The following is a 192,205-nucleotide window of genomic DNA, read 5'->3' as shown; positions in this document are numbered from 1 at the left end:
CAGCGCCGACTTCGAGAACGTCGCCGGGCTGTACCCGGGCAACGAGGTCTCGGTGCTCGGCGTTCCGGTCGGCGTCGTCGATTCGGGCAGCTCGGCGAAATGACAGGCGGACGGGTGCGGATCGGCGGCCCGCGGCACCGCCTGCGGATCCTCGACCGCGCAGATCTCCTGCGCCTTCCAGCACCGGGTTCGGAAGTGACAGCCGCTCGGCGGGTCGGCCGGGCTCGGCACGTCACCGCGCAACCGGATCACCGTACGGCGCTCCCGGGCGTCCGGGTCCGGCACCGGCGCGGCCGAGAGCAGCGCCTGCGTGTACGGATGCGTGGCCCGCTGGTAGATCTCGTCCTCGGTGCCGATCTCCACGATCCGGCCCAGGTACATCACCGCGATCCGGTCCGAGATGTGCCGCACCACGGACAGGTCGTGCGCGATGAAGATGTACGACAGCCCGAACTCGTCCTGGAGCTGCTCCAACAGGTTGATCACCTGGGCCTGGATGGAGACGTCCAGCGCGGAGACCGGCTCGTCGCAGACGATCACCTCGGGCCGCAGCGCGAGTGCCCGGGCGATGCCGATGCGCTGCCGCTGGCCGCCGGAGAACTGGTGCGGGTAGCGGTTGACGTGTTCCGGGTTCAGCCCGACCACGTCGAGCAGCTCCTGCACCCGCCGCTCGCGACTGCCCTTCGGGGCGGCCTCGGGATGGATCTCGAACGGCTCGCCGATGATGTCGCCGACGGTCATTCGCGGGTTCAGCGAGGTGTACGGGTCCTGCATGACCATCTGCATGTTCCGGCGGATCCGGCGTAGCCGGGCTCCGGAGGCGGCGAAGAGGTCCTGCCCGGCCAGGGTGGCCCGGCCGGCGGTCGGCCGCTCCAGCCGCATCAGCAGCCGGGCCAGGGTGGACTTGCCGCAGCCGGACTCGCCGACGATGCCCAGCGTCTCGCCCCGGCGGAGCTGGAAGCTCACCCCGTCGACGGCCTTCACCGCGCCGACCTTCTTCTGGAACAGCACCCCCTGCGTGATCGGGAAGTGCTTGACCACGTGGTCGACGTCGAGGATCGTCTCGCCGGTCACCGTGGTGGGCTCAGCCGGCGCGGTCATCACGTACCTCCTGCGCGAAGTGGCACGCGCTGGTCCGGCCGTCGCCGAGGACCAGGTCGTGCGGTACCTCGTCCACACAGACCTGCTGCGCGTACGGGCATCGGGGATGGAACGGGCAGCCGCTGGGGATGCGCATCAGGTTCGGCGGCAGGCCCCGGATGGTGGAGAGCGGCCCGCCGCGCTGGTCCAGGCGCGGGATCGACGCCAGCAGTCCCTTGGTGTACGGGTGGGCGGGCGCCCGGTACAGCGAACGTACGTCGGCGTGCTCGACGATGCGGCCCGCGTACATGACGGCGATCCGGTCGGCCACGTCGGCGACCACGCCCAGGTCGTGGGTGATCAGGATCATCGCCATGTTCAGGTCCCGCCGCAGGTCGGCGAGGAGGTCCATGATCTGCGCCTGCACGGTGACGTCGAGCGCGGTGGTCGGCTCGTCGGCGATGAGCACCGTGGGTTCCATGGCCAGCGCCATCGCGATCATCACGCGTTGGCGCATGCCGCCGGAGAACTGGTGCGGGTAGTCGCCGAGTCGCCGACCGGCGGCCGGGATCTGCACCAGGTCCATCAACTCCACCGCGCGGCGGCGGGCGTCGGCGCGGGACATGCCGAGCCGCTGGCGCAGTGTCTCGCCGATCTGCCAGCCGACCGGGAAGACCGGGTTCAACGCGGAGAGGGCGTCCTGGAAGATCATCGCGATCTCCTTGCCCCGGACCTGCCGGCGTTGCGCCTCGGGCAGGGCGAGCAGGTCGCGCCCCTGATAGAGGATCTGCCCGGAGGTGACGTGCGCCGGTGGGCTGTCCAGGATGCCCATCACGGCCTGCGCGGTGACGGACTTGCCGGAGCCGGACTCGCCCAGCACCGCCAGCGTCTCGCCCGGGTCCAGGTGGTAGCCGACCCCGTTGATCACCTTGGCCACACCCTCGCCGGTGCGGAACTCGATGTGCAGGTCCCGTACCTGGAGCAGGTGGCCGCCGGGCGGGGTGGGGGTGGCCGGGGTCGGTGGTGTCGTGGTCATGTCGGTCACCGCAGCTTCGGGTCGAACGCGTCGCGGATGGCGTCGCCGAGCATGATGAACGCCAGTACGGTCAGGGCCAGGAACGTCGACGGGACGACCAGCGGCGTCGCCGACTCGCGCATGTGCACCCGACCGTTGTTGATGTCGATGCCCCACGAGATGGTGGGCTCCCTCAGGCCGATGCCGAGGAACGAGAGCGTCGCCTCGGCGGCGATGAACGAACCGAGCGCGATGGTCAGTACCACGATCGCCGGGGCGAGCGCGTTCGGCAGGATGTGCCGCCACATGATCCGGCCGTTGCCGGCGCCCAGCATCCGGGCGGCGGAGACGTAGTCCTGCTCCCGGGCGGTGATCACCGAGGAGCGGACCACCCGGGCGGCGGTGGTCCAGCCGAGGACCGCGAGCACGAAGATGACGGCACCGACGCGTACCGTGGCGCTGTCGCTGGCGACCCGCTTGAGCAGCACGATCGCGGCCAGCAGCAGCGGGATGCCGAGCACGATGTCGATCACCCGGCTCAGCACCGCGTCGACCCAGCCGCCGAAATAGCCGGAGAGCATCCCGACGACCAGCGCGATCACCCCGGTGATCAGCGCGGAGAGGGCGCCGACCAGCAGGGACGCCCGGGCGCCGTAGACCGCGCGGGCGTACGTGTCGCAACCCTGGAAGTCGTATCCGAAGATCGCCCCGCCGGACGGGGCGGCGTGCTGCCGGGACAACACGCAGTCGCCCGGATCGTTGCTGGTGAACAGCCCGGGTACGGCGGCCATCGCGGCCACCAGCAGCACCAACGCCAGGCTGATCCAGAAGATCGGCTTGCGGCGCAGGTCGCGCCAGGCGTCCCCGGCGAGGCTGCGCGGCTTGCGGGGCCGGCCGACCTGGTCGGGCGCGCCCGGTTCACCCGACGGCCCGCGTCGCGCGGCCTGGTTCTCCGACGCCGCAACGGTCTCGAAGTCACTCATGCCGCTCCCTCGCTGCGCTCGGTTTCGGCATTTCCGCTGAGCTGATGATTCGTTCGCTGGCGCTCACTCATGCCAGCCCCTCGCTGCGCTCAGTGCCGGCATTTCCGCTGCGTCGATGACTCGTTCGCTGGCGCTCACTCATAGCGGATCCTCGGGTCAAGGACGGCGTACAGGACGTCCACCACCAGGTTGGAGACCAGGTAGACCACGACGAGCACGCTGACGATGCCCACCACCAGCGGGCCGTCCTCGGTGCGGATGCCGCGGAACAGGTTGAAGCCGACGCCGGGGATGTTGAACACGCCTTCGGTGATGATCGCGCCGCTCATCAGGTTGCCCACCTCGACGCCGAGGAAGGTGATCACCGGGATGAGCGAGTTGCGCAGGACGTGCACGCTGACCACCCGCCGGTTCGGCAGGCCCTTGGAGCGGGCGGTACGCACGTAGTCGGCGCGCAGGTTCTCGGCCACCGAGGTACGGGTCAGCCGCAGCGCGGTGGCCAGCGAGAGCGAGCCGAGCACGATCCCGGGCAGCAGCAGGGAGCGGAAGTCGGGGTCGGCACCGGCGGTGGGCGGGAAGACCTGCCACCTGACACCCAGGAAGTACTGCGCGAGCGGCGCGAGCACGATGGTCGGGATGCCGAGCACCAGCAGCGTCAGCAGCAGGGTGGCGTTGTCGAAGATGCTGGCCCGGCGGATGCCGGCGAGGACCCCTGCGGTGACCCCGAAGATCACGGCGACCGCGATGGCGATCAGCGCCAGCTTGATGGTGACCGGCCAGGCGGTGGCGAGGATGTCGCCGATCGACCGTCCGGTGAGGGACTCGCCGAGGTCGCCGCGGAGCAGGTTAAGGAGGTAGTCGACGTAGCGGTAGAAGAAGCCGCCGACACCGGTCGCGTCGAGGTGGTACTTCTCGGTGAGATAGGCCCGCTGTGCCTCGGTGACCGGACGTTCACCGGCGAGCGCCTGGATCGGGTCGCCCTGGCCGGCGAACATCAGCGCGTAGACGATCAGCGTGGTGCCGAAGAAGGCCAGGACCATCTGCAGCAGGCGCCGCACGATGAAGCGGAACATACTAGGCAGTCTCCCCAAAAAGGGCGAACCACGTGGCGGGTCGGGTCACCTCGACCCGGCCCGCCACGTGGTCGTGTTACTTGACGGCCTCGATCTGGATCAGGTCGACGCGGTTGAAGAGGTCCATCTCGACGTTCTTCACCTTGGTCGAGTGACCGAAGTTGTTCTGACCGAAGCGCAGCGGTACCACCGGCAGGTCCTCGGCCAGCAGGTCCTCGGCCGCCTGGTACTTCTTGATCGCTTCCTCGACGCTGGGGGCGCTGGCGCCCTCGGCGAGCAGCTCGTCGAACTCCGGGTTGCTGTAGCCGTAGTAGTTCGACGAACCGTTCGAGCTGTACAGCGGGCCCAGGTAGTTCTCCATGGACGGGAAGTCCATGATCCAGCCCATCCGGAACAGGCCGACCGGCTGCTTGGCCTTGACCTTGGTCAGCAGGTCGGCGAACTTCGGCTCGGCGTTGCCGACGCAGTCCACGCCCAGGTTGGCCTTGAGCTGGTTGCAGGTGGCGTCGATCCAGTCCTTGTGCCCACCGTCGCCGTTGTACGACAGGGTGATCTTCGACGGGCCGCCCGCGGCCTGGTACAACGCCTTGGCCCGGGCCGGGTCGAACTCGCCCGGTGTGCCGACGGTGTTCTCCCGGTAGCCGGCGACCACCGGCGAGACGAACGAGCGGGCCGGCTGCTGCGAGTCCTTGAAGATCGACCGGGTGATCTCCTCGCGGTCGATCGCCATCGAGATGGCCTTGCGGACGTCCGGGTTGCTGAACTCGTCCTGGAAGGTGGGGAAGGCCAGGAAGTGCAGCGACGAGGCGGGACTCTGCTGGAACCGGTCACCCAGGTCGGTGGCGGCGGTCGACAGGTTCTCGGTCGGGATCGTCTTGATCACGTCGAGGTTGTCCGACAGCACGTCCGCGTACGCGGCGGTCAGCTGCTGGTAGATCCGGAACTCGACGCCGGCCACCTTCGGCTGCTCGCCGGGGAAGGCGTCGTACCGCTCGACCTCGACCTTGGCGTCGTGCTGCCAGGTGCCCTTCATCTTGAACGGACCCTGGCCGATCGGCGCCTGCTCGTACCCCTCGGCCAGCTCCCCGGGCGCGGAGAACGCGGCCTGCGGCAGCGGATAGAAGGCGGTGTAGCCGAGCATCGCGGTGAACTCGCTGTACGGCTGGGACAGCGTGACGGTGAAGGTGTCGTCGTCGACCTTCGTGAGCCCGCTGAGCGTGGTGGCCTCCGGGTTCTCGCCCTGGAGGTCGTCGTACCCGGCGATCTTCTCGAAGAAGTAGCTGGAGTTCTGCCCGTTCGGGGCGTACGCGCCGTAGTTCCAGGCGTCGATGTAGTTGTCGGCGGTGACGTCCTCGCCGTTGTGGAACGTGTAGCCGTCCTTCAGCGTGATCGTCCAGGTGGTGTTGTCCTCGGACGTGATCGACTCGGCTGCGACCTCGTACGGCTTGTGGGCCTCGTCGTAGTCGACCAGCGGGCTGAACAGGGCGGCGAGCACCTGGGAACCGCTCGTCTCGTTGGTGTTGGTCGGCACCAGGTGCTGCGGCTCGGCGATCTCGATTCGCACGGCCGCGTTGGGGTCGCTCTCACCGGAACCGTCGCCGCCCGAGCCGCAGGCCACCAGGCCCAGGGTCACCGCGAGCGGGAGGGCGGTCCAGGCGGCGAGCCTACGAACGCGCATTGAGCCTCCTCATCTCATTACGCTGCGCTATCGATCCCGGATCGGGGGTAACTCTGCGCAACGCTCGGCAACGGTAGGTCGTACGCCGAGACTCGGCAACGTAGCGGTCACGAAGGGGTAACAGAACGAGGCCCTACAGGTTGGCGGGGTCCGATCGGCGTGCTATGTCGAAGCGCCCAAAGCGCCGATGGCGTGCGAACATCGGGGGAGGTTGGTAGGTGCGGCGCGGCGGCCGGTGCCTTCTCGGGGTCGGGCGGCGCGATTGTCTGATACGCGGGTCTTCGTGCCCGGCCGTCCGGAGCCGGAGTGGTCTGCGGCACAAATGGTCACTCAAAGTGAGGAACGACACCTGACGGAAAGTAGTTTCGTGGTCGGTGTCGCGGGCCCGCCAGGTCGGGGGAGGCGACGGCGGCGGGCGTGAGACGATCAGATCGTGACGGCGACGCTTCTGGACGGCAAGGCGACCGCGGCGGAGATCAAGGACGAGCTGCGGGCGCGGGTCAAGGCCCTGGCGGAACGGGGAACCGTGCCGGGGCTGGGCACGGTGCTGGTCGGTAGCGACCCCGGCTCCCAGGCGTACGTCAACGGCAAGCACCGCGACTGCGCCGAGGTCGGTATCGCCTCGCTCCGGCGGGAGTTGCCGGCCGACGCCACCCAGGAGCAGGTCGACCGGGCGGTGGCCGAGCTGAACGCCGACCCGGCGTGCCACGGCTACATCGTCCAACTGCCGCTGCCGGCGCACCTGGACACCCAGCGGGTGCTCGAACTGATCGACCCGGAGAAGGACGCCGACGGCCTGCACCCGGTCAACCTGGGCCGGCTGGTGCTCGGCTACGACGCGCCGCTGCCCTGCACCCCGCGCGGCATCGTGGAGCTGCTCCGTCGGCACGAGGTGCCGCTGCGCGGCGCCAACGTCGCGGTGGTCGGACGCGGCAACACCGTCGGTCGTCCGCTCGGGCTGCTGTTGACCCGGCGCAGCGAGAACGCCACCGTGACGCTCTGCCACACCGGCACCCTCGACCTGGCCGCGCACACCCGCGCCGCCGACATCGTGATCGTCGCGGCCGGCGTACCCGGCCTGCTGACGGCCGAGATGATCACCCCGGGCGCGGTCGTGGTCGACGTGGGCATCACCCGGGTGATCGGCTCGGACGGCAAGGGTCGCTACACCGGCGACGTGGACCCGGAGGTCTTCGAGGTGGCCGGCAAGGTGGTGCCGATGCCCGGCGGGGTCGGTCCGATGACCCGCGCCATGCTGCTGACCAACGTGGTCGAGCGGGCCGAACGCGGCTGAGGTGACGGAAGGCCCATAACCGTCCGCCCCTGACCTGCCCGGTGCCAGGATGGCTGATACCGTCCGGAAAACCGACTGGTAGCAGGGAGTGGGACGACCATGGGTAAGAAGGTCACTGTCGTCGGCGCCGGATTCTACGGCTCCACCACCGCGCAGCGCCTGGCCGAGTACGACGTCTTCGACACCGTCGTCATCACCGACATCATCGAGGGCAAGCCCGCGGGCATCGCCCTCGACCTCAACCAGTCCCGTGCGGTCGAGGGTTTCGAGACCAAGGTCGTCGGCGTCACCACCAGCCCGACCGGCGAGGGCTACGAGGGCATCGAGGGCTCCGACGTCGTCGTCATCACCGCCGGCCTGCCGCGCAAGCCGGGCATGAGCCGGATGGACCTGCTGGAGACCAACGCCAAGATCGTGCGTCAGGTCGCCGAGAACGTCGCCAAGTACGCCCCGAACGCGGTCGTCATCGTGGTCTCCAACCCGCTGGACGAGATGACCGCGCTGGCCCAGATCGCCACCCAGTTCCCGCGCAACCGGGTGCTCGGCCAGGCCGGCATGCTGGACACCGCCCGGTTCACCAACTTCGTCGCCGAGGCGCTGGAGGTGCCGGTGAAGTCGGTGAAGACGCTGACCCTGGGGTCGCACGGCGACACCATGGTCCCGGTGCCGTCGCAGAGCAGCGTGAACGGCAAGCCGCTGCGCGAGGCGATGCCGGCCGAGCAGATCGAGGACCTGGTCGTCCGCACCCGTAACGGTGGGGCCGAGGTGGTCGCCCTGCTCAAGACCGGTTCGGCGTACTACGCCCCGTCGGCCGCCGCCGCCCGGATGGCCAAGGCCGTCGCCGAGGACTCCGGCGAGGTCATGCCGGTCTGCGCCTGGGTCGACGGCGAGTACGGCATCTCGGGCGTCTACCTGGGCGTCGAGGCGGCGATCGGCGCCGAGGGCGTCAAGCGGGTGGTCGAGACCGACCTGGACGCCGACGAGCTGGCCAGCCTCAAGGAGGCCGCCGAGGCCGTCCGCGCCAAGCAGGCCGACGTCGCCAACATGTAACCCCCCACCCACTCACCCAGCGCCCCACGACCCCGCGTCGTGGGGCGCTGCGCTGTCCCCACCCCACGTCGTGAGGCGCTGCGCTGCCCCCACCCCCAGGTTGATCAAGAAGTTTGCGTCTCCGAATCGCTCTTCGGGAGACGCAAACTTCTTGATCAACTCGACTGGTCGATGAGGGTGGTCAGGGCGTCCAGGATGCGGGTGAGGCCGAAGGCGTAGGCGTGGTCGGGATGGTAGGCGGCGTGCTGGGCGGTGCCGGCGGCGGCGCCGACGCGTACGGCGGTGGGGTATTGCCGCTCGTCGAGGACCTGGGCCAGTAGGGGGGCGTTCGCCGTCCACCACTGCTCGTCGGTCCAGGCGGTCTGCGCTCGGGCGGAGCGCGCCTCGGCCGCCGAGCGGGCCGCGGCCCGGACGAAGTCCAGGACGAAGGTCAACGCGGCGTCCCGGGTCACGTCGTCCAGGCCGGTGTCGTCGAAGGCGCGCAGCTCGTGCTCGTACTTGGCCATCAGGCCCGGCCCCAGCGGCGGGCGACCGGTGGCGACCTCGGCGGCCCAGGGGTGGGCGGTGAAGAGGTCCCGGTTGTCCTGCGCGAGCGCCGCCACCCGCGCCTGCCACGGCTGGTCGGAGAGGTCCGGCCGGGGCATGTCCGCGTAGATCGCGTCCAGCATCAGGTCGAGCAGTTCGGCCTTGCCCGGCACGTACGTGTAGAGAGTCATCGGTGCCACGCCGACGGCCTGGGCGAGCGCTCGCATGGTCACCGCGTCCAGCCCCTCGGCGTCGGCCAGCGCGATGGCGGCCATCACGATCTCGTCCAGCGAGCGGCCCTGGCGGGGTCCGCGACGGGGCGCGTCGTCGGGCTGCCGCCAGAGCAGGCGCAGGGTCTGGGCGGGATCGCCGCCCCCGGTGCGGTGGTCGGGCACGGTCCGATCTTCGCAGGTCCAATCACCGTACGCAGTACGATGTACAATGTACGAAGTTGTTTCCACTCACAGGGGGGGTGCGTGTGCACATCACCGCATCGGCGATCTCGCTCAACGTGGCGGACGTGTCGGCCTCGGCCGCCTTCGCCCAGCAGCACTTCGGGTTCCGGGAGGAGATGTCGGCCGACGGCTTCGTCTCGCTGGCCCGGGACGACGTCGGCTTCAACCTGATCTTCCTGCGGTCCGGGCTGGCCAGCCTCCAGCCGGAGGTCCTGCGCACCCAGCGGGCCGAGGGTGTGCTCGTCGCCTTCGTGGTGGACGACATCGACGCCGAGTACGCCCGGCTCACCGCCGCCGGTGTGCCGATCACCACTCCCATTCAGACCGAGCCGTGGGGCGAGCGCTTCTTCCAGGTTACCGACCCCAACGGCGTCATCCTCCAGCTCGTGCAGTGGATGCACGAGCCAGGAGCCACCGGCTGATCCGGGCGCTCGGCGCGCGGGTGTGCCACGGGCCCGGCGGGGTAATGCTCCGCCGGGCCCGTGGCCGTCTCCGGCCGCCGGAAGGGCCGACCGGTGGGCGCGGCGTTCCTCGTCCCAGCCGATCCAGTACGCTCGTACTGCTTGAGCATGTGTCCCCCGAGAGGAGCGCCGGCCGATGGCGAAGATCAAGGTAAACAACCCGGTCGTGGAGCTCGACGGCGACGAGATGACCCGGATCATCTGGAAGCAGATCCGCGAGCAGCTGATCCTGCCCTACCTCGACGTCGACCTGCACTACTACGACCTGTCGATCCAGCACCGTGACGCCACCGACGACCAGGTGACCGTCGACGCCGCGAACGCCATCAAGGAGCACGGCGTCGGCGTCAAGTGCGCCACGATCACCCCGGACGAGGCCCGGGTGGAGGAGTTCGGGCTGAAGAAGATGTGGCGGTCGCCGAACGGCACGATCCGCAACATCCTCGGCGGCGTCGTCTTCCGCGAGCCGATCATCATGTCGAACGTGCCTCGGCTCGTCCCGGGCTGGACCAAGCCGATCATCATCGGCCGGCACGCCCACGGCGACCAGTACCGCGCCACCGACTTCGTGGTCCCCGGCCCGGGCACGGTCACCATCACCTACACCCCGGCCGACGGGTCGGACCCGGTGGAGATGGAGATCGCCAACTTCCCGGGCGGCGGCATCGCCATGGGCATGTACAACTACGACGACTCGATCCGGGACTTCGCGCGGGCCTCGTTCCGCTACGGCCTGGACCGCGGCTACCCGGTCTACATGTCCACCAAGAACACCATCCTCAAGGCGTACGACGGCCGGTTCAAGGACATCTTCGCCGAGGTGTTCGAGAACGAGTTCAAGGCGGAGTTCGACGCCGCCGGCCTCACCTACGAGCACCGGCTCATCGACGACATGGTCGCCGCCGCGCTCAAGTGGGAGGGCGGCTACGTCTGGGCCTGCAAGAACTACGACGGTGACGTGCAGTCGGACACCGTCGCGCAGGGCTTCGGCTCGCTCGGTCTGATGACCTCCGTGCTGCTCTCGCCCGACGGTCGCACCGTCGAGGCCGAGGCCGCGCACGGCACCGTCACCCGGCACTACCGGCAGTGGCAGAAGGGCGAGAAGACCTCCACCAACCCGATCGCCTCGATCTACGCCTGGACCCGGGGCCTGGCCCACCGGGGCAAGCTGGACGGCACCCCGGCGGTCACCGAGTTCGCCAACACCCTGGAGCAGGTCATCGTCTCCACCGTCGAGAGCGGGCAGATGACCAAGGACCTCGCGCTGCTCATCTCGCGGGACGCCCCGTGGCAGACCACCGACGAGTTCATGAACACGCTCGACGAGAACCTGGCGCGCCGCCTGGCCGCCTGAGTCTCCGTCCGCATCCCACGAGCCCGCCGGCCGACCAGCCGGCGGGCTCGCGGTCTGCTGCGGCGCGGCGCGGGGGACACACCGTCCCGCGTCACCCGATCCGGCGCGCCTCGTTGACCAGGGTGGACGAGATGCCAGTCCCGTCCTGGAAGGTTGACCGTCGCCGCCGCGCGGCACGCGTGCCCAGCAGCCAGCCTTCCTCGGCTGTCACCACAGCCAGCCGTCCCTTCCCCGCGGGGGGCCCTGTCCCGGGCCCCCCGCGCCCTGCTTCTGAGGCCCCGTGTCGGGTCAGACGGCGCGGAGCCGGGCGGCGGCCTGCTCCGGGGCGATGTCGTTGCTGAACACGCCCATCGCGGACTCCGTGCCGGCCAGGTACTTCAGCTTGTCCGCGGCCCGCCTCACGCTGAACAGTTGCAGATGCAGATGGCCCAGCTCCCGGTCGACGCGTACCGGGGCCTGGTGCCAGGCGGCGATGTACGGCATCGGCGCGTCGAACAGGCCGTCGAAGCGGCGCAGCAGGTCCAGATAGAGCGGGCCGAAGGCGTCCCGCTCGGCCTCGCTCAACGCCGGAATGTCGGGCACCGGCCGGTGCGGGGCGAGGTGCACCTCGAACGGCCAGCGGGCGGCGGCCGGGACGTACGCGGTCCAGTGCTCGTTGCCGGCCACCACCCGCTCGCCGGCCGCGCGTTCGGCGGCGAGCACGTCGGCGTAGAGATTCCGACCGCCGGTGCGCTCCGCGTGCCGGCGGGCCGCGCCCAGCAGCGACCGGGTACGCGGCGTGACGAACGGGAACGCATAGATCTGCCCGTGCGGGTGGTGCAGGGTCACGCCGATCTCCACCCCCCGGTTCTCGAAGCAGAACACCTGCTCCACGCCGGGCAACTCGCCCAACGCGGCGGTCCGGTCGGCCAACGCGTCGAGCACGGTGCGGACCCGACGCGGCGGCAGACCGGCGAAGGAGCCGTCATGGTCGTCGGTGAAGCAGACCACCTCGCAACGCCCCTGCCCCGGCCGGACTGCCGTGAACGGCGTCATCTCGGTGGGCTCGTCGACCACGTTGCCGCTCAGCGCCGGGAAGCGGTTCTCGAAGACCGCCACGTCGTAGTCGGGCGCCGGGATCTCGCTGAACCACTCGTCGGTGGAGGGGCAGAGCGGGCACTGGGCGGCCGACGGAAGGAAGATCCGCGTCTGCCGGTGGACCGCCAGCGCCACCCACTCGTCGGTGAGCGGGTCGTAGCGGAGTTGGGAGGCGGGCGGGGGAGGGGGCAGGTCGCGCCGGTCCGGCTGGTCCCGGACGGCGTCGTCCCGCTCGTCGAAGTAGATCAGTTCGCGGCCGTCGGCCAGCCTGATCGCGGTACGCCTCATCACAGCCCTCCGAAACCGGTCGCCGACACCACGAGCAGTTCACCGACCCGGTCGGCGAGCAGCCGACGGGCCTCCGGAGCCAGCCGGTCGTCGGTGACCAGCACGTGCGCGTCCGACAGCGGGGCGATGGCCGAGAGGCCGACGGTGCCCCACTTGGTGTGGTCGGCGAGCACCACGAGACGGTCGGCGGCGGCCACCAGGGCCCGGTTGGTCTCGGCCTCCAGCAGGTTCGGCGTGGTGAAGCCGGCCCGGTCGGTGACGCCGTGGACGCCGAGGAAGAGCAGGTCCAGGTGCAGGGACCGGACAGCCGCCACGGTCAGTGGCCCGACCAGCGCGTCCGACGGCGTCCGCACGCCTCCGGTGAGTACCACCGTCTGGTCGTCCCGGCCCTGGTCGTGCAGGATGTCGGCGACCGGCAGCGAGTTGGTCACCACGGTCAGGGACGGCACGTCGACCAGCCGTCGGGCCAGCTCCGCGGTGGTGGTGCCGGCGGAGAGCGCGATCGCCGCGCCGGGGTGCACCAGCCGTGCCGCCCGGGTGGCGATGGCGGCCTTCTCGGCCTGCTGGCGTACCGACTTGGCCTGGAAGCCGGGCTCGTCGGTGGAGCCGGCGACGGTGGCGCCGCCGTGTACCTTGGCCAGCAGGCCGCGCTCGTGCAGCAGGTCCAGGTCGCGTCGGATGGTCATGTCGGAGACACCGAACTCGATGGCCAGCTCACCGACGCGGACCCCGCCGGTCGCCCGGACCCGGTCCAGGATCGCCGCCTGGCGTTGTTGGGCGAGCATCGGCACCCTCCGCGCCCCACGTTAACGAACATCTTCGAACATGGGCAAACATAGCGCGGGTCGGCAACCTCCCGGAAGGGATGTATCCCCGAGTCAGAGCGCCGGGCGGGGCGGCTCGACCCAGCCGGTCTCGGTGAGCTGGTGCAGGACCGCGTGCACCGCCTCGTCCACCGCGACATCCGTGGTGTCGAGGACCAGGTCGGCGTCGGTCGGCTCCTCGTACGGGTCGTCGATGCCGGTCATGCCGGTGAGCAGACCGGCCCGCGCCCGGGCGTACAGGCCCTTGCGGTCGCGTTGCTCGCACACCTGCAACGGCGTGGCCACGTGTACCAGGACGAAACCGGCGCCCGCTGCCACGGCCATCTCCCGGGCGATCGCCCGGGCCTGGGCGTAGGGGGCGATCGGGCAGCAGATGGCGATGCCCCGGTGCCGGGCGATCTCGGCGGCCACCCAACCGATCCGGCGCACGTTCGTGTCCCGGTCGGCCCTGCTGAAGCCCAGTCCGGCGGTCAGCTCGCGGCGCACCACGTCGCCGTCGAGCAGCGTCACCGTACGCTCGCCCTGCTCGCGCAGCGAGTCGGCGAGCCCCCGGGCGACCGTCGACTTGCCCGACCCGGAGAGCCCGGTGAGGAAGACCACCAGCCCCCGGTGCCGTCGGGGTGGCCGCGCCCGGGTCAACTCCTTCGCCACCGCGGGCGGGGTGTGCCACTCCGGCAGCGGGAAGCCCCGGTCCAGCAGGTCGTCGACCTCGGCCTGGGTCAGCGCCAACCGCCGGTTGCGCGGCGGGATGTCCTCGCGCCAGCGCCACTGGCCGTCCCGGTTGTCGTACGCGAGTTCGCGGGGCACCAGCACCCGCAGCCCGGCGCCGGAGAGCATCTCACCGGTGGAGAGCAGGTGGGTGACGCCGTACGCGGCGGACACCCGGGCCCGCAGCAGGGCGTCGCTGATCTCGTCCCGCCGTCGGGAGAACGGCACCGCGACCAGGGTGGCCGGCGGCATCCGGTCGCGGGCGGCGAAGACGCCGCGCACCAGCGCCTCCGGCGGCATGCCCCCGGTGCCGTCCTCGCCCACCGGAATCATGATCAACAGGTGGGCGCTGAGCGTGCGGACGGCGTGCGCGATCTGGGCCAGCTGCGGGCGGTGCAGCGGCCGGTCGGCGACCACACCGAGCACCCGGCCGGGCGGCAGCATGGCCCGGATCTCCTCGGGCGGGCGACGCAGCCGCTGGAACGGGCCCTGTCCGCCGTCGCCGAGCCGGCGGACCGGGCCGCCGACGCCGGCCACGCCGTCACGGACCTGCCAGGCGTCGGCCACCTCCAGCGCCGCCACCGGCGCTCCCTCGCCGTCGGCGAGCACCAGCGTGCGACGGTCCGGGTCGTGCAGGTCGAGCCCCTGGGCCAGCGTCGTGGGCACCTGGAGGGTCACCGCGACCGGCCACGGCGCGCCGTCGACGAGCCGACCACGGCGGCTGACGGAGACCAGGTCGGCCCGGGTCATGAAGCCGGTCAGCGGTGCGTACGCACCGGTGAGCAACAGCTCCAGATCCGCGAGCTCGCCGGGACGCGGCGTGTACGTCGGTGCGTCCCGCAGCACCTCGTCGGGCAGCACCCACCCGTTGCTCATCAGACCCCCAACTCCGGCGACCGGCACACAGTTTCGCAGCCGGTCGCCGATCGGTCGAGAGCGCCACTCCTCCCACGGCGCCCGCCGGGCACGGTGAGCGATCCAGGGTCAGGTGGTGCCGACCGCGCCGCGTCGGGTCGCACCGGGGCGGCGGCCGAACGCCCGCTGCAACCGCCGCAACAGGCCGACCTTCTCCGGCTGGCGTGGGGGAGCCGGACTCTCGCGCTTGTCCACCACCACCGGGCCGTCGGCGCCGACGGACACCGCCAGCGGCACCTTCGCCGCCTTGGTCCAGCCGGAACTGGTCACCCGGGCCTTCAGGGTCCACTCACCCGCGTCCGGACCGCCGTCGAGCGTGTCGACGTCGACCGTCGCGGTGCCCTGGTAGACCAGGCGTACGCCACCCGGGTCGGCGGTGACGCGCTGCACCTCGAACTGCACCGGCAGGGGGAACTCCACACCGTCCCCGGCGCGCCGCGCGACGACGTCCAGCCGGCCGTGCCGCAGCTCCTGGGTGCAGTCGAGCAGGTCGGCGGGGATCTCCTCGACCGGTACGACGAGCAGGTCCCGCCCGTCGGCATGGGTGAACGCGATCGGCCCGTCGCCGTCGCGCAGGTGCCCGGTCAGTGTGACGACGAGCGTCGAGCCGGTCAGCTCGTACCCGGTCAGGCGGACGACGGCACGGACGCCCGCCTCCCACTCGGCCAGGCGGTGCAGGTCCTCGGCGCGGCCCTCGGCGGCGAGCCCGGCGACGGTCCGTTGCAGCGCGGGCAGCGCGGCGGCGACCTCCGGAGCGAACCGTTCCCGGATCGTCCTGCCGACCTCGTCGACGACCTGGTCGGCCCAGTCCCGTGGCGCGTCCCGCAGCCGCTTGCCGCGCAGGCGGGCGACCATCTCGTTGCGCAGCCAGCGCCGGTGCAACCTGTCGCGTCGCGGACCCGGTGGCACGTGCGCGTCGACGATGTCGAGCACCGCGCGCAGGCTGTCGAAGTACTCGGCCGGATCCAGCCGGGTGGCGGTCAGGTTGCCACCGTCGGCCCGCTTGGCGTGGTGGTAGCAGGTGTAGCCGGACAGCACGCTGACCCGGCGGGCGAGCAGGTACGCCCGGGTCACCAGATGATGGTCCTCCAGGCGTCGCCGGTCCTCCGGGAACCGCAGGTCGTGCTCCAGCAGGAAGGCCCGACGGAACATCTTGTGGCAGGTCAGGCTGTCGATCAGCGGGGCGTCGTCAAGCGTGGCGTGCGGGCGGTCGACCCGGAACAACTCCCGGGGCACCGACCGGCGGTGGCCGACGATCCTGCCGATCGCGATGTCCGCGTCGTGCCGCACGGCGTACGCGTACAGCCGCTCCAGGGCCTCGTCGGCGAGCCAGTCGTCGTCGTCGACGAACTGGACGTACTCTCCGCGCGCCCGAGCGACCCCGAGGTTGCGCGGACGCGACGGCCAACCGGTGTTCTCGATGTGCAGCACCTGGATGTGCGGGTGCGCGGCGGCCAGCTCGTCCAGTCGGCCCCCGGTGTCGTCGGTCGAACCGTCGTCGATGAAGATCACCTCGAACTCCGCCGCCGGCATGGACTGCCGCAGCAGGGAGTCGACGAGCGTCTGGATGGTCCCGCCGGCGTTGTACGCCGGCACCACCACGCTCACCTTGGGCCCGCCAGCCGTCATCGCCCTCCCGTCCGCCGCTTTAGCCGGTTGTCGTATCGCGTGCTCCAGTGTGTACCAAATGCCGCGATCACGGAGCGTGCGGGGTCGAATCCTCCTCTTCCGGCGCGGCGGACGCAACCGGCACCGGCGCGCCGGTGTCGTGGGGCGCGGGTGTCGCGGGGTGCGGGTCGAAGGCGCGGCAGCTCACCCTAGGGGGAAGCCACCCGGGGAGGATCAGGGGAAACAGGAGCGCTCACCGGGGTCCGGAACATTGCCCGTCTTCTCTAGGCTGTCGACGTGACACTGATCGCAACCGAGTCGTTGACGAAGGTCTACGGCGGCGGGGTCACCGCACTGTCCGAGCTGACGGTAGCGGTGGAGCCAGGAATAGTCGGGCTGGTCGGCGCCAACGGCGCCGGCAAGTCGACGCTGATCAAGCTCCTGCTCGGCCTGCTCGCCCCGACCAGTGGCCAGGTACGCGTACTCGGCCTCGACCCCACCACCGACCCCACGGCGGTACGCGCCCGGGTCGGCTACATGCCGGAGCACGACTGCCTGCCACCCGACCTGTCCGGCGCCGAACTGGTCACCCACCTCGGGCGGATCAGCGGCCTGCCGAAGACGGTCGCGCGGGAACGTGCCTCCGAGGCACTGCGCCACGTCGGGCTGCACGAGGAGCGACACCGCCCGGTGGGCGGCTACTCCACCGGCATGAAGCAGCGGGTCAAGCTCGCCCAGGCGCTGGTGCACGACCCCGACCTGCTGCTGCTCGACGAGCCCACCAACGGTCTCGACCCGGCCGGCCGGGACGCGATGCTGGCCCTGGTGCACCGGATCGGCACCGAGTTCGGCATCTCCGTGCTGGTCTGCTCGCACCTGCTCGGCGAGGTCGAGCGGATCTGCGACACGCTGGTCGCGATCGACGGCGGACGGCTGCTGCGCGCCGACCACATCGCCGCGATGACCACGGCCACCGACGTGCTCGCCGTCGAGGTCAGCGAGGGCACCGACGAGCTGGCGGCCCGGCTGACCGCGCTCGACCTGCCGGTGAATCGGGAGGGGCAGCTGCTCCTGGTCCCGCTGGCCGACGACGGCACCTACGACCTGATCCTCGGTGCGGTGGCCGAGCTGGACTTGCCACTGCACCGGTTGGACCAGCGTCGACACCGGGTCTCCGAACTCTTCTCCCGAAGGGAGAGCACCCATGCCTGAGCCGACCGGCGTCATCCACGACATCGGCTACCAGCGGTACACCGGTCCCCGGCTCGGCCGCCGGTACGTCTTCGGATCGCTCTACCTGCACGGCGTACGCACCGCCTTCGGGCTGGGCCGCAGCGCCAAGGCGAAGATCTTCCCCTGGCTGGTGGTCGGCATCGTGCTGATGGTGGCCGTCGCCGCCACCGCGATGCGCGCCCAGTTCGGCCAGGTCGTCATGACGTACGCGCAGTTCGCCGACAACATGAGCTGGCTGGTCCTGTTCTTCGTCGCGGTGGCCGCGCCCGAGCTGGTCTCCCGGGACCTGCGCAGCGGCGTGCTGCCGCTGTACTTCTCCCGGCCGCTGCCCCGCGCCGACTATCCGCTGGCCAAGCTGCTCGCCCTGGTCACCTCGCTCTGGCTGCTGCTCGGTGCGCCGCAGCTGTTCATGTTCCTCGGCGCCGCGTTCACGCTGGACGGTCCCGGCGCGGTCTGGGACGAGTTCGTGGACCTGACCGGCGGGCTGCTCTACGCCGGGCTCTGGGCGTCGGTCTTCGCCTCGATCGGCCTGCTGGTCGCCTCGCTGACCGGCAAGCGGGCCTTCGCCGCCGGCGGCATCGTCGCGGTCTTCCTGATGACCACGCCGATCGTCGGCACCCTGTCGATCCTGCCGTCGCAGGCGGCCAACCAGCTCTCCGGTCTCGCCTCCCCGTCCACCCTGGTGCAGGGCGTCGGCGTCTGGACGCTGCGCGACCTGCTGATCACCGACCAGGACGCCTTCGTGCCCGACCTCGGCCCGTTCGGCCCGGTGTACGCCGTGGCCGCCGTCGCGCTCGTGGCCGGCTGCGTCGCCCTGCTGCTGGCCCGCTACCGGAAGGTGGCCGCACGATGACCACGACCTCCTCCGCCGCCGCGCCGACGGCCACCACCAGCAGCAGCCTCGACCTGGCCGGGGTCTCCCGCTGGTACGGCAACGTGGTCGCGGTCAACGACGTCAGCATGTCCCTCGGCCCCGGGGTGACCGGCCTGCTCGGGCCGAACGGGGCCGGCAAGACCACGCTGCTGCACATGATGGCCGGCTTCCTCGCCCCGTCGCGTGGCGCGGTCACCCTGGACGGGCGGCCCACCTGGCGCAATCCCGAGGTCTACCGCCGGCTCGGGCTGGTCAGCGAGCGGGAGGCGGTGCACTCGTTCCTCACCGCGTACGAGTTCGTGCTGGCCACCGCCAAGATGCACAAGCTGCCCGACCCGCAGGAGGCGGCCCGCCGGGCGATCGCCATGGTCGAGATGGAGGGCGCGCAGGACCGCCGGATCGGCACGTACTCCAAGGGCATGCGGCAACGGGCCCGGGTGGCGGCGGCGTTGGTGCACGAGCCGCAGGTGCTGCTGCTCGACGAGCCGTTCAACGGCATGGACCCGCGCCAGCGGCTGCACATGATGGAGCTGCTGCACACGCTCGGCGACACGGGCCGCACCATCCTGTTCAGCTCGCACATCCTGGAGGAGGTCGAGCAGGTCTCCGGCACCGTGCAGGTGATGGTCGCCGGCCGGCTCGCCGCCTCCGGCGACTTCCGCACCATCCGCCGCCTGATGACCAACCGGCCGCACGTGTTCGCGATCCGTTCCACCGACGACCGGGCGCTGGCCGTCGCGCTGATGGCCGAACCCTCGGTCAGCGGCGTCGAACTGGGCCGCAACGGCCTGACCGTACGCGCCGGCGACTACGGCTCGTTCACCCGGGCGTTGCCGAAGGTGGCACTGGCCCGGGGCGTACGCGTCAGCCAGCTCGTGCCCGAGGACGAATCCCTGGAGAGCGTCTTCTCCTACCTGGTGGAGGCCTGATGTCCACTGTCTCCTGGATCACCGCGCGCGGGCTGTTCGGTCGCCGTCGGTTCCTGTTGCTGCTGCCGCTGCCCGTCCTGCTGGTGGTGCTGGCCGTACTCTCCCGTGGCCTGGGGGTGGCGCCCACCGACTGGGGGCCGCCGGTGCTGGTCGGCCTCGGCCTGGCCGTGGTGCTGCCGGTGATCGCGCTGATCGTCGGCACCGGCGTGCTCGGTGCCGAGATCGACGACGGCACGGTGGTGCACGTGCTCACCACGCCGCTGCCGCGCTGGCAGATCGTGCTGCCGAAGCTTGCGGTGGCGGCCGGGGCCACCGCCGTCACCGTGGCGGTGCCGCTGTTCGCCGCCGGTCTGCTGGCCGACTCGGCCCGCCTCGGTCTGGCGCTCGCCGTCGCCGCGGCGATCGGAGCGCTGGCCTACTCGGCGCTGTTCGTGGCGAGCAGCCTGCTCACCCGGCGGCCGGTGCTGCTCGGCCTGGTCTACGTGCTGATCTGGGAGGGCCTGCTCAGCAACGTGGTCACCGGCACCCGGGTGCTCTCCATCCAGCACTACGTGATCGCCATCGCCGACAAGCTGGCCCCGACCGCGCTGCTCAACACCACGGTCTCCGTGCCGGTGGCGGCGGTGATGACGGTGCTGGTCAGCATCGGCTTCACGCTGCTCGCCATCGACCGCCTGCGCTCCTTCTCGGTAGCCGGCGAAACCAGCTGACGGGTGTAAGGAAGGGCCCCTTGTTAACGCCTCCGGTATAGGAGGGGCCCCCTGTTAACGGTCCCGGCAGACTCGTGCCGGCCGGTTGTTAACAGGGGGCCCTTCCTTACACCGCAGCCTTCCTTTGAGCTCAGAAGGCGCAGGCGATGACGAGTTCGGTGGTGCGGTCCGGCAGCAGGTCGAGTTTGCCGATCCGGCCCGCCGCCCGTAGGTCGTCGGCGACCTCGGTGAGCTGGTCGAGCAGGGCGGCCGGACCGAGCGCCTCGGCCAACGGCACCTCCGCCTTCATCGACAGCTTCCGCTCGGACTTGGCCCGCCGGACCTGGCCCAACGCGTCGGACGCCAACCGAAGCAGCGCCGGGTCACCCTCGCCCTGGACGGCCCGGTTCACCTCGTACGTGGTGGGCCACGGCGACCGGTGCACCGACCCGTAGCGCCACCAGGACCACACCTCCTCGGTCGCGTACGGCAGCACCGGCGCGAAGAGCCGGAGCTGCACGGAGAGCGCGGTGGCCAGCGTCGCCCGGGCCGAGTCCGCCCCGGCGCCGGTGCCGTAGGCGCGTTCCTTCACCAACTCGATGTAGTCGTCGCAGAACCGCCAGAAGAACGACTCGGTGGCCTGCAACGCGGCCGTGTGGTCGTACGCCTCGAACGAGGCGGTCGCCGCCGCCACCACGGACGCCAGTTCGGCGAGTACCGCCCGGTCCAGCGGGGTGGTCGCCGGGGCGCGCAGGGCGTCGGCGGCACCGAGCCCGAGCGCGAACCGCGACGCGTTGAGCAGTTTGGTGGCGAGCCGCCGCCCGACCTTGATCTGTGCCGGGTCGAACGCCAGATCGGTGCCGGGCCGGCCGTTGGCCGACCAGTAGCGCACGGCGTCGGAGCCGTGCTGCGCCAGCAACGCCATCGGGGTCACCACGTTCCCCTTGGATTTGGACATCTTCTTGCGGTCCGGGTCGAGGATCCAGCCGGACAGCTCGGCGGTGTGCCAGGGCAGCGTGCCGTGCTCCAGGTGCGCCCGCACCACGGTGGCGAAGAGCCAGGTCCGGATGATCTCCTGGCCCTGCGGGCGCAGGTCCATCGGGAAGACCTTCCGGAACAGCTCCGGGTCACGTTCCCAGCCGCCGGCGAGCTGCGGGGTCAGCGACGAGGTGGCCCAGGTGTCCAGCACGTCCGGGTCGCCGACGAAGCCGCCCGGCACGCCGCGCTGTGACTCGTCGTACCCCGGCGGGGCGTCCTCGGACGGGTCGATCGGCAGCGCGGAGTCCTCCGGCGTGAGAGGGTGGGACCAGTCCGGCTCGCCAACGTCGTCGAGCCGGTACCACACCGGCACCGGCACGCCGAAGAATCGCTGCCGGCTGACCAGCCAGTCGCCGGTCAGGCCGCTCACCCAGTGCTCGTAGCGGTGCCGCATGTGCTCCGGCACCCAGCGCAGCTCCCGCCCCCGGGCCAGCAGCGCCTCGCGCAGGTCGGCGTCGCGGCCACCGTTGCGCAGATACCACTGCCGGGTCGAGACGATCTCCAGCGGCCGGTCACCCCGCTCGTAGAACTTCACCGGATGCGTGATCGGTCGCACGTCGCCGACCAGGTCACCCGCGTCGGAGAGCAGCTCCACGAGACGCCGCCGGGCCCCGTTGACGGTCTGCCCGGCCAGCTCCGCGTACGGGCCGTCGGGCACCCCCGACGGTGGTTCCGGCAGCAGCCGCCCGTCGCGGCCGATCACCACCCGGGTCTCCAGGTCCAGTTCCCGCCACCAGGTCACGTCGGTGAGGTCACCGAACGTGCAGACCATCGCGATGCCGGTGCCCTTGGCCGGGTCCGCCAGCGGGTGCGCGCGCACCGGCACCTCCACCCCGAAGACGGGCGTACGCACCGTCGCGCCGACCAGGTCGGCGTACCGCTCGTCGTCCGGGTGGCAGACCAGCGCGACGCAGGCCGGCAGCAGCTCCGGCCGGGTGGTGTCGATCAGCACCTCGCGCCCGTCCGGCCCGTGGAAGCGCAGCCGGTGGTACGCCCCGGGGCGCTCCCGGTCCTCCAGTTCGGCCTGGGCCACGGCGGTGGCGAAACCGACGTCCCACAGCGTCGGCGCCTCCGCCTGGTACGCCTCGCCCCGAGCCAGGTTGCGCAGGAAGGCCCGCTGCGAGGTGGCCCGGGCCGCCGACCCGATCGTGGTGTACATCAGCGACCAGTCCACTGAGAGCCCCAGCCGCCGCCACAACGCCTCGAACACCTGCTCGTCCGAGACGGTCAGCCGTTCGCACAGCTCGATGAAGTTGCGCCGGGAGATCGGGGTCGGGTCCTTGCGGGCGGCGTCGTCCACCGGCGCCTGCGGTGCCTGCCACTCCGGGTCGTACGGCAGGCTCGGATCGCAGCGCACGCCGTAGACGTTCTGCACCCGCCGCTCGGTGGGCAGGCCGTTGTCGTCCCACCCGATCGGATAGAAGACCGTCCGTCCCCGCATCCGCTGGAAGCGGGCGACCAGGTCGGTGTGCGTGTACGAGAAGACGTGCCCCATGTGCAGCTCGCCGGATACGGTCGGCGGCGGGGTGTCGATCGCGTATACGTCCGACCGCTCCTTGCTGCGGTCGAACGCGTACGTGCCGTCCTCCTGCCAGCGGCGCGACCAGGTCTCCTCGAGCCCGTCCAGGGTCGGACGCTCGGGGACGCCGGTGCGGGCCGTCCTCGCCGTATCAGTCATCCGTCGATGGTAGGCGGGTGACCAGGTGGGCGGTCACCGGATTATCTACAGCAGCGACTCGCGCCACTGGCGGTGCAGCGCGGCGTACCGGCCTCCCTCGGCGACCAGCCGGGCCGGGGGACCGTCCTCGACGATCCGCCCGCCGTCGAGGACCAGGACCCGGTCGGCGGTCTCCACCGTGGAGAGCCGGTGCGCGATCACCACCGCCGTACGGTCGCGCAGGATGGTGCCGAGCGCCCGCTGCACCAGACGCTCGGTGGGGACGTCCAGCGACGAGGTGGCCTCGTCCAGGATCAGCACCGCCGGATCGGCCAGGAAGGCCCGTGCGAACGCGACGAGCTGCCGCTGCCCGGCGGAGAGCCGGCCGCCGCGCCGGTGCACCTCGGTGGCGTACCCGTCGGGCAGCGCGGCGATGAAGTCGTGCGCACCGATCGCCCGCGCGGCGGCCTCGACGGCGTCGTCGTCGGCGTCCGGCCGACCGAACCGGATGTTCTCCGCCACCGTGCCACCGAACAGGTGGGTCTCCTGGGTGACCAGGACCATCGCGCGCCGTAGCTCGGTGTCGGCCACCTGGCGCAGGTCCACGCCGTCGAGGCTGACCGTGCCTCCGGTCGGGTCGTGGAACCGGGCGAGCAGCTTGGCGACGGTGGACTTGCCGGCACCGGTCGGCCCGATCAGCGCCACCGTCTGCCCGGCGGGAATGCCGAGGTCCAGGCCGGTCAGGATCTCCCGCCCGGTGTGGTAGCCGAACGACACGTCCCGGAACTCCACCGCGCCCCGGGTCGGCCCGCGCGGCAGCGGCACCGGCTGCGCGGGCTCGGCGACCTCCGGCCGCTCGTCGAGCACCCCGGCGAGCTTCTCCAGCGCGGCGGTCGCCGACTGGAGCGAGTTGTAGAACTGGCTCAGCTCCTGCATCGGCTCGAAGAACCGGCGCAGATAGAGCAGGAAGGCGGCGAGCACACCGACGCCGGTCTCACCGCCCAGCACCCGGGCGCCGCCGTAGCAGAGCACCACCGCCACGGTGACGTTGCCGATCAGCTTGATCCCCGGCGAGTACGTCGCGATCAGGCGGAAGGCATGTCGGCTGCTGTGCTGGTAGTCGTCGTTGACCGAGGCGAAGATCTGCTGGTTGCGCTCCTGCCGGCGGTACGCCTGCACCGCCCGGATACCGCGCATCGACTCCACGAAGTGCACGATGACCAGCGCCATCGCCTCCCGGGTGCGACGGTATGCGGCGGCCGAGGCGCGGGCGAACCAGCGGGACAGCCAGAACAGCAGCGGGAAGGCGAGCAGGGTCACCGCCGCCAGCGGCAGGTCCAGCCAGAGCAGGATGCCGGCCACCGACACGATCGTCAGGGCCGCCATCACCAGGCTCTCCACGCCTCCGTCGACCAACTCGGCGATCGAGTCGATGTCGCTGGTCAGGCGCGAGATCATCCGGCCGGAGGTGTACCGCTCGTGGAACGCCACCGGCAGGCGCAGGAAGTGCGCGTACACCCGCTGGCGCAGGTCGAGCAGGGCGGCCTGGCCGATCCGGGTGGAGAGGGCGAGGAAGCCGCGCCGGGCCGCGTACTCGGTGCCGCTGGCGGCGGCGAAGGCCAGGGCGACGGCGACCAGCGGGCCGGGCCGACCCTCGCGCAGCGGGTCGATGGCCCGGTCGATGCCGAGCATCACCAGGTACGGCCCGGACATGGCGGCGGCGTTCTGGGTCAGCAGCAGCGCCACCGCGGCGCCCAGCCGGGCGCGGTGCGGGCGCAGCACGTCGGCCAGCAGCGCCCGGCTGCGGGCCCGCAACCGGGCCACCGCCTCCGGGCTGGTGTCCTCGGCGAGGCTGCGGTCGGCGTGCGGGTCGGGTGCGATGCCGCGCCAGTGGGCCGGGTCGGCGATCCCCGGTGTGGGGATCTCCGGATCGGAGGTCGTCGGGTCGGCGATCGTCGGGCTGGAGGTCGTCGGGTCGGCGATCGTCGGGCCGGACAGCGCGGGATCGGCGGTCGTCGGTGCGGGGGCAGCCGGCTCGGGTCCGGCGGTGCCGGTCACGAGCGCACCAACGGTGAGCCGTCGGGTGCCGGGTCGGCGGGCGCCCGGGGCGGCGGCGGTGCAGTCGGGCCGGTCGGATCGGTCAGTCCGGTCGGTTCGACGAGTCCGGTCGGGTCGGCCAGTTCGGCCAGTTCGGTCGGGGCGGCCAGTTCGGTCGGCTCGGCCGAGAGCACCGCCCGGTACGCCGGGACCGTGGCCAGCAGTTCGGCGTGCGGACCGACCGCGGTGATCCGGCCCTGCTCCAGCAGCGCGACCCGGTCGGCGAGCGCGATGGTGGACGGCCGGTGCACCACCAGCAGCGCGGTGGTGTCGCGCAGCACCCGCTTCAACGCGGACTCGACAAGCGCCTCGGTGTGCACGTCGAGCGCGGAGAGCGGATCGTCGAGGACGAGGACGGCGGGCCGGACGAGCACCGCACGGGCCAGCGCCAGCCGCTGCCGCTGGCCACCGGAGAGGGAGAGCCCCTGCTCGCCGAGCCGGGTCCGCAGACCCCACGGCAGGTCGTACGCGAACTCGGCCTGGGCCAGCGTGAGTGCCGCCCGGACCTCGTCCTCCTCGGCGTCGGGCCGCCCCAGGGTGAGGTTCTCCCAGACCGACATGGAGAACAGCGTCGGCTCCTCGAAGGCCATCCCGACCAGCCCCCGCAGCGAGGCCAGCCGTAGGTCCCGCAGATCGTGACCGTCCAGGGTGATCCGGCCGCCCGTCACGTCGTGCAGCCGTGGCACCAGCGACAACAGCGTGCTCTTGCCGCTGCCGGTGGCACCGACCACGGCGAGCGTCTCGCCGGGCTCCACGGTCAGGTCGATGCCGCGCAGCACGGCGGCGGTGCTGCCCGGGTAGCGGAAGGTCACCGCCTCGAAGCGCAGCCGCCCGCGCACCGCCGGGCCGGCCAGGGCCACCGCACCGGGCGCGTCGACGATGCTCGGTGCGGTGTCCAGCACCTCCTGGACGCGGTCGGCGGCGGTGGCCGCCTCCTGCCCGTTGGCGATGATCCAACCCAGCGACTGCACCGGCCAGATCAGCATGAGTTGGAGGCTGACGAACGCGACGAGCTGGCCGATGGTGAGCCGCCCGGTGGCGACCGCCGCCGCACCGGCCACCAGCACCACGCCGAGCGTCAGGTTGGGCACCAGGTCGAGCAGCGCGGAGGTACGGGCGAGCAGCCGTCCCTTGCCGACTCCGGTGTCGTGCAACGCCCGGGTGCCGCCCGCGAACCGTGCCGCCAACTGCGGCCCCCGCCCGTACGCCTTCATGGTGCGCAGGCCCTGCGCGGTCTCCTCGACCAGCGTGGCGACGTCGCCCTGCTGGTCCTGCATCCGCCGGGACGCGGTGTGGTAGTGCCGGCCGAAGCGTCGGGCGATCAGGAACAGCGGCACCGCGCTGGCCGCCACCAGCAGTCCCAGGACCGGGTGCAGCCGGATCAGCAGCACCACCACGACCAGGTAGGTGACCACGTTGAGGACGAGGAAGAACAGTCCGAAGGAGAGGAACCGGCGGAGCACGGACAGATCGCTGGTGATCCGGGACAGCAGCTGCCCGGACGGCCACCGGTCGTGGAAGCTGGCCGGGAGCCGTTGCAGGTGGGCGTAGACGTCGTCGCGGATGGTCGCCTCCATCGCCACCGAGGACGACGACTGCACCCAGCGTCGGACGAAGATCAGCAGGGCTTCGGCCAGCCCGAGCGCCAGCGCCAGCGCGCCGAGCCTGAGCAACCCTTGGAAATCCTGCGTGGCCACCGGACCGTCGACCACCCGCTGTGCCACCAGCGGCACGGCGATGCCCGCGCCGGTGGCGGCGAGCCCGGCCAGCATCAGCCAGGCGAACTCGGTGGAGTGTGGGCGCAGGTAGCGGCGCAGCCGCCACAGGTTGTGCAGCGGATGTCGCCCGACCTCGCCCCGGTCGGTCGGGCCGCTGTCGCTCCCCGCAGCCACTACCCGACGGTAGCGTCAAACGCCGGGCCGCCGGTGTCGGCATGTTGTCAGCCAACTTGCCCTGTCGGACGGTTGTCCACAGGCGAGGAATCACCGCTGCGGGAATCCTGATCCGACTGTCACGATGAAGCGATCGCGTTCAGGCCGGCGCGCGAGGCCGTTCTCCCCGCAGCCCCCGTCCCGGCGCGGCTCGCGTCGAAGCGGGTCGGGCCCTGCGACTCAACGGCCTGCCTCGTGCGCGAGCAGCAGCTCCTTCACCGGCAGCCCCCAGCGGTAGCCGCCCAGCGTGCCGTCGGTGCGCAACACCCGGTGACACGGCACGAAGAGAGCGGCGGCGTTGCGGGCACAGGCCGCTGCGGCGGCACGGATCGCGGCCGGGCGTCCGGCCAGGCCCGCGTACGCGGTGTAGGTGACCGGCTCACCCGGCTTCACCTCGCGCAGCACCTGCCAGGCGTGCGCCATGAACGCCCCGTCGGTGTGCTGCTCGACCGGCACCGGGTCGATCGCGGCCAGGTCGCCGTCGAAGTACCGGGTGACGGCGTCGGTGACCGGGCCGAGTTCCCGACGCCGCCGGAGCGTGCCCCGCAGACGTGGATGGATCAGCGGCAGCAGGGCATCCGGGTCGGCGGTGAAACCGGCGGCCCGCACCGCGCCGTCCGGGCCGGTGAGGACGGTGAGCGGGCCGGCGGGAGTATCCGTCGTGGCGCAGTCGACGGTCGAGGTGTTCGGGCTCTGCGAGGTGCGGTTCACACTGTCCTCCAAGGTCGGGTTCATGCTGCTCTCCACAGCCGGATCACCGCGTACGAGCGCCAGGGGCGCCACGCGGTGGCGTACGCGTCGAGGGTCGTCGGGTCGTCCGGCAGGCCGAGGGCGGCGGCACCCCGGCGGACCGCCAGGTCGGTGGGGAGGAACGCGTCCGGGTCACCGAGTGCCCGCATCGCCAGGTAGCCCGCCGTCCACGGGCCGATGCCCGACGTCGCCGTCAACCGCCGTGCGGTCTCCTGCCGGTCGCCGCCGGGTGCCAGGTAGAGCCCGCCGTCGACGACCGCCCGGGCCACCCGTCGGATCGTCTCCCGCCGGCCCACCGGCATCCGGAATCCGGCGTCCGGCACCCGCAGGATCTCCTCCGCCGAGGGGAACCCGCGCAGCCACCCCTGCCGATCGTGCAGGCGCTCGACGGCGGGATCGCCGTCGCCCGCGCCGGCTGGGCCGTCTGGCGGGGCGTCGGGGATCGCGGCGAGCAGCCGGGTCAGCGTGGTGCGGGCCGAGGCGAGCGAGACCTGTTGGGTGGCGATGGCCCGGACGACCGTCTCGAAGCCGTCCACCGCGCGCGGGACACGGATGCCGGGCTCGGCAGCGACCGCGCCGGCCAGCGCCGGATCGGCACCCAGGGTCTGGTCGACGGCGATCGGGTCGGCGTCGAGGTCGAACAGGTGCCGGCAACGGGCCACCGCCGGCGCGAGATCCCGCAGGTCGGTCAGCCGCAGGGTGGCCAGGACATGCCCGTCCGCCGGGGTCAGGACGGCTTCGCCGGGGCCGTGGGGCAGCCGCAACCCCCGGCGGTACGTCCCGTCGCGTACCTCGTCCACCCCGGGCAGCGTGCGGTGGGCCAGGAAGTCGAGCAGCGCGGCGGCGTGCAGCGGCGGACGGTACGCCAACCGCACGGTGACCGTCCCCGCCCCGCCCGTGTCGGGCCGACGGGCACTGCGCAACTGGGACGGGGGTACCCCGAAGACGTCGCGGACCGTGTCGTTGAACTGCCGTACGCTGCCGAACCCGGCGGCGAAGGCGATCTCGGCCAGGCCCAGTCCGGTGGTCTCGATCAGCGTCCGGGCGGTCTGGGCCCGCTGCGCCCGGGCCAGTGCCAGCGGTCCCGCGCCGAGTTCCGCCCGGAGCATCCGGTGCAGGTGCCGTTCGGTGTACCCGAGGCGGGCCGCCAGCCCCGGTACGCCGTCGCGGTCGACCACGCCGTCGGCGATCAACCGCATCGCCCGGCCCACCACGTCGGCGCGGACGTCCCACTGCGGCGAGCCGGGGGAGGCGTCCGGCCGACACCGCCGGCAGGCGCGCAGTCCGGCCCGCTGGGCGGCCGCCGACGACGGGAAGAACCGGACGTTGCGCCGTTTCGGGGTCACCGCCGGACAGGACGGCCGGCAGTAGATCCCGGTCGAGGTCACGCCGGTGTAGAACCAGCCGTCGAACCGCTGGTCGCGGCTGTCGACAGCCCGGTAGCACCGCTCGAAGTCCAGATCCACGTCACCGATGATGCGCCTCCCCGCCGACCTCCGGCTGGCGGAATTCGGACCCGCATGTAAGGAGGGGTCCCCTACTAACGCCTCGTGTATAGGAAGGGTCCCTTCCTTACATCCGCGCCCGTCGCGAGCTGCGGTGAGTGGCGGATGGGGGCGCTGGGCGCGGTGGGGCGGCGGGGAAAGTGTCGGTTGTGGTCGGTAGCGTGCGGCCACCAACTCAAGAAGGGGTGCGGTGATGGCGAGCGTGGCGGGTCGGGCGTCGGCGTCGAGTCAGGGGCACCCCCCGCTGGACGAAGCCGTCGTCCAGCGCTTCTACGAGCGGATGCGCCTGGTCGCCCCGGCGGCGGTCGGCGCCATCGAGCGGGACCGCGCCGACGACCCGGCGCGCGCCTTCGGCGACACCGCCTGCGGTCGCCTGGTGCGGTCGCTGGACCGCGACGGCGTACGCGCCCTGGGCATGTGGGTGCACCACTGGTGCATGCGCTTCTACGACGACGACACCCGCGCCGCGCTGCGGCTGCTCCGGGAGATCGCCACCCGGCCGGCGCTGGGCTGGACGGCCGACGAGGTGCACTGGATGCTCGGCGAGTCGCACGGCGCCGACCCGACCGCCGACGCCCGGTTCACGCTGCCGCTGGCCGCCGAGGCCGAGCTGGCCCCGGGTTCGCTGCGGGTCGACACGCTGGTGCCCCGGCAGGCCGGCCCGAGCCGGCGAAGCTGACCCACCGCTGACCGTGGTCGACGGGTAACGGCGTAAGCTGGCTCGTCGTGAGTCTCACCATCGGCATCGTCGGCCTGCCCAACGTCGGCAAGAGCACCCTGTTCAACGCGCTGACCAAGAACGACGTGCTCGCCGCGAACTACCCGTTCGCGACGATCGAGCCCAACGTCGGCGTGGTCGGGCTGCCGGACGAGCGGCTGGTCAAGCTCGCCGAGATCTTCAACTCGCAGAAGGTGCTCCCCGCCCCGGTGTCGTTCGTCGACATCGCCGGCCTGGTGCGGGGCGCCTCCAAGGGCCAGGGGCGGGGCAACGCCTTCCTCGCCAACATCCGCGATGCCTCCGCGATCTGCCAGGTGGTGCGGGCCTTCTCCGACCCGAACGTGGTGCACGTCGACGGCAAGGTCTCACCGGCCGACGACATCGAGACGATCAACACCGAGCTGATCCTCGCCGACCTGCAGACCCTGGAGAAGGCGCTGCCCCGGTTGGAGAAGGAGGCCAAGCTCCGCAAGGACCGGGCCGCCGCGGTGACCGCCGCCAAGCAGGCCGTCGAGGTGCTGGACGGCGGCACCACCCTCTACGCGGGCGCGGCGGCAGCCAAGATCGAGCTGGAGCACCTGCGGGAGCTGCACCTGCTCACCACCAAGCCGTTCCTCTACGTCTTCAACGTCGACGAGGCCGAGCTGAACAACGCCGAGTTCCTCGACGAACTGCGGGCGCTGGTCGCCCCGGCCGAGGCGGTCTTCATGGACGCCAAGATCGAGTCGGAGCTGGTGGACCTGCCCGAGGAGGAGGCCCGCGAGCTGCTGGAGTCGATCGGGCAGTCCGAGCCGGGGCTGGACCAGTTGGTCCGGGTCGGCTTCCGCACGCTCGGCCTCCAGACGTACCTCACCGCCGGCCCCAAGGAGGCACGGGCCTGGACCGTCGCGGTCGGCGCGACCGCGCCGGAGGCCGCCGGGGTGATCCACTCCGACTTCCAGCGCGGCTTCATCAAGGCCGAGGTGGTCTCCTACACCGACCTGGTCGAGGCCGGTTCGATGGCGGCGGCGAAGTCGGCGGGCAAGGTCCGCATCGAGGGCAAGGAGTACGTGATGCAGGACGGCGACGTGGTGGAGTTCCGCTTCAACGTCTGACCCTGGTCTAACGTCTGCCGCCTAGGCTTCGCCTCATGGTGAAGCTGAGGGCGGTGGCCGTGCGTTGGCACTCGGACGACTCTCCCGGCTGGGTCGAGGTGTCCGTTCGCGGCGCCCGAGGGCGTCACCATCGCATCGTCGCGAAGGTGCCCGTCCTCACGACACTCAAAGTGACGGCAAGGTCGCATTTCCCGATCGAGTTCTGGATCGAGGCAGGGGCGAAGAGTGTCGACGGCGGCGAGATGGTCGTGCTACTGCCGGACGGGATCGAAACTGTCGAGGGCAAGCAGAGCCTGCTGATCACCCTGGCCGACGACGACCAGGCCCGCTACCGCCATGACCGCGAATGGCTTGACTACGTCATTCACGAACTTCCGGTCGGGGTGCTGTGGGGCGCCGATGGCGCGACTCCCGCGCAGTGCGCCGAGATGATGAACGGCTTGGACGATTTCGCTGGGACATGTGCCCGCCTCGGACTGGACGACCACACCGATTTCATTGAGGACTGCCGGTGGCATTTCGACCACTACCCGCACTACCTGGGTCGCCGCCGCCATTTCTCGGACTACCCGACGTACATCCGCGACCGACGCGGGCCGTTGCGAGTCTCGGTGCCGCCAGTTCCGAGCTGGATGCGGCGTCGCTGACCGGCCGCCGCCTGACGATGCCCGGTCACGCAGCCCGGTAGAGTTCCGCTTCGATGTCTGATCCGGCCCGGATCGTGGCAGTGCAACTGCTCCAGGCCCGGCGTGTCGAACAGCCACACTGCCACGCTGAGGCAGCGTGACAGTCCGTCAGTCTGCTTGGCGATTGAGCTGTGACAGAGCGTGATCGGTCGGCCTAGGGTCGCGGATATGCAACCGACCCCAGGCGCCCTTCAGGGACCCCCGCCCGCACACCCGGGGCTGACCGCGCGACTCACCCAATTGGCCGCGACCGATCAGATCGTCGCCGACGCCGTGGCGTCACTCAACGCCGGCCAGCCCACGCCACTGTGCGTCGGGCTGCTCGACACCCCGGTCGGCAGCGACTACCTGCCGGCCGCCAACATGATCGTCCTCTCCGCCAAGTACGCCGGTCCGGCGCTCGGCGTCATCGCCGACAAGTTGATCCTCTACCGGCTGGCGGCCCGCCTCGACCAGTTGCCCGTGAACGTGGCCGATCCGGTCACGCTCCAGGCGTTCAACACGCGACAGGAACACCTGTGGCGGTCGGCGAATCCGGCACCGGCTCCGGCAGCTCCGGGGATGCTGCGGTTCTACCAGGGCACCAACCGGGAGAACTTCTACTCCGGGCCCGGCAGCATCTCGGTCGTCGGACTCGATCCGGGCAAGGCCGGTGGCGGCATCGGCTGCAAGCGGTGGGAGAAGCACATGGTGGCCGCGGAGCACAAGGACCAGGGTTGGCACACCGTCACGCTCAGTTTCGAGGTGGCGCTCTCCTATGCGCGGCAGCACACCGAGTGGGCCATGGGAATGAAGGAACACGAGCCCGCCCTCCGGGACGTGGCGGAGTGCGGCGGCCTCGTCCTCAGCTTCGACGTGCCACAGGCGAGCGTCGCCGGTAACGACCGGTGGCGGCAGGACAAGAGCGGTGACAGCAACAACTTCCAGACCACGGACGCGATCCAGCCGGGCCAGATTCAGGTGGTCGAGGAACTTGCCGTGCCCGGACCGTTGACGAAGGCGGCGCCGCCGCCGATGGTCGCCCAGGTCCCGGCGGTGCAGCGGCAGGTGGCCGCCGCCCCGCAGAGCGGCGCCAAGCGGCGGGTCTACCCGACGAACTTCTCCTGAGGCGGCGGTGCGGACTCTTCTCGGGCGGCGAGGTGTCAGCTGGTCCGGAGGGCCTCTTCGACCCCGGTCTCGCGCTCGCCCAGGTGCACCGGGTCGCGGCCGGAGAGCACGTCCACCGCTGCCTTCAGCCCGGCGCCGTACTCGCGGGTCGAACTGATCCGCCAGGTCCGGTTGTTCAGCTCCCGCATCGTCTCGTCGCCCACCCCGTTGGCGTCGACGCCCAGGTGGCGGCAGACCGTGACAGCCCGGGCCAGGTGGAACGACTGGGTGACCACGGTCGCCCGGTCCACGCCGAAGACCCGCTTGGCGCGGGCGCACGAGTCGTACGTGTCGAAGCCCGCGTAGTCGAGCACCACCTTGTCGGCGGGTACGCCCCGGTCGACGAGCCAGCGTTGCATCGCCTCCGGCTCGTTGTACTCGTGGTGCATGTTGTCGCCGGAGACGAGGATCGCCCGCACCTTGCCGGCGGCGTACAGCTCGCGGGCGATCTCCAAGCGGGCGCTGAGGAACGGCGACGGGGTGCCGTCCGGCTGGACCCGGGTGCCCAGCACCAGGGCGACGGGGGCCTCGGGCACCGCCTCGGCGGTGTACGTGCGCCCGTCGGCGCCGGAGCGGATCCAACTGGTGCTGGCCCAGGCCCCACCGGTCACCAGCACCACGCCGGCCGTGCCGGCGAGCACCGCGCGGCGCAGCCAGCGGCCCCGGCCGTTCTCCCTGACCCGGCGAAGTCGGGCTGACACGGCGGTACGGATCGGCATGTGATCGATTATCCCAGCCCGTGGCGAGGCCACTCCCCGCGCCGGTGCTGGTGCCCGTGGCGTCGTGGCCCGGACGTTTGTGGCCGGGACGTGAGTGGCCCGGACGTTTGTGGCCGGGACGTGAGTGGCCCGGACGTTTGTGGCCGGGACGTGAGTGGCCCGGACGTTTGTGGCCGGGACGTTTGTGGCCGGGACGTTTGTGGCCGGCATGCGGATGGCCGGTACGTGGATGGCTGGTGCGGAGCGCGGCTGGTGCAGGGGGATGACCGCGCCGGTACAGGGGTGTGGGCGCTGTCGAGCTGATGGCGCAAACGGATCACCGACCGGCCCGCTCGGTGCGAGTCGCCAGCCTGGGTGATGAGCTGAACGGTTCAGCTCGACAGGGGCCGCAGGCGTTGACTTGCCGGGCCCGGCACCGCGCTGGCCCCGCAGGGAACACCGGCACCGGGCCGCGTCGGCATCTGGCCGCATAGATTGCCGGCACCGAGCCGCGTCGGCATCTGGCCGTAAAGATCGCCGGACCGTATCGACGCCGGGCCGTATGGATCGCCGGGCCGTTTGGATCGTCGGGCCGTATGGATCGCCGGGCCGTATGGATCGCGGGTCGTATGGATCGCCGGGCCGTGTCGGCACCGGGTCGGCCTCAGTCGTATTTGCTCGGCCCGGTGGGTGGTGCGGGCACGACGCGGCATGATGGCCGTTCCGTGCCCGCACCGGTCGTCAGCCGAGCCGGTAGACGGAGACGTGCGAGGTGCTGTCCACCCCGAACGCCGAGCGGTCCCAGTCGGCGTACCGTTCGGCGAGGCGGAACCCGGCCTGTGCCGCCATCTCGTCGATCTGCTCCGGCCACATGTACCGCATGGCGAACGGGTGCAGGTGTACCCCGGTGCCGTCGAAGGTGACGGTCTGCCGGAGGAACGTCTGCGCCTCACGGTCGTACCGGTGCAGCCGGATGGCGACCGAGTCCTCGGTCATCGACCAGGGCCGGACCTGCTCGTCCCGGTCGATGTCCGCCGGGTCCGGCACGTACGTCTCGATGACGAACGCCCCACCCGGCTCCAGCACCCGCGCGACGTTGCGGAAGCAGTCTGCCTGCCGCTCCTCGCGGGTGAGGTTGAACAGCGTGTTGAAGACCAGGAACACCAGCCGGTACGGCCCGGTGACCCCGGGTACGTCCGCCATGTCGCCGATGGACACGGGGATGTCCGCGCCGCCCGGCTTGCCGCGCAGTTTCGCGACCATCTCGGGTGACGCCTCCACCCCCTCGACGGCACAGCCGTGCGCGGCGAGCGGGAGAGCCACCCGGCCGGTGCCGATGGCGAGTTCCAACGCCCGACCGTCACCGGCCAGATCGGCCAGGAACGCGGCGGCCGGCATCGGGTCGGGCAGGCCACCGGGCAGGTCGTAGGTGCCGGCCCAGAACCGGCCGAAGTGCCCCGGGTCGTCGAAGACCGACATCAGCGGCCTCCGGTGGTGCTAGTGGCGCCGTGCGGCACCTCGATCGTGGGAAACCACGTACTCACGAAGCCTCGTTTCGACGGAGTCGGTGACTGTGGGTCGCTGAACGTGCGTCGTGGCGTACCTCATGTCGGTCGCTCCCTTCGATCGGCTGAGGTTCAGCCAACAGGCGTCGATGCGACGCGGCAACGGGTTTTCACGGGAAGTGTGGATGCGAGTGGCCCCAGTCCGCGCTTGAGCGGCTAGCCCTTGTTCCCCTGAACCAGGGCGACCGAAGATCACGCTCGATCCTGGATCGAGTGGTTGACGTCCCGCTCGGATACCACTCGATCCTGAATCGAGCGATCCGCTCGCGCGCAGTAGGCCGACGAGCAGCCCGGCCACCGGCTCGACGGCCCCTACCGGCTCGTGGACCGGGCCACCCGTTTCGGCGTACGCCCCGGACACCTCACCGACGGCGGCCGAACCCTCGACGTGGCGCTGCGGGACGGACCTGGAGCGACGGTTCGTGTCCTCCGCCGCTGCCGGGCGGCCCGGGTGCCCGGCTGATCGTTGTCGTCCGCCGTCCGGACGTGCCGCGCCTGGCGGACCTGGTACGCCTGGCCCACGCACTGTCGCAGACACTGCGGGTGGGCGGCCGGCCGGGACGGCTGCCGGATCGACCCGCTGGTGCCGGAGGGCTGGCAGCCGATCGCCCGGGTGGCGTCGTTCGGTGACGCCCTGCGCGAACTGGGGCTGGTCAGCTGATGTAGTGCAGGATCACGTTGTGCACGTGGTGGCTCTTCTGGTCGCCCCGGAACTCCACCTCGTAGGTGTGCGTGCCGACGTGGATGGCGATGGCGCCGGTGGAGAAGAACGAGCCGCCCCAGGACTTGTTGCTGACCACGCTCACGCTGGTGATCTTCGAGTACGGGATGCTGGTGATCGCGTACTTCTTGCCGATGAACGAACGGTCCTGGATGATCACGCGTCGATCCGTCAGCCCGATGAACCCGGTGCCGGTGCCGACGGCGTCGTAGACGGCGATGATCTGTTCCCCGTCGAGCAGGCCACTTTGAATCTGCTGGAACTGCTCCTTGCGGTCGTACGTCGCGTTCGTCATGTACTCCACGGTAGGTGGCCGACGCCAACCACAAGATCCGCCAGGTCAGCCCGTCGGGGCGTCCCGGTCGGCGTCGTCGGCGGCGCGGACGAACTCGCGGACCCGGGTGGTGGTGTTGCTCTCCAGCCAGACCAGTCCGCGCAGGATCGGTGGTGCGTCGGCGATCGGCACGTACGCCACGTCGGGGCGCGGGTAGTAGCGCCGGGTGTGCTCGCCCACCGGCAGCACGCCCCGGCCCATCGCCACCAGGGTCAGCATCTCGGAGAAGGTGGCGCCGGATGGCCCCTTCGGCACCGGGCGACCGGCCGGGGTGTGCTCCGGCGTACGGTCGCGCTTGAACGCCGCCGACGTGACCGCCGGGTACTGGACGACCGGGTGGTCGGCCAGCACCTCGACGGAGACGGACCCGGCGCCGGCCAGCGGGTGTGTCGCGGCGACCGCGAGCAGCCGGGACTCGGTGAGCAGTGGCGGTCCGCAGGCCATCCCGTCGAACGGGTACGCGGCGACGAGGATGTCGATCGAGCCGTCCAGCAGGCTCTGCCGGGAGTTGTGCAGTTGCACTTCGCGTACCTCGACCCGGCACTCCGGATGTCGTCGGGTGAACACCTCGACGGCCCTGAGCAGGACGGGCGCGGTCCACTCGCCGAGGAACGCGACCGTCAGCCGACCACTCGTGCCGCGTCCCGACTCGGTGGCCCGGCGTACCGCCTCGTCCATGCCGGCGACCAGCGGCGTCAGGTCCTCGGCGAGCCGTCGGCCGATCGGGGTGAGCCGCACGACCCGGCTGGTACGGGCGAACAGCGGCGCGCCGATCCGGTGCTCCAGCTTCTTGACCACGTGGCTGACCCGACCGGTGCTGACCCGCAGGCGTTCGGCCGTCCGGCCGAAGTGCAACTCCTCGGCGAGGGTCAGGAAGGTCTCGATCTCGTACCGCTCCAGCACGTCCGATTCCCATCGTTGACCAGGACGCAACGATGGGATTCCGATCGGCTCTTGGTCGGTCTGGCCGGTCGGCGCATCGTGAAGGGCATGAACACGACTTCTTCCACCCCGGCCGACGCCACGCACCAGGTGCGGGTCACCGGCTTCGACCATGTGGTGCTCAACGTGGCCGACGTCGAGCGCTCCCTCGACTTCTACTGCGGGGTGCTCGGCCTGGCCCCGGTCCGGGTCGCGCAGTGGCGGGCCGGGCAGGTGCCGTTCCCGTCCGTCCGGGTCAGCCCGGAGACCATCATCGACCTGGTCCGGCAGGACCGGGGCGGCGCCAACGTCGATCACTTCTGCCTGGTCGTGGCTCCGCTGGACTGGCAGCAGGTGATCGACTCCGGCGTCTTCACGATTGTCGAAGGCCCGGTCGGCCGGTTCGGTGCGCGTGGCGACGCGGTATCGGTCTACGTCCGTGATCCGGACGGCAACTCGGTCGAGCTGCGGACGTACCCGCAGGATGCCAAGGTCTGAGCGGGGTGTCGGGGGCCGCCGGTCAACCCAGGCGGTCCTCGCCCGGCTCCGCCACCGCACGGTAGGCGTCCTCGATCCGGGCGGCCAACAGCACCTCACCCTCGGTGAGGGGCTCGTCGTGGTGCCCGACCCGGATCTGGGTGTGGTCGGCCCGTCGGCTGATCTCCGGTCGTAGGTGCAGCGCGTCCGCGACCACCTTGACCCGTTCGGTCAGGGCCGCGTGCTGCGTGTCGTCTATGACCAGAGTGCGCCGAATCTGGTCGCCCTCGCGCGTCCACCCGTTGAGTAGGGTGAGGGCGTCGCTGAGGTAGTCGTGCTTTGCTCGACCGCCGAACAGCGCACGCATCACCGCACCTCCCAGGCTTCGTTGCCGGCTTGTGGCCAAATCGTCGCCGCCCCGTGTCTTGTCGGTGCCTCTAGTCTTACGTCACTCGGATGGTGTGTCCACGCCCACACTTCTTGGGATTCCTGCCCTGACGGTCGACCAAGCTACCCAAACCGCCGATTGATCTGGCACGCTGGACGCCCGTGCGGACCGAACGGGCTAATGGTGGCGGGCAGGCAGCCCGCAGGGACCCGAAGGTGATCGTCGGGGCGGCCATCATCGAGGACGGGCGAGTGCTGGCCTGTGCCCGGTCGGCTCCACCCGAGGTCGCCGGCATGTGGGAGTTCCCTGGCGGCAAGGTGGAGCCGGGGGAGAGCGAGACGGCGGCGTTGGCCCGGGAGTGCGCCGAGGAGCTGGGCGTACGCGTCGAGATCGGCGACCGGGTCGGCCGCAGCGTCCGGATGGCGCACGGCCGTTCGGTGCTCAAGGTGTACGCGGCCCGCCTGCTGCACGGTGACCGACCGCAGGCGCTGGAACACTCCGGGATGCGCTGGCTCTCCGCCGCCGAGTTGAACACCGTCACCTGGCTGCCCGCCGATGCCCCCATCGTCGCCGCACTGCGCCCGTTGCTCGAGTCGGCCGGCGCCCCGCCCGACGGGCCGACGCCCGACAGGTAACCCGCCGTACGCGTCGCGTGTTACCGATGGACAGACGATGGTGTCGAGCGGTGCCAGTGAGGAGACTGTGACTCCCGGTAGCCGAGAGCATGCGGAGCAGTGATGAGCGGACGACCCTCTCATGTCCTCCTGGTGGGTGGCGGCAACGGCGCGTTCCTGGCGCACCGTCCGGAGACCCGGACGACGTTCGTCACCTCCCGTGAACTTTTGACCTGGTTCGGCAGCCTCGGACACCACGCGCGCGTCCTCGCGATCCAGGGTGACGAGCCCGACGACCTGGTCGTCGAGATGGTCCGGACCATCCACGGGGTCGACCCGTTCGACGCCGTCGCCTGCCTCGGTGAACCGCTCACCGTGCTGGCGGCGCGCATCGCCACGGCACTCGACCTGCCCGGTGTACCGCCGCTCTCGGTGGTCCGGCGCATCGTGGACAAGGAGTCGATGCGGACGCATCTGGCCGAGGCCGGTGTCGAGACGGTCCGGGCACGCACCGTGGAGAGCCCCGCCGAGTTGGCCGCGATCGTGGGCGCGGGGCACCCGGAGGCCGCCTGGATCGTGAAGCCGGCCGCCGGTTGCGGAAGCCTGGGCGTGTCGAAGGTGACCCGGGACAGTGACCTGGAAGCGGCGCTACGACGGGCGTCCGACCAGGAGTCACCGATCGATCCCGATCGCGCCAACCGCCGCGTGATCGTGGAGCCCTTCCTGTCCGGGCCGCAGTTCAGCGTCGAGTCGATCAGTCAGCACGGAGTCACCTCGGTGCTCGCGATCACGCAGAAGTTCTCCCACCCGGAGACGTTCGTCGAGCTCGGGCACGTGGTGCCGGCGCAGATCCCCGACGCGGAGGCCGAGGTGGTCCGCTCGTACGTGGTCCGGATGCTCGACGCCCTCGGCTTCACCGACGGACCCGCCCACACCGAGGTCGTCCTGACCTCGGACGGGCCCCGGATCGTGGAGGTCAACGCCCGTCTCGGCGGTGACGACATCGGGCAGATGGCGTCGATCGTCAGCGGGGTGGACCTGTCGGCGGCCTCGATCGACCTGGTGCTCGGCGAGCCGGTGCAGGAGCGGCTGCGCAACGCCGCGCCGAGCGGCACCAGCGAGGCGATCTGGTTCGTGACCGCGCCGGAGGCGGGGATCTTCGCCGGGCTGGACGGGGTCGAGGACGCCCGGGCCCTGGGGCCGTCGGTCGAGGTCACCGCGCTGGTCCAGGTCGGTGCCCCGGTGGAGTTGCTCTCCGACTCGGGTTCCCGGGTCGCACAGGTGCGGGCGAGCGCCGCCAGCGCCGAGGAGGCGCTCAGCCTGGCCCAGCGGGCCGCGTGGAAACTGAACCTGCGGATAGCGAAGCGCGTTCCGGCCCAGGTCGGCGCCGAGCACGCGATCTGAACCGCCTCCGGGCCCCGGCCGTCGACGCGGCGATCCGCGCGGCCCAGGCGCCGGAAACGAACCGGGGGCCGTGGCGGATGCCACGGCCCCCGGTCGAAACGGGTGTCAGTGCTTCTTGTCGTCCTGCTCCGGGTGCGCGAAGTTGAGGTGCTCCGGGGGCAGCGGGAAGGTCACGTCGTCGCCGAAGGGCGAGGGTGCCGCCGCCCGGTCGAAGGTGAGCTCCGTCAGCGGCAGCTTGCCGCTCGAGTCGACCGCCGGGGCGGTCGGCCGGGGCACCTCACGGTGCCAGTTGACGCCCTGCTGGGCCTGCACCTCAGCGTCGGCGTCGTGGGAGCCGCCCGCGTGCGAGTGCACGCCGTGGCCGCCGGCGCTGGAGCGCACGGCGCCCGGGGTGTGGTCGCTGGTCACGCTGGTCTGAGGCACCTGACCCCTCCGGAAGATCTTGCTACCGAGCCATACAAGTGGATCGTACCTGCGGTCGACGACCCGTTCCTTCATGGGGATGATCCCATTGTCGGTGATCTTGATGTGCTCGGGGCAGACCTCGGTGCAGCACTTGGTGATGTTGCAGAATCCGAGACCCTGTTCCGCCTGCGCGTACTCCTTGCGGTCGGTCTTGGCGTCCAGCGGGTGCATGTCCAGCTCGGCGGCCCGGATGAAGTACCGCGGACCGGAGAACGCTGGCTTGTTCTCGTCGTGGTCACGGATCACGTGGCAGACGTTCTGGCACAGGAAGCACTCGATGCACTTGCGGAACTCCTGCGAGCGCTCCACGTCGACCTGCTGCATCCGGTAGTCGCCGGGGGCCAGGTCGGCCGGGGGAGCGAAGGCCGGGGTCTCCCGCGCCTTCTCGTAGTTGAACGACACGTCGGTGACCAGGTCCCGGATCACCGGGAAGGTGCGCAGCGGCGTCACCGTGACCGTCTCGTTCTCCTCGAACGTCGACATCCGGGTCATGCAGCTGAGCTTCGGCATCCCGTTGATCTCCATCGAACAGGAGCCGCACTTGCCCGCCTTGCAGTTCCACCGGCACGCCAGGTCGGGCGCGTCGGTCGCCTGCAACCGGTGGAGCACGTCGAGGACCACCTCGCCCTCGTTCACCTCCACGGCGTAGTCCGTCAGGTCGCCCCCGTCGGCGTCACCCCGCCAGATCCGGAAGTTGCGCTTCGTACCCATCTCTCAGCTCTCCTTCCCGGCAGCGTCAGCGGCGGCGACGGCGTCGAACTCGGCCAACTCCTCGTCGGTCAGGTACTTGGACAGCTCGGTGCGGTCGAAGAGGCCGAGCAGCTCGGTCCGCATCTTCGGCAGCGGCTTGCGGTCCAGCCGGACGGTGTCGCCCTCCAACGAGCAGACCAGGTTGACCCGTCGCCACTGCGGATCCATGGTCGGGTGGTCCTCACGGGTGTGACCGCCGCGCGACTCCCGGCGCTCCAGCGCCGCCTTGGCGGTGCACTCCGACACGACCAGCATGTTGCGCAGGTCCAGTGCGAGGTGCCAGCCGGGGTTGTAACGCCGGCCGCCGACGGCGCTGACCTTCGCCACCCGCTCGCGCAGCTCGGCCAGCCGGACCAGCGCGTCCTCCAGCTCGGCCTCCCGCCGGATGATTCCGACTAAATCTCCCATCACCGCCTGGAGGTCCTGCTGCAGGGTGTACGGGTTCTCGCCGGTGTCCCGCTGCAGCGGGGCCAGGGCGGTCTCCACCGCGGTCTCCACCGCCTCCACGGCCACCCGGGGTCGCCCGCCGAGCTGGTCCACGTAGGTGGCCGCGTGACCACCCGCGCGCTTGCCGAAGACCAGCAGGTCGGAGAGGGAGTTGCCGCCCAGCCGGTTCGAGCCGTGCATGCCGCCGGAGACCTCACCGGCGGCGAAGAGGCCCCGCACCGAGCCGTACGCGGCACCGCTGTCCGGGTCGACCTCGATGCCGCCCATCACGTAGTGGCAGGTCGGGCCGACCTCCATCGGCTCCTTGGTGATGTCGACGTCGGCCAGTCCCTTGAACTGGTGGTGCATCGACGGCAGGCGGCGACGGATCTCCTCGGCCGGCAACCGGGAGGCGATGTCCAGATAGACGCCGCCGGCCGGGGTGCCCCGACCCTCCTTGACCTCGGTGTTGATCGCTCGGGCCACCTCGTCGCGGGGTAGCAGCTCCGGCGGACGCCGATTGTTGTCCGGGTCGTCGTACCAGCGGTCCGCCTCCTCCTCGGTCTCCGCGTACTGCTTGCGGAAGACGTCGGGGACGTAGTTGAACATGAACCGCTTGCCCTCGGAGTTCTTGAGCACGCCACCGTCACCGCGTACCGACTCGGTGACCAGGATGCCCTTGACCGAGACCGGCCAGACCATGCCGGTGGGGTGGAACTGGAGGAACTCCATGTTGATCAGGGTCGCCCCGGCCCGCAGCGCCAACGCGTGACCGTCTCCGGTGTACTCCCACGAGTTCGAGGTGACCTTGTAGGACCGACCGACGCCGCCGGTGGCGAGCACCACGGCGGGCGCCTCGAAGAGGACGAACTCCCCGGACTCCCGGTAGTAGCCGAAGGCGCCGGAGACCCGGTCACCGTCGAGCAGCAGCTCGGTGATCGTGGTCTCGGCGAAGACCTTGATCCGGGCGTCGTACGAGCCGTGGTCGCGCTTGTCCTCCTGCTGCAACGAGACGATCTTCTGCTGGAGGGTGCGGATCAACTCCAGGCCGGTCCGGTCGCCGACATGCGCCAACCGGGGGTACTCGTGGCCGCCGAAGTTGCGCTGCGAGATCTTGCCGTCCTTCGTACGGTCGAAGAGCGCCCCGTACGTCTCCAGCTCCCAGATCCGTTGCGGCGACTCCTTCGCGTGCAGCTCCGCCATCCGGAAGTTGTTCAGGAACTTGCCGCCGCGCATGGTGTCCCGGAAGTGCACCTGCCAGTTGTCCCGGCTGTTCACGTTCCCCATGGCCGCCGCGGCGCCGCCCTCGGCCATCACCGTGTGCGCCTTGCCGAACAGCGACTTGGATATGATGGCGGTCTTCTTGCCGGCCAGCCGCGCCTCGATCGCCGCGCGCAGGCCGGCGCCGCCGGCCCCGATCACGACGACGTCGTAGTGGTGTCGCTCGATGCGGGTGGTGGTGCTCGGTCCGTGCTGAGGATTGGTCATGTCGGGGGCCCTTAGTTGATGAACCGCAGGTCGGAGATCCACCCGGCGGCGATCGACATGACATAGAAGTCGGTCAGCGCCAACGTGCCGAGGGTGATCCAGGCGAGCTGCATGTGCCGGACGTTCAGCCAGGAGACGAAGCCCCAGGCCCGGTAGCGGACCGGATGCTTGGAGAAGTGCTTGAGCCGTCCGCCGATGATGTGCCGGCAGGAGTGGCAGGAGATGGTGTACGCCCAGAGCATCACCACGTTGCCGACCAGGATCAGGTTGCCCAGGCCGAAGCCGAAGCCGTCGGGACTGCGGAAGGCGGCGATCGCGTCCCAGGTGTTGATCAACGAGATGATCGCGGCGAAGTAGAAGAAGTACCGGTGCGAGTTCTGCACGATCAGTGGGAACCGGGTCTCGCCGCCGTAGCTGGCGTGACCGTCGGGCACCGCGCAGGCCGGCGGCGAGAGCCAGAACGACCGGTAGTACGCCTTGCGGTAGTAGTAGCAGGTGAGCCGGAACAGCAGCAGGAACGGCAGGGTGAACGCGGCGTCCGGGATGATCCACCAGCCGGGCAGGTACTGCCCGAAGTGCGACGCCTCGGGAATGCACCGGTCGGTCACGCAGGGGGAGTAGAACGGGGTGAGGTAGTGGTACTCCTCGACCCAGTACCACCGGTGCATGAAGACCCGGACCGTCGCGTACGTGATCCACGCACCGAGCCCGATGACGGTGATCAGTGGCGCGAGCCACCAACGGTCCGTACGCAACGTCTTCGCCGCGATGGCGGCACGTGCCCGCGCCCCCCGCGGTTTCGGTTTCGTTGCCGATGATGTCATTCGCGTCGTCTCCCTGACGGGGCCCTGTCACGGGCGGCGGAACACTTCCGGTCGGCAGGCGGACCGGTCATCCCGCGCCCACGTGCCACGTCATGCGCACACCAACGACCGCACCGGGTTTGTCGGCGCAGCTAAGTGACACACGTTACGCCGATCTAGGCGGGCCGTCCGCGCAAGGCAGTGTCCCGTGTGTCCCGAACTTTGGAAAGTCTCTCGCCATGATCAATATGTGAGCGTCCGAAAAAGATCGACAAACGGTCGATGAGCTGGTCAGCCGGACGCCCCGCCGGTGAAGTTCCACGCGGCCAGTCGCAGCGACGGCGCCTCCCACCAGACACCGTCGTACCGGTCCGGCTGGCGTACCGCCCGGCGGCCCACCTCCAGCACCCCGCCCGGCGCCAGCGCCCGGGGATACGACTCGGTGAAGCGCAGGTCGCGGACCGCGCCGATGACCTGCCCGTCTTCGACCAGCCAGAGCCCGTTGCGGGTCAGCCCGGTCACCACGAGACTCTTCGGATCGAGCACCCGGGTGTACCAGAGGTCGCTGACCAGCAGCCCACGCCCCATCCGGGAGACCAGAGCCGCGGTGTCGGCGTCCACCACCGCCCCGGTCGGCGGCGCCGTCGCCCCGACCGCCGCCACCGCCTCGGCGCGACCGGACGGGACCAGCCGCAGGTTGCGCGGCATCGGGCCGAAGGTGGCGCTGCCGGGCGCGGCATGACCGGTCGAGGTGGTGCCCGACTCGGCGGCACTGCGCCGGTCGTGCGCCACCGCCGTGGTGGTGCCCGCGTCCACCAGGGTCACCGCCCCGGTCGGCGTGCCCTCCAGGTCGAACGGCAACGCGGTGGCACCGAGCGGATCGTCGACGAGCGTCACCGCCGGATCGAGCTGGGCGGCTCCGGGCTCGGCGAACGACTGCCGCTCGGCGTACCGCTTGCCGTTGAAGCCGTACCAGGCGAGGTTCTGCAGCAGGTCCGCCACCGCAGCCGGCTCCAACACCACCGGGTAGCGCCCCGGCGCCAACTCGATCGGGTCGACGGCCGCCCGGGCCTTCGCGGCGGCGTGCCGCCCGAGAGCGGCGCCGTCGAGGTCGGCGAGCCGTTCGACGCTGTTCCTGGCCACCCCGTCCGCGCCACCGGCCCGGGCGATTCCGTCCATCGCGGCCTCGGCCGTGCGGCCCTGCGCCGAGTGCCCGGCGGAGTTGGCGAACGCCACCGACCGGGACGTGGTGCGGCAGTAGCCGGCCGTCTCCAACCCGTCGGCCGCGTCGACGAAGTCCCGCACCAGGGCGGCCCGCTCGTCCGGACCGGCGTCGGCGGTGGCAACGTCCCAGAGCGCCGGTGGCGGCATCTCGGTCGGCGGGGTCAGGCCGGGCCAACCCCGGTCGGGCGGGGTGAAGCGGGTCGCCGCCACCACCCGCTCCACCAGCGCGCGGAGCCCGTCGGCGCTGACCACGCTGCCCACCCCGGTGGCGGTACGCCCACCGAGGTGCAGCCGCAGCCGGACCTCCACGACGGACTCAGCGACGTTCTGGTGGATCGCCGAGTTGGCGAACCGGGTCAACGCCAGCTCGCCCCGGGTCACCGTCACCTCGGCCTGGGCGTCCGCCCCGCCCAGCCGGGCGACCAGTTCCACCACCCGCCCGGCCAGCTCCACCTCGCTCATGACGTCACTCCGCTTCGCTGCGTGCCGCCATTTCGGCTGAGCCGGATGATTCGCTCGCTGCGCTCGCTCATGACGTCACTCCGCTTCGCTGCGTGCCGCCATTCGTGCTGGGCCTGATGATTCGCTCGCTGCGCTCGCTCATGCGTGCACACCTACCCGGACGCCGCGGAAACGGGCCGGTGCCGCCGGATGGCCGGTGTGGCCGATCTGGCCCGGCTGGCCCTTGCCGCAGTTCGGCGTGCCCCACGAGACGATCTCGGAGGAGAGCATGTCCATCGAGCGCCAGAACTGCGGCCCGATGCCGGTGTACGTGGGGTTGCGGACCATCCGCCCGCGTCGGCCGTTGCGGATCTCCCAGCCGATCTCGCAGCCGAACTGGAAGTTCAGCCGCTTGTCGTCGATCGACCAGGAGCGGTTGATGTCCATCAGCACTCCCTCGTCGGTGGCGGCGACGATCTCCTCCAGGGTGTGCGGGCCGGGCTCCAGGCCCACGTTGGTCATCCGCACCATCGGCAGCCGGGCCCAGCCGTCGGCGCGTACGCTGCCGCCGTAGTCCAGGCCCGCGACGGCGGCCGAGTCCCGGCCGGCCAGCACGCCCACCCACCGTCCCTCGCGGACCGCGTCCCGCCGGACCGCCGGTGAGCCCTCGTCGTCGTAGCCGAAGCTGCCCAGCGCGCCGGGGATGGTCGGGTCGATGGTGATGTTCATCAGGTCGGATCCGTACCGCAGCGAGCCGAGCCGGTCGAGGTCCAGCCAGGACGTGCCGGCGAAGGCCGCCTCCCAGCCGAGGATGCGGTCCAGCTCGATGGCGTGCCCGACCGACTCGTGGATCTGGAGCGCCAACTGCTCGCCGCCGAGGATCAGGTCGGTCTCGCCGGCCGGGCAGAGCGGCGCGGTCAGCAGCGCCCGGGACTCCTCCGCGATGCGGGCCGCGTGGGCGGTCAGCTCCAGCGAGTCGACCAGCTCCCAGCCGGTGGTGCCGTACTGCCCGCGATAGCTCGGCCAGGACCGCCGCTGCGTCTCGCCGTCGCCGATGGAGGTGGCCGAGATGCCCGCGCCGCACTCGCGGATGTGCTGGTCGATGCGGTGGCCCTCGCTGGACACGAACCACTTCGAGGTGTCCCAGACCTGATAGAGGCCCTCGGTCAGGTCGGCGCCGTGGTCGGCCATCGTGCGGGTCGCGGCCACCAGCAGGTCGCCCTTGTCGGCCAGCGAGACGCCGAGCGGATCCACCTCGCAGCGCGAGGCCCAGCTCGCCGTCGTCGGCGTCGACGGCACCAGGTCCACCGGGGGACCGGGCACCCGGGCGCTCGCCGCGGCGATCCGCGCCGCCCGTCGGCCGGCGTCGCGGGCGGTCGCGTCGGAGACGTCGGGTACGGCGTGGAAGCCCCAGCTCGACCCGACCAGCGCGCGTACGCCCAGCCCGATGCTCTCGTCCTGGGTCAACGCCTCCACCTCGCCGTTGCGGGCCGTCATCGACTCGTAGCGCCGGTGCATCACGCGGGCGTCCGCGTACCGGGCGCCCGCGTCCAGCGCTGCCTGCACGGCGACCTCGGCCGCGTCGAACTCGATCATCCCCGCACTCCGTCGTGCTCGCTCATGGACCGACCCTAGGCCAGCCGGCCGACATCCGTCGGACGGACGGCACCTGCCGGACCGGTGGACCGTGGAGCTTACTTTCACTGTCGTACGTCTGCTGTAGTTTCCCTCCGGCGGATGCGGAGGGAGGCGGTCGTGGACCCTTACCTGCGAGTGGACGACCTGCGCGTCAGCTTCACCGCCACGGACGGTAAGGTGCGCGCCGTCGACGGGGTCTCCCTCTCGGTCGCGCGCGGCCGCACGCTCGCCGTCGTCGGTGAGTCCGGCTCGGGCAAGAGCGCCGCCGCGCTGGCGGTCCTCGGCCTGCACGACCCGCGACGGTCCACCGTCACCGGACGGATCACCGTCGGTGGGCGTCCGCTCGTCGGCCGTCCGGAGACGGAGGTACGCCGGCTGCGCGGCCGGGACATGGCGATGGTCTTCCAGGACCCGCTCTCCGCATTGCACCCCTATCAACGGGTGGGCCGCCAGATCGCCGAGGCGTACCGGGTGCACCATCCCCGGGCCGGGCGCGCCGAGACGCGGCGGCGGGTGGTGGAGATGCTCGACCGGGTCGGCATCGCGCCACCGGAGCGGCGGTTCGACCAGTACCCGCACGAGTTCTCCGGCGGGATGCGGCAGCGGGCGATGATCGCGATGGCGCTGGTGAACGAGCCCGCCCTGCTCGTCGCCGACGAACCGACAAGCGCGCTGGACGGCACCGTGCAGGCGCAGATCCTGGAACTGCTGGCCGACCTGCAGGCCGAGTCCGGCACCGCGATCCTCCTGATCACCCATGACCTCGGCGTGGTCGGCCAGATCGCCGACGAGGTGCTGGTGATGTACGCCGGCCGCGCCGTCGAGCAGGGCGCCGTCGAACAGGTGCTACGCCGGCCGAGGCACCCGTACACCTGGGGGTTGCTCGGCGGCGTGCCGTCGTTGCACGGCGACGCGGACGCGGACCTGACCCCCGTCCCGGGTCATCCGCCGAGCCTGGTCGACGTGCCGCCCGGCTGTCCCTTCCACCCGCGCTGCGGGTACGCCGCGCGGGTCGGCGAGCGGTGCCGCACCGAGCGGCCCGAGCCACGTCCCGAGGCCGCCGGCCACCGGTCGGCCTGTCACCTGAGCGACGAGGAGCGCGCCCGCCACCACGCCGAGCACGTCGTCCGGACGGGGCCGATCCGGTGACGCGGGCGGTCGCCGCCGCCGACCCGTTACTGCGGGTACGCGGCCTGACCAAGCACTTCCCGGTGCGCGGCGGCCTGCGTCGGGCCGGTCTGGTGCGGGCGGTGGACGGGCTGGACTTCGAGGTACGCCCCGGCGAGACGCTCGGCCTGGTGGGCGAGTCCGGCTGCGGCAAGACCACCACCGGTCGGATGCTGGTGCGGTTGCTGGAGCCGACCGGCGGGCGCATCGAGTTCGCCGGTCAGGACATCACCCACGCCTCGCGACGTGATCTGCGTCTGCTGCGCCCCCACCTTCAGATCATCTTCCAGGACCCGTACGCGTCGTTGAACCCCCGCCACCCGGTCGGGCGGATCATCGCGACGCCGTTGCAGGTCAACGGCATCGTGCCGCCCGGCGGGACCGACGCCCGGGTCCGTGAACTGATGGAGTTGGTGGGGCTCGACCCCGCGCACCGTCACCGGTATCCGCACGAGTTCTCCGGCGGCCAGCGGCAACGGGTCGGCATCGCCCGGGCCCTGGCCACCGCTCCCCGCCTGGTGGTCGCCGACGAGCCGGTCTCGGCGCTGGACGTGTCGATCCAGGCCCAGGTGGTCAACCTGCTCCGGGACCTGCGGCGCGAGCTGGGGCTGGCCTTCGTCCTCATCGCCCACGACCTGGCCGTGGTCCGGCACCTCTGCCAACGGGTCGCGGTGATGTACCTGGGCCGGATCGTCGAGACCGGCGACCGGGACGACGTCTACCGGCGACCCCGGCACCCGTACACCCGGGCGTTGCTGTCGGCGGTGCCGGACCCGACCCGCCTCGGTCCGGTCCGACTCGGCCCGATCCGACTCGGCCCGACCCGCCTCGGTCCGGCCGCACGTGTCCGGCTCACCGGCGAGCCGCCCGCACCGCTCGACCCACCCTCCGGCTGCCGGTTCCGCACCCGCTGCCCCACGGCCCGGGACCGGTGCGCCGTGGAGGACCCGGCCCTGGTCCGGCGCGACGGCGCACCCCAGGCCGTCGCCTGCCATTTCCCGGACCCCGCGACATGACCACGGGGATCGTCGGCCGGTCGCCGGGGCGGTCGGCCGCGTGGCGGCTGCGCCGGGACCGCACCGCGCGGGCCAGCGGGGCGCTGTTGGTCCTGTTCGTGCTGGTGGCGCTCGGCGCACCGGTCATCGAGTCGGTCTACGGGATCGGCCCGCGCGACCAGTTCCAGCACAAGCTGGACGGGTACGGGATGCCGCTCGGCTACGCCGGTGGGGTCTCCGGGGACCACTTCTTCGGCCTGGAACCCGGGTTGGGGCGGGACGTCTTCATCCGCCTGGTGTACGGCCTGCGTACCTCGCTGCTCGTCGCCGTCACGGCGGCGTCGCTCACCTCCGTGGTCGGCGTGGTGCTCGGCGCGCTCGCCGGGTACCTCGGCGGGTGGCCGGACGCGCTCGTCGGGTGGTTCACGGACCTGACGCTGGCGATGCCCTTCCTGGTCGTCGCGCTCGCCCTGGCCCCGACGCTGACGCTGCGGTTCTACGGGCCACGGGAGGCGGTGCCGCCGGCCTTCGGGGTGGCGATGCTGATCGGGATCTTCGCCGCCTTCGGCTGGACCACCACCGCACGACTGGTCCGTGGGCAGGTGGTCGCGTTGCGCGAGCGGGAGTTCGTGGCGGCGGCCCGGGCCAGCGGGGCGGGGCTGGGGCACCTGCTGTTCCGGCAGTTGCTGCCGAACACCTGGGCGCCGATCCTGGTGTCGTTCTCGCTCGCCGTGCCGCAGTTCGTCACCAGTGAGGCGGCGCTGTCCTTCATCGGGGTGGGACTGACCGAGGAGACGCCGAGCTTCGGCCGGATGATCTACCAGAGCCTGGACTATTTGCAGACCGATCCGGCGTTCGTCTTCTTCCCCGGCGTCACGATCTTCGCGCTCGTACTCGCCTTCAACCTGTTCGGGGACGCGCTGCGTGACGCGCTCGACCCGAGGTCGGCGCGGTAGGGGACCGCCTCGCGATGCTGAGATTCCTGGTCGGGCGGGTCCTCTCCGCGGTGCTCACCCTCTTCGCGGTCAGCGTGCTGACGTTCCTGATGTTCTTCGCCCTGCCCCGCGACCCGGTCACCGGCATGTGCCCGAAGAACTGCGACCCGGAGCGCCTAGAGCGGGTACGGCAGGAGTGGGGCCTGCGCGACCCGCTGGTCAGCCAGTACGCGGGATACGTGAAGGGCGTCTTCGTCGGTCGCGACCTGGGCGACGCCCAGGGCGGTCGGTGCGACGCGCCCTGCCTGGGCTGGTCGTACGTGAACAACGAGGCGGTGACCGACACCATCGCCCGGGTGCTGCCGGTGACGGTGAGCATCGTCGTCCCGGCGGCGGTGCTGTGGCTGCTGTTCGGGGTGGGCCTGGGCATGCTCTCCGCCCTCCACCGGGGCACCTGGCTGGACCGGGCCGCCATCGGCTTCGCGCTGGCCGGTGCCTCGACGCAGGTGTACGTCGTCGGCGCGGTGCTGTTGCTGGTCTTCGTCTACACGCTGGGTTGGCTGCCGGTGCCCAGCTACACGTCGCCGTTCGACGATCCGGTGCGCTGGGCCGGTGGGCTGGTGCTCGCCTGGGTGTCGTTGGCCTTCCTGTTCTCCGCGATCTATGCCCGGCTGTTCCGCGCGCAGATGGTGGAGACGTTGGGCGAGGACTTCGTCCGCACCGCGCGGGCCAAGGGACTGGGCCGGACGCGGGTGTACGGGCGGCACGCGTTCCGCGCGGCGATCACCCCGGTGGTGACCGTCGCCGGCCTGGACGTGGGCGCGGCGCTCGGCGGCACGGTGATCACCGAGACGACCTTCGGCATCCACGGGCTCGGCCGGACGGCGGTCGAGGCGGTCCGCGCCGGCGACCTTCCGATGATCATGGCCACCGTGTTGATCTCGGCGGTCTTCGTGGTGCTGGCGAACGTGCTGGTGGACCTGATCTATGCGGCCATCGACCCACGGGTCCGGCTGGGCTGAGCCGGATCGTCCACCACCGAGGAACGGACCCGTCCACAACCGAGGAGGTAGCAGATGAGACCACGTACGGCGGTTGCGGCGGTCGGCGCGATCGCACTGGTGGTGACGCTGGGCGCGTGCACCGAGAACACCGGCGGCGGCCCGTCGGTGGACACCGGGCGGCAGCACACCGGGGTCATCGCCACGGATCCGGCGGACTCGACGGGGCCCGCCCCGGCGGTGGAGGGCGCGCAAGGCGGGGGGACCATCACCGTCATCCGGGAGACCCCGATCTCCCACCTGGACCCGCAACGGACGTACTCGTTCGCCGGCCTGATGGCCGCACCCCTGTTCGCGCGTTCGTTGACCACCTGGAAGGACGACGGCCAGGGCAACCTCGTCCTGGTCGGTGACCTCGCCGAGACGCCGGGCCGCGACGTCGACGGCGACTGCACGGTGTGGGAGTTCACCGTCAAGGACGGGGTCAGGTTCGAGGACGGGCGACCGATCACCGCGAAGGAGATCGGGTACGCCATCGCCCGCTCGTTCGACCCGGCCCTCACCGGCGGCCCCACCTACCTGCAGGAGTGGCTGGCCGACACGCCGCAGTACGACACCAGGTGGCGCTTCGAGCCCGGCCGGTACGTGTTGCCGCCGGGCCTGACCACGCCGGACGAGAGGACGCTGCGGTTCGAGTTCGCCAGAGCGCGCTGCGACCTGCCGTACGCGGTGTCGTTGCCGAGCAGCGCCCCGCTGCCGCCGGACCGGGACACCGGGATCCACCTCGGTGCCGCACCGTTCTCGTCCGGGCCGTACAGGGTGACCCGCTTCCGGGCCGGCGTCGAGATCGTGATGGAGCGCAACCCGCACTGGGACCCGGCCACCGACCCGGTACGCCACCAGTACCCGGACCGGTTCGTCTGGACCTTCGGCCCGTCCCCGGACGCGGCGACCAACCGGGTGATCGCCGATAACGGCGCCGACCGCAGCGCGCTGTCCTGGAACTACGTGCCGCCCTCGCTGGTGTCCCGGGTGGCCGGTGACGCCGCGCTGCGGTCCCGGACCCTGTTGTCCCCGACGCCCAGCGCCAACCAGTTGGTCATCAACAACCAGCGGGTCACCGACCTGCGGGTCCGTCAGGCGCTCAACTACGCCGTCGACCGCGAGGGCGTGGTGAAGGTGCTCGGCGGGGCGAACGTGGCGTCGCCGGCCACCACGTTGATGCCGCCGGCCACCATCGGCCACCGGCCGTACGACGCCTATCCGGGTGGACCCACCGGTGACCCGGAGAAGGCACGGGAACTGCTCGCCGGGCAGAGCCCGGAACTGGTCCTCGGCGTCGCCGACAGCGCCCAGGAACAGCAGGTGGCGACGCAGCTCAAGGGCAATCTGGAACGCGCCGGGTTCCGGATCGTCATCCGCACCATCCCGGCCGACGCCAAGCTCGACGAGATCAAGAAGCGGGACAACCCCTGGGACCTGTACCTGGGGTCGTGGGCGGCGGACTGGCCCAGCGGCGCGTCGATCCTGCCGGTGCTCTACGACGGCCGCAGCATCCGGGCGGCGGGCAACAGCAACCAGTCGTACTTCCACCATCCCGCGATCAACGCCGAGTTCGACCGGATCCTCGCGCTGCCCCCGCCCGCGCAGGGGCCCGAGTGGGCGAAGCTCGACGAGCGGATCATGCGGGAGCACGCGCCGGTGGTGCCGCTCTACGTCGACGTGGCGTACCTGGTGCACGGCTCGAAGGTGGGCGGCGTCTTCGTCTCCAGCGTGTTCGGGTACCCCTCGTTCGTCAGCGCCCACGTGAAGCCCTGACGTGTGAGGAGGGGTCCCCTGCTATGCGCGAGGCGTTAGCAGGGGACCCCTCCTTACACCGACTCCTTACACCGACAGGTGCGTGCGGAGGAAGTCGAGTTCCAGGCGCAGGAGGCGTTCGGCGAGTCCACCGGCGGCCATGTGCGTCGCGCCGGTCAGCGGCAGCACCGAGTGCGGTCGGCCGGCGGCCAGCAGCGCGGCCGAGAACCGCAGCGTGTGGGCGGCCACCACGTTGTCGTCCACCATGCCGTGCACCAGCAGCAGCGGCCGGGCCTGCGCCGGGTCGGTGAGCGGCTCGGCGGCCGCCTCCACCAGCGAGTGGTGGGCGTACACGTCCGGGCCGTCGTCGGGCAGGCCGAGATAGCGCTCGGTGTACGCGGTGTCGTAGAGAGCCCAGTCGGTCACCGGCGCCCCGGCGATCCCGCACCGGAACAGCTCCGGGTGACGCAGCACCGCCAACCCGGCCAGCCAACCGCCGAACGACCAGCCGCGCACCCCGACCCGGGACAGGTCCAGGTCCGGGTGCTTGTCGGCGAGCGCGGTCAACGCCTCCACCTGGTCGAGCAGGATCACGTCGGCGACCCGCCGGTGGATGGCCTTCTCGAACGACGGCGCGATGCCGGGCGTACCCCGGTTGTCGACCACCACCACCGCGAAGCCGGCGTCGGCCCACCACTGCCGTTCCAGCCAGGCCGCGCGGGCGGCGACCACCTCCTGGTGCCCCGGCCCGCCGTACACGTCCAGCAGCACCGGCAGCCGTCGGCCGGTGACGTGGTTGTCCGGATAAAGCACGGCCGACGGCAGGTGCCGGTCGGTGACCCGTTCCAGCAGCGGCAGCGGGGAGTAGCGGGGGGTGGCCGCCAACGACCGGAGCACGGCCACCTCACGGTCGCCCTGCCGGACGGTCCACCGCACGCCCGCGTGGTCGAGCGAGGCGACGCCGACGACCAGCACGTCCCCGCCGACCGCGCCGTGGTGCCAGCCCGCGTCGCTGGTCAGCCGACGGGCGTCGACCCCGCCGCCGATGCTGGTGCGGACCCGGAACAGGTGCTGCTCGCTCGGCTCGCCGTCGCTCGCCTCGACCAGCAGGTCCGCCGGTCCGGTGCCGGTGGCCAGCCGACCCACCACCCGGCGGACGTAGAGCGAGGGCGGGGTGAGCAGGGTGCCGTCGGCGAAGAGACACCGCGCGTCGTACCCGTCGTGGGCGAGTTCGCCGCCGACCAGCACCCGCCCGTCCGGCAGGTGGGCGGGCGTACCGGCGATCGGCTCCACCCAGCGCGGGTCGGCCAGTTCGGCGTGCACCTGGGTCTCGCCGGTGCGCGGGTCGACGGCGAGCACCAGCCCGTGCTGCTGCGCACGGCGCAGCACGGTGATCAGCGGGGCGCCCTCGGCCCAGTGCACCGCGGTCAGGTACGGGTAGGTCTCCCGGTCCCAGTGCACGTCCACCCAGCCGCCGTCGAGGTCCAGCAGGTGCAGGCTGACCTCCGCGTTGGGTCCGCCGGCCACCGGGTACGCGACGCTGACCGGCGGGCTCGCCGGCTGCGCCGGGTCGTGCAGGTGCCAGCGGGGCAGCCGGGACTCGTCGACCCGGGCGGCCAGCACCGAGCGGCCGTCCGGTGCCCACCAGTAGCCCCGGTGCCGGTCGAACTCCTCCGCCGCGATGTGCTCGGCCAGCCCCCACAGCACCCCGGAGTCCTCGCCGGCCAGGATGGTGTCGGTGCCGTCGACGTCGACGATCCGCAGTTCGCCCCGGCGTACCCCCTCGGCGGCGTCGGTGACGTACGCGAGGCGTTGGCCGCTCGGGTCCGGCCGGGGGTCGAGGACCGGGCCGGCGGCCGGGACCTCGATCACGTCACCGTGCACCAGGTCGGCCCGGAACAGGCGGCCGGCCAGCGCGAAGACCGCCACCCGGCCGGCGGCGTCCAGGGCGTACGCGCCGATGCCGGCGGCGGAGAGCCGCAGCCGTTCCCGTCGGGCCCGTTCGCCGGGGCTCAGCGCGGCCGGGTCGGCATCCTCGCCGAGCAGCGTGGCCGGGTCGGCGACCAGCCGTTCCTCGCCGCTCGCCACGTCCAGTTGCCAGAGCGCGTCAGCCGGGTCCTCCGGTCCCGCGGAACGCAGGAAGACCACCCGGGCCCCGTCGTCGGCCACGGAGACGGCGCGTGGCGCCCCGTGGCTGAACCGGCGGGTGCGGGCGGCCAGCTCGGGAAAGTCCACAGGCCAGATCGTATGCGGCGGCCGAGCGTGATGTGCCGGACCCGAGCGGACGCGTCAGGACTGATCGGGGAGAACCGCCGGTTAGAGTGACCCTCGTGACGACGCTGCCCGACCGCCGCCTGTTGCTGGTCCACGCGCACCCCGACGACGAGTCCATCGGCACCGGTTCGACCATGGCGCACTACGCCGCCACCGGTGCCCACGTCACCCTGGTCACCTGCACACTCGGCGAGGAGGGTGAGATCCACGTGCCGGAGCTGTCCGGGCTCGCCGCCGCCGAGGCCGACCAGCTCGGCGGGTACCGGATCGCCGAGCTGGCCGCCGCCTGCGCCGAGCTCGGCGTGGCCGACCACCGTTTCCTCGGTGGCGCCGGACGCTACCGCGACTCGGGCATGATGGGCCTTTCCACCAACGACCACCCGCGCGCCTTCTGGCAGGCCGACCTGGACGAGGCCGCCGGCCACCTGCTGGAGGTGGTCCGGGAGGTACGCCCGCAGGTGGTGATCACCTACGACGAGAACGGCTTCTACGGTCACCCCGACCACATCCAGGCGCACCGGGTGGCGATGCGCGCCGTCGAGCTGGCCGCCGCCGAGGGGATCGCCCCGGCGAAGGTCTACTGGACGGCGATGCCGCAGAGCGTCCTGGAGGCCGGGATGACGCACTTCGAGGAGTCGTCGGACAACCCGTTCGCCGGCATCGAGAACGCCACCGACCTGCCCTTCTGCACGCCGGACAAGGACATCGCGGCGCGGATCGACGCGACCGAGCAACACGCCGCGAAGGAGGCGGCGATGCGGGCGCACGCCACCCAGATCCCGGCCACCTCCTGGCTCTACTCGATCGCCGGCAACTTCGGTGCCGAGTTCATGGGCGTGGAGTACTTCACCCTCGCGGTGGGGGCCAAGGGGTCCGGCAGCGGCCCGTACGGCTGGGAGTCGGACCTGTTCGCCGGGCTGGAGACCGCCGACGACCCGGATCGCACACCGGTCGGTACGGCCGGTCTCCGGTGACCGTACCCGCCGCGATGTCGGTCGCCCCGCCCGAACAGCAGTCGCCACCGCCCGCACGGGCCTGGCGGCGGCCGGTCGACATCGGCCTGCGGGCGATCGGCGGGCTGGTCGCCCTGGCCGCCGGCGCGGTGACGGCGGTGCTGGAGCTGCTGCTCGCCCCGCTGCGGGTCGGCGGGTACCTGGTCGGGGCGGCGGTGCTGGTGGCCGTGCTCGCGAACATCGCGCTGAGCTGGTTCGCCATGGAGACGGTGGGGTCCCGGTGGGCGGTGCTGCTGCCGGCGCTGCCGTGGGTCGTGATCATGGTGGCCGCCGCCGACCGGACCACCGAGGGCGACGTGCTGCTGATCGGCAACTGGGTGGGGCTCATCCTGGTGGTGGCCGGGTCGATGACCTTCGCGGTGATGGCGTTCCGGTCCATCCTCGCGCCGAACCCGCCGTCCAGGCGGTACTGACGCCACCCCGCCCCGGGTGATAGACATTCCTGCCAGGAGGCCCGCCACCGGGGCGGGCGGTACGGCGGGAGGCGTGCGATGGGGCAGCGGTGGCGCGCGATCGGAATGCTCGCGATCGCGTTGTTCGCGGTCAACGTGGTCGCCCGACTGGTGATCCGGTTCGGCTTCGACGGTGACGAGGCCGCCGCCGACCGGGTGACCCTCGGGATGTTCGCGGTGATCGGGTTGATCCTGGCCGGGGTCGCCTACTCCTGGGGCCGGTCGCGTCCGGTGGCCCAGTGGGGCGCCGAGGTGGCCGGTGCGATCGGCATCGCGCTCGCGCTGACCATGTTCGTCGGACCGCTGGTGGTCGGCCGCAGCCCGTTCGCCGACGGCAGCGCCACCTTCTTCTGGCAGGTCGTGCTCTACCTCGTCGCGACCACCGTCGGCACGATCCTGGGCTACCTGCTGCTCACCACGCTGGGCCGCGACCACCGGTCGCAGAGCCTCCAGGAGTACGCCGAGAGTGGTGCCGGCAAGCCGCGCCGCAGCGTTCGTCGCTGACCGGTACGTCCGGCCCGGGTCGCGCCGTCAGCTCAGGGCGCGACCCGGCTCCGGTAGGTGTGGTGCGTGGTGAAGCCCAGCGTGCGATAGAGCGTCACGGCGGCCGCGTTGCGCTGCTCGACCTGGAGGAACACGTCGGTGGCGCCGGCCGTGCCGGCCCACTCGGCGAGCGCGCCGATCACGGCGACGGCCACCCCTCGACGGCGGGCCTCGGGCAGCACCTCGATCAGGGACAGTCCGAGCCAGCGCCCTGCGCCGGTGACCGTGCCCCGGCCGACCCCGACCAGCGTGTCCCCGTCGTACGCGTGCGCGAAGCGGACCTGGCCCACGGCGGTGAGCACGTGTCGGGCGGCGTCCGGCAGCCCGCCTTTGCGGCCGGCGGCCACCGTCAGCCAGTCGTCCGACGGCGCGGCGGCCAGCTCGACGGCGGGCGCGGAGGCCGTGGCGGCGCGGGCCACCCGGCCGCCGGGTGCGGTGAGGTCGGCCAGCGGCACGGTCTGCACCAGCACCGGCGGGCGACTCTCCCAGCCGCGCAGGTCGAGTTCGGCGCCGACCGGCGCGGCCAGCGGCAGCGGCGTGTTGACGATCGCCGGTCGGCCCCGTTCGGCGTACCAGCGTTCGACCGCGTCCAGCGCGGCCGGCAGCGGCCGGTCCGGGTCACCGACCGGCAGGGCGGAGTTGGCCCGGCCGGTCCAGCCGTCGGCGGAGCGCAGCAGCCAGTCGCCGAGCCGGCCGCGCACGGGCGCCGGCCATGCCTCGTCGGCCGCGAGTTCCAGCTCGACCACGGCGTCTGCGGTGGGTCGGCGGGTCGGCGGCACCCGCTTGGCGCGGTGCACCTCGGCGATCGGCACGCGCAGCCGCCCGTGCCGGGTGGTCATCTCCAGGTGGGTCTCGGTCAGCTCGACCAGCTCGCCGAGGGCGTCGGAGAACACCGGCCGACCGGCGCGTGAGCCCACGATCCGCCGGACCACGATCCGGTGTCCCACATCCTGCTCTCGGAGCACGATCGACCTCCTCCCCGGCGAGATACTAGGCTCTTACCGTCGCGGGTGATCGCGACGAGTCTTGCGGAGGAGAAGACCGGTGACCTACATCATCGCCGAGCCGTGCGTGGATGTGCTCGACAAGGCATGCATCGAGGAATGCCCGGTCGACTGCATTTACGAGGGCAACCGGATGCTCTACATCCACCCCGACGAGTGCGTCGACTGTGGTGCCTGTGAGCCGGTGTGCCCGGTCGAAGCGATCTTCTACGAGGACGACGTCCCCGAGCAGTGGAAGGACTACACCGGCGCCAACTACGAGTTCTTCGAGGACCTGGGCTCGCCCGGGGGTGCCTCCAAGATCGGCAAGGTGGAGAAGGACGCGACCTTCGTCGCCGCGCAGCCGCCGCGCGGCGAGGGGCACTGAACGCCCCCGCGCCGGTCTCGTCGCGGCTGCCCGAGTTCACCTGGGACACGCTGGACGCCGCGGCGACCCTGGCCGCGGCGCATCCGGACGGCCTGATCAACCTCTCCATGGGTACGCCGGTCGACCCGGTGCCCGAGGTGATCCGGCGTGCCCTGGCCGACGCGTCGGACGCACCGGGGTACCCGCTCACCGCCGGTACCCCGGACCTGCGTGCGGCGATCACGGCCTGGGTGGCCCGGTCCTGCGGGGCCGGCGTCGACGGGCTCGGGGTGCTGCCGACGATCGGGTCGAAGGAGCTGGTCGCCTGGTTGCCGACCCTGCTGGGGGTGGGGCCGGGTGACGTCGTGGTGGTGCCGTCGGTGGCCTATCCCACCTACGAGGACGGGGCCCGGCTGGCCGGGGCCACCACGGTCCGCGCCGACTCGCTGACCGCGGTCGGTCCGACCTCCCGGGTACGCCTGGTCTGGGTCAACTCGCCGGGCAACCCGACCGGCCGGGTGCTGCCCGCCGCCCACCTGCGCAAGGTGGTGGACTGGGCCCGGGAACGTGGCGCGGTGGTCGCCAGTGACGAGTGCTACCTGCCGCTGGGTTGGGAGGCCGAGCCGGTCTCGGTGCTCTCGCCGGAGGTCTGCGGCGGCTCGTACGACTCGGTGCTGGCCGTGCACTCGCTCTCCAAGCGGTCCAACCTCGCCGGCTACCGGGCGGGGTTCGTGGCCGGCGATCCCGCGCTGGTCGCCGAGCTGCTCAAGATCCGTAAGCACGCGGGGATGATCGTGCCCAAACCGGTGCAGGCGGCGATGGTGGCCGCGCTGCACGACGAGGAGCACGCCACCGCGCAGCGGGAGCGGTACCGGGCGCGCCGCGAGGCCCTGCGGGCCGCGTTCACCGGGGCCGGGTTCACCGTCACGCACTCCGAGGCGGGGCTCTATCTCTGGCTGACCCGGGGCGAGGACTGCTGGGACACGGTCGACTGGTTGGCCCGGCGCGGCATCCTGGTCGCCGCCGGTGTCTTCTACGGGCCCACCGCCGGGCAGTACGTCCGGGTGGCGCTGACCGAGTCCGACGAGCGGGTCGCCGCCGTCGCCGCCCGCCTCGCCGGACCCTGATGCGCGCGGCGGTGGTCGGCACCGGCCTGATCGGCGGTTCGGTGCTGCTCCGGCTGCACGCCGCCGGGCTGGACGTGACGGGCTGGGACCCGGACGACGCGACCCGCCGCCAGGCCGGGCTGGCCGGCGTACCCACCGCCGACCGGCTGGCCGACGCGGTGGCCGACCGGGACGTGGTGTTCCTCGGTGGGCCGCTGCCGACCCTGCCGGCGACGCTGGTCGAGGTGGCCGCGGCGACCGAGCCGGACTGCCTGCTCACCGACGTGGGCAGCACCAAGGCCGAGCTGGCCGCCTTCGCCGCGACCCGGGGTCTGACCCACCGCTTCGTGCCCGGTCATCCGATGGCCGGCACCGACCGGGCCGGTCTCGGCGCGGCCCGGCCCGAGCTGTTCGCGGGCGCCGCCTGGGTGCTCTGTCCCGCGCCGGACGGGCTGGTCGCGTTCCGTCGGCTGGCCGCCCTGGTCACCGAGGTGATCGGGGCCCGGGTGGTGCCGATGTCGGCGGACCGGCACGACGCCGTGGTCGCGCTCTCCTCGCACGTGCCGCACCTGCTCGCCGGTGCCCTGGCCGGAGCCGCCCAGCGCTCGTCGCTGCGCGACGCCGTGCTCACCCTGGCCGCCGGCAGCTTCCGGGACGGCACCCGGGTCGCCGGCACCCCGGCCCCGCGCACCGCGAACATGCTGCGCGGCAACCGCGACCAGGTGCTGGCCGCCCTGACCGAGGTGACCGCCTACCTGGACGAGTTGACCGAGGCGCTGCGGGCCGGTGACGGCGACACGCTCACCGCCCGCTACGCCGAGGCGGGCGCGGCCCGGGTCGCGCTCGCCGGTCGGCCCTACCAGCCGACGGTCCGTCCGTTCCCGGTCGACGGTGCGGCGGCCGACGAGGTCGCCTGGCTGACCGGGCTGGGTGCGGCGGGCGGTCACCTCAGCGGGTGCCGGGTCGTCGACGAGGTGGTCTCGTACACTGCCCAGCTCCCGCAGGCCGGCTGAGGCGTCCGGCTCCCGGCGTCCGGCGGAGCCGTCGCGCGGCGCATCGGTGGGCGCGGTACCGGAGCCGCCGCTAGGGTGAGGGCATGGTGGACGGACCGGTGGTGACCGTACGCGGCGAGGCGTACCGGGAAGTCGCTCCGGAGGAGGCCCGGTTCACGGTGACCGCGCTCGCGCGCGACCGGGAGCGCGAGCCCACACTGACCCGGCTGGCCGAACGGGCCGCCGCGATCCGGGTGCTGCTCGACTCGTACGGCCCGACTGTCGACCGCCGGGAGACCGGCGACCTGCGGGTGCGACCCGAGACGCGGCGCTCCGGCGAGCGGGTGGTGGCCTGGCACGGCTCGGTGGTGACCACCGTGACGGTCAGCGACTTCACCGCGCTCGGCGAACTGATGCTGCGCCTGGCCGACCAGGACCAGGTGGCGGTCGCCGGGCCCTGGTGGTCGCTGCGCCCGGACAGCCCGGCCTTCCGGGAGGCGCGGCATGCCGCGATCGCCGATGCCCTGCTGCGCGCCCGCGAGTACGCCGAGGCACTCCAGGCCCAGGTCACCGACCTGATCGAGCTCGCCGACGAGGGCGGCGGACAGCCGATGATGGCCCGGATGGCGTTCGACGCCGGTGGGGTCGAGTCGACCACCCCACCGGAGCTGGAGCTGGACCCGCAACCACAGTCGGTGCACGCGGCGGTGCGGGCCCGGTTCGCGATCAGCCGGCCGGTCCTGTCCTGATGACCGAGGCCCGGGTGCTGCCCGTCGACGAGCTGCTGCGGCGGGCCCGCGCCCTGGCCGACGCGGGCCCCCGGCAACTGCTCGGCATCACCGGCGCACCCGGTGCGGGCAAGTCCACGCTCGCCGCCGAGGTGGTCGCGGCGGTCGGCCCGACCGCGCGGCTGGTGCCGATGGACGGATTCCACCTGGCCCAGGCCGAGCTGCACCGGCTGGGCCGCGCCGCCCGCAAGGGGTCGATCGACACGTTCGACGCCAACGGGTACGTCTCGCTGATGCGCCGCCTGCGGCGCAAGGAACCGACGTCGGTCTGGGCGCCGGAGTTCCGCCGGGAACTGGAGGAACCGATCGCGGGCGCGATCGAGGTGCCGCCGGAGGTCCGGCTGGTGGTGACCGAGGGCAACTACCTGCTCGTGCCGGACTGGCCCTGGGACGAGATGCGGGCGTTGCTGCACGAGGCGTGGTTCCTGGACCTCGACGCCGACCTGCGACGGCGTCGGCTCGTCGCGCGGCACGTCGGGTACGGGCGGTCGGCGGAGGAGGCGCGCACCTGGGCGCTGGGCAGTGACGAGGTCAACGCGGCGCTGGTGGCCGAGACCGCTTTCCGGGCCGACCTGGTGGTCCGGCTAGCCGACCCCCCGCCGGGGTGACGGCACGGCGCGACGCAGCATCCACGCCACCCGGGACCGTTCCCGTTGGAACTCGGCCGCCTCCGGGTAGCCGCTGTGGCTGCGGATCGGCGGGTCGGCCACCTCGCCGTCGCTCGGGTGCAGGGCCTCCGGGTCGGTGACCGCGATGTCGCGTTCCCCGGCGGTGACCGGCCACCCGAGCGGGTCGGTGTCCCGCCAGAAGTTCGTCCACCGGGTCCCGGCCGAGGGGCGGGTCAGTGCCCGGGTCAGCACCGGCAGCCGGTCCGGCCCGAAGTACGCCGGGAAGATCCGGCCGTAGAGCCGGGTGAGCTGGCACCCGTAGGAGAAGAACCAGATCCGTTGCCGCCAGCGTTGCGGTATCTGGAGGATGACGGCGGTGCAGATGACGGTGCCCTGGCTGTGTCCGGAGAGGATGATGCCGTCCACCCGGCGGGGGTCGTGCTCGGTCAGGGCGAGCAGCCCGGCGGTGCGGGTGAGTAGTTCCGGCACGGCCCGTTCGGCGTAGCTCGGTGGGGCGAGCGGGTGCGCGGCGCGGGGCCAGAACGTGCCGACGTCCCAGACCACGCCGACCGACCGCCGGACCGTGTCGTTGCGGTAGACCAGCAGACCGATCGCGGCGATCGCCAGTGGCAGCCAGCCGAGCAGCCGGTCACCGACGTCGGCGACGACCGCGATGACGGTGCCGGTGGTGCCCGAGGTGAGGTCGTGCGGGCGGGCGGGGGAGAGCACGACCATGCAGCCGAGCGCGGCCAGTGTCCCCGCGGTGCCCGCGTACCAGCCGACCAGGCGCAGCGCGTGTTCGCCGACCAGGCGGTGCAGGGCCTGGTGGGTGCTGACGTCCCGGGCACGGCGCAGGTCGTGCGCGGAGAGGCCGCCTTGTGCCCGCAACTCGGCGTACTCCTGTCGGCGCAGCCGCCGGAACAGCACGGCGGCCCGGATCGCAACCAGGGCGAGCAGCAGCAGTGCCATGCCGAAGACCAGACCGGACCAGGTCACCGGGGTGGGCGGCACCACCGGCGGGCGCCCGCTGACGGTGGCGTCGCGGTTCAGCAGGTCGCTGACCCAGTAGAGCAGGCCGGTGCTGTACGCGAGGCAGAGCAGCCACCCGAACCCGGCGATCACGGCCGGACCCCGCCCACGCCAGGCCAGGTCGGTGTAGGGCCCGAGGGGCTGCGTCACGTCGTCGGGGCGGGTACGCGGCAGCAGCAGGCCGCCTGCGGCGAGGAGCAGCAGTACCGGGACGACCTGCCACACCGCGAGGGGTGCCGGCGGCAGGAACGGCAGCCAGCCGTGGCACCAGGCGGCGCCGACGGCGATCAGCACCGTGGCGGCGGCCGGTGTGGCGCCACCGCGCCGCCCGGAGCGGGCGGTCGCGCCGATGGCGATGAGCAGCAGCAGTTGGCCGGTGCCGAGCCAGGCGAGGACCCGGTCGAAGCCGGGGAGGGAGCGGTCCTCCTGGCAGCCGGGAAGTGACGACACGTCGCCGCAGCCGGCGGGTGGGCGGAGGGTGGCCAACTGCGCCGCGCCGCCCGCGCTGTCCGGCAGCATCAGCACCAGGACGGTGCCGACCAGCCCGAGGCCGGTGAGGACGATGACGGTGACGCTCCACGGGCCGAGTGGGCTCGCCCCGTCGCGTCGGGTGAGGAACGGCCGGCCGATGGCCACCACCGCGATCACGAGGACCGCGACGATCAGCGCCACGGTGGGCCAGGCGATGGCCGCCCGGGCTCCGTGCGGTGGGTGGAGCGCGAGGGTGGTGCCGAGCGGTACGGCGGCGGCGGCCACCGTGCCGGTGCACAGGTGCAGGACCGCGGCGCGGCGGAGCTGTCCCTCGCCCCACCAGAAGGTCGGATCCTCGAGTGGGTTGGCGAGCGGGCCCCGGGGCGGCTCGGGTGGCGACGGCGGCTCCTGTTCCGGCTGGCCCTCGGGCAGGTCGGCGTCGGCCTCGCCGGGTGCCTGGCGGACCGGCGGGTCGGTCGGGTCGGCGGGCATCACCGCCTCGTACTGGTAGGTCCGCCAGGCGACCAGGCCGAGCACCACGATCAGGGCGAGCGGCACGAGCAGTCCGACCGCGAGCGCCCGGCTGCCCCGCTGCCACCAGGGGTCGGCGAGGAACTGCCAGGGCCCCGGGATCCGGTTCAGGCAGCTCTCGTCGACGCACTGCCAGCCGATCAGGTCGACGCCGACGCCGGTCAGCGCCAACACGGGCGTGGCGGTCAGCGTCAGGCAGAACAGCCGGATCAGCCAGGCGGTGATCCCGGACCGGCTGGCGAATCGTTCGCTGGTCGGGTCGGCGGGAATGCCGGGCCGGGCGTGCAGCGCCACGTTGGCCAGGGTGAAGGGCAGCAGCAGCGTCCACAGCGCCCGTTCCACGTCGCGGGCGGTCCGCGCGCCCGAGGTCAACTGCCCCCAGCTGTACGCCTCGACCACGATCGGGTCGCCCGTCGAGGTGCCGGGGGAGCGGTAGAAGCCGGTGACCGGCCCACCGGCGACCAGTCGCGGCGGAGTGGGTTCGGTGCCCGGCTCGGTCGGCACGCCCAGGGTCTCGGCCGGTGGCGTGTTCGACACGCCGTGTACGCGCAGTTCGAGGATCCGACCACTCATGGCAAGCCTCCCGGTGACGACTCTGTAACCCAGAGTGCCTGAACCGTGGAGAGAGTGCCATCCACCGCGAGGATGTTTCCGCAGGTAGAAACGTTTTCGCGGAGACTGGTCCGGTCTGGATGGTGACCGAGTGTGCGCGGCTACTGGTCCAGTTGGCGTACCGGGCGGGCCGGGTTGCCGACGGCGACGACGTTGGCCGGCAGGTCCTTGGTCACCACGGCGCCGGCGCCGACCACCGTGTTCTCTCCGATGGTGACTCCGGCCAGGACGATCGCCCCGCCGCCCAGCCAGACGTTGTCGCCGATGGTGATCGGCTTGGCCGCCTCCCACTTCGCCCGGCGCTGCTCCGGGTCCACCGGATGCGTCGGGGTGAGCAGTTGCACGTTCGGGCCGACCTGCACGTCCGCGCCGATCGTGATCGGCGCGACGTCGAGGAAGACCGCGTTGAAGTTCACGAAGCTGCGCGGCCCGATCCGGATGTGGTAGCCGTAGTCGCAGTAGAACGGCGGGCGGATCCAGGTGTCGTCGCCGAGTTCGCCGAGCAGTTCCCGCAGGGCGGCGTGGCGGGCGTCGGTGTCGTCGGCGGGGCTGGTGTTGACCCGTTCCATCAGTCGGGCGGCGCGCTGGAGGTCGGCGAGGATCTCCGGCCCCTCGGCGAGATACGGCTCCCCGGCCAGCATGCGTTCCTTCATGGATCTCACCTGTCCGATCATGCCGTCATCCCCGACCCGGCGGTATCGACTTCGTCGATTTCTTGACTCCTTTGTGCATACTCGGTATGCAATCCTGACAGGTGTCGATGTGAACCACATCGATAAGACAACCCAGGAGGAGGGTTCGGTTGCCTCGCAGAAGCAAACTGACCGCCATCGGGCTGGTGCTGGGCCTCGTGCTCGGCGTACCGGGCACGGCCACCGCCGGTCCGTCCCCAGCCGCCGCGCCGGGGTCCACCCCGTCGTCCGGCGCCCGTCCGGCGTCGGCCGGACACACCACCGTCACCCTGATCACCGGTGACCGCGTCACGGTGAGCCCCTCCGGTGCGGCGAGCGTCCGCCCGGCCGAGGGCCGCACCGGGATCCGCTTCCTCACCCAACGACAGCAGGACCACCTCTGGGTCGTGCCGCAGGACGCCCTGCCGCTGATCCAGTCGGGCCGGGTCGACCGGCGTCTCTTCGACGTGACCGGGCTGATCGCCGCCGGGTACGACGACCGTCACCGCGCCGACCTGCCGCTGCTGATGACCTACCCGGAGGGCGCGGCGCGGCGTACCGGTGCGCCCGACGGGGTGACCGTCACCCGCGACCTGGCCGCCATCGGCGGCGTCGCGGCCACCCTGGACAAGCAGGAGTCGGGCCGACTCTGGGCCACCCTGGCCGGTGGCAGTGCGCGGATCGACGCGGCGGGGGGTGTCGAGCGGCTCTGGCTCGACGGCAGGCGGCAGCTGACCCTGGAGCACAGCGTGCCGCAGATCGGTGCGCCCGCCGCCCATCAGGCCGGCTACACCGGTCGGGGCGTACGGGTGGCGGTGCTGGACACCGGCGTCGACGCCGCGCATCCCGACCTGGTCGGGCGGGTCGGCGCGGCGGTGAACTTCACCGAGGAGGAGAACCCCGGCGACATCGTCGGGCACGGTACCCACGTCGCCTCGATCATCGCCGGCAGCGGCGCCGCGTCCGGGGGCCGTAACCGAGGGGTCGCCCCGGAGGCGACGCTGCTCGACGGCAAGGTCTGCGAGGAGTACGGCTGCCCCGACTCCGCCATCCTGGCCGGGATGCAGTGGGCCGCCGTCGACCAACAGGCCGACGTGATCAACCTGAGCCTGGGCGGGACGGACAGCCCGCAGGTCGACCCGCTGGAACTGGCGGTCGACACGCTGACCGCGCAGACCGGTGCACTCTTCGTGATCTCGGCCGGCAACAGCGGCCGGGCCGGTTCGGTCGGCTCACCGGCCAGCGCGGACGCGGCCCTCGCGGTCGGCGCCGTCGACCGGGACGACGAACTCGCCTTCTTCTCCAGCCAGGGTCCGCGGGTCGGCGACGACGCGCTCAAGCCGGACATCACCGCGCCGGGGGTGGACATCGTCGCCGCCCGGGGCGAGGGCACGCTGCTCGGCGATCCGGTCGGCGAGCAGTACGTCTCGCTCTCCGGCACCTCGATGTCCGCGCCGCACGTCGCCGGGGCGGCGGCGTTGCTCGCCCAGCAGCGCGGTGACGCCACGGCAGCCGAGCTCAAGGCCACCCTGATGTCCTCCGCCGCGCCGCATCCGGAGCTGACCGCCTACCAGCAGGGCGCCGGCCGGGTCGACGTGGCCCGGGCGATCACCCAGCAGGTGACCAGTGAGCCGGCGAGCGTCTCGTTCGGCCGTACGCTCTGGCCGCACGACGACGACGAGCCCATCACCCGCGAGGTGAGCTGGCACAACAGTGGAAGCACCGCGCTCACCCTGGAACTCGTCCTCGACGTCACCGGCCCCGACGGGACGCCGGCGGCGGCCGGCGTGTTCGCGCTGAGCACGCGCAGCGTCGTGGTGCCCGCCGGTGGCACGGCGTCCGCCACCGTCACGACCGACACCAGCGTCGACGGCCCGGACGGTCACTACACCGGCCGGATCGTGGCCCGTGCCGGCGACACCGTGGCCCTCACCCCGCTGGCGGTGCACAAGGAGGTGGAGAGCTACACCGTGACGGTGCGGCACCTCGGTCCCGACGGTACGGCGGCGGAGGACTACAGCACCTCACTGCTCGGCCTGGACGACTTCGTCGACTACTTCGCGTACGACCCGTCCGGCACCGCCGAGATCCGCGTGCCCAAGGGCCGGTACGGGCTGAACAGCTACCTGTTCGACATGGAGACCGAGGAGTCCGCGTTCCTCGTCCAGCCGGAGCTGACCGTCACGAAGGACACCACGGTCACCGTCGACGCCCGCCGGGCCAAGCCGGTGCGGATGACCGTGCCGCAACGGTCGGCGACGCCGGCCCTGGTGGACGTCAGCGCGAACTTCCTCCTGGACGACGGCGGCGCCAGTTACGGTCTGCTCGCCTTCGACTTCACCGGCGTGAGCACCGGGCAGCTCGGCCGACCCGTCTCGCCGAAGAGGTTCCTCGGCACGGTGGGCAGCCAGTGGGCCGATGTGGAGGCGGAGAGCAGCTCCTACCTCTACGCCCTGGCGGAGAGCGTCCCGGGTCGGATGCCGACCGGGTTGATCCGGAACTACCGCAACGGTGACCTGGCCACCGTCACGCAGAGGTTCCAGGACAGCTACCCGGAGACCGTCGCCGAGCGGGTCGTCTACCCGATCTTCGCGGAGAACGTGGGTGGCTGGGCGATCGTTCTGCCCACCGAGGCCCCCGGCAAACGGGTCGAGTACTACAACACCACGGGCATCCGCTGGAACAGCGACCTGAGCATCGGCGTACCGTCCGAGGACGGGTGGCCGGTCGGAGTGGCCTTCCTGTGGTCGGAGCCGACGGCCTACCGGGCGGGCAAGAAATACCAGGACACCTGGCTCGGCGCTCCCTACGGGCCGTCGTTCCCGGCGCCGCAGTGGCCCGGTGACGGCCTGACTCGGCGGGGCGACGTGATCAGCCTGGCGGTGCCGCTGCACGGGGACGCCGCAGGGCACCCCGGGGCCTCGGTGGCGGACACCTCGCGTACCGCTCTCTCCCGCAACGGCAAGCTGGTCGGCGAGAGCCCGGAGTCCGGCTGGGGCGACTTCGAGGTGCCGGCCGGGACGGCGACGTACCGGATGGAGACCTCGGTGAAGCGCAGCTTCACCGACCTGAGCACGGAGGTCGCCGCCGCCTGGACCTTCCGGTCCCGGCACGTCCGGGGCGAGGATCCGGTGGCGTTGCCCGCGTCGGCGATCAGGTTCACGCCCCGGCTCGACGCGACGAACACCGCCCCGGCCGGTCGGTCCTTCGTGATCCCGGTCCAGGTGCAACGGCAGCAGGGTGCCCCGTCGGCGCGGACCACCTCGCTGACCGTCGAGGTCTCCTACGACGGGGGCCGGACCTGGCAGCGTGCCCGGGTGACGAAGGCCGGCAGCGGCTGGCAGGCCACCGTGAAGCATCCGAAGCGCACCGGCCACGTGTCCCTGCGGGCCGCCGCCCGGGACAGCGACGGCAACACGGTGACCCAGCGGATCATCCAGGCGTACCGCCTGAAGTGATCCACCCGGTCCGCACAGATGTAAGGAGGGGTCCCCTGCTATGCACCAGGCGTTAGTAGGGGACCCCTCCTTACTCATCAACCGCTACGCAGGACCTCAGTCGTTCGCGTGCAGGGCGGCGTTCAGGGTGATGCCCTGACCGGTACGCGGCCGGGCCTCCAGCCCGCCGGTGATCGAGTTGCGCCAGAACAGCAGCCCGTCGACCCCGGACAGCTCGCGGGCCTTGACCACCCGGCCGTCCGGCAGGGCGAGCTTGGAGGCGGCGGTGATGTAGCACCCCGCCTCGACCACGCAGTCGTCGCCCAGCGAGATGCCGACACCCGCGTTCGCCCCGATCAGGCTGCGCTCGCCGATGCGTACCTTGTCGGTGCCGCCGCCGGACAGCGTGCCCATGATGGAGGCGCCGCCGCCGATGTCGGAGCCGTCGCCGACGACCACGCCCTGCACGATCCGGCCCTCGACCATGGAGGTGCCGAGCGTGCCGGCGTTGAAGTTGACGAAGCCCTCGTGCATCACGGTGGTGCCGGAGGCGAGGTGGGCGCCGAGGCGTACCCGGTCGGCGTCGGCGATCCGGACGCCCGAGGGCACCACGTAGTCGGTCATCCGGGGGAACTTGTCCACCCCGTACACGGCCAGGTGCCGGCCGGCGGCCCGCTCGATGACGCGCAGCTCGTCGACCCGCTCCGGCGGGCACGGCCCGGCGGAGGTCCAGGCCACGTTGGCCAGCTTACCGAAGACGCCGTCGAGGTTGAGCTCGTTGGGCCGCACCAGGCGGTGGGAGAGCAGGTGCAGTCGCAGGTACGCGTCACTGGCGTCCTTGATCGGGTCGTCCAGCGAGCCGATCACGGTGATCACCTGGACGGTACGCAGACCCGGCAGGGCCCGGTCGCCGATCGCGCCCGGCGGAAGGTCCAGCACGTCGGCCTGGTCCTCGCCGGGGACCAGCGGCAGCTCGCCGAGGCCCAGCTTGCCGGTCGGATACCAGGTGTCGAGCACCTGGTCGTCGGCGGTCACGGTGGCCAGGCCGATGCCCCACGCGGATTCTGTGGACGTCACTTACTCACCTCTCGCTCGCATGCTGCGCTGGCTGCTGCTCGCGACTGCGGGGTGGGCGAGCTCACTCCTCGCGCTTCGGTGAAGGGCTCGCGGGCTCGCGTCTCGCGGTCGCCGGTTGTGACGGTACCGTGCGGACCATGGAGAACCCGCTTACCCCCGAGGTCCTCGCCGATCCGGTGGCGTTGACCCGCGCCCTGGTCGACATCGAGTCGGTCTCGCTCAACGAGAAGGCCATCGCCGACTGCGTCGAAGAGGTGCTGCGGAAGCTGCCCCACCTGGCCACCTACCGGCACGGCAACACGGTGATGGCGCGTACCGACCTGGGGCGGGCGTCCCGGGTGGTGTTGGCCGGTCACCTGGACACCGTGCCGTTGAACAACAACTTCCCGTCCACGCTGCGCGGCGACCTGATGTACGGCTGCGGCACCTCGGACATGAAGTCCGGGGTGGCCTACGCGCTGCACCTCGCGGCCACCCTGCCCGAGCCGCGTTACGACGTGACGTACTTCTTCTACGAGGCCGAGGAGATCGAGTCCCGGTACAACGGCCTGCGGCTGGTGGCCGAGGCGTACCCGGAGTGGTTGACGGCCGACTTCGCCCTGCTGCTCGAACCGACGTACGGGATCGTCGAGGCGGGCTGCCAGGGCACCATGCGGGCGAGGGTGGTCACCACCGGCGTACGGGCTCACTCCGCACGTGCCTGGCACGGCGTCAACGCGATCCACGGTGCCGGTGACGTGCTGCGGCGGCTCTCGGAGTACCAGGCGCGACGGGTGACCATCGACGGGTGCGACTATCGCGAGGGCATGAACGCGGTGCGGATCAACGGTGGGGTGGCCGGCAACGTGGTGCCGGACCGGTGCGAGATCGAGGTCAACTACCGGTTCGCGCCGGACCGTACGCCGGCCGAGGCGGAGGCGCACCTGCGCGAGGTGCTCGCCGGGTACGAGGTGACGGTGACCGACTGCGCGGCCGGCGCGCTGCCCGGTCTGGAGGCTCCGCCCGCCCAGGAGTTCCTGGCGGCGGTGGGTGCCGCGCCGATCGGCAAGCTGGGGTGGACCGACGTGGCCCGTTTCGCGGCGATGGGGATCCCGGCGCTCAACTTCGGTCCGGGTGATCCCAACCTCGCCCACCACCCGGACGAGCACGTCGAGATCGGCAAGATCCGTGACGGTGCCGCCACCCTGCACCGCTGGCTCGCCTCCGCCTGATCCGGCGGACTCCCGCGTACCGGTCGTGCGGGCGGCGGTGCGGCGACGCCCCGCCCGACCGCGCGACCGGACGCGGGGGACAGGGCTCGGGGTGTGGCGGTGACGTGCTCTGGACGGGTGACGTGCTCTAGACGCGGGTGAGGGCCGCGTCGGGAGCGGACTCCGCAGGAGGCTCGGGCGGGTCTTCGAGCAGGCGGGTACGGCGACGCTCGGCCACCACGTCGCGGATGCGCCGCTGCATCTGTCGCCTCATCCGGATCCGTTCGTTGCTACTGATCACGCTGTCTCCTCCCCCGAAGCCTGCGCGCCGGGCATACCCGGTATGTGAATAGTAAGACGTACGGGAAAGCGAATTGGTTGCACAAGATCACGAAGTGTTTGCCGGGCGCCCCGGCCGAACTCCACTACGGTTGCTCCCATGACTCAGAGCAACCGCCGCGAACCAGGACGGGAGCGGCACCGCGGCGCCGTCACACTGCGCCGCCAGGCGATCACCACCAGCACAGCGGACCAGGGGCTGCTGGACTCCCGGACCCGCGCGGACTGGAAGACCAAGGACGCTTGGCGGGCGCTACGGATACTCTCCGAATTCGTCGAAGGCTTCGACACCCTCGCCGACCTGCCGCCCGCGGTGAGCGTCTTCGGTAGCGCCCGGAGCAAGCCGGACAGCCCGGAGTGCCAGCTCGCTGAGGCGCTCGGCGCGGCCCTGGCCCGCGCCGGCTACGCGGTGATCACCGGGGGTGGGCCTGGTGTGATGGAGGCGGCCAACCGGGGCGCGAGCGAGGCCGGTGGGCACTCCGTCGGTCTCGGCATCGAACTCCCCTTCGAGCAGGGCATCAACGAGTGGGTCGACCTGGCCATCGACTTCCGCTACTTCTTCGCCCGCAAGACCATGTTCGTCAAGTACGCCCAGGCGTTCGTCGTGCTGCCCGGCGGCTTCGGCACCATGGACGAGCTGTTCGAGGCGCTCACCCTGGTCCAGACCGGCAAGGTGACCCGGTTCCCGGTGGTGCTGATGGGCACCGAGTACTGGCAGGGGCTGCTCGACTGGCTGCGCGACACGATGGCCGCCGAGGGCAAGATCGGACCGGTCGACCTGGAGTTGATCTGCGTCACCGACGACGTCGCCGCAGCGGTCCGGCACATCGTGGAGGCCGAGGCCGCGCTCAACACCGAGCAGGAGGCGGTACGCGCGGACGCGGTTGCCCGCACCGCGGCGGACCAGCAGGCGGCGGCCGAACTGGCGGAGCAGGCCGAGCAGGCGGAGCGCTGAGGTGGCCGCGATCTGCGTGTTCTGCGCCTCGTCCCGCACCCTCGACCAACGGTGGCTCGACCTGGCCGAGGCCACCGGCGCGGAACTCGCCCGACGAGGGCACACGCTGGTCAGCGGCGGTGGCTGCGTCGGCATGATGGGCGCCCTGGTCGAGGGGGCTCGCGCGGCCGGCGGCCGGACCGTCGGGATCATCCCGCAGGTGCTGGTCGACCTGGAGGTGGCCGATGTCGCCTCCGACGAACTGGTGATCACCGAATCGATGGCCAGTCGCAAGGTCCTCATGGTGGAGAAGTCGGACGCGTTCCTCACGCTGCCCGGCGGGTTGGGCACCCTCGACGAACTCTTCGAGGTCTGGACCACCGCCACCCTGGCCCTGCACCGCAAGCCGACGGTGGTGGTGGACACCGACGGCTTCTACACCCCGTTGCTGGACTGGTTGCGCGCGGTCACCGACCAGAACTTCCTCAAGCCCGCCGGCTTCGACCTCGTGCAGGTAGCCGACACCGTCCCCACCGCCCTCGACGTCATCGAGGCAGCCCTCACCTGACGGCGGGTGTGGCGCGTCGGGCAGTGTCGCAGGGCCGTGATGGGATGGCGGGATGCAGGCGTACCGGTTGGTGCGTCGGTCCGGCGGGCCGACCCAGGAGAACGACCCGGTCACCGGGCGTTCTCCGGACCTGCCCGGCGAGCCGTCCCCACCTGCCCACGCACCTGCACCCGCCCACGCACCTGCACCCGCCCACGCAGCCGGCGCGGAGCAGACGTCGGCGGATCCTCGGCAGGCCGAGGTCGTGGCGCACACCGACGGGCCGATGCTCGTCCTCGGTGGACCGGGCACCGGGAAGACCCGCACCCTCGTCGAGGCGGTGGCCGCCCGGGTCGAGGAGGGGGTGGATCCGGAGCGGATCCTGGTGCTCACCTTCAGTCGTCGGGGCGCCGTCGACCTGCGGCACCGGATCGAGGCGCGGATCGCCGCGAACGGGCGGCGGGTGGTGCGTGAGCCGTTGGTGCGTACCTTCCCGGCGTACGCGTTCGGGTTGCTGCGGCGGGCCGCCGCCGAGCGGGGTGAGCCGTCGCCTCGGCTGCTCACCGGGCCGGAACAGGATCTGATCATCCGCGAGTTGTTGGACGTGGTCGGTGCGGAGCCCGGCGACGAACCGGTCGGCTGGCCGGAGGAGTTGCGCCCGGCACTGCGTACCCGGGCGTTCGCCGCCCAGCTCCGTGACCTGCTGATGCGGGCGGCGGAGCGGGGCGTCGGCCCGGTCGAGCTGGCCCGGCTCGGCGAGCGGCTCGGCCGCGCCGACTGGCCGGCCGCCGCCCGCTTCCTGCGCGAGTACGTGGCGGTGCTGGCGCTGCGGGACGTCGCCAACCGGGGCTCGGTCGCGTACGACCCGGCGGAGTTGGTCCGGGCGGCCACCGGTCTGCTGCGCGACGACGCCGAGGTGCTGGCGTCCGAGCGACGTCGCCTGGCGTACGTCTACGTCGACGAGTTGGCCGACACCGATCCCGCCCAGCTCGACCTGTTGGACACGGTCGCCGGGGGTGGTACGCCGCTGGTCGCCTTCGCCGATCCCGACTCCTCCACGTACGCCTTCCGAGGCACCGATCCGGCCGGTGTGACGACGTTCCCGCACCGGTTCCGCACCGCCTCCGGCGCGCCGGCCGCACAGGTGCTGCTCAGCACCAGTTACCGCGCGGGGGAGCGGCTGCTGGCCGCCGCGTCCCGGCTCGGCCGGCGGTTGCGCGGTCCGGCGGCACACCGTCGCCTGCATCCCTTGCCCGACGCGCCACCGGGCAGCGTCGAGGTACGCACCTTCCGGTCGGCCACCAGCGAGGCGGCCTGGCTGGCGCATGCGTTGCGGGAGGCGCACCTGCTCGGCGGCGTCCCCTGGGCCCGGATGGCGGTGCTGGTCCGCTCCACCGGTCGGCAACTGCCCGGGCTGCGTCGGGCGTTGCACGCGGCCGGCGTACCGACCGTGGTGCACGGCGAGGACCTGCCGTTGCACCTGCAACCGGCGGTGGCGCCGCTGCTGCTGCTGTTGCGCTGCGCGTTGGAGCCGGAGCGGCTGGACGAGGAGGCGGCCGTCGCGCTGCTGCACTCGCCGCTCGGCGGTGCCGACCCGCTGGCGGATCGTCGGCTGCGGCAGGGCCTCCGGGCGCTCGCCCTGGCTGGCGGTGACCGGCGGCCCTCCGGTGAGCTGATCGTCGAGGCGCTGCGCGACCCGGCCGAGCTGGCCGGGGTGGAGCGGCGCTGGGCCGAGCCGGCGCAGACCGTGGCCGGGCTGCTGGCGGTGGCCCGCGAGACGGCCGGTCGACCGGGCGCCGGCGTCGAGGACGTGCTCTGGGCGGTCTGGCAGGCCAGCGGGCTGGCCGAGCTGTGGTCCGCCGCGCTGGCCCGGGGCCCGGCCGTGGCCGGCGAGGGGGACCTGGCCCGGCGGCGCCGGGCCGAGGCGGCCGACCGGGACCTGGACGCGGTACTGGTGCTCTTCGACGCCGCCGCCCGGTTCACCGACCGGCTGCCGGGCGCGCGTACCGAGGTCTTCCTCGACCACGTGCTGGGCCAGGAACTGCCCGCCGACACGCTCGCCTCCTCCGCCGACCGGGGCGACGCGGTACGGCTGCTCACCGCGCACGCCGCCAAGGGCCTGGAGTGGGATCTGGTCGCCGTCGTCGGGGTGCAGGAGGGCGTCTGGCCGGACCTGCGGCTGCGCGGCAGTCTGCTCGGCTCGGAACGGCTGGTCGACGTGATGACCGGTCGGGCGGACGGTGCCGGTGAGGTCGCCACCCTGGTCGGACAGACCTCCGCGCTGCTCGACGAGGAACGCCGGCTGTTCCACGTCGCGGTGACCCGGGCCCGACGGCGACTGCTGGTCAGCGCGGTGGCGTCGGCGGCCGTCGGCGGCGACGACCACGAGGAGCAGCCCAGCCGGTTCCTCTACGAACTCGGGCCGATCGAGCCGTCCGGGGACGGGCCCGCCCCGACCCCGGATGGGCCACCGCCGCCCACTCCGCCTGCACCCTCGGTGCCCGGAGCGCGGCAGATCGACGACCCGGACGAAGCGCAGGCCCAGGACGAAGCGCAGGCCCAGAATGAAGCGCAGGGCCGGGACGATGCGCAGGGCCAGAATGAAGCGCAGGGCCGGGACGGGGACGATGCCCAGGACCGGGGCGACCGGGCCGGGTCGCGGGCGCTGCCGTTGAGCCGTCCGCCCCGGGCGTTGACCCTGCCCGCGCTGGTGGCGGAGCTGCGTACCGCGGTGGCCGACCCGGCGGCGTCGACCGCCCGGCGGCGGGCGGCGGCGGCCGAACTGGCCCGACTGGCCGCCGCCGGGGTCGCGGGCGCACACCCGGACGACTGGTGGGGGTTGCGACCGCTCTCCGACGACCGGCCCCTGGCGGACGAGGGGGATCCGGTCCGGGTGACCCCGTCGGCGATGGAGAGCGCGCTGCGGTGCAGCCTGCGCTGGCTGCTGGAACGGCACGGCGGGAGCCCACCGGCGAGCGCCGCGCAGGGCGTCGGCAACCTGGTGCACGCGGCGGCGATGCTCGCCGAGGACGCCAGCGCGGACCGGGGTGCGCTGCTCGACTACGTGGCCGCCCGCTTCGACGCGATCGAGCTGGCCGCGCGGTGGATGGTCGGGCCGGAGCGGACCCGTGCCGAGGCGATGGTGGACAAGCTGCTGCGCTGGCTGGCCGTCAATCCGCGCCGGCTGCTCGCGATCGAGCACGAGTTCGCGGTACGCCTGGACGACCCGCACCGGCCGATCGAGCTGGTCGGGCGGGTGGACCGGCTGGAGGTCGACGCGGACGGCCGGCTGGTGGTGGTGGACCTCAAGACCGGCAAGTCCACCGCCGTGACCGAGCGGGACCTGGCCGAGCACCCGCAGCTCGGCGCGTACCAGGCGGCGGTGGAGGCGGGGGCGTTCGCCGAGTACGGCGACGAGCCCGGCGGTGCGGCGCTGGTGCAGCTCGGCACCGGCGCGCGGGACGCCCGGGAGCAGGCCCAGGCCGCCTCGACCGACGGACCCGAGGCCGGTTGGGCGACCGCGCTGGTCCGGCGGACCGCCGATACGATGGCCGCCGCCACCTTCGCCGCGGTCGCCAACTCGAAGTGCCGGGTCTGCCCGGTACGGACCAGCTGCCCGGTCTCCGGGCAGGGACGGCAGGTGGTCGAGCCACCGACCGTCCGGCGACCGGAGCACCAGGAGTGAGCGTGCCAGCTCCGAAGAGGGCAGCATGACCCAGCCCGCGCTGTTCAACCCTGCGGCGCCGGCGCCCCGGGCAGCCGCCGTCGGTCCCCGGTACACGCCGGTGGAACTGGCCAAGCTGCTGCGGTTGCCGGCGCCGACCCGGGAACAGGCGGCGATCATCGCGGCGCCGGTGGAGCCGCTGCTGGTGGTCGCGGGAGCCGGTTCGGGCAAGACCGAGACGATGGCCGCCCGGGTGGTCTGGCTGGTGGCCAACTCGTACGTCCGGCCCGAGCAGGTGCTCGGTCTCACCTTCACCCGCAAGGCCGCCGGTGAGCTGGCGCACCGGGTGCGTACCCGGCTCGACCAGTTGGTGCGCCGGCTGGGGCGGCGCGGACGGGACCCGCTCGACGACCCGTTCGCGGGCGAGCCCACGATTTCCACCTACCACTCGTACGCCGGACGGATCGTCACCGAGCACGGCCTGCGGGCCGGGTACGAGCCCTCCACCCGGCTGCTCACCGAGGCGTCCCGCTGGCAGCTCGTGGACCTGATCGTGCGCAACTACGACGGGGACATGTCCGAGGTGGACCGGATGCCGAGCACGGTCACCGACGCGGTGCTGGCGCTCTCCGGCGAGCTGGACGAGCATCTGGTCGACCCGGACGCCCTCGCCGCGTGGACCGGCCGGTTCTTCGCCGAGGTGCAGTCCCGTCCCGGACGGGTCTACGCCGACGTGCGCAAGGCGCTCGCGCTCCAGCAGACCCGGTTGAAGCTGCTGCCGCTGGTGCGCGCGTACGCCCGCCGCAAGGACGACTTCGAGGCGATGGACTTCGCCGACCAGCTCGCCCGGGCCGCCCGGGTGGCCCGGGACCATCCCGGCGTCGGCGAGATCGAGCGCGGGCGCTACCGGGTGGTGCTGCTCGACGAATACCAGGACACCAGCCACGCCCAGGTGGTGCTGCTCGGCGCGTTGTTCGGCGGCGGGCACCCGGTGACCGCGGTGGGCGACCCCTGTCAGTCCATCTACGGCTGGCGGGGAGCCAGCGCCGGCACCCTGGACCGCTTCCCGACCGAGTTCGCCCGCACCGACGGGGAACCCGCCCGGGTGCTCGGGCTGACCACCAGTTGGCGGAACCGGCCGGAGATCCTCGCGGTGGCGAACGCGCTCTCCACCCCGTTGCGGGCGGCCGGTGCCCAGGTGCCGGAGCTGCACGCGGCGCTCAGCGTCCGCGACCCGATCCCGCATCGCAGCGCGCGCGACGCCGCCGCCGGCACCGTGCACTGCGCGTTGCTGACGACGTACGCGGACGAGGCCGACTGGATCGCCGACAGTGTGCTGGCCGCCTGGCGGGGCGCGGCCCGGATGCCGGGGGTGCTGCCCGAGCAGATCCCGGTGACCCGGCGCCCGACCACGGCGGTGCTGGTCCGGCTGCGCAGCCAGATCCCGGTGATCGCGGCGGCGCTGCGGGAGCGTGGCCTGCCGGTCGAGGTGGTGGGGCTGGGTGGACTGCTGGACACCCCGGAGATCCGTGACGTGGTGTGCACGCTGCGGGTGCTCGCAGACCCGACCGACGGTGCCGCGTTGTTGCGCCTGCTGACCGGTGCCCGGTGGCGGATCGGGCCACGGGACCTGGTCGCGCTGCACCGTCGGGCCAAGGCCATCGCGGCGGCCCGTCGCCAGCTCGCCGACGACGATACGGCCGAGATCATGCCGGACCGCCTGGACGAGGCGACGCTGATCGAGGCGCTGGCCGACCTCGGCCCGGCGCAGGCGTACTCGGCCGAGGGCTATCTGCGGCTGCGCGCGTACGCCCGGGAGTTGGGCCTGCTGCGGTATCGGCTGGACCAGTCGCTGCCGGAGCTGATCGCGGACGTGGAGCGGACCACCGGCCTGGACGTGGAGGTGGCGGTACGGGCCGGCGGCGAGGGCGCCGGTGACGCCGGCCTGGCACGCAGTCACCTGGACGCGTTGGGTGACGTGGCCGCGCGGTTCAGCGGGGAGACCCCGAGCGCCACGCTCGCCGGTTTCCTGGCCTACCTGGCCGCCGCCGAGGACGAAGAGCGCGGCCTGGCGCCGGGTGAGGTGGAGGTGGTCGAGGGGGCGGTGCAGATCCTCACCGCGCACGCGGCCAAGGGGCTGGAGTGGGACGTCGTCTCGGTGGCCGGGCTGAGCCGGGGGGTGTGGCCGGGCCCGGTCCGCAACTCCGACCACTGGCTGGGCGGGCTGGGTGTGCTGCCGTTCCCGTTGCGCGGCGACGCGGACGGGCTGCCCGACCTGGCCCTGGCCGATCTGGACGACCAGCGTGGCGTGGCCCGGGCGGTGGCGGACTTCACCGACGCCTGGCGGGCGCACGACGAGCGGGAGGAACGCCGGTTGGCGTACGTCGCGGTGACCCGCCCGCGTCGCCTGCTGCTCTGTTCCGGTCACTGGTGGGGTGAGGGCACCAAACGTCCGCGCGGCCCGGCCGGGCTGCTGCGCGAGGTGCACGACACCTGCCTGGACGCCGGGGCCGGTCACCTGGTGGACGAGTGGGCGCCCGAGCCGTCGCCGGACGCGGTGAACCCGACCACCGAGGTGGTGATCCGGGCCGAGTGGCCGGCCGACCCGCTGGGCGTACGCCGCTCCACGTTGACCGAGGCGGCGTCGCTGGTCCGGCGTCACCTGACCGACGACGCACCGGCCGCCCCGGAGGACGAGGCCCCGGATCCGGAGGTGGCCCGGTGGCGGCGGGAGGCCGATCTGCTGCTCGCCGAGCGGGCGGAGCTGAGCCGGTTGTCCGGTCCGATCGAGGTGACGCTGCCCGAGCACCTGTCGGTCACCCAACTGGTCGCGTTGCGCCGGGACCCGGCGGCACTGGCCCGGTCGCTGCGCCGGCCGTTGCCGACCGAGCCGAACCCGTACGCCCGCCGGGGCACCGCCTTCCACGCCTGGCTGGAGCAGCGCTTCGGCGCGGACCGGCTGCTGGACACCGACGAGTTGCCGGGTGCGGCGGACGCCGACGCGGCGCCGGACGAGGCGCTGGCGGAGCTGCAACGGCGGTTCCTGGGCAGCGAGTGGGCGGACCGTACGCCGGTCGAGGTGGAGGTGCCGTTCGCGACGGTGATCGGTGGCGTGGTGGTCCGCGGCCGGATGGATGCCGTGTTCCGCCGCCCCGGCGACCGGTTCGACGTGGTCGACTGGAAGACCGGTGCCCAGCCCTCGGGCACGGCGGCCGAGGTGGCCGCGGTGCAGTTGGCGGTCTACCGGCTGGCCTGGGCCGAGCTGGCCGGTGTCCCGGTCGACCGGGTCGGCGCGGCGTTCCACTACGTGCGGGACGGGGCGACCGTCCGTCCGGCGGACCTGCTCGACGTCGACGGCCTGACCACGCTGATCACCTCGCTGCCGGAAAACGAGCTGGACGGGTAGCGCGGGCCCGAATCCGTGGTACTGTGCCCGCGTTGCAGTTTTGGTTCCAGCTCTGTTTGCGCCTGGCGGATTGTGGCCCAGGCGCTCTTTGTTATGTCCGGACCTCTCCGGGCGGGGCGACCAGCAGCGACAGAAGTTCCGGGAACCGCCCGGAACTCTCCACTCTTTCGACCCCGTAACAGGTGCGGGTTCGACGTTCCGTCAAGGAGACGAAACAAGCATGGCTATTGGCACCGTCAAGTGGTTCAACGCTGACAAGGGCTTCGGCTTCATCACCCCGGACGGCGGCGGCGCCGACGTCTTCGCCCACTTCTCGGCCATCCAGAGCTCCGGCTACCGCAGCCTGGACGAGAACCAGCGCGTGGAGTTCGAGGTCGTCCAGGGCCAGAAGGGCCCGCAGGCGGAGAACATCCGCCCGCTCTGATCTGCCGGGTTCGCCCGCGACGGCCGGGCCGCCTCCGCCACCCACTGGGACCGGAGGCGGCCCGGCCGTCCGCATTTCGGACGGCCGGTTTGGCGGAACCCTGAGTCGGTAATCAGCCGTCCTACCGTCGGGTGGACGACTGTCACCACCTCCCGGCTGGGGAACGCTGGGCGCGGGGGGATGAGCCGGGGGGATCGGCTCAGCTCGGGGAGGAACGACCATGGTGGGTTCGGCGGCGGTGCGGGAACTACTCCTGGTGGTCGCGGTGGCGGCCGCCGGACTGCTGCTGGCCACGGCCGTGGCGTTCGCTCCCTGGCCCGTCACGCCCGGCGGGGCGGCCCCGTCGGGCCTGGTGGACCTGCACGGCCCGGCCGCCACCGCGCGGCCGGGCAGCACCGCCGGTTGAACCGGCGATGAAAGGAAGGGCCCCTTCCTAACGCCTCGGGTATAGCAGGGGTCCCCTGCTAACACCCGCCGCCGCCCTTACCCGCCTCCCCGGCTCGGCGGAGGCGTTAGGGTCGGAGCCGTGCCGACGCGCAGAGCGAGAATCCCAGCCGCGAACCACCCCGTCGAGCGGTTCACCCTCGACAACGGCCTGCGGGTGGTCCTGACCCCCGACCGCAGCGCACCGGTGATCGGCGTGGCGGTGGTCTACGACGTGGGCATACGGTCCGAGCCCGAGGGACGGACCGGCTTCGCGCACCTCTTCGAGCACCTGATGTTCCAGGGCTCGGAGAACCTGGAGAAGCTCGCCCACTTCCGGCACGTCCAGGGGGCCGGTGGCACCTTCAACGGCTCCACCCACCTGGACTACACCGACTACTACGAGACCCTGCCGAGCAACGCCCTGGAACGGGCGCTGTTCCTGGAGGCCGATCGGATGCGCGGCCCTCGGCTGACCGAGGAGAACCTGCGTAACCAGGTGGACGTGGTCAAGGAGGAGATCCGGGTCAACGTGCTCAACCGGCCGTACGGCGGGTTCCCCTGGTTGACCCTGCCGCCGGTCATGTTCGACACCTTCCCGAACGCGCACGACGGGTACGGCTCCTTCGACGACCTGGAGTCCGCCACCGTCGCCGACGCGGCCGACTTCTTCCGGCGCTACTACGCCAGCGGCAACGCCGTGCTCGCGGTCAGCGGCGACATCGACACCGCCGAGGCCGTCGAGCTGATCGAACGACACTTCGGCGACGTACCGGCCCGTCCGGCGCCGGACCGGCCGGACTTCACCGAGCCGGAACCGACCGCCGAGCGGCGCACCGCGTACGAGGACAAGCTGGCCCCGCTGCCGGCGGTGGCCTCCGGCTGGCGGGTGCCCGACCCGATCGGGAACTTCGCCGACTACCTGCCGTTCGTGGTGCTGGCCGAGGTGCTCACCGACGGCGACGCCTCCCGGCTGGTGGAGCGGCTGGTGCACCGCGACCGCACGGTCACCAGCATCGGCGGCTACCTGGGCTTCATGGGCGACCCGTTCGACGTCCGCGACCCGACCGCCCTGCTGATCCAGTCCCACCTGCCGCCCGGCGGCGACGTCGACAAGGTGCTGCGCACCGTCGACGAGGAGCTGGACCGGGTCGCCACGGACGGCCTCACCGAGGGCGAGCTGGCCCGTACCCAGGCCCGGATGGCCACCCACCTGCTGCGCGACACCGACGCGGTGCTGTCCCGCGCGCTGCGGATGGCGGTGCTGGAGCAGCAGCGCGGCGAACCCGGCCTGCTCGGCGAGCTGCCCCGACTGGTCGGTGAGGTCACCGACGAGCAGGTCCGCGCCGCCGCGGCCACCCTGCGGCCGGAGCGCCGCGCGTCCGTCGAGGTGATCCCCGGAGGTGGCCGTTCATGAGCACGAGTACACCCACGCGAACGCTGCCGCCGCTCGGCCCGACCCGCCGACTCAAGCTGCCTCGGCAGGCCGAACGTACGCTCGACAACGGGCTCACCGTGATCGTGGTACGCCGTCCGGCGGTGCCGCTGGTGGAACTGCGCCTCTGGATGCCGTTCGTCCGTGCCCACCTGGCCCGGGGGCACCTGCTGGCGCAGACTTTGCTTTCCGGCACCGAGACGATGAGCAGCGTGCAGATCGCCGCCGAACTCCAGCGGATCGGCGGCGGGCTCTCCGCCGGGCTCGACCCGGACCGGCTGATGCTCTCCGGCACCGCCCTGGCCACCGGGCTGGACCGGATGCTGGAGATCCTCGCCGACGTGGTGACCGGCGCGAACTACCCGGCCGAGTGGGTCGGCGTCGAGCGGGACCGGCTGGTGGACGGCATCCAGGTGGCCCGCAGCCAGCCCGCCCATCTGGCCCGTACCGCGCTGCTGCGGCGGATCTTCGGCCGGCACCCGTACGCGGTACAGACCCCGGAGCCCGAGCAGGTCCGCGCGGTCCGTCCGGCCGCCCTGCGCACGCTGCACGCCCAGCGGGTCCGACCCGCCGGCGCGGTGCTGGTGCTGGTCGGCGACGTACACCCGGAGCGGGCGTTGGACGCCGCCGAGAAGGCGCTCGCCGGCTGGCAGGGCGGCGAGCACGCGGCCGAGGTGCCGCCGGTCCCGCCGCTGGAACCCGGCCCGCTGCTGCTGGTCGACCGGCCCGGTTCGGTGCAGTCGTCGATGCGGATGGCGCTGCCGGCGGTGCCGCGTACCCATCCGGACCACGCCGCGCTGCAACTGGCCAACCTGATCTTCGGCGGCTACTTCTCCTCGCGCTGGGTGGAGAACATCCGTGAGGACAAGGGCTACACGTACGGTCCGCACTCGATGGTCGAGCACTCGGTCGGCGGTTCGCTGCTGCTGGCCGCCGCCGAGGTGGCCACCGAGGTGACCGCACCGGCGCTGCTGGAGACCACGTACGAGCTGGGCCGGCTGGCCACCGTGCCACCCAGCCAGGAGGAGTTGGACCAGGCCCGCCAGTACGCCCTCGGCACGCTCCAGCTCGGCATCGCCACCCAGGCGGGCCTGGCGTCGTTCGTCAGCGCGTACGCCGGGAGCGGGCTGCGGCTGGACTTCCTCGCCGAGCACGCGGCCCGGCTGGCGAAGGCGAGCGTCGACGACGTCACCGAGGCGGCGGCCCGCTACCTCGCCCCGTCCCGCGCGGTCACGGTCGTGCTCGGTGACGCCGCACGCATCGAGCCCTCGCTGTCCACGCTGACTCCGGTCCAGACCACACCGGCGACACCGTGAGCGGGCCCACCGGCACGGCGTTGCCGTCGGACGGTTGGGGACAGCCGGTCGACTGGGTACTACCGGGGGAGGCGGCCCCGCCGCTGGCCCGCTCGACGCTGGACCGGGCGGCGCATCGGCGTACCGATCCGCAGTGGTTGGCGGCGGCCTGGTCCGGCGCGCGGGTGCTGGTGCTCGACGTGGAGGCCGGCGGTCGGGCGCTGGTGCGGACCGACACCCCGGTGCCGGAACTGGTCCTGGTGGCGGCGGACGACCTGCCCTCGACGCTGGCCGCCGACGCGGTGTTCCTGGGCGTGGAACCGGACGGGGTGCCGGTCTTCTGCGTGCACACCGCGCTGGCCGTGCGCCCGGACACCCGGTCGGCTCACCTGCGGGGTATCGGGCATCTGCTCAGCGACCGGGACGCCGGGCTGTTCACCACGGCGCTGGCGCTGACCAACTGGCATCTGCGGCACCTCTACCACCCGGTCACCGGCGCACCGACCCGCACCGACGAGGCGGGATGGTCCCGGGTGGACGGCTCCGGTGAGCGGGTGTGGCCGCGTACCGACCCGGCCATGATCGTGCTGGTGCACGACGGTGTCGACGGTCTCGACGGGCGCTGCCTGCTGGGCAACAACGCCGCCTGGCCCAGCCCGAAGGGACAGCGCCGGTTCTCCTGTCTGGCCGGGTACGTCGAGCCGGGCGAGTCGGCCGAGGCCACCGTGCTGCGGGAGGTACGCGAGGAGGTCGGCGTGCCGGTCCGCGAGATCACGTACGCGGGCAGCCAGGCGTGGCCGTTCCCGGGCTCGCTGATGCTCGGCTTCCTGGCCACCGCCGACCCGGAGCACCCGGTCCGGCCCGATCCGGCCGAGATCGCGCAGGCCCGCTGGTTCACCCGGCAGGAGATCGGTGCCGCGCTCGCCGGCCGGGAGGTGGACGCCGGAGGCGACCGTCTGCTGCTGCCCCCACCGTCGTCGATCGCGCTGTTCCTGATCCACCGCTGGTTCGACGGCCACTGCTGAGATGTAAGGAAGGGTCCCCTGCTAACGCCTGGTGCATAGCCAGGGGACCCTTCCTAACATCCAACGCCGAGCACGACGCAGCGTGCGGCGCGGGTGTGCGTGCGGGTGCGGGGAGTGCGGCCCCGACCCGTGGCCGTCGTTGCCGCGGCGGCCACGGGCCGGGGACACGGGCCGTCGTGGTCGGCTGGGTGAGGAACACGGCGGGGGAGCCGGTCGACCACGACGGACGTGGGGAGGTCAGGTGTCGGGCGGACCCCGGCGGGCCCGCCGGCGCCCCGGGTCGTCCAGCGGCAACACCTTGACCCGCTGCCGGCCGGAGCGTACGGCGCCGACGGTGGCGATGGCCCGGGCGAGGTGCAGGGCGGCGTCGCGGTCTTCGGCGTGCACGACCTGGCGACGCGGCTCGGGCCGGGTGGTCTCGTCCCGCAGCCGGCGACCGCCGGCCCAGGCGGCCGTGATGTCGGTGTCGGCAGCGGCGCGAATGTCGGTGCGAACGATCAGGAACCGCATGTGGGTCTCCGATGTGCCGCGACGGGTGGAACCGTGGAAGTTCCACGTCACTACCCGGCCATCGTACGCCCGGTCCGCATCTCAGCAAGTGAAACGCGGCGATTGATTTGAGCCCCGTCCGATCATCCGATGCCTGCTCACCGGGGTGGTCGGGACGGATGGCAGCGGATGGTCGGGGTGGACGACGACGGGGCCGCCGGTGGTGTGCCGACGGCCCCGCGAGACGTGCCCGAACTAGTTCAGGTCGAACTGCCCGTTCTTGGCGCCGGAGATGAAGCCCAGCCATCCGGCCCGGTTGAACAGCAGGACCGGGCCACCCTGGTCCTTGCTGTCGCGCAGCGCCACCGCGGCGGGACCGGTGCCCAGCGGTGCGACCTCCACGCAGTTGGAGGTCTGGCTGCGCGTGCTGGTACGCCAGGGGGCGTGCGCGAGCTGGGCGAGGACGGACGGCGTGGTGCGAATGTCGTTCATGGTTGAGCTCCTGACGTGAACCGATGGATCGAGTGGGGACGCACGTGCCGAGCGCGGTCCCCTCCTCGGTCACCGCTCCGTCAGGCTCCCGGAGGAACCACGGCGTTGGGCCGGCGCCGTTGCCGATCCGTTGGCCACAATGGACGATGCTCCCGGACCGGTCAGCCGTTCCGACGACTTGACGAGCCAGGAGTGGGTATCCGTTGCGGAAAGTGCCGCCGTACGTAGCCACTTGAACACCACTTTATAGTGATTTAGGGCGATTGCGTCGGTCGACATGACGTCGGTGAAGCCACCTTCGATGGCGAGCGTCTCCGGATCGAGTGGATCGGCGAACCGATAGACCGAGAACGCGGTCGGTGGGAGGTACCACTGCCCGATCGGCGTCTCCCTGGGCAGCACGTGCAGCGTGACGTTGGGCAGCATGGCCAGCTCGCAGAGCTGCTCCAACTGCTCCCGGAGCACCTCGGGCGGCCCGGCCCGGTGCCCGAGCGCCGCCTCCTCCAACACCGCCGTGTACCGGGGCGCGTCGTGTTCCCGGGTGAGTAGCCGCTGCCGGGCCTGCCGTGCCTTGACCTGCGTCTCGGTCTCCTCCTCGGCCTCCGGATCGCCGGCCTCCCGGCCGACCTGGTATGCCGAGGAGAGCCGGACCCGGGCGTACCCCGGGGTCTGCAACAACCCCGGCACCAGCACCGGGTTGTACTCGGAGATCTCGACGCAGCCCGCCTCCAGCTCGGCGAAGCCGCGTTGCTGCTGCGTCATCGCCGGATAGTTCTTGAGCCAGCCGCGCATGTCACCGGCCTCGTCGGTGATGCCGAGCAGTTCCGCCCGCCGTGCCTCGTCGGCGTCGTAGAGGTCGAGCAGGTCCCGGACGTCCTGCGGGTCGGGCCGGCTGCGGCCGTTCTCCAGCCGGGACAGCTTCGACGCGGAGGCCCAACCGACACGCTCGATGACCTGGTCGCCGGTGAGCCCGGCGGCCTCGCGCAACTGGCGTAGTTCGCGGCCGAGCCGCTGCCGACGCAGGATCGGACTGGGTGCGGCAGGAGGCACGGTGTCCTCTTTTCCGTCGACCGCCGCAGACGCGACGGTAACTGTATGAAATTCGCCCCCCACGGCCAGTATGGACGTCGCGACCGGCGCCGGAGGTACCGGCGGGGGCGTGTCATGAGAAATACGGACACCCGACACACCGGAACGAGACCGCCGTCTTCTGCGTCCCCGCCCCGGACGGGTTCCCGACCGCGCCCGAGTCGCGCCACCCCCGGAGGGATCAATGCGAACCGTCCTGAGTCGCCCGGACTTCCGCCTGCTGTTCGGCGGACTGCTGGCCAGCATGACCGCAGAGTCGATCCTGCTGCTGGCACTCGCCATCTGGGTGAAGGACCTCACCGGATCGGACGGCCTCGCCGGTGCCACCATCTTCGTCATCCTCGCGCCGAGGACCCTCGCGCCGCTGGTCGGCTGGTTCGTCGACCGGTATCCCCGAAAGCCCTTCTTCGTGGTCACCAACGTCGCCATGGCGTTGCTGCTCACCCCGTTGTTCGCGGTGCGGGACGCGGACGACATGTGGATCATCTATGCGGTGGCCGCGCTCTACGGCCTGTCGAACCTCACCGTCGGCGCGGTGCTCAGTCGGCTGATCCAGGAGTTGGTCCCGTCCGACCTGCTCGGTGCGGCCAACGGCGCGTTGCAGACCGTGCGGCAGGGGCTGCGGCTGGTCGGCCCGCTGGCCGGCGCCGGCCTGTACGCGGTGCGCGGCGGCTGGGTGCTGGCCGCGGTCGGGATGGCCGGATTCCTGGTCGCCGCCGCCGTGGTCGGCACGCTCCGGGTGGCCGAGTCGCCCGCCCGGCCGACCGATCGGCTCGTGGACCGCCCGGCCGACGGCACCACCCGGGTACGGCGGCTCTCCGCCGAACTGGTCGCCGGACTGCGGCACCTCGCCGGCGAGCCGGCGTTGCGGCGGGCGGTGCTCGGCTACGGCCTCGGCTCGCTGGTGATGGGCTTCACCGAGTCGATGATCTTCGCGTACGTGGACTCGGGGCTCGGACGGGACGCCGCGTTCGTCGGCGTACTGGTCACCGTGCAGGGCATCGGTGGACTGGTCGGCGGGTTGTGCTCGGCGGCCGTCCTCCGGCGACTCGGTGAGCTGGGCACCCTCGCCGCCGGAGTGGCGTTCTTCGGCCCGGCGGCACTGGCGCTGGCGTACCCGAACCTGTGGCTCGGTTTCACCGCCGTGCTGCTGGCCGGGGTGTCCCTGCCGCTGACCCTGGTCGGCCTGCACACGTTGATCCAGCGGCGGACCCCGCCCGAGCTGATCGGCCGGGTCGCGGCGGCCTCGGAGGCGGTGATCCGGTGCCCGCAGGCGATCTCCGTCGGCGTGGGCGCGCTGATCGTCGGGGTGCTCGACTACCGGGCGGTCTTCGTGTCGATCGGCCTGGCCACCCTGCTCGCCGGTGGCTACCTCTGGGCCGGGCGTCGGCTGAGCCCGCCGGCCGGACCGGCGGCGCGTACCCGGGTGCCGGCACCGCGCCCGGCCGCCGAGGACCGGGACCCGGCGCCGGTCGGGACGCTGAGCGGCCGGGGCGGTCGCTGACCACGACGCGGCGGCCGGCCCCGATCGGGACCGGCCGCCGCGCGGGTACGTCCGTGGTCAGACGGTGATGCTCGCCAGGTGCTGCTTGACCTGGTTGATCGACGGGTTCGTCAGCGCGCTGTCGTCGGCGAAACGCAGGGTGGGCACGGTCTGGTTGCCGCCGTTGACCCCCATCACGAACTCCGCCGCCGCCGGATCCTGCTCGATGTCGACCACCTGGTAGGCGATCCCCTCCCGGTCGAGCTGCGACTTCAGCCGGTGGCAGTAGCCGCACCAGGGAGTGGAGTACATGGTCAGCATGGTGAGATCCTCCAACGTCATGCGCGCCTGCTCGCGCAGATCAGCACAGGCTAACCGCTGCAACGTCCGAGCGAGCTGCGACAATTCCCCGCTGTGGTGGTTAACTCCGCGTCCGAACGCGTGCTGACCGGGCTCGACCCGGAACAACGCTCGGCCGTGACCGCCTCGGCCGGTCCGGTCTGCGTACTCGCCGGGGCGGGCACCGGCAAGACCCGGGCGGTCACCTCGCGGATCGCGCACCGGGCGTTGACCGGGGAGATCTCCGCCCGGCACGTGCTCGCCGTCACCTTCACCGCCCGCGCCGCCGCCGAGCTGCGCCACCGGCTCGCCGCGCTCGGGGTGGCCGGCGTGCAGGCCCGGACCTTCCACGCCGCCGCACTGCGCCAGGTGCGCTACTTCGCGCCCCGGCTGTTGAGCGGGCGGGCCATGCCCGAGCTGCTGGACAGCAAGGTGCGCCTGGTCACCCTCGCCGCGGCCCGGGCCGGCCTGCGGACCGACCGGACCGCCGCGAGGGACCTCGCCGGTGAGATCGAGTGGGCCAAGTCGTCGCTGGTCGAGCCGGGGGAGTACGTGGTGGCGGCGGCGAAGGCGCTGCGCGAGACGCCGCACGAGCCGGCCAGGGTCGCCGAGGTGTTCGCCGCGTACGAGAGGCTCAAGCGCAGCGGTGGTGTGATCGACTTCGAGGACGTGCTCCGCGCCGCGGTCTGGGGGATCGAGGAGCACCCGGACGTCGCCGAGCAGGTACGCAACCAGTACCGGCACCTCGTCGTCGACGAGTACCAGGACGTCAACCCGTTGCAGCAGCGGCTGCTGGACGCCTGGCTCGGCGGCCGGGACGACGTGACCGTGGTCGGCGACGCCAGCCAGACGATCTACTCGTTCACCGGGGCGACGTCGTCGTACCTGGTCGACTTCCCGCGTCGCCACCGGGGCGCCACGGTGGTCCGGCTGGTCCGTGACTACCGGTCCACCCCGCAGGTGGTCGGGCTCGCCAACGCGGTCATCTCGCAGGCCCGGGGCACCGAGGCGCGGCTGCGCCTGGAGCTGGTGGGCCAACGTCCGCCCGGCCCGGAGCCGGAGCGGCGGATCTTCACCGACGAGCCGGCCGAGGCCGCCGCGGTCGCCGCGCGCTGCCGTGCGCTCGTCGACGCCGGTACCCCGGCGCGCGAGATCGCCGTGCTGTTCCGCACCAACGCGCAGTCCGAGGCGTACGAGAAGGCGCTGGCCGAGGCGGGCGTGCCGTACCTCGTCCAGGGGGCCGAGCGGTTCTTCGAGCGGACCGAGGTGCGGCAGGCCATGGTGGCGCTGCGCGCGGCCACCCGGTCGATCCCCGGCGAGACGCCGCTGCCGGTGGCGGTGGTCGAGGCGCTCGCCGCCGTCGGGTGGGCACCCGACGCGCCCCCGCCCGGTGGGGCCGCCCGCGAGCGGTGGGAGGCGCTGGCCGCGCTGGTCCAGCTCGCCGAGGAGTACGCGGCCACCCCCGACCTGATGCCGCTGGGAGTGGCCGCCACGGTCGAGCGCCCGGTCACCCTCGCCGACTTCGCCGACGAACTGGCCCGGCGGGCGGCCCAGCAGCACGTACCCACGGTGGAGGGGGTGACCCTGGCCTCGCTGCACTCCGCGAAGGGCCTGGAGTGGGACGCCGTCTTCCTGGTCGGGCTGGCCGAGGGCACCCTGCCCACCACGTACGCGCGCACCACCGAGCAGGTCGAGGAGGAGCGCCGTCTGCTGTACGTCGGCATCACCCGGGCCCGCCAGTGGCTCTGGCTGTCGTACGCCTCGGCACGCTCCCCGGGCGGGCGGGCCCGGCGGCCGTGTCGGTTCCTGCCCCAACTGGCACCGGGCGGGACGGAGCGGGCGACCTCGGGCGGCCCGGCGCGCGGTGCGCAGCGGCGGGCGGCCACCCGGATCGTCTCCTGCCGGATCTGCGGCACCACCCTGTTCGCCGGGCCGGACCGCAAGCTGGGCCGCTGCGCCACCTGCCCGTCCGACATCGACGACGAGCTGCACGAGCGGCTGAGCGAGTGGCGCTCCCGGGTGGCCGGGGCCCAGCGGGTGCCCGCCTACGTGGTCTTCACCGACGCGACGCTCGTCGCGCTCGCCGAGCGGCGCCCGGCCCGGCCCGAGGAACTGGTCGCGATCGCCGGCATCGGCCCGCGCAAACTCGGCCTGTACGGGGAGGCCGTACTGGCGCTGGTCGGGGGTGCGGCGGTCGATGAGATCTGCCCTCAGAAAACTTTCTGAATCTGACCGTTAATTCGTTTGCCCTCGCCCCACCGACCGTCATAGCCTCAGGACACACCTCGCGAGGGGGCCCTGTTCGGGCTGCTCACGGGGCATCTGTTCCGAGTCGATCGCCGAGTGAAGGCAAGGAGGTGGCACCGATGGAGAGCTACGTCAACCAGCGTCCGACGGCGCTGCCCGTTGCCGTCGCTCCGCTGTCGGCTGCCCTGATCTCCGTCGTTCCGGTGACGGAAGTTCGGGCGACCGTCGTCGCCACGCGACCGTGGGCCCCGCAGGCGCACCGGGTCGAGGTTCAGGCCGAGCTGATCCTCGCACCGAAGCCGAACGGGATCCAGGGGACCAGTGGCTTCACGGGCAAGGGCGTCGATGGCGCCACCAAGCGGATGGACGTCCGCGGTGTTCCACCTCGAGGTAGACCGGTCTGACCATCAGACCACCGGCTCACCTTGAGGCCGCGGAACCCGCACACCGGGATCCGCGGCCTTAGTTTTTTGCACCGCCGAAGTACGTCGGAACAGCGATCCACGAGATCGAAGTGTGAGAGAGAGGTGACCGGGCGATGAGTCTGGCGTTGGCCCCGCTCGACCTGAGCGTCGAGATGGAGGCGAACCTGCCCTGCCGGAAGTTCGACCCCGACCTGTGGTTCTCCGACTCGCCCACCGAGCTGGAACTGGCCAAGTCGCTCTGCGGGGACTGCCCGCTGCGCGTCGAGTGCCTGGCCGGTGCGGTCGAGCGGGCCGAGCCCTGGGGCGTCTGGGGCGGCGAGATCTTCGAGCGTGGCGCGGTCGTCCCGCGCAAGCGGCCCCGTGGTCGCCCGCGCAAGGAGGACATCGCCCGCGACGCCGCCCTGCGGGTCGAGGCCGAGGCGCGACTGGCTGCCGACGGGCTCGCCCCGTCGCGCAACGCGGTCCGGCTGGCTGCCTGACATGTTCCCGAACCGGACCAACCCCGCCGGCAGCGTGCCGGCCGAGAGAGAGCTGACCACGATGTTGTACCTGCCGAACGGAACCACCGACATGTACCTACTCCACGAAGCGTTGTCGAAGGTGCGAATGTGGCGGCCTCAGGCCGGTCGCACCACCACGAGCACTGAGGCAACCCGATCCGCCCGTACCGTCGCCATGACCGGCCGTGCCCGGTCGGCTCGCGAGTTGGGCGTTCTGTAGGACCGACACCGCACACGGCGGGCAGGGACCTGAGGTCCCCGCCCGCCGTCGTCGTCTGGTGGGGCGGTGTTCAGCCGACCGGGGCGAAACCGGGCAGCCAGCGTTCCAGGATGCCCCGGTAGGGCGCCTTGGCCTCCAACTGGCACAGCACCCCGATGGAGCCGAGCGTCACCCGGTGGATGAGCAGGTACGACGGCGGCAGGTTGAGGTGCCGGCTGAACTGGTAGGCGGGTGAGCGCGGGTTGGCCAGCCGGGTCGCCTCGGCACGCAGCCAGGCCCGGGAGAACCGGAACTCCTCGGCGGCGATCGGTTCCAGCATCGGGCGCAGGAACTCCAGCAGCGCGCGGGCGTCGATCGGGTCGTCGGTGCTGAGGAAGCCCTCCGAGCGTAGGCCGGCCTCCACCCCGTCGGCGTCGCCGCGCAGGGCCAGGGCGGCGATGCGGCCGATCGGTTCCGGCGTACCCTCCGGCATCCGGGCCACCGCGCCGAAGTCGATCACCCCGAGCCGGCCGTCCGCCAGCAGCCGGAAGTTGCCCGGGTGCGGGTCGGCGTGCAGCAGCCCGGCCCGCGCCGGTGCGGACAGGTGCAGCGTGGCCATCAGCAGGCCGGCCCGGTCACGTTGCTCCTCGCTGCCCTCCCGGATGATGTCCGACAGCGGTGTGCCCTCCACCCACTCGGTGACCAGCACCCGCGGCGAGGCGGAGAAGACCGTCGGGACGTAGATCTCGGGATCGTCCTCGTAGGCCGCGGCGAAGGCGCGCTGCGACTCCGCCTCCAGCTCGTAGTCCAACTCCTCGGTGATGCGTTCCCGCAGCTCGGCGAGGAGCGGCTTGACGTCCAGCCCGGGCTGGATGGCCCGGAACATGGCGCTCAGCCGGGAGAGCTGCTTGAGGTCGGCGAGCAGGGCGTCACCGGCGCCCGGATACTGGATCTTGACGGCCGCGTCCCGGCCGGTGCCGTCCGGCATCAGCCACACGGCCCGGTGCACCTGCCCGATGCTGGCCGCGGCGGCGGGGGAGTCGTCGAAGGTGACGAAGCGCTCCCGCCAGGCCGGACCCAACTGCTCGGCGAGGACCTTGTGCACGCTGGCGGCGGGCAGCGGCGGCGCGGCCTCCTGAAGCTTGGTCAGGGCCTGCCGGTACGGCGCGGCGACCTCCTCGGGCAGGGCCGCCTCGAAGACCGACAACGCCTGGCCGAACTTCATCGCCCCGCCCTTGAGCTGGCCCAGGACGCTGAAGAGCTGCTCGGCCGTGCGTTGCTGGATCTCGGCGGAGATCACGTCGGAGGCGAGCCCGGTGACACGCTTTCCCATGCCGAGGACGGTCCGCCCGGCGAAGCCGAGCGGCAGTGCGGCGAGCTTGGCGGTGCGGGACACGGCCCGGCGCGGGATGTCGGTCACGAGGTCATTGTTACCGACTCGGCGGGCCCGCTGCTGCTCTGCGCCCGGGCTGGCGTTCATCTTCGGTGTACGCACCGCACCGGCACCGGGGGTGCGGCGGCCAGTGCCGGCGGCGGGTGACGCCCGCCGGGCCGATCTCCGCCGCCCCGCCGAGCGTCTCCGGCGTGCCGCCGTCGAGCTGCGCCAGCGCCTCGCCGACCGTGTAGGCGGTGGCCGCCAGGACCGTGCCGGTGGCGCATGTCGGGGTGGCGGGCGTGTGGGCGATCTGGGCGGCGAGGGTCGGCCAGTGCGGGTCCCGGTCGGCGCGGTGCAGGTCGAGGCAGTGCAGGCAGGGGCCGGTCGGCGGCTGGACCAGTGGCCCGATGACCGGTACGCCCTCCCGGACGTCGACCAGCAGGTGCGGCTGCCGGCGCTGGGCGTGACCGGCGGCCACCAGGGCGGCCGGTCGGTCGAGGCCGAGCTGGATCACCAGGTCGGGCCGGGTCCGGCGCAGTGGTTCGGTGGCGGTGCCGGGTGCGGCGCGCATCACGGTCGCCCGGACTGCCGCGTCGAGCGGACGCCCGAGGTCACCGGCGGCGATACCGCTGGCGACCAGGTCGACGGGGCGTACCGGGCCGGTGAGGTCGGGCTGGACGTGCCCGACACCGGCCTGGGCCAGGGCCAGGATGACGGCGGCGCCGAGTGGACCGGGGCCGGTGACCGCCACCCGGGCGGCCAGGCGACGTCGGAGCACCTGCGCGGGCGTGCCGGGCAGCCGGGCGGCGGCCAGGGCCAGCGCGCCGGCCTCCGCGGCGAGCCGGCTCCGACGGGGCTCGGCGAGATCCCGGGGCACCAGCGTGTGCGCCGGCACCACCAGTCCGGCTTCGCGCAGGGCGTCGAGCAGGGCACGGGCGTGCTCCGGACGGCCGCCCGTGCCGGTCAGCACCTGCCGCTCGCTGCGCGTGCCGTCGAGCAGGTCGAGGAGCCGGACCGCCCCGGGGTCGGCGAACTCGACCAGGACGGCACGCTCCGGTGCCAGCCCGAGCTGGAGGGTGTGCCGGTCGCGCCAGAGTCGGCTGAGGCCGGGCAACAGGGTGGGACGGGGCGACGGCGGGTGCTCCGTGATCGGCGGCATGGGTACGAACAGTGACCGATTCCCTGCTTTCCGTCGATCGTTGTCCACAGGTGGCCACCCGCAGATCCAGGGCTGTCCACAGGATTTGGCGAGTTTTCCACAACTCGTCGGTAACCCTGTCGGTGGCCCGACAGTGAGCGGGAACGCCGCGAGGGGGTGGCCGCCGGCCACCCCCTCGCGCGGACGCGTACGTCAGACCTTCGCCTTGCCCAGGATGCGGTTCACTGTTGTGCCACACACCGGACACTTGCCCTTGGCCATGTTCATACCGGTCTTCGAGACCTCGACGCGGCCTTCGAAATCCCGCTTCTCCTTGCACTTGACGCAGTAACCGTTGTAGGTCTGGGCCTGGTCGGCCACGGTGTGCCTCCTCGTCTCGTCCGCCGGGTCGATGCCGGTCCGGCGGTTCTCCCGGCGGCGGGCGCCTACGACGTCCGACACCGGGTCTTCTCCGTGGTCATCCACATGACCACCGGTTGGCGGACCCTACCCAGGTGAGGGCGGTTCCATGTCAGCTGCGCGTTGCCACTGTGAGCAAGGCGACGTCGAGAGTGTGCACGCCGAATTGGGCCAGATCGGTCCTTTTGGCGGGGACACGCCGACTGGAGGTCGCTAAATCCGCTGGTAGGACCCGCGCGACCGAAGATCGGGACCCGACTGGCGGGGTCGGGCGATGATCACTTACCGTGGAGCGTGTCGGTGCGGTGACACCTCACCGACCATCACGATGGGTGATCGCGACGCCTCACGGGCCTCCGGCAAGAAATTTTTCGGGACTCCTGGCGACCAATCCCCATTTTCCGGGCGCGTGTCGGGGGGTTGACCCTTGCGGACCCCTGGTCACAACGCATTAGCTTGCCAACGTGACAGCAAACCGAGGCTGCGCGGTCCACTGATGGCGGGGGCGCGGAAGCCTGTCGTCGAGGTACGGCGCAGCCAGCGTCGGCGACGTACGGTGTCCGCCTACCGCGACGGTGAGCGGGTCGTCGTCCTCATTCCCGACCAGTTCTCCCGGGCCGAGGAGAGCGAGTGGGTCGACCGGATGCTCGCCCGGCTCGCCGCCCGTGAGGGGCGCCTGACCCGCTCCGACGCCGAGCTGCTGGAACGGGCCGGTCGGCTGATCAAGCTGTACCTGACCGAGTACGGCGACCAGGCGGTGCCGGCCAGCGTCCGGTGGGTCAGCAACCAGAACGGCCGATGGGGCTCCTGCACCCCTGCGGACCGCTCGATCCGGCTCTCCCACCGACTCCAGGAGATGCCGGATTGGGTGATCGACTACGTGCTGCTGCACGAACTCGTCCACCTCATCGTGGCCAGCCACAACGCGCAGTTCTGGGCGTTGGTCGGCCGGTACCCGAAGACCGAACGCGCCCGGGGCTACCTGGAGGGTGTCGCGGCGGTGGGCGGCACGCCCTGAGCGGTCGACCACCCCGGCGGTAGGGTCGGAGGATGGCCCGACGTGTGGTGGTGGCGCTGCTCGCCCCGGTCGCCTGGACGCCGCCCGGCATCGACCCGGCGGACTGGCGTCGCGCGCTCGCCGAGGACGTGGTGGACCTGCTCGCCATGCTCAACGAGGTCGACACGGCGGTGGCGGCCACCCCGGCGGACCGTCGGCTGGCCGACGAGGTGATCTGGCCCGGCACGACCGTGTACGAGGTGCCCGAGCCGACCCCCAACGCCGTCTTCGCCGCCCTCACCGCCTCGGGCGACGGCTACGAGCAGGCGGCGGTGGTCGCCGGGGACGCCCCCGACCTGCCCGGGCTCACCGTCGGCAAGCTCCTGCGCCCGTTGACCAGCCGGCCGGTGGCGCTCGCCCCGGTCGAGGGCGGTGTGCCGGGACTGCTCGGTGCGGCGGTCCGGCTGCCCGTACCCTCCTGGCTGCCGGCACTGGACCTGGACAGCGCCGTGCCCGCGGCCGTACGCGCGGCGGCGCCCGAGCCGGGCGACCTCGCGGTCACCCCGTCCTGGCACCGGCTACGCGGCCCGGCCGACCTGGCCCGGCTCGACCTCGCGCTGGACGGCTGGGAGCACACCCGTGCCCTGCTCTCCGGCGCCGACCGGTCCGGCTGACGCCGGACCGGCGGGTGCGGCGGGATCAGGAGCGGCGGTCGTCGCCCTCGGTGTCGTCGGGGCGCTCCGGGCCCTTGCCCTCGACCTCGCCCGGGATCTTCTCCTCCGGGCCGCCCGGGGCGGAGAAGTCGAACTTGTCCAGCTCGGACATCAGGTCCACGTCGGCCATGGCGAAGGCCACCGGGTCGGCGAAGTCGTCGTCGGAGGGCAGCAGGTCGGGGTGGCCCCAGAGGGCGTCCCGCCCGGCGATGCCCCGGTGCTCGGTGAGCGCCGCCCAGAGCGCGGCGGCCTCGCGCAGTCGCCGGGGACGCAGCTCCAGCCCGACCAGGGCGGCGAACGTCTGCTCGGCCGGTCCACCGGCCGCCCGACGGCGACGGAACGCCTCGCCGAGCGCGACCACGTTCGGCAGCCGGCCGTCGGCGGCGCCGTCCACCACGTGGCAGACCCAGCCCTCGACCAGGGCGAGAGCGGTCTCCAGGCGGGCCAGCGACGCCTTCTGCGCCGGGCTGTCCTCCGGCGTGAAGATGCCCTCCAGGGCGATCGCCTGCATCGACTCCGGGTCGGTCGGGTCGACCCGGCCCATCGCCTCCTCGATCGCCTCCCGGTTGACCCGGATCCCGGCCGCGTACGTCTCGACGGCGGTGAGCACGTGTCCGCGCAGCCACGGCACGTGCTCGAAGAGGCGCTGGTGGGCCGCCTCGCGCAGGGCGACGTAGAGGCGTACCTCGTCCTCGGGCAGCGCCAGACCCTCGCCATAGCCCCGGATGTTGGCCGGGATCAGCGCGGCGGTCCCGGCCGGGCCGAGCGGCAGGCCGATGTCGCCGACGGAGAGCACCTCCGCGGCCAACGACCCGAGCGCCTGGCCGAGCTGACCGCCGAAGAGTGCACCGCCGAGGGTGGCCACCATCGACTGCATCGGGCCGAGCTGGGCGCGCGCCTCCGGTGGCACCAGGTCGCCCATCGCGCCGACCATCCGGCTGGCCACCGGGTCGCAGAGCTTGCGCCAGACGTCCAGCGTCTTGAAGATCCACTCGTTGCGGTTCCAGGCCACCGTGGTCTTGATGCCGGAGGGCAGCGCCGAGGCCGGCTCCAGCCAGAGGTCGGCGATGCGCAGCGCTTCCTCGACCGCGTTGCGCTCGTACGGCGAGACCGCCGGGTCGCCCGCCGCCGCGAGCTGACTGGCCGCCACCTGACGGGCCAGGTCCCAGTTGACCGGCCCGCTGCCCGGCGCGGAGAGCAGGTGCTGCAACTGCGACATGAACTGCTGCATCTGCGCGGGGTCGTTGGGGTCGGGCGGCTGCCCACCCGGGAGCGCGAAACCGAACGGAATATCAGGCACGAGCTCTACGGTACGCGCGCCGTGCCCCAGGTCGCCGTCACCGCGGTTGCGCTGAGGGCGAAGTCCCGTCGTGCCGCCCGGCGCCCGAGAACCGGCTCGGTACGCTCTGCCGCATGAGACGACGTGGCGTGACCGTCCTCCTCGGTGCTCTGCTCACCGCACTGCTCAGCATCGGGGTGCTCGGCGCACCCGTCCCCTATGTCGTGCTCGGTCCGGGTCCGACGGTGGACACGCTCGGGCAGGAGGACGGCAAGGAGGTGATCCAGGTCACCGGCGGTGAGACCTCCAGCTCCGCGGGTCAACTGCGGCTGACCACGGTGGGGGTGCAGCCCACCGTGAAGTTGCGCTCGGCCATCCAGGGCTGGCTCTCCGACGACCAGGCGGTGGTGCCGCGCGAGCTGGTCTATCCGCCCGGCGAGACCCGCGAGGAGGTCGAGCAGCGCAACGCCGAGGACTTCCAGGTCTCGCAGACCAGCGCGGAGACCGCCGCGTTGCGGGAGTTGGGGTACGAGGTCCAGGTCGTGGTCAAGACCGTCGCCGACGACGGCCCGGCCGCCGGGGTGCTGCGTCCCGGTGACGTGGTGACCTCGGTCGACGGGGAGCCGGTGCCGCTGGCCGGCCGACTGACCGAGCTGGTCCGGGCGAAGCCGGCGGGCACCGCCCTGCGTATCGGCTACACCCGCGACGGCGCCGCGCGTGTCGACACCGTCACCACCGAGGAGTTGGACGGCCGCCCACGCATCGGGGTCGAGATCGAGCAGCAGCAGCCGCACCCGTTCACGCTCTCCTTCGACCTCCAGGACATCGGCGGGCCGAGCGCCGGGCTGATGTTCGCCCTGGGGATCATCGACAAGCTGACCCCGGAGGACCTGACCGGCGGCCGGGTCATCGCGGGCACCGGCACCATCGACGACTCCGGCCAGGTCGGGCCGATCGGCGGCATCCCGCAGAAGCTGGTCGGCGCGAAGCGGGCCGACGCCACCGTTTTCCTGGTGCCGGCGGCCAACTGTGCCGAGGCGGTGTCAAACAGCCAGCCGGACCTGCCGCTGGTCCGGGTGGGCTCGCTCGACGAGGCGCTCACCGCGCTGGAGACGCTGCGTTCCGGGGGCGAGCCGACGCTCTGCTGACCGCCGGACCGGCCTGGCGTTCCGCCGTAACTACACGCTGACCTGGGACGACTGGTCGTCGGTGCGGTCGCGCACGGACCGGGTGTCGGCTGCGCGGCGCGACCTTGCCACAACGCATTCAGGAACACCCCGTACTCTGGGTGCCTGGTCGGAGCCGATCATAACGAGCGTGCGGAGCCAACAGTGGTCATGCGTAGCAGCAGCCCTCTGCCGAGGATGAGCCGACGCGGACGCGTCACAATCGGGGTGCTGATCGGGGTGTTCGTCCTGTTCACCCTGCTCGGCTGGGGGGTGCAGGCCTGGACCGACTGGCTGTGGTTCTCCGAGGTCGACTACACCTCCGTCTTCCGAGGCGTGATCGTCACCCGGTTGCTGCTGTTCCTGGCCGCCGCCGTCGCGATGGGCCTGATCGTCGGCGGCAACCTCTGGCTGGCGCAGCGGTTGCGGCCCCGGATGCGTCCGCACTCGCCGGAGCAGGCGACGCTGGAGCGCTACCGGATGCTGCTCGGCCCCCGGCTCGGGCTCTGGATCGCCGCCGCCGCCGTGGTGGTGGGTCTCTTCGCCGGCCTGTCCGCGCAGAGCCGCTGGAACCAGTGGCTGCTCTTCCTGCACGGCGGTGACTTCGGCGTACAGGACCCGGAGTTCGGCGTGGACGTCGGCTTCTACGTCTTCCAGTTGCCGTTCTGGCGGTTCCTGCTCGGGCTGGGCTTCACCGCGGTGGTGCTGGCGCTGATCGGATCGCTGGCCGTGCACTACCTCTTCGGCGGGGTCCGCCTACAGGGCGTCGGCGACCGGATGAGCGGTGCGGCGCGGGCCCACCTGAGCTCGCTGGTCGCGGTCTTCGTGCTGCTCAAGGCCGTTGCGTACGTGCTGGACCGGCGGTCGATGCTGCTGGAGTACAACGACGGCGTGGGCGTCTACGGCGCCGGGTACGCCGACATCAACGCCTTGCTGCCGGCCAAGGAGATCCTCGCCTACATCTCCGTGGTGGTGGCGATCGCGATCATCGTGTTCTCCAACGCCTGGATGCGGAACCTGGTCTGGCCGGGCATCTCGCTGGCGCTGCTCGGCGTCTCGGCGGTGGCGATCGGCGGCATCTACCCCTGGGCGGTGCAGACCTTCGAGGTCAAGCCGAGCGCCCGGGACAAGGAGGCGCCGTACATCCAGCGCAGCATCGACGCCACCCGTGCCTCGTACGGGCTGGACATCGCCGAGAACTCGGCGTACTCGGCCAACAACCTGACCCCGACGGAGAGCCTGGCCACCGACACCGCGGTGGTGCCGAACGCCCGACTGCTCGACCCGCAGCTGGTCAGCGAGACCTACACCCAGCTCCAGCAGGTCCGTGGTTTCTACGACTTCGGCCCCAAGCTCGACATCGACCGGTACACGGTCGACGGCCGGACCCAGGACTACGTGGTCGGCGTACGTGAGATCAACTACGGCGAGCTGACCGCCCAGCAGAGCAACTGGATCAACCGCCACACCGTCTACACCCACGGGTACGGCGTGGTGGCCGCCCCCGCCAACCGGGTCGTCTGCGGTGGCCAGCCGTTCTTCGTCTCGGGCTTCCTCGGCGAGCGGTCGCAGGAGTCCTGCTCCTCGCCGACCGACCTGATCCCGGCCAGCCAGCCCCGGATCTACTACGGCGAGCGGATGCAGGACGGTGACTACGCCATCGTCGGCAAGCCGAGCGAGGACGCCAACCCGGCGGAGTTCGACCGGCCGGCGGGCGAGAGCGGCGAGGCCCGCGAGTCGTACTACACCTACACCGGTGAGGGCGGCGTCGACGTCGGATCGTTCTCCCGGCGGCTGCTCTACGCCATCAAGGAGCAGGAGCCGAACTTCGTGCTCTCCGAGGCGGTCAACGACAACTCCAAGCTGCTCTACGTGCGCAACCCCCGGGACCGGGTGGAGAAGGTCGCGCCGTTCCTGACGCTCGACGGCGACCCGTACCCCGCCGTGGTGGACGGCCGGGTGCAGTGGATCGTGGACGGCTACACCACCTCGGCCACCTATCCGTACGCCGAGCGGGTCAACCTCCAGCAGGAGACCACCGACGAGCTGACCGGCCGGGGCACCATCCAGCTGGCCCGGGAGAACGTCAACTACATCCGCAACTCGGTCAAGGCGACCGTGGACGCGTACGACGGCACGGTCACGCTCTACGAGTTCGACGAGAACGACCCGGTGCTCAAGGCCTGGAACAAGGCCTTCGGCGGTGACCTGATCAAGCCGCGCGAGGAGATCCCGCAGTCGCTGGCAGACCACTTCCGCTACCCGGCCGACCTGTTCAAGGTGCAGCGCAACCTGCTGACCCGCTTCCACGTCACGAACCCCGGCGACTTCTACTCCGGCCAGGACTTCTGGCAGGTGCCGAACGTGCCGGACGCGCCGGACAGCGGGGTCAAGCAGCCGCCGTACTACCTCTACACGCAGATGCCCGGGCAGGAGGAGCCGACCTTCCAGCTCACCAGTGCGGTCACCCCGAACGGCCGGCAGAACCTGGCCGCGTTGATCTCGGCGTCGTACCAGGACGGGCGGCCCAGGTTGCAGGTGTTGGAGCTGCCCGACCAGACCCGGGTCTCCGGCCCGGTGCAGGTGCACCAGCAGATGACCAACAACGCCAACATCCGTCAGCAGCTGAACCTGCTCTCCTCGAACCAGGCCCAGGTGCAGTACGGCAACCTGCTCTCACTGCCGTTCGGCAACGGCATGCTCTACGTCGAGCCGGTCTACGTGAAGAGCAACCAGACCGACGCGTACCCGCTGTTGCAGAAGGTGCTGCTCTCGTACGGTGACGGTGGTTCGTTCGTGGTGCTGGCCGACAACCCGGCCGACGGCATCAAGCAGCTCGTGGAGCAGGGTAAGCGGGCGGCGGAGGGCAACCCGCCGCCGGCCACGGAGGAGCCGCCCGCGGGTGAGGAGCCGCCACCGGGTGGCGAGGAGCCGACGCCCACGCCCACTCCGACCGAGGCACCGCCGCTCACCGGCGATCTGGGTGTCGCCGCCGACCGGGTGCGCGCGGCGATCACCGAGGTGCGCGACGCCCAGGCGTCCGGTGACTTCGAGCGGTACGGCCGGGCGCTCAAGACGCTGGACGAGGCGCTGACCGCGTTCCAGCAGGCCCAGCAGGCAGCCGGCACGAACGGTCCGGCACCGACCGGCAGCCCGTCACCGACCGGCTGACGAACCGCACCGGACCGGGCCCGTGGCCGGCGACCTCCCGTCGCCGCCACGGGCCCGGTCCGTTTTCCGGCCTGCCCCCGGCTTCGCCACGGCCGTTCTGTGAGTCGTTTTGCGGCGGGGCGGGGTGGTGCGCTACGGTGGATCTACCGACGCGGGGTGGAGCAGCTCGGTAGCTCGCTGGGCTCATAACCCAGAGGTCGCAGGTTCAAATCCTGTCCCCGCTACTGCACGAGAAAGGCCCCGGATCTCCGGGGCCTTTCTCGTTGTCCGGAGTGCGGTGCTCCCTCCCGACGGCTGCCGGGAACACCGTGTTCGGGTACCGGTGGGGTGGTCGGTGGGGCTCGTGACGGATGGGGTAGGGTTGTCACATACCGACGCGGGGTGGAGCAGCTCGGTAGCTCGCTGGGCTCATAACCCAGAGGTCGCAGGTTCAAATCCTGTCCCCGCTACTGCACGACGAAGGCCCCGGATCTCCGGGGCCTTCGTCGTTCCGCTGGCGAGTCGTCCGATCGTCCGCCGTCCGCCAGCCGGTGGCCCAGCTCGCAGCGCCGTTCGCCGGCCAGGGGTTGCGGGCCTCGGCGAGGATGGGGCCATGTCTTCCTTCGGCAAGTGGTGGGGGCGGCTCGGCACGCTCCTGGGAACGGTCGTGCTGGCGGTGTTCGTACCGGTCGCCGCGTGGGCCTCGACCGGCACCGGGGAACTGGTCGTGGAGGCCGCCCGGCGACGCGGGCGCGGTGGCGGCATCTTCGGTTTCCTGGGGCTGCTCTGCTGCCTGGCGGTGGTGGCCGTGGTGGTCCTGCTGCTGGTCCGGCTGACCCGTAACCGGCGGCGCTGACCGGGTGCCGCAGCGCTTCGGAAGCGCTGCGGTCCCGCAACTGTGGTGCCTCCGGCGCGTGGTCTACTTGTTCGCGTGGAACTTCTGCACTCGGGCAAAGTGAGGGACGTCTACGCGGACGGCGACGACCTGATCCTGGTCGCCTCGGACCGCGTCTCCGTCTACGACGTGGTGCTGCCGACCCCGATCCCGGACAAGGGCAAGCTGCTCACCGCGTTGTCGCTGTGGTGGTTCGAGCAGCTCGCCGACCTGGTGCCGCACCACGTCATCTCCGCCACCGACGTGCCGGCGGAGTTCGCCGGGCGGGCGATCCGGTGCCGCCGGCTGCGGATGGTCCCGGTGGAGTGCGTCGCCCGTGGGTTCCTCACCGGCGGCGGCCTCAAGGAGTACCAGAGCACGGGCGCGGTGTCCGGCGTCGCGCTGCCGCGTGGCCTGGGTGAGGCGTCCATCCTGCCCGAGCCGATCTTCACTCCGTCGACCAAGGCGCCGATGGGGGAGCACGACGAGCCGATGACCTTCGCCGAGGTGGTCGGCGAGGTCGGCGCGGAGACCGCCGAGCGGCTGCGGAAGCTGACCATCGACGTGTACTGCCGGGGCGCCGAGTTGGCCGCCGAGCGCGGCATCCTGGTCGCCGACACCAAGATCGAGCTGGGCTGGGCGTCGGACGGCACCCTGGTCCTCGCCGACGAGGTGCTCACCCCGGACTCGTCCCGCTTCTGGCCGGCCGAGTCGTACCAGCCGGGCCGTACGCAGTTCTCCTACGACAAGCAGTACGTGCGGGACTGGGCGGCGGGCAACGGCTGGGACAAGCGCGAACCGGCGCCCGAGGTGCCGGACGAGGTGGTCGAGGCCACCCGGGCCCGTTACGTGGACGTCTACGAGAAGATCACCGGCAACCGCTGGGAGTGACCCCGGGCGTCGGGCGTCAGTCGCTGCGGTGCCGGCCGATGTGCTGCTCGGTGGCCACGGTCGCGGAGGTGATGCGGACCGTGGTGCCCGCCGGGCCGGTCGCCACGTCCATCGCGTCGGTCAGCTCGCGGGCCAGCCAGAGTCCCCAGCCACCGGCGGTCTCCGGCGCCGGTCGGCTGCGGTCGTCGAGGCGTTGCACGCTGATGCCCTGACCGTGGTCGGAGACCTCGCACATCACCAGGTCCGACTGCTTCCAGAGGCGTAGCCAGCCCCGCCCTCCGCCGTGCCGGACCGCGTTGGTTATCAGCTCGTTGACCGCGAGCACGAAGTCGTCCAGGCGGTCGTCGCGCAGCCCTGCGGCGCGCACACAGGAGGTGACCGAGTGCCGCAGCTCGGTCACCTGTGCCTGGTCGAAGGCGTCGGCGATCAGGAGGGTGTGTTCGATGGGCACCACCGTACGCGGTGTGCGGGGTTCTGCGTTCGTCATGGCCCCGTCCCGAGAGGAGATCGCAGAGCTTTACGCGGCTTTTACCACCGTACGTCAGTGTTCGGTGCGCCGCATTGCCGAGGACTCCCCGAACGGGCTGTGGCATGGTGACGGGCGTGTCCGCCCCCGGTGGTTTCGAACTCCCCCTCTGGCGGGCCGTCGCGGTCTTCCGGGTGGCCTCGCTGGCGTACGTCTGCGTGGTCGTGCTGCGCGACGCGGGCCGCTACGCCCACCCGTTGCTCGCCGGAGTGCTGGTGCTGGTGATGGCGGTCTGGACCGCCGTCACCGCGATCGGCTACGCGACCCCGTCCCGGCGCGGCTGGCCGCTGCTCCTGGCCGATCTCGGCGTCGTGGTGGCGATCCTGCTGGCCACCCCGTGGGTGATGGGCCGCGACGCGCTGGACGCCGGACTACCGACCATGGCGGTGGCCTGGCTGAGCGGTCCGGTGCTGGCCTGGGCGGTCTGCGGCGGGCGGCGGCGTGGGGCGCTGGCCGCGCTGGTGGTCGGCGCCACCGACGTGGCCACCCGGGGGATGGCCACCCCGACCGCGATCAACGGCGCGATCCTGATGCTGCTCGCCGGCGTGGTGGTCGGGCACGTCGCCCGGCTCACCGTGACCGCCGGAGAGCGGTTGCAGCGGGCGGTCGAGATCGAGGCCGCCAACCGCGAACGGGAACGGCTGGCCCGCGACATCCACGACTCGGTGCTCCAGGTGCTCGCCCTGGTGCAGCGACGCGGCGAGCGGCTCGACGGCGAGGCCGGCGAACTGGCCCGGCTCGCCGGTGAGCAGGAGGCGGCGCTGCGCATGCTGATCTCCGGTAGCGGCCCGTTGTCCGGCGACGACGTGGACTCGCCGGTGGACCTGTGCGCCCTGCTCGGCCGGTACGCCTCGGGCAGCGTGTCGCTGTCCGCGCCGGCCACCCCGGTGCCGCTGCCACCACAGATGGCCCGGGAACTGGCCGCCGCGATCGGGGCCGCGCTGGACAACGTCGCCCGACACGGCGACGGACGCGCCTGGGTGCTGGTCGAGGACGAGGGGACGGCGGTGACCGTGTCGATCCGGGACGAGGGGCCCGGCTTCACCCCGGAACGACTCGCCGAGGCCGCCGCCCAGGGCCGGCTCGGCGTCACCCACGCGATCCAGGGACGCCTCGCCGACCTCGGCGGGACCGCCCGGATCAGCTCCACCCCGGGCGCCGGCACCGAGGTCGAGCTCACCGTGCCGAGGAGGGGACTGTGAACGGCCTACGCGTGATGGTGGTCGACGACCACCCGATGTGGCGGGAAGGGGTGGCCCGCGACCTCACCGAGGCCGGCCACGAGGTGGTCGCGAGTTGTGGCGAGGGCCGTCAGGCGGTCCGGGTGGTCGCCGCGGCCCGCCCCGACCTGGTGGTGCTCGACCTGCAACTGCCGGACATCTCCGGGGTGCAGGTGATCCGGGGGCTACGGGCGGAACGACCCGAGGTGCGGGTGCTGATGCTCTCGGCCAGCGGCGAGCAGCAGGGGGTGCTGGACGCGGTGAAGGCCGGCGCCACCGGCTACCTGTTGAAGTCCGCCGGGCTGGCGGAGTTCCTGGACGCGGTCCGGCGGACCGCCGCCGGTGAGCCGGTCTTCACGCCCGGCCTGGCCGGGCTGGTGCTCGGCGAGTACCGCCGGCTGGCCGCCGTCCGGGAGCAGGCCCCGGCCGGTACGCAGGACGCCGCACCCCGGCTCACCGACCGGGAGACCGAGGTGCTGCGGCTGGTGGCCAAGGGGATGTCCTACAAGCAGATCGCCGAGCGGCTCGGACTGTCGCACCGGACGGTGCAGAACCACGTGCAGAACACGCTCGGCAAGCTGCAACTGCACAACCGGGTCGAACTGACCCGGTACGCGATCGAGCGCGGCCTCGACGAGTAGGCGCGGGTGGGCGCTCAGACGGAGTGCGGCGGCCGGGTCTCGTGCACGGCCAACTCCTCCGCGCTGGCCCCGCCACCGGCCGCTCCCGCGTCGTACGCGATGGAGTCGGTCTCCTGGTCGGTGTGCGTACCCTCGTCCGGTTCGACCAGTCGGCCCACCGTGGCGTCGGCGACCGTGCCCAGCCGGTCGTGGTCGTAGAGCGACACCGGGGAGTTCGGGTCGGAGGTCGGGCCCGGGTCGATCACGTCGGCGTCGAGCTGCGCCTGCGCCGCCTGCTCCCGACTGTCCGCCTCGGCCGCGATGTCCGGGTCGACCGGACCGGCCAGCGGGTCGTCGACCGGCAGCTCGAACTGCTCCCGGCCGAGCTTGTAGTCCAGCGACTCGCCGTCGAGCTGCTCCTCGGCGGTGGTGCCGAACTCGTCCACCGCCACCGGGGTCCGGTCGCCGGGCAACTGGGCCGGCGCCGGGCCGTCCGCCTCCCGGCCGGTCAGCACGTCGTCACCGGCCGTCGAGTCGTCGTCGGCGGTGTCCGGCAGGCCGTCGGCCTCAGGGTCGGACAGGGGAGTCGGGTACTCGTCGTCGCGCATGACTGACCACTACCCGTTGCCCTCCGGCCGTAACCGGTCCCGTCCGCGCCGTTCGGGCAGCCGCCGCGGCCGTGGCCGGTGCCGTGGCGGTGCGGCGAGCTTTCGGGCGAGGGGCATTCCTCATCGGTACCCCCTGGTGTCCGGGTCATGCGCGCCGGACACCAGGGGATCTGCCATGTTTCGGCTCGTCGGAGCCCGGTTAATGGGACGCTCTGACCGGAGACCACCGCCCCATCCGCATGGAGGTGACCCATGCGCGTCGGCCTCGTCTGCGCCCACGCCGCTTCGCCGCCGTCCGGCGACGGTAACGTCGTCGGCACCTACCAGCACATCGCACGGGTCGCCGCCGAACTGGCGGGCAGAGGCCACGACGTCCGGGTCTACACCCGACGGGACGATCCGGAGGTCGCCGAGAGCGACCTCGTCGACGGGTACCGGCTGGAGCGGGCCCCGGTGGGACCGATCACCCCGATCCCCACCGCCGAGCTGGTGCCGCACGTGCCGGCGTTCGGTCAGTGGCTGGCCGACCGGTGGTCCGGCGGCTGGACGCCGGAGGTGGTGCACGGCCACTACTGGGTCGGTGGCCTGGCCGCCGCGCAGGCGGTCCGGGAGACCGACATCCCGGTGGTGCAGACGTTCCACTCCCTCGGCATGGAGCAGCTACGCCACCTCGGTTCGCAGTACGACGGGCCGGGCACCCGCATCCCGCTGGAACGGGCGCTGACCCGGGCGGTGGACATGGCGGTCGCTCAGTGCAACGACGAGGTCGACGAGCTGACCCGGATGGGTCTGCAACGCAGCTCGGTGGCGATGGTGCCGACCGGAGTGGACATCGACCGGTTCCACCCCGACGGCGAGGCGGCACCCCGGGACCAGCGCCCCCGGATCCTCTCCGTCGGCGGGCTCTCCCGAGGCCACGGGCAGGACGACCTGATCCGCGCGATGCGCCTGGTGGGCGACGCGGAACTGGTGATCGCCGGTGGTCCGCCGGCCGAGGGGCTGGCGCAGCACACCGAGGCCCGTCGGCTGCGGGAACTGGCCGAGCGGATCGGCGTGGGGGAGCAGGTGCACCTGGTGGGCGCCGTGCCGCACGAGCAGATGGCCACCTGGTACCGCTCGGCCGACGTGGTCGCCTGCACACCGCACTACTCGTCGGCCGGACGGGTGTCGCTGGAGGCGATGGCCTGCGGGGTGCCGGTGGTCGGCTACGCGATGGGCGGTATCGCCGACGCGGTGGTGGACGAGGTGACCGGCAAGCTGGTGTCGCCGGGCGACGTCCGGACGCTGGGGATGACGCTGCGTCGGGTGCTCACCGACAACGCGGGCCGGTTCGCGTACGGGCACGCGGCGGTGGACCGGGTCCGGTGCAGCTACACGTGGGAGCGGACAGCCTCCGCCCTGGAACGGCTCTACGAGCGGGTGGTCGGCCGGCGTAAGCCCGTCGAGGCGGCCTGAGGCGACCCGGAGGCGGCCTGGGAGAGCTGGGCGGCCGGCTGCGGCAGCGGGCTCGCCGTGCCGCCCACACGGGACCCGGTGGGCTGTGGCCCGATCAGTGGCTTGCCGGCGACGACCGCCCGCGAGGTCTCCTGGGCGACGGCGTGGTGGTGCTGGGGCTCGGCGTACCGGGTCAGGCCGATGACCGAGGCGAGGGTGACCAGGAATCCGACTCCGGCCAACCACTCCCGGCCGGGCCAGATCTTGTCGTTGAGCAGCAGCAGTCCGATGATCGCGGCGGGGACCGCCCCGGCGGCGTCCATCGCGGCCACCGCTGCCGTGGTGGAGCCGCGCTGCATGGCCAGGCCGAGCAGCAACTGCCCGACCACGGAGTGACCGACCAGCAGATAGAGCAGCGGGTCGGCGAGGAACGCGTCCCAGGTCGGTGCGGAGGCGAGCGGGCGGGCGGCGACCGCGGCGGCGGAGAAGGCCAGCCCGGCCAGCGAGCCGAGCGCCACCGAGCCGGGGGCACCGCGTAGCCGGACCGCGAAGAAGCCCAGCACCGCGATCACGCCGAGCGTCACCAGCAGGGCGATCATGCCGGCGGTGCCGAGGGGCTTGGACTGTGCCGGCCGGGCGGAGAGCACCAGCGCGGTGATCCCGGCGAAGAGCAGGAGCAGCAGCACCACCTCGGCGACCGGCAGCCGCCACTTCAGCACCAGCACACCGAGGATCGCGGTGACCCCGAGCCCGGCCGCCACGCTGGCCTGCACCAGGAACAACGGCAGGTCCCGGCGGGCCAGGAAGGCGAGCACGAAACCACCCACCTGGCAGACCAGGCCGACCAGGTAGGCGCGGTGTCCGGCCAGGCGCAGCAGCAGACCGGGATCGAAGGTGTGCTGCACTGTGGTGCGGGCCGCGGCGACCGACTGCAACAGGTTGGCAACGCCGTACGCGACGATCATCGCCGCGAGAAAACACCAACCCGAGGTAGCCACCTGGCGAGGATAGAGGTAACCCGACGTCAGTGCGCGGCGGGCCGACCGAGCCTGCCGAGGATGTCTGCGTGCAGTGCTCCGTTGCTGGCCACCGCGCTGTTTTCGCCCCCGGCAGGGGCCGGTCGACCGGCCAGATCGGTGAAGACACCCCCCGCCTCGGTCACGATGGGTACCAATGCGGCCACGTCCCAGAGCGACAGCTCGGGTTCGACCATGACGTCCAGTGCGCCCTCGGCCAGCAGCATGTAACCGTAGAAGTCGCCGTAGGCGCGACTGCGCCAGGTGTCGCGCATCAGCTGGAGCATCGGCTCCAGTCGACCGGCCTCCTCCCAGCCGCTGAGGGAGGAGTAGCAGAAGCTCGCGTCGGCCAGCGCCGTCACGGCGGAGACCCGGATCGGCTCGCCCGAGGCGGCGTCCGGGCCCGCGTACGCGCCGATGCCGGTCGCCGCCCACCAGCGGCGGCCCAGGGCCGGTGCGGAGACCAGCCCGGCGACCGGTCGGCCGTCCTCCAGCAACGCGATCAGGGTGGCCCAGACGGGCACTCCCCGGACGAAGTTCTTGGTGCCGTCGATCGGGTCCACCACCCACTGCCGGGTGCCGGCGGCCGGCGACGCGCCGTACTCCTCGCCGAGCAGCCCGTCGTCCGGCCGGTGCGCGGCCAGCAGGGCACGGATCGCGCGCTCCACGGCGGTGTCCGCGTCGGAGACGGGGGTGAGGTCGGGCTTCGCCTCCACCCGCAGGTCGAGCGCGCGGAACCGGGCCACCGAGATGGCGTCGGCGGCGTCGGCGAGCCGGTGGGCGAGAGCGAGGTCGTCGGCGTACCCGGTCATGCCGGACACGGTAGCGACGCCGACCCCGGGCCTTCCCGCCGGGCCGCGGTGGCCTCGGCGCGGCTCAGGGGTGCCCGCGCGGCTCGGCCTCGCCGCGCGGCTCCAGGTCACCGGCCCGGGAGGCCAGCAACCGGCGGTACGAGGCCAGCCGACGTGGATCCGCCCGCCCCTGCGCCACCCAGGCGTCCAGCGCGCAGTCGGCCTCGTCGGCGGTGTGCGGACAGTTGACCGGGCAGTCGACGGTGGCCTCGACCAGGTCGGGGAAACCGTGCAGCAGGCTCTCGGCCGAGACGTGCGCCAGCCCGAAGCTGCGGACGCCCGGCGTGTCCACGATCCAGCCCGGGTCGTCCGACACGTCCGGCAGGGCGGGTAGCCGCAACGCCACCGCGCTGGTCGAGGTGTGCCGCCCCCGGCCGATCGCGCTGACCACGCCGACCGCCCGGTCGGCCTCCGGGACCAGTCGGTTGACCAGCGTCGACTTGCCCACCCCGGAGTGCCCGACGAGCACCGACACCCGACCGGCGAGCAGGCCGCGCAGGGCGTCCAGCGACGAGTCCGGCCGGATCAGCACGTACGGCAGTTCCAGCTCGGTGTAGTAGTCGAGCACCGCCTCGGGGCCGGCCAGGTCGGCCTTGGTCAGGCAGAGCAGCGGCTCGATGTCCGCGTCGTACGCGGCCACCAGGCAGCGGTCGATGAACCCGGTACGCGGCGGCGGGTCGGCCAGCGCGCTGACGATCACGAGCTGGTCGGCGTTGGCGACGACCACCCGTTCCAGCCGCCCCTCGGCGGTGCTGGCGTCGTCCTCGGCGGTCCGCCGCAGCACGGAGTGTCGGGGCGCGATCCGGACGATGCGGGCCAGCGCACCGTCCGCGCCGGAGACGTCACCGACCAGGGCCACCCGATCGCCGACCACCACCGACTTGCGCCCCAGCTCGCGGGCGCGCATCGCGGTGACGGTGGGGTCGTCGGGCCCGGCTCCGGCCAGCACGCAGGTGTAGCGGCCCCGGTCCACCGCGATGACGAAACCGTCCTGGGCGTCGGCGTGCCGGGGGCGGGTGCGGGTACGCGGACGCGAGGACTTGCCGGGCCGCACCCGGACGTCGTCCTCGTCGTACTCGCGTCGCCTGGTCGCCAGGTCCGCTCCTCCGTCGTCGGTCAGCTCTTGCCGGTCACCATCGCCGACCATAGTGCCGGAAACTCGGGCATGGTCTTCGAGGTGCACGCCACGTCGTTCAACTCGACGCCCGGGACGGCCAGGCCGGTGATCGCCGCGGCGTGCGCCATCCGGTGGTCGTCGTAGGTGTGGAACACCCCGCCCCGCAGCGGCCGGGGACGGATCTCCAGCCCGTCGGACGCCTCGGTGACGTCGGCGCCCAGCGCGGCGAACTCCCGGGCCAACGCCGCCAGCCGGTCGGTCTCGTGCCCCCGGATGTGCTCGACACCGGTGAACACCGACGGGGAGTCGGCCAGCATCGCCAGCGCGGTCAGGGCCGGGGTCAGCTCGCTGACGTCCGAGAGGTCGGCGCGCAGCCCGTGGACCGCCCCGGTGCCGCGTACGGTGAGCCCCTCGGTGGTGAGCGCGACCTCCGCACCCATCTGCTGCAACAGCGAGCGGAGCCGGTCCACCGGCTGCACGCTGCTGCCGGGCCAGCCCTGCAGCGTCACCTCGCCGCCGGTGACCATCGCGGCGGCGAAGAACGGCACCGCACCGGAGAGGTCGGGCTCGATCTGCCAGCCGCGTCCGGTCAGCGGGCCCGGCTCGACCACCCACACGTCGGGCGTGCTGTCGTCCACCGCCGCGCCGGCCGAGCGCAGCATCTGCACGGTCATCCGCAGGTGGGGCGCGGAGGGCACCGGCGGGCCGACGTGGCGTACCACCAGGCCCCGGTCGAAGCGCGGGGCCGCCAGCAGCAGGCCGGACACGAGCTGGCTGGAGGCGGAGGCGTCGATCACCACCTCGCCGCCGGTCACCCGGCCGGTGCCGAGGACCGCCAGCGGCAGGCTGCCCGGACCGGTGGTGTCGATCCGGACGCCGAGCGAGCGCAGCGCCTCGATCAGCGGACCCAACGGCCGGGTGCGGGCGTGCGGGTCGCCGTCGAAGGTGACCCGGCCGTCGGCCAGCCCGGCGATCGGAGGTACGAACCGCATGATCGTGCCGGCCAGGCCGACGTCGACGTGGGCCGGACCGGCCAGCGGATGCGGCCGGACCAGCCAGCGCTCGTCGTCGGCGATCGACACGTGCGCGCCCATCGCCCGCAGCCCGCCGGCCATCAACTCGGTATCGCGGGCGCGCAGCGGCGCGGCCAGTGTCGAGGGGCCGGTGGCCAGCGCGCTGAGCACCAGGGCACGGTTGGTCATCGACTTGGACCCGGGCAGGCGCAGCGACGCCGACACCGGATCGCTGGCCGTCGGGGCGGTCCACGGCTGTAGCGGCCGGGTCGCGGTCAGGTTCCCCACGGTTCCATTCTGCCGTGTGCGGGGCGTCGGCGGACCTCGCCGTTGCCCACTCCCGGTGAACGGGACAGCCGGGCGGGCCGGTGGCGCGCTAGCGTGTCCGGCATGTGCGGGAGGTACGCCACGACCCGGAGCTCCGGTGACCTGAGCGGGCTGTTCGAGTCCGCCGACGAGACCGGTGGCGACCTGGTGGTCGACTACAACGTGGCGCCGACCGATCCGGTGCCGGTGGTGCGGGTCAGCTCCGAGGGGCACCGGGTGCTCTGTCTGGCCCGCTGGGGGTTGGTGCCGCCGTGGTCCCGGTCGCCCGCAGGCGCCGCGCGCATGATCAACGCTCGCGCCGAGACGGTCGCCACCAGCCGGGCGTACGCGCCGTCCTTCGCCCGTCGTCGGGCCCTGGTCCCGGCCGACGGCTGGTACGAGTGGGTCCGTCGGTCGGACGGCACGAAGCAGGCGTTCTACCTGACCCCGCGCGACGGGTCGGTGCTCGCCTTCGCCGGTATCTGGTCGGTCTGGGGCGGGCCCGACGACCCGCTGCTGACCTGCAGCGTGGTGACCACCGAGGCCCTGGGGGAGCTAGCCGAGGTGCACGACCGGATGCCGTTGCTGCTGCCGCCGGAGCGCTGGGCGACCTGGCTGGGCGGGGGCGGCGAGCCGACCGAGCTGCTCGTCCCGCCGTCACCCGAGTGGCTGGCCGGGCTGGAGGTGCGCCCGGTGGGTCCGGCGGTCGGCGACGTGCGCAACGACGGCCCCCGGTTGACCGCCCGGGTGCCGCTGTCGGCCCCGACCGGGCCGGAAGAGGCGACCCTGTTCTGATTGCACCCTCATATTGTCGGGAGTGATTTGCCGCAGTTGCGGGTGAAAGGTGCCGGGCTGTTTCTGCCAACTTCCCGGCAGACCCTTGTCCCCGTGCCGGTAAATGCGATAGAACACAGCGCCGGTGGTGGGTGTCGTTCACGTCGGGTGAACGATGCTCATCGATATTGCTGGTCCCACGGGGGAGGTGGGTGGATGACACGGGCGCGTATGCCCCGTCCGCACGAGGTGGCCGCCGCACGGCGTGATCCACGACTGTTGAAAGCGCTGCGTGAGCGGCGACAGGACGAAGCCTGGCGCACCAGGGGGACATGTCAGAGCGTCGATCCGGAGACGTTCTTTCCGGCGCCGAACGAGCCGGCCGACGCGGCGGTGGCGCTCTGCAACAGCTGTGACGTGCAGGGCTCCTGTCTGGCCTGGGCGCTGGAGGTGGGCGACTGCCACGGCGTGTGGGGCGGCACCACGCCCCGCGAGCGGCGGGCGATGCTGGTGGCCTGGCGTGACGAGGTCCAACCGGACCCGGACGCGGCCAGCGAGGCCGGTCCGCCGGTCCGCGACCGGCTGCTCACCCTGGTGCCGCTGAGCTGATCGGAGAAGCCGGTCCGGGGCCGGACGGTACGTCGTCGACGTGGTCGTCCCGCCCCGGTGCCGGCAATCACGCCAGATCACCGCGCCAGATCACGCAGCACTGCGACTGCGGTCGACGCGACATGTCCACGGCCGGGTGCGGTCGGCGGCGTGGACGGCAATGCGTGCCGCCATCGGCCTGGCCGTCGGCGGCGGGCAGTCGGCGGCCCGCAGAATGGAGCCGTGCCGCACGACGACCTCATCGAGACCCCGCACGGCCCGGCGCGGGTGGACACCGACCAGCCGACCGGCCCGGCCGGCGCGCTGCTGCTGCTCGGGCACGGGGCGGGTGGCGGGGTCGACGCGCCGGACCTGCTCGCGCTGCGCGACGCGGCGGTGGCCGTCGGGCTGGTCGTGGCCCGGGTGACGCAGCCCTACCGGGTGGCCGGTCGGCGTGCCCCGGCCCCGGCCGGACACCTCGACACGGCGTGGACCGCCGTGTCGACCGTGCTCCGCGAGCGCCATCCGGGCGTACCGGTGGTGGTGGGGGGTCGCTCCAGCGGCGCGCGGGTGGCCTGCCGGACGGCGCGTGGCGTGGGCGCCGCCGGGGTGGTCGCGCTCGCCTTCCCGCTGCATCCACCCGGTCGCCCGGAGCGCAGCCGGGCTGCCGAGCTGGCCACCGGGGTGCCGACGCTGGTGGTCAACGGCGACCGGGACCCGTTCGGGGTGCCCGAGCCGGGGCCGGACGTCCGCGTGGTGATCCGGCCGGGCCAGCGTCACGACCTGCGCGGCGACCCACCCGGGACGGCGGCGCTGGTGATCGACTGGCTGCGCGGGCACGGCTGGGTGCGGTCCTGATCGTCTGCCGTCCGGTCGACTCCGAGGCGGCAGTCGACGGCGCCTGCCGGGTCCGCGCCGTTTCCGGTGGCCGCGCCGGGTCGTTGCATCCGATGGTGTCGCCCGCCCGTTCCGGACGGTCACACCGGGCTCCCAGGCCCTTCCTGGTCCCAGCCGTGTGATCCGCGCGGCCGGGACCAGGATCGGGAGTCGGATCCGGAATGCCCTGGCCTGCGGTGGGTGTTGAACCCCTCGGATGACCACTGTGCGAGGGGGTGACCGGTGCCGACCGAGATCCGGAACCGGGAACGCGACGAGCGGGACGCGCGGCAGCTACGGCAGTTGCTGGCGGGCCCGGACTGGCCGGCGACGGTGTCACCGGCCGAGGTGGCGACGGGCACACCCGTCGGAACCGAATCTCCCGGCAGGTCCGTGCGCGTATCCTCGGCGGGGAAGCATCCGACCCGAGGGGATGTGCGGTTGACCACCGAGAAGACGGACGAGCGCAGGGCCCGGTTCGAGCGGGACGCGATGCCATTCGTCGATCAGCTGTACGCGGCCGGCCTGCGAATGACGCGTAACCCGGCGGATGCCGAGGACCTGGTCCAGGAGACCTACCTGAAGGCGTACGCGGCCTTCCACCAGTTCGAACAGGGCACGAACCTGAAGGCCTGGTTGTATCGGATCCTGACCAACACCTACATCAACTCCTACCGGAAGCGGCAGCGGCAGCCGGTGCAGGCGCCCACCGACGAGATCACCGACTGGCAGCTCGCCGAGGCCGAGTCGCACACCTCAAGCGGGTTGCGCTCGGCCGAGACGGAGGCGCTCGACCGGCTGCCCGACAGCGACGTCAAGGAGGCCCTCCAGCAGTTGCCGGAGGAGTTCCGGCTGGCGGTGTACCTGACCGACGTCGAGGGGTTCTCCTACAAGGAGGTCGCCGACATCATGGGTACGCCGATCGGCACCGTGATGTCGCGGTTGCACCGCGGTCGTCGCAATCTGCGCAAGCTGCTCGAGGGCTACGCCGCGGAGCGCGGCTTCTCCGCCGCGCCGTCGTCGGCCCGGAGTTCCGCTGCCACCGGCCGGGAGGTGTGACGTGAGCTGTGGAGAGCCGCACGAGACGGACTGCCGCGAGGTCCTCGCCGAGGTCTACCTCTACCTCGATCTGGAGTGCGCCCAGGAACGGCGTTCCCGGATCCGTCACCACCTCGACGAATGCGGGCCCTGCCTGCGGGAGTACGGCATCGAGCAGGAGGTGAAGGCGCTGGTGGCCCGGTGCTGCGGCAACGAGTCCGCGCCGGACGAACTGCGCGAGCGACTGCGGGTACGCCTCAGCGAGATCGTGGTCTTCGAGAGCACCGAGTCCCGCGAACTGGCCGACTGACGCGTCGGCGCGCCGGAGACGACGACGCCGGTGGCCCGTACGGGCCACCGGCGTCTCGCTGTCCGGTCCGGCGGGACCGGAGCGCCGTCGTCAGGAGTTGGGGCGCTTGCCGTGGTTGGCGGCGCTCTTCTTCCGGGCCTTCTTCTTGCGGGCCTTCTTCGCCATACTGACCTCCTCGTGATGATCGCCTGCGCGCGACCTCGACCCCCGGGGCACGCAACCGGCCCTCCCGGAGCCAGGGTCCGACCCGTTGATGCTAGTGCGGTCGGCGTCGACGCCCCCCGGCCGGGGCTGCTGCTCGCCGCCCGGGGACGACCGTCACGTGATTGGATGTGGCGCAGGCAGTCGCGAGAGAAGGGGCCGGGAGATGGCCGAGGAGATCCGCGCCGAGATGGTGGCGAACGTCTGGAAGGTCGTCGCGTCGACCGGGGACACCGTGTCCGAGGGGGACACCCTGGTGATCCTGGAGTCGATGAAGATGGAGATCCCGGTGATCGCCGAGTCCGACGGCGTCGTCCAGCAGCTCGCGGTCAACGAGGGCGACGTGGTGCAGGACGGTGACCTGATCGCGGTGATCGGTTGACCGGCGTCCTGGTCCGACCGGCCGCGCCGGCCGACTTCGCCGCGGTGGCCCGGCTGACCGTCGCGGCGTACGAGGCCGACGGCCAGTTGAAGGGCGAGCACGGCTACGCCGAGGTGCTGGCCGACGTCAGTGGTCGGGCCGCGCACGGCCGGATCCTGGTCGCCGTCGACTCCGCCACCGGCCAGGTGCTCGGCACGGTCACCTTCGTCCTGCCCGGTAGCAGGTACGCCGAGATGTGCCGGCCGGACGAGGCGGAGTTCCGGATGCTCGCGGTCGATCCGGCCACACAGGGTCGGGGTGTCGGTGCCGCACTGGTCGAGGCGTGCGTGGCGGAGGCGACCGAGCGGGGCTGCACCGCGTTGGCCATCTGCGTACGCGCCGGCCACGCCGAGCCCGCCCACCGGCTCTATCAGCGGCGGGGCTTCGTCCGCGTACCGGAGCAGGACTGGTCGCCGTTGCCCGGCGTCGACCTGCTCGCCCTGCGCCTGGCTCTCACTGCGGCACCGCCGGGCCACGACGACACCGGGTACGGCTCAGCCGATCGCGACGAGTAGGCCGAGTGCGGTGAGTGCCATCGAGACCGGCACCATCACGGCCCGCTCCGAGCGGCTCCTGGAGAGCGCGTTCGGCACGATGGACAGCGCCGTATACCCGACCACGACCCACATCGCGATGCGCGCGACCGATCCGGCGAGCACGTCGATCAGTCCCGCACGATCGAGGGCGATCACGGCGATGACCGCGTACACGACGACTGACACCGCGCTGCCGAGCCGGAGCGGGCGGGGCAGCACCTCGTGCCCGCCACCCCAGGCGAACCGGCCGAGCGGTGCACCGAGCGCGAGCGTGATCTGGAAGGTCGCGAGGAGGGCGAGCAGCACGACGAGGGCCAGGGCGGCGAGGGGCATCGGCTCAGTGTAGTGATCGTCGGTGCGTGGTCGATCACTCTGTGGCGGGGGTGGCTTCGGCAGAGGAATCCGACTGCGCGGCGATCGCGGCGAGCAGTTCGTAGGCGACCTCCAAGGCCACCCGCTTGCGGTCGGCGTCGGTGATCTCCGGCATGCGTACGGCGAACCAACTGCTGTGCACCGCGAACAGGGCCAGCACGGCGCGGAGCTGGGCACCGGCGCTGTCGTCGCCCCGGCAGAGCACGGAGGCCAGCCGGAACATCCGCTCCCGCATGTCCCGGCCGGCGGAGAGATTCTTCAGGGCCGTCTGGTTCTGCTCGAAGAAGCGCATCACCGAGGGCTGTTCGCCGCCGAACATCGCGTCGGCGTACCGCTCGATCAGCGCCTGGCGGGTGGCCAGCGTGTCCGGTTGGGCCTCGCCCCACGAGATCAGCGTGTCCATCCGGCCCAGCCGGTCCTCGACGACGCTGGTGACGATCTCGTCCTTGCTCTTGAAGTGGTAGTAGAGGGCGGCCTTGGTCACGCCGAGTCGTTCGGCGACCTCACGCAGCGAGGTCGCCTCGTAGCCCTGCTCGGTGAAGAGTTCCAGCGCGACGGCCTTGATCCGCTCCCGGGTGCCGCCTGTGCTCTGGCTCACCTGCACCACCTAATCCAGTTGACCGTCATCTGCTGTCCAACTTACCGTCCGGCTAGTAAGGTAGCTAGCCGGTCGGCAAGTAAGTGCGTCACGTCTCGGGGGGAGAGCTTACCGATGGCCTCACAACAACAGGCCGCCGTGCGACCCAACATTCGACTCGTCCTGTTCGGGCTGATGATCGCCATGATGCTGGCGATGCTCGACAACATGATCGTCAGCACCGCACTGCCCCGCATCGTCGGCGAGTTCGGTGGGCTCAACCACTTCACCTGGGTGGTCACCGCGTACGTGCTGGGCACCACCGTCTCCACCCCGATCTGGGGCAAGCTCGGCGACCTGTACGGCCGCAAGAACGTCTTCCTCACCGCCGTGGTGCTCTTCCTGCTCGGCTCCGCGCTCTGCGGCATGGCCGGCTCGTCGATGCTCGGCGGACCCGACGACGGCATGGTCCAGCTCATCGCCTTCCGCGCGGTGCAGGGCCTCGGCGCCGGTGGCCTGATGGTCGGTGTGATGGCGATCATCGGCGACCTGGTCCCGCCCCGCGAGCGCGGCCGGTACCAGGGCATGATCGCCGGCATCATGGCCATCGCCATGGTCGCCGGACCGCTGGTCGGCGGTTTCATCACCGACCACCTCTCCTGGCGCTGGGCGTTCTATGTGAACCTGCCGCTCGGCGGGGTGGCGCTGGTGCTGCTGATCGCCACCCTGCGCCTGCCCCGGTACCGCACCGAGCACCGGATCGACTGGCTCGGCGCCGCGCTGCTGTCGGTCGGCATCACCGCGATCGTGTTGATCACCACGTGGGGCGGCAACGAGTACGCGTGGCGCTCCCCGCAGATCCTCGGCCTCGCCGCCCTGGCGCTCGCTGCGCTGGTGGCCTTCGGGTTCGTCGAGCGGCGGGCCCCCGAGCCGATCCTGCCGCTGGGCCTGTTCGCCAACCGGAACTTCGCCCTGATCTCCACGATCGGCTTCCTGCTCGGCTTCGCGATGTTCGGTGCGATGAACTTCCTGCCGCTCTATCAGCAGACCGTGCAGGGCGCCTCGGCCACCAACTCGGGTCTGCTCCTGCTGCCGCTGATGTTCGGCATGCTGGTGGTCTCGCTGGTCGTCGGCCGGGCCATCACCCGGACCGGTCGCTACCGGATCTATCCGATCGTCGGCGGCGCGGTGATGGCCGTCGGGCTCGCCCTGCTGAGCCTGCTGGACGTGCACACCAGCAAGCTCCAGTCGTCGCTCTACATGATCGTGCTCGGCGTCGGCATGGGCTTCCTCATGCAGACGTCGATGCTGATCGCGCAGAACAGCGTGGAGCAGAAGGACCTCGGCGCGGCCAGCGGCGCGGCCACCTTCTTCCGTTCCATCGGCGGCTCGTTCGGCATCTCGCTGTTCGGCGCGATCTTCGCCAACCGGCTCGCCGGCACCGCCGCCGGTGGTGCCTTCGGCGGCGGTGGCGAGGCCGGGGCGGCGATGAACATCGACCAGCTCCGGGACCTGCCGGCACAGGCCCGCGAGGCGGTGCTTGGTGGGCTGGCCGACGCGATCTCGCACGTCTTCCTGTGGGCGGTGCTCTTCGCCGTACTGGTGCCGGTGCTGGCCTGGTTCATCCGGGAGATCCCGCTGCGCACCAGCAACGAACCGACCGGCACTCCCGAGGAGCAGGCCGAGACCGCCCTGGCCCGCAACCCGGCGTAAGGATCGGAGGTAAGGAGGGGTCCCCTGCTAACGCCTCGTGCATAGCAGGGGACCCCTCCTTACAGCCGTGAGCGCGAGATGCGCTGAACAGCCGTGAGCGCGAGGTGCGTGGATCAGGGTGGGCCGGCCAGGCGGGGACGGAACGGGCGCAGCAGCCGGCTCAGCAGGACGCGGAGCGGAGAGCGGTGCCCGCCGCCGGGTGCGCCGGCCAGGGACCGCGCCAGGGTGACGCTGTCGGGGTCGAGATCCGGGGTGGCCAACGCCAGGTGGGCCAGGGAGGCGGCCGTCGGCACCGGGCCCTCCCGGGTCGCCTCGGCCACCGTGGCCAGTCGGGCGGCGACCAGCCCGGCCACGTCGGGCCGGACCGACGGGTCCACCCAGGCGGCGGTGACCAGCGCGAACAGGGCCGCCTCGGCGACCTCCTCGGTGTCGGCCAACTCGGTGAGCACCCGCCGACGCGTCGAGGCGGCCCACGGCTCGTCGGTGCGGTGGTGCAGCAGGCCGAGGCAGGCCCACACCTGCACACAGCGCACCCAGAGCGCGGGGTCCTGCCCGGCGAGCACCCGGCCCAACGCCGTCGGCGGGGCCTCCGGCGGGTGGGCCAGCAGGCCGAGCAGATCCGGCAGGTCGAGCGTGGCCAGCCCGACCGCCGTGTCGTACGCGGCCGGTGGGTGCGGCCAGGCGGGGTGGGCGAGGTGTTGCAGTCGTCGGGCCGCGTCCGCCGACGGCGGGGACGGTGTCTCGTCCGCCTCCTCCGCACCGGGACGGGAGCCGACCGGTGTCACCTGTCCCAACCAGGGTCGGCCCCGGCAGCACTCGGCGAGGTCACCGTGCTCGTGCGAGTCGTCCGGGTGGTCGCGGACGAAGTCGGCCAGCGCGACCAGGTGGCGTACGTCGCCGTCGCGCTGGAAGCGCAGCCGGTGGGCGGTGTGCACCGCGCAGTCGAAGGACGGGTTGCGGACCAACGCGCGCTCGATCCAGACCAGCGCCTCGTCCAGCCGGCCGTGGTCGGCCAGCGTGCCGGCGATGTCGGCGTACACGGCGAGGTCGTCGGGATCGTGGTCGACGGCGCGGCGCAGCGCGGCGAGCGCCTCCCGGGTCCGGCCCGCGCTGCGCAACGCGTACCCGAGCCAGACCTCACCGATCTTGGACGGCGCCGCGCGTACGCCCCGGGCGGCCCAGCGGACCGCGAGCGGCACCTCGCCGACCCGTCGGGCCAGCGCGGAGGCCGTGCCGAGCAGCAGCCCGTGTTCGGGGTGGACGGTGACCGCGTTGCGGGCCAGCGTCAGATAGGCCGCCAGCGCGGCCCGATCGGATGCCGGCACCGGATCGGGTGCGGCGGCGCAGACCTGCATCAGGACCCGGGCCGCCTGGTCCGGGCCGAGGCGTTCGGCCAGTTCGGGTGAGGTGACCCAGGGGACGCCGGCCCAGTCCGCGCCGGGTGCGTGCGCGGTGGCGGCGACCAGCAGGTCGAGCCCTTCGGCGGGACGCCCGGCGGCGGCGAGCAGGTGTGCCCGGGCGACGACCGCGCCGATGAAGGTGTGGTGTTGCAGGGGGAAGAGGTCCACCGCGTCGTCGCCGCCGACGGCGGCCAGCCGGGCCAGGGTCTCGTGCACCTCGGGCAGCGTCGGCGCCCGGGCCAGCGCGGCCGCGACATGGTCAGCGGCGTGTGCCAGGTCGCCGGAGTCCAGGGCCCGCCGGGCCAGGGCCAGTTCCTCCGTCGCCGGCAACGCCCGATCGTCGGTTCCCTCGGCCACGTGGTCCTCTCGGTGGTAGGTACGGGTTGCGCGGTGAGGTCGGGTCAGCGTAGGTGACGCCACCCAGTTTTGGTGATCCACTGCGCAGTACTGCGCGTTCGGTTGCTGATACGTGAAGAAACCTGCAAGACTGAGCATCAAACGCGCGGCGACCGCGCAGGGGAGGAGTTCGTGTGACGCGCCCAGGAAGCGGCATGGCCGCCGACATCGACGAGCAGCCGGCCGGTTACGAGCGACTGCTCTCCGCCGACTACTCCGCACCGATCGCCCGGGTCGCCGCCGCCATCGCCGAGCGCCGCCCACGGCACGTGGTGTTCACCGCGCGCGGCACCTCCGACCACGCCGCGCTCTACGGGGCGTACCTCGCCGAGATCCGTCTCGGCCTGCCGGCCGGGCTCGCCTCGCCCAGCGCCGTCACCCTCTTCGGCGCCCGGCCGGACCTCTCCGACGCCCTGGTGGTCGGCGTCAGCCAGAGCGGCGGCTCGCCCGACCTGGCCGAGGTGCTCCGGAGCGCCCGGGACTCCGGCGCCCTGACCCTCGCGGTCACCAACGCGCCGGACTCCCCGCTGGCCCGGACCGCCGAACTCTCCGTCGACATCGCCGCCGGGCACGAGCGGGCGGTGGCGGCCACCAAGACGTACACCGCGGAGCTGCTCGCCCTGCTCCTGCTGGTCGAGGGGATCCGGGCCGGCGACGGCACACTGCCGGACGACGAGCGCCGGGCCCTGGCCGCGCTGCCGGAACTGGCCGCCCGCACCCTCGCCGACCCGACCGCGACCCAGCTCGCGCCCCGCTACCGCTTCGCCGGTCAACTGGTCACCACCGGCCGGGGGTACGCGTACCCGACCGCCCGGGAGGCCGCGCTCAAGCTGATGGAGACGTCGTACCTACCGGCGTTGTCCTTCTCCGGCGCCGACCTACTGCACGGCCCACTCGCCATGACCGACCCGGACGTGCCGGTGCTGGCCGTGGTCGGCTCCGGGCCGGGCGGTCAGGCGATGCGCGAGGTGCTGCCCCGGCTCGGCGAGCGCCGCGCCGACGTGGTCGTGGTCGGCTCCGCCGAGGTCGAGGGGGCCACCCGGCTCGGCGTGCCCGAGGTCGACGAGCGCTACGCCCCGCTGCTGGACATCCTGCCGCTGCAACGGTTGGCGCTGGCGCTCGCGCTGACCCGGGGCGAGGACCCGGACGCGCCACGGGGCCTGAAGAAGGTCACCGCGACGATGTGACCCTCGGCGTGGCACGCTGGTCGGCGTGTCAACGCTGCGTGATCTCGCCGAGGAGCACACCCGTCTGCGTCCGGCCGACATCGACCACCTGCACCGCATCGCCGGTGACTGGCAGTTGCTGTCCGACCTGTCCTTCGCCGACCTGCTGCTCTGGGTGCCGGTGGACGGCGAGGGGAGCTTCCTCTGCGTGGCCCAGGTCCGCCCGACCACCGCGCCCACCGCGTACCAGGACGACCAGGTGGGACGCATCGTCGGCGGACCGGAGGTGGCGCACCTGGAGGTCGCCTACGGGCAGGGCCGGATCTGGCGGGAGGGCGACCCGGTCTGGTACGGCGACGTACCCGCCCGACACGAGGCGATCCCGGTCCGGCTGCGGGCCGCCGACGGGGAGTCCGACGAGGTGATCGCCGTGGTGGGCCGGGACACCAACCTGTCCACCGCCCGTACCCCCAGCCAGCTCGAACTGAACTACCTGACCACCGCCGACGACCTGGCGCAGATGATCGCCGACGGCACGTTCCCGCCGCCTCGGCATCCCGGCGAGACCACCTCGGCGCCCCGGGTCGGCGACGGCCTGGTCCGGGTGGACGCCGGTGGCAAGGTCACCTACGCCAGTCCGAACGCGCAGTCGGCGTACCGCCGGCTGGGCTACGCCTCCCACCTGGTGGGCGAGGATCTCGCGGCGCTGCACCGCCGGCTGGCCAACGACCCGCTGGAGGGGACCGAGGCCGGCAACGGCATCCTCGCCGCGCTGCGCGGCGAGGCGCCGCCCCGGCGCGAGATCGACGCACGCGGCGCGACCATGCTCACCCGGGCCCTGCCGCTGATGCCCGCCGGTGTGCCGATCGGCGCGCTGGTCCTGGTCCGGGACATCACCGAGGTACGCCGCCGGGACCGCGCCCTGATCACCAAGGACGCCACCATCCGCGAGATCCACCACCGGGTGAAGAACAACCTGCAGACCGTCGCGGCGCTGCTGCGCCTCCAGGCCCGCCGGGTCGGCATACCGGAGGCGCGGGTCGCCCTGGAGGAGTCGGTACGCCGGGTCGCCTCGATCGCGTTGGTGCACGAGACACTCTCCATGTCCAGTGACGAGGCGGTCGAGTTCGACGGGATCGTCGACCGGGTGGCCAGTGCGGCGACCGAGGTGGCGGCGACCGAGGTGAGCGTCGGGATGCGGCGTACCGGCAGCTTCGGAGTCCTGCCGGCCGAGATCGCCACCTCGATGGTGATGGTGCTCAACGAACTGCTGCTCAACGCCGTCGAGCACGGCTTCCCCTCGGCCGGTGAGGCCGAGGACGAGGACGGAGTCGAGCCGGAGCCGCCGGGCCAGCCCGGCGTCGACGCGCCCGAGGTGGTGGTGTCGGCGCACCGGGCCCGCAAGATGCTGCACGTCACGGTCGCCGACAACGGTCGGGGGCTGCCGGACGATTTCGACGCCTCCGGCGGGAGCAAGCTCGGCCTGCAGATCGTGCGGGCGCTGGTCACCGGGGAACTACGGGGCAGCATCGAACTGCGGCCCGGTGCCGAGGGCGGCACCGAGGCGGTCCTGATCGTCCCGCTGGCCCGCAGCGCCCCCGAACGCCCCGGCACCTGACGGTGGGCGTCAGCGGCCGTCGGCGGTGAGCAGCGCGACGGTGAGGCCGGGGCGGGGCCAGACCTGGGTGACGGTGTAGCCGGTCCGCAGCGCGTCGCCCTTGGCACCGGGAACGGCGGCCAGCGGGTCGGCGGGTCGGCCCGCGACCACCAGCCAGACCCGGTCCACCCCGGCCAGGCACTCCGTCGGCCGGTCGCACTCGGCGGCCCACAGGTCGCCCCGGCGCTGCGGGTCCACCACCGCCAGCACGTCCCGGGGCGTCCGCTCGCCGAGGTGGTAGCGCAGCCCCAGGTCGAGGAAGAGCCAGCTCTCCCGGGGCGAGTAGACGACCGCGTCGTCGGGGCGCAGGTCGTCGGCCACGATCCGGGCCGCGCCCGCGTAGTCGACCGTGGCGCTGCGCGGCCACTCGTGGGTACGCCGCAGGGCGGCCTGGTCCGGCAGGCCGAGCAACCCGGCCAGAGCCACCACGGCGAGCGCACCGGGTGCCCGGACGGTACGCAGTGCCGCACCGGCCAGCAGGCAGCCGAACGGCACCACGAAGACCAGGTAGCGGGGTACCCAGAGCGGGACCACGGATCCGGCGACGAAGAGCAGCAGCACGGGAAGCAGCACGCAACTGGCCGGCAGCAGCGCCCGCCGACCGGCCCGGACCGTACCGAGGGCGGCGAGCCCGACCAGGAGGCCGCCGACCACCCCGCTCTGCACCACCCCACCGGGCAGCGCCGCCAGGTCCCCGGGCCGGGCGGCGTCCACCCAGTCCAGTTGTCGGGCCCGCTGTCCCCGGGCCCGCAGCGCCAACGGGGCGACCGCCGTGAACACCGGCACCAACGCGAACGCCCACCCCCACACCACCCGCCGCCGGAACCGCCGCCGCCCCTCGCCGGCCCCGGTGCCGCCTCCGGTCGCGGGGCTGAGGTCCGGGGCCGGTGCCCGGCCCGCTGACGCCGGGTCGGCCGTGCCCGGTGCTGCGGTGCCCGGTGCTGCGGTGCCCGGTGCTGCGGTGCCCGGGGTGGGTGGCCGGTCCGGGGGCTCCGGGGCGGCGGGCGGTGCGGTGGCGCCCGGTGACGCGGTGCGGGGTGCGGCGGTGAGCACCGCGACGGCGTGCGCGGCGAGCAGGGTGAGCGCGACCAGGTGGGTGAGCCCGAGGGCGGCGGTCGCCACGGCGTACCCGGCCCAGCGGCGGGGACCGGGACGGTGCAGCGCGTCGACGAGCAGCAGGGTGCTCAGCACGGCGAGGGCGGTGGCCAGCGCGTACGGGCGGGCCTCCTGGCCGTAGCGGGAGGTGCTGGGCAGGACCGCGAACAGCAGCCCCGCGAGGGTGCCGACGCGGGCGTCCCAGAGCCGCCGACCGAGCGCGGCGGTCAGGCCGGCGGCGACGGCCATGGCCAGTGCGGACGGCAGGCGCAGCGCGGCCACCGAGTCCCCGGCCACCGCGGTCCAGGCGTGTACGAGTAGGTAGTAGGGCGCGGCGGCGGCGTCGATGGTGCCGCTCAGCCGGAGCAGGTCGGTGGCCGGCCGGGTGGCGGCGCTCCAGGTGGCCAACTCGTCCCGCCACGGCTGGGCGGAGTCCAGCCCGGCCAGCGTCACCAGCAGCGTCAGACCCGCCGGGAGCAGCCACACCGGCAGCGCGCGCAGGCGTAGGCCGCTGAGCCGGACGCCGGTTCCGGCGGCCGGTACCGACCTATCGGACAAATCACCCACATTGCGAGCCTGCCACATGATCGCGCTCCGAGTGGCGGCAGCGACCGCCCGTGATGTGGGATGCGGCACGCAGTCATTGGCCAGCCCATACCCGGTGTGGCAACATGACGTTCATGACTGCCGCCGTCGTGCGCCGCTTCGTGGCTCGCCGCCACGTCGATTACGGCCGCGTACGCAGCGCCATCTGTCCGGCCCACTGACGACGCCCGACCACCCTGCCTCGGGCACCTGGCGCGCCGGCCGTTCCTGACATCGCCGTCCACGGCCCCCTTTCCGGGAGCCGAGCGCGTCCGCGTACTCCCCCGAGGCACAGCAGACAACGGAGGACGCCGCGATGGCGGTCAGCGAGATTCCGGCCCGACCCGGGGACCCCACGGCGCGCCCCGCGCGGGCTCCCCGCCGCCCCCGCGGCGAGGGCCAGTGGGCGCTCGGATACCGCGAGCCGCTCAACCCCAACGAGCGCAGCAAGAAGGACGACAACCCGCTCAACGTGCGGGACCGGATCGAGAACATCTACGCACACGGGGGCTTCGCCTCGATCGACCCGGCGGACCTGCGTGGTCGGTTCCGCTGGTGGGGCCTCTACACCCAGCGCAAGGCGGGCATCGACGGCGGACGTACCGCCGTGCTGGAGCCGCACGAGCTGGAGGACGAGTACTTCATGCTCCGGGTGCGGGTGGACGGCGGCCAGCTCGACCTGGCCCAGCTGCGCACCATCGCGGAGATCTCCCGGGAGTTCGCCCGCGACACCGCCGACATCACCGACCGGCAGAACATCCAGTACCACTGGATCCGGGTCGAGGACATGCCCGAGATCTGGCGGCGGCTGGAGGCCGTCGGCCTGCAGACCACCGAGGCGTGCGGCGACTGCCCCCGCATCGTGCTGGGCAGCCCGGTCGCGGGCGTCGCCGCGAACGAGCGGATCGACGCCACCCCGGCGATCGACGAGATCGTCCGGCGGTACGTCGGCGACCCGGCGTACTCCAACCTGCCCCGTAAGTTCAAGTCGTCGATCTCCTGGCTGGTGGACACCCCGTACCAGGCCAACGACATCGCGTTCCTCGGCGTCGACCACCCCGAGCACGGCCCCGGCTTCGACCTCTGGGTCGGCGGCGGGCTCTCCACCAACCCGATGCTCGCCCAGCGGCTCGGCGTCTGGGTGCCGCTCAACGAGGTGCCGGACGTCTGGGTCGGTGTGGTCGGCATCTTCCGCGACTACGGGTACCGCCGGCTGCGCCACCGCGCCCGGTTGAAGTTCCTGGTGGCCGACTGGGGCGTCACCAAGTTCCGCGAGGTGCTGGAGAAGGAGTACCTCGGCCGGACGCTGCTCGACGGCCCGGCCCCGGAGCTGCCGGAACGGCCGGTCGACCACATCGGCGTGCACGCCCAGCGGGACGGTCGCAACTACGTCGGTGCCACCCCGGTGGTCGGGCGGGTCTCCGGCACCCAGCTCGCCCAGCTCGCCGACGTCGTCGAGGCGCACGGCAGCGGCCGGATCAGCCTCACCCCGTACCAGAAACTGCTGGTCCTCGACGTCCCGCCGGAGCGGACCGACTCGCTGGTCACCGCGCTGCGTGGGATCGGTCTGGAAGCCCACCCGTCGAGCTGGCGGCGCGGCACCATGGCCTGCACCGGCATCGAGTACTGCAAGCTCGCCATCGTCGAGACCAAGGCGCGCGGCGAGGAACTGGTGGCCCGCCTGGAGCAGCGGCTGCGCGACTTCGACACGGACATCTCCATCCACATCAACGGCTGCCCGAACGCCTGCGCCCGCACCCAGGTCGCCGACATCGGGCTCAAGGGACAACTGGTGACCGGGCCGGACGGCCAGCAGGTCGAGGGCTACCAGGTACACCTCGGCGGCGGGCTGGGCATGGCCGAGGGCCAGACCGCCGGGTTCGGGCGCAAGCTGCGCGGTCTCAAGACCACCGCCGACGAGCTTCCCGAGTACGTCGAACGGCTCGCCCGGCGCTACCTGGACGGCCGGACCGAGAACGAGACGTTCGCCAACTGGGTCGTCAGGGCCGACGAGGAACTACTGCGATGAGCGAGGTGACGCGATGAGCAGCGAGACCCGTGCCGCGCCGTTGTACTGCCCGTACTGCGGTGAGGAGGACCTGCGGCCGAGCGAGACCGGGCACGGCGCCTGGGAGTGCCATGGCTGCGCCCGGGTGTTCACGGTCCGCTTCACCGGCCTGCTTCCCCAGGCGGTGCGGCGATGAGCGCGCTGATCTCCGCCGCCGGTCTGGGACTTGTCGACACCGCACCCGCCCCGGTCGCCGCACCGGCCGATCCGACCCGACGCAGCCCCGAGCAGTTGCGGGAACTGGCCGACCGGGCGGGCCGGGAGCTGGAGGGCGCGCCCGCCCTGGAGATCGCCCGGTGGGCCGCGGAGACCTTCGGCGACCGGTTCTGCGTGACCAGTTCGATGGCGGACGCGGTGCTCGCCCACCTCGTCTCCCGGGTGGCACCCGGGGTGGACGTGGTCTTCCTCGACACCGGCCTGCACTTCCCGGAGACCCTCGCCGTCCGCGACGAGGTCGCCCGCACCCTGCCGGTGAACGTCCGGTCGATCCGGCCCCGGCTCACCGTCGGTCAGCAGGACGGCGAGTACGGGCCACGACTGTTCAACCGGTCACCGGACGAGTGCTGCCGGTTGCGCAAGGTGGAGCCGCTGGAGCGGGCACTGGCCGGCTACGAGGCGTGGGCCGCCGGACTGCGCCGCGACGAGTCGCCGACCCGGGCCAACACGCCGGTGGTGGCGTTCGACCCGCGTCGGGGCCGGGTGAAGGTCAACCCGATCGCGGCCTGGAGTCAGGCGGACGTCGACGCGTACATCGCGCGCTGGAAGGTGCCGGTCAACGAGCTGTTCCGGCGCGGCTACGGCTCGATCGGCTGCTGGCCGTGCACCCGCCGGACCTCGACCGGAGAGGACCCGCGCGCCGGCCGCTGGGCCATGTTCGAGAAGACCGAGTGCGGACTGCACCTCTGACCGAGGCGGCGGACACCGACGACGGCCCGACCCGCCCCGGCCCATCAGGGTCGGGGCGGGACCCGTTGCTCCTGGTCGCCCACGGCAGTCGCGATCCCCGGGCCGCCGAGGCCACCCGGGCGCTGGCGCGGGCGGTGTCGGCCGCCCGGCCCGGCACGCCGGTGCTGGCGAGCTGGCTGGACCACACCGAGCCCGGTCCGACCGAGGCGCTGCGCGGGCTGGCCGCCGCCGGGCACACCCGGGCGGTCCTGGTGCCGCTGTTGCTGACCGCCGCGTACCACCGGCGGGTGGACATCCCGGCAGCGGTGGCGGCCGCCCAGGAATCCGGCCCGTCGATCGCGGTGACGGTCACCGACGTGCTCGGTCCGGTCGGCCACCACGTGGACCGCTCACTGCTCGCCGGGCTGGTCCGGCGACTGGACGAGGCGGAACCGGGAGAATTCGACGCAGTGGTGCTGGCGGCGGCGGGTACCCGGGACGCGTCCGCCCGTGCCTCGGTCGGCCGGGTGGCCAACGCGCTCGGTGTGACCCTCGGCACCCCGGCTCGGGTCTCGTACGCCTCGGCGGCACCACCGGCCGTCGGTGCGGCGGTGGCCCGGTTGCGTACGCGCGGCGCGCGGCGGGTCGCGGTGGCCGCGTACTTCCTGGCGCCCGGGTTGTTCCACGACGCGGTGGCGGCGGCGGCGCGGGAGGCCGGCGCGGTCGCGGTGGCGGCGCCGCTGACCGACGCGCCGGAGTTGGTGGGGCTGGTGCTGGACCGGGTGGCCGTCCGGGCGTCTTCGTCGCGCTGAGCGTCCTTGTGTAAGGAGGGGTCCCCTACTAACGCCTGGTGTATAGGAAGGGTCCCTTCCTTACATCTGGTGCGTGTGGGCAGCAGAACGCCCCGGCGGGCTGAGCCCGGCCGGGGCGTGTCGCTTCGGTGCGGTTGTGGTCAGGCGGAGTGAGCGCGCAGCACCCGGAGGCCACCGCGACGCTTGACAGCGCGGCGCTCCTCTTCGCTCATCCCGCCCCAGACGCCAGCGTCCTGACCGGACTCCAGCGCCCACTGCAGGCACTGGTCGGTCACGGAGCAGCGCCTGCAGACGGCCTTGGCCTGCTCGACCTGCAGGAGAGCCGGACCGGACGTCCCGATCGGGAAGAACAGTTCCGGGTCCTCGTCGCGGCAGACAGCATGGTGACGCCAGTCCATGGCGGCAACACTCCTCATTCTGGATGGGTGGCAGATGTTGCTTGTTCGTGCTTTTCCTATATGCATCCGCATTGCCGATGGTGACGTTTCGCGTTCGCCGATTCGGCAGTGCGTGAGCAGGCTGTTGGCCCGGGGGACCTGCTGGAACAGCTCAACCTGCCGAGCATATCCAGGCGATGTCCCGGTAACTCAAGTTCGCTTGTGAATACTTTCACGAACTCTGGCGATGTCAAGGGTGACGCTCGGAAAAACTCCGGGCGGTGAGCAAGCCCACAACCCATTTGTCCGGGTTCCAGAGGGTGCTGGCTTACCCGGCGTACCACAGTCCAGGATCAATATAGTACAGTCCCGCGCACATTGCCGACATTTCCGGCACGAATCCCGGGTGTCGCAGTCGTCGCGTGTCGGGGGCGCGCCGCCTTCTCCGCCCGGGGGTGCCGGAGGCCTAACAGATTACTCTGAGTGCGGCCGGAACGGAGGCGAATCCAACTTTTTCTCGCTCGCCAAGGTAGTCGCCGTCGAGCTGGAACGCCTGCGGACGGCTCGCGACCAGCGTGAACTCGGCAACATCGTGCCGACGAAGAACTTGGCGACCGTGCGGATCCGGCGTGGCGGACAGGAATTGCGTCACTGTCCGTGTCGTGCTGGCGACGCCTAGCTGGCGGAAGGCCATCACGTCGAGGCCCAGATCGAAGGATGCCTCCGGGTTCGGGTTGGCCTCCCGGTCGCCGACGAACGTCCACGGGGCGGTGTTCTGGACGATCACAGTCGCCATGTCGCCCTCCGTGGTCTCGCCCGGCTGCTCCAACCGGATCGCCGGGTTGCGCCGCTCGGCACCGAACAGGAACTGCGCGGTGAAGGCCCGGAAGTAGAGCCCCGGCGAGGAGACCCGGCCACGGCGACGGGCCTCCTCGACCCGGTGGATGACCGCCGCGTCGAGCCCGAAGCCGGCGCAGAAGGTGAAGTAGCGGTCGTCGGCCCGGCCGAGACCGACGGTCCGGTGCCGGCCCAGTCGCAGCCCCTCCAGAAGCATGCTGGCCGCCTCGGGCCACTCCTTCGGCAGGCCCAGCGCCCGCGCGAAGACGTTCGTCGAGCCGCCCGGGACGGTGGCCAGAGCGGGCAACCGATCGGCGTTCGGTGCGGCACCACCGGCGCTGGTCGCCGTCATCAGGCCGTTGACCACCTCGTTGACCGTGCCGTCACCACCGAGGGTGACCACCACGTCGACGCCCTCGACCGCGGCCTCCCGGGCCAACGCGGTGGCGTGACCGCGTCGCCGGGTGTAGCGCACGGAGAGATCCACCTCGCTGCGCAGCGCGCGGACGAGCACATCCCGCGCACGCTCGCTGGTGGTGGTGGCCTTCGGATTGACCAGCAGGACGGCCCGCATGGGCGGCACTGTACCCCGACCCGCCACGGGTATCGTGACCGCGTGGCAATCGACTCCGACCCGACTCCGGTGACCCTCCGGTGGGCGGTCTTCCTGCTGCGGGGTCAGGCGGTCGCCGTCGGGCTGATCGCGGCCTGGTTGGTCGTCGCCGACTTCACCGCCACCACCACCGATCTGGTGTCGGCGCTGCTGGTGACGGCGTTCGCCATCGGCGCGGCGATCGCGCTCTGGGCGCTGGGCAGTGCGCTGCTGCGCCGCCGGGCCGGTGCCCGGGCGCCGGCCATCGTGCTGCAACTCATGCTGTTGCCGATCGGCTGGTTCATGATCCAGGGCGGGCTGGGCTGGCTCGGCGTACCGCTGATCGCGCTCGGCCTCGGCGTCACCTGGCTGCTGGTGAGCCCGCCCACCACCCGGGCCCTGGGCTTCGAGTGAGCGTCGCTCACCAGCCGGAGGCGCGGCGGGTGAGCAGCGAGATGGTGGCCCGGCCGTCGGCGGCCCCCGCCGAGGCCGAGGTGGTCAGCGCGGTGAGCACCTTCCAGGCGAACGACGACTCCGCCGGGAGCCGCGCACCGGGCACGGTCGGCACCGTCACCTCGACGGTCAGCGCGTCCTCGGTGACCGCGAAGCGGCAGTCCAACTCCGCGCCCCGGGGCGCGATGGCGAGCAGCATGGCGCACGCCTCGTCGACGGCGATGCGCAGGTCCTCGATCTCGTCGAGGGCGAACTGGAGACGCGCCGCGAGACCGGCGGTGGCGGTGCGCAGCACGCTCAGGTAGCCGCCGTCGGCGGGCACGGTGAGGTGCACCACGTCGTCGTCGGTGGTCGGTTGTCCGGTCAGTTGAGTCACGACTCATCCCCCCGGTCGGGGACTCTACCCGCTCAGGCGGCGGGGCGGCGGAGGGCCGTCAGTGCGGCGGACGGCGAGCCGGGCGGCCAGGTGCGAACCGCGGGTGCCCGGCCGGAAACGCGTCGGCGACCGGCCCGCCCCGAAGGGGGCAGGGCCGGCCGCCGACGACAGGCGTGGACGGGTCACGTCACGCCTGCTTGGTCTCCCAGAAGATCTTCGAGATCTCGTCGATCTTCTGCAGCAGCTCGTCGGCCTTGGACGGGTCGGTGGCGCCCTTGGCGCCCGCCGCGCCGGCCAGCTTGGTGGCCTCGTTGAACAACTGGTGCAGGTGCGGGTACTTCTCGAAGTGCGGCGGCTTGAAGTAGTCGGTCCACAGCACCCACAGGTGGTGCTTGACCAGCTCGGCCCGCTGCTCCTTGATCAGGATGGCGCGGGTGCGGAACTCGGGGTCGGTGTTGGCCTGGTACTTCTCGCAGATCATTTTCACCGACTCGGCCTCGATCCGAGCCTGCGCGGGGTCGTAGACGCCGCAGGGCAGGTCGCAGTGCGCGCTCGCGGTCACCCGGGGCGCAAGGATGCGTGGAAGTCGCATCGGGATCCTCCATGGGAAGTTTGCGATGATCCATGACGACATTACTCCTGGACGTGGTCCCCGAGGTCGCAGGAGGTGAAACCACATGCCGGTGCCACACCTCCGGCGACCGCTCTCGGCCGTACTCGTGACCGGTCCGTCGATGGCGCCGACCCTGCGGCACGGCGACGCGGTGCTGGTCCGGCCGGGTGGCCGTGCCACCCGACCCGGGGACGTGGTGGTCGCGGTCTTCCGCAGCCGTCCCGATCTGCTCGTGGTCAAACGCGCCGTCCGACCCGCCGACGGCGGTTGGTGGCTGTACGGTGACAACGAGTTGGTCACCGACGACTCCCGGGCGTACGGGGTGGCCGACGTCCTCGGTCGGGTGGTGCTCCGCTACTGGCCCCGCCCCGGCCGATTGCCGCCGCGGCCGATATGACCCTGCTCACCTCTGGCTCCCCGTGGCGTGACTATGCTCGGAAAGTGCCTGGGTGACCCCCGCACTTCGTGCCGCCGCTCGCTTGCCTCACCGTGCGCCCCGACCGGCCGGCCCAGCTGCTGAACCGACACTGGAGTCACCATGCCTTCGTCCACCGTGGACCCCGCTGATCCCGTCTTCCAACTGCACCGGGGCGGCAAGATGGCCGTCCTCTCGACCGTCCCGCTGACCAGCCGCGAAGACCTCTCCCTCGCGTACACGCCGGGTGTGGCCCGGGTGTGCGAGGCGATCGCCGCCGACCCGTCGCTGACCCACGAGTACACCTGGGTGTCGAACACCGTCGCGGTCGTCACCGACGGTTCGGCCGTACTCGGACTGGGCAACATCGGCCCGCGCGCCGCGCTGCCGGTGATGGAGGGCAAGGCCGTGCTGTTCAAGCAGTTCGGCGGCGTCGACGCGGTGCCGGTCTGCCTGGACACGCAGGACGTCGACGAGATCGTGGCGACGGTCAAGGCGCTCGCGCCGTCGTTCGGTGGGATCAACCTGGAGGACATCAGCGCGCCGCGCTGCTTCGAGGTGGAACGCCGCCTCGACGAGGCGCTGGACATCCCGGTCTTCCACGACGACCAGCACGGCACCGCGATCGTGGTGCTGGCCGCGCTGCGCAACGCCGCGACCCTGCTCAACCGCAAGCTCGGCGACCTGCGGGTGGCGGTCAGCGGTGCGGGTGCGGCCGGCGTGGCGGTGACCAAGATGCTGGTGGCCGGGGGAGTGGACCCGCAGCGGGTGGTGGTCTGCGACTCCCGGGGCATCGTCTCCCGTCAGCGCGACGGCCTCACCGGCACCAAGGCCGAACTGGCCGAGCTGACCAACGCCGACGGCCGGCAGGGCGACATCACCGAGGCGTTGCGCGACGCCGACGTGCTGATCGGCGTCTCCGGCGGGCAGATCCCGGAGGCGGCGGTGGCCGGGATGGCGTCCGGCGGGATCGTGTTCGCGCTGGCCAACCCTACCCCTGAGGTGCACCCGGACGTCGCCGCACGGCACGTCGCGGTGGTCGCCACCGGCCGCAGCGACTACCCCAACCAGATCAACAACGTGCTGGCGTTCCCGGGTGTGTTCCGGGGCGCGCTCCAGGCCCGGGCCACCCGGGTCACCGAGTCGATGAAGGTGGCCGCTGCCGACGCCATCGCCGCCGTGGTGGCCGAGGCGCTCACGCCGGACGCGATCGTGCCCTCGCCGCTCGATCCCCGGGTCGCCCCGGCGGTGGCCGAAGCCGTCGCCGAAGCCGCCCGCCGCGACGGCGTCGCCCGCGCCTGACGTGAAAGGAAGGGTCCCCTCCTAACGCCTCGTGTCTAGGAAGGGACCCTTCTTAACGGCCGCTCAGCTTGTTACGGTGCGGATCATGCGTGCCGCCTTCGCCTCCCGTTTCGACGACGCCGATCCGCTCGCCGCGCTCACCATGGGTGAGCAGCCCGAGCCGAGCCTGCCCGACGACGACTGGGTGACCCTGCGCGTCACGGCCAGCTCGCTCAACCACCACGACATCTGGTCGCTGCGCGGGGTCGGGCTGCGCGCCGAGCAGTTGCCGATGATCCTGGGCTGCGACGCCGTCGGCGTCGACCCGGAGGGCAACGAGGTGGTCGTCTATCCGGTGGTACCCACTCCGGGTGACCCGCGCGGGATGTCCATCCTCTCCGAGCACTTCCCCGGCACCCTGGCCGAGCGGGTGGCCGTACCCCGGTGGAATCTGCTTCCGCTGCCGGCGGGCCTGTCGGCGACGAACGCGGCGTGCCTGCCGACCGCCTGGCTGACCGCGTGGCGGATGCTGACCACCAAGGGCCGCATCGACGAGGCCGATGCGGTGCTGGTCCAGGGCGCCGGCGGCGGCGTGGCCACCGCCGCCGTGGTGCTGGCCACCGCGATGGGCAAGCGGGTGTACGCGACCAGTCGCGACGCCGCGAAGCGGGAGCGGGTCGCCGGGCTGGGCGCGACCGCCCTGGAGACGGGTGCCCGGCTGCCCGAGCGGGTCGACGTGGTGATCGAGACGGTCGGCGCGGCCACCTTCGACCACTCCCTGAAGTCGGCCGCGCCGGGCGCGCGGATCGTGGTCTCCGGGGCGACCGCCGGGCACGAGCCGGCGGTCAACCTGCGCCGGGTCTTCGCGATGCAGTTGGAGATCCTGGGCACCTCGATGGGTACCCCGGCCGACCTGGCCGACCTGCTGGCGTTCTGCGCCGAGCGGAAGGTGCGCCCGGTGGTGGACAGCGTGGTGCCGTTCAGCCGGGTCGAGGAGGCGTTCGCCCGCCTGCACTCCGGCGACGCCTTCGGCAAGGTCGTCATCGACCACACGAGCTGACGCACGGCGGTTAGGGCGTGCGGCGTTGGGGCGTGCGGCGTTAGGAAGGGTCCCCTGCTATGCACGAGGCGTTAGCAGGGGACCCTTCCTTACCACCAACCCCCGGGAGCTACAGGTTGTTGTCGAGGGTGGCGATGTCGTCGCGGGCGGCGGCGGTGGGGATGCGGTCCTTGGCCTCGGCGTCGCCGTAGAGCGTCCAGCGCAGGAACTCGGCGGTGGTGTTCGCCACCACGCCCAGCGACGTGTCGTCTCTCAGCAGCTTCCGGCCGTGGTCGCCGTCGGGCAGGCTGAGCATCGCCTTCGGCCAGGGCACCAGGTCGTATACCGCCTTGCCGGCGGTGTACTGCACCACCTCGTCGGCCTCGCCGTGCACGAAGAGTTGCGGCGCGGCGGCACCGGCGAAGGCGGTGCCCACGCCGAGCGCGGTGCCGGCGAAGACGATCCCGGCGGCCAGCCGCTCGTCCCGGCCGGCGGTGAACAGCCCGATGGTGGTCACCCCGCCCGCCGAGTGCCCGGCGGCGGCCACCCGGTCGGTGGCCAGTCGACCCCGCAGCACGTCGCCGTCGCGGGCGTCGAGCGCGAGCACCTCGGTCAGCGCGTACGAGACGTCGGCGGGCTGGTTGAGCACGTCGAGCACGTTGTTGTCGCCACCGGCCTTCGAGGTGTTCGGGAACGTCGGCGCGGCCACCACGAAACCGGCGGCCGCCCACCGGGTGAGCAGCGCCTGGTAGTCGGCGGGTCGACCGCCGAGGCCGTGGCTGAACATGACCACCGGGAACCGTCCCTCGGCGGCGTCCGCCGACGACTGCGGCTTCCCGCCGGCCCGACCGGCCGCCGGGTACCAGACGGTCACCGGCAGCGGCCGGTTGCCGTCGCGGTTGAGCTTGAGCTGTCGTACGCCGACGGCGAAGGTCCGTTCCGGCGCGCTGCCGGCGGGGATGGCCGGTGCCGAGGTGATCCCGGCCGGTGCGGAGGCGGTCGCCGAGGGGGCGGGCGCCTCGGCCCGCTCGTCCGGGTCACGGTCGGTGGAGCAGCCGACCAGCATGCCGGTGGTCAGCGTGCTGGCGAGCAGGAGTGAGAGGGCGCGGCGCGACATGTCTCCGATTCTGCCTCGCCCGCCGAGCGGCCCGTCCGGCGCTCCACGTCCTGCGCCCACGCCCTCACCCGGCGTGCAGGTGGCGCCGTCGGGCAGGTCAGGCCGCCGGACGGGTCTCGAAACTGGTGACGCCGGCCAGCAGCGCCCGGCCGGGTAGCCGGCGTCCGGCCTCCTGGTCGCCGTAGAGCGTCAGGCGCAGGAAGTCGGTGGTGGCGGCGAGGACCTGGGCGAAACCGGGCCGGCCGGGGACGAGGTACTCGCCGTGGCCCTGCCCGAGCAGGCTGAGGAAGGAGGCCGGCCCGGGGGTACGGCCGTACGCGGCGCGGCCCACACTGAGCGGCACCACCGCGTCGGCGGTGCCGTGCACGAAGAGGATCGGGGCGCTCGGGCCGGCGAAACTGCCCGCCATCCCGCCTCCGGCGATCACGATGCCGGCCCGCAGCCGGGCCGGGTGCCCGGCGGTGAACATGCCAGCGGTGGTGAAGCCGCCCGCCGAGTGTCCGGCCGCCGCCACCCGCTGCACGTCGAGGTGACCGGCGAGCGGGTCGCCGGAGCGGCCGTCGAGCCGGACCAGGTGCCGGATCACCCGCCACCCGTCGGCCGGCTGGTGACGGACGTCGGCCCGGGAGAACCGCTTCGCGCCGCGCCGGGTGTGCGGATACGTCGGCGCGGCCACCACGAATCCGGCGGCGGCCCATCGGGCGGTCAGTCCGGAGTGCAATTCGGGCAGGCTGGCCAGACCGTGGCTGTAGATGACCACCGGGAACCGCCCCTCGGCGACCCGGCTGCCCTGCGTCGGATACCAGAGCGTGACCGGCAGTGGACGTTCCGAGGCCGGGTCGACGGTGAGGGTGCGCACACCCACCGCGTACGGCACCTCCGGCGCCTGCCGGCCGCGCAGTGCCTGGCCGGACTGCTCGCCGCTCGTCGCGCAACCGGCCGACAGCGCCATCAGCAGCGCCGACACCAGTGCGGTGAACCCCCGTGCGATTCCCACGACATCACGGTAGGACCCCGGGTCACCCGTCCGGGTCCGGTTGACCGGTGCCGTACGCCACCCGTTCGGACGGCGCGCACGGACCGTCCGACTGGACCGCTTTCGCTAAGGTCACGGCATGACTGAGAACTACACCGATCCGAGCGGCAACACCGAGGCGTTCCGCGCCTTCGCCGGCACCCCGGAGGCCCCCGCCGAGACGGCCTCCCGCAACGGCCTGATCATCGGTGCCGCCGTGGTCGCCGTGGTGCTGGTCGCGCTCGCGAGCTGGCTCGCCTTCGCCTGATCGGTTCGCCACCCGGCCGCCGACCGATCAGGCGGTGGCCGCCACCACCGTGCGTGCCGCCCGGGCGATCTCGCGTTCCTCGTCCGTGCCGACCACGCAGACCGCGACCTCCGCGCCGTCCGGTGAGATGAACCGGTCACCGCTGCCCGCGTTGCGCTCCGGGTCGACGGTGATGCCGAGCCGTTCCAGCCCGGCCAGTGCCGCCGCGCGGACCGGTGCCGCGTGCTCGCCGACCCCGGCGGTGAAGGTGACCGCGTCGACCCGGCCGAGCAACGCGTAGTACGCCCCCACGTAGCCGGTGATCCGCCGGCAGTAGACGTCGAAGGCGAGCGTCGCCGCCTCGTCTCCGGCGGCCCGCCGGGACAGCACCTCCCGCATGTCGTTGACGCCGGAGAGCCCGAGCAGCCCGCTGCGGTGGTTGAGCAGGTCGTCGATCTCGTCCACGCCCAGTCCGCCCTCGCGGCGCAGGTGGAACACCACGGTCGGGTCCAGGTCACCGCTGCGGGTGCCCATCACCAGGCCCTCCAGCGGGGACATCCCCATCGAGGTGGCCACGCTGCGTCCCTGCGCGACCGCGCACGCGCTGGCGCCGTTGCCCAGGTGCAGGGTGATCGTGTTGACCTCAGCGTACGGGCGGTCCAGCAGCTCGGCGGTGCGCCGGGAGACGTACGAGTGCGAGGTGCCGTGGAAGCCGTACCGCCGGACGCCGTACCGCTGCGCGACGTCCCGGTCGATCGCGTACGTGGCGGCGGAGTCGGGCAGCGTGTGGTGGAACGCGGTGTCGAAGACGGCGACCTGCGGCACCTCGGGCAGGACGGCGCGTGCCTCGGCGATGCCGGCGAGGTTGGCAGGGTTGTGCAGCGGTGCCAGCGGCACCAGGTCGGTGATGGCGGCCAGCACCGTGTCGTCCACCAGCGTCGGCGCGGTGAACCGTCGGCCGCCGTGCACCACCCGGTGCCCGACCGCGGTGAGCCCGGTCAGGTCCAGCCCGGCCAGGATCCGCCGGACCGCCCCGGCATGGTCGGGCGCGCCGCCACCGGCCTCACCGATCCGCTCGACGGTGCCCTTGTCGAGCACCCGGTCACCGTCGTACAGCCGGTACTTGACCGAGGACGACCCGCAGTTGAGCACCAGCACCTTGTCGGTCATCATGCGTCTCCGGGTGGGGGAGCGTCGGTGAGGGCGGCGGCCTGGATGGCGGTGATCGCCACGGTGTTGACGATGTCCGGCACGGTGGCCCCCCGGGAGAGGTCGTTGACCGGCCGGCGCAGGCCCTGCATCACCGGCCCGACGGCCACCGCCCCGGCCGAGCGCTGCACCGCCTTGTACGTGTTGTTGCCGGTGTTCAGGTCCGGGAAGATGAAGACCGTCGCGCGGCCGGCGACCGTACTGTCGGGCAGCTTCGTCGCCGCCACCGCCGGGTCGATCGCCGCGTCGTACTGGATCGGACCCTCCACGGCCAGGTCGGGCCGACGCTCACGGACCAGCGCGGTGGCCGCCGCGACCTTCTCCACGTCGGCACCGGCGCCGGAACTGCCGGTCGAGTACGACAGCATCGCCACCCGGGGCTCGATGCCGAACCGGGCCGCGGTGTCGGCCGAGGAGATCGCGATGTCGGCGAGCTGGGCGGCGTCCGGGTCGCGGTTGACCGCGCAGTCGCCGTACACGAGTACCCGGTCGGCGAGCAGCATGAAGAAGACGCTGGAGGCGACGGAGACGTCCGGCAGGTTCTTGACGATCTCGAAGGCGGGGCGGATGGTGGCGGCGGTGGTGTGGGTGGCGCCGGAGACCATGCCGTCGGCGTGCCCGGCCCACACCATCATGGTGCCGAAGTAGTTCGGCTGGGCCACCACGTCGTACGCCAACTCGACGGTGACGCCCCGGTGGGCGCGCAGCTTCGCGTACGCCTCGGCGAACTCGTCCCGCCACTGGCTGGTCGCCGGGTCGACGATGGTGGCCCCGGTGATGTCGACGCCCAGTTCCCGGGTCCGCCGGGCCACGTCGTCGGGGCGACCGAGCAGGGTGAGGTCGGCCACGCCCCGGTGCAGCAGGATCTCGGTGGCCCGCAGGATCCGTTCGTCGGTGCCCTCGGGCAGCACCAGGTGGCGGCGCTGGGCGCGGGCCCGGTCGATCAGGTCGTACTCGAACATCAGCGGGGTGACCCGCTGCGAGCGGGTGACCGCGAGTCGGCGGGCCAGCTCGTCGGTGTCCACGTTGGCCTCGAAGGCACCGAGGGCGGCCTCCACCTTCCGGGTGTTGGCCGCGCTGGGCCGTCCCTCGATCCGGCTGGACGCGGCGACCGTGTCGTAGCTGTCGCTGGTGACACTGAGCACCGCCAGGCCGGTGTTCAGCCCGTCGAAGAGGCGCAGGGCGCGCGGGTCGGGTTGTTCGCCGAGGGTGAGCACCAGCCCGGAGATCGAGACCTGGCCGGAGACGTGCGCGGCACCGGCGGCCACCAGCAGGTCGTCCCGGTCGCCCGGCGTGATCACCAGGCAGCCGTCGGTCAGGTGTTCCACGAGCGTCGGTACGTGGGCCGCGCCGACCACGTAGTCGAGCACGTCGCGACCGAGCGCCGCCTCGTCGCCGGTGAGCAGTGTCGCGCCGAGTGCGGCGGCCACCTCGGCCACCGTCGGTGCCGACACGGTCGGCACCTCCGGGATGGCGTACGCCGGCACCGGCAGGTCGGGCAGGTCCATCGGCTCGGGCACCCGGTTGGCGATGACCGCGAGCACCGTCGCGCCGAGGTCCACCAGGTCGTGGTACGCGCCCCGGGCCGCCGCCGCGATCGCCTCCGGTGACTGGCCCTGCCCGTCCACGACCGGCACCACCACGCTGCCGAACTCGGTCGCCAGCCGGGCGTTGAAGGCGAGTTCCCGTGGCGTGGTCCCGTCGCCGGAGTCAGCGAAGTCGCTACCCACCACTACGACGGCCGGGCACTGCCGCTCGACCGCTCGGTAGCGCTGCACCACCCTGGAGATCAATTCTTCCCGCCGTCCGTCTGATACCAGCGCCGTGGCCTCGGCATATGTGGCTCCGGCCAGGTCGGACGGGTTAACCTGCACGCGATAACGCTCGCTGAGCAGGGCGAGGATGTGGTCGGGCCGGGTCGACGGCACCAGCGGCCGGAACACGCCGATCCGTTCGACCTGCCGGGAGAGCAGCTCGGCGAGACCCAACGCGATGGCGGATTTGCCGCCGCCGGATCCCACGCTGGTGAGGTAGACGCTGCGAGCCATGCGGCCCAACCTACTCGGTCCGATTGGTTGCCTTCGGACAACCACCTAGGGGTGGTTCGGCCCGTTTTCGCATGTCAGATGGGACACTTGGGCGAGAATATGAAAGGTTTTCACGTTTAGACTCGCGCAGGTGGAGGGACCAACACAGCTCATTCCTGTCGCCCCGGAACCATCCCCCGTCTTCGTCGATCCGAGTGGCCGTCGCCGCCGGTGGTTTCGGCGGACCGCGTACGCCCTCGGCCTGGCCGGGGTGGCGTACACCATGATGGTCGGCATCAGCTTCGCCGGCGGACCGGTCCGTCCCGACTCGATCATCCCGTTCGTCGAGCCCGCCGAGACCTGGGAGGCGCCGCCCGTCTCCCCGACCCCGTCGCCCAGCCGGTCGACCTCACCGGCACCGTCGCCCACCCAGGTCACGCCGCAGCGTCCGGTGCCGCCCTCCGGCACGCCCGGCACCGGCGCGACCTCGGCCAGTCCCACCCCCAGCCCGTCCCGCACCACAGCGTCGCCGACCAGCCCCCGTCCCAGCGGGACGCCGACGGCCAGCCCGTCCCGGAGCACCCCGCCGTCCAGCACCCCGCCGCCGCCGAGCAGCCCGACGCCCACGACAACGCCGTCGCCGGAACCGAACGACACGAATGAGGCGACCGCTCCCTGATGAGCCACCCGTACCCGCCCCGCCGAGAGGCACACGCGCCCCCCACCCGTACGCCCGAACGACCCCGACAGCACGCCCGGCCGGGTCCGACCGCCCGCGCCCGACGGTTCATCCCCCGTCCGAGCTGGACCGTGTACGCGATGGTCTTCGTGCTGCTCGGCGGCATCCTCTTCGTCCAGGCGTACGCCAACGGCTCGTTCATCCCGGACTACCGGGCGGAGAACACCTTCGGCAGCGGCCAGGACGACGTCCCCGACGAGATCCTCGAAGGCGGCCCGATCGTCAACACCACCGCCGACCGGCCGCAGTCGTACCGGCTGCCGGCGCGGACCATCGCGTTGACCTTCGACGACGGCCCCGACCCGGTCTGGACCCCGGCCGTGCTGGAGGTGTTGGAGAAGCACCAGGTCCCGGGCACCTTCTTCGTCCTCGGCAACCAGGTGGTCCGCAGCCCCGACCTGGTCCGTGAGCTGGCCGAGAAGGGGCACGAGCTGGGCGTGCACACCTTCACCCACCCGCACCTCACCCAGATCCCGGGGTGGCAGCGGCGGATGGAGTACACCCAGACCCAGCTCGTCATCGCCGGGGCCACCGGCCAGCGGTCCAACCTGCTGCGGTTCCCGTACTCGTCCCGGGCGGACGCCTTCGTCGACCAGGACTGGCCGTTGCTGCAACAGGCCGGGGAACTCGGCTACCTCAGCGTGGTCAACGACCTGGACAGCCGGGACTGGGAACGGCAGGGCGTGGAGGGGATGATCGAGCGGACCGTACCGGAGGGCTACTCCGGCGCGGTCACGCTCTGGCACGACTCCGGCGGCGACCGCTCGCAGACCGTCGAGGCGCTGGACCGGTACATCCCGATGATGAAGGACCGGGGATATACCTTCACCACGATCAGTGAGGGGTTGAACCGGGCGCTGGCCGAGGCCGGTGCCACCGGCACCACGGCCGGGCCGACCGAGGCGACGTTCACCGAGCGCTGGCGCGGCCAGATGCTGATCATGGCGGTGCGCGCCGCCGACGGCACCTTCGTCCTCTTCGGCGTGCTCTTCGTGCTGGTCGGGACGCTCACCATCGGGCGGACCGTGCTGCTGTTCGTGCTGGCACGGCGGCACGCCCGCAAACGACGCCGCAAGGGCTTCGCCTGGGGGCCGCCGATCACCGAACCGGTGTCGGTGATCGTGCCCGCGTACAACGAGAAGGAGGGCATCGCCGAGGCGGTCCGCTCGCTCGCCACCGGCGACCATCCCGGCGGCATCGAGGTGGTGGTGGTCGACGACGGGTCGACCGACGGCACCGCCGACATCGCCGCCGGGCTCGGCCTGCCGAACGTACGGGTGGTCCGCAAGCCCAACGGCGGGAAGCCGAGCGCGCTGAACACCGGCGTCGCCCTGGCCCGACACGACCTGATCGTGATGGTCGACGGGGACACCGTCTTCGAGCCCGACGCGGTCCGCCGCCTGGTCCAGCCGTTCGGCGACCCGCAGGTGGGCGCGGTGGCCGGCAACGTCAAGGTCGGCAACCGGCGCAGCATGATCGCCAAGTGGCAGCACATCGAGTACGTGATCGGCTTCAACCTCGACCGCCGGCTCTACGAGACACTGCGCTGCATGCCGACCATCCCCGGCGCGATCGGCGCGTTCCGTCGCGAGGCGCTGGAGTACGCCGGTGGGATGACCGACGAGACGTTGGCCGAGGACACCGACATCACCATGGCCCTGGGCCGCGCCGGCTGGAAGGTGGTGTACGAGGAGAGCGCCCGCGCCTGGACCGAGGCGCCGGCCAGCTTCGGGCAGTTGTGGAAGCAGCGCTACCGGTGGAGCTACGGCACCATGCAGGCGATGTGGAAGCACCGCCGCTCGGTGCTCGACAAGGGCGCCTCCGGCCGGTTCAGCCGCCGCTGCCTGGCCTTCCTGACGCTGTTCGGGGTGCTGCTCCCGTTGACCGCCCCGGTGATCGACCTGCTCGCGATCTACGGCCTGATCTTCCTGAACCGCACCGAGACGGCGCTGGCCTGGGCCGCCATGCTGGGGTTGCAGTTCCTGACCGCGATCGTGGCGTTCCGCCTCGACAAGGAGAAGCTCGGCGTCCTCTGGGTGCTGCCGTTGCAGCAGTTCGTCTATCGCCAACTGATGTACCTGGTGCTGCTGCAGTCGGTGGTCACCGCGTTGACCGGCGGCCGGCTGGGCTGGCAGAAGCTCAAGCGCACCGGACTGGCACCTCCCGGCGGCCCGGCGGGTACGCCCTCGCCGGTGCCCGCTCCGGCCGCCGCCGCCCAGCGGGTACGCCGCTGACCTGCGGCCCGCCGCCGCCCGCTCAGCCCGGTGGACGCCCCTGAGCCGCTGCCCACCAGGCCCGGCGTGCGAGGGAGCGGACGGCGGCGGGTGTGTCAGTCGGCGCGTCGAGCCAGGCCGAGCGCGTACTCGGGCCACCAGACGCCGCTCTCCGGCTCGCCCGGGCGGCAGGCGCCGTCCGACTCGCCCGGGTACTTGACCCAGAGCAGGGCGTCGACCCGGTCCAGGCCGGTGTCGGTGGTGGGGTCCGCGCCGAGCGCCCGGCCCGGCGGGTTGCACCAGCTCGGCGCGGACCGGACGGTCTCGCCCGGGTACGCGCCCCGGCCGTTGCGGCTGGTGTCGATGACGAACGCGGTGGTGCCGCCGAGGGCGTCGGAGATCTCGTGGCCGTAGGTCACGTTCTGCGGCGTGCCGACGAAGTTGGCCACGTTGAGCGCGAAGCCGTCGGCCTCGGTGACACCGGCACGGCGCAGCGCCGTCGCCAGCCGGGCGCCGTCGGTGATCCAGCCCGGGTGCCCGGCGTCCAGATAGATCCGGGCGCTGCCGGTGCTGCCCAGCACCGTCACCGCGTCCCGCAGCAGGTCCAGCCGCTCGTCGACGTCGTCGACACAGCGGTCCACGGCGTCCGGCACCGCGCCCGGTTCCACCACGATCGTGACCGGCCGTCCCTGCACGCCGGCGGCTACCCGCCGGATCCAGTCCTGGTACGCCCCGGCCGACTCGGCACCGCCCTGACCCTGCCGCCCGCAGTCGCGCTGCGGGAGGTTGTGGGTGACCAGCACCGGCGTCTGGCCGGAGCGGCTGGCACCGGCGAGGAACTCCGACACCTCCGCGGTGACCGTGGCGGAGTCGCCGACCAGCCACCGGGCGGTCGGCAGGGTGCTGATCCGGCGCAGCGTGGCGGCGTCCTCGTCCCGGCCCTCCTGCGCCCACTCGGTGACCTGCCAGGACGCCGCACCACGCGGGTCGACGTAGAAGACCGGCGGCAGCGGCGGTGACGAGCGGTCGGCGCTGACGGTCTCCGTCGGGGGACGCTCGGGTGCCTCGTCGCCGCACCCGGTCAGCAGGACGGTCAGCGCGATCCCCACCACCAGGGCAGGGCGGCGGGGGCTGCGAAGCATGGCCGCCACCATACCCGCCGCCCCGGCCGGTCCGGACCTGGCCTACCAGGGCTTTCGTCGGCGCGGATGCCCGCTGTCCGGGCGATCCGGCCGCGTGGCGGGTCGGTGGCGGGTCCGGCGACTACTCGTCGTCGGGGTCGTCGAGCCGGGCGAGCCAGGTGGCGAAGCGCTCGATCGGGGTCTCGAACTCGGGGTTGAGGTCGACGAAGTCCCGCAGCCGCTCGCCGAGCCACTCCAGGGTGACGTCCTCGTCCCCCCGGCGCTGGACCAACTCCTCGATGCCACGGTCGGTGAAGTACATCAGGTCTCCTCGGACATGCTCACCGGGGCGGGCCACCGTCTCCGATGGCCCGCCCCGGTGTTCGCGGTCGGTGCGGTCAGGGGCGGGGCAGCGCCGCCTCGATGAGCGCGTTCTGCTCCACCTCGTGCATCTTCGCCGAGCCGACGGCCGGGGCGGCGGCGGCCGGGCGGGAGATGCGACGCAGGCGGACCCCGTCGAGGTGCTCCAGCAGGTTGAGCGCGACGAACGACCAGGAGCCCTGGTTGGCCGGCTCCTCCTGCACCCAGGCGAAGTCCTCCGCGTTCGGGTACTGGGCGAGCGCGGCCCGGATCTCCTCCACCGGCATCGGGTAGAGCTGCTCCAGCCGGATCAGCGCGGTGTCGGTGACGCCGCGCTCCTGCCGGGCCTGGAACAGGTCGTAGTAGACCTTGCCCGAGCAGAGCAGCACCCGCTTGACCTGGTCGGCGGCGGGTGCCGCCTGGTCGGCCAGGACCGGTGCGAAGGTGCCGGTGGTGAAGTCCTCGACCGAGGAGACGCAGAGCTTGTGCCGCAGCAGGGACTTCGGCGTGAACACCACCAGCGGCTTGCGCTTCGGCGAGAGGGCCTGGCGACGCAGCAGGTGGAAGTAGTTCGCCGGGGTGGTCGGGATGGCCACCCGCATGTTGTCCTCGGCGCAGAGCTGGAGGAACCGCTCGGGACGGCCGGAGGTGTGGTCCGGGCCCTGTCCCTCGTGGCCGTGCGGCAGCAGCAGGGTGACCGCGGAGCGCTGGCCCCACTTCACCTCGCCGGACGAGATGAACTCGTCGATCACCGACTGGGCGCCGTTGACGAAGTCGCCGAACTGGGCCTCCCAGCAGACCAGCGCGTTGAGGTTCTCCACCGAGTAGCCGTACTCGAAGCCCATCGCGGCGTACTCGGAGAGCAGCGAGTCGTGCACGAAGAGGCGGGACCGCTCGCCGTCGCCGGTCAGCGACTTCAACGGCAGGTAGTCGTCGCCGGTCTCGGCGTCGACGATCGAGGCGTGCCGCTGCACGAAGGTGCCGCGTCGGGAGTCCTGTCCGGCGAGCCGGACGGTGACCCCGTCGTGCAACAGTGCCCCGAAGGCGATGATCTCGCCGAAGCCCCAGTCGATGTTGCCCTCGACGGACATCCGCGACCGCCGGTCGAGCAACTGCTGGATCCGCTTGTGCGGCGTGAAGCCGTCCGGCAGGTTGACGTGCGCCTCGCCGATGGCCTTGACCACCGACGCGTCGGTCGCGGTCTCGACCTCCGGCTCCGGCTCGTCCTGCCGGGCCGGGCGGCTGACCTGACGTGGGGCGCTGGCCGCGTCGCGGGTGGCCTTGAAGACCCGCTCCAACTGCGCCTGGTAGTCGCGCAGCAGCTCCTCGGCGTCCTCCACGGTGATGTCACCCCGCCCGATCAGCTCCTCGGTGTAGAGCTTGCGGACCGAGCGCTTCGAGTCGATGATCTTGTACATCTGGGGGTTGGACATCGAGGGGTCGTCGCCCTCGTTGTGCCCCCGTCGCCGGTAGCAGACCAGGTCGATCACGACGTCCTTGTTGAACGTCTGCCGGTATTCGAAGGCCAGCCGGGCGACCCGGACCACGGCCTCGGGGTCGTCACCGTTGACGTGGAAGATCGGCGCCTGGATCATCCGGGCCACGTCGGTGCTGTAGAGGCTGGACCGGGAGTACTCCGGGGCGGTGGTGAAGCCGACCTGGTTGTTGACCACCACGTGCACCGTCCCGCCGGTGCGGTAGCCGCGTAGCTGGGAGAGGTTGAGCGTCTCGGCCACCACACCCTGACCGGCGAAGGCGGCGTCGCCGTGCACCGCCAGCGGCAGCACGGTGTAGCCCTCCAGCTTGAGGTCGATGCGGTCCTGCTTGGCGCGGACGATGCCCTCCAGCACCGGGTCGACCGCCTCCAGGTGCGACGGGTTCGCCACCACCGAGACCTTGACCGAGTGGTCGCCGGCCGGGGTGGTGAACTTGCCGTTCTGGCCCAGGTGGTATTTCACGTCACCGGAACCCTGGGTGGAGCGCGGGTCGAGGTGCCCCTCGAACTCCGAGAAGATCTTCTCGTACGGCTTGCCGACGATGTTGGCCAGCACGTTGAGGCGGCCCCGGTGGGCCATGCCGATCACGACCTCGTCCAGGTCGTTCTCGGCGGACGCCTCCAGCACCTCGCCGAGCAGCGGGATCAGCGACTCGCCGCCCTCCAGCGAGAAGCGCTTCTGGCCGACGTACTTGGTCTGCAGGAACGTCTCGAACGCCTCGGCCGCGTTGAGTCGGTTCAGCACGTGCTTCTGCTCGTCGGCCGGCGGCTTCTCGTACTTGCGCTCGACCCGCTCCTGGATCCAGCGGCGCTCGGCCGGGTCCTGGATGTGCATGTACTCGATGCCGACCCGGCGGCAGTACGAGTCGCGCAGCACCCCGAGGATCTCCCGCAGCCGCATCCGCTGCCGACCGTTGAAGCCGTTCACCGGGAAGGTGCGGTCCAGGTCCCACAGGGTCAGCCCGTGCTGGAGGACGTCCAGGTCGGGGTGCTTGCGGATCTTGAACTCCAGCGGGTCGGTGTCGGCCATCAGGTGGCCCCGGACCCGGTAGGAGTGGATCAGCTCGTGCACCCGCGCGGTCTTGTTGATCTGCCCCTCGCTGTCGACCGCGACGTCGCGCATCCAGCGCACCGGCTCGTACGGGATGCGCAGCGAGGTGAAGATCTGGTCGTAGTAGCCGTGCTCGCCGAGCAGCAGCTCGTGCATGACCTTGAGGAACTCGCCGGACTGCGCGCCCTGGATGATCCGGTGGTCGTAGGTGCTGGTCAGCGTGATGACCTTGCTGACCGCCAGCTCGGCCAGGGTGGCCTCGCTCATGCCCTGGTACGGCGCCGGGTACTCCATCGCGCCGACGCCGATGATCGCGCTCTGGCCCTGCATCAGACGCGGCATCGAGTGCACGGTGCCGATGCCGCCGGGGTTGGTCAGCGAGATGGTGGTGCCGGAGTAGTCGTCCATGGTCAGTTCGTTGCGGCGGGCACGCCGGACGACGTCCTCGTACGCCTGCCAGAACTGCCGGAAGTCCATCTTCTCGCAGCCCTTGATGGACGGCACCACCAGGGTCCGGCTGCCGTCGGGCTTGGCCAGGTCGATGGCGATGCCCAGGTTGACGTGCTCGGGGCGGACCATCGCCGGCTTGCCGTCGACCTCGGCGAAGGAGTTGTTCATCTCCGGGTGCGCGACCATCGCCCGCACCAGCGCGTAGCCGACCAGGTGGGTGAAGCTGACCTTGCCACCACGCCCCCGGGCGAGGTGGTTGTTGATCACGATGCGGTTGTCCACCAGCAGCTTGGCCGGGACCGCGCGCACGCTGGTCGCGGTCGGCACGGCCAGCGAGGCGTCCATGTTCTGCACGATCCGGGCGGCGACGCCGCGCAGCGGCGTGGTCTGCGGCCCGGTGGCGGTCGGGGCGGACTTCGGCGGGGCGGACTTCGTCGCGGTCGCCTTGGCCGGTTCGGACTTGGCGGCCGGCTTGGCCTTCGCCGGAGCCGTGGACTTGGCCGGAGCCGGCTCGGCCTTGGTCGCGGGGGCGGCCTTGGCGCTCGGCTCGGCCTTGGCCGGGGTCTTCGGGGCGGACTCGGTGGTGGTCGCCGGGCCGTCACCGTCGGCGGAGCGGCCCTTGCCGGGGCCGGGCCGGTAGTCGGCGAAGAAGTCGTGCCAGGCCGGGTCGACGCTGCTGGGATCGGCGAGGTAGCGCTGGTACATCTCCTCGACGATCCACTCATTCGGGCCGAAACCCGCCAGTGGGTTCTCCTGCGAAGTCTGCTGGGTCGACACGGCCGGTAATCGCCTCTTTCACGCGGGTTTGGTGTGTCACGCGGTGTCCGTCCGCGCCAGGACGAGCGCACACAGGACGGGTTCAAGGCTACGCCGTACTGATCGCTGAGGCATTTCCACCTCCGTCCCGTGGTCCGATTCACAGAAGATGCCAGAAGTTCTGTAAGCCCAGCGTGTCGCCCTGCTAGCTGCTATGACACGGGCCCGGTCCGATCGGCGACGAGCCGGTCGGACCGGGCCCGGCCCGGTCGCTGCGGTGCCTACGAGATCAGGAGATGTCGCGACGCCGAGTAATCAGGATGCCGACCACGCAGCTGACCACGGCGTAGCCGATCAGCACCAGCGCGCCGACCCACCAGGCGGGCAGCATCTCGTTCTCACCTGGGGTGATCATGATCTGGGAGGCCGCCGCCGGCCAGATCACCTGCCACTTGATGACGGCCATGCTGTCCAGCCAGTTGGACAGCAGGAGGAACAGCAGACCGACAACTTGTGTACCAATTAGGTAAAGCACCGACGCGGTGATCACCGCGCCGAGCTGGTTGGTGATCAGCGTGCCGATACCCACGCCCAGCACGGTCCAGATGGCGTACGCCATCAGGTTGAGCAGCAGGGCTCGCTGGACCTCCCACTCGCCGAGCATCGTGCCGTGGTCGTTGAGCGTCAGGAACAGCGCTCCGGCGCCGAGGTCGATCACCGTGGTCACCAGCCAGAACGCGAAGCCCAGCAGGCTGGCCGCGATGAGCTTGCTGACGATCACCGCGGTCCGTCGCGGGGTGGCCAGGAAGGTGGTGGTCGCCGTCTGGTGAAAGAACTCGTTGGTGACCATCAGGATGCCGATCAGCATCACGAACATCAGGCCGAGGTACTGGCCCGAGGTGTAGATGTTCGCCGCCTGGGCCGGAGCGGCGGCGGCGTCGCCGGTGACACCGAACTCCTCGCCGCCTCCGCTGAGCGTCTCGTTGGCCAGCCAGGCGTTGAACGGGAAGGCCATGGCGATCGACAGGAAGGCCGCGATGGCCAGCCACCACCAGGTGCTGGTGGTGCGGATCTTGAGCAGTTCGGCGCGGACGAGGTTGCTCATCGGATGCCCGCCTTTCCGGCCGTCAGCTCCAGGAACACGCGTTCCAGGTCGGGTCGTTCGGTGCTCAGCTCGTGCAGCTCCACCCCGGCGGCCAGCGCCGCGCGGCCCACCGTCGGGGCGTCCACCCCGGCGATCAGCAGCGTGCCCTGCTCGTCGGTCTGCACGGTGGCCGGACCGCCGGCCAGCGCCGTGGTCAGCGCGTCCGCCTGCGGGGTGCGGACCCGGACCCGGGCGCCCTGCTCCATCGACCCGATCACCTGCTCGACCGGTCCCTGCCGGACGAGCTGCCCGGCCGCGATGATCACCACGTCGTCGGCGAGCAACTGCATCTCCGACAGCAGGTGGCTGGAGACCAGCACGGTGCGTCCCTCGGCGGCCAGGCCCTTGAGGAACCCGCGCATCCACCGGATGCCCTCCGGGTCCAGACCGTTGGCCGGCTCGTCGAGGATGAGCACCCGGGGGTCGCCGAGCATCGCCGCGGCGATGCCGAGACGCTGCTTCATGCCCAGCGAGTAACCCTTGAACTTGCGCTTCGCCGCCGGGCTCAGGCCGACCATGGCGAGCGCCTCGTCGGCCCGCTGCCGGGGCAACCCGGCCGCCGCGCAGATCACTCGCAGGTGGTTGATTCCGGTACGCCCCTTGTGCGCGCTGGACGCCTCCAGCACCGCGCCGACGTGCCGCAGCGGGTCGACCAGGTCCGGATACCGGCGGCCACCGATGGTGGCGGTGCCGGCACTCGGGGTGACCAGGTTCAGCAGCATCCGCAGTGTGGTGGTCTTGCCGGCGCCGTTCGGACCGAGGAAGCCGGTGACCCGGCCCGGCTCGATCGTGAACGACAGATTGTTGACCGCCAGCACGTTGCGATACTGCTTGGTCAGGCCGGAGACCACGATCTGCGCGTCGTTGGTGGGGCGTGACTGCCCGTCGGACATCATTCTCCTCCCGTGGCGCCGGGGTGCGCCGTTGCACAGCGTGACGGTAGTGGTCAAGCAAATCAATCGGGCGCGTTCCGGAGATCGTGATCCGTCCCAGGCATGAGCTTCCTCATCCCCAGGTACGACCCGATCGACGGTCGTCCTACACCGCGATCCAGGTGGCGCGGGCATGGGCCAGCAGATCACCGTCTGCGGTGTACAGGCCGGTGTGCACCAGCGCCTTGCGGCCTTCGGTGACGATCACCACACCGGTCACCACGCACTCGGTGCCCGGCTCGGGCAGCGCCTCGACCCGCGCGGCGATCCGCCCGAGCAGATACGGCCGGTCCGCGCCGAGCACCGTCCATCCGCCCGGGCAGTCCAGCGCGGCCCAGACCGTGGCCACGCCCACCTGCTCCGGCACCCGCCACGGCGCGGCCGTCCGGCCGCCCGGCAGCGGCCCGGGGAAGATCCGCAGGCCGTCGGCGCGCTCCGGGCCGCAGACGAAACAGCCGGGGAACGGGTGGTCGACCAGACCCGGGTACGCCGTCGAGGCGGACCGGGCGGTGGCCGGGTCCACCGCCGACGCCACGACGTCGAACGGCTCGGCGGGACGGAGCTGCGCGACCACCTCGCCGGCCGGGTCGTGCACCCGGCCCTCGGTCAACGTCAGCGGCGTGTCCAGCGGCGGCGGTCGACGCAGAGTCACCTCCACCGGACCGGACCCGCCGTGCGCCGAGGCGAAGACGCCGGCACTCCACCCGCCGTTGCCGGAGCCGGGCGGCCCGTTGTAGCGCGCCTCGATGATCATCGGACTCCTCCCGCCGCACCCGGCCCCGTCGCCGGGCACACACCCCGGCAGCCTCGCACGATTCCCGGGCCGGACCGGGCGGCGGGTCGGTCACCGGTCGCCCACCGCCGTTCACCGGATCGACACCGGTCGCCACCGGAGCCGGCAACCCGGCGGGGGCTACACAGAGGGCATGGCTGTTCTGCCCGCCGCGGACGTACCTCTGACGACCAGCGGCTACACCCTCTCGATCGCCGACGGACCCCGCCAGGTCGAGGCCGCGCAACGCCTGCGTCACGAGGTGTTCGCCGGTGAGCTGGGCGCGACCGTCGCGCCGGACGCGTCCGGCCTGGACGCCGACGCCCTCGACCCGTACTGCGACCACCTGCTGGTGCGCCAGGAGCACACCGGGGCGGTGGTCGGCACGTACCGTCTCCTGCCGCCGGGCCGGACGGACCGTCGCTACGCGGCGGGGGAGTTCGACCTGGCCCCGCTCGACCCGCTGGACGGGCACCTGGTCGAGGCGGGTCGGTCCTGCGTACACCCGGACCACCGCACCGGCGCGGTGATCAACCTGATGTGGGCGGGCATCGCCCGCTACCTGCACCTGCGCGGCCTGCGCTGGCTCGGCGGCTGTGCCTCGGTGCCGGTGGCCGACGGTGGCCTGGCCGCCGCCGCGGTGTGGGCCCAGGTCCAGTCCCGCCACCTGGCGCCGCCGCCGCTGCGGGTCCGCCCGCTGCGGCCCTGGTTCGCCGAGCCGGGCGTGCCGCGCACGCCGGTGGAGGGCACGGCCGGGCTGATCCCGCCGCTGCTGCGCGGATACCTGAGGCTCGGCGCCTGGGTCTGCGGTGAGCCGGCGTACGACCCGGACTTCGGGGTGGCCGACTACTACGTGCTGCTCGACCTGAACCGGATGAACCCCCGCTACCTGCGGCACTTCCTCGGTGGTCGACCGTGACCGCGCTCGCCCACCCGCTGTGGCGGCCCGGTTCCGCCTGCGGCCCGGACTGCCTGCCCCGCGCCGCCGAGACTGCCACCGTCCCGGTGGCCCGACGGCTGCTCCGGGCCGCCGCCCTGCTCGGCATGCTCGGGCTCGGTGTCGGGGTGGCCGTGCTGCTGCCGCTGCTGCCCGCCCGCGAGTGGTCGGCGTTGACCCGCGTCTGGGCACGGGCCACGGCGCGGGCCTGCGGGGTACGCCTGCGGGTGCGCGGGCGGTTGCCCCGGCGGAGGGTCCTGCTGGTCGCCAACCACGTCTCCTGGTGGGACGTCCCGGCGCTGCTGGCGGTCGCGCCGGCCCGGCTGGTGGCCAAGCGTGAGGTCGGCCGCTGGCCGCTGGTGGGCCTGCTGGCCCGCGCGGCGGGCACGGTCTTCGTGGACCGCACCCGCCCGCGCCGCCTACCGGCCACCGTGGACCGGGTGGCGGCGACGCTGCGGGCGGGTCGCTCCGTCGCGGTCTTCCCGGAGGGCACCACCTGGTGCGGTACGGGTGCGGACTGTCGCCCCCGCACCGGCTTCCGGCCGGCGATGTTCCAGGCCGCCATCGACGCCGGGGCACCCGTGGTGCCGCTGCGGATCGGTTACCGGCTCGGTGCCACCGGTACGCCCACCACGGCGCCGGCCTTCCTCGGCGAGGAGAGTCTGCTGCGGTCGATGTGCCGGGTGCTCGCCCTGCGGGAGCTGACCGTCACCGTGGAGATCGCCGCGCCGCTCTATCCGACCCCGTCCGCCGACCGTCGGGCGCTCGCGCGGGTCGCCGAATCGGCGGTGCATCTCGTACCGTCGTCGGCGGCTGCGCCGTCCGCCGCGCCGGTGCCGGTGCGGCCGGTCCGGACGCCACCGCGGCACGTGGTCGGGCCGCCGCCCACCGGCACGCCCGGACCCGAGTTGCCGCTGGCCGCCTGAGCCGCCTGCTCACAGGGTTTTTTCAGTGACCGCCCAGCATGGGCGCAGCGACTGCACGGATGATGGGCGGCATGGCGGCTACCCAGACCGAGGCCCGACTACTCGTCGTCGAGGACGATCCCAACATCCTCGAACTGCTCTCCGCGAGCCTGCGGTTCGCGGGTTTCGACGTGGCCACCGCCACCAGCGGCAGCGCGGCGCTCAGCGCGGCCCGGGACCACCGGCCCGACCTCGTGGTGCTCGACGTGATGCTGCCGGACCTGGACGGCTTCGAGGTGATCCGGATGATGCGCGAGGGCGGCACCCGTACGCCGGTGGTCTTCCTCACCGCCCGGGACGCCACCGACGACAAGATCCGGGGACTGACCCTCGGCGGCGACGACTACGTCACCAAGCCGTTCAGCCTGGAGGAGTTGACCGCCCGGATCCGGGCGGTGCTGCGCCGCACCAGCACCGGCGAGCAGGCGCCCGCCCGCCTCACCTTCGCCGACCTGGAGCTGGACGAGGAGACCCACGAGGTGTATCGGGCCGGTCAGCGGGTCCAGCTCTCGCCGACCGAGTTCAAGCTCCTGCGCTACCTGATGCTCAACGCCAACCGGGTGCTGTCCAAGGCGCAGATCCTCGACCACGTCTGGAACTACGACTTCCGGGGCGACGACAACATCGTCGAGTCCTACATCTCCTACCTGCGGCGCAAGGTCGACACCACCGAGCCCCGGCTCATCCACACCCTGCGGGGGGTCGGGTACGTGCTCCGCAAGCCGGCGGCGTGAACCCGGTACAGCAAGGCAAGACCCGACTCCGCTCGGTATCGCTGCGGGTCAAGCTCGTCGCGGCCGTACTCGCGCTGGTCGCCGCCGCGCTACTGGTGATCGCCTCGCTGACCACGATCTTCCTCCGCAGCTATCTGGTGGACCAGGTGGACGCCGAGCTGCGAGGTGCCGCCCTCACCATCGAGACCGCCGTCATCGCGCAGCAGGGCACGGTCGGCATCCCGACCGACTACCTGGTGGTCTTCACCAACCGCAACACCGGCCTCGTGGAGGGGGTCGGGTTCGACACCCGGCGGTTCGACTCCGCCGACGTACCGGCCTGGCCCAACGACGCCGCCGGGTTCGAGCGGCTGGCCGGAGAGCCGTTCACCACCCGTGCCCGAGGCAGCGAGGTGCGTTGGCGGATGCTCTACACCGAGCTGCCGAACGGGCAGTGGGCGGTGATCGGGCAGCACCTCACCGACGTCGAGATGGCGGTCAAGCGGCTGATCCTGATCGACCTGCTGGTCGGTGGCGCGGTGCTGATCCTGCTCGCCTCGATCGGCGCGGCCATCGTGCGGACCAGCCTCAAACCGCTGATGGAGATCGAACGTACCGCCGCCGCGATCGCCGGTGGCGACCTCAGCCGCCGGGTGCCCGACCCCGAACACGGGCAACCCTGTCCCACCTCGGAGCTGGGTCGTCTGTCCCGCGCGTTGAACGCGATGCTGAGCCAGATCGAGATGGCCTTCACCGCCCGCGCGGCGTCCGAGTTCGCGGCCCGTTCCGCCGAGTCCGCCGCGCGGGAGGCGGCGGAGGCGGCCCGTGCCTCCGAGGCGCGGTCCCGCCGGTCGGAGGAGCGGATGCGGCAATTCGTCGCGGACGCCTCGCACGAGCTGCGGACCCCGTTGACCACGATCCGGGGCTTCGCCGAGCTGTACCGGCAGGGTGCGGCCCGCGCTCCCGAGCAGACCTCGGACCTGCTGCGCCGGATCGAGGACGAGGCGTCCCGGATGGGCCTGCTGGTGGAGGACCTGCTGCTGCTGGCCCGGCTGGACCAGGAGCGGCCGTTGTCGCTCGCCCCGGTGGAGCTGCCGGTGCTGGCCACGGACGCGTTGGAGGCAGCCCGGGCGACCGCACCGGACCGACGGATCGAGCTGGAGATCGAGCCGGGTTCCGGGCCGCTCGTGGTGCGCGGCGACGACGCCCGGCTGCGGCAGGTGATCGGCAACCTGATGACGAACGCGGTGCGGCACACCCCGCCGGAGGCGTCGGTGACGCTGCGGCTGCGTGCCGAGCCGGGCGACCTGGCGGTGATCGAGGTCGCCGACACCGGGCCGGGGCTCACCGGCGAGCAGGCGGAACGGGTCTTCGAGCGCTTCTACCGAGCGGACGCCTCGCGGACCCGGCGAACCGGCACGTACACCGGCACCGGTCTCGGGCTGGCCATCGTCGCGGCCCTGGTGTCGGTGCACCAGGGCAGCGTGGAGGTGACCGACACGCCGGGCGGGGGCGCCACCTTCCGGGTCCGGCTGCCGCTGGCCCCCGCCACGGACATCGACAATGAATGATTTTCAGCGAACGCTCAGGCCCGGCTAAGGCGGATCGCAGTGCGATGGGTAAAGGTAGAGGCATGAGCGAGTACGAGTCCGACCCGCGCCGGCCGGCACCGACCGACGCCGAGCCGTCGCATCCCGAGCTGTCCCGCGCCGAGTACGCGCGGACCGACTCCCCCTCCCTCCCGGCGTCCGGCGGCGGTGCCGACCGGACCGCCGAGGCGCCGACCGTCCCGGTCCGGGCGGTCGACGCGCCGGGCACCGGTGGACAGGACAACGAGCCCACGATGACCGGCCTGCCCACCGCCGGCTCGGCTCCGCCGGCCTCCGGTCGACCCACCTGGTCGCCGTCGAGCGGGCAACCGCACCAGCCCGGCCAGCCGGTCTCCGCCCAGCCCGGCTACGGCACCCCGTCCGGCTACGCCGCGCAGTCCGGATACGGCAGTCAGTCCGGATACGGCGGGCAGTCCGGCTACGGCAGCCAGTCGGGCTACGGCGGCCAGGCAGGGCAGCCCGGCCAGTCGGGTTACGGCAGCCAACCCGGCCAGTCCGGGTACGGCAGCCAGCCCGGCTACGGCCAGTCCGGTGCCGGATACTCCGGCGGGTCCTGGTATCCGAACCAGTCGAGCTGGAGCGGCGGCACCCAGAGCGGCTCCTCCGGGTACCCGGGTCAGCCGGGTCAGCCGGGAACGCCCGGCGGCTACCCGGGCCAGCCCGCGCCGTGGGGACCGACCCCGCCCCGGGGATCCAAGCCGGGCCGGGTCGCCAAGTTCATCGGTGCCGGTGTGGCGGTGTTCGCGTTGATGCTCGGCAGCGGGGTGGCCGGCGGGACGCTCGCGCTGGCGCTCAACGGCGGCGGGGGCGTGACCCGTACCTTCTCCGCCGCGCCGGTGATCGACGGCGCCGACCTGCCGCGGATCGCCGCGTCCGTGCAGGACAGCGTGGTGTCGATCAGCACCGGCAGCGGTGAGGGTTCCGGCGTGGTGCTCAGCGCCGACGGGTTCGTCCTGACCAACAACCACGTGATCGCCAACGGGGGCGACAACGTACGGGTGATCTTCGCCAACGGCACCACGGCGCGGGCCGAGATCGTCGGCACCGACCCCAAGACCGACCTGGCGGTGCTGAAGGCGAACGGGGTCACCGACCTCCAGGCCGCCAAGTTCGGCGACAGCGACGCCATGCAGGTCGGCGACACGGTGCTCGCGCTGGGCAGCCCGCTCGGCCTCCAGGGCTCGGTGACGGCCGGCATCCTCAGCGCCCGGGACCGCACCATCCAGGCCGGCAGCGGCCAGCCCGGCCAGTCGGCCAGCTCGATCTCCGGGCTGTTGCAGACCGATGCCCCGATCAACCCCGGTAACTCCGGCGGCGCGCTGGTCAACACCCGGGGCGAGGTGATCGGCATCAACACCGCCATCGCCACCGCCGGGCAGGGCTCCAGCGGCAACATCGGCGTGGGCTTCGCGATCCCCAGCAACAAGGCCAAGGACGTCACGGACAAGCTGCGACGCGGCGAGAAGATCAGCCACCCGTCGCTCGGGGTGAGCGTGAACGCTTCGCCCGACGGCGGCGCGATGGTCGGTTCCCTGCTGCCGGGCGGGGCCGCCGAGCGCGCCGGTCTGCAACAGGGCGACGTGATCATCCGGTTCGGCGACAAGCCGATCAACGACTCCACCGACCTGGTCGCGGCCGTGCAGGCCGGCAAGGTCGGTGACCAGGTCGAGGTGACCTACGTACGGAACGGCACCGAGGCGACGGCAACCGTGACGCTCGCCGAGGCGTCCTGACGCAAGAACCTGCTTCCTCCCTCCGGGGCGGCGGGTGGCGCGGCCAAGGGGGTTGGTCGCGGCACCCGCCGCCCCTCTTTCGCGGCTCGGGACGGTTCACCCGCACCGGGTGACCCCTGCTCACCCGGTGCGCGGGCAGTCTCGGCGATGCGGGAGCAGGTCAGGCGGATGGGGGAGCCATGACGACGGCAGCGGCGGCCCGGACCGACGACCGGGTCCAACGGGACGTACTCGACGAACTCGACTGGGACCCACGGGTACGCGGCACCGACCTCGGGGTGACCGTGCACGACGGGGTGGTGACGCTGACCGGTGCGGTGGACGGCGCGGCCCACCGGTGGGCGGCGGTCGGCGCGGCCCGACGGGTACGCGGCGTACGCGCCGTCGCCGACGAGATCGAGGTGCACCCCGCCGGGCCGGACGGGATCACCGACGGCGAACTGGCGATCGCGGCCGCCCGGGCGTTGGAGTGGAACAGCTTCGTACCGGCCGAACGGCTGGACGTCACCGTCGCCGCCGGTTGGCTGATGCTGCGCGGCGAGGTGGAGTTCGGGTGGCAACGGCGTACCGCCGAGCGGGAGTTGCGCCGGCTGCGGGGCGTACGCGGGCTGACCAACCTGGTCGAGGTGCGGGCGGCCACCCCGCCCGACTCCGACCGGGTACGCCGCGACGTGCAACGTGCCCTGCTGCGCGGTATCGGCACGGAACGGGTGACCGTGCGGGTCAGCGGCGACACGGTGACCCTGACCGGGGTGGTGCGGTCCTGGTGGGAACGCGATCAGGCGGAACGGATGGCCTGGTCGACCGAGGGCGTGTCGGTGGTACGCGACGAACTGCTCGTGGGCGGCTGAGCCGCGATGTGGTGTCCCGTTTGCCGGCGGCGGCACCGGGAAACCGCTTCGATCCCCGCCCGCCGTACCGGGGACCGGAGACAGCGGAGACGGACGGGGAGGGCTCGTGGCCGACAAGGTTCCCTGGGAACGCCGACTACGGATCGCGATGGTGGTGCCACCCTGGCTGTCCGTGCCTCCGCCCGGGTACGGCGGGTTGGAGCAGGTGGTGGCGGGCCTGGTGGACGCCCTGGTCGACCGGGGACATGCGGTGACCCTGATGGGCGCGGGCGCGGAGAACGGCACCGCGGGCGACTTCCTCGCCACCCTCGACGAGTTGCAGTACGACCGGCTCGGCGAGTCGCTGCCCGAACTGGCCCACCTGGCCCGGGTGAACCATCTGGTCAGCGCGGTGGACTTCGACGTCGTGCACGACCACACCACGATCGGTCCGCTGGTCGCCGGTCGCCGCGCGGTGCCCACCGTGGCGACCGTGCACGGCAACCCGGTGGGCGAGTACGGCACCGTGCTCAGCGACACCGACCAGGGCGTCGGCCTGGTCGCCATCTCCCACGCCCAGCGGCGACTGAACCCGCGACTGCCCTGGGTCGGCACGGTGCACAACGCGATGGAGGTCGGCGGGTTCCCGCGCAAGAGCGCACCCGGTGACGGGCCGGTGCTGTGGCTCGCCCGGTTCAGCCCGGACAAGGGACCGGACCTGGCCATCCGCGCCTGCCGGGAGGCCGGCCTGCCACTGGTGCTGGCCGGTAAGTGCAGCGAGCCGGCCGAGCAGCGCTACTTCGACGAGGTGGTCCGGCCGCTGCTCGGCCCGGACGTCACGGTGGTGCGTGACGCCGACCGGGAGGCCGCGTTGCGGCTGCTGGTCGAGGCGTCCTGCCTGATCATGCCGATCCAGTGGGAGGAGCCCTTCGGCATCGTGATGCTGGAGGCGATGGCCACCGGGACGCCGGTGGTGGCGTTGCGCCGGGGCGCGGTGCCGGAACTGGTCCGGCCCGGGGTGACCGGGTTGATCTGCGAGCGTCCGGAGGAGTTGCCGGCGGCGCTGCGCGAGGCGCCTCGGCTGGACCCGGCGGACTGCGTGGCGCACGTGGCCGGAACCTTCTCGGTGGAGCGGATGGCAGCCGGCTACGAGGAGGTGTACCGCCGGTTCCTGGCGGCGGCCACGCCGCGTACCGCGATACGCGAGCCGGCTCGGGTCACCCCGGCCTAGTCCCGCACGGCCTAGTCCCGCACGGCCTGGACCCGCACGCTCTAGACCTGCGCGGCACCGAGCGCGGTGATCGCCGCGTCGAGTTGCCGGGCGTACGCCGGGCTCAGTCCCTCCTCGCGGAGCCGGGTGACGACCTTCTCGCGGAGCCGGGCCACCTCGGGCCCCAGTTCGCCGTTGCCCTCGGTCACGGCCCGGGTGAGGTTGCGCAGCTCGTTGCGCAGGTCGAGGGCGACGTCGTCGCGGATGCCGCCGTCGGCGAGACCGGCGCCGATCACCCGGTCGAGCCGGTTCGCGGCCTCGACCAGGGTGTCCGGCCGGCTCGGTCGGGTGGGCGCGGCGCTGGTCGGGGGCGGTGCGGCCGAGGTGATCGGCGGTGCCACGGGTGGTTGCTCGCTGGGGGTGTCGTCCGGCACGGTCGGCCCGGCCGACGCGCTCGGCTGTGCGGTGGGCAGCGCGGCGGGCGGCTCGTCGCCCTCCGGCAGCAGCGCCGGGACCAGCAGCGCCGCGCCGAGCACCAGGATCGCTGCCGGCACCAGGACCGCCGGTCGCAGCAGCCGTCGTTCGGTCGGGGCGTCGTCGCCGGGGGACCGCGTTCCCGGCTGGTGGCCGCCCGGTGCGTGTTCCCCGGTCGCCGTGGCCGTCGTCGGGGCCCCGGCCGCTCCGCCGGTGCCGGGAACGACCGGCCCGGCGATGGTGTGGTGGGCCGGACCGACGGCGGCGGTGGCGCGGGTCGACGTCAGCGCGGGAAGCGTGACGGTGGGGGCGAGCATGGTGGTGGCCTGTGGGTCGGCCGGGAGCATCTGGTCGCGCAGCACGGTGGCCACCTGGCGGGCGGTGGGCCGGTCGGCCGGTTCGCGGGACAGACAGCGCAGGCAGACCTGGGCCACCATCGGGGGCAGCCCCGGCACACCGTCCAGGGTGGGCGGTGCCCCCTCGGCCAGCGCGAGGCTGAGCTCGTCCCAGGTGTCCGCCGGGTACGGCACCCGACCGGTCAGCATCTCGTGGAGCAGCACTCCGAGCGAGTAGACGTCGGTGGCGGGTTGGGTCGGCGCGCCGTCGAGTCGTTCCGGGGCCACGTAGGCCGGGGTGCCGAAGGTGGCGCCGTCCTCGTCCTCGTCGGGTGCGCCGATGCGGGTGGCGATGCCGAAGTCCAGCACCTTCGCGCCGACGTGCGTCATCATCACGTTGGCGGTGGTGACGTCCCGGTGCACGATGCCGAGCCGGTGCGCGGCGGCGAGCGCGTCGGCGACCTGCGCGCCGATCTCCACCGCCTCGGGCCACGGCAGCGGCCCCTCGGTGAGCCGGAACTCCAGCTCCTCGCCGGTGAGCAGCTCCATCACCACGAACGACGTGATGGAGCCGTCCGGCGACACGGTCTCGCCGTAGTCGTGCACCGACGTCACGTGCGGGTGCACCAGCGCGGCGGCGGCCCGGGCCTCCTCGCGCACCATGTCGCGGAACCGGGCGTCCGCCGCCAGTGACGGGGCGAGCACCTTGAGCGCGACCACGCGGTCGAGCACCTCGTCGTGGGACCGCCAGATCACCGACATGCCACCGGCACCGATCTGGTCGATCAGCCGGTAACGGGTGGCCAGCAACCGGCCGGGCTGCAGTGCTGGCTTCACGGATCGCACCTGCCCTCATAGGTGGGAGCGGTATCAGGTTGCGCGAATGTTGCCGCCCTGTCAACGGTCGATCGGGCTGCCCGTACCGGATCGGACACGGTGCGTAGCGGGGGTGCCGGCCGTGCCGGGGTGAACGGGGTACGGCACGGACGTGCCAGGATGAACGGCATGGCTCGGGGACCGGTGGCGTTCGTGCTCGGGGGCGGTGGCGTCCTCGGCGCGGTCGAGGTGGGCATGCTGCGTGCCCTGTTCCGCGCCGGGATCCGTCCGGACATGGTCCTCGGCACCTCCATCGGGGCGGTCAACGGCGCACTCGTGGCCGCCGACCCGACCGAGGCGGTGACCGACCGACTGGTACGCCTCTGGGCGTCCCCCGAGGCCAGCGAGGTGTACGGCGACTCGGTGGCCCGGCAACTGCGGCGCTTCGCGGCGCGTACCCACCTGCACTCGCCCCGGCCACTGCGCAAGCTGCTGGAGAGCGAGCTGGGTGCGGAGACCACCTTCGCCGACCTCCAGGTCCCGTTCCGCTGCTGCGCCGCCAACATCGAGCGGGCCGCCGAGCACTGGTTCGTCAGCGGGGCGGTGGTGCCCGCCGTCCTCGCCTCCGCGTCGGTGCCGGGGCTGCTGCCGCCGGCCCGGATCGGCGACCAGCACTACGTCGACGGGGGCATCGTCAACTCGATCCCGATCGGCGAGGCGGTGGTGGCCGGCGCGGGCCGCATCTTCGTCCTCCAGGTGGGACGGATCGAACGGGCACTGGCACCACCCCGGCGGCCCTGGGAGATCGCCCAGGTGGCCTTCGAGATCGCCCGTCGGCACCGGTTCGCCCGGGAGATGGCCGCCCTGCCCGACGGGGTGGAGGTGCACGTGCTGCCGACCGGTGGACTGGAACCGCGCGACGACACCCCGTGGGCGTACCGGGACATGGCGGCGGTGGGGCGGCGGATCAGCCGCGCCTACTCGGCCTCCCGGCACTACCTGGCGAATCTGGAGCGTTGATGCCGCTACCGCACCGGTGGGTCCGCCGCCTGCTGCTGGCGCCGGGCGTGGTGTTGCTGGTGTTCCTGCTGGTGACCACCGTGCCGGTGTGGGCCCTGCTGGCTCTGGCCGTGTCCCCCTTCGTGCCGGGGCGGCTGCGTCCGCTGCGGGTGCTCTGGATCGGCTTCTGCTACCTCGTCTGGGACGCGGCGGCGCTGCTCTGCCTCTTCGGGCTCTGGGTGGCCTCCGGTTTCGGCTGGCGGGTCGGCTCACCGGCCTTCCAGCGCGCCCACTACGTGCTGGCGGGCTGGTTCCTGCGGGTGCTGTTCTGGCAGGCGAACTGGACGCTGCGGCTGACCATCGACGTGGTCGGCACCGACCCGGACACCGCGCTGCCCGGCCGCCCCGAGCTGGTGGTCTGCCGGCACGCCGGTCCGGGTGACTCGTTCATCCTGATCCACGCGCTGGTGAACTGGTTCCAGCGGGAGCCGCGCATCGTGCTCAAGGACACCCTCCAGTGGGACCCGGCGATCGACGTGCTGCTCAACCGGCTGCCGAGCCGGTTCATCGCGCCCGGGCGCGAGGGCCGGGGCTCGCTCACCGAGCAGATCGGGCACCTCGCCGTCGACCTGGACGACGACGACGCCTTCGTGATCTTTCCCGAGGGCGGCAACTTCACCCCGAAGCGGCGACTGCGGGCCATCGCCCGGCTGCGGGACCGTGGCCACGAGCGGATGGCGGCCAAGGCCGAGGCGATGCGGCACGTGCTCGCCCCGCAGCCCGGCGGACTGCTGGCGGCGCTGGACGCGGCCCCGGACGCCGGAGTGATCTTCGTGGCGCACACCGGGCTGGACCGGATGCTCACCGTCGCCGACGTCTGGCGCGAGCTGCCGATGGACAAGCGACTGGTGATGCGGTTCTGGTCGGTGCCGCCGGAGGAGATCCCGGCCGGCCGGCAGGAACGCATCGACTGGCTGTACGACTGGTGGAGTCGGATAGACGAGTGGATCGCGGCCAATCGCGACGACGCCGCGTAGGGTTCCGGGATGGACCAGATCAGCGTGGTGACGACGGTGGTGGACGCGCGGTCGGTCGCCGATCTGCTGGCCGCCGCCGCAGTGGCCGGTCGACTGGCGGCCTGTGCCCAGGTGGGCGGCCAGGTGGAGAGCACCTACTGGTGGCGTTCCGGGGTGGAGACGAGCACCGAGTGGTCGGTGCAGTTCAAGACCGCGCCGGACCGGGTCGAGGCGCTGGTGGAGCAGATCCGCACCAGCCATCCGTACGAGGTGCCGGAGATCCTGGTCAGCCGGGTGGACTGCGGCGACCCGGCGTACGCGACCTGGGTGTTCGAGCACACCCGCGCCTGAGTACGCGCACTCTGGTGCAGGTAGGGGTCGCCCGTAAAGGATGACCTCGTGGACAACGGCTACCCCTGCCCGGCCTGCGGCGCACCGGCGACTCTCCGCTCCGGCTGCACCGGTTGCGGTCGCCCGCCGCACGCCGCCGCCGCCGAGGTGATCCGGCTCGACCGGGAGATCGTCGTACTCGGCGGCGAGGTGCAACGGGCCCGTCAGGCGTTCGAGGGGTTGACCGGCCGACTGTCGGCGGTCCGTCGGCGTCGCGCCGAACTGGCCGCCGCCGTACGCGCCGAGTTCCCGGCGGGTCCGGTGGCGGGTCGGCCGAGCGTGCCGGTCGGTGCGGCGGCCCCGACCGCGTCGGCTCCGTGGATCGCACCCCGGGCTCCGATCCCCAGCGGCGCGGTCCCCGGCGGCCCGATCCCTGCTGGCGCGGTCCCCAGCGGCCCGATCCCGCCGGGACAGGTGCCTGGTGGACAGGTGCCCGGGGCCGGGTGGACGCCGGTTTCGGCGCTACCGGCCGCGAACGCCACCGGGCCGGGCGGGGCGGAGACCTCCACCAAGACGGTGCAGAACCTGCTCTTCATCCTCGGTGGCCTGCTGCTCGGCACTGCGGCGACGGTGTTCACCGCCGTCGCCTGGGCGTCGGTCGGGGTGCCCGGCCGGGCGTTGATCCTGCTGGCGATCACCGCGCTGATGCTCACCGTGCCGTTCGTCGCCCGCTGGCGTCGGCTGTACAGCACCGCCGAGACGTTCGCCGCCGTCGGCCTGCTGCTGGTGGTGCTCGACGGGTACGCCGCCTGGACGGTGGACCTGTTCGGTGTCACCGGTTGGCCGAGCAGCCGGTACGCGGGACTGGTCGCGCTGGTCGCGACCGGGGTGGCCGCCGGGTACGCCCTGGCCAGCCGGCTGACCGTGCCGTGGTTCGCGGCGCTGCTCACCGCGCAGCCGGTGGTGCCGCTGCTGGCCGCCGAGGCCCGGCCGGGACCGGCCGGGTGGGCGGTGGCCTGCGTCGGGGTGGCCCTGATGGACCTGGCCATGATCGTCGCACTGCGGCGTCGGATGGTCGTCGCGGGCGAGGGGGCCACGACGACTCCGGGGCTGCGGTTCGCCGGTGAGATGGCGGCCTGGATCGGGTACGCCGTGGCGCTGCTGCTCGCCGCCGGGTGTGCCCTGGCGTCGCTGCTGGTCGGCGAGGCCGGCGGCAGCACGGTGCTGGCCGGCGGGCCGATGCTGCTGGTGGCGCTCACCCTGCTCGGGGCGGCGCTGCTGGTCGGCGGGCCGACCGCGCGGGCGCTGGCCGGCGCGTTCCTGGTGCCGGCGCTGGCCGCCGCGGTGCTCCGGCCCGCCGCCGACGTGCAACCGTCGGTGTGGCTGCTGGCGGCGGGTCTGGTCGCGGTGGCGCTGGTCGGTGCGGTGCGGCTGCTGCCGGTGTCCTGGCGGCCCGGCCCTCGGGCGGGCACGATGCTGGTGGTCGGCGGGGTCGGGTTGCTGGTCACGCTGACGACCCTGGTGATGGCCGTGATCGCGGTGGGCAGGTCGGTGCCGACGTGGCGGGGGGCCGCGTCGGGAGAGACCTTCGACGGGGGCTGGCAGCTCGCCGTGGCGGTCGCCCTGGTCGCGGTGGCGGTGGGGTGGCTGCTGCCCCGGGAGGCCCGTCCGGCGGTCGCGGCGGTCGGCGTCGGCCTGGTCGCGCTGGCCGTACCACTCGCCTGGGCCGCGCCGTGGCCGGCGCTGGTCCTCCTGGACCTGCCGGTGGGGGCGGCGCTGGTGCTCGCCGCGGTGGCCCGTCCGGCGGTGCGTGGCCCGGTGTCGGCCGCTGCGGCACTGACCGGTGTCGCGCTGCTCGGGCACGGTCTGCTGGTGGGGCTGGCCGGACCGGCCGGAGCGGGCGCGGCCTGCGCGGTGATCGTGCTCGTCGGCGTCGGTGCGGCCGTTCTGGGCCGGCGCGGTGGTGTGGTGCAGCGGGTCGTCGGCGGGGTCGGTGCCGCCCTGGCGGTGCTGGTGGTGCCGGCCGGCGCGGCGATCGCGCTGATCGGTGCCGGCGCGTCGCCGTGGTGGCAGGCGCGGGCGGCCCTGGCCGCCCTCGTGCTGCCGGTGGTCGTGCTGCTTCTCGTCCGTCGACTCTGGCCGGACCTGCACCCGTACGCCTCGGCGGGCCTCGCCGTGGCGGCCGTGCTGACCGGCCTCGCGCCGCTGACGGTCCCGGCCGACGAGCGGCTGACGGTGTACGCGGCGGTCGCGGCGCTGCTGCTCGCGGTCTCCGTGGTCCGCTCCCGCCCACCGATTCCGGCGTTGGTGGCCGGGGTGGGACTGGCCGTGGTGGCGGTGCTGGCGGCGATCCCGGTGACGGTGGTCGCGCTGGTCACCCCGTACGGTCCGCCGCCCGTGCCGTGGTCCGGCGTGCCGTCGACGGTGGCCGCCCCGGGCGCGTTGCCGGTCGGCGTGGCGCTGACCGTGCTGGCCGTGGCGGCGGCGCTGGCCACCTGGCCGGCGGACCGCGCCGGTCGGGGCCGGCTGGTCGCGGTGCTGCTGCCGTTCGTGGCCGCCGCCGGGCAGGTGCTGCTGGTGGCCGCCGCCGCGCCCTGGCCGCTGGTGCCGGCGACGGCGCTGCTGGGCGGTGTGGCGCTGCTCCTGGTCGTCGCGCTGCGCGGCCGGTCCGGCGCGCTCCTCGGTGCCGGCCTGCCCGTCGGTCTGGTGCTGACCGGTGCCGGTCTGCTCAACCTCCAGGCCGTCCGGGCCGGCACGCTTGCCGGTCTCGGCCTGCTGGTGGTGGCGGCGACGGTGGTCGGGATGGCCGCCCGGGCGGTCGCGGTGCGCCTGGTCGGCTGGCTGGTCGCGGTCGCGTCGGCGACCGGCCTGGCGATCACCGCCCCGCTGGCCGCCGGGCTGCCGCTGCGGGTGGCGGGGTTCGCGGTGCTCGGTGTCGCGGTGCTGGTCCTCGCGCTGGCCGCCGCCCTGTCGGCGGTCCGGTCGGTGCTGGACGTCACCGCGCAGGCGGTGGCGCTGGTCGCGGTGCTGCTCACCATCGGCGCCGGCCGGCACGCCGCGACGATCTGCGTGCTCTGGGGAGTCGCGGTCGGGGTGCGGCTGCTGCGCCGGGGCGAGTCGACCGGACGACGGTGGGTCTTCGCCGCCGTGGCCGGTGGCAGCGAACTGTTCGCCGTCTGGCTGCTGCTGCGCTCCGGCGAGGTGACGGTGGTGGAGGCGTACACGGTGCCGGCCGCGGTGCTGGCGCTCGTGTTCGGTGCGGTGGCGATGCGTACCCGCCCGGGGTTGCGGAGTTGGCTCGCCCTCGGCCCGGGCCTGGTCGCCCTGCTGCTGCCCAGCCTGGCCGCCCTGCTGGCCAACGCCGACGACCAGCCGTGGCGCCGTCTGCTGCTCGGTGTCGCCGCGCTGGCCGTCACGCTGCTCGGGGCGGTCCGCCGCTGGCAGGCGCCGGTGGTGCTCGGTGGGTTGACCCTCGCCCGGCTCGCCCTGCACGAGGCGGGACGGAGCTGGGACCTGCTGCCCCGGTGGGTCTTCCTGGCGGTCGCCGGGTTGGCGCTGATCGGTCTCGCGGCCACCTACGAACGCCGCCGTCGCGACCTGGGTCGCCTCCGCGACGCCATGGGCCGGATGAGCTGATCGATGGCGCAGCCGCGGGTCGCGCCGCCGTCGGACGGCACGGGTAGGGTCCTTGCCATGGCTGACGTGCTCACCGCCGAGGCGGTGCGAAACGAGCTGGGTGGACTGGCGGACTGGTCGGGAGACCCCGCCGGGATCACCCGCACGGTGGAGCTGGCCAGCTTCCCGGCCGCCGTCACGGTCGTCGACCGGGTCGCCGTGGTGGCGGAGGAGCTGGACCATCACCCGGATATCGACATCCGGTGGCGGACGCTGACGTTCCGCTGTGTCACCCATTCGGCCGGCGGCGTCACCCTGCGCGACGTCGAGCTGGCCCGGCGGATCGACGAGATCGTGGGGGCGGCCCGATGAGGTTCGAGATCAGCAAGGTCCTGGACGCGATCGAGGGGCGGGTCTGCACCGACCCGCAGCTCGTCCGCGCGGTGATCGACCTCGCCGAGGTCATCCGCTACCAGGACCTGGACGGCGGCCGACCGGCCAGCACGCTGCGCCTCGGCATGGTCTTCGACGCGCTGGCGCGCAGCCTGGAGGAGGACACCGTCCCGGTCTACGCGGTGGTGCACCGGGGGGTGCTCTCCGACGCCGACCTGACCTCCAACGAGCGGATGGTGGTCCGCCGCTGGGCCGACGACGGCCTGGTCGAGGTGCTGGACAATCCGGGTGACCGGATGCTGGAGGTGGCCGACCTGCTCGGCCTGCCGGTGCTCAGCCGGGTCCGGTTCGACGGCCTGCGCGGGCGGTTCCCCTGGCTGGTCGATCAGCCCGGCCGGGCGCTCGCCCCGGTGCCCGGTGCCGGTGGGCCGGTCTTCATCGCCCATGTCGGTGGCGGCCACGTCCCGCTCACCGGGCCGCCGTCACCGGCCGGTGTCCAGTTGCTCGCCCGACAGTGGCGCTGTTCCGAGTCGGGCTGCACCCTCTTCGGCGGTGCCGGCGGCGGGGGTGCCTTCGCCGACCTGGCCCGGATCGACCGCGCGCCGACCGGCCAGCCGCCACCGTCGCTGCGCGGGGGCGTACCCACCTGTCCCCGGCACGGCACCCGGCTGCGCGACGACGGCCCCCGGCCACGCAGCGAGGTCCTCGCGGTACGCGTCGGCGGCCTGATCCGGCGTCGCTTCGTGCTGACCGAGGAACAGCCGGTGACGATCGGCCGCGCCCCGGAGAGCGCCAACGCGATCATGCTGGGCCAGTGGCTCAACGACGAGGCCCGCCGCTGGATCAGCCGCAGCCACCTGCGACTGGAGCTGCGCGGCGGCGACATCGTCGCCACCGACGTGAGCACCAACGGCTCCGGCATCCGGCCGGGCGGCTCGATGGCCGAGTCGGACCGCCTGCCGCTGGCGCCGCAGCAGTCCCGCGTCCTCGGGAGCGGGGACATGGTCGAGCTGTACCCGGGTGTGCAGATCGGTCGGCCGAGCGAGTTGCCGTCAGGCGCGCCGTACAACCCCGACTCGGTGATGTCCGAGGCGCCGACCATGGCGATACGCCTGCCCCGCTGACGCAGACGACGGCGGGCGCCGGGACCGTGGTCCCGACGCCCGCCCTACGGGTACGCCCCGTCCAGCCGCCACCGCGTCGGGCCGGTCACCGCGTCGTGCGGGTCTCGGCCTGTTACCTGGCGTGCGGGTGTCAGCCGGCCAGTACGGCCGCCAACTGGGCCACCGCGTGGTCGATCTCGTCTTCGGTGATCACCAGCGGCGGGGCGAGGCGGATGGTCGAGCCGTGGGTGTCCTTGGCCAGCACGCCGCGCTCCATCAGCCGCTCGCACGCCTCCCGGCCGCTCATCAGCGCCGGATCGATGTCCAGCCCGACCCACAGGCCCCGGCCGCGTACCGCGACCAGGCCCTTGCCGACCAGTGCCCGCAGCCCGGCGTGCAGACGCTCGCCCAGCTCGGCCGAGCGCCGCTGGAACTCCCCGGTGGCGAGCAGCCTGACCACCTCGGTGGCCACCGCGCAGGCCAGCGGATTGCCGCCGAACGTGGAGCCGTGCTGGCCGGGCTTGAGCACCCCGAGCACGGCCGCGTCGGCGGCCACCGCGGAGACCGGCACGATGCCGCCGCCGAGCGCCTTGCCCAGCAGGTACATGTCCGGCACCACGCCCTCCTGCTCGCAGGCGAAGGTGGCCCCGGTGCGGCCCAGGCCGGACTGGATCTCGTCGGCGATGAAGAGCATGCTGCGCTCGTCGCAGAGCCGCCGGACGCCGGCCAGGTAGCCCTCCGGCGGCACCACCACGCCCTGCTCGCCCTGGATCGGCTCCAGCAGCACCGCGACGGTGTGCTCGTCGACCGCCTCGACCAGCGCGGCCAGGTCGCCGTAGGGGACGATCCGGAAGCCCGGCGTGTACGGCCCGAAGTCGGCCCGCGCGTCCTCGTCGGTGGAGAAGCTGACGATGGTGGTGGTCCGGCCGTGGAAGTTGCCGTCCGCGACCACGATGGTGGCCTGCCCGTCCGGTACGCCCTTGACCTGGTAGCCCCACTTGCGGGCGACCTTGATGCCGGTCTCCACCGCCTCGGCGCCGGTGTTCATCGGCAGCACGAGATCCTTGCCGCACAGCGCCGCGAGCTCCCGACAGAAGTCGGCGAACTGGTCGTGCACGAACGCCCGGCTGGTCAGCGTCAACCGGTCGAGCTGGGCGTGCGCGGCGGCGATCAGCGTCGGGTGCCGGTGGCCGAAGTTCAGCGCCGAGTAGCCGGCGAGACAGTCGAGATACCGCCGACCGTCCACGTCGGTGACCCAGGCGCCCTCGGCGGAGGAGATCACCACCGGCAGCGGGTGGTAGTTGTGCGCGGTGTGACGCTCGGCGTCCCGCACCGCGGCCGGAGTCCGCAGCATGTCCTCGATCACTGGCTTGCCTTTCCGAGTCGCAACGTGCAGCACTTCGGGCCACCGCCGGCCTTACGCAGCTCGGACAGATCGACACCGATAGTCTGATAGCCCCGGTCCCGCAGCTTCGCGGCCAGGCCGGTGGCCTGCTCCGGCAGCACCACGTGCCGACCGTCGCTGACCGCGTTCAGGCCGAGCACCTCGGCGTCGGCCATGCTGGCGTGCACCGCGTCCGGGAACAGCCGGCGCAACACCGCCTGGCTGCCGGGGGAGAACGCCTCCGGCAGGTACGCCACGGTCCGCTCGTCGAGCACGGTGAGCGCGGTGTCCAGGTGATAGAAGCGCGGGTCGACGAGCTGCATGGTGACCACCGGGTAGCCGAACACCTCCTGCAACTGCGTGTGCGAGGCGTGCGCGGTCCGGAAGCCGGTGCCGGCGAGCAACACGTCCCCGGCGAGCAGGACGTCGCCCTCGCCCTCGTTGACGTGCTTCGGGTCGTACACGTAGAACCCGGCGGCCTCGAACCAGGACCGGTACGCGGGCGCCTCGTCGGCGCGCTGCGGGTCGCGGAACTGCACGGCCATCGCCCGGTCACCGATCACGGTGCCCCCGTTGGCGGCGAAGACCATGTCGGGCAGGCCCGGCAGCGGGGTGATCTCCTCGACGACGTGACCCAGGTCGCGGTACACCTGCCGCAGCCGCTCCCACTGCCGGACGGCACGCTCGGTGTCGACCGGGGCGGTCGGGTCCATCCACGGGTTGATCGCATAATCGACGGCGAAGTACGTCGGCCGGCACATCAGGAAGCGCTGGCTGGTGGCGTCCATCGTCATTGTCCTGCTCCCAGGCTCGGGCGCGCCCTGGCCACCGTCGGCCCACGGGCTGGCGCCGTTGCTCAACGTTATGCGCCCGCCAGCCGCATAATCCACCGCCGAGCCTTGCGCAGCGCGACTGATCGTTGCGTCTCAGGTCTTGCTAGTGGTGGATCGTTGCGTCCACGTGTCGACGGCCGGTGTGAGGGTCCCTCGCCTCGCTCACCGTGAGTGGTCGTCTCGCCGCGCGGTCGGTGGCTTCCGTAGCGGTGGCGTCGGTTTGCGGAAGCCGCCCCCGGGGACGCTGCCCGGCTCCCGGGGCACTATCGGCGCTCGCGGTGTGCGGGGTGCTGTCGGTGTCCGGGGTGCTGTCGGTGTCCTGGGTGCTTGCGGTGTCGGGCATCGTCGGCGTTGTCGCTCGGGTCCGCTGTCGGCCCCCGGCGCTGTCGATGTCGGGGCTTTGACGGTGAGGGCTGTCGGTCCCTGGAGGTTGTCGGCGTCGTGGACGCTGTCGGGCGCTGCCGGTGTCCGGGGCAGTGTCGGCGCCGTCAACCGGGGGCGCTGTCGGTCGGGGTGTCGGCGGTCGGGTGCTGGCGGTCGGTTGTCGGCGGTCGGTGCTGGCGGTCGGGGTGTCGGTGGTCGGGGTGTCGGTGGTCGGGGTGTTGTCGGTCGGGCGTCGGCGGTCGGGGTTCTGGCGGCTTGGGCGCGGTTGGTCGGGTGGAATCGGCCGGAGTGGCGTCCGCCCGAGCGACCAGCCACCACCGTCCCGTCAGCTGAACGCAGATCTTGGAAAGTTTCCGTTAGCTGCTAACGGAAACTTTCCAAGAATGCTGGGCAGCAGGTCCTGCCGGGGGTGTGTGCGGAGGACGCGGTCAGGCGACCTGGCCGCCGCACGCCCCGCCCACTCCGCAGGCAAGGCCCCAGTTGCCGCGACTCGGCCGAGCACCCGCGGTCGCCCCTGCTTCTCAGACCACGAGGGTCGCCCACACGCCGCTGCGTGGCCCCACGGCCTACTCACGCCGCTGCGTGGCCCCACGGCCTACTCACGCCGCTGCGTGGCCCCACGGCCTTACTGACACCGTCGCATGGCCCCACTGCCTTACTCACCCCGCCGCAGGCTTCACGGCCTTACTCACACCGCTGCATCGTCCCTGGCAGGAGAGGACTGCGCGAGGTGCACCGGACACGCGTCAGGGGCGGCGAACCGCCGCCCCTGACGAGGGTGTGTGCGCCCGGCTGGTGAACCACCAGAACTGGTCGGGCTACGGCCGGTAACTCGCCGGCCGGGCGCCGGTGAACCACCGGCGGGGCGAAATGTGCCCCCTAGATACGGTCGACAAACTGTGAGTCGAGCCACTCACGGAAGCGGGCCACGGTGTCGCCGTCGGTGCTCGGCCAGTCGTACTGGCCGGTCATCGCCAGGATGCCGAGGACCACCGCGCCGAGGCCGATGGCGATGCCGAACAGCGCGTCGGCCTTGCCCGCGATGTGCCGCCGCCGGGTGGCGATCAGGCCCAGCACGGCGAGGACAGCGCCGATCGCACCGACCGCGATGCCGTATCCGGCGAGGGTTCCGGTGAGGACGAAGAGGATGCCGCCGACGCCGACGATCAGGCCCAGGGTGGCCAGCAGGCTGGCTCGGGGGCGCGGACCGGCGGGTGCGGCCGGGGCGTCGGGAGCGGGAACGGTGTCCCGGTCGGCCGCCGTGTCGCGGTCGCGCACAGTGTCGCGGCTGCCCACAGTGTCGCGGTCGCGCACAGCGTCGCGGTCGGTCGTGGTGTCCCGGTCGGTGGTGGCCGGGGTCCGGTCGGTACGCACGTCCGGGTCGGTGTCGGTGACCGGGGCGGAGGCCGTGACCGGGGCGGTGCTGCGGGCGCGGCGGGAGCCGTCGACGCCGGAACGGGCGGTGGCGGCGCGCGCCACGGCGGCCCGCTCGTCGGTGGGAGCGTCGGTCGTCCGACCGGTACCGGCTTCGGTGGTGGTGGCCGCACCGGCGGCGTTGTCCCGGTCGGCGGCCCGCGCGGACGCCGTGCGGTCTCGGTCGGTCGCGCGAGCGGTGGCGGCGTGGTCCGCGTCGGCAGCGGTGCGATCTGCGGCTACGGCGCCGACGGCGCGATCCGATCCGGTGGAGCGTGGGGTGTCGGTGCCGTCCACTGCGGCGGCGCGGGTGGCGGCCGTGCTGTCCCGTCCGGTGGCGCGTCCGGTGGCGGCGCGGAGCCGGTCGGTGGCGCGCTCGGCGGCGGCGCGGTATCGGCCGGCGGCCCGCTCGGCGGTGATGCGGCCGCCGTCGGCGTCGCGTTCGGCGGCGGTGCGGTCCGGGTCGGTGGTCGTGGCGGTGGAAGCCGCCGCGCCCCGGTAGGTTGTGCCGTCGTCGGTGCGTCCGTCGGCGGCGGGACGGGCCTCGGTGGCTACCGTGCCGGTGCGGTCGGCCTCGTCGCCGGGGGCCGGGGGCGGTGCGGGCTCCTCCCGGCGGGACAGCGAAGGAAATCTCATGGGTTCACCTCCAGGTCATGCGTGGCCGGCGCCGACCCCGTCCTTCGCCCGCCACGCGTCAACGCCACCGAGATACCCAGCCCGCACTTTCCCGACACCCGTGCGGCATCGAGCCGACTGGATCTTGGGAAGCTCGGTTCGCCGGGGAGGAAGGACCCGGCAGCGGCGGTGCAGGATCCGGCTCGGCAACGAGGCAGGACCGGCTCGGCAGCGAGGGCGGATCCGGCCCAGCAGCGAGGGCCCAGCAGCGAGGGCGCGCAGCACCTCGTCACCGGCCGCGTGGCCCAGCGAGTCGTTGATCGCCTGAGCCGCCGTCCGGCCGGGAGCCGACGCCCGCTCAGCAGCGGTGGCCCGGCAGCGAGGGCTCAGCAGCGATGGCCCGGTAGCGAGGGCTCAGCAGCGGTGGCCCGGTAGCGATGGCCCGGCAGCGAGGACCCGGCAGCGATGGCCGGCAGCGAGGGCGGGCAGCGAGGGCGGGCGGTGAGGGCGGGCGGTGAGGGCGGGCAGTGAGGGTCAGCGGCGGGGACGGGTGAGGGGTGCCAGGAGGGTGGTGAGCAGGGCCGCCCGCCGGGGACGGGAGACCAGGACGGGCCGGTTGCGGACGCACCGGACGAGGACGTCCACCGCGCGGTCCACCGTCATCATCAGCGGCCGGACCGGGCCCTTCGCCATCTTGGTGTCGACGAACCCGAACCGCACGGTGGTCACGCTCACGCCCTGACCGCGCAGCGCCGCCGAGAGCCCCATCAGGTACGACGACAGCCCCGCCTTCGACCCGGTGTACCCGGGTGCGTCGCCGGAGACCATCCGGTCGGCCATGCTGGACAGCCCGATGAGGTGCCCGTCACCGGCGGCCACCATCCTCGGCACGACGGTGGCGACCGTGCGGGCCGCCCCGATCAGGTTGACCTCCAGGGTGCGGGTCTGCGCCTCCAGATCGGCCAGGTCGACGGGCTCACCGATGCCGGCGGCGTACACGCAGAGGTCCACCCCGTCCAGCTCGTCGATCGCCTTGGCCAACACCTCCGGATAGTCCGGCGCGGTCACGTCGACGGTGTGGTGGGCGTACGTGGGGACACCGATGCCGTTGTCGCGGCGGGACACTCCGGCGACCCGCCAGCCGTCGGCGAGCAGCCGTCGGGTGAACGCCAGCCCGATCCCGTCACTGTTGCCGATCACCACTGCGCAGCGCATTCGTTCCGCCATGCCCCACCGTCCTCATCGCACCGATGGTGCCCGCCCTACCGGCGGCCCGAGGCGCAATTGAACCAGAGTTTTCTGAGTACTCCCTACCAATGAGTAGCAGGTGCGGGCGGCTGTCGGCGTACGCCTCGGGTCGGGGCCGGTGCGGTGCGGGCGGAGGTCTGCCGGGTGCGGCGCGGACCAGGGTGAGGCCGGCGCGCTGGACGAAAATCGACCGGCGGGTGACCGCGTGACCCTGGATGTCGAGCTGGTATCCGTCGAGCCAGACCCACCCGTCGTAGGTGGTCCAGTCCAGTTCACGGATCACCCGGAACATGATCGAACGGTGGAACTGCACGCTGGCCCGACGGGTCACCCGCAACAGGTCACCGGCCCGAAGCTGACCATCGTGCCCCCGGTCGGCCGGGGCCCGGCCCTGCCGAGTGCGGCCGTGGATGCGGTCGGCGGGGACCTGGTCGGCGGGGATGTGGTCGGCCGGGACCTGGTCGGCGGGGATGTGGTCGGCGGGGATGTGGTCGGCCGGGACTCGGGCGGGCGGGGCCTGATCGGCCGGGATGTGGTCGGCCGGGACCTGGTCGGGCAGCGTGCGGTCGGGTGGCGCGTGGTCGGGCGGGGTGCGGTTGGCGGGAAGGTGCGGGGTCACAGCCAGCCCAGGAAGCGGTGGTGCAGGGTGCCGGCGGTCGCCCAGGACATGTCCTGGCTGGCGGCCACCAGGCAGGAACTCAGGTAGAGCCGCAGCGAGACCGGCGCCTGGTCGTACTCGGCGCGCAGTTCGATGCGGCGGCGGGCGCAGGGCCAGGGCCGGTCGCATCCGGCGCAGATCCAAGTGGGCAGCACCGGGCCGTGGCGGGTCACCGTTGACCACCCGGGGAGTACGCGACCGTGCCGGTCGTGGTCGTGGCGGCTACGCGCATCGTGGTCCTCTCCGCGCGGCGGTGATCGTCGACAAGAACTGCTCCGTTGCCTTTTTCACGTCAATTCATGACGGCATTTCATCCAGCGCCGGACACCAACCACAATCCCGCTGCCGCCCATCTTGCACAACGTTCCGCACCGTCCTAATGTCTTTCGGTAATTGTGCGCGACGAATGGAAATGAATCGCGGGCAGCCGGAAACACGATTGCGTGTGTCCGGAAACATCACGTGTTGCAGGAGGGAAAGCGGTGATGTTGCATGCTGGATGAAACAAGCGGGTCCACCGTGCCCCGGCGGCAGCTCGGGCGACTCTTCACCGAGCTGCGGGAGCATGCCATGGTCACCCTCGACGAGGCGGCGGGGGCGCTGGACTGTTCACGACAGAAGATCTGGCGGATCGAGAAGGGCCTGGTGCCGGTCCGGCTGGTGGACGCCCGCGCGATGTGCGATCTCTATCGGGTGCCGGAGGAGATGGCGGCGATCGTCGCCGGGCTCGCGAAGGAGACCCGGGCCAAGGGGTGGTGGCATGCCTACGGTGATGTGGTCCCCTCCTGGTTCTCGCTCTACGTCGGCCTGGAATCGGCCGCCTCCCTGATTCGGCGCTACGATTCCGAGTTGATTCCCGGGTTGCTGCAAACCCGCGCCTACGCCAGCGAACTCTTCCGCCGCAAGAACCCGACGATGACCTCCGAGGAGCGGGAGAAACTGGTGGCGGTGCGCCTGCAGCGGCAGAGCATCCTGGTCCGTCGGCTGCCCGTCGCGCCGACGCTCCAGGTGGTGCTCAGCGAGGCCGTGCTGCGCCGCACCATCCCCGACCGGCGGGCGATGGTCGAGCAACTCCGCCACCTGCTCGACGTGGCCGCGCTGCCGAACGTCTCGCTGCGGGTCCTGCCGCTGGCCGCCGGCCCGCCGCTGGCCAGCGAGACCGGCACCTTCGTCGTGCTGGGCTTCCCGCAGGGGCTCGGCCGGGCCTCGACCGAGCCGACCACCGTCTATCTGGAGAACATCACCGGCGCGCTCTATCTCGACCGGCCGGCGGAGGTGGCCGCCTTCGCCCACGTCTGGAACGACCTGGAGTCCCTCGCCTCCGATGAGGCAGAATCAGAGAAAATGATCAACATGATCATCGAGGAGCATCATGACTGATCTGGCCGGGGCCGTCTGGCGCAAGAGCACCCGCAGCGGCGGGAGCGGAGGCGACTGCGTCGAGGTGGCCGACAACCTGCCCGGCGTGGTGGCCGTCCGCGACAGCAAGGACCCGTGCGGCCCGGTGCTCACCGTCACGCCGTACGCCTGGACGGCCTTCGTGCGGCAGGTGCGGCACCGCTCACACTGACCACGGCGGCGGGCTGACTACGCTTGGTGTCGTGCCAGAGGGACATACGATCCATCGCCTGGCGGCCCGGCACGCCGAGCTGTTCGCCGGGGACAAGGTGCTCGCCGCCAGCCCTCAGGGCCGGTTCGCCGAGGGTGCCGCGCTGATCTCCGGCAGTGTGCTGGAGGCCACCGAGGCGTACGGCAAGCACCTGCTGCACTACTACGCCGGTGAGCGGACGCTGCACGTACACCTCGGTCTCTACGGCAAGGTGACCGACGGTGACGGCGAGCCGCCGGAGCCGGTGGGTCAGATCCGGCTGCGGCTGGCCAGCGACCGGCACTGGCTCGACCTGCGCGGGCCGACCGCGTGTGAGCTGCTCACCCCGCCCGAGGTGGCGGCGCTGCGGGCCCGCCTCGGCCCCGATCCGCTGCGTACCGACGCCGACCCGGACCGCGCGTACGACCGGATCCGGCGCAGCTCGACGCCGCTGGCCTCGCTGCTGCTGGACCAGTCGGTGGTGGCCGGCACCGGTCTGATCTTCGTGATGGAGGTGCTGTTCCGTGCCGGACTGCCGCCGAGGCTGCCCGGCCGGGAGCTGACCCGTCCCGCCTGGGACGCCATCTGGGCCGACCTGGTCGAGCTGATGACGCTCGCCGTCGCCGTCGGTCGCATCGACACCGTCCGCGCCGCGCACCTGCCCGAGGCGATGGGCCGCCCGGCCCGGGTCGACCGGCACGGCGGCGAGGTGTACGTCTATCGTCGTGCCGCCCAGCCCTGCCACGTCTGCGGCACCGCCGTCAGCCGGGGCACCCTGGGCGCCCGAAACCTGTACTGGTGCTCGACGTGTCAGAGCGAAGGAAGGGTCCCCTGCTAACGCCTCGCGTATAGCAGGGGACCCTTCCTCACCTCCGGCGACGGTGCTCGCGCCCGTCGATCCGGGGCGCGGTTACTGCTTGCGCCAGTTCTGGTCGGCGTAGCCCTTGTCGGTGAAGATGATGAGCGGCTTGTTCGGGTCGGCCATGATCGTGTCGAGGACCTTGCCGTTCAGCTTGCTGACGATGCGGCCCTTCGAGTTCATCTGCCAGTGCTGAGCAGGGTTGCCGCTACAGGTGGTCGCCTGCACCACCGTGTTGTCCTCGGAACCACCCCAGGCGATGTCCATGCAGAGACCACGGGAACGGATGGTCCCGTCGCTGCGGAAGGTCCACCACTGCGCCGGATCCTCGGTGCAGGTGCGCAGCCTGAGCTGCATCCCGTCGCCGGCGCCGGAACTGACGCAACGCTTCGTCTGTACGTGGAGGATCTGCACCGCGTCGGCCGGGCGCGTCGGCTTCGGGTCGGGGGCCGGCGGCGGCGGTGCGCCCGCGTTCGCCCCCGCAGTACTGGGGCTGCTCGGGCTCGGGCTCGGGCTGCCGGAGGGGCTGGCGTCCGGACTCGGACTCGGGCTCGGGGACCCGGACGACGACGGGGTGGGTGAGGGGGAGGGGCTGGTCGGCAGGTTCGCCGTCAGCCGGCTGTCGAGCGCGTACACGTCGGTGAAGGTCTTCACCGACCGCAGGAACGTCTCGGTCTGCCGGTCGATGGTGCCACCGTTCTGCCGCACCGCCGTGGTGCCGTTGCGGTACGCGGCGAGCGCCAACTGAAGGGGGTCCCCCTTCAGGCCGGACAGCTCACGGACCAGGCTGCACAGGGCGTAGCCCATGGTGGGGACGGCGACCTCCGGCTCCCACACCGAACGACCCTTCGGCCCGTACGACTGCCACATGTCCGGCCGGAACTGCGCGACGCCGCGTTGACCGGTCGCACCGAGCCGGTTCGCGTCGAACCCGGACTGCGCCATGATGTGGGCGGCGACCAGTGGTGGGGTCACCTCCTGGCAGAGCGAACCCGCCCGGTTGATGTGCTGCACGTACTCGGCGGGAACCCCCTTCGCCTCGGCGGCCGGTGCCGTCTGGGCCGTCTCACCCGGACCGCCGAACTGCCGCAGCTTGCCGTAGTACCCGGCGTAGGCGCTGACCTGGTCGACGTAGGTCGTTGCCGTGTCGGGCACCCCACGGACCTGGGCGACGGAGTTCAGCCCGACGTGGAAGGCGGCCACCGCGAGACGCCACTGGTCACCGGCGGCACCCGCCAGCCGGAGATGGCCGGTGAGGTCGCACATCTGGTGGGCGAGCGCCAGAATGTTCGCCGACACATCGGAGCGTCGGGCGTCCGGCCACGGCTTCCACGCCTGCCACTTGTCGTCTTCGAGGCCGGCGATGCCCTGACCGCCGGAGACGGTCCGCGCCGCCCGGTCGTCCAGGCCCGACTCGGCCATCAGTTGTCCGGCGAGTCTCGCCGGGGTCAGCGTCGGGCAGGACCCGGCGGCAGCGATGAGCACGGTCATCTGCTTGTCGGTGACCGCGTCGCCGACGATCACGTCGTCGCGGGCAGAGGCGACGCCGAAACCGACGGCGGCGACGGCGGAGAGGACCGCGAGCGCGGCCAGGACGAACGCCACGAACCGGCGCGGCATCCGCTCCAGTTTGAGCTTCTTGAGGATGAGGTCGCGAGTCACAGGTAGGCCAATCCCTTTCGGCGTGGCGACACCTGTGGCGACGGATCTGGATCGCTGCGCGTTCACGACCTCGCCGAGAAACTTTCCGGTCCGGCCCCGGAGCTTCGTCGGCGCGGCTGTCCTGGACGGTCGAGGAGCCACCGCACCCATCTCGACTCAGGGGGACGGCGGCAGCGTGTGTGGCTGATCCGGCAGGTAGACGTGATAGTCCCCGACTGTCGTGACCTGATGGCTCCGCCGCGTGCCGGCAAGCCATGCGCGTAGCCGGTCGTCCAGGGCGTGTGGCGTCGGTGCGACATACGCGGGACGGTCCGCCGTGGCCACGGCCTCGCGATACGGCAGGTACCGGTCGAGCCCGGGAGCGAGATCATCGTTGAGTACGGCGCACCGAACCCTCTCCCGAGTCGCGAAGGTGAGCCGGTTGCACGTCCAGTAGTCGGCGTACACCTCCGAGACGCCCGTCTGCACGAGATGGGCCGCGAGCAGGTCGCGGCGGGCCTCGACGGCCCGGACCGTCGGCACGTGCAGCATCAGCCCGGATGTCGCCACCGCCATCGTGCTCAGCAGAGCGGCGGACGGCACCACTGCCGCCCATCGACGGCGACGTCGCCACCGGGAATCGGCGGCGGCCACGAGCCGCGCGGTGAGTCGCCAGAGAGGCCAGAGCACGACGGGAGTCGAGATGAGCAGCGGTGACAGGTAACGAGCGCTCTCCACCGGGGTCGCTGCGGCGGCGGAACTGCGCGCGTACGCGACGATGCTGACGACGGCGGCGAGGACCAGGGCGAGGCGTACCACGTTGCGGAACTGGTCGCGCTCGGAGCGTCGGATGCCACGGACGGCGAGGACGCCGGCGGCAGCGAGCAGCGCGAGGTAGGGGACGGCCCAGGCGACCTGCCAGGGCTCGCACCGGCCGGGTGAGCAGAGCCCGACACCCATCGGGATGCCGAACAGGACGCCCCCGCTCACTCTCGCCGCGACGGAGGCCGCGTCACCCGGATCGCTCTGCCTGAGGAAGACGGCCAGAGAGCTCTCGGCCAGCGGCGACGTGAGGTCGTGCCACAACAACGGGGCCGCTCCGACGATGAAGCCGAGCAGCACCCAGGCGGGCCATCCGCGTCCCTGTCCGCGAGATCGACGCAGTGCGAGGAAGAGGACGGCGGCAGCGGCCGCGAGATACGGCAGGATCAGCCAGTGAGTCCAGAAGAGCAGCCCGGCGACCGCCCCCCAGAGGGTGAGGATCCATCGACGGGGACGTAGCATACCCAGGCCGAGGAGGGCCGCCAACAGAATCAGCCACACCGCCCCCGGACTGATCTCTGGATAGCCGCCTGCGGCGATGAGCTGGTTCTTGATCACCCGATCGGATCCCAGCGCCAGGACGGCGATCGTCACCACTGCGGGCCAGGGGCCGACGATCAGCCGGGACAGGGCGAACATGCCGACCACGAACACCAGATAGAAGAGCAGCGTCGGTAGCCGCAGCGCCACCGTCGACGGGCCGAACAACCAGAACATCGGGGCGGCCACGTACGCCTCGATCGTGCCCATGTAGGACTGACCGTAGAAGAAGACGGGAAAGTCCTCACCACGCGAGATGTGCAGCGCCGCCAGCCCCATCGTGGCCTCGTCGCTGTTGGTGGGAGGCACGCCGAGCGCGATCAGCACCGCCCGATAGATAAGCCCGCCGGCTCCGACAAGGCAGGCGATCCTGGTGGGCAGATCCCACAGGGATCTGTTCCTCGGCTCGACAGCGGCATCGCTGAGCTGCGCAGTGCCGGGCACAGAAACCTCGTTCCCCCATGATGGTCAGAGACGTCGAGTGCGCTTGTTGTCGACCAGTTGTGCCAGGTGTCTTCCAATGGTGTGGCGAATACCCTACGCGGTTCGATGTCTCACGGAGTGACATGGCGTCGCGAGTCGCTTCCGACCTGCGTGAAGATTGCGGAAACAGGCACACGACGTGGTCGCATCAAAGGATCGCCAGCAAAGAGGGCGACACCACTGATGCCTGACCTTTCGGGAAGCTCGTGACTTCGGTGTCTCGCATTTCTGCGATGTGCTGGTCATGGCTGGTCGAGGAGCCAGTGGACTATCTCGACGTGTTCGGCGAAGACCGTGTCACCGGCGATGCTCCAGGCCATCGTGTGGCCGATCGTCCAGTCGCGTACCCGGTCCCGGTCCAGGCCCAGCTCGGCGCTGAGCCGGTCGAGCCGGCGGCGCACCGCTGCGGGGGAGTGGCCCAGCTCGGTGCCGCGCACCATCGGCACCGCCGAGAACTCCCGCTCACCGACGAGCGGCTTCGGGTCGATCGCCAGCCACGGCTCGCGGGTGGCCCGCAGCACGTTGGCGGCGTGCAGGTCCTGGTTGACCAGCACCTGTTCGCCCTGACTACCGGCCAGCCCGGAGAGCAGGTCGAGGGCGAGGTCCACCAATCGCCGCTCGTACGGTCGCCCGGCCCGCTCCCAGGCGGCCGGTAGCGAGACCGTCCAGCCCGCCACCGCCTCGGCCAGCGACAGGAACGGCCCGTCGGTCGGCTGCCAGAGGCGGGGGAGCAGCGCCACCACCGCGTCCAGCGCGTCGTCCAGCGGGAGTACGCGCAACGGCGTACCGGGGTCGCAGCGCTCGATCAGCAACGCCCGCCGGTCGGGGTCGTGGGCGAGCAGCCGGGCGGCGCCGTCGCCGTTCCAGTGGTGCAGCGCGGCCGCCTCGTGTTCGCTCTCCGGGTCGGGGAACTGCATCTTCAGCACCGCCCGGGTGCCGTCGGGCAGGTCGGCCGGCACCACCAGCGAGGTCATGCCGTACCCGAAGGGCGGCCCGACCCGCAGCGACCAGTGCCGGGCGCACGCGGCCAGCAGGTCCGGCAGCCCGGCCAGCCACTGCGCGCCGCCCGGCATGGCGCGCAACCAGGTCAACTCGTCGGGGATCCGCAGCGCGCCCGTCACCGCAGGCGGCGGATGTCGCCGTAGGCACGGTAGAAGCCGCCCCGGCCGGACTCGCGGACGTCGGTGACCAGATAGCGGGCGCCGGGCTGGCGGATGCCCTTGGGGAACTGCACCGACCAGTTCCGGTGGTAGCCGGCGGAGAGCACGTGCACCCGCAGCCGACCGCCCTGCTCGACGCACTCGACGATCACCCCGTCACCGGAGTCGGCGACCACCTCGACCTGCGTGACCGCGGCCGGCTCGGGCATTCGGGCCGGTGCCTTCACGTCGACCACGTCCGGCACACTGCCCCCCTCGGCCGCCCGGATCGCCGGCTCGCTGGCGTCGATGCAGGCCAGGTGGCCGCTGGTGGTGACCACGTAGAGGCGCTGGTCGTGGTACTGCATGGAGTACGCCGAGCCGCAGCCGGTGCCGAGCTTCCACAACCGGGTGCCGTCCTCGGCGAAGCAGTAGATCGAGGACTGGCTGTCACCGGCGAAGACGTACCGGCCGTCGGAGGCGGTGGCGCAGGAGAAGACCGGCGCGTCGGCGCGGTAGGTGCGGGCGTACCCGCCGTCCTTGCCGATGCGGACCACCTCGCGGGTCGCGGTGCCGGCGAACACCGCGTCGCGCTCCTGCCAGCCGAACAGCACCGAGCCGGTGCGGGTGTGCCACAGCTCCTGCCCGGTCCGCCAGTCGTAGCCGCTGACCCCGGTCGAGTCGCCGTGGTAGACCGCGTCGCTGTCGCAGCGCACCATCCAGGCCGAACTGCCGCGCCCGCCCCGACGCCAGAGGAACTCGTCCTCGTGGTCGACGGCGGCGATCCCGCCGTCGGCGTCGGAGACACCCAGCACGCCGTCGTGGATGTCCAGCCAGTAGATGTCGATGTCGGGCGCGATCGTGTACGCCACCCGGGGGATCTTGCCGGAGAGGTCGTAGACGTTGCCGTCGTCGCAGCCGGCGTAGATCCAGGCGTCGTCGGCGACGATGCACTTCACCCCGTCGGGCAGGCGGACCTGGTCCAGCACCCGGGCGTCGTGGTCGAGCGTGGTGATGACGCCCCGCTCGTTGCCGACCGTGCAGGTGCGGCCGTCGATGAAGATGCCGAACGCGGGAGCGCCGGAGTCGTAGCGCCACAGCACCGGTGCGGTGCGGGCGGTCGAGCGGGTGCTGACGATCTGCCGCCGGGACACCGAGCGCTTCTGGCGGACGCCCGGCACCGCCGGGGCGTACCCCTTGCGGACCTTCTCGCCGATCTTCTTCGCGGCGGCGGCCCGCGCCCGCGCGTTGTCCGGGTAGCCGGAGGTCTTGACCTGCCCCTGGTCGCCGATCCGGCCGTAGCGCACGGTCAGCGTGGCATCGTCGACCACCACCTCGTAGAACTTGTGCGCTGCACCGTCCGTTTCGGACAGTTCGAGGTAAGTCGTCTCCTGCGACATGCGGGTCCTCCGAGGGGTCGGCACCGCCCCTGTCTGGGGCGGCAGGCACAACCTAGCCACCCCCACCGACAGAGAACCGAGCAGACCTCAGCGCGGGTCGAGCGCGTCGACCGCCTTGCGGGCCGCGACCAGCACCGGGTCCCAGACCGGGGCGTACGGCGGGGCGTAGCCGAGATCGAGCGCGGTCATGTCGTCCACCGTCATCCGGTTCCACAGCGCCACGGCCAACGTGTCGATCCGCTTCGCCGCCTCGGTCCAGCCGACGATCTGGGCACCGAGCAGCCGCCCGCTCGGACGTTCGGCGATCAGCTTGACCGTCATCGGCCGGGCACCCGGGTAGTAACCGGCGCGGTTGGTCGACTCGGCGATCACCGAGACGAACTCGAAGCCGGCCGCCAACGCGTCGCGCTCCCGTAGCCCGGTCCGCCCCACCTCCAGGTCGCAGACCTTCGCCACGGCCGTGCCGATCACCCCGGCGAAGGTGGCGTACCCGCCGCCGATGTTGATCCCGGCCACCCGGCCCTGCTTGTTGGCGTGCGTGCCGAGCGGCACGTGCACCGGCATGCCGCTGACCCGGTGCAGGGTCTCCACACAGTCCCCGGCGGCCCACACCCCGGCCGTCTCGGCGACCCGCATCCGGCGGTCCACCCGGATGCCACCGGTCGGACCGAGCGGCATCCCGGCCGCCTCGGCGAGCGCGGTGTTGGGGCGTACGCCGAGGCCGAGCACCACCACGTCGGCCGGGATCGGGCCGTCGTCGGTGACCACCTCGCTGACCCGGCCGTCGCGGACGGTGAGCGCGTCGACGCGTACGCCGGTGCGGATGTCCACGCCCAGACCCCGCATCGCCTCGGTGACCAGCGTGGCCATGTCCGGGTCCACGGTCGACATCGGCTGCTCGTCCCGCTCGACCAGGGTCACCGACAGCCCGCGCCGGACCAGCGCCTCGGCCATCTCCACGCCGATGTAGCCGCCACCGACCACCACCGCGTGCTGCGGCTTCGGGTCGGACTCCAGCCACTTGCGCAGGGCCGCGCCGTCGTCGAGCGTCTGCACCCCGAAGACCCCGAGCGCATCCGTACGCGCCCAGTCCGGCTTGGTCGGCACCGCGCCGGTGGCGTACATCAGGGTGTCGAAGCCCTCCCGGATCTCGCCGCCGCCCTCCAGATCGCGGGCGACCACCTCGCGGCGGTCCAGGTCGATCTCGGTGACCTCGTGCCGGAGCCGGACGTCGATGTCGTACTTCTCCCGGTGGGTCGCCGGGTCCCGGGCCACGAGCTGCTGCGCGTCGCCGACCAGTCCGCTGATCCAGTACGGGATGCCGCACGCCGAGTACGAGGTGTAGTGGCCCCGCTCGAACGCGACGATCTCCAGGTCGTCCGGGCCGCGGCGGCGCCGCGCCTGGGCGGCAGCCGCCATGCCGGCGGCGTCCCCGCCGACGACGATCAACCGTTCCGCCACGGCCATCCTCCTGTCACTCGGGGATCTCGCCCCGGGTCTGTCGCGCCACGTCCGCCACCACATCCTCCAACCGACCGGTACGCGCGAACACCGCGCGCTGTCGCGCCGCGCCGGTGCCGTGCTCCCGCAGCCGGTCCAGCAGCTCGGTCACCTCGGCGAGGTCACCGTGCCGGTCCAGCGCCGGGCCGAGCCGCCCGACGAGCTGGTTGAGCAGGTCCCACGCCGGGCGCAGCTCACCGGTGGCCAGGTCGACCGCGTCGCCCTCCAGCCCGTCGTGCGCGGCCCGCCAGTGCGCGCCGACCAGCAGGTGGTGGTCGGCGGGCAGCGGCGGCCGTCCGGCGGCGATGTCGTCCAGCGCGGTCGCCACCAGCGCGCGGACCAGGCCGGCGACCAGGACCGCGTCGTCCACCGTGGGGCAGACGTCGCCGATGCGCAGCTCGACCGTCGGGTACTTGGCCGACAGCCGGGCGTACCAGTAGAGCATCCCCTCGTCGAGCATCACCCCGCTGCCGATCAGCTGGTCGATCAGCCGTCGGTAGTGGTGGTGGGAGTTCAGGAACGGCGTCGGCGCCACCGACGGCCAGCGTTCCCACTCGATCGAGCGCCAGCTCGCGTACCCGGTGTCCTCGCCCCCGGAGTACGGCGAGTTGGTGGTGACGGCGTGCAGGATCGGCAGCCACGGCCGGACGTGGTTGAGCACCTGCACCCCGGTGTCCGGGTCCGGCACCCCGACGTGCACGTGCATGCCGTTGTTGCCCGGCCCCGGCACCAGCAGCCGGTAGCGCTCGATCATCCGGTCGAAGCGGGGCTTGTCCACCACCGGCGGCACCGGCCCGTCGATCGGCCCGGTGCCGATGGCGAGCAGTTGGGCACCGGCCCGGTCGGCGGCGTCGGCGAGCGAGGCGCGCAGCAGGGCCAGGGAGTGCCGGATCGAGGAGAGCTCCAGCCCGGGCGGGCTGCCGATCTCGATCTGGCTGGTCTGGAACTCGCGTTCCACCTGACCGTGGAGTTCCGCCGGGACCTGTTCCAACACCGCCTCGACGGCGGGCACCGCTGCGCCGCCGTCCGGGTCGACCAGCAGGAACTCCTCCTCGACCCCCACCGTGAGCAGGTCGGTCTCCTCGACCTGCCCGGTCGGCGCCGTCGCCACCTGCCTGACCATCACCACCACCGTCCGCTCCTGCCGGAGCGGTCCGTCCGCGCCGTCGGGCGGCAATTACCCCCTGTGGTGGTCGGGGGAAACCCGCCCTGCTCGTGTAAGGAGGGGTCCCCTGATAACGCCTCGTGCATAGCAGGGGACCCCTCCTAACATCCGGGCCGAACGAGAGCCGGTCGATCGACATTGACAACTGTTCGAGTCGGACGTACAACTCCTGAGAGAGCGCTCTCACATCCCCGTCCCGCAGAGAGGCACGTCCATGACACCTGCCCCGGCGGCGCCCGCCGCCCTGCCCGCGCGACGCCGGCTGCGGCTCGCGTTGGCCCTGATCACCGCCACCGTCACCGGCGTCGCGGGGCTCGCCGCGACCGCCGACGCCGCCGTGCCGACGCCCCCGTCCGGGTGGAGCCTGGTGTGGAGCGACGACTTCACCGGCGCCGCCGGCACCCTGCCGTCGTCCAGCAACTGGATCATCGACACCGGCACCAGCTACCCGGGCGGGCCGCCCAACTGGGGCACCGGCGAGATCCAGACGTACACCAACAGCACCTCGAACGTCAGCCACGACGGCGCCGGCAACCTGCGGATCACGCCGCTGCGTGACAGTTCCGGCCGCTGGACCTCGGCCCGGATCGAGACGGTACGCAGCAACTTCAAGGCCCCGAGCGGCGGCATCCTGGCCATCGAGGGCCGCATCCAGATGCCCAACGTCACCGGCGCCGCCGCCTCCGGCTACTGGCCCGCGTTCTGGGCGCTCGGCTCGCCGTACCGGGGCAACTACCAGAACTGGCCCGGCATCGGCGAGTTCGACGTGATGGAGAACGTCAACGGGCTCAACACGGTCTGGGGCGTGCTGCACTGCGGCGTGGCGCCCGGCGGCCCGTGCGACGAGCACAACGGCCTCGGTGGCTCCCGCGCCTGCCCCGGCAGCACCTGCCAGTCGGCCTTCCACACCTACCGCTTCGAGTGGGACGCCTCGACCAGCCCGCAGCAACTGCGCTGGTACGTCGACGGGCAGCTCTACCACTCCGTCAGCCAGTCCCGGGTCGGCGAGCCGTACTGGTCGCAGATGACCAGCCACGCGGGCTACTTCCTGCTGCTCAACGTCGCCATGGGCGGCGCCTTCCCGAACGGGGTGGCCGGCAGCGCCACGCCGACCTCGGCCACCGTGCCGGGGCGTCCGATGCTCGTCGACTACGTGGCCGTCTACAGCCGTGGCGGCAGCACCCCGCCGACCACCCCGCCGCCGACCACGCCACCCCCGACCGGGGTGCGGGACGCGTACGGCACCATCCAGGCCGAGTCGTACAACGCGCAGAACGGCGTGATCGTCGAGGCGTGCTCCGAGGGCGGGCAGAACATCGCGGCGCTGCGCAACGGTGACTGGGTCCGCTTCGACAACGTCGACTTCGGCTCCACCGCGCCGCGCGACTTCGTGGCCCGGGTCGCCTCCGGCGCGGCGGCCGGCGTCAGCGGCCTGGTCGAGGTGCGGATCGGCAGCCCGACGAGTACGCCGATCGGCAGCTTCGCCCTCGCCAACACCGGCGGGTGGCAGAGCTGGCGCTCGGTGCCCGGCAACGTCACCTCGGTGACCGGTCGACAGACCGTCTACCTGACGTTCAGCAGCGGCCAGCCGAACGACTTCGTCAACGTCAACTGGTTCCAGTTCCGCCGCTGAGCGCGGTGCTCGGGTAAGGGGTTCGTGCAAGGAGGGGTCCCCTGCTAACGCCTCGTGCATAGCAGGGGACCCCTCCTAACAACCCCACGCCAGCTCTGGACAGAAATAGTTAACAGTCTTAATAATGAGCGCCAGGTCGATGCCCATGGATTTCCGTCCGGTCTGGAGGCTCACATGAAACGGTCCCGAACCCTGGTGCTCACAGTGGTCGGCGCACTGGCCGCCGCGCTCGGTGCGGTCTGGCTGGCGCCCGCCGCGTACGCCGCCGGAGTCACCGCCAGCTTCGCCAAGACGTCCGACTGGGGCTCCGGTTGGGAGGCGAAGTACACCATCACCAACGGCAGCAGCAGCACGGTCAACGGCTGGAGCCTCGCCTTCGACCTGCCCAACGGCACCACGCTCGGCAGCTACTGGGACGCGCTGCTGACCTCCAGCGGCCAGCGCCACACGTTCACCAACCGCTCCTGGAACGGCACCATCGCCCCCGGCGCGTCGGTCTCCTTCGGCTTCCTCGGCAACGGTTCCGGCGTACCCACGAACTGCCGGCTCAACGGCGCGGCCTGCGCCGGTGGCACCACCCCGACCACGCCGCCGCCGACCACCCCGCCCCCGACGACGCCGCCGCCGACCACGCCACCTCCGACGACCCCGCCGCCGACCAGCCCGCCGCCGGTCACCGGCCTGCCGAAGCACATCCTCACCGGGTACTGGCACAACTTCGACAACCCGGCCGTCGAGCTGCGGCTGCGCGACGTGCCCACCGAGTACGACCTGGTCGCAGTCGCCTTCGCCGACGCCACCACCACGCCCGGCGCGGTCTCCTTCGCCATCGACCCGGGCCTGTCCGCCTCGCTCGGCGGCTACACCGACGCCGACTTCTCCGCCGACGTGCGCACCCTCCAGAGCCGCGGCAAGAAGGTGATCATCTCGGTCGGCGGCGAGACCGGCCGGGTCGCGGTGAACGACGCGGCGTCCGCGGTGGCCTTCGCCGACAGTGTGTACGCGCTGATCCAGCGCTACGGCTTCGACGGCGTCGACGTCGACCTGGAGAACGGCCTGAACCCGACCTACATGGGGCAGGCGCTGCGCTCCCTGCGGGCGAAGGTGGGCAGTCGGCTGATCATCGCGATGGCACCGCAGACCATCGACATGCAGAACCCCACCACCAGCTACTTCAAGCTGGCGCTGGACATCAAGGACATCCTGACCGTGGTGAACACCCAGTTCTACAACTCCGGGGCGATGCTCGGCTGCGACAACAACGCCGCGTACGCCCAGGGCACGGTCAACTTCATCGTCGCGCTGGCCTGCATCCAGTTGGAGGCGGGACTACGGCCCGACCAGGTCGGGCTCGGTCTGCCGGCCGGTCCCGGGGCGGCCGGTGGCGGCATCGTCGCGCCCAGCGTGGTCAACGCCGCGATGGACTGCCTGACCCGGGGCACCAACTGCGGCAGCTTCCGCCCGCCGCGTACCTACCCGGGGCTGCGGGGCGCGATGACCTGGTCGATCAACTGGGACGTCACCCACAACAACTCCTTCGCCCGCACCGTCGCCCCCCACCTCCGCACCCTCCCCTGACCGCCACCGGCCCCGCCCGCCCCTGTCCGCCCCGCCCTGGCCAAACCTGGATCACGCCCTGCCCTGGTCGCCTGCCCTAGGTCCCGCCCTGCCCATCGATCATGGAGTCATGGCCCCCCGCAAAAGCTGCATAACGGTGCAGAACGAGCGCCACAACTCCATGATCGACGGGGCCGGGCCGGGCCGGGCGGGGCGGGCGCGAGGGCGGGGCGGGGCGGAGCTGCAGGGTCAGCGGGAGGCGGGGGTGCGGGTCCGGGCGCGGCGGCGCTTCTTCTTGATCGCCCAGGAGACGATCATGAAGACGAAGACGGCGATGATGCCGTAGTCGAACCAGGAGCTGTAGCGGTCGATCTCGTGCCACTGCGAGCCGAGCGCGTAGCCGAGCCCGATGAACAGCCCGTTCCAGATGCCGCTGCCCAGCGTGGTCAGCGTGACGAACTCGACCAGCGGCATCCGGTTGGCGCCGGCCGGTATCGACACCAGGCTGCGGACCACCGGCGCCATCCGACCGAAGAAGACGGCGCGCCGGCCGTACCGCTCGAACCAGCGGTCGGCCTTCTCCAGGTCCTCCAGGTCCACCAGCGGCAGGCGGTCGAGCCAGTGCTTGAGCCGTTCCTCGCCGAGTGCGGCGCCGAGCCAGTAGAGCACCAGTGCGCCGAGCAGCGAACCGGCGGTGGCCGCGACGGTCACCACGATCACGTTGAAGCGGCCCTCGCCGGCCAGGTACCCGGCCATCGCCAACACGATCTCGCTGGGGATCGGCGGGATGATGCTCTCCAGGGCGACCAGCAGGGCCACGCCCACCGCTCCGCCCGCCTCGATCACGCCGGCCACCCAGCCGGTGAGTCCACCGAGCTGGCTCGGGTCGACATCCTGGGCGAGTGCCATGCGGTGCCTCCGCGAGGTTCCGTAAAGGAAGGCTCCTACCCGCGCGGGGCCGCTGTTACTCCTCGGGGTGCAGGGCGGCGTCGGCCGGGCCGAGTCGCCAGTCGGTGAACCGGACGGTCAGCCCGCCCCGGCTGGGGGAGCAGCAGTACGGTCCGGCGGAGGCGTCGGCGTCGGGCGCGAGCGGTGCGAGCCGGACCAGCCGCCACTGCTCGCCGGCCACCCGGGCGCGTACGGTCAGCGCGTCGCCGGTGCGGCTGACGCGTACCGTCACCTCGTGGCCGACCCAGTCGGGCACCGGGGCGACCGACCAGTCGGAGAATTCGCGGGTGACCACCGCGCCGACCTGGGGGTGGCCGTCACTGACCTCCACTCCGGCTTTGACCCAGGTGCGGTCGTCCACCCACACGAGTACGCCGGCCTGGTCGAACTGTTCGGTGTAGTCGAGCGGGAAGTCCACCTCCATCGCGCTGCCCACCGGGAAGGGCGTGAGCAGGGCCGGAGCGTCGTCGTGCACGAACCCGTAGCTGGTGTGCCGCCACAGGTCGCTGCTCGGCCCCGGTTCGACGCTCAGGACGCCGGCCGGTTCCACGCCCGTCCGTGCCGGCTGCCCGTGCCACGTCCCGCTGGACCACTCGATGCTCCGCATGACGGCAC

169 protein-coding genes, 2 tRNA genes and 2 pseudogenes are annotated in these 192,205 nt (G+C 72.3%); 94 read left to right on the top strand and 79 right to left on the bottom strand.

The window, feature by feature from the left end; all coding sequences use genetic code 11:
• Positions 1-66: 66 nt before the first annotated feature.
• The 5 genes and pseudogenes from ACWDVW_RS07895 to ACWDVW_RS07875 all read right to left on the bottom strand — a co-directional run.
• Positions 67-1,101: pseudogene (locus tag ACWDVW_RS07895) on the bottom strand (ABC transporter ATP-binding protein); the annotation flags it as partial.
• Positions 1,085-2,116, bottom strand: coding sequence for an ABC transporter ATP-binding protein (locus tag ACWDVW_RS07890; RefSeq protein WP_449945888.1), 1,032 nt, complete (start codon positions 2,114-2,116; stop codon positions 1,085-1,087). The pseudogene ACWDVW_RS07895 and the gene ACWDVW_RS07890, both read right to left, overlap by 17 nt.
• Before the next feature lie 5 nt (positions 2,117-2,121).
• Positions 2,122-3,078, bottom strand: coding sequence for an ABC transporter permease (locus tag ACWDVW_RS07885; RefSeq protein WP_449945886.1), 957 nt, complete (start codon positions 3,076-3,078; stop codon positions 2,122-2,124).
• Positions 3,079-3,212: 134 nt separating this feature from the next.
• Positions 3,213-4,151 (bottom strand): ABC transporter permease, encoded by a 939-nt coding sequence (locus tag ACWDVW_RS07880; protein ID WP_449945884.1) that lies wholly within the window; start codon positions 4,149-4,151, stop codon positions 3,213-3,215.
• A gap of 76 nt (positions 4,152-4,227) precedes the next feature.
• Positions 4,228-5,829: a peptide ABC transporter substrate-binding protein gene (locus ACWDVW_RS07875; RefSeq protein ID WP_449945883.1), complete on the bottom strand. Its 1,602-nt coding sequence runs from the start codon at positions 5,827-5,829 to the stop codon at positions 4,228-4,230.
• A gap of 433 nt (positions 5,830-6,262) precedes the next feature.
• On the opposite strand from ACWDVW_RS07875, the gene ACWDVW_RS07870 reads away from it, so the two are divergent.
• Positions 6,263-7,123: a bifunctional methylenetetrahydrofolate dehydrogenase/methenyltetrahydrofolate cyclohydrolase gene (locus ACWDVW_RS07870; protein WP_396753077.1), complete on the top strand. Its 861-nt coding sequence runs from the start codon at positions 6,263-6,265 to the stop codon at positions 7,121-7,123.
• Between the two features lie 99 nt (positions 7,124-7,222).
• A complete protein-coding gene (locus ACWDVW_RS07865) occupies positions 7,223-8,173 on the top strand; it encodes a malate dehydrogenase (protein ID WP_449945880.1) in 951 nt (316 codons plus the stop codon).
• Between the two features lie 155 nt (positions 8,174-8,328).
• On the opposite strand, the gene ACWDVW_RS07860 is transcribed toward ACWDVW_RS07865, so the two are convergent.
• On the bottom strand, positions 8,329-9,093 hold the full coding sequence (locus ACWDVW_RS07860; RefSeq protein WP_449945878.1) for a TetR/AcrR family transcriptional regulator: 765 nt from the start codon (positions 9,091-9,093) through the stop codon (positions 8,329-8,331).
• 83 nt (positions 9,094-9,176) lie between these two features.
• Here ACWDVW_RS07860 and ACWDVW_RS07855 point away from each other — a divergent pair, with 83 nt between their 5' ends.
• Positions 9,177-9,575, top strand: coding sequence for a VOC family protein (locus ACWDVW_RS07855; RefSeq protein WP_449945921.1), 399 nt, complete (start codon positions 9,177-9,179; stop codon positions 9,573-9,575).
• Between the two features lie 175 nt (positions 9,576-9,750).
• A complete protein-coding gene (locus tag ACWDVW_RS07850) occupies positions 9,751-10,968 on the top strand; it encodes an NADP-dependent isocitrate dehydrogenase (protein ID WP_117226137.1) in 1,218 nt (405 codons plus the stop codon).
• Positions 10,969-11,256: 288 nt separating this feature from the next.
• Here the strand turns inward: ACWDVW_RS07850 and galT are convergent, their stop codons facing one another.
• The 4 genes from galT to ACWDVW_RS07830 all read right to left on the bottom strand — a co-directional run bounded on the left by galT (position 11,257) and on the right by ACWDVW_RS07830 (position 16,409).
• A complete protein-coding gene (gene galT, locus ACWDVW_RS07845; RefSeq protein WP_396752960.1) occupies positions 11,257-12,333 on the bottom strand; it encodes a galactose-1-phosphate uridylyltransferase in 1,077 nt (358 codons plus the stop codon).
• Positions 12,333-13,118, bottom strand: a complete 786-nt coding sequence (locus ACWDVW_RS07840) for a DeoR/GlpR family DNA-binding transcription regulator (protein ID WP_449945876.1) — start codon at positions 13,116-13,118, stop codon at positions 12,333-12,335. The genes galT and ACWDVW_RS07840 overlap by 1 nt, the downstream gene beginning before the upstream one ends.
• Before the next feature lie 93 nt (positions 13,119-13,211).
• Positions 13,212-14,741 (bottom strand): adenylyl-sulfate kinase, encoded by a 1,530-nt coding sequence (gene cysC, locus ACWDVW_RS07835; RefSeq protein WP_449945874.1) that lies wholly within the window; start codon positions 14,739-14,741, stop codon positions 13,212-13,214.
• A 108-nt stretch (positions 14,742-14,849) separates the two neighbouring features.
• On the bottom strand, positions 14,850-16,409 hold the full coding sequence (locus tag ACWDVW_RS07830; protein ID WP_449945872.1) for a glycosyltransferase family 2 protein: 1,560 nt from the start codon (positions 16,407-16,409) through the stop codon (positions 14,850-14,852).
• A gap of 276 nt (positions 16,410-16,685) precedes the next feature.
• On the opposite strand from ACWDVW_RS07830, the gene ACWDVW_RS07825 reads away from it, so the two are divergent.
• From ACWDVW_RS07825 to ACWDVW_RS07810, 4 genes are read left to right on the top strand one after another with little or no spacing between them, the layout of a single operon-like run.
• Positions 16,686-17,600, top strand: coding sequence for an ABC transporter ATP-binding protein (locus ACWDVW_RS07825; RefSeq protein WP_449945870.1), 915 nt, complete (start codon positions 16,686-16,688; stop codon positions 17,598-17,600).
• Positions 17,593-18,474, top strand: a complete 882-nt coding sequence (locus tag ACWDVW_RS07820) for an ABC transporter permease (protein ID WP_449945868.1) — start codon at positions 17,593-17,595, stop codon at positions 18,472-18,474. Before ACWDVW_RS07825 ends, ACWDVW_RS07820 begins: the two co-directional genes overlap by 8 nt.
• A complete protein-coding gene (locus ACWDVW_RS07815) occupies positions 18,471-19,424 on the top strand; it encodes an ABC transporter ATP-binding protein (RefSeq protein ID WP_449945866.1) in 954 nt (317 codons plus the stop codon). Before ACWDVW_RS07820 ends, ACWDVW_RS07815 begins: the two co-directional genes overlap by 4 nt.
• The gene (locus ACWDVW_RS07810; RefSeq protein WP_396752946.1) at positions 19,424-20,134 is read left to right on the top strand and encodes an ABC transporter permease subunit; all 711 of its coding nucleotides are present in this window, start codon (positions 19,424-19,426) and stop codon (positions 20,132-20,134) included. The genes ACWDVW_RS07815 and ACWDVW_RS07810 overlap by 1 nt, the downstream gene beginning before the upstream one ends.
• Before the next feature lie 130 nt (positions 20,135-20,264).
• On the opposite strand, the gene valS is transcribed toward ACWDVW_RS07810, so the two are convergent.
• The 5 genes from valS to ACWDVW_RS07785 form a co-directional block, all read right to left on the bottom strand.
• The gene (gene valS / locus ACWDVW_RS07805; RefSeq protein WP_449945865.1) at positions 20,265-22,829 is read right to left on the bottom strand and encodes a valine--tRNA ligase; all 2,565 of its coding nucleotides are present in this window, start codon (positions 22,827-22,829) and stop codon (positions 20,265-20,267) included.
• A 45-nt stretch (positions 22,830-22,874) separates the two neighbouring features.
• A complete protein-coding gene (locus ACWDVW_RS07800) occupies positions 22,875-24,761 on the bottom strand; it encodes an ABC transporter ATP-binding protein (RefSeq protein ID WP_449945919.1) in 1,887 nt (628 codons plus the stop codon).
• A 101-nt stretch (positions 24,762-24,862) separates the two neighbouring features.
• Positions 24,863-26,797 carry an ABC transporter ATP-binding protein gene (locus tag ACWDVW_RS07795; protein ID WP_449945863.1) on the bottom strand — a complete coding sequence of 645 codons (1,935 nt, stop codon included), beginning with the start codon at positions 26,795-26,797 and terminating at the stop codon, positions 24,863-24,865.
• A gap of 219 nt (positions 26,798-27,016) precedes the next feature.
• Entirely contained in the window at positions 27,017-27,571 is a 555-nt protein-coding gene (locus ACWDVW_RS07790) for a methylated-DNA--[protein]-cysteine S-methyltransferase (RefSeq protein ID WP_449945861.1), read from the bottom strand.
• The gene (locus ACWDVW_RS07785) at positions 27,568-29,052 is read right to left on the bottom strand and encodes an AlkA N-terminal domain-containing protein (protein WP_449945859.1); all 1,485 of its coding nucleotides are present in this window, start codon (positions 29,050-29,052) and stop codon (positions 27,568-27,570) included. Before ACWDVW_RS07785 ends, ACWDVW_RS07790 begins: the two co-directional genes overlap by 4 nt.
• Positions 29,053-29,284: 232 nt before the next feature.
• On the opposite strand from ACWDVW_RS07785, the gene ACWDVW_RS07780 reads away from it, so the two are divergent.
• From ACWDVW_RS07780 to ACWDVW_RS07765, 4 genes are all read left to right on the top strand, one after another.
• Positions 29,285-29,770: a hypothetical protein gene (locus ACWDVW_RS07780; RefSeq protein ID WP_449945857.1), complete on the top strand. Its 486-nt coding sequence runs from the start codon at positions 29,285-29,287 to the stop codon at positions 29,768-29,770.
• Between the two features lie 47 nt (positions 29,771-29,817).
• Positions 29,818-30,903 (top strand): redox-regulated ATPase YchF, encoded by a 1,086-nt coding sequence (gene ychF, locus ACWDVW_RS07775; protein ID WP_449945855.1) that lies wholly within the window; start codon positions 29,818-29,820, stop codon positions 30,901-30,903.
• Between the two features lie 35 nt (positions 30,904-30,938).
• Positions 30,939-31,550, top strand: a complete 612-nt coding sequence (locus ACWDVW_RS07770; protein WP_449945854.1) for a hypothetical protein — start codon at positions 30,939-30,941, stop codon at positions 31,548-31,550.
• A 207-nt stretch (positions 31,551-31,757) separates the two neighbouring features.
• A complete protein-coding gene (locus tag ACWDVW_RS07765) occupies positions 31,758-32,696 on the top strand; it encodes a hypothetical protein (RefSeq protein WP_449945852.1) in 939 nt (312 codons plus the stop codon).
• A 35-nt stretch (positions 32,697-32,731) separates the two neighbouring features.
• Here the strand turns inward: ACWDVW_RS07765 and ACWDVW_RS07760 are convergent, their stop codons facing one another.
• Positions 32,732-33,454, bottom strand: a complete 723-nt coding sequence (locus tag ACWDVW_RS07760) for a SanA/YdcF family protein (protein ID WP_449945850.1) — start codon at positions 33,452-33,454, stop codon at positions 32,732-32,734.
• A 720-nt stretch (positions 33,455-34,174) separates the two neighbouring features.
• On the bottom strand, positions 34,175-34,912 hold the full coding sequence (locus tag ACWDVW_RS07755) for a methyltransferase domain-containing protein (RefSeq protein ID WP_449945849.1): 738 nt from the start codon (positions 34,910-34,912) through the stop codon (positions 34,175-34,177).
• A 552-nt stretch (positions 34,913-35,464) separates the two neighbouring features.
• Between ACWDVW_RS07755 and ACWDVW_RS07750 the strand changes: the two genes are divergently transcribed.
• Positions 35,465-35,659, top strand: coding sequence for a hypothetical protein (locus ACWDVW_RS07750; RefSeq protein ID WP_449945847.1), 195 nt, complete (start codon positions 35,465-35,467; stop codon positions 35,657-35,659).
• On the opposite strand, the gene ACWDVW_RS07745 is transcribed toward ACWDVW_RS07750, so the two are convergent.
• Both ACWDVW_RS07745 and ACWDVW_RS07740 read right to left on the bottom strand, forming a co-directional pair.
• Positions 35,652-36,014 carry a PH domain-containing protein gene (locus tag ACWDVW_RS07745; RefSeq protein WP_117226445.1) on the bottom strand — a complete coding sequence of 121 codons (363 nt, stop codon included), beginning with the start codon at positions 36,012-36,014 and terminating at the stop codon, positions 35,652-35,654. The two genes, ACWDVW_RS07750 and ACWDVW_RS07745, sit on opposite strands and share 8 nt — an antisense overlap.
• A gap of 45 nt (positions 36,015-36,059) precedes the next feature.
• Positions 36,060-36,956: a LysR family transcriptional regulator gene (locus tag ACWDVW_RS07740; RefSeq protein ID WP_449945845.1), complete on the bottom strand. Its 897-nt coding sequence runs from the start codon at positions 36,954-36,956 to the stop codon at positions 36,060-36,062.
• Positions 36,957-37,043: 87 nt separating this feature from the next.
• Here ACWDVW_RS07740 and ACWDVW_RS07735 point away from each other — a divergent pair, with 87 nt between their 5' ends.
• The gene (locus tag ACWDVW_RS07735; RefSeq protein WP_449945843.1) at positions 37,044-37,472 is read left to right on the top strand and encodes a VOC family protein; all 429 of its coding nucleotides are present in this window, start codon (positions 37,044-37,046) and stop codon (positions 37,470-37,472) included.
• 22 nt (positions 37,473-37,494) lie between these two features.
• On the opposite strand, the gene ACWDVW_RS07730 is transcribed toward ACWDVW_RS07735, so the two are convergent.
• Entirely contained in the window at positions 37,495-37,818 is a 324-nt protein-coding gene (locus tag ACWDVW_RS07730; protein ID WP_131052714.1) for a 4a-hydroxytetrahydrobiopterin dehydratase, read from the bottom strand.
• Between the two features lie 182 nt (positions 37,819-38,000).
• On the opposite strand from ACWDVW_RS07730, the gene ACWDVW_RS07725 reads away from it, so the two are divergent.
• Together ACWDVW_RS07725 and ACWDVW_RS07720 are read left to right on the top strand one after the other, a co-directional pair.
• A complete protein-coding gene (locus tag ACWDVW_RS07725) occupies positions 38,001-38,474 on the top strand; it encodes a (deoxy)nucleoside triphosphate pyrophosphohydrolase (protein ID WP_449945841.1) in 474 nt (157 codons plus the stop codon).
• A gap of 102 nt (positions 38,475-38,576) precedes the next feature.
• Positions 38,577-39,857, top strand: a complete 1,281-nt coding sequence (locus ACWDVW_RS07720; protein ID WP_449945840.1) for an ATP-grasp domain-containing protein — start codon at positions 38,577-38,579, stop codon at positions 39,855-39,857.
• Positions 39,858-39,962: 105 nt separating this feature from the next.
• Here the strand turns inward: ACWDVW_RS07720 and ACWDVW_RS07715 are convergent, their stop codons facing one another.
• From ACWDVW_RS07715 to ACWDVW_RS07695, 5 genes are all read right to left on the bottom strand, one after another.
• A complete protein-coding gene (locus ACWDVW_RS07715) occupies positions 39,963-41,033 on the bottom strand; it encodes a succinate dehydrogenase/fumarate reductase iron-sulfur subunit (RefSeq protein ID WP_449945838.1) in 1,071 nt (356 codons plus the stop codon).
• 3 nt (positions 41,034-41,036) lie between these two features.
• A complete protein-coding gene (locus tag ACWDVW_RS07710) occupies positions 41,037-42,986 on the bottom strand; it encodes a fumarate reductase/succinate dehydrogenase flavoprotein subunit (protein WP_449945837.1) in 1,950 nt (649 codons plus the stop codon).
• An 11-nt stretch (positions 42,987-42,997) separates the two neighbouring features.
• Positions 42,998-43,810 carry a hypothetical protein gene (locus tag ACWDVW_RS07705; RefSeq protein ID WP_396744247.1) on the bottom strand — a complete coding sequence of 271 codons (813 nt, stop codon included), beginning with the start codon at positions 43,808-43,810 and terminating at the stop codon, positions 42,998-43,000.
• Positions 43,811-44,080: 270 nt separating this feature from the next.
• Positions 44,081-45,475: a TldD/PmbA family protein gene (locus ACWDVW_RS07700; RefSeq protein ID WP_449945835.1), complete on the bottom strand. Its 1,395-nt coding sequence runs from the start codon at positions 45,473-45,475 to the stop codon at positions 44,081-44,083.
• A 138-nt stretch (positions 45,476-45,613) separates the two neighbouring features.
• The gene (locus ACWDVW_RS07695; protein ID WP_449945833.1) at positions 45,614-47,050 is read right to left on the bottom strand and encodes a TldD/PmbA family protein; all 1,437 of its coding nucleotides are present in this window, start codon (positions 47,048-47,050) and stop codon (positions 45,614-45,616) included.
• 159 nt (positions 47,051-47,209) lie between these two features.
• Between ACWDVW_RS07695 and ACWDVW_RS07690 the strand changes: the two genes are divergently transcribed.
• The 5 genes from ACWDVW_RS07690 to ACWDVW_RS07670 are packed head-to-tail and all read left to right on the top strand — an operon-like array spanning position 47,210 to position 53,008.
• Positions 47,210-48,241: an ABC transporter ATP-binding protein gene (locus tag ACWDVW_RS07690; RefSeq protein WP_449945831.1), complete on the top strand. Its 1,032-nt coding sequence runs from the start codon at positions 47,210-47,212 to the stop codon at positions 48,239-48,241.
• On the top strand, positions 48,238-49,275 hold the full coding sequence (locus ACWDVW_RS07685; protein ID WP_449945829.1) for an ABC transporter ATP-binding protein: 1,038 nt from the start codon (positions 48,238-48,240) through the stop codon (positions 49,273-49,275). Before ACWDVW_RS07690 ends, ACWDVW_RS07685 begins: the two co-directional genes overlap by 4 nt.
• Positions 49,272-50,210, top strand: coding sequence for an ABC transporter permease (locus tag ACWDVW_RS07680; protein ID WP_449945827.1), 939 nt, complete (start codon positions 49,272-49,274; stop codon positions 50,208-50,210). The genes ACWDVW_RS07685 and ACWDVW_RS07680 overlap by 4 nt, the downstream gene beginning before the upstream one ends.
• Before the next feature lie 14 nt (positions 50,211-50,224).
• Positions 50,225-51,211: an ABC transporter permease gene (locus ACWDVW_RS07675; RefSeq protein WP_449945825.1), complete on the top strand. Its 987-nt coding sequence runs from the start codon at positions 50,225-50,227 to the stop codon at positions 51,209-51,211.
• Between the two features lie 54 nt (positions 51,212-51,265).
• Positions 51,266-53,008 (top strand): ABC transporter substrate-binding protein, encoded by a 1,743-nt coding sequence (locus ACWDVW_RS07670; protein ID WP_449945823.1) that lies wholly within the window; start codon positions 51,266-51,268, stop codon positions 53,006-53,008.
• A gap of 66 nt (positions 53,009-53,074) precedes the next feature.
• On the opposite strand, the gene ACWDVW_RS07665 is transcribed toward ACWDVW_RS07670, so the two are convergent.
• Complete coding sequence (locus ACWDVW_RS07665) at positions 53,075-55,222, bottom strand: prolyl oligopeptidase family serine peptidase (protein ID WP_449945821.1); 2,148 nt, start codon at positions 55,220-55,222, stop codon at positions 53,075-53,077.
• A gap of 86 nt (positions 55,223-55,308) precedes the next feature.
• Here ACWDVW_RS07665 and mshB point away from each other — a divergent pair, with 86 nt between their 5' ends.
• The 3 genes from mshB to ACWDVW_RS07650 all read left to right on the top strand — a co-directional run bounded on the left by mshB (position 55,309) and on the right by ACWDVW_RS07650 (position 57,230).
• A complete protein-coding gene (mshB, locus tag ACWDVW_RS07660; protein ID WP_449945819.1) occupies positions 55,309-56,235 on the top strand; it encodes an N-acetyl-1-D-myo-inositol-2-amino-2-deoxy-alpha-D-glucopyranoside deacetylase in 927 nt (308 codons plus the stop codon).
• Between the two features lie 14 nt (positions 56,236-56,249).
• Entirely contained in the window at positions 56,250-56,687 is a 438-nt protein-coding gene (locus tag ACWDVW_RS07655) for a hypothetical protein (RefSeq protein ID WP_449945917.1), read from the top strand.
• A gap of 78 nt (positions 56,688-56,765) precedes the next feature.
• A complete protein-coding gene (locus ACWDVW_RS07650; protein WP_449945817.1) occupies positions 56,766-57,230 on the top strand; it encodes a hypothetical protein in 465 nt (154 codons plus the stop codon).
• Positions 57,231-57,262: 32 nt separating this feature from the next.
• On the opposite strand, the gene ACWDVW_RS07645 is transcribed toward ACWDVW_RS07650, so the two are convergent.
• Positions 57,263-58,234: a GNAT family N-acetyltransferase gene (locus ACWDVW_RS07645; RefSeq protein WP_449945815.1), complete on the bottom strand. Its 972-nt coding sequence runs from the start codon at positions 58,232-58,234 to the stop codon at positions 57,263-57,265.
• A 79-nt stretch (positions 58,235-58,313) separates the two neighbouring features.
• On the opposite strand from ACWDVW_RS07645, the gene fdxA reads away from it, so the two are divergent.
• The 5 genes from fdxA (at position 58,314) to ACWDVW_RS07620 (ending at position 62,113) form a co-directional block, all read left to right on the top strand.
• Positions 58,314-58,640, top strand: a complete 327-nt coding sequence (fdxA, locus tag ACWDVW_RS07640; RefSeq protein WP_007464872.1) for a ferredoxin — start codon at positions 58,314-58,316, stop codon at positions 58,638-58,640.
• Positions 58,637-59,746, top strand: a complete 1,110-nt coding sequence (gene dapC / locus ACWDVW_RS07635) for a succinyldiaminopimelate transaminase (protein ID WP_449945916.1) — start codon at positions 58,637-58,639, stop codon at positions 59,744-59,746. The genes fdxA and dapC overlap by 4 nt, the downstream gene beginning before the upstream one ends.
• Positions 59,746-60,738 carry a prephenate dehydrogenase gene (locus ACWDVW_RS07630; protein WP_449945813.1) on the top strand — a complete coding sequence of 331 codons (993 nt, stop codon included), beginning with the start codon at positions 59,746-59,748 and terminating at the stop codon, positions 60,736-60,738. The genes dapC and ACWDVW_RS07630 overlap by 1 nt, the downstream gene beginning before the upstream one ends.
• An 83-nt stretch (positions 60,739-60,821) precedes the next feature.
• Complete coding sequence (locus ACWDVW_RS07625; protein WP_396744285.1) at positions 60,822-61,466, top strand: SIMPL domain-containing protein; 645 nt, start codon at positions 60,822-60,824, stop codon at positions 61,464-61,466.
• A complete protein-coding gene (locus ACWDVW_RS07620; RefSeq protein ID WP_449945811.1) occupies positions 61,466-62,113 on the top strand; it encodes a nucleoside/nucleotide kinase family protein in 648 nt (215 codons plus the stop codon). Before ACWDVW_RS07625 ends, ACWDVW_RS07620 begins: the two co-directional genes overlap by 1 nt.
• Here ACWDVW_RS07620 and ACWDVW_RS07615 read toward each other — a convergent pair.
• Both ACWDVW_RS07615 and ACWDVW_RS07610 read right to left on the bottom strand, forming a co-directional pair.
• Positions 62,090-64,717 (bottom strand): hypothetical protein, encoded by a 2,628-nt coding sequence (locus ACWDVW_RS07615; RefSeq protein ID WP_449945810.1) that lies wholly within the window; start codon positions 64,715-64,717, stop codon positions 62,090-62,092. The two genes, ACWDVW_RS07620 and ACWDVW_RS07615, sit on opposite strands and share 24 nt — an antisense overlap.
• A gap of 140 nt (positions 64,718-64,857) precedes the next feature.
• Positions 64,858-65,418 carry a sugar O-acetyltransferase gene (locus ACWDVW_RS07610; protein WP_449945809.1) on the bottom strand — a complete coding sequence of 187 codons (561 nt, stop codon included), beginning with the start codon at positions 65,416-65,418 and terminating at the stop codon, positions 64,858-64,860.
• A gap of 140 nt (positions 65,419-65,558) precedes the next feature.
• On the opposite strand from ACWDVW_RS07610, the gene ACWDVW_RS07605 reads away from it, so the two are divergent.
• Complete coding sequence (locus ACWDVW_RS07605; protein ID WP_449945807.1) at positions 65,559-68,885, top strand: S8 family serine peptidase; 3,327 nt, start codon at positions 65,559-65,561, stop codon at positions 68,883-68,885.
• 96 nt (positions 68,886-68,981) lie between these two features.
• Here ACWDVW_RS07605 and dapD read toward each other — a convergent pair whose 3' ends face one another.
• Positions 68,982-69,941, bottom strand: a complete 960-nt coding sequence (dapD, locus tag ACWDVW_RS07600) for a 2,3,4,5-tetrahydropyridine-2,6-dicarboxylate N-succinyltransferase (RefSeq protein ID WP_396744300.1) — start codon at positions 69,939-69,941, stop codon at positions 68,982-68,984.
• 137 nt (positions 69,942-70,078) lie between these two features.
• On the opposite strand from dapD, the gene dapE reads away from it, so the two are divergent.
• On the top strand, positions 70,079-71,152 hold the full coding sequence (gene dapE / locus ACWDVW_RS07595; protein ID WP_449945805.1) for a succinyl-diaminopimelate desuccinylase: 1,074 nt from the start codon (positions 70,079-70,081) through the stop codon (positions 71,150-71,152).
• A gap of 127 nt (positions 71,153-71,279) precedes the next feature.
• On the opposite strand, the gene ACWDVW_RS07590 is transcribed toward dapE, so the two are convergent.
• Positions 71,280-71,432, bottom strand: coding sequence for a hypothetical protein (locus tag ACWDVW_RS07590; protein ID WP_350692631.1), 153 nt, complete (start codon positions 71,430-71,432; stop codon positions 71,280-71,282).
• 138 nt (positions 71,433-71,570) lie between these two features.
• On the opposite strand from ACWDVW_RS07590, the gene ACWDVW_RS07585 reads away from it, so the two are divergent.
• The 9 genes from ACWDVW_RS07585 to nudC all read left to right on the top strand — a co-directional run bounded on the left by ACWDVW_RS07585 (position 71,571) and on the right by nudC (position 84,623).
• The gene (locus ACWDVW_RS07585; protein ID WP_396744306.1) at positions 71,571-72,425 is read left to right on the top strand and encodes a TIGR00730 family Rossman fold protein; all 855 of its coding nucleotides are present in this window, start codon (positions 71,571-71,573) and stop codon (positions 72,423-72,425) included.
• Position 72,426: 1 nt separating this feature from the next.
• Positions 72,427-72,972: an LOG family protein gene (locus ACWDVW_RS07580; RefSeq protein WP_449945804.1), complete on the top strand. Its 546-nt coding sequence runs from the start codon at positions 72,427-72,429 to the stop codon at positions 72,970-72,972.
• A 52-nt stretch (positions 72,973-73,024) separates the two neighbouring features.
• Positions 73,025-76,636: an ATP-dependent helicase gene (locus tag ACWDVW_RS07575; protein ID WP_449945802.1), complete on the top strand. Its 3,612-nt coding sequence runs from the start codon at positions 73,025-73,027 to the stop codon at positions 76,634-76,636.
• 25 nt (positions 76,637-76,661) lie between these two features.
• On the top strand, positions 76,662-80,021 hold the full coding sequence (locus ACWDVW_RS07570; protein ID WP_449945801.1) for an ATP-dependent helicase: 3,360 nt from the start codon (positions 76,662-76,664) through the stop codon (positions 80,019-80,021).
• 220 nt (positions 80,022-80,241) lie between these two features.
• Entirely contained in the window at positions 80,242-80,445 is a 204-nt protein-coding gene (locus tag ACWDVW_RS07565) for a cold-shock protein (protein WP_013735772.1), read from the top strand.
• Between the two features lie 220 nt (positions 80,446-80,665).
• A complete protein-coding gene (locus ACWDVW_RS07560) occupies positions 80,666-80,851 on the top strand; it encodes a hypothetical protein (RefSeq protein ID WP_350692623.1) in 186 nt (61 codons plus the stop codon).
• Positions 80,852-80,971: 120 nt separating this feature from the next.
• Entirely contained in the window at positions 80,972-82,285 is a 1,314-nt protein-coding gene (locus tag ACWDVW_RS07555) for a M16 family metallopeptidase (RefSeq protein WP_449945798.1), read from the top strand.
• Positions 82,282-83,619 (top strand): M16 family metallopeptidase, encoded by a 1,338-nt coding sequence (locus ACWDVW_RS07550; RefSeq protein WP_449945797.1) that lies wholly within the window; start codon positions 82,282-82,284, stop codon positions 83,617-83,619. Before ACWDVW_RS07555 ends, ACWDVW_RS07550 begins: the two co-directional genes overlap by 4 nt.
• A 20-nt stretch (positions 83,620-83,639) precedes the next feature.
• Positions 83,640-84,623: an NAD(+) diphosphatase gene (gene nudC / locus ACWDVW_RS07545; RefSeq protein ID WP_449945914.1), complete on the top strand. Its 984-nt coding sequence runs from the start codon at positions 83,640-83,642 to the stop codon at positions 84,621-84,623.
• Positions 84,624-84,860: 237 nt separating this feature from the next.
• Here nudC and ACWDVW_RS07540 read toward each other — a convergent pair whose 3' ends face one another.
• The 3 genes from ACWDVW_RS07540 to ACWDVW_RS07530 all read right to left on the bottom strand — a co-directional run bounded on the left by ACWDVW_RS07540 (position 84,861) and on the right by ACWDVW_RS07530 (position 86,654).
• Positions 84,861-85,133 (bottom strand): hypothetical protein, encoded by a 273-nt coding sequence (locus tag ACWDVW_RS07540; RefSeq protein ID WP_449945795.1) that lies wholly within the window; start codon positions 85,131-85,133, stop codon positions 84,861-84,863.
• Between the two features lie 234 nt (positions 85,134-85,367).
• Positions 85,368-85,604: a DUF397 domain-containing protein gene (locus tag ACWDVW_RS07535; protein ID WP_131053856.1), complete on the bottom strand. Its 237-nt coding sequence runs from the start codon at positions 85,602-85,604 to the stop codon at positions 85,368-85,370.
• Between the two features lie 69 nt (positions 85,605-85,673).
• Positions 85,674-86,654, bottom strand: coding sequence for a helix-turn-helix domain-containing protein (locus ACWDVW_RS07530; RefSeq protein WP_449945793.1), 981 nt, complete (start codon positions 86,652-86,654; stop codon positions 85,674-85,676).
• Between the two features lie 223 nt (positions 86,655-86,877).
• Between ACWDVW_RS07530 and ACWDVW_RS07525 the strand changes: the two genes are divergently transcribed.
• Complete coding sequence (locus ACWDVW_RS07525) at positions 86,878-88,197, top strand: MFS transporter (protein ID WP_449945791.1); 1,320 nt, start codon at positions 86,878-86,880, stop codon at positions 88,195-88,197.
• A 57-nt stretch (positions 88,198-88,254) separates the two neighbouring features.
• On the opposite strand, the gene ACWDVW_RS07520 is transcribed toward ACWDVW_RS07525, so the two are convergent.
• Positions 88,255-88,497: a mycoredoxin gene (locus ACWDVW_RS07520; RefSeq protein WP_176096007.1), complete on the bottom strand. Its 243-nt coding sequence runs from the start codon at positions 88,495-88,497 to the stop codon at positions 88,255-88,257.
• Between the two features lie 93 nt (positions 88,498-88,590).
• Between ACWDVW_RS07520 and ACWDVW_RS07515 the strand changes: the two genes are divergently transcribed.
• From ACWDVW_RS07515 to ACWDVW_RS07505, 3 genes are all read left to right on the top strand, one after another.
• On the top strand, positions 88,591-90,741 hold the full coding sequence (locus ACWDVW_RS07515; protein WP_449945789.1) for an ATP-dependent DNA helicase UvrD2: 2,151 nt from the start codon (positions 88,591-88,593) through the stop codon (positions 90,739-90,741).
• A 140-nt stretch (positions 90,742-90,881) separates the two neighbouring features.
• Positions 90,882-91,166 carry a hypothetical protein gene (locus ACWDVW_RS07510; RefSeq protein WP_449945787.1) on the top strand — a complete coding sequence of 95 codons (285 nt, stop codon included), beginning with the start codon at positions 90,882-90,884 and terminating at the stop codon, positions 91,164-91,166.
• 134 nt (positions 91,167-91,300) lie between these two features.
• Positions 91,301-91,666 carry a WhiB family transcriptional regulator gene (locus ACWDVW_RS07505; RefSeq protein WP_350692611.1) on the top strand — a complete coding sequence of 122 codons (366 nt, stop codon included), beginning with the start codon at positions 91,301-91,303 and terminating at the stop codon, positions 91,664-91,666.
• Between the two features lie 311 nt (positions 91,667-91,977).
• Here the strand turns inward: ACWDVW_RS07505 and ACWDVW_RS07500 are convergent, their stop codons facing one another.
• The 3 genes from ACWDVW_RS07500 to ACWDVW_RS07490 form a co-directional block, all read right to left on the bottom strand.
• Complete coding sequence (locus ACWDVW_RS07500) at positions 91,978-93,306, bottom strand: ABC1 kinase family protein (RefSeq protein ID WP_449945785.1); 1,329 nt, start codon at positions 93,304-93,306, stop codon at positions 91,978-91,980.
• A gap of 10 nt (positions 93,307-93,316) precedes the next feature.
• A complete protein-coding gene (locus ACWDVW_RS07495) occupies positions 93,317-94,420 on the bottom strand; it encodes a TOMM precursor leader peptide-binding protein (RefSeq protein WP_449945783.1) in 1,104 nt (367 codons plus the stop codon).
• A 192-nt stretch (positions 94,421-94,612) separates the two neighbouring features.
• Positions 94,613-94,780: a DUF5679 domain-containing protein gene (locus ACWDVW_RS07490; RefSeq protein ID WP_012014940.1), complete on the bottom strand. Its 168-nt coding sequence runs from the start codon at positions 94,778-94,780 to the stop codon at positions 94,613-94,615.
• Between the two features lie 535 nt (positions 94,781-95,315).
• On the opposite strand from ACWDVW_RS07490, the gene ACWDVW_RS07485 reads away from it, so the two are divergent.
• The gene (locus tag ACWDVW_RS07485) at positions 95,316-95,837 is read left to right on the top strand and encodes a M48 family metallopeptidase (RefSeq protein ID WP_396744347.1); all 522 of its coding nucleotides are present in this window, start codon (positions 95,316-95,318) and stop codon (positions 95,835-95,837) included.
• 32 nt (positions 95,838-95,869) lie between these two features.
• Positions 95,870-96,490: a hypothetical protein gene (locus tag ACWDVW_RS07480; protein ID WP_396744350.1), complete on the top strand. Its 621-nt coding sequence runs from the start codon at positions 95,870-95,872 to the stop codon at positions 96,488-96,490.
• A gap of 25 nt (positions 96,491-96,515) precedes the next feature.
• On the opposite strand, the gene ACWDVW_RS07475 is transcribed toward ACWDVW_RS07480, so the two are convergent.
• Positions 96,516-97,829, bottom strand: coding sequence for a zinc-dependent metalloprotease (locus tag ACWDVW_RS07475; RefSeq protein ID WP_449945780.1), 1,314 nt, complete (start codon positions 97,827-97,829; stop codon positions 96,516-96,518).
• 113 nt (positions 97,830-97,942) lie between these two features.
• Between ACWDVW_RS07475 and ACWDVW_RS07470 the strand changes: the two genes are divergently transcribed.
• The 6 genes from ACWDVW_RS07470 to ACWDVW_RS07445 all read left to right on the top strand — a co-directional run bounded on the left by ACWDVW_RS07470 (position 97,943) and on the right by ACWDVW_RS07445 (position 103,889).
• Positions 97,943-98,956, top strand: coding sequence for a YlbL family protein (locus ACWDVW_RS07470; protein ID WP_449945779.1), 1,014 nt, complete (start codon positions 97,943-97,945; stop codon positions 98,954-98,956).
• Positions 98,957-99,145: 189 nt separating this feature from the next.
• The gene (locus ACWDVW_RS07465) at positions 99,146-102,145 is read left to right on the top strand and encodes a UPF0182 family membrane protein (RefSeq protein ID WP_449945911.1); all 3,000 of its coding nucleotides are present in this window, start codon (positions 99,146-99,148) and stop codon (positions 102,143-102,145) included.
• Between the two features lie 150 nt (positions 102,146-102,295).
• A tRNA-Met gene (locus tag ACWDVW_RS07460) sits at positions 102,296-102,369 on the top strand.
• Between the two features lie 151 nt (positions 102,370-102,520).
• Positions 102,521-102,594, top strand: a tRNA-Met gene (locus ACWDVW_RS07455).
• A gap of 143 nt (positions 102,595-102,737) precedes the next feature.
• On the top strand, positions 102,738-102,980 hold the full coding sequence (locus ACWDVW_RS07450) for a hypothetical protein (RefSeq protein WP_449945777.1): 243 nt from the start codon (positions 102,738-102,740) through the stop codon (positions 102,978-102,980).
• 75 nt (positions 102,981-103,055) lie between these two features.
• On the top strand, positions 103,056-103,889 hold the full coding sequence (locus ACWDVW_RS07445; RefSeq protein ID WP_449945775.1) for a phosphoribosylaminoimidazolesuccinocarboxamide synthase: 834 nt from the start codon (positions 103,056-103,058) through the stop codon (positions 103,887-103,889).
• A 16-nt stretch (positions 103,890-103,905) separates the two neighbouring features.
• Here ACWDVW_RS07445 and ACWDVW_RS07440 read toward each other — a convergent pair whose 3' ends face one another.
• Positions 103,906-104,376: an ATP-binding protein gene (locus tag ACWDVW_RS07440; protein WP_449945773.1), complete on the bottom strand. Its 471-nt coding sequence runs from the start codon at positions 104,374-104,376 to the stop codon at positions 103,906-103,908.
• A 116-nt stretch (positions 104,377-104,492) separates the two neighbouring features.
• Between ACWDVW_RS07440 and macS the strand changes: the two genes are divergently transcribed.
• Together macS and ACWDVW_RS07430 are read left to right on the top strand one after the other, a co-directional pair.
• Positions 104,493-105,617, top strand: coding sequence for a MacS family sensor histidine kinase (gene macS, locus ACWDVW_RS07435; protein WP_449945772.1), 1,125 nt, complete (start codon positions 104,493-104,495; stop codon positions 105,615-105,617).
• 14 nt (positions 105,618-105,631) lie between these two features.
• On the top strand, positions 105,632-106,276 hold the full coding sequence (locus ACWDVW_RS07430; protein WP_350693154.1) for a response regulator transcription factor: 645 nt from the start codon (positions 105,632-105,634) through the stop codon (positions 106,274-106,276).
• Positions 106,277-106,290: 14 nt separating this feature from the next.
• Here the strand turns inward: ACWDVW_RS07430 and ACWDVW_RS07425 are convergent, their stop codons facing one another.
• Positions 106,291-106,863 carry a DUF5709 domain-containing protein gene (locus ACWDVW_RS07425; protein ID WP_350692591.1) on the bottom strand — a complete coding sequence of 191 codons (573 nt, stop codon included), beginning with the start codon at positions 106,861-106,863 and terminating at the stop codon, positions 106,291-106,293.
• 252 nt (positions 106,864-107,115) lie between these two features.
• Here ACWDVW_RS07425 and ACWDVW_RS07420 point away from each other — a divergent pair, with 252 nt between their 5' ends.
• The gene (locus ACWDVW_RS07420; RefSeq protein WP_449945770.1) at positions 107,116-108,318 is read left to right on the top strand and encodes a glycosyltransferase; all 1,203 of its coding nucleotides are present in this window, start codon (positions 107,116-107,118) and stop codon (positions 108,316-108,318) included.
• On the opposite strand, the gene ACWDVW_RS07415 is transcribed toward ACWDVW_RS07420, so the two are convergent.
• The 4 genes from ACWDVW_RS07415 to aroA form a co-directional block, all read right to left on the bottom strand.
• A complete protein-coding gene (locus ACWDVW_RS07415) occupies positions 108,273-109,262 on the bottom strand; it encodes a hypothetical protein (RefSeq protein ID WP_449945909.1) in 990 nt (329 codons plus the stop codon). The two genes, ACWDVW_RS07420 and ACWDVW_RS07415, sit on opposite strands and share 46 nt — an antisense overlap.
• Before the next feature lie 59 nt (positions 109,263-109,321).
• Entirely contained in the window at positions 109,322-110,125 is an 804-nt protein-coding gene (gene hisN / locus ACWDVW_RS07410; RefSeq protein WP_449945768.1) for a histidinol-phosphatase, read from the bottom strand.
• Positions 110,126-110,189: 64 nt separating this feature from the next.
• The gene (gene rsgA, locus ACWDVW_RS07405; protein WP_449945766.1) at positions 110,190-111,311 is read right to left on the bottom strand and encodes a ribosome small subunit-dependent GTPase A; all 1,122 of its coding nucleotides are present in this window, start codon (positions 111,309-111,311) and stop codon (positions 110,190-110,192) included.
• Complete coding sequence (gene aroA, locus ACWDVW_RS07400) at positions 111,281-112,582, bottom strand: 3-phosphoshikimate 1-carboxyvinyltransferase (protein WP_449945764.1); 1,302 nt, start codon at positions 112,580-112,582, stop codon at positions 111,281-111,283. The genes rsgA and aroA overlap by 31 nt, the downstream gene beginning before the upstream one ends.
• A 102-nt stretch (positions 112,583-112,684) precedes the next feature.
• On the opposite strand from aroA, the gene ACWDVW_RS07395 reads away from it, so the two are divergent.
• The 5 genes from ACWDVW_RS07395 (at position 112,685) to rsrA (ending at position 116,186) form a co-directional block, all read left to right on the top strand.
• Positions 112,685-113,395 (top strand): SOS response-associated peptidase, encoded by a 711-nt coding sequence (locus ACWDVW_RS07395; RefSeq protein ID WP_449945763.1) that lies wholly within the window; start codon positions 112,685-112,687, stop codon positions 113,393-113,395.
• Positions 113,396-113,590: 195 nt separating this feature from the next.
• A complete protein-coding gene (locus ACWDVW_RS07390; RefSeq protein ID WP_350692582.1) occupies positions 113,591-113,983 on the top strand; it encodes a WhiB family transcriptional regulator in 393 nt (130 codons plus the stop codon).
• Between the two features lie 222 nt (positions 113,984-114,205).
• The gene (locus ACWDVW_RS07385; protein WP_449945761.1) at positions 114,206-114,820 is read left to right on the top strand and encodes an alpha/beta hydrolase family protein; all 615 of its coding nucleotides are present in this window, start codon (positions 114,206-114,208) and stop codon (positions 114,818-114,820) included.
• A gap of 261 nt (positions 114,821-115,081) precedes the next feature.
• The gene (locus tag ACWDVW_RS07380) at positions 115,082-115,897 is read left to right on the top strand and encodes a sigma-70 family RNA polymerase sigma factor (RefSeq protein ID WP_350692578.1); all 816 of its coding nucleotides are present in this window, start codon (positions 115,082-115,084) and stop codon (positions 115,895-115,897) included.
• A 1-nt stretch (position 115,898) separates the two neighbouring features.
• The gene (gene rsrA, locus ACWDVW_RS07375; protein ID WP_396744389.1) at positions 115,899-116,186 is read left to right on the top strand and encodes a mycothiol system anti-sigma-R factor; all 288 of its coding nucleotides are present in this window, start codon (positions 115,899-115,901) and stop codon (positions 116,184-116,186) included.
• 90 nt (positions 116,187-116,276) lie between these two features.
• Here the strand turns inward: rsrA and ACWDVW_RS07370 are convergent, their stop codons facing one another.
• Positions 116,277-116,351, bottom strand: coding sequence for a 50S ribosomal protein bL37 (locus tag ACWDVW_RS07370; protein WP_370461611.1), 75 nt, complete (start codon positions 116,349-116,351; stop codon positions 116,277-116,279).
• A 202-nt stretch (positions 116,352-116,553) separates the two neighbouring features.
• Between ACWDVW_RS07370 and ACWDVW_RS07365 the strand changes: the two genes are divergently transcribed.
• Both ACWDVW_RS07365 and ACWDVW_RS07360 read left to right on the top strand, forming a co-directional pair.
• Positions 116,554-116,769, top strand: coding sequence for a biotin/lipoyl-binding carrier protein (locus tag ACWDVW_RS07365; RefSeq protein ID WP_139582225.1), 216 nt, complete (start codon positions 116,554-116,556; stop codon positions 116,767-116,769).
• Positions 116,766-117,323 (top strand): GNAT family N-acetyltransferase, encoded by a 558-nt coding sequence (locus tag ACWDVW_RS07360; RefSeq protein ID WP_449945758.1) that lies wholly within the window; start codon positions 116,766-116,768, stop codon positions 117,321-117,323. The genes ACWDVW_RS07365 and ACWDVW_RS07360 overlap by 4 nt, the downstream gene beginning before the upstream one ends.
• Here the strand turns inward: ACWDVW_RS07360 and ACWDVW_RS07355 are convergent.
• Both ACWDVW_RS07355 and ACWDVW_RS07350 read right to left on the bottom strand, forming a co-directional pair.
• On the bottom strand, positions 117,303-117,677 hold the full coding sequence (locus tag ACWDVW_RS07355; RefSeq protein WP_449945756.1) for a hypothetical protein: 375 nt from the start codon (positions 117,675-117,677) through the stop codon (positions 117,303-117,305). The two genes, ACWDVW_RS07360 and ACWDVW_RS07355, sit on opposite strands and share 21 nt — an antisense overlap.
• 34 nt (positions 117,678-117,711) lie before the next feature.
• Positions 117,712-118,320, bottom strand: a complete 609-nt coding sequence (locus tag ACWDVW_RS07350; protein ID WP_449945907.1) for a TetR/AcrR family transcriptional regulator — start codon at positions 118,318-118,320, stop codon at positions 117,712-117,714.
• 108 nt (positions 118,321-118,428) lie between these two features.
• Between ACWDVW_RS07350 and ACWDVW_RS07345 the strand changes: the two genes are divergently transcribed.
• The gene (locus tag ACWDVW_RS07345; RefSeq protein ID WP_449945754.1) at positions 118,429-120,006 is read left to right on the top strand and encodes an MDR family MFS transporter; all 1,578 of its coding nucleotides are present in this window, start codon (positions 118,429-118,431) and stop codon (positions 120,004-120,006) included.
• A 113-nt stretch (positions 120,007-120,119) separates the two neighbouring features.
• Here ACWDVW_RS07345 and ACWDVW_RS07340 read toward each other — a convergent pair whose 3' ends face one another.
• The gene (locus tag ACWDVW_RS07340) at positions 120,120-121,763 is read right to left on the bottom strand and encodes a tetratricopeptide repeat protein (RefSeq protein WP_449945752.1); all 1,644 of its coding nucleotides are present in this window, start codon (positions 121,761-121,763) and stop codon (positions 120,120-120,122) included.
• A 194-nt stretch (positions 121,764-121,957) separates the two neighbouring features.
• Here ACWDVW_RS07340 and ACWDVW_RS07335 point away from each other — a divergent pair, with 194 nt between their 5' ends.
• Together ACWDVW_RS07335 and ACWDVW_RS07330 are read left to right on the top strand one after the other, a co-directional pair.
• Entirely contained in the window at positions 121,958-122,989 is a 1,032-nt protein-coding gene (locus ACWDVW_RS07335) for an SIS domain-containing protein (RefSeq protein WP_449945905.1), read from the top strand.
• Positions 122,990-123,014: 25 nt separating this feature from the next.
• Entirely contained in the window at positions 123,015-124,586 is a 1,572-nt protein-coding gene (locus ACWDVW_RS07330) for a sensor histidine kinase (protein WP_449945750.1), read from the top strand.
• Between the two features lie 9 nt (positions 124,587-124,595).
• Here ACWDVW_RS07330 and ACWDVW_RS07325 read toward each other — a convergent pair whose 3' ends face one another.
• Positions 124,596-126,287, bottom strand: coding sequence for a glycosyltransferase family 39 protein (locus ACWDVW_RS07325; protein ID WP_449945903.1), 1,692 nt, complete (start codon positions 126,285-126,287; stop codon positions 124,596-124,598).
• 334 nt (positions 126,288-126,621) lie between these two features.
• On the opposite strand from ACWDVW_RS07325, the gene ACWDVW_RS07320 reads away from it, so the two are divergent.
• The 4 genes from ACWDVW_RS07320 to ACWDVW_RS07305 all read left to right on the top strand — a co-directional run bounded on the left by ACWDVW_RS07320 (position 126,622) and on the right by ACWDVW_RS07305 (position 130,070).
• Positions 126,622-128,334, top strand: a complete 1,713-nt coding sequence (locus tag ACWDVW_RS07320) for a nitrite/sulfite reductase (RefSeq protein WP_449945748.1) — start codon at positions 126,622-126,624, stop codon at positions 128,332-128,334.
• A gap of 13 nt (positions 128,335-128,347) precedes the next feature.
• Entirely contained in the window at positions 128,348-128,509 is a 162-nt protein-coding gene (locus ACWDVW_RS07315; RefSeq protein ID WP_162854390.1) for a hypothetical protein, read from the top strand.
• Complete coding sequence (locus tag ACWDVW_RS07310) at positions 128,506-129,279, top strand: phosphoadenylyl-sulfate reductase (RefSeq protein ID WP_396744412.1); 774 nt, start codon at positions 128,506-128,508, stop codon at positions 129,277-129,279. Before ACWDVW_RS07315 ends, ACWDVW_RS07310 begins: the two co-directional genes overlap by 4 nt.
• A gap of 65 nt (positions 129,280-129,344) precedes the next feature.
• Positions 129,345-130,070 carry a sirohydrochlorin chelatase gene (locus ACWDVW_RS07305; RefSeq protein WP_449945901.1) on the top strand — a complete coding sequence of 242 codons (726 nt, stop codon included), beginning with the start codon at positions 129,345-129,347 and terminating at the stop codon, positions 130,068-130,070.
• Positions 130,071-130,210: 140 nt separating this feature from the next.
• Here ACWDVW_RS07305 and ACWDVW_RS07300 read toward each other — a convergent pair whose 3' ends face one another.
• Positions 130,211-130,468, bottom strand: coding sequence for a WhiB family transcriptional regulator (locus ACWDVW_RS07300; RefSeq protein ID WP_007072794.1), 258 nt, complete (start codon positions 130,466-130,468; stop codon positions 130,211-130,213).
• 445 nt (positions 130,469-130,913) lie between these two features.
• Positions 130,914-131,858, bottom strand: coding sequence for a diacylglycerol/lipid kinase family protein (locus ACWDVW_RS07295; protein ID WP_449945745.1), 945 nt, complete (start codon positions 131,856-131,858; stop codon positions 130,914-130,916).
• 42 nt (positions 131,859-131,900) lie between these two features.
• Between ACWDVW_RS07295 and ACWDVW_RS07290 the strand changes: the two genes are divergently transcribed.
• On the top strand, positions 131,901-132,290 hold the full coding sequence (locus tag ACWDVW_RS07290; protein WP_350692555.1) for a hypothetical protein: 390 nt from the start codon (positions 131,901-131,903) through the stop codon (positions 132,288-132,290).
• 7 nt (positions 132,291-132,297) lie between these two features.
• Here the strand turns inward: ACWDVW_RS07290 and ACWDVW_RS07285 are convergent, their stop codons facing one another.
• Positions 132,298-132,705 carry an ATP-binding protein gene (locus tag ACWDVW_RS07285; RefSeq protein WP_131055293.1) on the bottom strand — a complete coding sequence of 136 codons (408 nt, stop codon included), beginning with the start codon at positions 132,703-132,705 and terminating at the stop codon, positions 132,298-132,300.
• A 187-nt stretch (positions 132,706-132,892) separates the two neighbouring features.
• Complete coding sequence (gene sodN, locus ACWDVW_RS07280; RefSeq protein ID WP_131055291.1) at positions 132,893-133,297, bottom strand: superoxide dismutase, Ni; 405 nt, start codon at positions 133,295-133,297, stop codon at positions 132,893-132,895.
• A gap of 85 nt (positions 133,298-133,382) precedes the next feature.
• Here sodN and ACWDVW_RS07275 point away from each other — a divergent pair, with 85 nt between their 5' ends.
• From ACWDVW_RS07275 to ACWDVW_RS07265, 3 genes are all read left to right on the top strand, one after another.
• Positions 133,383-133,715 carry a S24 family peptidase gene (locus ACWDVW_RS07275; RefSeq protein ID WP_449945742.1) on the top strand — a complete coding sequence of 111 codons (333 nt, stop codon included), beginning with the start codon at positions 133,383-133,385 and terminating at the stop codon, positions 133,713-133,715.
• 141 nt (positions 133,716-133,856) lie between these two features.
• Positions 133,857-135,035: an NAD(P)-dependent malic enzyme gene (locus ACWDVW_RS07270; RefSeq protein WP_449945740.1), complete on the top strand. Its 1,179-nt coding sequence runs from the start codon at positions 133,857-133,859 to the stop codon at positions 135,033-135,035.
• A gap of 76 nt (positions 135,036-135,111) precedes the next feature.
• Positions 135,112-136,074, top strand: coding sequence for a zinc-binding dehydrogenase (locus ACWDVW_RS07265; RefSeq protein ID WP_449945739.1), 963 nt, complete (start codon positions 135,112-135,114; stop codon positions 136,072-136,074).
• A gap of 109 nt (positions 136,075-136,183) precedes the next feature.
• Here ACWDVW_RS07265 and ACWDVW_RS07260 read toward each other — a convergent pair whose 3' ends face one another.
• Both ACWDVW_RS07260 and ACWDVW_RS07255 read right to left on the bottom strand, forming a co-directional pair.
• The gene (locus ACWDVW_RS07260) at positions 136,184-137,170 is read right to left on the bottom strand and encodes an alpha/beta hydrolase family protein (protein WP_449945737.1); all 987 of its coding nucleotides are present in this window, start codon (positions 137,168-137,170) and stop codon (positions 136,184-136,186) included.
• 97 nt (positions 137,171-137,267) lie between these two features.
• Entirely contained in the window at positions 137,268-138,122 is an 855-nt protein-coding gene (locus ACWDVW_RS07255; protein ID WP_449945899.1) for an alpha/beta hydrolase family protein, read from the bottom strand.
• 163 nt (positions 138,123-138,285) lie between these two features.
• On the opposite strand from ACWDVW_RS07255, the gene ACWDVW_RS07250 reads away from it, so the two are divergent.
• Entirely contained in the window at positions 138,286-138,453 is a 168-nt protein-coding gene (locus ACWDVW_RS07250) for a hypothetical protein (protein WP_449945735.1), read from the top strand.
• A 27-nt stretch (positions 138,454-138,480) separates the two neighbouring features.
• On the opposite strand, the gene ACWDVW_RS07245 is transcribed toward ACWDVW_RS07250, so the two are convergent.
• Both ACWDVW_RS07245 and pta read right to left on the bottom strand, forming a co-directional pair.
• The gene (locus tag ACWDVW_RS07245; RefSeq protein ID WP_449945733.1) at positions 138,481-139,602 is read right to left on the bottom strand and encodes an acetate/propionate family kinase; all 1,122 of its coding nucleotides are present in this window, start codon (positions 139,600-139,602) and stop codon (positions 138,481-138,483) included.
• On the bottom strand, positions 139,602-141,689 hold the full coding sequence (pta, locus tag ACWDVW_RS07240) for a phosphate acetyltransferase (RefSeq protein ID WP_449945731.1): 2,088 nt from the start codon (positions 141,687-141,689) through the stop codon (positions 139,602-139,604). The genes ACWDVW_RS07245 and pta overlap by 1 nt, the downstream gene beginning before the upstream one ends.
• Positions 141,690-141,819: 130 nt before the next feature.
• Here pta and ACWDVW_RS07235 point away from each other — a divergent pair, with 130 nt between their 5' ends.
• Positions 141,820-142,347, top strand: coding sequence for a hypothetical protein (locus ACWDVW_RS07235; protein WP_449945729.1), 528 nt, complete (start codon positions 141,820-141,822; stop codon positions 142,345-142,347).
• On the top strand, positions 142,347-144,641 hold the full coding sequence (locus ACWDVW_RS07230) for a bifunctional polysaccharide deacetylase/glycosyltransferase family 2 protein (RefSeq protein WP_449945727.1): 2,295 nt from the start codon (positions 142,347-142,349) through the stop codon (positions 144,639-144,641). The genes ACWDVW_RS07235 and ACWDVW_RS07230 overlap by 1 nt, the downstream gene beginning before the upstream one ends.
• Positions 144,642-144,736: 95 nt before the next feature.
• Here ACWDVW_RS07230 and ACWDVW_RS07225 read toward each other — a convergent pair whose 3' ends face one another.
• From ACWDVW_RS07225 to ACWDVW_RS07200, 6 genes are all read right to left on the bottom strand, one after another.
• Positions 144,737-145,762, bottom strand: a complete 1,026-nt coding sequence (locus ACWDVW_RS07225) for a glycoside hydrolase family 6 protein (RefSeq protein ID WP_449945725.1) — start codon at positions 145,760-145,762, stop codon at positions 144,737-144,739.
• Between the two features lie 121 nt (positions 145,763-145,883).
• Positions 145,884-146,063 (bottom strand): DUF6104 family protein, encoded by a 180-nt coding sequence (locus tag ACWDVW_RS07220; RefSeq protein WP_117226038.1) that lies wholly within the window; start codon positions 146,061-146,063, stop codon positions 145,884-145,886.
• A gap of 76 nt (positions 146,064-146,139) precedes the next feature.
• Positions 146,140-149,874, bottom strand: a complete 3,735-nt coding sequence (locus ACWDVW_RS07215; protein WP_449945723.1) for a multifunctional oxoglutarate decarboxylase/oxoglutarate dehydrogenase thiamine pyrophosphate-binding subunit/dihydrolipoyllysine-residue succinyltransferase subunit — start codon at positions 149,872-149,874, stop codon at positions 146,140-146,142.
• A 268-nt stretch (positions 149,875-150,142) separates the two neighbouring features.
• On the bottom strand, positions 150,143-150,958 hold the full coding sequence (locus ACWDVW_RS07210) for an ABC transporter permease (protein WP_449945721.1): 816 nt from the start codon (positions 150,956-150,958) through the stop codon (positions 150,143-150,145).
• Positions 150,955-151,890, bottom strand: a complete 936-nt coding sequence (locus ACWDVW_RS07205; protein ID WP_449945720.1) for an ABC transporter ATP-binding protein — start codon at positions 151,888-151,890, stop codon at positions 150,955-150,957. Before ACWDVW_RS07205 ends, ACWDVW_RS07210 begins: the two co-directional genes overlap by 4 nt.
• A gap of 145 nt (positions 151,891-152,035) precedes the next feature.
• Positions 152,036-152,683 (bottom strand): hypothetical protein, encoded by a 648-nt coding sequence (locus tag ACWDVW_RS07200; protein ID WP_449945718.1) that lies wholly within the window; start codon positions 152,681-152,683, stop codon positions 152,036-152,038.
• Positions 152,684-152,855: 172 nt separating this feature from the next.
• Between ACWDVW_RS07200 and ACWDVW_RS07195 the strand changes: the two genes are divergently transcribed.
• The 7 genes from ACWDVW_RS07195 to ACWDVW_RS07165 all read left to right on the top strand — a co-directional run bounded on the left by ACWDVW_RS07195 (position 152,856) and on the right by ACWDVW_RS07165 (position 160,720).
• Complete coding sequence (locus tag ACWDVW_RS07195) at positions 152,856-153,620, top strand: GNAT family N-acetyltransferase (RefSeq protein ID WP_449945716.1); 765 nt, start codon at positions 152,856-152,858, stop codon at positions 153,618-153,620.
• On the top strand, positions 153,617-154,564 hold the full coding sequence (locus ACWDVW_RS07190; RefSeq protein ID WP_449945714.1) for a lysophospholipid acyltransferase family protein: 948 nt from the start codon (positions 153,617-153,619) through the stop codon (positions 154,562-154,564). The genes ACWDVW_RS07195 and ACWDVW_RS07190 overlap by 4 nt, the downstream gene beginning before the upstream one ends.
• A 71-nt stretch (positions 154,565-154,635) precedes the next feature.
• Positions 154,636-155,337: a response regulator transcription factor gene (locus tag ACWDVW_RS07185; RefSeq protein WP_137780828.1), complete on the top strand. Its 702-nt coding sequence runs from the start codon at positions 154,636-154,638 to the stop codon at positions 155,335-155,337.
• Positions 155,334-156,887: an ATP-binding protein gene (locus ACWDVW_RS07180; RefSeq protein ID WP_449945711.1), complete on the top strand. Its 1,554-nt coding sequence runs from the start codon at positions 155,334-155,336 to the stop codon at positions 156,885-156,887. Before ACWDVW_RS07185 ends, ACWDVW_RS07180 begins: the two co-directional genes overlap by 4 nt.
• Before the next feature lie 62 nt (positions 156,888-156,949).
• Positions 156,950-158,659, top strand: a complete 1,710-nt coding sequence (locus ACWDVW_RS07175) for a trypsin-like peptidase domain-containing protein (RefSeq protein ID WP_449945709.1) — start codon at positions 156,950-156,952, stop codon at positions 158,657-158,659.
• A 179-nt stretch (positions 158,660-158,838) separates the two neighbouring features.
• On the top strand, positions 158,839-159,510 hold the full coding sequence (locus tag ACWDVW_RS07170) for a BON domain-containing protein (RefSeq protein ID WP_449945707.1): 672 nt from the start codon (positions 158,839-158,841) through the stop codon (positions 159,508-159,510).
• Positions 159,511-159,658: 148 nt separating this feature from the next.
• A complete protein-coding gene (locus ACWDVW_RS07165) occupies positions 159,659-160,720 on the top strand; it encodes a glycosyltransferase family 4 protein (protein WP_449945897.1) in 1,062 nt (353 codons plus the stop codon).
• Positions 160,721-160,761: 41 nt separating this feature from the next.
• Here ACWDVW_RS07165 and ACWDVW_RS07160 read toward each other — a convergent pair whose 3' ends face one another.
• Positions 160,762-162,345 carry a protein kinase domain-containing protein gene (locus ACWDVW_RS07160; RefSeq protein WP_449945705.1) on the bottom strand — a complete coding sequence of 528 codons (1,584 nt, stop codon included), beginning with the start codon at positions 162,343-162,345 and terminating at the stop codon, positions 160,762-160,764.
• A gap of 168 nt (positions 162,346-162,513) precedes the next feature.
• Here ACWDVW_RS07160 and ACWDVW_RS07155 point away from each other — a divergent pair, with 168 nt between their 5' ends.
• From ACWDVW_RS07155 to ACWDVW_RS07130, 6 genes are read left to right on the top strand one after another with little or no spacing between them, the layout of a single operon-like run.
• The gene (locus ACWDVW_RS07155; RefSeq protein ID WP_131057051.1) at positions 162,514-163,344 is read left to right on the top strand and encodes a patatin-like phospholipase family protein; all 831 of its coding nucleotides are present in this window, start codon (positions 162,514-162,516) and stop codon (positions 163,342-163,344) included.
• Entirely contained in the window at positions 163,344-164,360 is a 1,017-nt protein-coding gene (locus ACWDVW_RS07150; protein ID WP_350692525.1) for a 1-acyl-sn-glycerol-3-phosphate acyltransferase, read from the top strand. Before ACWDVW_RS07155 ends, ACWDVW_RS07150 begins: the two co-directional genes overlap by 1 nt.
• 9 nt (positions 164,361-164,369) lie before the next feature.
• Complete coding sequence (gene cutA / locus ACWDVW_RS07145; protein WP_449945702.1) at positions 164,370-164,690, top strand: divalent-cation tolerance protein CutA; 321 nt, start codon at positions 164,370-164,372, stop codon at positions 164,688-164,690.
• A 48-nt stretch (positions 164,691-164,738) separates the two neighbouring features.
• Complete coding sequence (locus tag ACWDVW_RS07140) at positions 164,739-168,305, top strand: SCO7613 C-terminal domain-containing membrane protein (RefSeq protein ID WP_449945701.1); 3,567 nt, start codon at positions 164,739-164,741, stop codon at positions 168,303-168,305.
• A 57-nt stretch (positions 168,306-168,362) separates the two neighbouring features.
• Complete coding sequence (locus ACWDVW_RS07135) at positions 168,363-168,656, top strand: 4a-hydroxytetrahydrobiopterin dehydratase (RefSeq protein ID WP_176095131.1); 294 nt, start codon at positions 168,363-168,365, stop codon at positions 168,654-168,656.
• Positions 168,653-169,801, top strand: coding sequence for an FHA domain-containing protein (locus ACWDVW_RS07130; protein WP_449945699.1), 1,149 nt, complete (start codon positions 168,653-168,655; stop codon positions 169,799-169,801). The genes ACWDVW_RS07135 and ACWDVW_RS07130 overlap by 4 nt, the downstream gene beginning before the upstream one ends.
• A 130-nt stretch (positions 169,802-169,931) precedes the next feature.
• Here the strand turns inward: ACWDVW_RS07130 and rocD are convergent, their stop codons facing one another.
• The 6 genes and pseudogenes from rocD to ACWDVW_RS07100 all read right to left on the bottom strand — a co-directional run bounded on the left by rocD (position 169,932) and on the right by ACWDVW_RS07100 (position 176,488).
• Positions 169,932-171,146: an ornithine--oxo-acid transaminase gene (gene rocD, locus ACWDVW_RS07125; RefSeq protein ID WP_449945697.1), complete on the bottom strand. Its 1,215-nt coding sequence runs from the start codon at positions 171,144-171,146 to the stop codon at positions 169,932-169,934.
• On the bottom strand, positions 171,143-171,952 hold the full coding sequence (gene ddaH / locus ACWDVW_RS07120; RefSeq protein WP_449945895.1) for a dimethylargininase: 810 nt from the start codon (positions 171,950-171,952) through the stop codon (positions 171,143-171,145). Before ddaH ends, rocD begins: the two co-directional genes overlap by 4 nt.
• 1,308 nt (positions 171,953-173,260) lie before the next feature.
• Positions 173,261-174,430 carry a thrombospondin gene (locus ACWDVW_RS07115; protein WP_449945695.1) on the bottom strand — a complete coding sequence of 390 codons (1,170 nt, stop codon included), beginning with the start codon at positions 174,428-174,430 and terminating at the stop codon, positions 173,261-173,263.
• Positions 174,431-174,943: 513 nt separating this feature from the next.
• Positions 174,944-175,636, bottom strand: a complete 693-nt coding sequence (locus ACWDVW_RS07110; protein WP_449945694.1) for an SDR family NAD(P)-dependent oxidoreductase — start codon at positions 175,634-175,636, stop codon at positions 174,944-174,946.
• A 130-nt stretch (positions 175,637-175,766) separates the two neighbouring features.
• Positions 175,767-176,069 (bottom strand): annotated as a pseudogene (locus ACWDVW_RS07105) (hypothetical protein); the annotation flags it as partial.
• A gap of 203 nt (positions 176,070-176,272) precedes the next feature.
• Positions 176,273-176,488: a hypothetical protein gene (locus tag ACWDVW_RS07100; protein WP_449945692.1), complete on the bottom strand. Its 216-nt coding sequence runs from the start codon at positions 176,486-176,488 to the stop codon at positions 176,273-176,275.
• A 319-nt stretch (positions 176,489-176,807) separates the two neighbouring features.
• Here ACWDVW_RS07100 and ACWDVW_RS07095 point away from each other — a divergent pair, with 319 nt between their 5' ends.
• From ACWDVW_RS07095 to ACWDVW_RS07085, 3 genes are read left to right on the top strand one after another with little or no spacing between them, the layout of a single operon-like run.
• A complete protein-coding gene (locus tag ACWDVW_RS07095) occupies positions 176,808-177,695 on the top strand; it encodes a helix-turn-helix domain-containing protein (protein WP_449945690.1) in 888 nt (295 codons plus the stop codon).
• Complete coding sequence (locus tag ACWDVW_RS07090) at positions 177,688-177,885, top strand: DUF397 domain-containing protein (protein WP_117226020.1); 198 nt, start codon at positions 177,688-177,690, stop codon at positions 177,883-177,885. The genes ACWDVW_RS07095 and ACWDVW_RS07090 overlap by 8 nt, the downstream gene beginning before the upstream one ends.
• A 31-nt stretch (positions 177,886-177,916) precedes the next feature.
• A complete protein-coding gene (locus ACWDVW_RS07085) occupies positions 177,917-178,741 on the top strand; it encodes an Fpg/Nei family DNA glycosylase (RefSeq protein ID WP_449945688.1) in 825 nt (274 codons plus the stop codon).
• A gap of 72 nt (positions 178,742-178,813) precedes the next feature.
• Here the strand turns inward: ACWDVW_RS07085 and ACWDVW_RS07080 are convergent, their stop codons facing one another.
• The 6 genes from ACWDVW_RS07080 to ACWDVW_RS07055 form a co-directional block, all read right to left on the bottom strand.
• Positions 178,814-180,424: a ricin-type beta-trefoil lectin domain protein gene (locus ACWDVW_RS07080; RefSeq protein ID WP_449945686.1), complete on the bottom strand. Its 1,611-nt coding sequence runs from the start codon at positions 180,422-180,424 to the stop codon at positions 178,814-178,816.
• Between the two features lie 156 nt (positions 180,425-180,580).
• Positions 180,581-182,092 carry a hypothetical protein gene (locus ACWDVW_RS07075; RefSeq protein WP_449945684.1) on the bottom strand — a complete coding sequence of 504 codons (1,512 nt, stop codon included), beginning with the start codon at positions 182,090-182,092 and terminating at the stop codon, positions 180,581-180,583.
• 398 nt (positions 182,093-182,490) lie between these two features.
• Entirely contained in the window at positions 182,491-183,369 is an 879-nt protein-coding gene (locus tag ACWDVW_RS07070; protein ID WP_449945682.1) for an aminoglycoside phosphotransferase family protein, read from the bottom strand.
• Positions 183,366-184,787: a WGR domain-containing protein gene (locus ACWDVW_RS07065; protein ID WP_449945680.1), complete on the bottom strand. Its 1,422-nt coding sequence runs from the start codon at positions 184,785-184,787 to the stop codon at positions 183,366-183,368. Before ACWDVW_RS07065 ends, ACWDVW_RS07070 begins: the two co-directional genes overlap by 4 nt.
• An 87-nt stretch (positions 184,788-184,874) precedes the next feature.
• On the bottom strand, positions 184,875-186,248 hold the full coding sequence (locus ACWDVW_RS07060) for an FAD-dependent oxidoreductase (protein WP_449945678.1): 1,374 nt from the start codon (positions 186,246-186,248) through the stop codon (positions 184,875-184,877).
• 13 nt (positions 186,249-186,261) lie between these two features.
• Positions 186,262-187,410, bottom strand: a complete 1,149-nt coding sequence (locus tag ACWDVW_RS07055) for a carboxylate-amine ligase (protein ID WP_449945676.1) — start codon at positions 187,408-187,410, stop codon at positions 186,262-186,264.
• Between the two features lie 256 nt (positions 187,411-187,666).
• Here ACWDVW_RS07055 and ACWDVW_RS07050 point away from each other — a divergent pair, with 256 nt between their 5' ends.
• Both ACWDVW_RS07050 and ACWDVW_RS07045 read left to right on the top strand, forming a co-directional pair.
• On the top strand, positions 187,667-189,085 hold the full coding sequence (locus ACWDVW_RS07050; RefSeq protein WP_449945674.1) for a carbohydrate-binding protein: 1,419 nt from the start codon (positions 187,667-187,669) through the stop codon (positions 189,083-189,085).
• A gap of 174 nt (positions 189,086-189,259) precedes the next feature.
• Entirely contained in the window at positions 189,260-190,663 is a 1,404-nt protein-coding gene (locus tag ACWDVW_RS07045) for a chitinase (protein ID WP_449945672.1), read from the top strand.
• Positions 190,664-190,891: 228 nt separating this feature from the next.
• On the opposite strand, the gene ACWDVW_RS07040 is transcribed toward ACWDVW_RS07045, so the two are convergent.
• Both ACWDVW_RS07040 and ACWDVW_RS07035 read right to left on the bottom strand, forming a co-directional pair.
• Positions 190,892-191,551: a DedA family protein gene (locus ACWDVW_RS07040; protein ID WP_449945670.1), complete on the bottom strand. Its 660-nt coding sequence runs from the start codon at positions 191,549-191,551 to the stop codon at positions 190,892-190,894.
• 55 nt (positions 191,552-191,606) lie between these two features.
• The gene (locus ACWDVW_RS07035) at positions 191,607-192,197 is read right to left on the bottom strand and encodes a DUF1349 domain-containing protein (protein ID WP_449945668.1); all 591 of its coding nucleotides are present in this window, start codon (positions 192,195-192,197) and stop codon (positions 191,607-191,609) included.
• Between the last annotated feature and the right edge of the window lie 8 nt (positions 192,198-192,205).

It is taken from the genome of Micromonospora sp. NPDC003241 (assembly GCF_053589795.1).
Note: the sequence above shows the minus strand (reverse complement) of the source record. Positions and strands in the feature narration are given on the sequence as shown.

What these genes read in the sequence shown, in the direction of transcription:
- ACWDVW_RS07890 (WP_449945888.1), bottom strand. Translation starts at nt 2,116, where the DNA reads ATGACCACGACACCACCGACCCCGGCCACCCCCACCCCGCCCGGCGGC.
- ACWDVW_RS07885 (WP_449945886.1), bottom strand. Translation starts at nt 3,078, where the DNA reads ATGAGTGACTTCGAGACCGTTGCGGCGTCGGAGAACCAGGCCGCGCGA.
- ACWDVW_RS07880 (WP_449945884.1), bottom strand. Translation starts at nt 4,151, where the DNA reads ATGTTCCGCTTCATCGTGCGGCGCCTGCTGCAGATGGTCCTGGCCTTC.
- ACWDVW_RS07875 (WP_449945883.1), bottom strand. Translation starts at nt 5,829, where the DNA reads ATGCGCGTTCGTAGGCTCGCCGCCTGGACCGCCCTCCCGCTCGCGGTG.
- ACWDVW_RS07865 (WP_449945880.1), top strand. Translation starts at nt 7,223, where the DNA reads ATGGGTAAGAAGGTCACTGTCGTCGGCGCCGGATTCTACGGCTCCACC.
- ACWDVW_RS07850 (WP_117226137.1), top strand. Translation starts at nt 9,751, where the DNA reads ATGGCGAAGATCAAGGTAAACAACCCGGTCGTGGAGCTCGACGGCGAC.
- galT (WP_396752960.1), bottom strand. Translation starts at nt 12,333, where the DNA reads ATGAGGCGTACCGCGATCAGGCTGGCCGACGGCCGCGAACTGATCTAC.
- ACWDVW_RS07840 (WP_449945876.1), bottom strand. Translation starts at nt 13,118, where the DNA reads ATGCTCGCCCAACAACGCCAGGCGGCGATCCTGGACCGGGTCCGGGCG.
- cysC (WP_449945874.1), bottom strand. Translation starts at nt 14,741, where the DNA reads ATGAGCAACGGGTGGGTGCTGCCCGACGAGGTGCTGCGGGACGCACCG.
- ACWDVW_RS07830 (WP_449945872.1), bottom strand. Translation starts at nt 16,409, where the DNA reads ATGACGGCTGGCGGGCCCAAGGTGAGCGTGGTGGTGCCGGCGTACAAC.
- ACWDVW_RS07820 (WP_449945868.1), top strand. Translation starts at nt 17,593, where the DNA reads ATGCCTGAGCCGACCGGCGTCATCCACGACATCGGCTACCAGCGGTAC.
- ACWDVW_RS07815 (WP_449945866.1), top strand. Translation starts at nt 18,471, where the DNA reads ATGACCACGACCTCCTCCGCCGCCGCGCCGACGGCCACCACCAGCAGC.
- ACWDVW_RS07810 (WP_396752946.1), top strand. Translation starts at nt 19,424, where the DNA reads ATGTCCACTGTCTCCTGGATCACCGCGCGCGGGCTGTTCGGTCGCCGT.
- valS (WP_449945865.1), bottom strand. Translation starts at nt 22,829, where the DNA reads ATGACTGATACGGCGAGGACGGCCCGCACCGGCGTCCCCGAGCGTCCG.
- ACWDVW_RS07790 (WP_449945861.1), bottom strand. Translation starts at nt 27,571, where the DNA reads ATGAACCCGACCTTGGAGGACAGTGTGAACCGCACCTCGCAGAGCCCG.
- ACWDVW_RS07780 (WP_449945857.1), top strand. Translation starts at nt 29,285, where the DNA reads ATGGCGAGCGTGGCGGGTCGGGCGTCGGCGTCGAGTCAGGGGCACCCC.
- ACWDVW_RS07770 (WP_449945854.1), top strand. Translation starts at nt 30,939, where the DNA reads ATGGTGAAGCTGAGGGCGGTGGCCGTGCGTTGGCACTCGGACGACTCT.
- ACWDVW_RS07765 (WP_449945852.1), top strand. Translation starts at nt 31,758, where the DNA reads ATGCAACCGACCCCAGGCGCCCTTCAGGGACCCCCGCCCGCACACCCG.
- ACWDVW_RS07760 (WP_449945850.1), bottom strand. Translation starts at nt 33,454, where the DNA reads ATGCCGATCCGTACCGCCGTGTCAGCCCGACTTCGCCGGGTCAGGGAG.
- ACWDVW_RS07755 (WP_449945849.1), bottom strand. Translation starts at nt 34,912, where the DNA reads ATGTCGGTCTTCGACGACCCGGGGCACTTCGGCCGGTTCTGGGCCGGC.
- ACWDVW_RS07745 (WP_117226445.1), bottom strand. Translation starts at nt 36,014, where the DNA reads ATGACGAACGCGACGTACGACCGCAAGGAGCAGTTCCAGCAGATTCAA.
- ACWDVW_RS07735 (WP_449945843.1), top strand. Translation starts at nt 37,044, where the DNA reads ATGAACACGACTTCTTCCACCCCGGCCGACGCCACGCACCAGGTGCGG.
- ACWDVW_RS07730 (WP_131052714.1), bottom strand. Translation starts at nt 37,818, where the DNA reads ATGCGTGCGCTGTTCGGCGGTCGAGCAAAGCACGACTACCTCAGCGAC.
- ACWDVW_RS07720 (WP_449945840.1), top strand. Translation starts at nt 38,577, where the DNA reads ATGAGCGGACGACCCTCTCATGTCCTCCTGGTGGGTGGCGGCAACGGC.
- ACWDVW_RS07715 (WP_449945838.1), bottom strand. Translation starts at nt 41,033, where the DNA reads ATGGGTACGAAGCGCAACTTCCGGATCTGGCGGGGTGACGCCGACGGG.
- ACWDVW_RS07710 (WP_449945837.1), bottom strand. Translation starts at nt 42,986, where the DNA reads ATGACCAATCCTCAGCACGGACCGAGCACCACCACCCGCATCGAGCGA.
- ACWDVW_RS07705 (WP_396744247.1), bottom strand. Translation starts at nt 43,810, where the DNA reads ATGACATCATCGGCAACGAAACCGAAACCGCGGGGGGCGCGGGCACGT.
- ACWDVW_RS07700 (WP_449945835.1), bottom strand. Translation starts at nt 45,475, where the DNA reads ATGAGCGAGGTGGAGCTGGCCGGGCGGGTGGTGGAACTGGTCGCCCGG.
- ACWDVW_RS07695 (WP_449945833.1), bottom strand. Translation starts at nt 47,050, where the DNA reads ATGATCGAGTTCGACGCGGCCGAGGTCGCCGTGCAGGCAGCGCTGGAC.
- ACWDVW_RS07680 (WP_449945827.1), top strand. Translation starts at nt 49,272, where the DNA reads ATGACCACGGGGATCGTCGGCCGGTCGCCGGGGCGGTCGGCCGCGTGG.
- ACWDVW_RS07675 (WP_449945825.1), top strand. Translation starts at nt 50,225, where the DNA reads ATGCTGAGATTCCTGGTCGGGCGGGTCCTCTCCGCGGTGCTCACCCTC.
- ACWDVW_RS07670 (WP_449945823.1), top strand. Translation starts at nt 51,266, where the DNA reads ATGAGACCACGTACGGCGGTTGCGGCGGTCGGCGCGATCGCACTGGTG.
- ACWDVW_RS07655 (WP_449945917.1), top strand. Translation starts at nt 56,250, where the DNA reads ATGTCGGTCGCCCCGCCCGAACAGCAGTCGCCACCGCCCGCACGGGCC.
- ACWDVW_RS07650 (WP_449945817.1), top strand. Translation starts at nt 56,766, where the DNA reads ATGGGGCAGCGGTGGCGCGCGATCGGAATGCTCGCGATCGCGTTGTTC.
- ACWDVW_RS07630 (WP_449945813.1), top strand. Translation starts at nt 59,746, where the DNA reads ATGCGCGCGGCGGTGGTCGGCACCGGCCTGATCGGCGGTTCGGTGCTG.
- ACWDVW_RS07625 (WP_396744285.1), top strand. Translation starts at nt 60,822, where the DNA reads ATGGTGGACGGACCGGTGGTGACCGTACGCGGCGAGGCGTACCGGGAA.
- ACWDVW_RS07620 (WP_449945811.1), top strand. Translation starts at nt 61,466, where the DNA reads ATGACCGAGGCCCGGGTGCTGCCCGTCGACGAGCTGCTGCGGCGGGCC.
- ACWDVW_RS07615 (WP_449945810.1), bottom strand. Translation starts at nt 64,717, where the DNA reads ATGAGTGGTCGGATCCTCGAACTGCGCGTACACGGCGTGTCGAACACG.
- dapE (WP_449945805.1), top strand. Translation starts at nt 70,079, where the DNA reads ATGGAGAACCCGCTTACCCCCGAGGTCCTCGCCGATCCGGTGGCGTTG.
- ACWDVW_RS07585 (WP_396744306.1), top strand. Translation starts at nt 71,571, where the DNA reads ATGACTCAGAGCAACCGCCGCGAACCAGGACGGGAGCGGCACCGCGGC.
- ACWDVW_RS07575 (WP_449945802.1), top strand. Translation starts at nt 73,025, where the DNA reads ATGCAGGCGTACCGGTTGGTGCGTCGGTCCGGCGGGCCGACCCAGGAG.
- ACWDVW_RS07570 (WP_449945801.1), top strand. Translation starts at nt 76,662, where the DNA reads ATGACCCAGCCCGCGCTGTTCAACCCTGCGGCGCCGGCGCCCCGGGCA.
- ACWDVW_RS07565 (WP_013735772.1), top strand. Translation starts at nt 80,242, where the DNA reads ATGGCTATTGGCACCGTCAAGTGGTTCAACGCTGACAAGGGCTTCGGC.
- ACWDVW_RS07560 (WP_350692623.1), top strand. Translation starts at nt 80,666, where the DNA reads ATGGTGGGTTCGGCGGCGGTGCGGGAACTACTCCTGGTGGTCGCGGTG.
- ACWDVW_RS07550 (WP_449945797.1), top strand. Translation starts at nt 82,282, where the DNA reads ATGAGCACGAGTACACCCACGCGAACGCTGCCGCCGCTCGGCCCGACC.
- ACWDVW_RS07540 (WP_449945795.1), bottom strand. Translation starts at nt 85,133, where the DNA reads ATGCGGTTCCTGATCGTTCGCACCGACATTCGCGCCGCTGCCGACACC.
- ACWDVW_RS07535 (WP_131053856.1), bottom strand. Translation starts at nt 85,604, where the DNA reads ATGAACGACATTCGCACCACGCCGTCCGTCCTCGCCCAGCTCGCGCAC.
- ACWDVW_RS07525 (WP_449945791.1), top strand. Translation starts at nt 86,878, where the DNA reads ATGCGAACCGTCCTGAGTCGCCCGGACTTCCGCCTGCTGTTCGGCGGA.
- ACWDVW_RS07520 (WP_176096007.1), bottom strand. Translation starts at nt 88,497, where the DNA reads ATGCTGACCATGTACTCCACTCCCTGGTGCGGCTACTGCCACCGGCTG.
- ACWDVW_RS07510 (WP_449945787.1), top strand. Translation starts at nt 90,882, where the DNA reads ATGGAGAGCTACGTCAACCAGCGTCCGACGGCGCTGCCCGTTGCCGTC.
- ACWDVW_RS07505 (WP_350692611.1), top strand. Translation starts at nt 91,301, where the DNA reads ATGAGTCTGGCGTTGGCCCCGCTCGACCTGAGCGTCGAGATGGAGGCG.
- ACWDVW_RS07495 (WP_449945783.1), bottom strand. Translation starts at nt 94,420, where the DNA reads ATGCCGCCGATCACGGAGCACCCGCCGTCGCCCCGTCCCACCCTGTTG.
- ACWDVW_RS07485 (WP_396744347.1), top strand. Translation starts at nt 95,316, where the DNA reads ATGGCGGGGGCGCGGAAGCCTGTCGTCGAGGTACGGCGCAGCCAGCGT.
- ACWDVW_RS07480 (WP_396744350.1), top strand. Translation starts at nt 95,870, where the DNA reads ATGGCCCGACGTGTGGTGGTGGCGCTGCTCGCCCCGGTCGCCTGGACG.
- ACWDVW_RS07470 (WP_449945779.1), top strand. Translation starts at nt 97,943, where the DNA reads ATGAGACGACGTGGCGTGACCGTCCTCCTCGGTGCTCTGCTCACCGCA.
- ACWDVW_RS07465 (WP_449945911.1), top strand. Translation starts at nt 99,146, where the DNA reads ATGCGTAGCAGCAGCCCTCTGCCGAGGATGAGCCGACGCGGACGCGTC.
- ACWDVW_RS07450 (WP_449945777.1), top strand. Translation starts at nt 102,738, where the DNA reads ATGTCTTCCTTCGGCAAGTGGTGGGGGCGGCTCGGCACGCTCCTGGGA.
- ACWDVW_RS07440 (WP_449945773.1), bottom strand. Translation starts at nt 104,376, where the DNA reads ATGACGAACGCAGAACCCCGCACACCGCGTACGGTGGTGCCCATCGAA.
- ACWDVW_RS07430 (WP_350693154.1), top strand. Translation starts at nt 105,632, where the DNA reads ATGGTGGTCGACGACCACCCGATGTGGCGGGAAGGGGTGGCCCGCGAC.
- ACWDVW_RS07425 (WP_350692591.1), bottom strand. Translation starts at nt 106,863, where the DNA reads ATGCGCGACGACGAGTACCCGACTCCCCTGTCCGACCCTGAGGCCGAC.
- ACWDVW_RS07420 (WP_449945770.1), top strand. Translation starts at nt 107,116, where the DNA reads ATGCGCGTCGGCCTCGTCTGCGCCCACGCCGCTTCGCCGCCGTCCGGC.
- ACWDVW_RS07415 (WP_449945909.1), bottom strand. Translation starts at nt 109,262, where the DNA reads ATGATCGTCGCGTACGGCGTTGCCAACCTGTTGCAGTCGGTCGCCGCG.
- hisN (WP_449945768.1), bottom strand. Translation starts at nt 110,125, where the DNA reads ATGACCGGGTACGCCGACGACCTCGCTCTCGCCCACCGGCTCGCCGAC.
- rsgA (WP_449945766.1), bottom strand. Translation starts at nt 111,311, where the DNA reads ATGGTCGGCGATGGTGACCGGCAAGAGCTGACCGACGACGGAGGAGCG.
- ACWDVW_RS07395 (WP_449945763.1), top strand. Translation starts at nt 112,685, where the DNA reads ATGTGCGGGAGGTACGCCACGACCCGGAGCTCCGGTGACCTGAGCGGG.
- ACWDVW_RS07390 (WP_350692582.1), top strand. Translation starts at nt 113,591, where the DNA reads ATGACACGGGCGCGTATGCCCCGTCCGCACGAGGTGGCCGCCGCACGG.
- ACWDVW_RS07365 (WP_139582225.1), top strand. Translation starts at nt 116,554, where the DNA reads ATGGCCGAGGAGATCCGCGCCGAGATGGTGGCGAACGTCTGGAAGGTC.
- ACWDVW_RS07355 (WP_449945756.1), bottom strand. Translation starts at nt 117,677, where the DNA reads ATGCCCCTCGCCGCCCTGGCCCTCGTCGTGCTGCTCGCCCTCCTCGCG.
- ACWDVW_RS07345 (WP_449945754.1), top strand. Translation starts at nt 118,429, where the DNA reads ATGGCCTCACAACAACAGGCCGCCGTGCGACCCAACATTCGACTCGTC.
- ACWDVW_RS07335 (WP_449945905.1), top strand. Translation starts at nt 121,958, where the DNA reads ATGGCCGCCGACATCGACGAGCAGCCGGCCGGTTACGAGCGACTGCTC.
- ACWDVW_RS07320 (WP_449945748.1), top strand. Translation starts at nt 126,622, where the DNA reads ATGGCGGTCAGCGAGATTCCGGCCCGACCCGGGGACCCCACGGCGCGC.
- ACWDVW_RS07315 (WP_162854390.1), top strand. Translation starts at nt 128,348, where the DNA reads ATGAGCAGCGAGACCCGTGCCGCGCCGTTGTACTGCCCGTACTGCGGT.
- ACWDVW_RS07310 (WP_396744412.1), top strand. Translation starts at nt 128,506, where the DNA reads ATGAGCGCGCTGATCTCCGCCGCCGGTCTGGGACTTGTCGACACCGCA.
- ACWDVW_RS07300 (WP_007072794.1), bottom strand. Translation starts at nt 130,468, where the DNA reads ATGGACTGGCGTCACCATGCTGTCTGCCGCGACGAGGACCCGGAACTG.
- ACWDVW_RS07295 (WP_449945745.1), bottom strand. Translation starts at nt 131,858, where the DNA reads ATGCGGGCCGTCCTGCTGGTCAATCCGAAGGCCACCACCACCAGCGAG.
- sodN (WP_131055291.1), bottom strand. Translation starts at nt 133,297, where the DNA reads ATGCGACTTCCACGCATCCTTGCGCCCCGGGTGACCGCGAGCGCGCAC.
- ACWDVW_RS07275 (WP_449945742.1), top strand. Translation starts at nt 133,383, where the DNA reads ATGCCGGTGCCACACCTCCGGCGACCGCTCTCGGCCGTACTCGTGACC.
- ACWDVW_RS07270 (WP_449945740.1), top strand. Translation starts at nt 133,857, where the DNA reads ATGCCTTCGTCCACCGTGGACCCCGCTGATCCCGTCTTCCAACTGCAC.
- ACWDVW_RS07260 (WP_449945737.1), bottom strand. Translation starts at nt 137,170, where the DNA reads ATGTCGCGCCGCGCCCTCTCACTCCTGCTCGCCAGCACGCTGACCACC.
- ACWDVW_RS07255 (WP_449945899.1), bottom strand. Translation starts at nt 138,122, where the DNA reads ATGGCGCTGTCGGCCGGTTGCGCGACGAGCGGCGAGCAGTCCGGCCAG.
- ACWDVW_RS07250 (WP_449945735.1), top strand. Translation starts at nt 138,286, where the DNA reads ATGACTGAGAACTACACCGATCCGAGCGGCAACACCGAGGCGTTCCGC.
- ACWDVW_RS07245 (WP_449945733.1), bottom strand. Translation starts at nt 139,602, where the DNA reads ATGACCGACAAGGTGCTGGTGCTCAACTGCGGGTCGTCCTCGGTCAAG.
- pta (WP_449945731.1), bottom strand. Translation starts at nt 141,689, where the DNA reads ATGGCTCGCAGCGTCTACCTCACCAGCGTGGGATCCGGCGGCGGCAAA.
- ACWDVW_RS07230 (WP_449945727.1), top strand. Translation starts at nt 142,347, where the DNA reads ATGAGCCACCCGTACCCGCCCCGCCGAGAGGCACACGCGCCCCCCACC.
- ACWDVW_RS07225 (WP_449945725.1), bottom strand. Translation starts at nt 145,762, where the DNA reads ATGCTTCGCAGCCCCCGCCGCCCTGCCCTGGTGGTGGGGATCGCGCTG.
- ACWDVW_RS07220 (WP_117226038.1), bottom strand. Translation starts at nt 146,063, where the DNA reads ATGTACTTCACCGACCGTGGCATCGAGGAGTTGGTCCAGCGCCGGGGG.
- ACWDVW_RS07210 (WP_449945721.1), bottom strand. Translation starts at nt 150,958, where the DNA reads ATGAGCAACCTCGTCCGCGCCGAACTGCTCAAGATCCGCACCACCAGC.
- ACWDVW_RS07205 (WP_449945720.1), bottom strand. Translation starts at nt 151,890, where the DNA reads ATGTCCGACGGGCAGTCACGCCCCACCAACGACGCGCAGATCGTGGTC.
- ACWDVW_RS07200 (WP_449945718.1), bottom strand. Translation starts at nt 152,683, where the DNA reads ATGATCATCGAGGCGCGCTACAACGGGCCGCCCGGCTCCGGCAACGGC.
- ACWDVW_RS07195 (WP_449945716.1), top strand. Translation starts at nt 152,856, where the DNA reads ATGGCTGTTCTGCCCGCCGCGGACGTACCTCTGACGACCAGCGGCTAC.
- ACWDVW_RS07185 (WP_137780828.1), top strand. Translation starts at nt 154,636, where the DNA reads ATGGCGGCTACCCAGACCGAGGCCCGACTACTCGTCGTCGAGGACGAT.
- ACWDVW_RS07175 (WP_449945709.1), top strand. Translation starts at nt 156,950, where the DNA reads ATGAGCGAGTACGAGTCCGACCCGCGCCGGCCGGCACCGACCGACGCC.
- ACWDVW_RS07170 (WP_449945707.1), top strand. Translation starts at nt 158,839, where the DNA reads ATGACGACGGCAGCGGCGGCCCGGACCGACGACCGGGTCCAACGGGAC.
- ACWDVW_RS07165 (WP_449945897.1), top strand. Translation starts at nt 159,659, where the DNA reads ATGGTGGTGCCACCCTGGCTGTCCGTGCCTCCGCCCGGGTACGGCGGG.
- ACWDVW_RS07155 (WP_131057051.1), top strand. Translation starts at nt 162,514, where the DNA reads ATGGCTCGGGGACCGGTGGCGTTCGTGCTCGGGGGCGGTGGCGTCCTC.
- ACWDVW_RS07150 (WP_350692525.1), top strand. Translation starts at nt 163,344, where the DNA reads ATGCCGCTACCGCACCGGTGGGTCCGCCGCCTGCTGCTGGCGCCGGGC.
- cutA (WP_449945702.1), top strand. Translation starts at nt 164,370, where the DNA reads ATGGACCAGATCAGCGTGGTGACGACGGTGGTGGACGCGCGGTCGGTC.
- ACWDVW_RS07135 (WP_176095131.1), top strand. Translation starts at nt 168,363, where the DNA reads ATGGCTGACGTGCTCACCGCCGAGGCGGTGCGAAACGAGCTGGGTGGA.
- ACWDVW_RS07130 (WP_449945699.1), top strand. Translation starts at nt 168,653, where the DNA reads ATGAGGTTCGAGATCAGCAAGGTCCTGGACGCGATCGAGGGGCGGGTC.
- ddaH (WP_449945895.1), bottom strand. Translation starts at nt 171,952, where the DNA reads ATGGACGCCACCAGCCAGCGCTTCCTGATGTGCCGGCCGACGTACTTC.
- ACWDVW_RS07115 (WP_449945695.1), bottom strand. Translation starts at nt 174,430, where the DNA reads ATGAGATTTCCTTCGCTGTCCCGCCGGGAGGAGCCCGCACCGCCCCCG.
- ACWDVW_RS07110 (WP_449945694.1), bottom strand. Translation starts at nt 175,636, where the DNA reads ATGGCGGAACGAATGCGCTGCGCAGTGGTGATCGGCAACAGTGACGGG.
- ACWDVW_RS07095 (WP_449945690.1), top strand. Translation starts at nt 176,808, where the DNA reads ATGCTGGATGAAACAAGCGGGTCCACCGTGCCCCGGCGGCAGCTCGGG.
- ACWDVW_RS07090 (WP_117226020.1), top strand. Translation starts at nt 177,688, where the DNA reads ATGACTGATCTGGCCGGGGCCGTCTGGCGCAAGAGCACCCGCAGCGGC.
- ACWDVW_RS07065 (WP_449945680.1), bottom strand. Translation starts at nt 184,787, where the DNA reads ATGTCGCAGGAGACGACTTACCTCGAACTGTCCGAAACGGACGGTGCA.
- ACWDVW_RS07055 (WP_449945676.1), bottom strand. Translation starts at nt 187,410, where the DNA reads ATGGTCAGGCAGGTGGCGACGGCGCCGACCGGGCAGGTCGAGGAGACC.
- ACWDVW_RS07050 (WP_449945674.1), top strand. Translation starts at nt 187,667, where the DNA reads ATGACACCTGCCCCGGCGGCGCCCGCCGCCCTGCCCGCGCGACGCCGG.
- ACWDVW_RS07045 (WP_449945672.1), top strand. Translation starts at nt 189,260, where the DNA reads ATGAAACGGTCCCGAACCCTGGTGCTCACAGTGGTCGGCGCACTGGCC.
- ACWDVW_RS07040 (WP_449945670.1), bottom strand. Translation starts at nt 191,551, where the DNA reads ATGGCACTCGCCCAGGATGTCGACCCGAGCCAGCTCGGTGGACTCACC.
- ACWDVW_RS07035 (WP_449945668.1), bottom strand. Translation starts at nt 192,197, where the DNA reads ATGCGGAGCATCGAGTGGTCCAGCGGGACGTGGCACGGGCAGCCGGCA.